General features: G+C 45.5%; 187 protein-coding genes, 1 tRNA gene, 1 pseudogene and 1 riboswitch (2 of these 190 only partly in view). Of the genes and pseudogenes, 101 read left to right on the top strand and 88 right to left on the bottom strand.

Annotation, left to right across the window (positions count from 1 at the left end; translation table 11 throughout):
* From Q1V85_RS17900 to Q1V85_RS17810, 19 genes are all read left to right on the top strand, one after another.
* Positions 1-836, top strand: partial view of a tryptophan 7-halogenase gene (locus Q1V85_RS17900; RefSeq protein WP_300601930.1) — the 3' portion only. 760 nt of this gene lie to the left of the window's left edge; 836 of the gene's 1,596 nt are visible here — the last part of the coding sequence; the start codon falls outside the window, past its left edge; the stop codon is at positions 834-836.
* A gap of 21 nt (positions 837-857) precedes the next feature.
* The gene (locus tag Q1V85_RS17895; RefSeq protein ID WP_300601929.1) at positions 858-1,544 is read left to right on the top strand and encodes a hypothetical protein; all 687 of its coding nucleotides are present in this window, start codon (positions 858-860) and stop codon (positions 1,542-1,544) included.
* Complete coding sequence (locus Q1V85_RS17890; RefSeq protein WP_300601928.1) at positions 1,532-2,191, top strand: hypothetical protein; 660 nt, start codon at positions 1,532-1,534, stop codon at positions 2,189-2,191. Before Q1V85_RS17895 ends, Q1V85_RS17890 begins: the two co-directional genes overlap by 13 nt.
* Entirely contained in the window at positions 2,188-3,513 is a 1,326-nt protein-coding gene (locus tag Q1V85_RS17885; protein ID WP_300601927.1) for a hypothetical protein, read from the top strand. The genes Q1V85_RS17890 and Q1V85_RS17885 overlap by 4 nt, the downstream gene beginning before the upstream one ends.
* 39 nt (positions 3,514-3,552) lie before the next feature.
* Positions 3,553-4,458 (top strand): glycosyltransferase family A protein, encoded by a 906-nt coding sequence (locus Q1V85_RS17880; protein WP_300601926.1) that lies wholly within the window; start codon positions 3,553-3,555, stop codon positions 4,456-4,458.
* Positions 4,459-4,551: 93 nt separating this feature from the next.
* Positions 4,552-5,940, top strand: a complete 1,389-nt coding sequence (locus Q1V85_RS17875) for a glycosyltransferase family 2 protein (protein ID WP_300601925.1) — start codon at positions 4,552-4,554, stop codon at positions 5,938-5,940.
* Between the two features lie 71 nt (positions 5,941-6,011).
* Entirely contained in the window at positions 6,012-6,590 is a 579-nt protein-coding gene (locus Q1V85_RS17870; RefSeq protein WP_300601924.1) for a hypothetical protein, read from the top strand.
* 147 nt (positions 6,591-6,737) lie between these two features.
* Entirely contained in the window at positions 6,738-7,382 is a 645-nt protein-coding gene (locus Q1V85_RS17865; RefSeq protein ID WP_300601923.1) for a TetR/AcrR family transcriptional regulator, read from the top strand.
* A 432-nt stretch (positions 7,383-7,814) separates the two neighbouring features.
* Positions 7,815-9,137 (top strand): aminotransferase class I/II-fold pyridoxal phosphate-dependent enzyme, encoded by a 1,323-nt coding sequence (locus tag Q1V85_RS17860; RefSeq protein ID WP_300601922.1) that lies wholly within the window; start codon positions 7,815-7,817, stop codon positions 9,135-9,137.
* A gap of 641 nt (positions 9,138-9,778) precedes the next feature.
* Entirely contained in the window at positions 9,779-10,441 is a 663-nt protein-coding gene (gene traK, locus Q1V85_RS17855; RefSeq protein ID WP_300601921.1) for a conjugative transposon protein TraK, read from the top strand.
* 3 nt (positions 10,442-10,444) lie between these two features.
* Entirely contained in the window at positions 10,445-10,897 is a 453-nt protein-coding gene (locus tag Q1V85_RS17850; protein ID WP_300601920.1) for a hypothetical protein, read from the top strand.
* A 30-nt stretch (positions 10,898-10,927) separates the two neighbouring features.
* A complete protein-coding gene (gene traM, locus Q1V85_RS17845; RefSeq protein WP_300601919.1) occupies positions 10,928-12,181 on the top strand; it encodes a conjugative transposon protein TraM in 1,254 nt (417 codons plus the stop codon).
* A gap of 27 nt (positions 12,182-12,208) precedes the next feature.
* Positions 12,209-13,075 (top strand): conjugative transposon protein TraN, encoded by an 867-nt coding sequence (gene traN / locus Q1V85_RS17840; protein WP_300601918.1) that lies wholly within the window; start codon positions 12,209-12,211, stop codon positions 13,073-13,075.
* 48 nt (positions 13,076-13,123) lie between these two features.
* The gene (locus Q1V85_RS17835; protein WP_300601917.1) at positions 13,124-13,636 is read left to right on the top strand and encodes a hypothetical protein; all 513 of its coding nucleotides are present in this window, start codon (positions 13,124-13,126) and stop codon (positions 13,634-13,636) included.
* Between the two features lie 31 nt (positions 13,637-13,667).
* Positions 13,668-14,555 (top strand): hypothetical protein, encoded by an 888-nt coding sequence (locus Q1V85_RS17830; RefSeq protein ID WP_300601916.1) that lies wholly within the window; start codon positions 13,668-13,670, stop codon positions 14,553-14,555.
* A 12-nt stretch (positions 14,556-14,567) separates the two neighbouring features.
* A complete protein-coding gene (locus tag Q1V85_RS17825; protein ID WP_300601915.1) occupies positions 14,568-16,064 on the top strand; it encodes a hypothetical protein in 1,497 nt (498 codons plus the stop codon).
* 99 nt (positions 16,065-16,163) lie between these two features.
* Positions 16,164-17,282: a hypothetical protein gene (locus Q1V85_RS17820; RefSeq protein ID WP_300601914.1), complete on the top strand. Its 1,119-nt coding sequence runs from the start codon at positions 16,164-16,166 to the stop codon at positions 17,280-17,282.
* Positions 17,283-17,300: 18 nt separating this feature from the next.
* Positions 17,301-18,287 carry a bifunctional DNA primase/polymerase gene (locus Q1V85_RS17815; protein ID WP_300601913.1) on the top strand — a complete coding sequence of 329 codons (987 nt, stop codon included), beginning with the start codon at positions 17,301-17,303 and terminating at the stop codon, positions 18,285-18,287.
* A gap of 18 nt (positions 18,288-18,305) precedes the next feature.
* On the top strand, positions 18,306-19,118 hold the full coding sequence (locus tag Q1V85_RS17810; protein ID WP_300601912.1) for a DNA adenine methylase: 813 nt from the start codon (positions 18,306-18,308) through the stop codon (positions 19,116-19,118).
* A 254-nt stretch (positions 19,119-19,372) separates the two neighbouring features.
* Here Q1V85_RS17810 and Q1V85_RS17805 read toward each other — a convergent pair whose 3' ends face one another.
* The 4 genes from Q1V85_RS17805 to Q1V85_RS17790 form a co-directional block, all read right to left on the bottom strand.
* Positions 19,373-19,621, bottom strand: coding sequence for a hypothetical protein (locus Q1V85_RS17805; protein WP_300601911.1), 249 nt, complete (start codon positions 19,619-19,621; stop codon positions 19,373-19,375).
* 117 nt (positions 19,622-19,738) lie between these two features.
* The gene (locus tag Q1V85_RS17800) at positions 19,739-20,422 is read right to left on the bottom strand and encodes an SEC-C metal-binding domain-containing protein (RefSeq protein WP_300601910.1); all 684 of its coding nucleotides are present in this window, start codon (positions 20,420-20,422) and stop codon (positions 19,739-19,741) included.
* Complete coding sequence (locus Q1V85_RS17795; RefSeq protein WP_300601909.1) at positions 20,415-21,425, bottom strand: hypothetical protein; 1,011 nt, start codon at positions 21,423-21,425, stop codon at positions 20,415-20,417. The genes Q1V85_RS17800 and Q1V85_RS17795 overlap by 8 nt, the downstream gene beginning before the upstream one ends.
* 3 nt (positions 21,426-21,428) lie before the next feature.
* Entirely contained in the window at positions 21,429-21,920 is a 492-nt protein-coding gene (locus tag Q1V85_RS17790) for a hypothetical protein (RefSeq protein WP_300601908.1), read from the bottom strand.
* Positions 21,921-22,026: 106 nt separating this feature from the next.
* Here Q1V85_RS17790 and Q1V85_RS17785 point away from each other — a divergent pair, with 106 nt between their 5' ends.
* The 5 genes from Q1V85_RS17785 (at position 22,027) to Q1V85_RS17765 (ending at position 26,297) form a co-directional block, all read left to right on the top strand.
* Positions 22,027-22,671: a sigma-70 family RNA polymerase sigma factor gene (locus tag Q1V85_RS17785; RefSeq protein ID WP_300601907.1), complete on the top strand. Its 645-nt coding sequence runs from the start codon at positions 22,027-22,029 to the stop codon at positions 22,669-22,671.
* The gene (locus Q1V85_RS17780; protein ID WP_300601906.1) at positions 22,661-23,008 is read left to right on the top strand and encodes a hypothetical protein; all 348 of its coding nucleotides are present in this window, start codon (positions 22,661-22,663) and stop codon (positions 23,006-23,008) included. The genes Q1V85_RS17785 and Q1V85_RS17780 overlap by 11 nt, the downstream gene beginning before the upstream one ends.
* A complete protein-coding gene (locus Q1V85_RS17775; RefSeq protein ID WP_300601905.1) occupies positions 23,008-23,799 on the top strand; it encodes an ImmA/IrrE family metallo-endopeptidase in 792 nt (263 codons plus the stop codon). The genes Q1V85_RS17780 and Q1V85_RS17775 overlap by 1 nt, the downstream gene beginning before the upstream one ends.
* Positions 23,800-24,529: 730 nt before the next feature.
* Positions 24,530-25,921: an exonuclease domain-containing protein gene (locus Q1V85_RS17770; RefSeq protein ID WP_300601904.1), complete on the top strand. Its 1,392-nt coding sequence runs from the start codon at positions 24,530-24,532 to the stop codon at positions 25,919-25,921.
* Between the two features lie 40 nt (positions 25,922-25,961).
* Positions 25,962-26,297, top strand: a complete 336-nt coding sequence (locus tag Q1V85_RS17765; protein ID WP_300601903.1) for a hypothetical protein — start codon at positions 25,962-25,964, stop codon at positions 26,295-26,297.
* 92 nt (positions 26,298-26,389) lie between these two features.
* Here Q1V85_RS17765 and Q1V85_RS17760 read toward each other — a convergent pair whose 3' ends face one another.
* The gene (locus tag Q1V85_RS17760) at positions 26,390-26,707 is read right to left on the bottom strand and encodes a hypothetical protein (RefSeq protein WP_300601902.1); all 318 of its coding nucleotides are present in this window, start codon (positions 26,705-26,707) and stop codon (positions 26,390-26,392) included.
* A 548-nt stretch (positions 26,708-27,255) separates the two neighbouring features.
* On the opposite strand from Q1V85_RS17760, the pseudogene Q1V85_RS25215 reads away from it, so the two are divergent.
* Both Q1V85_RS25215 and Q1V85_RS25210 read left to right on the top strand, forming a co-directional pair.
* Positions 27,256-28,264, top strand: a pseudogene (locus Q1V85_RS25215) (alpha/beta hydrolase).
* 532 nt (positions 28,265-28,796) lie between these two features.
* Positions 28,797-28,934: a Fic family protein gene (locus Q1V85_RS25210; RefSeq protein ID WP_366914016.1), complete on the top strand. Its 138-nt coding sequence runs from the start codon at positions 28,797-28,799 to the stop codon at positions 28,932-28,934.
* A 177-nt stretch (positions 28,935-29,111) separates the two neighbouring features.
* On the opposite strand, the gene Q1V85_RS17750 is transcribed toward Q1V85_RS25210, so the two are convergent.
* A complete protein-coding gene (locus tag Q1V85_RS17750; protein ID WP_300601900.1) occupies positions 29,112-30,071 on the bottom strand; it encodes a hypothetical protein in 960 nt (319 codons plus the stop codon).
* A gap of 684 nt (positions 30,072-30,755) precedes the next feature.
* Between Q1V85_RS17750 and Q1V85_RS17745 the strand changes: the two genes are divergently transcribed.
* The 4 genes from Q1V85_RS17745 (at position 30,756) to Q1V85_RS17730 (ending at position 34,943) form a co-directional block, all read left to right on the top strand.
* Positions 30,756-32,102 carry an alkaline phosphatase family protein gene (locus Q1V85_RS17745; protein WP_300601899.1) on the top strand — a complete coding sequence of 449 codons (1,347 nt, stop codon included), beginning with the start codon at positions 30,756-30,758 and terminating at the stop codon, positions 32,100-32,102.
* Between the two features lie 229 nt (positions 32,103-32,331).
* Positions 32,332-33,969 carry a cytochrome c peroxidase gene (locus Q1V85_RS17740; protein WP_300601898.1) on the top strand — a complete coding sequence of 546 codons (1,638 nt, stop codon included), beginning with the start codon at positions 32,332-32,334 and terminating at the stop codon, positions 33,967-33,969.
* Between the two features lie 508 nt (positions 33,970-34,477).
* Entirely contained in the window at positions 34,478-34,795 is a 318-nt protein-coding gene (locus Q1V85_RS17735) for a hypothetical protein (protein ID WP_300601897.1), read from the top strand.
* Positions 34,788-34,943: a hypothetical protein gene (locus tag Q1V85_RS17730; RefSeq protein WP_300601895.1), complete on the top strand. Its 156-nt coding sequence runs from the start codon at positions 34,788-34,790 to the stop codon at positions 34,941-34,943. The genes Q1V85_RS17735 and Q1V85_RS17730 overlap by 8 nt, the downstream gene beginning before the upstream one ends.
* Positions 34,944-35,155: 212 nt before the next feature.
* Here Q1V85_RS17730 and Q1V85_RS17725 read toward each other — a convergent pair whose 3' ends face one another.
* Positions 35,156-35,542 carry a hypothetical protein gene (locus tag Q1V85_RS17725; RefSeq protein ID WP_300601894.1) on the bottom strand — a complete coding sequence of 129 codons (387 nt, stop codon included), beginning with the start codon at positions 35,540-35,542 and terminating at the stop codon, positions 35,156-35,158.
* Positions 35,543-35,773: 231 nt separating this feature from the next.
* Here Q1V85_RS17725 and Q1V85_RS17720 point away from each other — a divergent pair, with 231 nt between their 5' ends.
* Positions 35,774-36,217, top strand: coding sequence for a GNAT family N-acetyltransferase (locus Q1V85_RS17720; RefSeq protein WP_300601893.1), 444 nt, complete (start codon positions 35,774-35,776; stop codon positions 36,215-36,217).
* A gap of 137 nt (positions 36,218-36,354) precedes the next feature.
* Here the strand turns inward: Q1V85_RS17720 and Q1V85_RS17715 are convergent, their stop codons facing one another.
* The 4 genes from Q1V85_RS17715 to Q1V85_RS17700 all read right to left on the bottom strand — a co-directional run bounded on the left by Q1V85_RS17715 (position 36,355) and on the right by Q1V85_RS17700 (position 41,448).
* Positions 36,355-36,798 (bottom strand): hypothetical protein, encoded by a 444-nt coding sequence (locus Q1V85_RS17715; RefSeq protein ID WP_300601892.1) that lies wholly within the window; start codon positions 36,796-36,798, stop codon positions 36,355-36,357.
* 296 nt (positions 36,799-37,094) lie between these two features.
* Positions 37,095-37,721 carry a response regulator transcription factor gene (locus Q1V85_RS17710; RefSeq protein WP_300601891.1) on the bottom strand — a complete coding sequence of 209 codons (627 nt, stop codon included), beginning with the start codon at positions 37,719-37,721 and terminating at the stop codon, positions 37,095-37,097.
* Between the two features lie 36 nt (positions 37,722-37,757).
* On the bottom strand, positions 37,758-40,700 hold the full coding sequence (locus Q1V85_RS17705) for a sensor histidine kinase (protein ID WP_300601890.1): 2,943 nt from the start codon (positions 40,698-40,700) through the stop codon (positions 37,758-37,760).
* 355 nt (positions 40,701-41,055) lie between these two features.
* Positions 41,056-41,448 (bottom strand): helix-turn-helix domain-containing protein, encoded by a 393-nt coding sequence (locus Q1V85_RS17700; RefSeq protein WP_300601889.1) that lies wholly within the window; start codon positions 41,446-41,448, stop codon positions 41,056-41,058.
* Between the two features lie 125 nt (positions 41,449-41,573).
* Here Q1V85_RS17700 and Q1V85_RS17695 point away from each other — a divergent pair, with 125 nt between their 5' ends.
* From Q1V85_RS17695 to Q1V85_RS17685, 3 genes are read left to right on the top strand one after another with little or no spacing between them, the layout of a single operon-like run.
* On the top strand, positions 41,574-42,122 hold the full coding sequence (locus Q1V85_RS17695; RefSeq protein WP_300601888.1) for a YceI family protein: 549 nt from the start codon (positions 41,574-41,576) through the stop codon (positions 42,120-42,122).
* Between the two features lie 10 nt (positions 42,123-42,132).
* Positions 42,133-42,555, top strand: a complete 423-nt coding sequence (locus Q1V85_RS17690) for a pirin family protein (protein WP_300601886.1) — start codon at positions 42,133-42,135, stop codon at positions 42,553-42,555.
* A complete protein-coding gene (locus Q1V85_RS17685) occupies positions 42,545-43,003 on the top strand; it encodes a pirin-like C-terminal cupin domain-containing protein (RefSeq protein ID WP_300601885.1) in 459 nt (152 codons plus the stop codon). The genes Q1V85_RS17690 and Q1V85_RS17685 overlap by 11 nt, the downstream gene beginning before the upstream one ends.
* A gap of 9 nt (positions 43,004-43,012) precedes the next feature.
* Here Q1V85_RS17685 and Q1V85_RS17680 read toward each other — a convergent pair whose 3' ends face one another.
* Positions 43,013-43,345 carry a hypothetical protein gene (locus tag Q1V85_RS17680; protein WP_300601884.1) on the bottom strand — a complete coding sequence of 111 codons (333 nt, stop codon included), beginning with the start codon at positions 43,343-43,345 and terminating at the stop codon, positions 43,013-43,015.
* Positions 43,346-43,497: 152 nt separating this feature from the next.
* Here Q1V85_RS17680 and Q1V85_RS17675 point away from each other — a divergent pair, with 152 nt between their 5' ends.
* From Q1V85_RS17675 to Q1V85_RS17665, 3 genes are read left to right on the top strand one after another with little or no spacing between them, the layout of a single operon-like run.
* Complete coding sequence (locus Q1V85_RS17675; protein WP_300601883.1) at positions 43,498-44,232, top strand: Error-prone repair protein ImuA; 735 nt, start codon at positions 43,498-43,500, stop codon at positions 44,230-44,232.
* Position 44,233: 1 nt separating this feature from the next.
* Positions 44,234-45,730 (top strand): DNA polymerase Y family protein, encoded by a 1,497-nt coding sequence (locus Q1V85_RS17670; RefSeq protein WP_300601881.1) that lies wholly within the window; start codon positions 44,234-44,236, stop codon positions 45,728-45,730.
* A gap of 12 nt (positions 45,731-45,742) precedes the next feature.
* Positions 45,743-48,958: an error-prone DNA polymerase gene (locus Q1V85_RS17665; protein WP_300601879.1), complete on the top strand. Its 3,216-nt coding sequence runs from the start codon at positions 45,743-45,745 to the stop codon at positions 48,956-48,958.
* Between the two features lie 36 nt (positions 48,959-48,994).
* Here Q1V85_RS17665 and Q1V85_RS17660 read toward each other — a convergent pair.
* The 7 genes from Q1V85_RS17660 to Q1V85_RS17630 all read right to left on the bottom strand — a co-directional run bounded on the left by Q1V85_RS17660 (position 48,995) and on the right by Q1V85_RS17630 (position 57,795).
* Positions 48,995-49,067, bottom strand: a tRNA-Thr gene (locus Q1V85_RS17660).
* Between the two features lie 197 nt (positions 49,068-49,264).
* Positions 49,265-50,197, bottom strand: a complete 933-nt coding sequence (locus Q1V85_RS17655; protein ID WP_300601877.1) for an NAD(P)/FAD-dependent oxidoreductase — start codon at positions 50,195-50,197, stop codon at positions 49,265-49,267.
* 386 nt (positions 50,198-50,583) lie between these two features.
* Positions 50,584-52,620: a hypothetical protein gene (locus Q1V85_RS17650; protein WP_300601876.1), complete on the bottom strand. Its 2,037-nt coding sequence runs from the start codon at positions 52,618-52,620 to the stop codon at positions 50,584-50,586.
* A 943-nt stretch (positions 52,621-53,563) separates the two neighbouring features.
* Positions 53,564-54,949, bottom strand: coding sequence for a deoxyguanosinetriphosphate triphosphohydrolase (locus tag Q1V85_RS17645; protein WP_300601875.1), 1,386 nt, complete (start codon positions 54,947-54,949; stop codon positions 53,564-53,566).
* A 211-nt stretch (positions 54,950-55,160) separates the two neighbouring features.
* Positions 55,161-55,874: a hypothetical protein gene (locus Q1V85_RS17640; protein WP_300601874.1), complete on the bottom strand. Its 714-nt coding sequence runs from the start codon at positions 55,872-55,874 to the stop codon at positions 55,161-55,163.
* A 24-nt stretch (positions 55,875-55,898) separates the two neighbouring features.
* On the bottom strand, positions 55,899-56,363 hold the full coding sequence (locus Q1V85_RS17635; protein ID WP_300601873.1) for a hypothetical protein: 465 nt from the start codon (positions 56,361-56,363) through the stop codon (positions 55,899-55,901).
* A gap of 106 nt (positions 56,364-56,469) precedes the next feature.
* Complete coding sequence (locus Q1V85_RS17630) at positions 56,470-57,795, bottom strand: Gfo/Idh/MocA family oxidoreductase (RefSeq protein ID WP_300601872.1); 1,326 nt, start codon at positions 57,793-57,795, stop codon at positions 56,470-56,472.
* A 251-nt stretch (positions 57,796-58,046) separates the two neighbouring features.
* On the opposite strand from Q1V85_RS17630, the gene Q1V85_RS17625 reads away from it, so the two are divergent.
* From Q1V85_RS17625 to Q1V85_RS17610, 4 genes are read left to right on the top strand one after another with little or no spacing between them, the layout of a single operon-like run.
* Positions 58,047-59,390, top strand: coding sequence for a TlpA disulfide reductase family protein (locus Q1V85_RS17625; RefSeq protein WP_300601871.1), 1,344 nt, complete (start codon positions 58,047-58,049; stop codon positions 59,388-59,390).
* 11 nt (positions 59,391-59,401) lie between these two features.
* Entirely contained in the window at positions 59,402-61,168 is a 1,767-nt protein-coding gene (locus Q1V85_RS17620; protein ID WP_300601869.1) for a histidine kinase, read from the top strand.
* On the top strand, positions 61,165-61,920 hold the full coding sequence (locus Q1V85_RS17615) for a LytTR family DNA-binding domain-containing protein (protein WP_300601868.1): 756 nt from the start codon (positions 61,165-61,167) through the stop codon (positions 61,918-61,920). The genes Q1V85_RS17620 and Q1V85_RS17615 overlap by 4 nt, the downstream gene beginning before the upstream one ends.
* Before the next feature lie 10 nt (positions 61,921-61,930).
* Positions 61,931-63,031 (top strand): TlpA disulfide reductase family protein, encoded by a 1,101-nt coding sequence (locus Q1V85_RS17610; protein WP_300601866.1) that lies wholly within the window; start codon positions 61,931-61,933, stop codon positions 63,029-63,031.
* A gap of 3 nt (positions 63,032-63,034) precedes the next feature.
* On the opposite strand, the gene Q1V85_RS17605 is transcribed toward Q1V85_RS17610, so the two are convergent.
* From Q1V85_RS17605 to Q1V85_RS17595, 3 genes are all read right to left on the bottom strand, one after another.
* Positions 63,035-65,458 carry an outer membrane beta-barrel protein gene (locus tag Q1V85_RS17605; RefSeq protein WP_300601865.1) on the bottom strand — a complete coding sequence of 808 codons (2,424 nt, stop codon included), beginning with the start codon at positions 65,456-65,458 and terminating at the stop codon, positions 63,035-63,037.
* 139 nt (positions 65,459-65,597) lie between these two features.
* Positions 65,598-67,763, bottom strand: a complete 2,166-nt coding sequence (locus tag Q1V85_RS17600) for a PspC domain-containing protein (protein ID WP_300601864.1) — start codon at positions 67,761-67,763, stop codon at positions 65,598-65,600.
* A 16-nt stretch (positions 67,764-67,779) separates the two neighbouring features.
* A complete protein-coding gene (locus Q1V85_RS17595) occupies positions 67,780-68,112 on the bottom strand; it encodes a PadR family transcriptional regulator (RefSeq protein WP_300601863.1) in 333 nt (110 codons plus the stop codon).
* 358 nt (positions 68,113-68,470) lie between these two features.
* Between Q1V85_RS17595 and Q1V85_RS17590 the strand changes: the two genes are divergently transcribed.
* A complete protein-coding gene (locus Q1V85_RS17590) occupies positions 68,471-69,442 on the top strand; it encodes a D-glycerate dehydrogenase (RefSeq protein ID WP_300601861.1) in 972 nt (323 codons plus the stop codon).
* Between the two features lie 57 nt (positions 69,443-69,499).
* Here the strand turns inward: Q1V85_RS17590 and Q1V85_RS17585 are convergent, their stop codons facing one another.
* A complete protein-coding gene (locus Q1V85_RS17585; protein WP_300601860.1) occupies positions 69,500-70,564 on the bottom strand; it encodes a glycoside hydrolase family 18 protein in 1,065 nt (354 codons plus the stop codon).
* A 214-nt stretch (positions 70,565-70,778) separates the two neighbouring features.
* Here Q1V85_RS17585 and Q1V85_RS17580 point away from each other — a divergent pair, with 214 nt between their 5' ends.
* Positions 70,779-72,941 (top strand): S46 family peptidase, encoded by a 2,163-nt coding sequence (locus Q1V85_RS17580; protein ID WP_300601859.1) that lies wholly within the window; start codon positions 70,779-70,781, stop codon positions 72,939-72,941.
* A 74-nt stretch (positions 72,942-73,015) separates the two neighbouring features.
* Positions 73,016-74,113, top strand: coding sequence for a mandelate racemase/muconate lactonizing enzyme family protein (locus Q1V85_RS17575; protein WP_300601858.1), 1,098 nt, complete (start codon positions 73,016-73,018; stop codon positions 74,111-74,113).
* A 282-nt stretch (positions 74,114-74,395) separates the two neighbouring features.
* On the opposite strand, the gene galE is transcribed toward Q1V85_RS17575, so the two are convergent.
* The 3 genes from galE to Q1V85_RS17560 form a co-directional block, all read right to left on the bottom strand.
* Positions 74,396-75,421 carry a UDP-glucose 4-epimerase GalE gene (gene galE, locus Q1V85_RS17570; protein ID WP_300601857.1) on the bottom strand — a complete coding sequence of 342 codons (1,026 nt, stop codon included), beginning with the start codon at positions 75,419-75,421 and terminating at the stop codon, positions 74,396-74,398.
* 158 nt (positions 75,422-75,579) lie between these two features.
* A complete protein-coding gene (locus tag Q1V85_RS17565; protein ID WP_300601856.1) occupies positions 75,580-76,812 on the bottom strand; it encodes an inorganic phosphate transporter in 1,233 nt (410 codons plus the stop codon).
* Positions 76,813-76,902: 90 nt separating this feature from the next.
* On the bottom strand, positions 76,903-77,550 hold the full coding sequence (locus Q1V85_RS17560) for a DUF47 family protein (protein WP_090392017.1): 648 nt from the start codon (positions 77,548-77,550) through the stop codon (positions 76,903-76,905).
* 277 nt (positions 77,551-77,827) lie between these two features.
* Between Q1V85_RS17560 and Q1V85_RS17555 the strand changes: the two genes are divergently transcribed.
* Together Q1V85_RS17555 and Q1V85_RS17550 are read left to right on the top strand one after the other, a co-directional pair.
* The gene (locus Q1V85_RS17555) at positions 77,828-80,614 is read left to right on the top strand and encodes a carboxypeptidase regulatory-like domain-containing protein (protein WP_300601855.1); all 2,787 of its coding nucleotides are present in this window, start codon (positions 77,828-77,830) and stop codon (positions 80,612-80,614) included.
* Between the two features lie 81 nt (positions 80,615-80,695).
* Complete coding sequence (locus Q1V85_RS17550; protein WP_300601853.1) at positions 80,696-82,159, top strand: hypothetical protein; 1,464 nt, start codon at positions 80,696-80,698, stop codon at positions 82,157-82,159.
* A 98-nt stretch (positions 82,160-82,257) separates the two neighbouring features.
* Here Q1V85_RS17550 and Q1V85_RS17545 read toward each other — a convergent pair whose 3' ends face one another.
* From Q1V85_RS17545 to Q1V85_RS17535, 3 genes are read right to left on the bottom strand one after another with little or no spacing between them, the layout of a single operon-like run.
* Positions 82,258-82,980 (bottom strand): LytTR family DNA-binding domain-containing protein, encoded by a 723-nt coding sequence (locus Q1V85_RS17545; RefSeq protein WP_300601852.1) that lies wholly within the window; start codon positions 82,978-82,980, stop codon positions 82,258-82,260.
* Positions 82,977-84,050, bottom strand: a complete 1,074-nt coding sequence (locus tag Q1V85_RS17540) for a histidine kinase (RefSeq protein ID WP_300601851.1) — start codon at positions 84,048-84,050, stop codon at positions 82,977-82,979. Before Q1V85_RS17540 ends, Q1V85_RS17545 begins: the two co-directional genes overlap by 4 nt.
* Before the next feature lie 41 nt (positions 84,051-84,091).
* Entirely contained in the window at positions 84,092-84,226 is a 135-nt protein-coding gene (locus tag Q1V85_RS17535; RefSeq protein ID WP_300601849.1) for a hypothetical protein, read from the bottom strand.
* A 10-nt stretch (positions 84,227-84,236) separates the two neighbouring features.
* Here Q1V85_RS17535 and Q1V85_RS17530 point away from each other — a divergent pair, with 10 nt between their 5' ends.
* The 6 genes from Q1V85_RS17530 to Q1V85_RS17505 all read left to right on the top strand — a co-directional run bounded on the left by Q1V85_RS17530 (position 84,237) and on the right by Q1V85_RS17505 (position 95,124).
* The gene (locus Q1V85_RS17530) at positions 84,237-85,985 is read left to right on the top strand and encodes a hypothetical protein (protein WP_300601848.1); all 1,749 of its coding nucleotides are present in this window, start codon (positions 84,237-84,239) and stop codon (positions 85,983-85,985) included.
* 214 nt (positions 85,986-86,199) lie between these two features.
* Entirely contained in the window at positions 86,200-86,772 is a 573-nt protein-coding gene (locus Q1V85_RS17525) for a helix-turn-helix transcriptional regulator (RefSeq protein ID WP_300601847.1), read from the top strand.
* Positions 86,773-87,244: 472 nt separating this feature from the next.
* Positions 87,245-90,334 (top strand): RHS repeat domain-containing protein, encoded by a 3,090-nt coding sequence (locus Q1V85_RS17520; RefSeq protein WP_300601846.1) that lies wholly within the window; start codon positions 87,245-87,247, stop codon positions 90,332-90,334.
* Positions 90,335-90,450: 116 nt separating this feature from the next.
* Positions 90,451-90,729 (top strand): hypothetical protein, encoded by a 279-nt coding sequence (locus tag Q1V85_RS17515; protein ID WP_300601844.1) that lies wholly within the window; start codon positions 90,451-90,453, stop codon positions 90,727-90,729.
* A gap of 55 nt (positions 90,730-90,784) precedes the next feature.
* Positions 90,785-94,615: a DUF6443 domain-containing protein gene (locus Q1V85_RS17510; RefSeq protein WP_300601843.1), complete on the top strand. Its 3,831-nt coding sequence runs from the start codon at positions 90,785-90,787 to the stop codon at positions 94,613-94,615.
* Entirely contained in the window at positions 94,612-95,124 is a 513-nt protein-coding gene (locus Q1V85_RS17505) for a hypothetical protein (RefSeq protein ID WP_300601842.1), read from the top strand. Before Q1V85_RS17510 ends, Q1V85_RS17505 begins: the two co-directional genes overlap by 4 nt.
* A gap of 177 nt (positions 95,125-95,301) precedes the next feature.
* Here the strand turns inward: Q1V85_RS17505 and Q1V85_RS17500 are convergent, their stop codons facing one another.
* The 4 genes from Q1V85_RS17500 to Q1V85_RS17485 all read right to left on the bottom strand — a co-directional run bounded on the left by Q1V85_RS17500 (position 95,302) and on the right by Q1V85_RS17485 (position 102,793).
* A complete protein-coding gene (locus tag Q1V85_RS17500) occupies positions 95,302-97,194 on the bottom strand; it encodes a RagB/SusD family nutrient uptake outer membrane protein (RefSeq protein WP_300601841.1) in 1,893 nt (630 codons plus the stop codon).
* A 23-nt stretch (positions 97,195-97,217) separates the two neighbouring features.
* Complete coding sequence (locus tag Q1V85_RS17495) at positions 97,218-100,496, bottom strand: TonB-dependent receptor (RefSeq protein WP_300601840.1); 3,279 nt, start codon at positions 100,494-100,496, stop codon at positions 97,218-97,220.
* 204 nt (positions 100,497-100,700) lie between these two features.
* Positions 100,701-101,369 (bottom strand): sterol desaturase family protein, encoded by a 669-nt coding sequence (locus Q1V85_RS17490; RefSeq protein WP_300601839.1) that lies wholly within the window; start codon positions 101,367-101,369, stop codon positions 100,701-100,703.
* A 179-nt stretch (positions 101,370-101,548) separates the two neighbouring features.
* The gene (locus Q1V85_RS17485; RefSeq protein ID WP_300601838.1) at positions 101,549-102,793 is read right to left on the bottom strand and encodes a serine hydrolase; all 1,245 of its coding nucleotides are present in this window, start codon (positions 102,791-102,793) and stop codon (positions 101,549-101,551) included.
* 111 nt (positions 102,794-102,904) lie between these two features.
* On the opposite strand from Q1V85_RS17485, the gene gcvT reads away from it, so the two are divergent.
* The 4 genes from gcvT to Q1V85_RS17465 all read left to right on the top strand — a co-directional run bounded on the left by gcvT (position 102,905) and on the right by Q1V85_RS17465 (position 109,247).
* On the top strand, positions 102,905-103,990 hold the full coding sequence (gene gcvT / locus Q1V85_RS17480; protein ID WP_300601836.1) for a glycine cleavage system aminomethyltransferase GcvT: 1,086 nt from the start codon (positions 102,905-102,907) through the stop codon (positions 103,988-103,990).
* Positions 103,991-104,130: 140 nt separating this feature from the next.
* Positions 104,131-104,859, top strand: coding sequence for a 2-phosphosulfolactate phosphatase (locus Q1V85_RS17475; RefSeq protein WP_300601835.1), 729 nt, complete (start codon positions 104,131-104,133; stop codon positions 104,857-104,859).
* A 260-nt stretch (positions 104,860-105,119) separates the two neighbouring features.
* Complete coding sequence (locus Q1V85_RS17470; RefSeq protein ID WP_300601833.1) at positions 105,120-108,884, top strand: DEAD/DEAH box helicase; 3,765 nt, start codon at positions 105,120-105,122, stop codon at positions 108,882-108,884.
* 84 nt (positions 108,885-108,968) lie between these two features.
* On the top strand, positions 108,969-109,247 hold the full coding sequence (locus Q1V85_RS17465; RefSeq protein ID WP_300601832.1) for a hypothetical protein: 279 nt from the start codon (positions 108,969-108,971) through the stop codon (positions 109,245-109,247).
* Positions 109,248-109,837: 590 nt separating this feature from the next.
* Here the strand turns inward: Q1V85_RS17465 and Q1V85_RS17460 are convergent.
* A complete protein-coding gene (locus tag Q1V85_RS17460; RefSeq protein WP_300601831.1) occupies positions 109,838-110,722 on the bottom strand; it encodes an AraC family transcriptional regulator in 885 nt (294 codons plus the stop codon).
* A 356-nt stretch (positions 110,723-111,078) separates the two neighbouring features.
* On the opposite strand from Q1V85_RS17460, the gene Q1V85_RS17455 reads away from it, so the two are divergent.
* The 7 genes from Q1V85_RS17455 to Q1V85_RS17425 are packed head-to-tail and all read left to right on the top strand — an operon-like array spanning position 111,079 to position 122,590.
* Positions 111,079-114,213 carry a TonB-dependent receptor gene (locus Q1V85_RS17455; RefSeq protein ID WP_300601830.1) on the top strand — a complete coding sequence of 1,045 codons (3,135 nt, stop codon included), beginning with the start codon at positions 111,079-111,081 and terminating at the stop codon, positions 114,211-114,213.
* Positions 114,214-114,231: 18 nt separating this feature from the next.
* Positions 114,232-115,800 carry a RagB/SusD family nutrient uptake outer membrane protein gene (locus Q1V85_RS17450; protein WP_300601829.1) on the top strand — a complete coding sequence of 523 codons (1,569 nt, stop codon included), beginning with the start codon at positions 114,232-114,234 and terminating at the stop codon, positions 115,798-115,800.
* A gap of 20 nt (positions 115,801-115,820) precedes the next feature.
* Positions 115,821-116,636, top strand: a complete 816-nt coding sequence (locus tag Q1V85_RS17445; RefSeq protein WP_300601828.1) for a phytanoyl-CoA dioxygenase family protein — start codon at positions 115,821-115,823, stop codon at positions 116,634-116,636.
* Positions 116,637-116,642: 6 nt separating this feature from the next.
* Positions 116,643-117,491, top strand: a complete 849-nt coding sequence (locus Q1V85_RS17440) for a sugar phosphate isomerase/epimerase (RefSeq protein ID WP_300601827.1) — start codon at positions 116,643-116,645, stop codon at positions 117,489-117,491.
* Positions 117,481-120,327, top strand: coding sequence for a glycosyl hydrolase (locus Q1V85_RS17435; RefSeq protein ID WP_300601825.1), 2,847 nt, complete (start codon positions 117,481-117,483; stop codon positions 120,325-120,327). Before Q1V85_RS17440 ends, Q1V85_RS17435 begins: the two co-directional genes overlap by 11 nt.
* 10 nt (positions 120,328-120,337) lie before the next feature.
* Positions 120,338-121,819, top strand: coding sequence for a glycosyl hydrolase family 28 protein (locus tag Q1V85_RS17430; protein ID WP_300601824.1), 1,482 nt, complete (start codon positions 120,338-120,340; stop codon positions 121,817-121,819).
* Positions 121,820-121,843: 24 nt separating this feature from the next.
* The gene (locus Q1V85_RS17425) at positions 121,844-122,590 is read left to right on the top strand and encodes a glycosyl hydrolase family 28 protein (protein WP_300601823.1); all 747 of its coding nucleotides are present in this window, start codon (positions 121,844-121,846) and stop codon (positions 122,588-122,590) included.
* Positions 122,591-122,615: 25 nt separating this feature from the next.
* Here the strand turns inward: Q1V85_RS17425 and Q1V85_RS17420 are convergent, their stop codons facing one another.
* Positions 122,616-123,332, bottom strand: a complete 717-nt coding sequence (locus Q1V85_RS17420; RefSeq protein WP_300601822.1) for a tetratricopeptide repeat protein — start codon at positions 123,330-123,332, stop codon at positions 122,616-122,618.
* A complete protein-coding gene (locus Q1V85_RS17415; protein ID WP_300601821.1) occupies positions 123,329-123,889 on the bottom strand; it encodes a sigma-70 family RNA polymerase sigma factor in 561 nt (186 codons plus the stop codon). The genes Q1V85_RS17420 and Q1V85_RS17415 overlap by 4 nt, the downstream gene beginning before the upstream one ends.
* Before the next feature lie 248 nt (positions 123,890-124,137).
* On the opposite strand from Q1V85_RS17415, the gene Q1V85_RS17410 reads away from it, so the two are divergent.
* The 4 genes from Q1V85_RS17410 (at position 124,138) to Q1V85_RS17395 (ending at position 133,141) form a co-directional block, all read left to right on the top strand.
* Complete coding sequence (locus Q1V85_RS17410) at positions 124,138-126,129, top strand: PKD domain-containing protein (RefSeq protein ID WP_300601820.1); 1,992 nt, start codon at positions 124,138-124,140, stop codon at positions 126,127-126,129.
* The gene (locus Q1V85_RS17405) at positions 126,117-128,834 is read left to right on the top strand and encodes a CHAT domain-containing protein (protein ID WP_300601818.1); all 2,718 of its coding nucleotides are present in this window, start codon (positions 126,117-126,119) and stop codon (positions 128,832-128,834) included. The genes Q1V85_RS17410 and Q1V85_RS17405 overlap by 13 nt, the downstream gene beginning before the upstream one ends.
* Positions 128,835-129,057: 223 nt before the next feature.
* Positions 129,058-130,149 carry a hypothetical protein gene (locus Q1V85_RS17400; protein ID WP_300601817.1) on the top strand — a complete coding sequence of 364 codons (1,092 nt, stop codon included), beginning with the start codon at positions 129,058-129,060 and terminating at the stop codon, positions 130,147-130,149.
* Positions 130,150-131,563: 1,414 nt separating this feature from the next.
* On the top strand, positions 131,564-133,141 hold the full coding sequence (locus Q1V85_RS17395; RefSeq protein WP_300601816.1) for a hypothetical protein: 1,578 nt from the start codon (positions 131,564-131,566) through the stop codon (positions 133,139-133,141).
* A 7-nt stretch (positions 133,142-133,148) separates the two neighbouring features.
* Here Q1V85_RS17395 and Q1V85_RS17390 read toward each other — a convergent pair whose 3' ends face one another.
* Both Q1V85_RS17390 and Q1V85_RS17385 read right to left on the bottom strand, forming a co-directional pair.
* Entirely contained in the window at positions 133,149-134,201 is a 1,053-nt protein-coding gene (locus Q1V85_RS17390) for a Gfo/Idh/MocA family oxidoreductase (RefSeq protein WP_300601815.1), read from the bottom strand.
* Between the two features lie 232 nt (positions 134,202-134,433).
* Positions 134,434-135,567, bottom strand: coding sequence for an arginase family protein (locus Q1V85_RS17385; RefSeq protein ID WP_300601814.1), 1,134 nt, complete (start codon positions 135,565-135,567; stop codon positions 134,434-134,436).
* Between the two features lie 136 nt (positions 135,568-135,703).
* Between Q1V85_RS17385 and Q1V85_RS17380 the strand changes: the two genes are divergently transcribed.
* From Q1V85_RS17380 to Q1V85_RS17355, 6 genes are all read left to right on the top strand, one after another.
* Positions 135,704-136,642 (top strand): DUF3078 domain-containing protein, encoded by a 939-nt coding sequence (locus Q1V85_RS17380; protein ID WP_300601813.1) that lies wholly within the window; start codon positions 135,704-135,706, stop codon positions 136,640-136,642.
* Positions 136,642-137,346 carry a tRNA (guanosine(46)-N7)-methyltransferase TrmB gene (trmB, locus tag Q1V85_RS17375; protein WP_300601811.1) on the top strand — a complete coding sequence of 235 codons (705 nt, stop codon included), beginning with the start codon at positions 136,642-136,644 and terminating at the stop codon, positions 137,344-137,346. Before Q1V85_RS17380 ends, trmB begins: the two co-directional genes overlap by 1 nt.
* Positions 137,333-137,536, top strand: a complete 204-nt coding sequence (locus Q1V85_RS17370; RefSeq protein WP_300601809.1) for a DUF5522 domain-containing protein — start codon at positions 137,333-137,335, stop codon at positions 137,534-137,536. Before trmB ends, Q1V85_RS17370 begins: the two co-directional genes overlap by 14 nt.
* Positions 137,496-137,888: an MGMT family protein gene (locus Q1V85_RS17365; RefSeq protein WP_300601807.1), complete on the top strand. Its 393-nt coding sequence runs from the start codon at positions 137,496-137,498 to the stop codon at positions 137,886-137,888. Before Q1V85_RS17370 ends, Q1V85_RS17365 begins: the two co-directional genes overlap by 41 nt.
* Before the next feature lie 328 nt (positions 137,889-138,216).
* Complete coding sequence (locus Q1V85_RS17360) at positions 138,217-139,641, top strand: Gfo/Idh/MocA family oxidoreductase (RefSeq protein WP_300601806.1); 1,425 nt, start codon at positions 138,217-138,219, stop codon at positions 139,639-139,641.
* A gap of 138 nt (positions 139,642-139,779) precedes the next feature.
* Positions 139,780-140,082 (top strand): hypothetical protein, encoded by a 303-nt coding sequence (locus Q1V85_RS17355; RefSeq protein WP_300601805.1) that lies wholly within the window; start codon positions 139,780-139,782, stop codon positions 140,080-140,082.
* Positions 140,083-140,280: 198 nt separating this feature from the next.
* On the opposite strand, the gene Q1V85_RS17350 is transcribed toward Q1V85_RS17355, so the two are convergent.
* Positions 140,281-141,771, bottom strand: coding sequence for a PLP-dependent aminotransferase family protein (locus tag Q1V85_RS17350; protein ID WP_300601804.1), 1,491 nt, complete (start codon positions 141,769-141,771; stop codon positions 140,281-140,283).
* Positions 141,772-141,966: 195 nt separating this feature from the next.
* Between Q1V85_RS17350 and Q1V85_RS17345 the strand changes: the two genes are divergently transcribed.
* Positions 141,967-143,859, top strand: a complete 1,893-nt coding sequence (locus Q1V85_RS17345; RefSeq protein WP_300601803.1) for a TonB-dependent receptor — start codon at positions 141,967-141,969, stop codon at positions 143,857-143,859.
* Here Q1V85_RS17345 and Q1V85_RS17340 read toward each other — a convergent pair.
* The 6 genes from Q1V85_RS17340 to cysS all read right to left on the bottom strand — a co-directional run bounded on the left by Q1V85_RS17340 (position 143,854) and on the right by cysS (position 150,692).
* A complete protein-coding gene (locus tag Q1V85_RS17340; protein WP_300601802.1) occupies positions 143,854-144,903 on the bottom strand; it encodes an NAD-dependent epimerase/dehydratase family protein in 1,050 nt (349 codons plus the stop codon). The genes Q1V85_RS17345 and Q1V85_RS17340 overlap by 6 nt on opposite strands.
* A gap of 1 nt (position 144,904) precedes the next feature.
* On the bottom strand, positions 144,905-145,108 hold the full coding sequence (locus Q1V85_RS17335; RefSeq protein WP_300601801.1) for a helix-turn-helix transcriptional regulator: 204 nt from the start codon (positions 145,106-145,108) through the stop codon (positions 144,905-144,907).
* Positions 145,109-145,110: 2 nt separating this feature from the next.
* Entirely contained in the window at positions 145,111-145,632 is a 522-nt protein-coding gene (locus tag Q1V85_RS17330; RefSeq protein ID WP_300601800.1) for a hypothetical protein, read from the bottom strand.
* A gap of 95 nt (positions 145,633-145,727) precedes the next feature.
* Positions 145,728-147,785, bottom strand: a complete 2,058-nt coding sequence (locus Q1V85_RS17325; protein WP_300601799.1) for a RagB/SusD family nutrient uptake outer membrane protein — start codon at positions 147,783-147,785, stop codon at positions 145,728-145,730.
* A gap of 54 nt (positions 147,786-147,839) precedes the next feature.
* The gene (locus Q1V85_RS17320) at positions 147,840-149,126 is read right to left on the bottom strand and encodes an ABC transporter permease (protein ID WP_300601798.1); all 1,287 of its coding nucleotides are present in this window, start codon (positions 149,124-149,126) and stop codon (positions 147,840-147,842) included.
* Between the two features lie 63 nt (positions 149,127-149,189).
* Complete coding sequence (gene cysS / locus Q1V85_RS17315; protein WP_300601797.1) at positions 149,190-150,692, bottom strand: cysteine--tRNA ligase; 1,503 nt, start codon at positions 150,690-150,692, stop codon at positions 149,190-149,192.
* 178 nt (positions 150,693-150,870) lie between these two features.
* Here cysS and Q1V85_RS17310 point away from each other — a divergent pair, with 178 nt between their 5' ends.
* Positions 150,871-151,431, top strand: coding sequence for a hypothetical protein (locus Q1V85_RS17310; RefSeq protein WP_300601795.1), 561 nt, complete (start codon positions 150,871-150,873; stop codon positions 151,429-151,431).
* On the opposite strand, the gene Q1V85_RS17305 is transcribed toward Q1V85_RS17310, so the two are convergent.
* From Q1V85_RS17305 to metF, 5 genes are all read right to left on the bottom strand, one after another.
* Positions 151,432-152,556, bottom strand: coding sequence for an endonuclease/exonuclease/phosphatase family protein (locus tag Q1V85_RS17305; protein ID WP_300601794.1), 1,125 nt, complete (start codon positions 152,554-152,556; stop codon positions 151,432-151,434).
* A gap of 70 nt (positions 152,557-152,626) precedes the next feature.
* Positions 152,627-153,532: a rhomboid family intramembrane serine protease gene (locus tag Q1V85_RS17300; protein WP_300601793.1), complete on the bottom strand. Its 906-nt coding sequence runs from the start codon at positions 153,530-153,532 to the stop codon at positions 152,627-152,629.
* An 89-nt stretch (positions 153,533-153,621) separates the two neighbouring features.
* A complete protein-coding gene (locus Q1V85_RS17295; protein ID WP_300601792.1) occupies positions 153,622-154,305 on the bottom strand; it encodes a rhomboid family intramembrane serine protease in 684 nt (227 codons plus the stop codon).
* Between the two features lie 24 nt (positions 154,306-154,329).
* On the bottom strand, positions 154,330-155,763 hold the full coding sequence (gene rlmD / locus Q1V85_RS17290) for a 23S rRNA (uracil(1939)-C(5))-methyltransferase RlmD (protein ID WP_300601791.1): 1,434 nt from the start codon (positions 155,761-155,763) through the stop codon (positions 154,330-154,332).
* 79 nt (positions 155,764-155,842) lie between these two features.
* A complete protein-coding gene (metF, locus tag Q1V85_RS17285) occupies positions 155,843-156,796 on the bottom strand; it encodes a methylenetetrahydrofolate reductase [NAD(P)H] (RefSeq protein ID WP_300601789.1) in 954 nt (317 codons plus the stop codon).
* A 202-nt stretch (positions 156,797-156,998) separates the two neighbouring features.
* Between metF and lptB the strand changes: the two genes are divergently transcribed.
* A complete protein-coding gene (lptB, locus tag Q1V85_RS17280; protein ID WP_300601788.1) occupies positions 156,999-157,820 on the top strand; it encodes an LPS export ABC transporter ATP-binding protein in 822 nt (273 codons plus the stop codon).
* A gap of 10 nt (positions 157,821-157,830) precedes the next feature.
* Here the strand turns inward: lptB and Q1V85_RS17275 are convergent, their stop codons facing one another.
* The 6 genes from Q1V85_RS17275 to Q1V85_RS17250 all read right to left on the bottom strand — a co-directional run bounded on the left by Q1V85_RS17275 (position 157,831) and on the right by Q1V85_RS17250 (position 163,107).
* On the bottom strand, positions 157,831-158,115 hold the full coding sequence (locus tag Q1V85_RS17275) for a hypothetical protein (protein ID WP_300601787.1): 285 nt from the start codon (positions 158,113-158,115) through the stop codon (positions 157,831-157,833).
* A 518-nt stretch (positions 158,116-158,633) separates the two neighbouring features.
* The gene (locus Q1V85_RS17270) at positions 158,634-159,458 is read right to left on the bottom strand and encodes an NAD(P)-dependent oxidoreductase (protein WP_300601785.1); all 825 of its coding nucleotides are present in this window, start codon (positions 159,456-159,458) and stop codon (positions 158,634-158,636) included.
* 74 nt (positions 159,459-159,532) lie between these two features.
* A complete protein-coding gene (gene lptC, locus Q1V85_RS17265; RefSeq protein ID WP_300601784.1) occupies positions 159,533-160,213 on the bottom strand; it encodes an LPS export ABC transporter periplasmic protein LptC in 681 nt (226 codons plus the stop codon).
* A gap of 54 nt (positions 160,214-160,267) precedes the next feature.
* Positions 160,268-161,674, bottom strand: coding sequence for a hypothetical protein (locus Q1V85_RS17260; RefSeq protein WP_300601779.1), 1,407 nt, complete (start codon positions 161,672-161,674; stop codon positions 160,268-160,270).
* Positions 161,646-162,374, bottom strand: coding sequence for a type III pantothenate kinase (locus Q1V85_RS17255; RefSeq protein WP_300601777.1), 729 nt, complete (start codon positions 162,372-162,374; stop codon positions 161,646-161,648). Before Q1V85_RS17255 ends, Q1V85_RS17260 begins: the two co-directional genes overlap by 29 nt.
* Positions 162,375-162,468: 94 nt before the next feature.
* Positions 162,469-163,107, bottom strand: a complete 639-nt coding sequence (locus Q1V85_RS17250) for an LON peptidase substrate-binding domain-containing protein (protein ID WP_300601776.1) — start codon at positions 163,105-163,107, stop codon at positions 162,469-162,471.
* Positions 163,108-163,343: 236 nt separating this feature from the next.
* Between Q1V85_RS17250 and meaB the strand changes: the two genes are divergently transcribed.
* Positions 163,344-164,243: a methylmalonyl Co-A mutase-associated GTPase MeaB gene (gene meaB, locus Q1V85_RS17245; protein ID WP_300601775.1), complete on the top strand. Its 900-nt coding sequence runs from the start codon at positions 163,344-163,346 to the stop codon at positions 164,241-164,243.
* 21 nt (positions 164,244-164,264) lie between these two features.
* Here the strand turns inward: meaB and Q1V85_RS17240 are convergent, their stop codons facing one another.
* From Q1V85_RS17240 to Q1V85_RS17220, 5 genes are all read right to left on the bottom strand, one after another.
* Complete coding sequence (locus Q1V85_RS17240) at positions 164,265-165,080, bottom strand: glycosyltransferase family 2 protein (RefSeq protein WP_300601774.1); 816 nt, start codon at positions 165,078-165,080, stop codon at positions 164,265-164,267.
* A 735-nt stretch (positions 165,081-165,815) separates the two neighbouring features.
* On the bottom strand, positions 165,816-166,532 hold the full coding sequence (locus Q1V85_RS17235; RefSeq protein ID WP_300601773.1) for an RluA family pseudouridine synthase: 717 nt from the start codon (positions 166,530-166,532) through the stop codon (positions 165,816-165,818).
* A gap of 65 nt (positions 166,533-166,597) precedes the next feature.
* The gene (locus tag Q1V85_RS17230; RefSeq protein ID WP_300601772.1) at positions 166,598-167,518 is read right to left on the bottom strand and encodes a pseudouridine synthase; all 921 of its coding nucleotides are present in this window, start codon (positions 167,516-167,518) and stop codon (positions 166,598-166,600) included.
* Positions 167,519-167,620: 102 nt separating this feature from the next.
* Entirely contained in the window at positions 167,621-168,004 is a 384-nt protein-coding gene (locus tag Q1V85_RS17225) for a hypothetical protein (RefSeq protein ID WP_300601771.1), read from the bottom strand.
* A 31-nt stretch (positions 168,005-168,035) separates the two neighbouring features.
* Complete coding sequence (locus Q1V85_RS17220; protein ID WP_300601770.1) at positions 168,036-168,728, bottom strand: hypothetical protein; 693 nt, start codon at positions 168,726-168,728, stop codon at positions 168,036-168,038.
* 145 nt (positions 168,729-168,873) lie between these two features.
* Between Q1V85_RS17220 and Q1V85_RS17215 the strand changes: the two genes are divergently transcribed.
* Positions 168,874-169,713, top strand: a complete 840-nt coding sequence (locus Q1V85_RS17215; protein WP_300601769.1) for a metallophosphoesterase — start codon at positions 168,874-168,876, stop codon at positions 169,711-169,713.
* Here Q1V85_RS17215 and Q1V85_RS17210 read toward each other — a convergent pair whose 3' ends face one another.
* Positions 169,714-169,881 carry a hypothetical protein gene (locus tag Q1V85_RS17210; protein WP_300601768.1) on the bottom strand — a complete coding sequence of 56 codons (168 nt, stop codon included), beginning with the start codon at positions 169,879-169,881 and terminating at the stop codon, positions 169,714-169,716.
* Between the two features lie 106 nt (positions 169,882-169,987).
* On the opposite strand from Q1V85_RS17210, the gene Q1V85_RS17205 reads away from it, so the two are divergent.
* Complete coding sequence (locus tag Q1V85_RS17205; protein ID WP_300601767.1) at positions 169,988-170,653, top strand: DUF3575 domain-containing protein; 666 nt, start codon at positions 169,988-169,990, stop codon at positions 170,651-170,653.
* Positions 170,654-170,831: 178 nt separating this feature from the next.
* Here the strand turns inward: Q1V85_RS17205 and Q1V85_RS17200 are convergent, their stop codons facing one another.
* On the bottom strand, positions 170,832-171,527 hold the full coding sequence (locus Q1V85_RS17200; protein WP_300601766.1) for a YjjG family noncanonical pyrimidine nucleotidase: 696 nt from the start codon (positions 171,525-171,527) through the stop codon (positions 170,832-170,834).
* A gap of 284 nt (positions 171,528-171,811) precedes the next feature.
* Here Q1V85_RS17200 and Q1V85_RS17195 point away from each other — a divergent pair, with 284 nt between their 5' ends.
* From Q1V85_RS17195 to Q1V85_RS17185, 3 genes are all read left to right on the top strand, one after another.
* Positions 171,812-172,687 (top strand): UDP-2,3-diacylglucosamine diphosphatase, encoded by an 876-nt coding sequence (locus tag Q1V85_RS17195; protein WP_300601765.1) that lies wholly within the window; start codon positions 171,812-171,814, stop codon positions 172,685-172,687.
* On the top strand, positions 172,653-173,630 hold the full coding sequence (locus Q1V85_RS17190; protein WP_300601763.1) for a glycosyltransferase family protein: 978 nt from the start codon (positions 172,653-172,655) through the stop codon (positions 173,628-173,630). Before Q1V85_RS17195 ends, Q1V85_RS17190 begins: the two co-directional genes overlap by 35 nt.
* Positions 173,631-173,826: 196 nt before the next feature.
* Positions 173,827-176,571 carry a TonB-dependent receptor gene (locus tag Q1V85_RS17185; protein ID WP_300601762.1) on the top strand — a complete coding sequence of 915 codons (2,745 nt, stop codon included), beginning with the start codon at positions 173,827-173,829 and terminating at the stop codon, positions 176,569-176,571.
* 46 nt (positions 176,572-176,617) lie between these two features.
* Here the strand turns inward: Q1V85_RS17185 and Q1V85_RS17180 are convergent, their stop codons facing one another.
* The 4 genes from Q1V85_RS17180 to Q1V85_RS17165 form a co-directional block, all read right to left on the bottom strand.
* On the bottom strand, positions 176,618-177,943 hold the full coding sequence (locus Q1V85_RS17180; protein ID WP_300601761.1) for a hypothetical protein: 1,326 nt from the start codon (positions 177,941-177,943) through the stop codon (positions 176,618-176,620).
* 90 nt (positions 177,944-178,033) lie between these two features.
* Positions 178,034-180,460, bottom strand: coding sequence for a hypothetical protein (locus Q1V85_RS17175; RefSeq protein ID WP_300601760.1), 2,427 nt, complete (start codon positions 180,458-180,460; stop codon positions 178,034-178,036).
* A gap of 268 nt (positions 180,461-180,728) precedes the next feature.
* Positions 180,729-181,061 carry a hypothetical protein gene (locus Q1V85_RS17170; RefSeq protein ID WP_300601759.1) on the bottom strand — a complete coding sequence of 111 codons (333 nt, stop codon included), beginning with the start codon at positions 181,059-181,061 and terminating at the stop codon, positions 180,729-180,731.
* A 9-nt stretch (positions 181,062-181,070) separates the two neighbouring features.
* Positions 181,071-182,759 (bottom strand): vitamin K epoxide reductase family protein, encoded by a 1,689-nt coding sequence (locus Q1V85_RS17165; protein ID WP_300601758.1) that lies wholly within the window; start codon positions 182,757-182,759, stop codon positions 181,071-181,073.
* Between the two features lie 165 nt (positions 182,760-182,924).
* Between Q1V85_RS17165 and Q1V85_RS17160 the strand changes: the two genes are divergently transcribed.
* Complete coding sequence (locus Q1V85_RS17160; RefSeq protein ID WP_300601756.1) at positions 182,925-185,177, top strand: peptidase domain-containing ABC transporter; 2,253 nt, start codon at positions 182,925-182,927, stop codon at positions 185,175-185,177.
* A gap of 114 nt (positions 185,178-185,291) precedes the next feature.
* The gene (locus Q1V85_RS17155; RefSeq protein ID WP_300601755.1) at positions 185,292-186,635 is read left to right on the top strand and encodes an HlyD family efflux transporter periplasmic adaptor subunit; all 1,344 of its coding nucleotides are present in this window, start codon (positions 185,292-185,294) and stop codon (positions 186,633-186,635) included.
* Between the two features lie 47 nt (positions 186,636-186,682).
* On the opposite strand, the gene Q1V85_RS17150 is transcribed toward Q1V85_RS17155, so the two are convergent.
* The 5 genes from Q1V85_RS17150 to Q1V85_RS17130 all read right to left on the bottom strand — a co-directional run bounded on the left by Q1V85_RS17150 (position 186,683) and on the right by Q1V85_RS17130 (position 191,642).
* Positions 186,683-187,384 carry an SIMPL domain-containing protein gene (locus Q1V85_RS17150; RefSeq protein ID WP_300601754.1) on the bottom strand — a complete coding sequence of 234 codons (702 nt, stop codon included), beginning with the start codon at positions 187,382-187,384 and terminating at the stop codon, positions 186,683-186,685.
* Between the two features lie 128 nt (positions 187,385-187,512).
* Complete coding sequence (locus Q1V85_RS17145) at positions 187,513-188,301, bottom strand: TIGR02757 family protein (RefSeq protein ID WP_300601753.1); 789 nt, start codon at positions 188,299-188,301, stop codon at positions 187,513-187,515.
* Positions 188,298-188,921: a Uma2 family endonuclease gene (locus tag Q1V85_RS17140; protein WP_300601751.1), complete on the bottom strand. Its 624-nt coding sequence runs from the start codon at positions 188,919-188,921 to the stop codon at positions 188,298-188,300. The genes Q1V85_RS17145 and Q1V85_RS17140 overlap by 4 nt, the downstream gene beginning before the upstream one ends.
* Positions 188,922-188,930: 9 nt before the next feature.
* Entirely contained in the window at positions 188,931-190,205 is a 1,275-nt protein-coding gene (locus Q1V85_RS17135) for a Fic family protein (RefSeq protein WP_300601750.1), read from the bottom strand.
* A gap of 297 nt (positions 190,206-190,502) precedes the next feature.
* A complete protein-coding gene (locus tag Q1V85_RS17130) occupies positions 190,503-191,642 on the bottom strand; it encodes a cystathionine gamma-synthase (RefSeq protein ID WP_300601749.1) in 1,140 nt (379 codons plus the stop codon).
* A 408-nt stretch (positions 191,643-192,050) separates the two neighbouring features.
* Between Q1V85_RS17130 and Q1V85_RS17125 the strand changes: the two genes are divergently transcribed.
* Complete coding sequence (locus Q1V85_RS17125; protein ID WP_300601747.1) at positions 192,051-192,500, top strand: hypothetical protein; 450 nt, start codon at positions 192,051-192,053, stop codon at positions 192,498-192,500.
* 785 nt (positions 192,501-193,285) lie between these two features.
* Positions 193,286-193,735: a hypothetical protein gene (locus tag Q1V85_RS17120; RefSeq protein WP_300601746.1), complete on the top strand. Its 450-nt coding sequence runs from the start codon at positions 193,286-193,288 to the stop codon at positions 193,733-193,735.
* A 73-nt stretch (positions 193,736-193,808) separates the two neighbouring features.
* On the opposite strand, the gene Q1V85_RS17115 is transcribed toward Q1V85_RS17120, so the two are convergent.
* From Q1V85_RS17115 to Q1V85_RS17100, 4 genes are read right to left on the bottom strand one after another with little or no spacing between them, the layout of a single operon-like run.
* Positions 193,809-194,450 (bottom strand): DUF2911 domain-containing protein, encoded by a 642-nt coding sequence (locus Q1V85_RS17115; RefSeq protein ID WP_300601745.1) that lies wholly within the window; start codon positions 194,448-194,450, stop codon positions 193,809-193,811.
* A gap of 9 nt (positions 194,451-194,459) precedes the next feature.
* Positions 194,460-195,020: a DUF2911 domain-containing protein gene (locus Q1V85_RS17110; RefSeq protein ID WP_300601743.1), complete on the bottom strand. Its 561-nt coding sequence runs from the start codon at positions 195,018-195,020 to the stop codon at positions 194,460-194,462.
* Between the two features lie 13 nt (positions 195,021-195,033).
* Entirely contained in the window at positions 195,034-195,624 is a 591-nt protein-coding gene (locus tag Q1V85_RS17105; RefSeq protein ID WP_300601742.1) for an ACP phosphodiesterase, read from the bottom strand.
* A gap of 44 nt (positions 195,625-195,668) precedes the next feature.
* On the bottom strand, positions 195,669-196,229 hold the full coding sequence (locus Q1V85_RS17100) for a thioredoxin family protein (RefSeq protein ID WP_300601741.1): 561 nt from the start codon (positions 196,227-196,229) through the stop codon (positions 195,669-195,671).
* Between the two features lie 179 nt (positions 196,230-196,408).
* Here Q1V85_RS17100 and Q1V85_RS17095 point away from each other — a divergent pair, with 179 nt between their 5' ends.
* Positions 196,409-196,597 carry a hypothetical protein gene (locus tag Q1V85_RS17095; protein WP_300601740.1) on the top strand — a complete coding sequence of 63 codons (189 nt, stop codon included), beginning with the start codon at positions 196,409-196,411 and terminating at the stop codon, positions 196,595-196,597.
* A gap of 56 nt (positions 196,598-196,653) precedes the next feature.
* Here the strand turns inward: Q1V85_RS17095 and Q1V85_RS17090 are convergent, their stop codons facing one another.
* Together Q1V85_RS17090 and pnuC are read right to left on the bottom strand one after the other, a co-directional pair.
* A complete protein-coding gene (locus tag Q1V85_RS17090; protein ID WP_300601739.1) occupies positions 196,654-197,733 on the bottom strand; it encodes an acyl-CoA dehydrogenase in 1,080 nt (359 codons plus the stop codon).
* Positions 197,733-198,338: a nicotinamide riboside transporter PnuC gene (gene pnuC / locus Q1V85_RS17085; protein ID WP_300601737.1), complete on the bottom strand. Its 606-nt coding sequence runs from the start codon at positions 198,336-198,338 to the stop codon at positions 197,733-197,735. The genes Q1V85_RS17090 and pnuC overlap by 1 nt, the downstream gene beginning before the upstream one ends.
* A 21-nt stretch (positions 198,339-198,359) precedes the next feature.
* A riboswitch (TPP riboswitch) is annotated at positions 198,360-198,498 on the bottom strand.
* A gap of 352 nt (positions 198,499-198,850) precedes the next feature.
* Here pnuC and Q1V85_RS17080 point away from each other — a divergent pair.
* The 4 genes from Q1V85_RS17080 (at position 198,851) to Q1V85_RS17065 (ending at position 204,411) form a co-directional block, all read left to right on the top strand.
* Positions 198,851-199,294: an SET domain-containing protein-lysine N-methyltransferase gene (locus tag Q1V85_RS17080; RefSeq protein ID WP_300601736.1), complete on the top strand. Its 444-nt coding sequence runs from the start codon at positions 198,851-198,853 to the stop codon at positions 199,292-199,294.
* A 136-nt stretch (positions 199,295-199,430) separates the two neighbouring features.
* Positions 199,431-200,441 (top strand): GTPase ObgE, encoded by a 1,011-nt coding sequence (gene obgE / locus Q1V85_RS17075; RefSeq protein WP_300601734.1) that lies wholly within the window; start codon positions 199,431-199,433, stop codon positions 200,439-200,441.
* A 94-nt stretch (positions 200,442-200,535) separates the two neighbouring features.
* Positions 200,536-203,235, top strand: coding sequence for an alpha-L-rhamnosidase (locus tag Q1V85_RS17070; RefSeq protein ID WP_300601733.1), 2,700 nt, complete (start codon positions 200,536-200,538; stop codon positions 203,233-203,235).
* A 369-nt stretch (positions 203,236-203,604) separates the two neighbouring features.
* Positions 203,605-204,411 carry a glycerophosphodiester phosphodiesterase family protein gene (locus Q1V85_RS17065; RefSeq protein WP_300601732.1) on the top strand — a complete coding sequence of 269 codons (807 nt, stop codon included), beginning with the start codon at positions 203,605-203,607 and terminating at the stop codon, positions 204,409-204,411.
* A gap of 190 nt (positions 204,412-204,601) precedes the next feature.
* Here Q1V85_RS17065 and Q1V85_RS17060 read toward each other — a convergent pair whose 3' ends face one another.
* From Q1V85_RS17060 to msrB, 6 genes are all read right to left on the bottom strand, one after another.
* Positions 204,602-205,603, bottom strand: a complete 1,002-nt coding sequence (locus Q1V85_RS17060) for an SRPBCC family protein (protein WP_300601731.1) — start codon at positions 205,601-205,603, stop codon at positions 204,602-204,604.
* 127 nt (positions 205,604-205,730) lie between these two features.
* Positions 205,731-206,951: an ABC transporter permease gene (locus Q1V85_RS17055; protein ID WP_300601729.1), complete on the bottom strand. Its 1,221-nt coding sequence runs from the start codon at positions 206,949-206,951 to the stop codon at positions 205,731-205,733.
* A 9-nt stretch (positions 206,952-206,960) separates the two neighbouring features.
* Positions 206,961-207,707 (bottom strand): ABC transporter ATP-binding protein, encoded by a 747-nt coding sequence (locus Q1V85_RS17050; protein ID WP_300601727.1) that lies wholly within the window; start codon positions 207,705-207,707, stop codon positions 206,961-206,963.
* 24 nt (positions 207,708-207,731) lie between these two features.
* Positions 207,732-209,021 (bottom strand): efflux RND transporter periplasmic adaptor subunit, encoded by a 1,290-nt coding sequence (locus tag Q1V85_RS17045; RefSeq protein ID WP_300601725.1) that lies wholly within the window; start codon positions 209,019-209,021, stop codon positions 207,732-207,734.
* 23 nt (positions 209,022-209,044) lie between these two features.
* On the bottom strand, positions 209,045-210,388 hold the full coding sequence (locus Q1V85_RS17040; RefSeq protein WP_300601724.1) for a TolC family protein: 1,344 nt from the start codon (positions 210,386-210,388) through the stop codon (positions 209,045-209,047).
* Between the two features lie 162 nt (positions 210,389-210,550).
* Positions 210,551-211,114 carry a peptide-methionine (R)-S-oxide reductase MsrB gene (gene msrB, locus Q1V85_RS17035; protein WP_300601723.1) on the bottom strand — a complete coding sequence of 188 codons (564 nt, stop codon included), beginning with the start codon at positions 211,112-211,114 and terminating at the stop codon, positions 210,551-210,553.
* A 335-nt stretch (positions 211,115-211,449) separates the two neighbouring features.
* Between msrB and Q1V85_RS17030 the strand changes: the two genes are divergently transcribed.
* The 9 genes from Q1V85_RS17030 (at position 211,450) to Q1V85_RS16990 (ending at position 223,571) form a co-directional block, all read left to right on the top strand.
* Positions 211,450-212,007 carry an RNA polymerase sigma factor gene (locus Q1V85_RS17030; RefSeq protein ID WP_300601722.1) on the top strand — a complete coding sequence of 186 codons (558 nt, stop codon included), beginning with the start codon at positions 211,450-211,452 and terminating at the stop codon, positions 212,005-212,007.
* 70 nt (positions 212,008-212,077) lie between these two features.
* Positions 212,078-213,238: a FecR family protein gene (locus Q1V85_RS17025; protein ID WP_300601721.1), complete on the top strand. Its 1,161-nt coding sequence runs from the start codon at positions 212,078-212,080 to the stop codon at positions 213,236-213,238.
* 222 nt (positions 213,239-213,460) lie between these two features.
* Positions 213,461-217,126, top strand: a complete 3,666-nt coding sequence (locus Q1V85_RS17020; protein WP_300601719.1) for a SusC/RagA family TonB-linked outer membrane protein — start codon at positions 213,461-213,463, stop codon at positions 217,124-217,126.
* 11 nt (positions 217,127-217,137) lie between these two features.
* On the top strand, positions 217,138-218,631 hold the full coding sequence (locus Q1V85_RS17015; protein ID WP_300601718.1) for a RagB/SusD family nutrient uptake outer membrane protein: 1,494 nt from the start codon (positions 217,138-217,140) through the stop codon (positions 218,629-218,631).
* A 23-nt stretch (positions 218,632-218,654) separates the two neighbouring features.
* Positions 218,655-220,076, top strand: coding sequence for a substrate import-associated zinc metallohydrolase lipoprotein (locus Q1V85_RS17010; RefSeq protein ID WP_300601717.1), 1,422 nt, complete (start codon positions 218,655-218,657; stop codon positions 220,074-220,076).
* Between the two features lie 8 nt (positions 220,077-220,084).
* The gene (locus Q1V85_RS17005) at positions 220,085-221,410 is read left to right on the top strand and encodes a DUF4302 domain-containing protein (RefSeq protein WP_300601716.1); all 1,326 of its coding nucleotides are present in this window, start codon (positions 220,085-220,087) and stop codon (positions 221,408-221,410) included.
* A gap of 190 nt (positions 221,411-221,600) precedes the next feature.
* Positions 221,601-221,879, top strand: a complete 279-nt coding sequence (locus Q1V85_RS17000; RefSeq protein WP_300601715.1) for a hypothetical protein — start codon at positions 221,601-221,603, stop codon at positions 221,877-221,879.
* 177 nt (positions 221,880-222,056) lie between these two features.
* Positions 222,057-222,485 carry a hypothetical protein gene (locus Q1V85_RS16995; protein WP_300601714.1) on the top strand — a complete coding sequence of 143 codons (429 nt, stop codon included), beginning with the start codon at positions 222,057-222,059 and terminating at the stop codon, positions 222,483-222,485.
* Between the two features lie 477 nt (positions 222,486-222,962).
* Positions 222,963-223,571: an adenylate kinase gene (locus Q1V85_RS16990; protein WP_300601713.1), complete on the top strand. Its 609-nt coding sequence runs from the start codon at positions 222,963-222,965 to the stop codon at positions 223,569-223,571.
* A gap of 34 nt (positions 223,572-223,605) precedes the next feature.
* Here the strand turns inward: Q1V85_RS16990 and Q1V85_RS16985 are convergent, their stop codons facing one another.
* Positions 223,606-224,067: a viral A-type inclusion protein gene (locus Q1V85_RS16985; protein WP_300601712.1), complete on the bottom strand. Its 462-nt coding sequence runs from the start codon at positions 224,065-224,067 to the stop codon at positions 223,606-223,608.
* Between the two features lie 152 nt (positions 224,068-224,219).
* On the opposite strand from Q1V85_RS16985, the gene Q1V85_RS16980 reads away from it, so the two are divergent.
* A complete protein-coding gene (locus Q1V85_RS16980) occupies positions 224,220-224,666 on the top strand; it encodes a cytochrome c class I (RefSeq protein ID WP_300601710.1) in 447 nt (148 codons plus the stop codon).
* A gap of 76 nt (positions 224,667-224,742) precedes the next feature.
* On the opposite strand, the gene Q1V85_RS16975 is transcribed toward Q1V85_RS16980, so the two are convergent.
* The 3 genes from Q1V85_RS16975 to Q1V85_RS16965 all read right to left on the bottom strand — a co-directional run.
* On the bottom strand, positions 224,743-228,000 hold the full coding sequence (locus tag Q1V85_RS16975; RefSeq protein WP_300601709.1) for an amidohydrolase family protein: 3,258 nt from the start codon (positions 227,998-228,000) through the stop codon (positions 224,743-224,745).
* Between the two features lie 278 nt (positions 228,001-228,278).
* Positions 228,279-230,366 carry a ferrous iron transport protein B gene (feoB, locus tag Q1V85_RS16970; RefSeq protein WP_300601707.1) on the bottom strand — a complete coding sequence of 696 codons (2,088 nt, stop codon included), beginning with the start codon at positions 230,364-230,366 and terminating at the stop codon, positions 228,279-228,281.
* Positions 230,367-230,674: 308 nt separating this feature from the next.
* Positions 230,675-230,686, bottom strand: partial view of a VOC family protein gene (locus Q1V85_RS16965; protein WP_300601706.1) — the end only. The gene runs 429 nt beyond the window's last position; the window shows 12 of its 441 coding nt (coding positions 430-441); the start codon falls outside the window, past its right edge — the gene reads right to left on this strand; the stop codon is at positions 230,675-230,677.

The following is a 230,686-nucleotide window of genomic DNA, read 5'->3' as shown; positions in this document are numbered from 1 at the left end:
CAAAATACATACCTTACAAAAGCAGCCTTTTTAACAATAGTGCAATCACCACCACTGTTCCAAACACAACAGTAAAATGTTATACCTATGCTGAGTCAATGGAGTGTGGATGGTGTTGGAATATTCCATTGCGGAATGAGGACCACAGAGGATATGTTTTCTCCTCCGACTTCATTACAGATGAGCAGGCCTATGAAGAACTTCTTAGAAAAAATCCTACAATGGACAAAAACGTTAAGTTTGTCCGGTTCAGGTCGGGACGTCATGAGGAGTTTATTAAAGGGAATGTCGTTGCCATAGGAAACTCTTACTCTTTTGTGGAACCTCTTGAATCTACCGGTGTTCATATGATTATTGAACAGATTATCGTATTAATGAACAATTTCCTAAACTTAAAAGGCAATCACCCACTGAGAAAACTTGTCAACGATGATATGAACGCCCACTGGGACTATATAAGATGGTTTTTATCAATCCACTTCAAATTCAACAGAAAGTTTGATAACGAGTATTGGACCACCAGCAGAAGGGAAATCGATTCTTCAGGGTTTCAAATGCTTCTGGATCTTTATAGATATCAAGGTTTTTTATCTTTCCAAGATATCACATTCAAAAATATGGTCAAAACATATATAAAGGACACAATATTTGATGTGTACGGAATTGATCATATCCTAGCAGGGCAAGGCATTTACCCAAAGGATCTCGACAGAATATCCCTGGACAATAAAAAAGAGTGGACAGAAATGGTGGATTCCTGGTACTCAATTGCTAACCATGCTATTCCAATTAAAGACGACCTTAAAGTCCTCCTCGAAAACCCTGAATTTCTGTAAAGCTCAAATAAAACTCTATTTATGGAGATTTCAACTATCAAAACATTTGCTATTAATCTTCCAAAGCGTAAGGATCGATATGCCCATATTGTCAAAGAATTCGACGGAAAACCGGAATTCCAGCTGCAGGTGGTCCCGGCTTATGAAGATAAAATTGGTGCCATCGGATTGTGGAAAACAATTCGAAAAATAGTCAAAAACTTTGCTACCGACGAGGAAATAATAGTAATCTGCGAAGATGATCATGTGTTCTCCCCAGATTATGAAAAGAAAAAGTTTTTCGATTTGATAAGAGTTGCACATCAATACCAGGCAGATGTATTATTAGGTGGAGTAAGTTGGTTTTTAGAAGCACTTCCTCTGCAAAAGAACCTTTTCTGGCTAAATTTTTTCAATGGGACTCAATTCATGGTTCTTTATAAAAATTTTTTTAATGCAATAGTCAATACCTCATTTTTTCCTTCTGATGCAGCTGATAATAAAATATCTGTTCTATCCCTAAAAAAGTTTTGCATTTTTCCATTCATTTCCACTCAAACTGAATTTGGATACTCAGATGCCTCAGAGAGCCTTTACTATTCAGGTGTTGTTAGCGGCTCTTTTGATATGGCCACCCGTCGACTAAATAACATTCAAATTGCGTCTAAACATTTTGAGGCGAAGATTAAGAATCTCGGTAAACTAAATTCAATACAATGTCCAACTTAGACAACTTTTCCATATCGACCTATATCATTGGATCCAAAGACAACATTTATAGAACGAACCACGTTGAGGAGCAGTTTTCTGATAAAGAGGAATTTAGCGTTGTGCACGAATTAGGACCTGACATCAGTGCCACTGATGGGCATTGGAACTGGCAAAACCTTTACGGCATAATAGAACATGCAAATAGCTCTGAAGAGGATGATTTGATTATTATATGTAGAGACAATCATGAATTTGCACCTAGCTATAATAAAACGTTATTTCTTGAAAACGTCGTATTAGCTTACGAACTCGGAGCCGATATCCTTTTAGGGGGAGTTATAAACTTCGATGATAGCGTAAGAATAAATGAAAATTTATTTTGGTTAAATGAATTTAACGAGCCCATGTTTATGGTGATTTATAGAAAGTTCTTTAAAACGATCCTAGAAATTGGCGGAACAAGTGACTATTTAATAGATTATTTGATTGCTACCAATTCGAAAAATATAATGATTACCTACCCTTTCGTTTCCGTCTCAAGATGTTTTGGCCCCGCCGAGAAAGTCGAAAGTATTGATCCAATTTTATTCTTTCGCGCTGAGCGTAGATTCAAGTTCATAAGTGACGCATACAGAAAGTATATACTTGCAAAAAATAGCTCATGAAAAAGAGAATAGATACCTATCTCGTGAACAGAAATACTTGGAATAAAAGCCAGAGCCCACCTAAAATGGCATTATCAAATCAAGAAGTATTTGCTCTTCGTCGAGAATACAGTATTAGTGATACCAATAATGCAGATAGACTATGGGCGATTCTGAAGGACATCTCCAAAGATGCCCTCTATAACGAAAGCGATTGTATTCTTTATTGTGAATCGGATGTCATTTTTAGTGAAGCCTTTTCCGGTGAACTTTTTGAGGGTATAATTAAAAAAGGAAAAACTTTAAACGCAGAACTTGTAATTTTTGGGGCATGCTGGTTATTAAATGCATTCCCGGCCGGCGAAAATCTTTTCTGGGTCGATAAATGCGACGACCTACATTTTGCAATTTTCTATAAACCCCTTCTTGCTAAAATCTATAAGACAAGTACCTATCAAGGAAATAATGTTTACTACTTTCTTTCTGAACTTACGAGCAGAAAGTTCATTGCCCATCCCTACATTACCAAACCGAAAGAAAACCTACATATATGCTCTCACCTAAATATAAGCTCAAAACAAGACATTCATGATTTATACTTAAAAAGCTCACAGCGGCTACAATATATCTCGGAGATCTACCATCACTTTAGTGAATCAAATGCCACCATAGACAAAAAGTCAGATGCCATAATTCCCGAAATACAGATCCCGGTTTACGTAATGAACCTGCCTGAGCGTACTGAACGAAAAAGTCACATAATTAATGAGTTCAGTAAACGAGAAGAGTTCGAGTTAAATTTTATCGAAGCATGTAGACATGAAATTGGGGCATTGGGGCATTGGCTAAGCATTAGAAAAATCGTTGAAGCAGCAGTTACAAAAGAAGAGGATGTAATTATAATCTGCGAAGACGACCATATATTCACACCAGAGTATAAAAAAGAATATCTGATCAAAAATATTGTAGAAGCCTATCTATCCAACACAGATTTCCTTCTTGGGGGGGTAAGTAAGGCTGATATGATAACGCCCATATCAGAGAATAGATATTGGGTGCGCTTCTTTCTATCTACCCAGTTTGTTATTGTCTATAAAAGATTCTTTGATAAAATACTGAATGAACCATTCGACGAGAAAATAGTAGCTGACGTTCGATTATCGTGTATGTCAAATAATAAAGCAGTATTATATCCATTCATCTCAACTCAAAAAGATTTTGGATACTCCGATATTACAGCTATTCATAACAGCGAAAAAGACCTGGTTTCAAGTATGTTTCAAGAGTCCGAATTAGCTTTCAGCAGGGTACATTCCGCAGCTCAGTTATATTCTTTAAAATGAAAAAAAATATTGAAGTTATTAATTTGTAAATAAGCCATCATGAATTACAAAACAGCCGTAACGGTAGTGATGCCCTGTTACAACTCTGAAAACTTTGTTGCCAAAGCCATAAAAAGCATTCTAAGTCAAAGTATGGGAGATTTTGAATTTATAATCATAAATGATGCTTCTCAGGATAACACTCGGAATATCATCAAAAAATACCTCTACGACTCCAGGATAAACTTTATTGATCTAAACAAAAACGTTGGCAACTACACCGCAAGAAACATGGGAATGAAGATTGCCAAATCAAAGTATATTGCAGTCATGGATTCTGACGACATTGCTGACAAAAACAGACTGGAAATCCAATATTCTTATCTTGAAAAGCATCGTAAAATCGGGTGTATCGGTAGTCAGGGATACATAGTCGATGAAGATGACAATGTCATCGGCCCTACAAACAAGCCGACAATAGCCAATGTTTTAAAAACATGCCTGCTCAAAAACAATTTTACAATCCACCCATCTTTGGTATACCGGACAAATTTGATCAAAAAGCATAATCTATTTTATAATGAATGCCTTACATATTCTGCCGATTACGACTTTGTTGTCCGGGCCTCAAATAAGTTCAAAATCACAAATCTGGAACAGCGACTCATTTTATATCGAAGGCATTCAAAACAAATTTCAAAGGCAAAATCGAAAGAGCAAGCCGGGTTCGCGGATAAAGTCCGGTTGAGTCAGTTAAATTCTTTCGAACTAAATTACTCCGAGGAAGAACAAAGGTTTTTCCTAAAACTAATGAGAGACGAGCAACTAACTAGAAATGAGCTGCAAACCTGCATTATTTTAATGAATCGGCTCCTTGAACAAAACAAAAGAAAAAAGGTGTATTTCAATAAGCATTTATATCATTTTTTTAATTATTGTATAGAGGAAGCTCTTTTAACCGATTAAGTAAAATCCAAAGAGCATCCGAACAATCTCTGAAAAAATCGTTGACCAGAAATCAGTATATAAAAATTCTATAATTAAATACCCGTACACTGAATGAAATATGATATCCCAGTTTCAGTCGTGATGGTTTGTGAAAACAACGAAGACACTATTGGTCCCGCTATTGCCAGTATACTTAATCAATCATTCTATCAATTTGAGTTTATCGTAGTCAATAATGCCTCGACTGACAGAACTAAGGATGTGATCAATCAGTATACTGACCCCAGATTGAAGCTAATAACATTGTCGGCAAAAAAAAAGAAGCTGGCTGCTACAAACATTGCTATTGATTACTCCAAGGGCAAATATCTTGCTTTTATGGATGTAACAGCCGTTGCTTTAAGAAATAGAATTGAATGCCAATACCATTACTTGGAACAAAAAAGACATATCGGTTGCGTTGGTACATTTGCTGAGGTACCCGACCAGATAGATTCTTCTTTCAACAAAATAACAATGCCGACGCGATCAAACGAAATCAAAGCTTTACTGCTTGTTGACAACTGCATGCTACATGGCACACTGATGTTACGCATGGGCCTTATAAAAAAATACAGGTTGCGATTTGACATCTCCTTTAAATACTATGGGCAATACGACTTTAACACTAGATGCGCACACCTTTTTAAAGTGGCCAATTTAAACATCATTGGCTTGCGATTTAACAAAAAAATCAATAACAGATCAAAAGGGGAAATTGTTGACAGAGTAAAGTACATTAATACGGTTAGAAGACGCGGACTTAAAAGAATCGGTATTTCCTTGGAGAAAAGTCAGGAAATCATTTGTCTGAAGTTGCTAAACGGAGATTATTTATTTCCCGATGAGTTCAAAGAAAGCTGCAAAGTGTTAAGAAGAATACTTAAGGTTAACGAACGACACTTGACTTACAGCAAAAACGCACTGTTAAGTGTATTGGAAAATGTTCTGGAAAAAGGATTTACCAAAAGCAGACTAGGAGGATGGTCAATCGAACTATTTATCATCGAATTTATAATCCAGAAAATTAAAAAGGGAGCTAACATACTAGAATTTGGTGCGGGAGTCGGATCCGAAGCGCTATTAAGAAATTACCGTCTTACCAGCATAGAACATAACTTAGAGTTCTGCTTCAACAAAGACGACAAACATACATGCATACATGCAGCTATTAAGGATGGGTGGTACGATCCATATCCAATCAAATCGCTGGATCTAACCAGCTTCGACCTATTCCTGATTGACGGGCCAGTAGGAGATCTAAGAAAAGGCATACTTGATCATTTAGACTTATTCATAAACATCAAGGCTCCATTTATTTTTGACGATGCGGATCGAGAGTTAGACAGAAAAGTTATTTTAAGTTTCTGTGAGCAATTGAACCTAAAATCCGAATTTATTTCCAGTGGGAATAAAGAGTTTGCTTATTGTTACAACGTTGAAAAGACTTCTCAAAGATAATTTATATAATCACACCTCAAATAAGTGAATATTATAACAAAGTTTCTATTACTTATTTAAAAATTGCACCCGTGAATAAAAATATTCTCGATTATTTCGCCCCGACTTACAATAACAGCGATTTAAATGATATTGTCAACACTATAGAGTATACCAAAATTGCAAAAACTTATTGTGAAATCTCGGGGAAAAGTTTCTATCTAATTGATTTTCGAAATAAGAAATTTCTACACGTTCCAAATAACGATTTCTTTTTGTGTGGCAATCTTGCATCAAAAGTTTTAGAAGATGGCTTTCGTTTTTACACTAGTAATGTACCAGAAAAGGATCTTTTATTGCTTTATAAAATTTATACCGATTGTCTTAATCTTTTAAAGACAATTCCTCACCCCGACAGAATAAACACCTATTTATCTTACGATTTCCATCTCAAATTTCCCCGGGAAAATTACATTTTAATAAATCATAAAATAACACCGCTATCATTTGACAAGAATGGAAATGTAGTAGTTGGGCTATGTCTCATTTCGCCCTCCCGCGAGCGCAAAGCAGGAAACGTTAGGATTGTAAATGCGACAAAGAAGTTAGCGTTCCATATTGACCCATATCATGGACGCTTGAGTAACCTAACGGCCACTCCTGCCACCTAGGATTTTGTAACGCCAAAAATCAGACTATTATCAACCAAACTCCGAGTATTTAAATTTCACAAGCTGCGTAAGGTGCGGAACAAGTTTTATTTGCTAAATTGCAAGACAAGAGATATTATAATGGTACTTTATAATTAGAAATTGTTTATGCAAAGGAAAGTTCATCAAGGAGGGATTTATAATAAAGAAAGAACCAAGAAGAAGTGTATTGCTGCCGTGAGAAAGGTTCTAATGAAAGAGGGTTTTCAAAATATTAAAATCAATAAAGTAGCAGAAGCATCAGGAGTTACGAAAAAATTAATATATGACTACTTTGGCGGGCTAGACGGCCTCATCAAGGCATATTTGGAGCAAGTAGATTTTTGGAAAATAGAGGAACAAAAAATAGATAGCGGCGGCACGGCTCAGCTTCCAGTAATAAGTAGAGATTTTATGTCCAAACTGCTTCGTGACGACTTTGAATATTTTTATAACTCTGTTGAAATGCAAAAAATTGTTTTGTGGGGGATTTCTGCAAAGAATAAAACAATCAGAGAACTTTCAGATGAGCGTGAAGAGCTTGGAGAAAGAGTTTTTGAAAAGGCCGATGAAATTTTCAAAAACACGCACGTTGATTTTAGGGCTACTATTGCTATTTTAGTTTCTTCAATCTATTATATGGTTTTACATGCGAAAACGAACGGGAGTAAAATGTGTGGTATAGACGTCACCACCAAGGAAGGAAAAGAGAGAATATTTAGCTCCCTGGAAAGATTGCTTACTCTCACCTACAAGCATTCCGCCAAACCTTGAGAATTAAACAACTGCTCTACCTAGCGATAGTTGCGTTCCGTCCTTCTTTTAACCTCTCCTATTTCATTTTTGCTTAATGACGATAGGGGTTGCTATGTTTCCCATAGTAGAGGTCACAGCTTTATATCCAACTTAAATATGCCCCCCGGGATCCCTAATCATGAACTTCGGCATACAGGTCGTTTCAAACAGACAATTCTCACCGACAAATAATGTCGACTTTTGTTATCGCCTTTTAACAGAACTCTCCTGTTCCATAGTGACACAAAGGTTGTGGTTATTGTCAAAGTCCACAAAACAACAGAAATATAACCGATTTAGCGCATAGTTGTAAGCAAAAAAAACCTCCAAATAAAAAATGTGACTATTTAGTGAGAAAATATAATTTATCATCTTCTTACACGTTAGTAACTTCCAGATAAATTAACAGCTATGATGAATCATGACCAATTCATAACCGAAGTTGAGAGTAGCATCACAACAGGTGTCGACCAAGGTTTGCTCCATTTAGTACAGGATAACAAACTAACAAAGGACAACCTAATCAGTATCAATAGACAGTGGCTATGCAATTTCACTTCGTGTAGTTATCTCGGCTTAGAACATGATGAGCGCTTGAAAAATGCGGCAATAGAAGCAGTTAAGATCTATGGAACTCAGTTTTCAGAATCGAGGGCATATGTTTCGATCGAGCTTTACAAGGAGCTTGAAATTTTGATAAGCGAGATTTTTGGAGCCCCTAGTCTTGTAGCGCCGACAACTACATTAGGCCATTTGGCCACCATCCCTGTTATATTAAATAGCAATGACGCAGTCATAGTAGACCAGCAATTACACAATTCGGTGTTAAGCGGCATTAATGTATTCAGAGCAAATTGGTCAGTCCATTTTGAAGTGCTTCGGCACAACCGAATGGATCTATTAGAAGAACGGATTAAAACCTTGCAAATAAAACATAAACGAATATGGTATTTTTGCGACGGGATATACTCAATGTTTGGCGACCGTTGCCCCATTGAGGAAATTTTTAGACTTCTGGATACTTTCCCTTCCTTCCATGCGTACATTGATGATGCACATGCTATGAGTGTTTTGGGATCAAACGGCAGAGGGCTAGCTCTTGGCGAAAGAAATATTCACGAAAGAATGATAGTTGCGTCTTCTATGGCAAAAGCGTTCGCGACCGGTGGGGGTATTTTGGTTTTTCCGACCAAAGAGCTGGCGACTAAGGTAAGAACTTGTGGGGCCCCATTTAATTCCTCAGGCCCACTGCAACCTGCGACTTTGGGTGCCGCTGTTGCATCGGCCCAAATTCATTTAACAGCAGAAATTTCGTCTTTACAGCAAGAGTTGGTGAAAAGGATTCAATATGCAAACTTTTTGTTTAAAAAGACCTGTCTACCTGTAATATCGAACTACGACTCGGCTATATTTTTCGTTGGTACGTCTAAGGCCAATTTAGCTTATGAAATTATGGGGCGGATGATGAAAAGAGGCTTTTTGGTTAACTTGGGGGTTTTCCCGGCAGTCTCAAAAAATCATTCAGGAATCAGATTTACGGTAACGACGGTACAAACTTTCGAGCAAATAGAAAACATGATTGCAGCACTTGAAGAGGAATTCAATGCATCATTAAAACACAATGATTATTCGGTGGAACAGATTAACAATGCGTTTAGAAGCGTGGCCATTATGGATAATCGCACTACTGGACTATTTTTAGATGAAATGAAAAATCAGCATAGAAAGAGTTGATTTGTAATTAACTAGAAACTCGAATTAAGTCGGTGTGTAGCATTCGGGCGAACTTGGAAAATAGGCGGGCTGGATAGGGATCTCTGCATTTTGAAAGTGAGTTGGATACAATAACAGTTTCTGTAACAATTCGACCGACATTTGCAAGAAATTGCGTTACATTCTGATTGCGGCTATCAAGTAATGATGGCTGCAAAAGGATACATTAAAAAGGCGTCCGGTATTTGAGGAACCACCTGAAGATCTGAAATTTTGAAGGGTCTTGGACGACTTCGTTTTTGATCCACTGGAGGCCAATTTTCTTGATCAACTTTTGCCGCATGAAGGGATTGGATTAAACCCCCATGCCGATCTATTAGTTATCCGACATCCTGCCACTATGCAGAATAAAAACTACTATAACCTTCATCGATTGCTCGTCGGTATAAATAACAACATCATATTGGCTCAACTGGCACTGTGAATCCAATGATTCTAAATACACTCTTGAATGAGCGTTCAGGCCAAATTAATGTTTTCATATTTTAAGAATCAAATTTTGGGCTTTCCAAGAAAGTACCTGAAAGCAATTATCAAATAAAATAGATCTTTATAACGGTTTAAAAATCCCACCTACCAATATCTCACAATAATCCCTTTTAATGCTTCTCACATTTGTTCCTGTTAACAATCCACAGGAAAAAATGATCAGGCAATTAAAAAATATTGATACAGCTTTTAAACATATCAGGCTTTTCACGGCTGTTCTCATTTTGGCGAGTATGTTGTTCGCTAGCTTTTGTTTTTACTATTGTATAAAGAAAGTAAGTGAGGCCCAAAACTCTATCTACGTAATCGCAAACGGCAAAGCTATTCAGGCTGCTATGTCTAGCCGCCGGGAAAATCTTGCCGTGGAAGCAAGGGATCACATCCGGACATTTCATGAGTATTTCTTTTCGTTTGTGCCTGACGATAAGGCGATTGACGAGAACATTCGCAGAGCCTTGTATATGGCAGATGAGAGTGCAAAACAGCAATACGACGCGTTGAAAGAAAAGGGGTTTTATGCAAGTCTGGTCAGTGGCAATATCAGTCAGGTGATTATTTGTGACAGTATTTCCCTCAATCTGGATCAACGGCCCTATCATTTTCGTTTTTACGGCAAACAACAGGTTATCCGATCCAGTGCCATGATTACACGCAATCTGATAACTGAAGGTTATTTACGTGAACTAAATGAACGCACTGACAACAATGCGCATGCCTTTCTGATTGAGAAATGGGTGACCATAGACAATAACATTCTTTCAACTACTAGAAGATAGATAATGCTCAAAAGAAAGAAAAGCATACAAGGTATTAAAGTGTACAGAAATCCGTTTCAGCGGGTTAAAGAAAAAGTTATTGCCCAACAGCACCAACTGGCGGATTGGATGCAAAGAAAGACCCGACATTGGAAAAAAAAGCAACAAAAGATCTTCTTATTTATACTCTGTCTTGTTTTAGGGGGCTCTAGCATTTATAGGGTTCTTGAACTCTTTGAAGAAAAGACAAATCCTACTGTGCTAAATATGGTGAACCAACAATCAAACCCTCCGATTGCTCCACCGGCACCCATGATGCATCCGACCGTCAGAGATACAAATATTTTTTACCGCTTCCGAAGCCATATCGATAGTCTTTTGAGAACGCCAGAAGGGCGTAGGCGATATGACGAATTTTTGAAAGAGAGACCGGGTTTTCTTGATAGCCTTGCCTTCGCTGAAAAAATATCAAAATAATCATTTTCTAACCAGTTTAAACTATTAAAAATGCAAGACACATTACTCGTCAATGAACGGAAACGAAAATTTTGGCTGATCCTCCCAGTGCTCAGCATTCCTTTTGTCATTTTTCTTTTTTATTCCTTTGGTGGAGGCAAAGGGAACGGTGATCAGCAGAAATCTCCAACGAGTGCTCTAAGTACCATGTTACCTGATCCTTTATTAAACGACCAGCAGAAGATGGACAAACTCAGTTTGTATGAAAGGGCTAAACGGGATTCTGAACAGGCAGAGAGTAATGCTCCTTTTGGCGCCTGGAAACCGGTAGATTCATCAAGATTCAGTAATACAAATAAAAATGATGGATTTGGTTATTCTCCGGAGATTCCGCTGTATCCATCGACTCCTCCACTTAACGAACAATTGCAAAAATCCAGAGAAAGCCAGATGGAGCAAAAGATTATGCAGTTGCAACAAAAATTGCAGTCTCCGGATGAGGCTGCTATGAATTCCGGGCAAACCGTCTTGGAAGCCCCAGGAGGAAGTTCTCCGGAAATAGCAAGGTTGGAAACAATGATGCAATCACTTTCCCAGCCTTCCGATACAAACCCGGAACTTGTTCAGGCAAGCTCTTTAATTGACAAAATCCTCGACGTCCAGCATCCGGAGCGTGTCAATCAGCGTTTGAAAAAACAATCGCTCGAGAATAAAAAAGATGTATTCCCTGTGAGTGCTGTCGCTGAGAAGGAAGTCACCGATCTATTTGCAGATGAAGGTCAAAATAAATCAACTTCTTCTTCCGGCTTCTATGATGAGGATCCTGTTTTGTCAGAGGATCAGAATGCACTTCGGGCGGTTGTCCACGAAAGTCAAACATTAACGAGTGGTGCCACAGTAAAGATCAGGCTGGAACAAGACGCCTATATACAAGGCGTGCTGATACCGAAGGGAAGTTTTGTTTTTGGCATTTGTACACTCAACGGCGAAAGACTGGAGGTGGCCATTAATTCTATAAGAAAAGAAAACTCTATATATCCTGTTTCACTTATCGCTTACGATCTGGACGGCCTACCAGGCATCCGTATTCCCGGTAGTATCAACCGCGATGCGTCAAAGGAAAATTCAGAACGGGCAATACAATCCATAGGCTTAGGAAGCCTGGATCCTTCACTTGGCGCACAGGCAGCCTCTGCAGGAATTGAAGCGGCAAAAAATCTGCTCTCACGGAAAGTTAAACTTATCAAAGTTGTTGTCAAAGCAGGATATCCATTACTCATCGCTCCTGATAAAAATAATTCCTAATTCATCACCTTAAAATTTTCATAGACTATGTTACACCATTTTAAAAAAGTATTTTTAATGATTGCTTTCTTTGGGACTGGTATTTCGATCTATGCTCAGGAGGTTAAGGCCCCAGCTGCATCAATCTTACCTATGGAACTGGCTATTACTAATAACGAAACCAGCGTATTGATTTTTCCTCACGCTATTAAAGGCGTTGATCGAGGGAGTAAGGAAATCCGTACTAAGGTGGTTAAAGACGTTAGTAATGTACTGAAACTGAGAGCCGCTACCGAGAATATAGCTCCAACAAATCTTCACGTTTTTACGGGGGATGGAAGGGTCTATGCATTCAATATTATATACAACCAGGCTCCGGCAAACCTGACAATAGACCTGACGAATGCACACAATATCCAAGGAAGCTCCGCTCCCGTGAAGTTTATAGATAATCGTCTAAATGATGCTTTAGTGGAACAATGCGCGGAAGCAATCCTCACGCAAAAGCCACTTCGCAAAAGCCCAAAATCTGAAAAAAAGGGAGATGCTCAACTGTCATTATTGGGAACATACCTGAAAGACGGGGTGCTGTTTTTTCACTTATCGCTTACAAATAAAGCGCAGCTTCCATACCAGATCGATTTTGTCCGTTCCTATATCAGGGACAAGAAGAAAACCAAGCGATCCTCTATTACAGAACATGAAGTAACTCCTCTTTTTAAAAAAATAAGTAATGAGGGTAATTCGGTTAGAGGCAACCCTGCGGGAATTGTTCTTGCGTTTGATCAGTTCACAATAGCGGATGGAAAATACCTGGCAATTGAGGGTTTTGAAAAAAACGGCGACCGTGTGCTAACCTGTAAGTTGAAAGGAAAGCATCTTCTTAACGTAAAGAAGCTTGATCAGCGGCCTTGACTGATCACCTCACTTATTTAACTTATTCACTTACGAAAAGAAATTTTTATGGAAGAAGAGAAACAGAAAAGCCGAATGGAACGTGACGTTGAAGCCTGGAAACGCATTGAGGATAAACTAATACAACGATACGGCAGTGGAATCACAAAAGACCGTAGTTTCCTGAAAGCAAAACGGGATATCTATAAGCATATTGCGGACAAGAACAAACGTAAACGATTAAACCTGTATGAAAAAGCAGAACTCCGGGTGATACGTGGACAGCATCGCAACCTGTTGCGCCAGTTATATCCTAATCCCTACATCAGACTCATCCGTAATACTATGGTCTTTGCAGGAAATCTTCTGAATGCGGTTGGAACATTCGGATTCAGAGCCGCAAAATGGTTAATTACTCCGGACAGGAAAGCAGCTTCACCAATTGAGAATCAGCAAGTAAAGCAGCAATCGTCACAAAAGGCTAAGGCAGCGCCATCTCAAAACAAGGCTGTAATACGCCGAATGCCACAAAGGACCCGCAGGCAAATGGCTGCCGGCCAGAGCCGTGGGGTTAGACGATAATCTATTTTCTCAATTTTAAAATTTACAGATTATGGAACCAACTATTGAAAACGCAGACGCATTAAAATCAAGAATCGGTAACGTCGGTTTTGGCAACCGGTTTGACAAAGAGATTGACGAGGCCCTCGCCGCTGGCAGCGCCGAAATAAGGCCCTTCACTTCAGAAGTAATTGAGAACAGAAGAATGGATTTTGAACCGGAAATAAAGATAAAAGATAACAAAGGCTATTATAATGGGTTTAAAGCCACTTTTTATAATGAAGATGGCACAACCGTCACCCAATGGTTTAAGGCAGCCGACCGGGTGACGATTAATGAAGCCTATATCCTGATGGTAGATCAGCAGCATCCCCGGGCCGTACATAAAACATATTATAATGAGGCCGGAGAAAAATATGGTCAGTGGGTGCAGCTTGACTTTTCTCAAAGAACCGAGAGTGGAAATTATCTTACCAAGCGCTATGGTGATTTTGATCAGGTGGCCAAGCTGAATGACTATGCCTTTGTGGAACTTGCCTCCGAAAAGCAAAAAATTACTGCTGCGGCCCATTTAGCGGATGGCCGGGAGATAGCACTTACCCCCGTGAACCAGGAAAAATACAGTCAGATATTTGTAAGGGCAAATCCGGAACGCGGCACGTTCACTTTTACTGATGTGGAAGGCAAATTGCTGTATCATGACCAATTCCGTACGCCGGAGGCCCTTGAACGTATACTACAGGATAAAAATACCAGGCAGGCGAGTGTCAGCTTTGTGCGGAATCAAGGAAATGGTGTAATTCCTGGTAAGAACTCAGTTGAACAAGACAAGTCTGAAACTCAAAAAAAAAATTCCGTCCCTGAATCCGAGACCCTAAAGCCAAATAAAACCCCAAGGGTTGTTCAAGATGGAGGACAGCAGAGAGGCAAATCAATCTAAAAATATCATAGAATGGCTAACGAATTCAAGTATATCCTGGAACTGGAAGGAAAAGATTATGGTAAACACATTGGTAGAAATGATGAGCATGTGTACTATGTGCCTTTCAGAGAGACGAACTATTTTATGTCAATAGTGGAGGCTATGGATGCGCTGGTGCTCAAAGATATACGCTCGTTTGAAGAAGTGGCTGAAACTGTCAGGGGCAACAGATATCATGAAATCGCATCACTTCGCTCGGTTGAAAACGATGAACTACTTATGCAAGTGGGCCGCATATCGTTTCATGACGCCCCGGATGCGTCGCCAACAGCGGGCATTTATCTTTTCTTTGAAGATCGTCCCATCCAGGATTTTGAGGAACGTACAGGATTCGATTTCAAAGGATTTAGTGATTATGACCCTGATTCTCCGTTTTTATTAATCGGATCCTATTCATATGAATTTCAGACGGGATTTAATATTGTTATTGACCAGGCAGTTACTGATTGGGAAAACAGTTTAAATTATTATGAACTGGACCGGCATTTCAATGAGGATGATTGGACATATAAAGTTGAGATCGTGAAAGAACCCATTGATGGCGAATTAATCCATCAAATCAATAATTACCATTTTCAGGACCTTCCAACTGCCACGCGGCATCTTTTAAAAGCAGAGCCACATCATTTGGATAAAGATCTTGCAGAAGGTCTGGAAGAGAAGTGCTGGGTGACGGAGGCCAATTTAAAACAGCGGGGCGAAGGACCACTGGTGAGTTTAATTGCAGTGAAATCCTCTAACACAAATGAAAAGGTTTCCGAGCCAGGAATCCACATGAAATTTTTTACTCCAATTGAAGCGTTTGAAGAATGTGCTAACATAAACCTGAAAGGATTGGGCAACTATGGTGATGATGATATGTATTTGTTACTTGCTAATTATTATATTGATCCTACATGCGCTAACAATGATTCTTTGCACTACAGCGATCTATTGCCACACCCAGGCTATACAGCTTTACTGAATAGAATTAAGGATGAACTACGGCAAGAGATTGATCAGCAGCAAGTTTCTCCATTTTTGTTAAGAGTTGTTTGGGACGCCCCTGCCGTTTCCAAAAGAGATATTTCAATCGATGAGTCATTGATCCAGGATACACCATTTAATACAGTTGATGATGGACTGGATGCTTTGTTAAAACTGGAAACGTCATTATTTGATTCGCAGTCGGTTAGCGACATGGGTTATCCGCTTTTCATCAAACGAGCAGAAATAATCGACACTGAAAAAAATACAGTTATTATAGCAAAGTATCAAAGAACCGGAGAATCGGACAATGGTATGTATATAAGTTTTGACAACAATCAGGAATCTATTAGCCTGATGGTTGCGCTTGATTTGGCATTGAAGAAACGAAGAGGCCAAACGGATATTAAACTATCAGATGAAAATGGTGACATTCAAAGGAAAAGATCACAGACAGATAGGATTATAAATACACCTGGTTCGCGGGGAAAGAAATTATAGAAAACAATTTTAGTTTATAAAGTCAACAGGTATCTAAAGAACCTATGCGCAGGGTTATTTGGCGCGAAAAATATCGATTTAACTTAATTCTGAATACATATGCCTGAAGAGCATAAATATGTTTTGCAAAGAACTGGAACAGACTATACAGGAGTTTTAACCAGAGACCCCGATTGTCTTTTCCCGGTACCCTTTGAGGAGAAGAGTTTCCACACTGGTATCCAGGAGGCTGTTGAAGAACTAATCGCTGGGGATATACGAAGGTTTGACAACATCCATTTTAAGATAACAACAGGTGGTTATTATCATAGTGCAAAGATTATCTCTGTAAACGATGGAGAAACGATACTCCAGATTTCAAAGCTTCCTTACCAGGGGAAAGAAGTTTATGAAAACCATCCTGTTTATGCGGGAATTTACCTGGATCTTGGCAAAAAAACTGTAAAAGAGTTTGAAGCATTTTCGGGATTTGATTTCTACTTTCATAATAATTACGATCCCAATTCTAATTATTTAGAACTGGCGCTCATAGCAAATGATCCGAAATACGGCCTGGGTATTTACCGGGAATTTATGACCATCGACTGGCAACAAAACTTGGAGAACGATAAGCTGAACAAAAGGCTTCACGACAATCGTCGGAAATACGAAGTGAAAATCACTGAAAGCCCCATCAATTCTATTAACCCTGTTGTTATTCGCAGGTATCATTTTAATGAACTACAAGAAGCCTTTAAATACCTATTGTTAAGCACGGATTTAGGAAGAATGGATCCGGATCTGGGAAAAAATCATCGCGAATCAAACTGGATTTCGGAGGCAAGCCTGCTGTATCGACACCATGGAAAGGTAGCAGAGTTAGTAGCTGCCAAAAAATTCGGTCAGAATGGTATTACTTCTCAGCCAGGTATTCACCTAAGATCCTATGTGCCTGTCAAACTACTCGAGCGGGAGACAAAAATTGATCTATCCGGCCTGGGGAATTACGGAAAAAAAGATGATTGTTTATTAGTTGCGGAGTACTTCAGGAATTCAACGATGATAAACCCCGTTGAGGAAGATTTTAGTCGAATTATACCCCACGCTGGATTTACTTCACTGGTTGGCTTGTTAACCGAAGAAAAATCAATAACGCTCGCTCAAAACCTGGTTCAACAAAAAAAATTGTTCGGCGGACGCAAAATGCAACCGCCCCATTCCGGAGGTCCAAAATTATAAATATTAAACTGGTTTAGAATGAACTCTTTAATCAACACAGCTATGCAATACCGGGAAATGGGTTTTTCGGTAATTGCAACAGACGCATTGAAACAGAGCATTGCAAAATGGAAAGGTTTTCAAGACCAGCTGCCCGGTGCTGCAGCGCTGGAGAAAATGTTTTCCTCACCGGCTGCCCTGGGTATCGCGTTGGTGACTGGAAGGTCCAGCGGTAATTTGGAGGTAATTGATGTCGATACGAAGTATTTTACTGAAGGTTGCCAATTTGTAAAATTTTGCGCGGGCATCGCACAGGTTAGTGCAGACTTATTTAAGAAAATTGTAATTGCACAATCACGAAACGGGGGGTATCATTTTTATTATCGCTGCAATGAAATAGGGCCCAATCAGGCACTTGCCAGGAGACCTGTAACCGAACAGGAAAAATTAAGGCATCCGAAGGAAAGGGTGAAGGTATTGATTGAAACAAGAGGGATCGGTGGCTATATCGTCGTTCCTCCGTCTCCCGGATATCGTTTTGTCCAGAATGACTTAAGTAGAATACCGTCAATAACTGCATCAGAACGGAACGCATTACTTCATCAGGCACGAATTCTTAACCAATATGTAGAAAAGAAAGTTGAAAAATCTCCATCAAGAATCCGGGCAGCAGGAGAAATGAGTCCTTTAGATGATTATAACCAGCGCGGAGACATTATTGGTCTGCTAGAAAAGCACGGGTGGACAGTTGTTGGACGAAATGAGAAGCGCACATGGCTCAAACGGCCAGGTGACAGCGATAAACGCAGTTCAGGGGATTTTAACCATGAAATGGGATTATTCTCCGTCTTCAGCACCAGCTCGGAATTTAAACCAGGGTGCGGTTACAGGCCATATGCAGTATATGCTGTTTTAGAATGTGGGGGAGATTTCAAGGAGGCTGTCAGGCGGCTTGCTGGAGAGGGCTTCGGCGTATCCCCGATTGTAGACCATCAGCGCAACAACAACTATAACATTAAGATTTAATAGAGAAAAGAAGCCTGAATGAAAACACCAATCACCTATTATGGAGGAAAGCAAAAGCTGGCTCCAATCATTCTTGAATTGATCCCGCCGCATATTTTATATGCAGAAGCTTTTGCTGGTGGAGCAGCTATTTTCTTCGCAAAGCCTCCATCGGCGGTGGAGGTGCTAAATGACACCAACGGAGAGCTTATCAATTTCTACCGGGTTATAAAAGATACTTTCAGTGAACTATTAGCAGAAATTGAATCGACTCTTCACAGTCGCAAACTTCACAAGCAGGCCTGGGTAGTTTACAGTAATCCGGAGCTGTTCAGCCCCGTAAAGCGGGCCTGGGCAGTTTGGGTACTTTCTTCGCAAGGTTTTGCCGGACAGTTGGCAAATGTCTGGGGATATGATATTGAAGCAGATTCTACATCAAGAAAGATATTTTTTAACAAGAAAACTTTTACTGAATTGTACTGCCAGCGTTTAGAGAAGGTTCAATTGGAAAGCACTGATGCGCTGTATATCATACGCTCCAGAGATTCCAAAGATTCTTTTTTTTACTGTGACCCACCCTATTTTAATTCGCATTTAGGCCATTACAAGGGGTATACAAAGAAAGATTTCGAGGATCTTTTACAGCATCTGTCCGCATTAAAAGGTAAATTTCTTCTTTCATCTTATCCTTCAAAGCTTTTGCAGGACTATACCCATGCCAATAATTGGTCCACATTAGAATTTGAGCAACTGGTAACCGTAAATGTGAAACATCGAAACGAGAAAAAGAAAATAGAGGTATTGACTGCCAATTATCCACTTGAGCGGCAACCTCAACCAATGTTGTTTTAGACTAAGCAGCTAGTTGTTATTACGACGCCTGAACAAAAGAAATACCTGTTTTAAATCCGGAGCCATTTTAAAAATCATCCAACGGATCGAGTTTTGATCTTTGTGCTTCAGAGAATAGGAAATTATTTTTTAAAAGTCGACAGATTAAGACACATAGATTTTACTGAACCATGTTCCCTTGGTTTTGCTATTTCTCTTAACTTAGCTAAATGTGACGACTGATTAAATTTTCTTTAAAAATTTAATCAATCTGTTTAGTCGGTCAAATTCCTACGTAAATACTCAGCTTTGCAGAAGTGGAAACACTGCATCTGGAGTTCATACCATTCAGTTCCTTTTTCTTCTTGATAAAGGAGCTCGAATTCGGCCTGAGTAAGATAACGGGCAATTCCTTGCGTGGGCTTAATTCTAACTCTGAAAGTGCGGTTTTCAAAAGCATGCGCATAACAGGGTTGAGGAATGTGCGCATAAATAAATGAAGTGGCTATAATTGGATTTGCCATAATTTTGATTTAATCAGCTTTTACCTATAAGGGACTGATTTATAGTATAATATAAAGAAAAGGGTCGAGATTTCCTAATAAAAACTTATTGGATGAAAATAACTTTATAAATGAAAATTACTTCAGCTCTAGGCTCACTTTAGCATAGTCTGGGTATAATTTAATGAATCCGGAAAGATCTTCTTCAAGTTTAGCTTTACCTACCCAGGCCAATCGTTCCAATCTTTCTTCATGACAGTGCTTGTATTTTTTAGCACTGCCGCAGGGACATGGATCATTTCTGCCTATTTTCTTTTCCAGCATTTTTTGCAGCACCATAATGGCTTGTTTGGGAGCCAGCTTTAAATCCTCTCGGTAGTATTGTTCTACGCCATGAAACTCGTGTTGATATTCAGTCCCCGCATACTTCTTATGCTCCAGTTTATACAGTTGATTTGCAAAGTAAGGGTAAACCTTTTCCAACATAAATGTGGTAATATTGATACCCATCTTTGATTGCTGAACTAGCTTATGGTCGATATCCAGGCAACAAAAACCCTCAGTGCTGATATGCCAGTCTGCTTCGCGGGGAATAAATTTGCTTGTTTCCTGCACTGACACCGTACAGTAGGGATAGGATTTAGGAACATAGATCCGGACTTTAAAACTGCCGCAATACTGTTGTTCAGTATCAAAGATGTCAAGTTCTCCTGCCAAAATCCAAAGCTCAGGATGCTTACGTCTTACCAACGTAATTTTTGGAAAGACTTCACCCAGTTCGATCATATCTTTTTCAAAGAGTGTTTCCTGTTTATTATCCATGGTAGTAAGGTTTGCTTGCAGCTGCAATCGGGGCAAGCATTGCTGTAGATTGCTGCTTTAAGGCGGATTGATCTTTAAAATGAAGATGGCCCGATAAATCACTTACAATGTAGGACTGGCGTTTCAGATAAGCCATCCAGTTAAAATCGTATTGGGTATAATTAAATCTCTTTTCGGGAATTTGAAATATATACCTGTCGGCCTCGTATTTTGTCCGATGGCAAACCGGTACAAACAGATCTTTTGCTAAATATGATTCATCAAGTATATGATCGCCGGCTACAACTCCATTACTGGGTGCGTATCCCTGCATTTTACTGGCAAGGCTGGTATGAAGGCTACAAGTGGTAATCTCACTTATTTCACCAACACCGGCAAGAGCCCATATTACGTCTTCATCATAACCAAGATCAATTCCTATACGCGTAAAAATGGTTTCTATCCCCTGTTCATTAAAGAGGTTTTTGAGGTCATTCTTTACAAAATAAGTAAATACAGATGCAAATTGAAGTGCATCGGCAACAGCTTTCGATATTGGGATATTCCTGCCTCCAAAGTAAACAAAAAGGCCGTCACCCTGCAACCGGTGAATATAGCCGCCGAATAACAGGCAGGTATGGATAGCTGCCCGCTGAATAGCGTTCGTTACAATCAGGACGGTAAGCGGTTTATATCTTTTAAATAAATTCGTGGATCCCTTGATGTCTACGAACATAGAGACAATATAATGGTGCTCAACGGAATTGCTGTGTTTGAGATGGCTGAAATCGGGATGAAGTCCTAATTGCTGGTTAAAATTGGGTTGTTTCCCGAGCTCATTTGCAAAGCGTTGTAAACTGGGTTGCAATTGCATTTCGGGGATCTGCCTGTTGAAGGCTTCGAAGCTCAAGCCTTTCGATAACTTGCCCTCTTGCAGGGTATGTAAATTTTGATAATTCTGATTCAACGGGTCTGCATGAAGCGCTGCTTCTATTGTCGTTAGATAATCACTGAATGGTTGCATAATTTATTTTTTTAAATTAGAAATGATGACGATTATAAGGGGAATAAAAAGAAAAAACTGGGTGATGAGTAAATAGCCTGCGATTCTTAATTTCTTAAATTTTCCTGAAAGACCAGCCGCTAACTGATACACCTGTTCCCTTAGATCTAAAATCTCATCAGCCTCGGTAACTGACTGCGAGTAATTACCAAAATCTGACATTGGAATTGCGGATATATCATTGAAATAATAAAGAGAATTACCCCCGCTTTTCAGGAACGGGACGGAAGTCCAGGCAACGATAATCATGATAGCAAGTCCCAGGGATAACAACAGACCCATTAACAGATGAATACATATCCCGCAGTTTACCTTCTCTAGTAGTGTAGGATATCCTGCAACCAAGCCACCTGTGATGAACGTACCTAGCGTTAAAAAAACGGTAGCTTTATTATTGATACTGTCGTAGTAATGGTCATACCGTTCTACGCAAAATTTTAATCTTTCTTGTTCCATTTGTTTTTTAATTTGGATTTAACTACATTTACTATAATACCGAAACCGTTATCTGGAATGTACTCAAAACCGTTACTAACGCTTTTAGGTATATAAAACGTAAGACTTGACCTGGCAGGAATTAGAAAATGAGACATTAGAAAATCTCGTCGAATTATTACAGTTAAAGGGGGATTCAGAATCGGATGAATGGGCTAATGCGGCCTTTATTAATATTACATTTCGATTCAGAAAAGATCTTTTAGAAAAGTGTACCCGCATGTGTTTGAAATCCGGGCTCACAGAAACCGATGCGGAGGAAGTCACAAACAGGACATTTGAAAGCCTTTTTAAATACTGCAAGTTTCGGGTTTCAGAGTGCAAAACAGAAGATGTCGAAAAATGCTTTAGGTATTACTTATACAGTATCGCAAGGAATGAATTTGCAGATTATGTAAAACCCGACGACTCTCCCTATACTGGTGAAGAAAAGGTGATAATATCCTTGATTGATCCCAATGTTGACTATACCCCTGAAAAATTAAGTCAACTGAAAGAAGTCGAAGCTCAACTTGATAAAGCGTTTTCAACATTGACCCCTAAACATAAAATAATATACTTGACCTACCAATATCACGAACATGAGGGAAAAAATATACCCCGGCAACTCGCAAAGGAGTTGAGAGACGTGGTAAAGTTATCCCAGTCCTCTATTCGGGTCTACAAAAAACAAGCGTTCGATTTAATGAAATCTCTGGGTTATGGCAGTTAAATCAATAAAAATAGACGGCGGTAATATATATGAGTGGCTATGCTCAATAGGCTATTTGCTACCACGTACAGACCTGGAATTGGATCGGTTTGAAAAATTAAATCCACCGGGCTCTATTTCTGTGGATGAGAATGCAATTGATCCCTTTGCCATTATTAACGGAACGCGACAACGCATGGAATTATCTATTAGCCAAGTTGAATTGAAATCGGATGAACAGGCAGAACTCCGTATGGCTGCCCGTAAAAATAGCGATCTGCCTGCCGATGTGCTGGAACAAATCAGAAAGAACCAGGAGATAAAAAGGAATTCCGAAAATGATGACAAAAAAGGTTGATGATAAGCGCTGAAACCAAATTTCTCACCGAAATAATAGCAGATAACTTCTGGAAAGACGGAAGAGTGGATCTGGAGGCTGTTTGTGCAGACGAGGGGTTAGATATATTGTTAGATGATTATAAACATCATTTTGACGGTATGCTTGTTTGGGATGGACGGGAGTTTAATATACATCTGAATACCACAAAAGGTAATACACCAACGTCCAATAGGGGGCGCTTTACGCTTGCCCACGAACTAGGGCACTATTTTATTGAAAGCCATCGCGAAGGTATTAGGGTCGGGAGTATTCCTTTGCACTCGTCTCATTCGGGCCTTGTTCATTCAGACCTTTTGGAATCGCAAGCCGATGCCTTCGCAGCAAATTTACTTTTACCGGCAGCAAAACTGAGAAACCTAACCGCTAAACGCCCGTTTTCCTTAAACATAATTCGGGAAATTTCTGAGAAGTTCGGAGTCAGTTTGACTGCAGCGGCATTAAGGTTTGCGACGGTTGGAACACATGAGATTATGATTGTTTTTTCCGAAGATGGTAAAGTTAAATGGTCGGTTCGTAGTCATGACTTTCCCAAACTGGCCAATAAGTTCCGTATTGGCGGCGCGCTTCCTCCAACGACAGTTGCAAACCAGTTTTTTCTAAACCCAGGTTTGGAGGCGTCACAGCCTGAGCAACTTGATTTCGAGGAATGGTTCGAGAATAGAGGTTGGGATCCCCGCCGTAACTTTTATGAGCAATGTTTTTATTCTGATATATACAATTATGCGATTAGCCTGTTATGGTTTAAGTAACAGATAGATCGCTCATTTTGATTTGGTCGCTGTCGTGGAGATATGAATAACCTGTACTTCCTTCATAGCCAACCCTAATGGGGGTATTTTTGAAAATTCCGACCGTTTTGCTGAGCTCGTTCGTCAAAAAATAAATTTAACGAATGAAATCTAAAAGACAAAGTTGCCGTTATAAGGAAAATGAGCATTAAGTAGGTTATTGAAGTTGCCGAAAACCTGGTTTATAATCGGATTTGAAATCAAGGACTACCTGATATAACCTTTGCGACATAGTTTAACCGCCAGCTGAAAATTTGTTTTAGCCTTGTACCGTTTGCGCAAAGCTGAACAGGTCTTTTCGATGGAGCTAACACTGGCGGGATAGATCTTCCCTTTCTTCAATTTAGCTGACACTTCCTGTTGCGTCATGCCCTGGCTTAAATAGTCTATAATTCGTTGTTCGTCTATTCGCATTTGTTATTTATAATAATTTGTTTGTAATTTGATACAGTCGCAAGAACGTTAATCTATTATCTTGCTGCATTAGTATAATATAACGTTATATACTGTAAGTCAGATTTAAAGATAAATTTAAGACATGGAAATATTCTGATATTTCCCGGAAGGGTTCGTTTTAGTAGATGGATCTGCCTTAAAATCGGGAATGATAAGATATTTAGCCGATATTTGCTAATTAATTTAGTTGATGGTTTGTGTAGAAATTAAAAGCTGCCATAAATTTAAAGGATAAATGGATACAGAGTATGCAATAGTTGATATTGAAACTACCGGGGGCAATGCGGCGGCGGGAGGCAACATTACTGAAATTGCCATACGCATTTTTGATGGGAACACGGTTATCGACCGCTTTGAAACTTTGGTAAGGCCAGATTACCCGATACCCGCCTTCATCACATCGCTTACGGGGATTGACGATGCTATGGTGCAGGACAGTCCCGTTTTCGAAGACATTGCAAAAGAGATCTTTTCAATGCTCGAAGGCAGGATATTTGTGGCACACAATGTCAATTTTGACTACTGCTTTGTAAAACATCATTTGGAGAACGCAGGGTATAGCTACCAAGCGACTAAATTATGCACGGTACAACTTTCAAGAGCGATCCGGCCGGGGCTACCTTCTTATAGTCTTGGTAATGTTTGTGATTCGTTGGGTATTGAGCTCGATAACAGGCATCGAGCAGGTGGTGATGCAGATGCTACAGTTACATTATTTCGAAAGTTATTACAATGGGACGGTGCTGGTGTTGTTTCAGCAATGCTGGAAAGAGGACCGGGAGCGCAGCAGGCAGTGCCGGATGTAATAAAAGGAGATTTTGAGAAGCTACCAGATAGTCCCGGCGTTTATTATTTTCATAATGATGAAGGAAAAGCAATTTATGTCGGTAAAGCTAAAAATTTAAAGAAACGCGTTTCACAACATTTTAAACAGCGGGATATCAATCTGAAGCGCCAGCATTTTATAAAAGAGGCTTCGGCTATCAGCTTCGAAGCCTGTGGAACCGAGCTGATGGCGTTCATACTGGAAGCACTGGAAATTAAACGAATTTACCCCAAATATAACCAGGCCCTAAAAAAGTATGAGCCTAAGTTCGGACTGTTTGTACTGGATGACCCGGGAGGCTACACAAGAATGAAGATTTCCCGTCTGGGCAAAAAAGATCTGCCTGTCCAGGTATTCACTACACGCGAAGGAGGAATAAATAAAGTTAAGGAATTGACCAGGCGCTTTGGCCTTTGCGCTGAATTATGCCGTTTAAGGCGCTGCGATCTATGCGACCTCATTGATAAGAAAAATAAATTGCTTTGCTCTGCTGGTCAGCCGCCCAAAATTTATAACGAAAAAGTAGCAAGGGCGCTTTCCTTTTTAAAAGAAGACACGGCGACATTTTATATTATTGATAAAGGGAGGAACTGTAATGAGAAAAGTTGCGTTTGGATCGAAAATGGCAGCTTTTACGGGATGGGGTATATTGACAATACTGCGGATATTTACTGCCTGGATGATATCAAAGATAGTCTCACCCCGTACAACAGTACACACTATATCATGCAGTTGATTATTTCATTTATTTGCAAATACCCCAACAAGGTTGTTTCGATTGATCGTAGCATATTTGCCTGATGATATGGTATGATTGGCGAAAATCTTTATAAATTTAAATATGAATAGAATCAGTTTTCCTGATACTCATGTGTATCCCGGATGTACAGCAATATTCTTTTTTAAATTAGTTTCAGGTGGAATAACTGGACCAGTAACTGCAGAATTTAGCGATGGATCAATTGCAGTGGCAGAAGCCGAGCAAATAGATGCCGGGGAGGCAGTCGTTCGTATTGACGCCTATACGACTGAACATGGTACTCGTATTCCCCAAAGACGTGGCTTCTCAGGTATGACAGCGAGCTGGATTTCTGGAGAGTGGTCTAGTATACTGTTCCCGATTATACTTTACCCAATCCTCTATTTGCTGTCGTTCAAACCGTTGTTGGTCGATTAGATCCAGGCAGTCCGCAGTGAAACCTCCCGGAGCAGCCATATAGTAAGTAAACTTGCTGGGGTCTGGCAGTAGCGTACCGTCTAGCAGGTTGTTTAGAATATATTTAACCAGATCACGCCCGAATATAATCGGGTAATACTTTTTCCATACTTTTTACACTGGATGATTCCTTCCTGCCGCTTATTCCGGTACAATGCAAGATCCCTCCCTTTGTCCGATACGCCAGTCATTAATGTAGCGAGATCGTAGTTGTCAAAACCTGTATTTCTTATTTTGAGATCGATCAGTGAAGCTGTCAACTCTTCGAACCTACGGTCGTCCAAAGATTGATATGGGCGAAACTGGTTTGCAATAACAGGGGGCTTAACTAGTTCATTTTCCTTGTTTTGCGTCTGTTCTGGGTCAATCATATCACAACAATTATCGCGTAAAATTACATGAGATTAAAAAGCCACCTCGCCGCAACTTCATGTTATATGCTTTCACAGTATAATTTAGTCTAAAACCTTAAAACTATAGCTGTGTGAATATAATTCTGCTTTGGAAGTGTAACGCTATTCGCCGCAAATTTGCGGCGAATAAAGAATCTAATCTCTGCACGTTTTGGAATTGAAAGTACCGCTTAGAAAAAATATGTCCGGAAAATTTAGCAGAAAGTCTGCCAAGAATGGCTATATTTGAGTGCACAAAATGGCAGAAGCGGCTCCGTTTTTGCCAAAAAGCAAAAAATTGACACAATTTTTATTAAACATTAGTAATCAAATAGTTGCTCTCCCCAGCAGGGGGAGCAAACTTAAAGGCCGTTTTTAACGGCCTTTATTTATTCCATGTAGTTTAATCTTTTGTGTTGTTCTTCGCTATCCGGCACATTCAATTTTCGTACATTTACTATTGCTGAAATAATACCGACCGCTTTTGCTGCTGGCAGAATAGCTGCCTGATGGGGTAAAACCATAGAATGAAAAATAATTCAATTTTTAGTTTGCAAAAATCCGAAAAGAGGAGAAAGGCTCTTTTTCTTTTATGGCTTTTGCTTCTATCTGTATTTACAATTCCGTTTGCAAGCGCACAGCCCGGCACCGGTCGGCAACACACACAAAGCTTTACAAACGTTTCCTATAAAAAGGCAGTAGCTGATTCCTCCACTGAGCTTGACATTTTTCTGCCGGATACAAATTCGCCAAAACATCCCGTGGTAATCATAATTCATGGCGGAGCCTGGGCGGAAGGGGACAAGACTTTGGAAACCATTTATTACATGCAGCGATTCAAAAGCGAATTGCTTAAGAACGGCTTCGCTGTGATAAGTATAAATTACAGGCTCGTTGGCAAGTACATACATCTTCCAACCCCAGTGGAAGATTGTAAAGATGCCATCAGATGGGTGCGCGCTCATGCTGAAGAATATAGACACAACAAATATTGGATTATGGGGTGGCTCTGCTGGAGGACACCTGGCATTAATGGCTGCGTATACAACGAATGAACAATTCACCGGAGACAAGGAACTTTCGCCTCATTCAGCTCGTGTAAATTATGTAATCGACAACTTTGGACCTACAAATCTCAACACGCTCTTTAAAATAGATATTGGATGGTTCGGTGGATTTATGTTTAAATTATTCTTCCAAAAACTATATCAAATACGTGAAAAGTTAGTTTTCGCGATGACCGGTTATTCCCCGAAAACGGACAGGCAAAAAATCAATGAGATCTGCGCGTTCAATTCCCCGATAAAATATGCAAATAAAAATGCTGTACCTACTATAATTTTTCATGGGACAAAGGATGACGTTGTCCCGATTTCACAATCAAAAGATCTCAAAAATGCGCTTGATCACTCATTAATAGAAAACGAATTTATAACCGTTGAAAACGGCGACCATGGCTTTAACAATATTTCTAACCAGGAAATAGATAAATTAATTGACCAAAGCATTGCTTTTATAAGAAAATATCTAAAATAAAGTGTGTCACAACGCGCTATTATAATAAACCGCCCACAATAAAGGTTGCAGCTGTTTGGTATATTGGCTTTTATTTTATTACAAACAGACGCACTATCATTGAAAAGGCCGCTATAAAATTGTCGGGGTTTATTAATGTACAGATAATATTTAGCAGGAAGATCAATGCGTAAAACGCTGCCAGTTCGTAATTTGTACTACGGCCACCTCCCTGCTCCCGCTGTAAAATGCCTTTTTCTATTAAGTCTTTTATATTCCGTAAAGCGGTATCAGGAGAGCATATTGCTATTTTAGCCCATTTGGAAGATTTTAATTTTCTATCAAACCCATCCAGGAGCTTATTCAATACAAGGCGCTGTCTTTCATTTAAGCGGGTATGCTCGTGTACTTTCCAAAACGGAGCCTTCTGCAGATTTTATTTTATTGTTTTCCGTAGCCGATAACGCGTTTTTGCGACAATGAAGAAACCAGCTTAACCATTCCGTAATGTCTCCGTTGCTGTGTTGAACTTTTTGTAGTAAATGGACAATACATTCAATGGTTTAACGACGATACGGCAACAGATTCTGTTCTGAAAGCTGCAATCGCCCATTTTTGGTTTATCATCATTCACCCATTTGATGATGGCAACGGATTCCTTTCACAAGCGTTACGCCGGACAAAGATTTGAATGATCACATTTTTACATCCGGATAATAGCATCTTTCCTAAAAGATGATGAGAGCGTTTTGTGAAATTAAGCAACGAAGAAATTGACGCCATGCAAAAAATTCAGCGAGACATTTGAGCTGAATAACAATAAAAGCAACGGGGTGTATCTATTCCAGATTGATTTTTAAAATGAGGTTCAGGGTTTAACAGGCCCGATGTATCTTTTGGCAATAACGAGGTTGGAGAATTTGATATGATGGGATGTTCCCTCGGGCGTGGTGTCGTCGTAAAACTCGATCCAGATATAATTGAGGTTCAGGTTTTCATTTATTCTCCAGCGAAACCCTTCAAAGGGCTGCCCGGTTTTATCATTCATCCAGGAATCAGCCTGCCATTTGCCGTTTGGAAAACCGGGGCCCCAATGCCCTACTACTGCGCCATCCTGCCAAACCTGCAGCGCTCCGTTTGACGCTGTTGCGGGATGGTTGAGCCGGATCATCAGCTCAATACAGGTCCATTCGTCCCAGGGGATCTTTTTCGATTGCGGGCTGCCGTTTATCATATCATTGCCATAGCATTTCCCCCGGGCGCCGGCCCGCATATCGCCCCAGTAAAGATAGGTGTCCATGTCATCGCGGGGGCCAACGGGTTCATAGGCTATAGAGATCCGCTGATCTCCAAGCGCACAGGTGCCGGCCCGGGGATGCGGATACCGGGTAGCAGGAGCATAGCCGCCGACCCAAACCGATTCGTGGTGGATATATCCTTTCGAATCCGACGGGTATTTTACATAATATCTTACGTAGAGGACGCTATCGAATCCCGGGTCAAACCGCCGGAATAAATGCCCTCCGTCGTTTTTTCCTCCCTGGTTGGTCATTTTAAGGGCTACGCAACCTTTGGCCGGAACATCCACGCTATCCAGGCTCATTCCTGCGCTGTTAACAACATCCGTATACCGGGCCAGTATATTGGGCATACCATCATTAAATTTTTCTGCATAAAGTACATCTGGGTCCTGCTCAATGCCCACATCATTGGGGTATTGTGCTGCAAGGGAGCTGCCCGGATGGTGCCGGTTGGGCTCGTGTAGCGGTTTAAAGCCGGCAATGCCAGCCAGTACCACCAGGATGCAGGTAAGTAGTTTCACTGTCATAAATAGATATAGAAACTTTCGAAGGGTTTGTACCCGGCCAACTAAATATACATAAAATTCAGGGTTGATACTATTGCGAAAAGGATAAGTATAAAAAGGTTGTGTTTTCTCTGTATGCAAGCCGAAGTAAAAATAAAATGCAGATAGGGTTCTTATACTGATATGGGCGATGGGTACTGCGTTTGCGCTATCTTTTTGTTATTGACCGCCCGTTCAAAATTTAAAAATATTCGCAGATGTTGTCGCATCAGTATGCCTATACATTAAAAAATCACCGGCCCCTAATACCGTTTAGTTGTGCCGGGGGCTGCCATATATGTCGTTGGTTGCAACAGCATCCCCGGGAAGATCCCCGTAGATACAGACGTTTTACCGTACATATAAAATGAAGGGAGGGCCAGCCGCCGGATGATTGTTTTATAACAAAATATGGTAAGTTTGTAACGGATACAAAAGGAACAGGGATTTTTAAGAACGATTGTGAAACACTCAGTGTATAGGTGATCGGCCGTCACTTTAATTATAAGAATCTCTCTTAAAAAAAATCGCAATACGTTTTTGGGATGCGTCATTTTGCACTGCATAGCGCCCTAACCGGTTTTCTTAATTGACGGATTGTGATAAAACCTTTCATCGGGATCCGTCTTTTTATTTATACTTGAATCTTCAAAAAAGGGGTACAGCATGACGATACAGCGACTTTTTTTTACCAACATTCTTATTTTAGGAATCACCGGTTGTGGAACCGGTAAAAAATTACAACGGCAGAACGTTTCATTTGATGAAGGCATCCGTCAGATCAATCATGTAGTGGTTGTTTATATGGAGAACCATAGCTTCGATAACCTTTATGGTGAGTTCAAAGGAGCGAATGGTATTAAAAATGCACAAAAGGGCAATTTTGTTCAGGTTGATGAACAGGGACGCCCCTATACATACCTGCCCGAAATTCCAAGGAATAACGCTTTTCCGACCAACCTGCCGAACAAGCTTTTTAATATAGATCAATATGTTCCGTCCGATAAAAAAACGCCGGATGTTACCCATCGTTTTTATCACAACCAGTTACAGATTAACGGGGGAAAGATGGATAAATTTGCGGCATACAACGATTCTAAAGGGCTGGCAATGGGCTATTACAATACCAAAAAATTGCCGTTGTATCCGGTAGCACAACAATATACCTTGTGCGATAATTTTTTTCAGAGCGTTTTTGGCGGTTCCTATTTTAACCACGTATACCTGATTGCAGCTGCTGCGCCGGTATGGAAGGATGCTCCAAAATCATTAGTTGCGGATGTGGACGATAAGGGCAGGATGATAAAAGATGGCATCGTTACGCCGGATGGTTATGCGGTGAATCATGTGCTTTCCCGGAACAAGCCATACCCTTCTAAATCGGATCTTTCCAAATTGCTGCCTTCTCAAACAATGCCTACCATTGGCGACCGGCTGAGTGAAAAAGGTGTTTCCTGGGCCTGGTATTCCGAAGGGTGGGATGATGCAGTAGCCGGAAGAAAAAACAATTTTGCATACAATCATGAACCCTTCCTGTATTTTGCCAAATACGAGGAGGGAACGGAAGGAAGAAAACATATGAAGGATCAGAATGATTTCCTTAGGGATGCAAAGGAAGGTACACTTCCCGCCGTTTCTTTTGTAAAACCCGGCGGAGGAAATGACGAACATCCCGGCAGTTCCGATGTATATTCTTCGGAGGAGCTGGCAGTGAAGCTGATCAATGCCGTATTAGACGGGCCCAACGCAAAAGATGCACTGGTGATCCTGACTTATGATGAGTTTGGTGGATATTTTGACCACGTGGCACCCCCGGTTATTGACAGATGGGGCCCGGGCAGTCGCATTCCTGCCATCGTTATCGGACCCTTTGCAAAAAAAGGGCATGTTGATCATACTCAATATGAAACCGTGAGCATTCTTTCGTTTATAGAACAGAGATGGGGAATAACGCCATTGGCAGAGCGGGATAAAAATGCAAACCCGTTTAGAAATGCCCTTATTTTTAAATAATCAACGTTCTTCCAGGCGGGCATGTGTTATGCGCAACAGGCTGGGGATTGTTGCTGTTCTGTTTACAGGGCTATCGATTGCAAGCTTCAGGCCCTTTTATGCAAATCATACAACTCAAACGGAAGCTGGCCGGCGTGTGCAAAAAATTCAAAAAACGGTCTTCAGCCAGATTACATCCTTTCGCAATTATGTAAACGATACGCTTCTTTTAGAAGTTAGCAAAAACCATGTGGATACGCAAGCGGTGCGGCATGCTTTTTTAAGATCAAGATTGTTGTTCAAAGAATTTGAATGGGCGGCCGCTTATTTTGCAGCCGATCTTACAGAACGGTTAAATGGGCCGCCGGTACAGGAGATCGAGAATGCAGACCTGCTGGATCCCTCTTTGGCCCGGGGCGTTGATCCGATGGGGCTGCAGGTGATAGAGGAATGGATCTACCCTGAATATGATACTGCCGGTAAAAACGAGCTGATCCGCGAAGTGCAGTATTTAATCACAAATACGGAGTACCTGGCTGCGTATTTTGCGGACCATCCGCTTGCCGACTGGCGGATCCTGGATGCCGCCAAATTAGAGGTGTTCCGGATCATTGCTTTGGGCATTACCGGATTCGACAATGGACTTTCGCTGAACAGCATGGAGGAATCTGCTGCAGCCTTAAAGAGTATACGGGGGCTGCTTTCTTATTACACAAATAAAGAAACGGCATTATTAAAGGACCTGGACGCTGCTATGGTGTACCTGCAGCGTCATCCGGACTTTGCCGCCTTTGACAGAGCGACCTTTATCACTCGTTTTGCGAACAAAATCAGTATTGGAATCGCACAATTAGAACAAACCTTACCTGGCCCTCAAATTCGATACAACCGGATGCTCCGGCAGAACGCAAGCACATTGTTTGATACGGATGCATTCAATCCCGATGCTTTTTCTCCCGGACCAGCGTTTCGTACTACAGCCTCCAGGGTGCAGTTGGGAGAAAAACTTTTTTATGATGCGGCATTATCCGGTACGGGTACAAGAAGTTGTGCTTCCTGTCACCGTCCTGATCTGGCATTTACAGACGGCCTGGGTAAAAATTCGGATATTCATAATCCTGCAAGGCTGTTAAAAAGAAATGTGCCTACCCTGCTCAATGCCGCCTTGCAGTCTAATTATTTCTATGATATGCGGGCCTTAACGCTCGAGGATCAGGTGCAGGATGTAATCCATAACAAAACGGAGATGGATGGTTCGATGGATGCCATTATAAAGTATGTTGCTGCGGATACTTCATACCGGTCATTATTTCAAAAGGCGTTCCCCGAAAAAGGAGCAGGGGAAATCGGATCAAATGAAGTAGCCAATGCACTTGCCTCCTATATCCGCAGCCTTACAAGACTCAACAGCCGGTTCGACGAGTATATGAGGGGTAATGAACAGGCTTTGTCTACCCGGGAATTGAAGGGCTTTAATTTGTTTATGGGAAAAGCAAAATGTGCCACCTGTCATTTTATACCCTTGTTCAATGGCAGCATGCCCCCAAAATATGTGGTGAGCGAAACGGAAGTGCTGGGTGTTCCGGCATCCCTGGCAGATTCTACATTGGATCCGGACCAGGGGTATTATGAGGTGATTGGAGTTGACTCTTATAAGTATGCGTTTAAGATTCCCACTATCCGGAATATCAGCAAAACCGCTCCCTATATGCATAACGGTGTATACCAGACACTGGACCAGGTAATGGAATTTTATAATAACGGGGGTGGTGCGGGACTAGGCATACATCTTTCGAATCAAACACTTCCTGAAGAAAAACTTCACCTTACAGATACGGAAAAAGAAGCGGTCATTGCTTTTATCAAGAGCCTGGAAAATAAAGGATAAAAGATGTGTGCGCCTGGCTGCCTGGCGCGTGCAATTATAACCGGCATCATCACCACGATTTAAATAGCCCGTATCCGTTCCATTCCTTTTATAATAAACGGGTATCTATTTTATTATATTGATATACGGCCATCATAAATAGTTTATTTATTCTCGTGTAAACCCAGCCATTTCTTCTAACGTAAGCCGCACTCTTAAGCAGCAACGGCATAAAGCAGATTGATGATTAAAGTTGTGCATAGTCCCCCATGGCGTAAAATGACTCTTTTAAGGTACAAAATACACTTTTTCTGCCGGGGGTATTCCGGTTCCTTTGCACTCAAAATAATAAATGTGATGTATACAAAAAAAAATGCCGTCGATAGGGGGGAGAAATATTGCATGGTCACCGGAAGCGCCATATAAACATTTCAGCCTGATGAATCGGGATGCCTCAATGCTCCTCAATGCCGGGATTCTTCATTGAAAATTATTAGGTTCAAAAACATTGATCCCACAAACAAATGATATGAAAAAGAAGAACGTTTGGATCTGTCTGTTCCTGTTTTTAGTTGCCGCCTGTACCAAGCCGGACCCCGCTTCTCCTGTCGCATCTGCAGCGCTGGTAACTGCGCACGGTACTCCCAGCGGTGCTGCCGTTACCAAAACGATTGGTGTTTCAGGAGGCTCTATCGTAAGCGAAGATGGCAATTTCAGCATTATTATTCCTGCCGGAGCACTTGCTGGTGACCAGGAAATATCGGTGCAACCCGTAATAAACCAACTACCCGCAGGATATGGCAGGGCCTACAGAAACCATTATACCCTTACGGTTTTCCATGTCTGACAAAAATGCTTCCATAAAGGCTGGAGAAATGCCCTTAAAAACCGGAACCGGCATGGCTTCCGGTCTTTACTTTGATGCGCCCGATTATGTGCCGGCAAATTTTACAGCCCACCTGCATTGGGATGAGGCCCGGGCAAAAGACCAATAGCTAAAAAGTGAAAGAATCGCCCGCTAAAACGGCAAATAAAAGAAGAAACAATTATTATGCACGGCGTTTATGTTGTATAGGCCTCGGTCCGGTTCTGTTCCTGGTATTTAACCATGGGGCTTACTGCCGGAAACCGGAAAGCGATAAGATGCGATTGAACTAAGGTTGTTGTTGTGGATGAACCCGGTGCTTTTCGCAGAGGGATCTGCCTGTTACAACAACGGCTTAGCCTCCTTTTCTCTTGAGAATTTGTTTTTATCGTTTCGATAAATGGTAAAGTCTTCATTGTCTATACTTACAACACGAATCGTTTTATCGACGCCGATCTTGATAAAAACAGACTCCAGGTAGGTGATGGCCTTCTCCATTTCAAACTCATACAGACTGATATCACTTTCTTTGCGGATGACCTGTTCGTCGTAGTCAACAATTTCCTGAACAACCAGGTCGGTCATTTCATGCGTGCCCGGTTGCAATAGTTCGTCCCGGGTTTTCCTTAACTGGGCTACTTCATCCTCCATTCGGGCGATGTCGGACATAAGTTTTTCGTAGCTCAAAAATGCGGTGGCAATCCGGGTAGTCTGGGTTTTTGAGGACATCACAACAATGTTTTACTAAAATTAAAAAGTATTTGCGGGATGGCCAAACCCGCGGGATTGCGGAATCACCTCATTTCTTGCAGCCACTTATCGTTACTCGTAGGGCTTCTGCTTCCGGTTGCCGCATACGCTGCTTTATGGCTCATAAAAAACAGTTTGTTCTTCAATGCGTTTATTGTAATAAATTACAAAACAAACAATGCTCCATTAAGCTATAAAATCATAATACCGATGATCAGGGAAGCCATAACAAATGACATACCGCAAATACAGGCTGTTAGAAATGCAGTGAAGGAGAATACCCTTTCTGACCCCAATCTTGTAACAGACCAGGATTGTGAGGCCTTTATAACACAACGGGGAAAAGGATGGGTGTATGAAACAGCGGGTCGCGTTGTAGGGTTTTCCATTGCCGATCTGAAGGATCATAATATCTGGGCTTTATTTGTACATCCGGAATATGAGAGAAAAGGCATTGGTAAGCGCTTGCATGATGCAATGCTGAACTGGTATTTTATGCAAACGCCTCAAACCGTTTGGCTGGGTACAGCACCGGGTACAAGGGCCGAAGCTTTTTACCGGAAGGCTGGCTGGACGGAAACCGGCATGCACGGGAAGGGGGAAATCAAATTTGAAATGACCGCCGAAAAATGGAACGCAATGAAGAACGGCTGACATCCATCAGGAGCTATATGCACGTTGGCATTTGCGGTATTTTACCGTACTCTGTATAAGGCAAAGGCAGTCCCTTGTTGCCGGATCGTGAACAGGGACTGCTTCTTTCCGAAAGGTCTGATATAGCCGGCGCACCCTTATGGTTCGGCGCGCGTATATTTTTTTGACGAAATTACATCGCCGTTCAGATCAGAAAGTACAATAAACAAGTGCTGGTCATTGCGTATCGAAAATGTGTACGTAAGCGCATCTTTCGTATACAACTCCGTTACTCCATAGATCTCGCAGCCTTTGTATTGTTTCCGGATCCGCTGCCGAACAAATACCGGTAATCCGTCTTCCTTGTAGTACCGTATGGTTTGAATAAGATTACCCGCATTATCGAACCGTGCTTTCATCAGCTTTCCCTCTGCCTGGAATGAAACATCGGAATACTCTTTGCCCGCTACCCAAACTACATTCTGCACATTACTGAAAAGGGCGTTAAAAGATTTCAGCGGCCGTTCTCCAATAATGGGGTTTGTTGCAAACGCTCCGGAGCTTAAACAGCAGAGGAATAAAAAAAAAGTAAATCGTTTCATGACGTATATTTTTGATTCATTAATGATCAGGTTGCTTTTATAAAAGTAGCGCCATTTAAAAAAAATGCACTCCCCCGTTAAGCGTGATTTTTGCTACCCACACGTATAAGAAATGTTAAAATGGTCTGTGGCTACGGAACATGAAAAATACACGGGCAGCCATAATTGCCAGGGGCGGAATTTCGCCTGGAGAGCAATACCGGCGCATATTTCAGAGGAGTATAGAATATAAAAATCGCTTCCTGAAAAGGGGGATGAAAATATATAAGGATGATGGAATGCCATCTTCGAAAAGGTTAGATGTACCGGTCTTTACGTGCTACTTTAATGGCTTCATCCCGGGAGTTTACATCCAGCTTGTGATAAATGTTTTTAATATGCGATTTTACCGTTTCAAGATCGATAAATAACTGCGCTGCAATCTTTGACCGGTTCTTTCCATCGGCAATACATTCCAGGATTTCCGTTTCGCGCTTTGTCAGTGGTGAGTTCGGATTTTTTTGAAAGTGCTGCATAACCTGCATGGCGATGCCGGCGCTCATGGCACCGCCCCCCTTCATCACTTCCCGGATATGTTCCTTTATTTTGCTAAACGATGTATTTTTGGTCAGATAACCGGAAGCGCCATTCCTTAATGCCGTGAAGATAAGTTCCCCTGTTTCGTAAACGGTAAGCATAATGACCTGTACATTGGGAAGCTGCTTTTTTATAGCCGGAATGGCATCCACTCCTTTGATACCCGGCAGCTGAATGTCTAAAAGAATCACATCCGGCTGATCTTCTTCCAGGTGTTTCAGCGCCTCCTCGGCAGATGCATATGCACCGGAGGTATAAAAATCTTCGTCCGATTGCAACAGGCTGATGTATCCTTTGCGGATGATTTCATCATCCTCGATAATGCAAATGTTAATGATTGCAGGCATATCTGGTGTATACATGTTACCGGTGCTCATAAATTTTTATTGCTCTTTTGCTTTTTTTAAACTGAATACTAAACTGCAGGTAGTACCCTGGTTCCGGATAGAGTGGATCTGTACCCGGCCTCCGATCTTTTCCGCTCTTCGTTGAATATTGTTCAATCCGTTACCCCTGTTTTGATCTTTATTAAATCCAATTCCATTATCTGTAAAGTAAATACCGATGCTATCCGGATGCTCTTTCCGGCAAGCAATCGATACACAGGTGGCGCCGGCATGCCGCATGCTATTGCTGAGCAGCTCTTTAAATATCATGATGATGTGGCGATTATAGCCCGGTGGTATTTTTACGGTCGCATCTATATCCGAAAGACCGGTAAATACAAACTGAACTTCGGTATCACTGAAAAGCTCCACTCCTGTTTGGCGGATGGTAAGGAGCACATCATTCAGATGATCACTTTCTTTTGACAACGACCAGATGATCTCCTTGGTTCCTGTATAAAGGCCAAAGGCATTGGATTTTATTTGCCGGATGATCTTGATCTTTTCCTCATCTGCCGGGTCCGTTTTATATTGCAGCACATCTGCAAGGATGGAGATGCGGGTTAATTTATTTCCCAATTCATCATGAAAGTCTGCGGCTGTTTGCTCCCTTATCCGTTGCTGTTCCTGCTCTTTGATCTTGCGGATCTCCTTGCGCCGTTTACGTTTTTGATTGGTGTAAATAAGCTGTATGGCTCCGCCGATACCGATGAGGACAATTACCAGCAGGCCCTTAAACCATGCGGTTTTATAATAAGGCGTAATGATGGTAAAGGGGTATTCAACAGTGTTTGCGGAAGTAATGCCATCGTTGGTAACTGCCTTTACTTTAAAAATATACCGGCCGGGAGGCAGCCCCATATAATTTAAAGAGGTTTCATGCTGAAGCGGGGAGAACGCGGTATCATATCCCTCCAGTTTATAGGTATACAGCAGCGATGCAGGATCGCGCAGATAGATCCCCTTAAAGCTGAAAGAGATACTATTGTTGGCAAAAGCTATTTTCGGATGCCGGGGCAAATGTTCCCATGCAGAAAGCGGCTGTTCTTTGGCATTCCGGAATCCGGGGTAATCAACAGATTCGATGACCGTTACAGGTGCTCCCTCCGGTTTTTTTATATCGGAAGCAGGATCATACAAAAAGGCTCCTTTCGTTGTACCGATCCATATTGTTTGATCATCCCCTTCGATTATGGCATTTAGATTGGTTTCTGAAGGCTCATAACCGTCTGCTATATTAAACGGACGTACCTCGAATGTGTTGTTAGCACTGTTTAGCCGTACCTGCTGTACTCCGGAACTGGTTCCAACCCAAAGATTATCCCGGGAGTCTTTCATAATGGCAAAAATATTATTGTCTGCAAGCCCGTTGTCGCGGTTGCAGGTAAGCGTTTTGTTAAGGGCCCGGTCCCAAAAGAAAAGTCCCTCATCAAAACTGCCGATAACAATATACCGGCCCACCCGTTCAAAGCAGGAGGCATTAACGTCTTCCAATCCCGGAATATGTATCGGTTTTGCGGCTGCGGTGTCCTTGCATGAATAGATGAAGAAGCCTTTGCTGCCACCGGCTAATATGTCATTGCTGTCGAGTGCGATAGCGTTTACGGCGCCTTTGATTCCGCTAATCTTCTTCGCTCCGTTTCCTTCAATCCAGTAGCTGCCTGCTGTAGTAAGCACACATACCTTATTGCCATAAGCCTTAATGGTAAAAATGCCGGGCCGGTATTCCTTTTCAAGCAGAATTTCAGAAACATGACCATTGCTGATCTTTAACAGCCGGTTTTCCATGGTGCCTACATAAATATTTCCCCGAGGATCCGACCCCAGGCAGTTCACGCCCCCGGTCTTCTTTTTTAACGGATCGATTGATTGAAATGTTTTTTTTGCAGCGTTATATTTCAACAGGGCGCCCTCCCGGGTACCGGCAAACAGATCCCCGTTTTTATCCTTGGCAAACCCCATTACTACATTGCCAATAAGCCCGTTGTTTTTGTCGTATCTTATAAACGGACCACCCGAATATTTGAAGAGACCATCACCATCGGTACCGATCCATAAATTATGAGCAGCGTCTTTAAAAATAAGATGAACCCGGTTATCCGAAAGTCCGTTTAGCGCATTTAACTCCTGCTTCAACAACAGGGTGCGGCTATCGATCAGCAATGCGCCATGTGCGGTAGCCAGCCAAAGCGTACGGTCCTCGTCAATATTGATGGATGTAAAAGTGCCGGCGTATTGTTTACGCGCAACGATTTTTTCCTCCTGGATCTTTAACAATGTGCCTTTATTGGTAACCGCATAATAAATCCCATGGCTTTCCGTCATGGACCGTACAAACTCCCGGGGCATTAATCCCGGCACCCCGATGATTTTTGTCCAGTTGCCATTCAACAATTCATAAAAGCCCTGCTGGTAAATATAAACCCAAAGTCTTTTTTTTTGATCACGGTAGAAACAGGTAGGACTTTTACCTTCAGGGGGAAACGGTATCTTTTCCAGGCTTTGCCCTTTTATAACAAACAAGCCGTTCCATAAATCATAAGTGTAAATGTTACCGGTGGCATCTTCTGTGATTACGCTAAAATCATAATCTGCTTTTTGCTGTGGTATTTTGAGATTCCGGAACCCGTAACCGTCGTACCGCGATAAACCTTTGGCAGTACTGATCCATACATCCCCCCTGGAAGAGCTGTACAGCGCCACGATCACATTGGAATGCATACCGTCCTTTTTTGAAAACGTTTTAAAATGAACTCCGTCAAAGCGGTTCAGACCGGCAATTGTTCCAACCCATAAATAGTTACGCACATCCTGCGTGATACAGGTTACCTGCGACTGGCTTAAACCTTTTTCAACGGTAAAATTTTCAATGGGAAGACGTTGCGCCTGTGTTGCCTGAAAAGCAAGACAAAAAGAAAAGATGAAACAGATACGCCTCATTAATTTTATCATTTGAACCCATTCCTGATAAATATAAATCACGAGCGCCTGACTTAACTGTTAATTTTTATATATATTTATACAACAAAGGGCAGGCAGTGAAAACCACCTGCGTTGCAGATAACAAAAATCTACATGAGAAAATTCTTCGGTCTATCTTTTAAGCAGGCAATGCCTTTTTACGGATCACCTGCATTGTTGCTATCGAATCCTATTTCATGCTCAAATGTAAGCCAGATTACAAAAACGTAAATCCCCCGGGAAGGGGGATTCTTTGTGGACGTTCTTGTTTTAAAAATGCCTCCGGCAATTTTCAGTTGGAGGATGCGCAATGACCGTTAACAATACGCGCTCCTTATAAAACAGGATTTTTATTTTTGCGCATGCCTTTCTTAATGGTTTCGCGGTGCATGGAGCCCCAGGCGGAAAGGGCATCCAGTACATCTCCCAGCGTGCCGGAATATTCGGTTAACTCATAGCTGACCACCACGGGTGTACCGGTAAATACCCGCCGGTGCACAAAGCCATTCAATTCAAGATCTTTCAATTCAGCCGCAAGTGCTTTGGCTGAAATACCTTCTATGGATCGCTGTAATTCGTTAAAACGCTTGCTGCCGGTTTTTAAGGCCACAATTATCCGTAGTTTCCATTTTCCGCCAATGGCATATAGCGCGTCTCCAACGGCCATTAAATTGGCATTACATGCTTCGGCTGACAGGGGAACATCGCAACGATTCGATTTAGCCATGATCTGTTGTTTTAGAACTGCAAAGATACCCACTTACCCGTTGTATAGTGCTTACCTTTTGTATAGTGCTTACTTTTTGAAAGTAAGCTGAAATAACTTTGTGTTCTTAAACAAAAAAATAAATTATGGCACAAGTAAAATGGTTATCGGATCTTACGCATAGTGAACTGGGTTTTAAGATCCGGCATTTAATGATCAGTAATGTAACGGGTTCTTTCCGGGATTTTGAGGTAGAAGTGGATGCCCCCGGAGACGATTTCAGTGAAGCCCAGGTGAAACTTAAGGCGCGTATGGAGTCCGTATCAACCAATAATGAACAGCGGGATGCGCACCTCCGCCATTCCGATTTTTTTGAAGTGGAAAAATATCCCGAGCTTGAATTTGTATCAACGGGTATTACACGCAAAGATGCAGATACCTTCGCTTTGCGGGGTAACCTCACCTTAAAAGGCGTTACCCATCCGGTGGAACTGAAAGTAGAGCATAATGGTACCACAAAGGATCCCTGGGGTAATGAGCGGGCTGGCTTTTTTGTAACCGGTAAAATTGAACGCAGCCTGTGGGGGATTAATTTTAATTCCGTACTGGAAACAGGGGGTATTGCGCTGGGCGAGGAAGTGAAGATTCAGAGTGAACTGGAACTGGTAAAGCAGGCCGTGGCTACTCCTGCATAAAGAATCCATTATGAACATTGAAAGAGCGATCGTAAAAACTGAAACCCCGGAGGCCCGCCAGGGATTCCTGGGAGCCGGTCATACTGCCCGTCAACTGGTCGGTGCCGATTTTGCAGCCTCCGATCCTTTTATTATGCTGATGGATGATGTACTGGATAAAAAAGATTTTCAACCCGCAGGCGGAGCCCATCCGCATGCGGGTTTTGAAACCGTGTCGTTACTGCTGGAAGGGGAGATCGGTGATGAAGCGTACAAAATGCACAGCGGAGATTTTCAGCTGATGACTGCCGGAAGTGGTGTGGTGCATACAGAAACCATCGACCGGCCCATGCAACTGAGGCTGTTACAACTGTGGCTGAACCTACCCGCAAATACAGGAATGCCACACCAGGGTTCAGGACCTGCCGCTGAAGCAGGTGCCGGTGCTGGATGAAAAAGGCGTGCACATCCGGTTGTACAGCGGCTCGCTAAACGGGCTTACGGCTCCGGTGGCCAATTATGTGCCGCTGATCGTTGCTGATATTTCGCTGGAATCAGGTGCTACTACCTTGCTGGAGCTCCCTGCAGCGTATAACACATTTGTGTACATACTGGAAGGTGCGGTTACTGCCGGTACGAATGAACAATCGCTGAAGAAGGAACAAATGGGATGGCTGGATCTGTTTGATACAGCCGGGCAAAGCACATTAAAAATAGCTGCAAAAGAAGGAAAGGCCCGGCTGGTACTGTATGCCGGTGCACCGCTGAAAGAAACCATCGTAGTGCATGGTCCCTTTGTTGCCGACAGCGCAGATGTAATTCCCGGACTGTATCACCGGTACCGGTTGGGTCAACTGCCACATATTGCAACGGTTCCGGAGGCCCAGCGGATATTGCTTTAACCAGTGGTGCTATACCTGGGTTCTTACCACATCTTTTAAACTGCTATAACGTTTTTCTGCCGGCATGGGGTTTTCTCCGTTTTTTACCGGTCTGCTTCCAGGAGCTGCCGGTTGAAGCCTGTTTTCAAACATTGGGTTATGACCGGAAGAGCCAGCTCCTTCATATAATGGATTACGCGCAGTTGAGTCAGCCTGCGTGGCCTGTTGCTGCCGGGCAACGGTAACATTCATAGAAAGTCGTGCCGGCATGCCGGCACTAGTAATGATCCTGGAGTTGTTTACCTGGGAAAAGCCTGCCTGCGCCCAGGCCAGGATCATGCAAAGGGTAAGTATTTTTTTCATTGTTTTACGTTTAGTGTACTGGTATATCCCCTGCCGGGCATTTTTGTTACCCTTCCAGGATTAGTTTTAACACGAGCAAAAATTTAGCAAAATATTGCTAAATATATTAGCAAATCATTGTACCTTAGCTGTGGCTGCTGGCAGCCCGTTATATGGCACAGGCGCTGTTTCATACCACCCTTTTTCAACAACTGCAGGAAGAGCTGCTGTTGTTGCAGGGCCTGCGGGTTCCCCTGGATGCGGAGCTGCAGGACATCGGGCTGGGTATTATTAATCAGTCATTTCCACACCGGGCATTCCCGGTAGGTGCTGTGCATGAATTGATCAGCAGCAGTGCTGAAGATGCCGCCGCTACTACCGGCTTTATGGCGGGCCTGCTGGGCACACTTATGCGGAAGGGTACCTGTCTTTGGGTAAGCCGGCACCGGAGTATTTTTCCTCCCGCATTACGCTTTTTTGGTATTATGCCGGACCAGGTCCTTTTTGTAGAAGCCCCGGATCCCCAGCAGGCGCTTTGGGCCATCGAAGAAGGGCTTAAGTGCGCAACCCTCGCTGCGGTGGTGGGGGAAGTTGGAGCGCTAAGCTTCACTGCATCCCGCCGGTTGCAGCTGGCTGTAGAAAAAAGCCGGGTAACCGGGTTGATACACCACCGTACCAATCGTATAACGGAGAGCCAGGCATGTGTATCCCGTTGGCGGATCAAATCCATTGCCAGCAAGCCTCCGGAAGGATTACCGGGCGTGGGGTTCCCCTGCTGGAATGTGGAACTGTGCAAAATACGCAATGGCCGGCCGGGCAGGTGGAATGTACAGTGGACTCCACAGGGCTTTTCGGTGCTGGCAGAGCAAATTGCTGAGCAGCCGGTTATTATTAAAAAAGCGGGATAGCATGCGCCGGTATTTATCTATATGGTTTCCTGCACTGCTCGCCAACAGGGCACTGCGCCTCCGGCCTGGCCTAAAGAATATGCCGTTTATTATTGCTGCACCGGAACGGGGCCGGCTGATGGTAAAAGCCGCCAGCACGCCGGCTGTGAACAAAGGAATTGTACGGGGCATGGTGGTGGCCGATGCAAAAGCCCTGCTTCCTGAATTAAGATTATTTCATTACAAACCGGGTGCGGAAGAAAAATTATTGACCCGGTTAGCGGAATGGTGCCTTCGTTTTACGCCGGTGGTGGCCGCTGACCTGCCGGATGGGATTGTACTAGACATCAGCGGTTGTCCGCACCTTTGGGGTGGAGAGCAGCCCTACCTCAATACGATCATCCGTAAATTAAAGACCTCCGGCTACGAAGTGCGTACGGGCATTGCAGACACGGTAGGTGCCGCATGGGCGATGGCCCGTTTTGGAGCAGCAGATCTTATTGTAGCTCCCGGCCAACAGGAAACTGCGCTGAAACCGTTACCTCCCGCTGCTTTGCGGCTGGAACCGCTGGTATTGGAACGGTTACAAAAGCTGGGTTTTGCGGATATCGGAAGTTTTATTTCAATGCCTTCAACAGTATTACGCAGGCGCTTCGGACAGGCACTGCTTACCCGCATCGCGCAGGCCCTGGGTCATCTTCCGGAAGCACCGGTACCTTTGCAGCCCGCAATCGTTTTCCGGGAGCAGCTTCCTTGTACAGAGCCCGTACATACACGGGTTGCCATTGATATTGCCCTGGAAACATTATTGCAGCGGCTTTGCGATAACCTTCAGCGTGCCGGCAAAGGACTGCGTTCTGCTGTATTTAAGATCGACACCATAGATGGCCGGTTGCAGGAAATTTTTATTGGTACCAACCGGCCGGTGCGTAATACCGCGCATCTGTTGAAACTATTTGAACCCAGGATCTCCACCATCTCCCCGGGGATGGGTATTGAAGTGTTTACACTGGAAGCCCCGGCGGTGGAGGAACTGCTGGGCCGGCAGGAGGCCATTTGGAATACACTGGGGGGTGCAGATACCGGCACGGAACTGGCCGGTTTGCTGGACCGGATCGCCGGCCGGATGGGAGATGCCGCCCTGACGCGGTACCTGCCGGCCGAACATTACTGGCCAGAACGTTCCGTTGTTCGCGGCGGATTGTTTGAAAAGGGTACAACTGCCTGGCGTAGCGACCGGCCGCGCCCCGTATACCTGTTGTCTAAACCCGAACCTATTATTGTTGCTGCTCCGGTACCGGATTATCCGCCCATGCTTTTCCGTTACCGGGGAAAGGTGCATCATATAAAAAAAGCAGATGGCCCGGAACGTATTGAACAGGAATGGTGGCTGGAGCTGAACCTGGTACGCGATTACTATGTGGTGGAAGATGAAGAAGGCGCCCGCTACTGGTTGTTCCGGGAAGGTCATTATGGAGCAGAAAAACCGCAATGGTTCCTTCATGGATTCTTTGCATAAAAAAAGGTATACATGCCCTACACAGAATTACAGGTAACTACCAATTTTACATTTTTAAGAGGCGGATCACATCCCGAAGAATTGGTAAAACAGGCTCTTGAACTGAAGTATACGGCGCTTGCCATTACCGACCGCAATACCCTGGCAGGTGTGGTGCGTGCGTATGCTGCAGCAAAGGATACCACCCTGCGGATCATACCCGCCTGCCGGCTGGATCTGGCGGATGGCCCCGGCCTGCTGATTTATCCAACAAATAAAGAAGCCTACAGCCGGCTGTCTGCATTGCTTACAGAAGGGAATCTGCGTACGGAAAAAGGGAAATGTGTGCTGTATAAAGCCGATGTATACCGGTATGCAAAAGGAATGAAGTTTATTGTGGTGCCGCCGCCGGAATTAAATGCTGCGTTTGAGCTGGACCAGGCGTTTAAGGATGCAGTAAAGGAATACAGGAAGGCGCTGGGACAAGAGCTGTACCTGGGAGCCATATGTACTTACCAGGGCAATGACGCAAAAAAGTTGTTCCGGCTGGCGCAACTGGCAGAACAGTGCGGTGTTCCGGTGGTGGCCACCAATGATGTACATTATCATGAAGCAGCAAGACGGGAACTGCAGGATGTGCTGACCTGCATCCGCGAAAAGTGTACCATACAAACTGCGGGTTACCGGCTCTGTCAGAATGCTGAGCGGCATTTAAAGGATGAAAAGGAAATGCTGCGGTTGTTTCGCCTGTATCCGGATGCCATTGCCCGCACACAGGAAATAGCGGAAGCCTGCCAGTTCTCCCTGGGACAGCTCAACTATGTATACCCGGAAGAGCTTACAACGGAGGGCCGTACACCGCAGCAGGAGCTGGAATACCTGGCATGGAAAGGCGCGCAGGAAAAATTTACTCCCGCGGAGCTGTGTACCGTTGAAAAGAATATCAAAGAAGAGCTGGCATTTATGGAGCGTAAAAATTATGCATCCTATTTTCTAACCGTTTATGACCTGGTTCGTTTTGCACGCAGCAGGGAGATCCTCTGCCAGGGCCGGGGCTCTGCGGCTAATTCTGTTGTTTGTTATTGCCTGGGCATTACGTCGGTGAACCCGATAAAAATTAAATTACTTTTTGCCCGTTTTATGTCGGATGCACGGGATGAACCGCCGGATATTGATGTAGACTTTGAACATGAACGGCGGGAGGAGGTGATGCAATATATTTATGAAAAATATGGCCGCGACCGGGCCGGTATTGTAGCCACCGTAACACAGGTGCATTGGAAGGGAGCTGTAAGGGATGTGGCCAAGGTGATGGGCCTGTCGGCCGATGCGGTGGATCATCTGGCAAAATCGGAATATGAACTTACACAAGAGTGGACGGAGGGAAAATCAAGTACCAGCGGAGGTTTTATGGCCCATGATCCGCATCTTTTAAAAACACTGGAGCTTACCCGGCAATACATCGGCTTTCCCCGGCAGCTGGGGCAGCATACGGGAGGCTTTGTGATCACGCAAAATAAATTGTCTGACCTCTGCCCTATCCTGAATGCACGTATGGAAGACCGTACCTGTATTGAGTGGAATAAAGATGATATTGAGACCCTGGGCTTTTTAAAAGTGGATGTACTGGCCCTGGGGATGCTCACCTGCATTCGCAAAGGATTTGACCTGATCAAACAGCATCATGGCCCTGTGCTGACGCTGGCTACTGTTCCACCAGAAGAGAAAGAAGTATACGAGATGATCAGCCGGGCAGATACCATCGGTGTGTTCCAGATTGAAAGCCGGGCGCAGATGTCGATGCTGCCCCGGCTGCGGCCGGAAAACTTTTACGACCTGGTGATCGAGGTGGCTATTGTACGTCCCGGACCCATACAGGGCGATATGGTGCATCCTTACCTGCGCCGGCGTAATGGTGAGGAAGAAGAAATATACCCTTCTGCCGAATTAAAAACCATACTGGAACGCACCAGGGGGGTGCCCCTCTTCCAGGAACAGGCCATGGAGATCGCCATTGTTGCGGCTGGTTTTACGCCTGCAGAAGCAGATGGGCTGCGCCGCAGTATGGCAACGTTTAAAGCCCAGGGACAGGTAACAAAATGGCGTACCAAACTGGTAAACGGAATGGTGGCAAAAGGATATGAAAAGGAATTTGCGGAGCGGGTATTTAAACAACTGGAAGGTTTTGGAAGCTATGGTTTCCCGGAAAGTCATGCCGCCAGTTTTGCCCTGTTGGTATATATCTCTTCCTGGACCAAGCTTCATTACCCGGATGTGTTTTGCTGTGCGCTGCTCAACAGCCAGCCCATGGGCTTTTACCGTCCGGCGCAAATTGTCATTGATGCACAGAAACACGGCGTAGAAGTGCTTCCTGCCGATGTGAACCATTCCTGCTGGGATCATACGCTTGAAGAAAAAAAGGGCGCCTTTTGCCCGGTCCGTCTGGGTTTCCGTCAGGTAAAAGGAGTAAAGGAAGAAGAAATGCAGTTGCTGATCGAAAGAAGAAGGCATCCTTTTAGCAGTATTGTTCAGCTATCTGATGCCGGGATCTCCCAGGCTGCGCTGGAGTATCTTGCCGATGCAGATGCCTTCCGCTCGCTGGGGCTGGACCGCCGGCAGGCGCTTTGGGAAGTAGCCGCTTTAGCGGACAAGCCTTCCGGTGTATTTGAAGGACTGCCTTCTGAAAGCGCCACAGAACCCGTGGTGCAATTGCCTGCGCTGAGTGCGGCGGCTCATGTGCTGCAGGATTATAACAGTACCGCCCTGTCGCTAAAAGCCCATCCCGTAAGCTTTGCACGTTCCCTGCTTCAGAAACGGAGCATTGCACCCACCCGTATGTTAGAAGTGTGGCCGGATGGTGCTTTTGTACGGATCGCCGGCCTGGTGCTGGTACGGCAGCGGCCGCAAACGGCAACCGGGGTTTGCTTTATTACCATTGAAGATGAAACCGGCATTGCCAACCTGGTGGTATTTCATAAAGTATTTGAAACATACCGGAGGGAAATTTTACAGTCAAAACTGCTGATGGTTTCCGGGAAGATTCAAAAAGAGGGAACTGTGATCCATGTAGTGGTGAGCCGTTGTTACAATATGAATGCATTCTTACAGGATATGGTAGCTCCAGGTACAGAAGATCTCCGGCTGGCGGTTACCTCCTATATGGGAGAAATGGATCCTTCCGGAAAGAAAAAAGATATCGGGCAAAAAGCAGTACAGGGGGAATTATTCCCCTCAAGGAATTTTAAATGAACAGACGGCCGTTGTGCTGCGGTCTGTATTTTTATGAGCCAACCATGGGACTCGAACCCACGACCTGCTATTTACGAAACAGCTGCTCTACCAACTGAGCTAGGATGGCATTTTTTGGGAATGTAAAATATCCAATCTGATCTTCGTTCTTATCAAATATTCTTCACTTTTACATTTACTCCCGGCATCTCCGTAATGTAAAATAACGAATAAAAATTTAAAATTAAAAAGCAGGAGCTCCTGTTATGGCTAGTAATTTCCCTTCTTATCGAGTCTTGTTTTTTTATATGCTACATTGAATATTGCTCATTTTATCTTTTCCTGGCTGCCGGTAAAATCTTCCTGTGAAAGCTCATGATTGGCCATTGCGCCTGCAAGATTGCCTCCGGCTACGGCGTTGGCCACAGATCGCATCGGAGATACCGCATCGCCGCAGGCGAAAACACCGGGCACCGTTGTTTTTTGAAAAGCATCTGCCTGGATATGACCCTGTTCGGTAAAGGCGCAGCCCAACGCCGCAGGCAATGAGGTTTGTTGTTCAAACGGTACACGGGCATATAGTGCCTGTAAGGGTATGGCGGTACCATCTGTAAACAGCACCTGCTGCAGCTGTCCCCCGGTTTGTTGCAGGGCGTTGATCTCAGTTTGTACTACGGCGATGTTCCGTTGTTGTAACTGCTGCAGTTCTTCCGTTGTAAATTGTGCGGCTCCATTGGTAAGCACCGTCAGGTCGCTGGTAAGATTCCGGACGAGTGCGGCAAAGTGCAGTGCAATTGGTCCATTTGCCAGGATCCCTGTTTTATGATTGCGGAATTCGTACCCATGACAATACGGACAATGGATCACCGATTTTCCCCAGCAATCGGCAACCCCTTTAATTGCCGGAAGCAGGTCTTTAATGCCGGTTGCGAGGATCAGCTTCCGGCCATGAAATCTGTTGCCCGAATGTGTTGAAACAATAAAATGATTTCCTGATATTGTTACCGATGTTGCAAGGTCCGTGCGAAATTGTACGGTATGATACCGGGCCACCTGTTGCCGGGCCAGGGCCGCTATTTCAGCAGGCGGTTTACCATCCTGGGTAAGAAAGTTATGCGAATGCGGTGTAGTGGCGTTGCAGGGAGTACCGCTATCCAATACCAATACGTTTTTTAAAGACCGGCCCAACGCCATAGCTGCCGAAAGACCTGCATAGCTTCCTCCGATAATTACTACGTCAAAATGATTCTTTGTTTCCATAACATCCATTTAAGTGTTGATTGCAGAACGGTTCCTGAAAAGGCAAAACTAGTATTTATTTTTCATTTATGCAACTTTGTTGCATAAATGAAATTGAAGCGCCGGTTATTTTTCAAGGAACGAAGTGTGCCGCCTTTGAAATATCATCAGTGGATTTTGAGTTAGGTATAACTACAAGGAAAAAGACGGTAATGATAAAGCAATCATCAATGATTTTATTCAGCAGTTTGTTCCTGTAGATTATAATAAGGCAACGGCGCACATGCTGCAACAAAATAAAATAAGGCCTCCGGCAATTACCGGAGGCCTTATTTTATTGATATCTATTGTCGGATCAATTGCCGGATTCACCCTGGGCGAACGGCAATGGACCGGGCGATTATGAATTATTCCTGTACCGCCTGTATAACTTTGCTGTAGCTGTATTGTCCGTCTTTATCTACTTGTTTAATGCGGATGAACAATTTGGCATCGCTGTCGATAGATGATGCTTCCTGTTTTTTACAGGAGGTTGCTCCAAAGATACCCGTACCTAACAGGATGGTAAGCATCAGCATCCATTTGTTTCTGCGGTTTACCAGCAGCCCGGCAAAGGCCAGTACCGCAACAGACATACCCAGCAATCCGGTAGCGGCACTCTGGCTCATACCAAAGTTGTAGCTGATGGGCATATTAGAGTTGCCGTTGACAGCACTGCTCTTCACCGCTCCTATTTTTACAAACTCCTTACCGTCTTTTGACGCTTCAATTTCAAAATGACTGTTGTTCTGTTCGGTGAGTGTGGTAAAGTTTACCTGGAGCTGACTGCCCCGGATGCTTGCACTTACTTTGTCGAATGTAGCCGGTAAAAAGATATCTTCTGCCTTGATCACAATTTCTGAAGAAGTAATGCCGCAATCTCCTTTAGCGGTATATGTTACCTTAATACCCGCATTCCTTCCGGTAATGGTTAATAAACCTGCTTGTGTAATGGTTGCAGGGCCTGTTACTGTAAAGTTTCCACCAGCCGGTGTATATTCTAATTGTATCTGATCACCAATATGTACGGTACCCTGCGGAGGGAATAAGGTGGTTGCTCCGGAACTGGCTCCGCAGATATCCATTACTGCAGTTGCAGAAAAATTATAGGTGGTTTCGTTTTCGTTTGCATCAGAACCATCGGCCATGCTGCCATGTACCCTGTGTCCTACATAACCATAACGGCCGCTACATTTTTTAACCACCATGGAGGTATGTCCACCGGTTTCAACGGCTACAACCTGGTCAGCGCTGGTAAGTCCGCCGGGAGGCGTTGTAGGGTCATAGTTGTTATTGGCATTTCCCAATCCCAGCATATTGCGCTCATTATTACCCCATGCCCATACCACACCGGTATTGGTTATTGCATTTACTCCGCTTACGCCATAATTGTCATGCTCATTAGGACTGATCCAGGCGATATTGGAAAGGTCGGTATTGCTGCCGGACTTTACACGTACCCAGGATTTTCTTTCTGTTGTGCTACGGTCGCCCAGCTGCCGGTACGTATTGTTCCCAAGGCTGTAGATATACCCATCTGTACCCAGGATGTATTGGCTGCTTCTGGTAGTAGTACCCGTCATACCGATCATTTTTGGAATGATGGTATTACCGGAGTAGGACAATGTCATTTTTGTAGCGCGGTTGCGGTTTGTGCTGGTATTTGCATCACTAAGGTAAACATCCCGTCCCCAGGTCCACACCGTGCCATCTTTCTTTTGTGCCATTAAACCTCCGGGAGCACCTCTTACTGCTGCCACATTGCTGAGCACCGGGTTTCCGCTGCCGGATTCGGTTACCTGGTACCAGGTAGTTGATGAGCTGGCACTGTTGCCTGCACCACGCATATCACTGTTTTGAGAAAGCACCCATACATTACCGGAGCAGGTAAGAAGCGCCAGCGTTTGGTAGGTGCCGAACAGCATTTTTACATCCGTCGGGTTTACCCCGGAAGGCAGACCGCCGCTTACCTTGGCGAAACCGGTACCGCTTTTAAAAGCACTGCTTACAAGAATGCCTTCGTCACCCCAGATGAAAAGACCTGTAGTGGTTAATACGGTAAACTGCGCATTGTTCTGGCTGTTACTACCGCCGGCGATCTTTAAAATATCACCGGTAAGGCCGGAATAGTTTGCACTATTCAATTCGGCCGGTACCAGGTTGCTGGAAGAACCGTTGCTTTTTGTACGTTCGCCCCAAACCAATACCTTACCGCTTGCCTGCTTGGTAAGGGTGCTGTGAAACAGGCTTACCATATTATCATAGTCGATCGAATTGATATCGGTAACATTTAAATAAGAATTGCCGCAATTGCTGCATTGTGCATTGGCAATGGGGCCATAGAAGCCCGAAAGCAATACACATAGAAGTGTTAATAGTGCTGTTGGTGAAATTTTCCGTGTCATTTTCAAGTTCAGTTTTATTGTTTTTTTTTGAATGTTTGTTAAACCGGTCGATGACGGACAATACAGGGTGCAACCATGAAGCAGCGCTGTACATGTCAATCCATAATGAGCTGTTTGCAACGGCATTTAACGTAAACGCAAAGCCATTGCTATGCCATCTGTTCCTGCAACAGGGAACCAGGTTCCTGCTTCAGGTGGAGACAGTGCCTAATGTTTGATTAAAGGCGTGAAGTTTTCAAGAGCGCCTGCCTTTAACCCATTTAAACGTGCCCGGGTACGGTACTGCGACATGTGATCGCATAGTGGTTCTTTTCATAGTTGCGCTATGATCCATGCCGGATCCAAAGCTTGTTTGAAGGGTATAAGCCTGGCCGATATCCTGACGGTGACAACTGGCCTGGATGACGAGCCGCAAGACATCTGTAACAAATCAAAAAGGGAATAAGGAACACCAGCGTCCTGATGTAAAGTCCCTGCATAAAAGCTTCTGTTTTAGCAATGTTCCGGGGTTATTATCATCTTGCTTTTGAAACAATGATGATTGTGTTATTCCGGTAACCGTAGTTTATCATGAAACAGTCTTAGGCTAAAACTTCCTGTTTGATGTTAATCGGGTGCGAAAATAAACGGATTGTAATTGCGGTGCAAGAGAATTCGATGAGTGCCACTGTTTATTCGATAAGTTCGATTAATTATTGGGTGACTTCGAAATGGCGTTGTGAAAGAAACGGGTAAGCTGATTTATATTAAATCGATGAAATGCAGTGCTGGCGCATGTTTCAGGGGATTGATATACAGGTAAAAAATAATTTAAAGCGCTTTGTTACTATAATCGATGTATTGAAACCTGTATGCACAAAGGGTGACCTTATCGCATTAAAAGCAGTTCCCATCTGTTGAACAACATTACGCATAAGGTCTTTCCCTTTTTGTAAGGACATACTTACATTTCAATGCCCCTGAGCTTCCGGTACAACTTTAAGGCATATACATCCGTCATGCCGGAAATAAAATCAAGAATATGCATCACCTTCATATAAGGACTGCCGGCTTCATCAAATGTATATTGGGTAGGTAACAGCTCCAGTATTTTCTGGTGCTCTTTTTCCCGGCTTGCGGCGGGCGTTAATGCTGCGGTAACAAAATCTTCCACCAGTCCCGACATGATGCGGAAGCCGGCAATCTCCAGCTCCACTACCTTGCGGGCGTTGTAGAGTTTTTGCCGGGAAATAGCGGCAATCGTTTTTAGGGATTGTTCCAGTTCCGGGATGGCATCGATCAAACTTTTTTCAAATGTTCCGGCCAGGATGGAATCCTGGTTTTCCCAAAATACGCCGGTACATTTATAGATCAGTGTGCCGATAGACTTTGCCCGTAAATAGGCAATCGATTCATTGGGGTCACCGCTCAGATCATCGGCCACTCTTTTTACAGAATCCATATTGGACTTGGGATCTGCTGCAATAATAGAGAAAAACTGATCCCGCACATCATCATAGCTCAGGATACCTAAACGATGGGCATCTTCAAAATCAATAATATTATAACAGATATCATCTGCTGCCTCCACAAGAAACACAAAGGGATGGCGCTTATACACGATTTCAGAACCTGCTTCCGTATCGCGGATCATATGCAGTTCCTGTGCTATTTGCAAAAACACCTCTTCATCAATGTTGAAGTATCCATATTTTTTCCGGTGAAGCATGCCTTTTACAGAGGCCCGGGACTCGCAGGGATATTTAATGATAGAGCCCAGGGTACTGTAGGTAAGGCGAAAACCGCCTTTCATGCGCCCATTCTGCTTCATGGTAAGAATGCGGAGGGCGTTGGCATTTCCTTCAAAGGTGATGAGGTCTTTCCATTCTGCCGGGCTGAACAATTGCTTAAAGGCAATATCATCCGGGTGCGCAGATTGGTGCCGTTTTTTAAAATATTTGGAAATGGCGTCTTCTCCTGAGTGACCAAAGGCGGGATTTCCCATGTCGTGGGCCAGGCAGGCCGCTGCAATAACATATTTCAGATCGCTGGTATAAAAAGTAGCGGCATCCGGGTCTTTTTCAACCGCTGGTAACGTAGCGATTTTTTCACCGATCAAACCACCCAAAGAACGGCCCACACTGGCTACTTCCAGCGAATGGGTAAGCCGGTTATGCACAAAGATCTCCTCCGGAAGGGGAAATACCTGTGTTTTGTTCTGCAGCCTTCTGAAGGGACTGGAAAAAATAATGCGATCCCAATCGCGTTCAAAATCACTCCGGATATCCCGGGTTGCTTTATCGATCCCATATCTTTTTGAAGAAAAACAATTGTTCCATGTCATTGCCATAATCGCAAATTTAAGCCTTGTTACGATAACCCTGCCGGGCTTCGAAACAGGATAATTGGCATCCGGATTCATTACACTGTTAATGCTCCAGGACTGGCCTTGCTCCCTGCTTAATATTGAACCGTAATGAGGAGCCGAAGAAGCAGGAAACGCGGAATCAAAAAAAGCACGACGGCTGTCATGCTTTAAATAATAAGTTTTAGCAGTTGTGTTAAACCGCCGGGAGGTATGTTGGAACTTTTAAATGCGGATAGCTTTCGCCCAGTTTATTTAAAAAGTAATTGCCCACCACAAATTCCTGTACCTGTTTGCTGGCATTCATAGACAGGAAGGCGGCATTGTTGGGACTTACATTTACAAGCCCGCTGTATAATAAAAGGCTTACCGGCTTATGATCCGTGTTCAGCTCCAGTTTATAAGACCTTAATGCATAGTCGCCATATTTTATATGCTTCCAGGAACTGCCCGATAACGGTATTTCGTAGAGCGTGGACTGTTGCAGCCGCGACTGGTCAAATACCAGGTGCTTATCAATATCGCCATCCTTGTTGGTATCAAACAGGTGTAATTCATTTCCGCTCAAAGCGAGGTATTTGGGTGTTGTTACGGTAGTAAACTTTACGGTGCCCAGGGTTGCCAGGCTTTTCAGGGCATCTTTGCCCAGGTCTTTTGCACGGTCGGTTGCCGTATATTCGCTGGCGGCCGTAGTAAAAGCTTCAACAGGTAAACCGTCCATATGCTTTTTCAGAAAAGCATAATCACCGTTCATCAGTTCCTGCTGGTATTGAGGGGCACTGCGGGCTTCCCGGGAAAGATCAAGATTGGCAAAGGCGTTCTTCGATTTGTTGCGCTGGGATCTCCACCAAAAGATGGCCACAGCATAAAAGACAACGAAGAAAATAACTACGTAGATGATTGTTGACATGGTATTTTGTTTAAGTGAATAGAATCAAACACGGTGGGGAACCACTTTCCTGGGCTTTGAAGGCAGCAGGCCGTAGATGATCAGCGATAGGATCAATAGCCCTGCCAGCTTGCCTCCGTAACGGGTGTAAAAGCCCAGGCGCAGCAATTTTTTTTCTTCCAGCTTATTTTCCTTTAGAATCTCCCCGAGCTGTTCGGCAGTAAGATCATAAAAAGTGGCGCTCTGTTTATCATAACCTACCAGCCGGGGTTCCCGGGTGATCCACAGCGGTAGTATATAAGCGATATTAAATTCCTCGTGCAGTACGCCCAGGTCCAGGTAATGCTTATTGTCCGGGATCCGGTAAGCGTCGGTATCCGGCAGATCAGCGGCTGTTTGCAGCACTTCCCTGTTCCCAAATGGAATTTTAAGACGGGCTTCAGCATGATGACTGTGCAGTATAAAAAGTCCGGTAAGGTAAAGCGGTGTAAGGTATCTGATGAGTGACATGGGTTATCCGATTCCTTTCAAAGGAATAAAAAAGAGCGGATCTGTCCAAAAAAATATACCGTTCCGCCCGGAGTATTACTAAAAAATAACCGGGGTTAAGCGGCCGCTATATTTTAGGCAGCTGGTAGCCATTGTGATAAGGTGCCATAAAATAAGAAGCATTCAGTTTGCTGTCTGTAAACTTACCGGCGGCTTTATCCCAGGTAACTTTAGCCTGGCTGCGGTAAGCAATATTTCCCATCTGGCAAACGGTGGCAATATGTGCTCCGGTTTGGATCGGACAATTGAGATCGGCCAGTTTCCGCGAGCGTACTACATTGATAAAGTTTTGGGTATGTTTGTCCAAACCATTATCAGACGGCCTTTTGCGCAATACACTTACTTTTTTATCGCTGTGTTTTTCTTCCAGCACCTCCCATCCGCCACGGTCCAGCTCCAGGGTGGCATTGTTGCCAATAAAGGCAATGCCATGGTCCTTTCCATACAATCCGTTATCGATGCCCATGGCATGATCCCAGATCAGGTTAAAGTTGTCGAACTGGTAAAGTGCTGCCAGGGTATCGGGTGTTTCCTGGTAAAGATCGGGATAGGCAAAATCGCCGCCCAGGGCAGAAACGGTTTTGGGAACGGGGGCATCCATTCCGAAAATAGCATAGTCCATGAGGTGCACACCCCAATCGGTCATCAATCCGCCGGCGTAATCCCAAAACCAGCGGAAATTAAAATGAAACCGGCTCGAATTAAAGTTCCTGGTTTTGGCGGGCCCCAGCCAGAGCTTGTAATCTACGCCGGCAGGAGGCGCACTATCCACCACCTTTGGCCCTGGTTTCATCCAGCCCTGGTAACACCATACTTTTACGGTACGGATATTTCCCAGCTGACCAGAGCGGATAAAATCCACCGCGTCCCGGAAATGCTGCTGGCTGCGCTGCCATTGCCCGGCCTGCACCACCTTATTGTATTTTTCCTGTGCGGCAACCATTGCCCGGCATTCTGCAATAGAGTTTCCTACCGGTTTTTCCACGTACACGTCCTTACCGGCCTGTACCGCGTGTATCATAATGAGGGCATGCCAGTGATCGGGGGTACCAATGATGACCGCATCAATATCCTTACGGTCCAGCAGCGCGCGGTAATCGTTATAGGTTTTGATATTGGAGGTATCGATATTCATTTTAGAAAGCTCACGCATCCGGCTATCCAGCACATTCCTGTCTACATCGCAAAGCGCAGCAAGCGTTACGCCCGGATTTTTAAGCATGGAAACGGTGTCGGCCCATCCCATACCGTTGATTCCGATGGCCCCGATCCGGATCTGGTCGGCCGCTGTCTTGTAAATGCGGGAGAAGTTTTTTGTATTAAAAGACTGTAAGGCCAGGCCTCCCAGGGCCAGCGCAGAGGATTGGGCAATAAATTTTCTTCTTGAATGCATGGCAAACTGTTTTGTACTGTCAAATGTATAAAAATGTAATCGATTACAAAAAAATAGATAAAAAGAAATGACAGTCAGAGCCGGAAACAGGTGTCATCCAGATCCATATTTGATATTCGCTCCTTCCGGGAGCTGCCCATTAAGTCCGGTGGCAGGGGGGCAAGTGCAATGCGGAAGGTAAATTCAAAACCATAGCACCCGTATTCAAAGTTCGGCCTGCAAAGACCGCAAATACCAATTTTCTTTGGAAAATGAAAAGACTATCCATCATCATCGCATGGCTGGTGCCGGTTGCCGCTTACAGCCAGGTAACGCTGAAAGGAACGGTAATAAATGCCCGTGACAGTGTGATCGTTTTTAAAGAACCGGGGGGATTTACAAACAGTACCCGCAGCTGGCGCGATAAACGATATAAGGCCCGCATTGATGAGTACAATCACTTCAGCATTGTGTTACCCGAAAAAGAGATCAATACCTGGCTCGTTGAAACAAAAAAAGGGTACCAGTTCTTTGACCTGGTTAATGGGAACAATATTGAACTGGTAGCCGATTTTTCTAAAACCGATCCGCTGACTGCAGTTAATAAAAATGCAGAGGATTTTAATTATACGGCGTATGCTGTAGAAAATGACCGGCGCGACGCCGCTTATTGGAAGAATATAATGAAAATGCCCGCAGATAGCGCATTGCTGTTGCGGAAGCAACGGGCAACGCACCGGCAGCAAATACAGGATCAGTATAAGGCAACGCACAGGATCAGTAACCGGTATGATCAATGGCTCCGCTCAAAATATAAATATGAGCCCTATGAAAGGACCATTGTTGAAAACATCACTGATTTTGAGCAAATACCTGCTGCAACGGTAAAACAGATCATTGAGCAGGGATTTAATGACGAATTTGCGGCGCTCCATACGCTGGAGTATAATGATATTGTGAGTGCCTATATGAAGTACGCGTTTGCAAAAACAGGTAAGCTCTTTACCCCGGCTGCATATTTTGACTATATCACTCATAAACTTAAAAACAACACCCGGGATATTCAGCTGACCCGGTTAATGGCCTGGCTGAGAAAAGCAGATGACAGCGTATACCGGCCGGTATATAAAAAATACATTACAACAGTCCGGAACAAAAAATTTATAAAAGAGATTGATGCGCTCCGGCGGGAGTTTACATACCCTCCTGTAGCCACCTCTATTGATACGTTAATGTCTCTAAAGGAAATTTTTAATAAGTATAAGGGCAAGCTGTTGTATATTGACTTCTGGGCGAGCTGGTGTGTCCCCTGCCGGAGTGACTTTCCGTTGGCAGCGCAACTAAAGGAAAAGCTGGCGGGGAAGGATATTGTATTTTTATACCTGGGAGGGTATCATGATTCGAAAAGGGCCTGGCAAAAAGCCCGGGAGGAGTTAGATATTGCAGGGGAGCATTATTTCCTGGATGAATCGTTAATGAAGGAAGCAGAGGAAGCCTTTCATATAAACAGCATACCACACTATGTTATTGTAGATAAAACAGGGAATATCATTGAAAAAAATGCTGAACGACCGCAAAATGCTTATGAACAATTGAAAAAATTACTAACGCATTAAAGAAAAAACAATTGGTACATGCTGCTTTATATACCGTTGTAGCCTTGCTGGTATCTGTATGCTGCCTGGGCCAGACGGCAATAGTGGATTCACAGGATCCTCTGTTTAAGGCCTCCCTCAAAGGTGATAAAATAAGAGATCTTTATGACTATGTGGAAAACACGAGTTCCGTTAATCGTAATCCAGGTATAAAAAATGAAATTACTTTAGCCGTTTTTCATTCAAGAAACCTATACCCGTTTACGGTTTTGAACTCCAAGGAGCAATTTAAAGAAGCGGCATATTTTACTAAAGTATATGGAAAGGGAAAACAGTACGCACTCACAAATGGTTTTTTGGGAACGGGGATCGTTCCGCTTTTTGATTCTTCCGCTATTGTAGTAACCGCTTATGGCATCACGCCACAAAATAAAGATGATTTCCAGTTCCGGGTGCTCTCCGGCCAGTCAAAGATCCTGGTCCCATGGAATCCTATCCGGTTTTTTAGTCCGGCCTTTATGTATGGACATTTTTCTGCCGGGGGAATGGAGTATAAAGAGATGGCATACCTGGGAATGTTTAATGCCCCCATTGGCAGCGATATAATAGTAGAGGTAAAAAACACAAAGAGTCCGGAGTCTTTCAGCGCTATTGCCGCTTTTTGGACAAAGAGAAGTCCTGAAGTAATTGCTACCTTTACCTCAGGAACAATGAAGTCGTTTTTTGAGTTGTACAAATACCAGTGGAAATACGATTTTCAACAGCCGGGATCTACTTATTATGGCGATACGAGAACAGGGCCGCTTGATAGCCTCCTCCACCTGGAAAAGCGGTTTACATCCTTCAACCGGGATCTTTTCTTTTACCTGAAGGATAAAGTGCGTTCTGAGGACCTGGTAGAATACAACCTGGTATATAATAAAAAGGACAGCGCCGGCTGGCAACCGAACCGGTTTGATCCCAATATTATCTGGCTGCAACAGTTAAAGCCCGGAGCCTACCAGTTGTTATTGCGTTTTGCATTTCAACGGCAAACGGTAAGTACTTATGCGTTTATCATAGCACCTGCCTGGTACCAGACCCTTTGGTTTAAAATACTTACAGGGATTATGGTTATGATCGTGCTTGCGCTTCTGATCATTCTTTACATAAATCTGCTACAGCGAAAAAAACTAAAAGCAACAGCCTTACAAAAGCAACGTGTTTCTACAGAGTTAAAATCCATCCGGTCACAATTTAATCCGCACTTTGTATTTAATGCCCTGAGTTCGATACAGGGGCTGATCACCAAAAATGATACGGCCGGGGCCCATCAATACCTGTCGGAATTCAGTAGCCTGATGCGTGAATCCCTGAAAGGAAGCGACCGGGAAATGATCAGCATTGCGTATGAGATAGCAATATTGCAGAAATACCTGAACCTGGAACAGCTGCGCTTTGGGTTTATCTATGATATAAACCTGCATGATCAGATCGATCAAAATGCGGTGGAAGTACCTGCGCTGCTGCTGCAACCCCTGGTGGAGAATGCTGTTAAACACGGCATTGCAGCCTTGCAGGAAAAAGGAATATTACACATCGACTTTAAAAAAAATAAAGACGACCTGGTTGTAACGATAACGGATAACGGAAAGGGGTTTGATCTGGAAAAAGAAACAGCGGGCTTTGGTCTGCGATTGACAAAAGAGCGGATCATACTACTGAATGAAACCTTGCACCAGCAACAGATACAGCTTTCATTTGACAACAGGGAAAAAGGAACAACCGTAAACATCTATTTTAAAAACTGGCTACTATGATACAGGCCGTCATTATAGACGATGAACGTAATAATATTGATAACCTGGAAGGATTGCTGCGCCAGTATTGTCCGCAGGTGCATATTGCAGGTGTTGCAATGAATGCGGAAGACGGTGCTACACTGATCAGAAGACTTAAACCGAACCTTGTATTTCTGGACATCCAGATGCCGGGCAAGAACGGGTTCCAGATGTTGCAGGAGCTTCCTGCCCATTCTTTTGAAATTATACTGATCACAGCCTTTGACCAATACGGAATCCAGGCAATTAAATTTTCTGCGGTGGACTATCTGCTAAAACCGCTGAATATAGCGGAGCTGAAAACCGCTGTGGAAAAGGCCGAACTCCGTATCAACGAAAAAATGCAGAACCGTGAACTGGAAAACCTTTTGCAGCTGATCCGCAACCGGGAAGAACGATCTACACATAAACTGGCCCTGCCAACGGTTAAAGAAACCCGGTTTGTACATCCGAAAGAAATCATCCGCTGCGAATCGTCGAACGTGTATACCAGTTTTTACTTATCGGGTAACGAAAAAATAATGGTCTCCAAACCCATCTATGAATATGAAGAGTTGTTAACAGATTTTGGCTTTCTGCGTTGCCATCAATCACACCTTGTAAATAAAGCCTATATAAAAAGCTGGATAAAGGACGATGGTGGTTGCCTGGTGTTGGAGAATGGCGAGAAAATACCGGTGGCAAGAAGTAAAAAGGAACTTGTAGCAAACACATTGATTCATTTAAAATAAAAACTGGTTTATGAAAAAGTTATTGCTGACAATGGCGCTGGCCATTGCCATTGGAAAGGGTTTTGCCCAACAAAAAGTTGTTATTCGTGGTCGTGTTGACCTGCTCAGCAAGAGTAGCCATATTAAAATCTCCGGTCTTCCGGATGCATTGATAAAGCCGGATGGCAGTTTTGAGGTGTCCGGAGATATCAGGGAGCCCCGCGTTGCGCTGATCGCAACGGATAGCTCCGGCGCCAGTACCATCTGGCTGGAGAGCGGTGTGTATACACTGGAGTGTATAGAAATAACAATGGACGGCATCCAATCCGTTTTGATGCGTACCCCAAAACTAACCGGACCATTGGATGCCATGGTTTATAACGATTATGGGAAAGCCGCCTATAACGGGTTTTCCAATGAGGCGGAAAAGAAGCCATTCATTGCCCATCCATTAACCAATGAGCAGAAAACGGCCAACAGGGAGGCACAACAAAAACAGGCGTTTCATTACGTTGACAGCCTCATTAGTAAATACCCCGATTCCAAAGTATTACCAGAAATGATCCGTAATACAAAACATTATACGGGTGATGAGGGAACAAAGACGCTGATCGCAAAACTCTCGCCGGCGCAGCAGTCAACTGAAGAAATAAAGCGGCTCTTAAGCGGGCTACAACGAAATGAAACGATTGCAAAGGACGGTGGGTTTGAAAATTTTTCAATGACGATGGCTAACGGGAAGGAGTTCAGGCTTTCGGATGTTAAAAATAAAAAACTGATCCTGGTTGATTTCTGGGCAAGCGACTGCGGTCCGTGCCGGATCACGCACCCCCGCCTGATAGAATTATATAAAAAATATGCCGGCAAGGGATTGGAAATCATCAGTGTTTCGCTTGACAGCGACCGGGGGAAATGGCTGAAGGCGATTGAAGAAGACAAGGTTGGTGATTGGATCCATGTATCGGATTTAAAAAACTGGGAAAGCCCGCTGGCAAAAAAATACGCAGTATCCTTTATCCCTTTCCGTTTTTTACTGGATGGGGATTACAAGGTATTGAATCATGATGATGATGGCCAGATATGGGTAACGGCCGGTACATTGGAACAGGAACTAAAGAAAATGGGCTTGTAAAATTTAATTGGCCACATCATTATTATTAATCCCCCGTTTGCTCCGTTTGATATCCTGTTTCAGTTTCCCGAATTTGTAGTTAATGCTGATCCCGGCTTTCCGGAAATAGGCTTCTGTTATATCAAGCTGCATAAAGTTGAAACCGGATATCTCCGTGCGGCTGCTCCGGTATTTGGTAAAAGGGTTGTTGATATAGGCGGATAGCGCCAGTTTATTGTTCCATATGTTTTTGCTCAGGCTAAAGCTGGTGGCAATAAAACCATTAACGGTGCCCTGTACCTGGGCAGGCGCAATATTTTTACCAAAAAAATCGGCGGAAGCACCAGCGATCCAGTCGCCGGTAAATGTGTAGGTGTTATTCAGGGATGCGGAATAAATAAAACGCGTCAGCTTTTGAGGTTGCGCATCTTCATTCGTCCCGATCCAGAAATGTGCCAGGTTGCCATTGATAACCGTTTTCAGGGCCCTGGTAACTTTCAGGTTCAGGTTCATATTCAGTACCAGCGCAGCAATATCACCGGAATTGGAATAAGTGATATAGGTGATGCGGGTGGCAGGGTCATACCGGGAAGACCTGAGGTCAAAGTTGTGGGCAAAGGCATAACTAAGCCCGATATTTACTGATTGTTTCCGGTTAATGCCATAGCTCAGGTCGAAATTGTGCATGCGTGTAGCTTTGAGATCAGGATTGCCGCTTTCTTCAAAATTGGGATTGGAACGGTTCACAAACGGGTTCATGCGGTTTATGCCCGGCCGCTTAAGACGCTGGCTGTAACCCAGGTTAAAATAACTGCCATTGGTATTGTTCCGGTTAATAACAACGCTGGGTACCAGGTTGAAATAGGTTCTGTTCACCTGGGTTTGGGTAGATTGAAAGTTGATCTGGTTAATCGTTTGCTCCAACCTTGCACCGGCTTTAAAACTCCATTGCTTTAAGGCCAGCAGGTAGGTATTGTAAGCGGAAAGAACAGTTTGATTATTGGTAAACACATTTTGCTGCCCGGGGTCTTCCCGGAAAACGTCATCTTCGTACTGCAGGGTATGAAAGTCGCTTTTATTCTGCCGGAAAATGGCTTTTATCCCCGCTTCCAGTTTTATTTTTTTCAGGGTCTGGATATAATCAGCCTGGCCTGTTTGCTCTTTTGTGGATGTATTGTTTAATTGGTTAAAATCGAAAACATCGTATTGAACCCGGTCGGAGAAAGTGTTTTCAGAACGGCTCCTGGTTTGATACTGCATAAAGCGATAGGAGGCCGTGAATAATTTGGATTTATCTTTTTTAAAACCCAGCTGGTAATTCAATGCACCGTCAAAACCGTTGTTTTTACCACGGGTGGCATTTTGCTGACGGAATTGCTGCAACAATGCTGGCGTTTGTTCAAGTACCGAAAATCTTGAAATAAATCCCTTTGAATAGAAGCCATTGGTGTTGAGCTGGACGGTAAGTAATTGCAGGGAATCGATCTCATAACTGAACTGTGAACCGATGTACCGGCCGTTGTTATTGCTTTTGTTGGTACCGGAAACGGTTAGCGCGGTAGGGAGGTCACTCGTTGTTGTACGATGGGTGTGCGTTTGCGCCTGCGGATTATGGGCAATATTGGCGCCGCCATACAGTTCTACCCCCAGTTTTTTATGCGTGGCGGTAAAGGAGAATCCGGCACCGGGTCCTTCCGTAGGAAAACTTTCATTGAGGTTAACGCTGCCCTTATAGCCCTCCCCCACTTTACGGGTAGTGATGATATTGATAATGCCTGAAAGTCCTTCTGCATCATATTTGGAAGGGGGTGTGGTATATACTTCAATGCTTTGGATGGTAGAGGCCGGCAGGCTTTTCAGTACTTCCATGGCATTATGATCCATCACGCCGGAGGGTTTCCCATTGATCAGGATCCGGTAGCCGGATTGTCCTTTTAATAATAAATTGCCCTGCGCATCTAAAGAAAGATAGGGTACTTTTTTAAGGATCTCCAGTGTACTGCGGAATTTGCTTTCGGGGTCGGCTTCTATGTTATAAACCAGTTTGTCTGCTTCGCGACGGATCAGCGGTTGCGTGGCAGATACCGTAACGCCTTTTAATTCCTGCGATTGCGGTTTAAGAAATACCGTATGATCGGGAAGTAACAAAATTGTGTCTGCCGGCAGGGTCTTTGAAGCATAGCCTGCTGCGGTAATAACCAGCCGGCGGGCACCTGCCTTGCCGATCCTGAAAAAGCCCTGTTCGTTGCAGTGGAGCACCGTGTCCGGTGCAGGAGCATTTGAAAAAACGGCAATGGTCGCAAACGCCAGCGGCTCCTTTGAAAGGCTGTCTTTTATAAAACCCGAAAAAGCGGGCATATTTTGAGGTGTTTGTGCCCGAAGATGGGCAGGAATACAAATGGTAACCACCAGGGTTAACAGGGAAAGGAGGCGGATGGCAAGGTTCATATGCGTAATGTTTGGGCCATAGGCTTCCCTTACGGGAGCCTGCCCGTTTTTTTAAAGTGGCGGGCCAAAGACCCGCTACTGGTATGGTGAATGAATATGGTTTTAACAGTGTCGGAAAAAGCATTCCGGCACACCGCATTTACGGTTTTACTTTTTTGCGCAATTCCTCGATCTCTTTTTGTTTTTGCTGCAGCAGCCGGTTCAGTTCTTCCTTTGAAAGATTTTCCGGTTTGTCTGCGTTGCCTTCATACCGGTAGGTTCCGGAGTCTTTGGATGGGGTGGCGGCTCCTGATGCAGAAGGATAACGATACGTGCCGGCAGGTGCTGCGTTTGCCGCAGTATCGGTTTTCGCTGCAGGCTCCTTCCATCTGTAAGCCGTGTCAACCTCGTCTGGGTTGTCACGTTCCAATGGCTCGTTTTCTCCTTTAAGGCTGCCGTCTTCCATCATAGTGTAGGCGGCGTTTGGAGTATAAAACCGGTAGTTTCTTCTTTCACGTGTGCGGTGTATCCGCGCTTTTCCGGACTCTATATCAATATCGATCGTATTCAGTTTTTCATTTACCGAGGGATCCATCTGTATTTTTTTGCCTACCGGAACCTGTACCACAACCTGCACGCGCTGAAGACGGTATTTGCTGGTTTTATCTACAGAGAAACCGCTGGCCAGGTCCAGTATACTGTCTGAAGATTGCACAGCGTATTGTATCTTGTTCAAACGGGCCAGGGCTTCTTCATCTGTTTTACCAAAGCTTTGGCGTTCGATGGACACATGATACAGGGAATCGGCGCTTTTGTCAAAGCGGATAGAGATATCGGATAGTTTTAACGTGTCCTTGGTCAAACTGAACCCAGAAACCTGGTCGCCACGATCCTGCAGCCATGTAAAGTCTCCGGTATATTCCAGCTCGGGCTGGGAAACGGTAAGGATCAGTTTGTTGTTTTTGGGTTGGGTAATGGCCACCGGCACTGCTGCTGTTTGTGCTCTTTTAAAATCTTTTGAAATGCTGCTTACAAACAGCACCAGGAATACCCATCCAAAAGCCCAGAGCCCGCCAAACAGCCAGTTCAGATAATTACCGGGAGTGGTTACATTCAGGATCATCCGGAAAAGCCAGATCACCGATCCCACGATGGGTGCACCGATAAAAAGCAACACGGTAGCCCAGGCAAGAAACTGCTGATTATCGTTCGTCCATAAGAAATTATTGAAAGGTGCAAATACATATCCGCTAAACAGCAGGGCCACCAGGCCAATAAAAAGCGAAAAGATAACGGTTCCGAAAACGATCAGGAAAAAGGCCTTGATCACCACGGCAATTCCATGCCCCAGCCCCCGGGCGCCTCGTCCGGCAGCATTGCCAAATTCCCGGCTGAAATTACGGCCATAGGTTTTGCCGGAGTTGCCAAAACGTTCTGCCGATTCCTGTACTTCTTTCCCCCAGTTCTTTAACCGGCTGGAAACGTCCCCCATCGAATTCTGTACATTGTTCTTAATGGAATTGAGATCTACCGGCTGGCCATGCATCTCCATTTTTTCATAAGGACTGATGGCCTCCGGTAATACGATCCAAAGAATGATGTATACGGTGAGGAAGGTTCCGCTCATGGAGCCAAAGAATACGCCGCGGAAGGGTTCGAAGTTTCCATGGCTGAAAATGCCGTTGATAATACTCAGGATAAAAGGCAGGGCAAAGATCAGGCGTACGGTATTGGCTTCTTTTCCGAAGTAAGCGGCAATACCGCTGGCCACGCCACCGATTTTTTTATCATCCGGGTTGCGGAACAGGCGTTTGCCTTTGTAGCCCTCCAGGTTCCGGGAAGGTAAAAAGACCCACAATAAAATATAGATCAGGATACCGGCGCCAAATCCTCCCAAAGCGATGATGGCAAATAATACCCGTACAATGGATGGGTCGATATTGATCCAGTTAGCCAGGCCGCTGCATACACCGCCCAGTACTTTGTTATTGGCATCGCGGTACAATTTCCGGCTGCCTGCAGAAAACTGGCTGTATCCACCGTTGGTATCTTCCGTTCCGGCTTCGTCGGCAAAGTCCTCGGGCCGTCCCATTGTTGCAATCATTTCATCCACATCATCATCGGTGATATGAGGGGCTCCCTTCCGCAGCTTTTCAAACATCAGTTCCGCAAAGCGGGCTTCAATATCGGAAATGATCTCCTCCTTGCCCGGTTCCTTTGAAAAATGAAAGCGCAGGCTTTCCAGGTACTGTTGCACCTTTTTTGCTGCGGAATCTTCAATTGCAATGTTGCGGCCGCCTAATTGTATGTTGATGATCTGTTTCATTATCGTTGTTTTGTAGTTATAGGGTTCTTGTACTTAAGGTATTGACTGCGTTTGATAATTCGTTCCAGGTTTGCTCCAGCTCCTTATAGAAATCTTCGCCTTTGCCGGTAAGTGAAAAGTATTTCCGGGGTGGTCCGCTATTGCTTTCCTTCCAGCGGTAGGTAAGCATTTCCGCATTCTTCAGGCGGGTAAGCAGGGGATAAAGTGTTCCCTCCAGGATCTGTAAACCGGCCGCCCGCATCTCTTCAATAATATCACTGGGGTAGGCCTCTCCTCTTTTGATCACAGAAAGAATACAAAATTCCAGGATCCCCTTTCGCATCTGGCTTTGTGTATTATCGATATTCATTTTTTGTTGGTTGTTGCACAAAGATATTGGCAAACTTTAGTATTTGGCAATGCATAGTACCTTGTTTGGCGCTTTTTGCCGGTTAAAGAAAAGAAAATATCGGTGAATAACAGTAGCTTCGCTGTGGTCAATAGTCAATAGGCAATAGTGAATCAATGTCGCAGATTTGGTATCGGCTTTAACTACAATAATGGCGCAGAAAAGCGCCGCAGGCGCAATCTGTGCATCTGTGGCAATCACAAAAATTGCTTAAGGAAATGGCATTGAATGGGCAATGGAGATCATGCTTATTTGTCGGTTCCGGATTTGCTATCGGCATTCACGAAACTGTTCGCGTCTCACTAAACAACGTCTCACTATGAATATATTCATTACCAAACAGATTCCACAAGCCGGCCTGGATCTTTTACAGGAAGCTGGCATTACGTATACCATTGCCGGAAAAACATTGCCGCAGGAAGAGCTGATCGCCCAGGTAAAACAATATGATGCGCTGCTGAGCGCCGGTTTTGTAAAAGCAGATGCGGCCTTCCTGGAAGCCTGCAGCCATTTAAAAGTATTGTCCCTGTTTTCCGTTGGCTATGATAATGTGGATATGGCCGCAGCTACCCGTTTAGGGATCCCGGTGGGCAATACACCTGGTGTGCTGAGCAGGGCCACAGCAGATACGGCCTTTTTGCTGATGCTGGCGGTATCCCGCAAGGCCTTTTACAATTATCATAAGATTTTGGATGGAAAATGGCAGGAATTTGAACCAGTGGCCGATTTAGGTATTGAACTGTACGGCAAAACACTGGGGATATTCGGGCTGGGGAAGATCGGTTATGAGATGGCAAAGAAGTGCCGTGCCGCATTTGATATGCAGGTGATCTACCACAACCGGAACCCCAACCCCGAAGCCGAAAAAGAGCTGGAAGCCCGGTATGTTTCTTTTGACGAACTACTGGCGCAAAGTGATGTGCTTTCCGTGCACGCCAATTTTTCGCCGGAAACAAAGGGGCTTTTTAATAAAGAAGCCTTTGCAAAAATGAATCCCGGGTCTATTTTTATAAACACGGCAAGAGGGGGATTACATAACGAAAGCGACCTGAAAGAGGCACTGGATAACCAAACGATCTGGGGTGCGGGCCTGGATGTAACCAATCCCGAACCCATGAACCCCGGCAACCCCCTGCTCAAAATGCCCAATGTATGTGTGCTGCCGCATATTGGCTCCGCCACGGTTGAAACCCGCAATGCCATGGCTGTAATGGCGGCAAAAAATGCCATTGCGGGGTTAAAGGGCGAACGGTTGCCTACCGTGGTAAATGCGGCGGTATACGAAAAATAGCCCGGCAGCCCGGGATGTTGCGTTCCTATGCCCCGCGTTATTAAACAGCATTGCGCATCAGTACGCCCTCCCAATGGTATCGCAGGCCGCCTTAATAAGCGACCGGTCGTCTGTTGCATCGTGTCCTATTTCCCAGAACATAATGCCATTTGCCCGCAACTTGGCATCGGCTGCCTTTTTCTTTACGGTCAGCTGACCATTATAATAACTGGTAAAGGTGGAACCGTCTGCTTTTGTAAGAATGGCTGAATCTGAAATATTTAAGGGGGCCGGACCGGCGCTTACACCGGAATTAAGAATGGTTTTATAGGAAGTACTTATTTGTGCTGCACCGGAATTTCGCCCGTAGCCGGGAATACCTGCTACCACTTTCTCTTTGGGCATCCCTCTTGTATTAAGCCAGTAGTTCATACAATAGTTATAAAGTGCTATATCCGAATGCTGTTTATAAGGAACGGTGGTACTAAAATCATCATAGATCATGATATTGAAAAAATCTACGGCCTCAAAAACCTCGGTTTTAATAGCATCCCGGATAGAACCGGCATAACGCCCGGGTGTTATGGCCGCCGTAAGGTAATATCGGCCATTTGCATGCAGCGAATCAGACAATTCTTTCATAAGAAGGGTAAAGGTAAGGTCGGTACCATCGGTGGTTTTCGGATATTCCCAGTCAATATCTACCCCATCCGCTTTCAGGCTGCGTACCTTGGCCATTACATCTTTTATAAAGGTATTTCTGCCGCCGGCGGTGGCGGCCATAGTTGTGAAGTTGGCGGCATTGTTAATACTGATAAATACCTTTGCCCCATTGGCTTTTGCCTTTACATAGACCGAATCAAACTTTTGCGGGTTGGCGATATCAACGGTACCCGTTGCATTAACACTGAAAAACGCATAGTTGATCACATTACACATTTTAAAAAAGCGGTCGGGATATTCTGCAACCGTACGGTAGCTGGGAAAATAGCCAACCACATAAAAGCCAAGATTGGGCGGCGCAAAAATAGAAACAGGAGGCTGCGGGGGTTGCGGAGCAGGGACCTCGTTTTTTTTACAGGAAATAAAAAGAACGCTGCAGACGCCGGCAAGGAGACCACATTTCAGCAAAAAATTTTTCATACGGCTTTGGTTTACGTTATATAAATATACTTTCTTTTTATAGCATTTCAACTAACGATTCCTGTCTTTTCTTGATAACTGTCTAACCATCACTATTTAATATCCTGCGGCCTGGGAGCGGGTGCTTAAAACTTGCAAACATTTGTTGTATGTTTGGGCGCTTGTTTACAGACCATAACGTCTGATTTTCTTATTAAAAAAAAATAATGATCGAATGAAAAAAAGTTTTCTGTTACTGTTGGTTTTTGTCACCGCAGTGTTTCGTTCCTATGCCGATGAAGGAATGTGGCTGCCGCAGCTGCTGGGCCAGCAGGTGTACAACGACATGGTGAAGAAGGGCCTGAAGCTGAGTAAAGAACAATTGTACAGTGTTAATAAAAATTCGCTGAAAGATGCCATTATCATATTTGGCGGAGGCTGTACCGGTGAAATTGTAAGTGCGGAAGGATTGATTTTTACCAATCACCACTGCGGATATGATGCCATTGCCAGCGCCAGCACGGTAGACCATAACTACCTGCGCGATGGTTTTTATGCGCGTAATAAAGGAGAAGAAATAAAAACCAAATTAAGCGTGCAGTTTTTATTGCGCATTGAAGATGTGACCAAAGAGGTAACAGATGCGCTGGGTACATTGAGCGGGAAAGAGCGGGCCGATAAACAAACGGAAGTACTGGCGGCGATTAATAAACGCATGAGTGATGCGGCAGCCAGTATCGAAACCCGGGTTAGTCCCCTGTTTAAAGGCAACCAGTACCTGGCGTTTGTATATGAACGCTACAGCGATATCCGGCTGGTAGGAACGCCCCCGGAAGCTGTTGGTAAATTTGGCGGAGACACAGATAACTGGGAATGGCCGCGCCATACCGGCGACTTTTCTGTGTTTCGTGTGTATGCCAACAAACAAAACAAACCGGCTGCATATGATCCGGCCAATGTGCCTCTAAAACCCAAATGGTTCCTGCCCGTTTCTTTAAAAGGTGTAAAAGAGGGCGATTTTGCCATGATCTGGGGTTATCCCGGAGGAACCAATCGCTATGAGTCTTCTTACGGGATCAAACTGGCTACGGATATTAATAACCCTACCCTCGTAGCGTTAAGGGATGTGCGCCTGAAATATATGTTTGAGCAGATGAAGAAAGATCCCGCCATAAAATTAAAACTGGCTTCCAGCTATGCCGGTATTGCCAACTACTGGAAGTTTTTCGACGGGGAAACCAAGCAGCTGTTGAAATATGATGTTTACGGACAAAAGAAAACCGCGGAAGACCAATTCAATGCCTGGGCTAAAGGAAAGCTGGAATATCAGCATATTTTTGCAGACTGGGCAAAGGCCTATGAAGACTGGAGGCCGTATGCAAAGGCAAGGGTATATCTGAATGAAGGTGTGCTGGGCTCCCCGCTGATTAGCTTTGCCGGATCGCTGATCGCATTGAGAAATGCGCTGGTAACCGGTGCATCACAGGAAGACCTTTCGAAGGCGGTTGCCGGTGCCGCAGCTGCCCGGGAAACGTTTATAAAGGATGAGGACAAGCCATCCGATCAGCATATACTGGCAGCGGTTACCCAAATGTTTTATGAGCAGGTAGATAAGAGTCAGCAACCGGAAGTATTTTACGAAGATCTCCAGGCAAAATACGGGAATCTTGCAGATGCCGGCACCTATAAAAAATATGCGGCCGATGTATTTGCCAACACCTTCCTGTTTGATGATGCAAAATGGAAGGCCTTTACAGGGAGCCCGGATCTGAAAACATTGGACAACGATCCGGCATTTGCCCAGGCAGCTGCATTCATCAGCAATTACCAGCGAACGGTAAGTCCGAAATACCTGGAATTTACGGCAAAAAATGCTGATTATGGCCGGTTGTATCTAAAAGGTGTAATGGCGATGAATCCCGCAAAAGCAAAGATGATGTACCCGGATGCCACTTTTACCATGCGGGTAAGCTACGGACAGGTGAAAGCGTATAAACCCCGGGATGCCGTATTTTATGATTTTGTAACCACATCAAAGGGAATACTGGAAAAATACAAACCCGGCGATTATGAATATGACCTGCCGGCAAAACAGATCGAATTATTGAAGAAGAAGGATTTTGGCCAGTATGCCGATCCGGTTCGTAAGGACCTGGTAGTAGGCTTTATTACCTCCAATGATATTACCGGTGGTAATTCCGGGTCCCCGGTGATCAATGGCAACGGAGAGCTGCTGGGCCTGGCCTTTGACGGCAACTACGAGGCGCTCAGCCACAAGCTGGCGTTTGACAAAGACCTGAACCGGACCATTAATGTGGATATCCGCTATGTATTGTGGTGTATCGATAAACTGGGCGGTGCTACCAATATTATTAAGGAATTAAAGTTGGTGCGGTAAACCGATAATTTTTTTGAACGTTATCAATATATTGAAAAGCGGCGCATAAGCGTCGCTTTTTGTATTTTTAGCACATGCAATCATTAACCATTACAAAGATCGACCGCTACAAACTGTTTATTCCCTTAAAGGAACCCTTTATCATTTCCCTGGGGCCGCTGTACAATGCGGAAAGTGTTATTGTAAAAATAGAAACCAATGCCGGAATTACCGGCTGGGGAGAGTGCAGCCCGTTTATGAGCATCAATGGCGAGTCGGCGGATACCGGTTTGGTGGTGGGCCGGTATTTTGAAAAAGCCCTGCTGGGTAAAGATCCCCTGGCTATCGGCGACCGCATCGCAGATATGGACCGGATCATTTATGGCAACAAAAGCATCAAGAGTGCTTTTGATATGGCCTTATATGATATTGCTGCAAAACATGCCGGGCTACCGCTTTATCAATTCCTGGGAGGAAAAAAGGACAAAGATATTACCACCGATTATACCGTAAGCGTAGGAGATCCGGAAAAAATGGCGGCGGATGCCTTAAAAATAAAAGAACAGGGGTTTCCGGTCATTAAGGTAAAGATCGGTAAGGGCGGCGCACAGGATGTAGAACGGATCCGGGCCATACGGAGAGCAGTGGGCAATGAAATCCCGCTGCGGGTGGATGCCAACCAGGGCTGGAACAAAGAAGAGGCCATCGAAACCCTGCAAGCACTGGAACCCTTTAATATCCAGCATTGCGAAGAGCCCATTCCCCGCTGGGCGTTTATGGAGCTGCCGGAGATCAAAGCGCAAAGTCCCATACTTATGATGGCAGATGAAAGCTGCTGCGATCAGCATGATGTACAACGGCTAATTAAGATGGGCGCCTGCGATCGCATCAATATCAAACTGGGAAAAAGCGGCGGTATTTATAATGCCCTGGAGATGATCCGGCTGGCAGAAGCCGCCGGTATGGAAATACAGATCGGTGCCTTCCTGGAGTCGCGGCTGGCCATGACGGCCTTTGCGCACCTGGCGCTTTGCAGTAAAAATATTGTGTATTTTGATTTTGATACCGCGCTGATGTTTAGCGAAGACCCGGTTGAAGGTGGCATGGTGTATAAAGAAAACGGCCGGATTGAAATTCCGGATGCTCCGGGAATTGGGGCAGTGATAAAGGAAGGCTTCCTAAAGCCGGCATAATATATAAGCGATCAGCATTTAGCCATCAGCGTCTCAAATCTGAATGCTAAAAGCTAAATGCTGATCGCTGACCACTGATAACCGAGAGATAAGCTTTCAGCCTTCAGTTATTAGTTTTCAGTAGTGCCTCTCCCGTTCGGGGGTAATCGCCAGTTTTCAGCCGTTGCTGCTTCTATTCGGAGCAATAAATCTATATAAGATCCGCATTGAATATGGATCTGCTTAGCTCAATCGAAATCATCTGATAACTGATAACTGATCGCTGACCACTGATAGCTGTTATTACTGCGGTTCTTTGGCCAGCTTCTGCTCCCATTCCCAGGCGGTACGCATCATATCATCCAGGCCATATTTAATATCCCAGCCCAGGCTTTTTACCGCATGGTCGTTATTGGCATAAATGGCGATTACATCACCCGGCCGGCGGGGCCCGATTTCATAATTCAATTTGGTACCGCTTACCTTTTCAAAAGATTGAATGGCTTCCAGCACGGTAACGCCATTCCCGGTGCCCAGGTTAAAGATCTCATAATTGCTCTTATTTTTTACGGATTCCAGGTATTTGATGGCCAGGGTATGTGCGTGGGCAATATCGCTTACGTGAATAAAATCGCGCAAACAGGAACCATCGCGGGTATCATAATCCGCACCATAAACCGTCATTTTGGGCAGTTTGCCAATGGCGGTCTGCGTAATGGCCGGAACCAGGTTTTGCGGACGGCCGATGGGCAATTCGCCGATCTGGATAGACGGGTGCGCCCCTACCGGGTTAAAATACCGCAGCGCGATCACATTGGTATCAAAAACCTTTGCAAAATCGGTCAGGATCTGTTCGCCCATTTGCTTGGTTGCACCGTAAGGCGATTCTGCCGGTTTGGTAGGCGTTGTTTCCACTACCGGTATCGCATCGGGGTTGCCGTAAACGGTACAGGAAGAAGAGAAAACGAAATAAGGCGTATCAAAATCCCGCGCACATTTTAATATATTGATCAGGGAGTTCAGGTTGTTTTCATAATAAACCAGGGGCATTTCTACCGATTCGCCCACCGCTTTATAAGCCGCAAAATGAATGATGCCGGTAATATCCGGGTTTTCTTCAAAAATGGCATGGGTATCATCAAAATTGCAAAGATCCACTTTGTAATTCTTTACCGTTTGGCCGGTGATTTTTCCAACATTTTCCAGTACAAAGGGCTGGGAACGGCTGTTATTATCTACTGAAATGACCTCATACCCGTTTTCAATTAAATCAACAATGGTATGCGACCCGATATAGCCACAACCTCCCGTCACTAAAATCTTACTCATATAAATTTTATTGAGCTACAAAGGTGCGGTTTTTTTTGTTAGGTTCCAGATGCTCGCAGCGGATCGCTGAAGGCGAATGGCTGACTGCTGATACCGGATAAAAAAAAGTATCCGGGTGCGGATACTTTTTCTGTATTGACAGGTATAATATGGACTTCCTATTGGATACCCGGCACTACCAGTTTCATAATAAAATAAACGATGCTCGCAAGCACAGCGCTCACAGGAATCGTCAGGATCCAGGCCCAGATAAGGTTAATGGTTACCCCCCAGCGTACGGCAGACAGGCGTTTGGTGGCCCCTACTCCCATAATGGATCCGGTAATGGTATGTGTGGTACTTACCGGTATTTTCATGGCCTCTGTAGCAAACAGGGTCAGCGCACCAGCCGTTTCCGCAGCCACTCCTTCAAAAGGGGTTACCTTGGTGATCTTGGTTCCCATGGTTTTTACAATTTTCCATCCCCCGCTCATGGTGCCCAGGGCAATGGCGGTATAGCAGGCCAGCGGTACCCAAACCACCATATGGTTAAGGTTATAGCTATTGGGATCATAGGCCACCAGGGCCACCATAATAATACCCATTACTTTCTGCGCATCATTTCCGCCATGTCCAACACTGAAGATGGCCGAGGAAACCAGTTGCAGCCGCTTAAACCAGATATTGGCGCGGTGTGCATTCAGGCCGCTCAGGAACAGGGAGAAAATGGCCATAATGATCAGGATCAGTCCTAATAAGATAAATTTAAAGTTGTGCGAGTAAAAGACCACCTTCAAAAAATAAGATTCATAATGTGATTTCAGTTTTTCCGGATCGGTTTCCAGTACAAAACTTAAAAACACAAATACTGCAGCAATCACCAGGAAGGAAAAAAGTTTTATCCGCCAGCCCTTTTTAAACGAATTCATAAACCAGATCGAAAAAAGAAAGGCCATGATCATACCGATAATGGGCGCCAGGAATATAAATGCCGCAATGGTCAGGATCACACCGGAGTTTACAGCGGTAAACGGGTTGCTTTCGCCCATTCCGATGGCATGGGAGATGCCGGCTCCGGCAAAACCACCGATGAGGGTATGTGAAGAAGAAGAAGGAATACCCCGCCACCAGGTAAACAGGTTCCAGATAATGGCAGCCATAAGCCCGGCAAAGATCACATTAAGGTCAATAAAATGCTCCTTCACGGTTTTGGCAATGGTATTGGCCACCCCGTGATCCTTAAAAATAAAATAAGCTACGAAATTGAACAGGGCTGCCCAGATCACCGCCTGAAAAGGGGTTAATACTTTTGTGGATACAACGGTAGCGATGGAGTTGGCTGCATCATGAAACCCGTTAATATAATCAAAGATCAACGCCAGGGCTATGATAACAACAAGATAAGTAAACATAAATTAATGTGCTGATTTGATAATAAGCCAATAAAAAACCGGTTGGTATACGCATACAATAAACCATCAACGATGATTTACGAACCGGTCTTATGCATATTTAATAATAATGGATTCAATTACGTTTCCCACATCTTCACATTTGTCCGTAACAACCTCCATCGCCTGGTATACTTCTCTTTTCTTGATTACTTCTTTTGCGTCTGCCTCTGTATCAAATAAATATTCGATGCTTAAGTCAAAAACATCATCAGCCTGGTTTTCGATGCTGTTTATTTTTACAAGGGCTTCGGTAATATTGCGTACTTTTTTCATATCCCGCAGCTCCATTACGGCCGCCTGTACCTGTTCAGCCGCCTGTACGATCAGTTCCGCCATCTTCTGTATCCCCGTTTCATTCGGGTTTACCCGGTAAGTGGTGATCTTTTTGGCAGTGGCATAGATATAATCGGCAATATCATCCAGCGATGTGGCCAGGTAGTGAATATCTTCCCGGTCAAAGGGGGTGATAAAATTCCGCCCCAGTTCTGTAAAAACGCTGTGGGTCAGCTCATCGTTACCATGTTCCATATCAATAATGGACTGAGAAAGGGAATTCCGCTTATTGATATCGGTTTCATTGACCATCTGCTTTAAAAGTTTCCCCATAGAAGTCACATTGGCTGCTATTTTTTCAAACAATTCAAAGAAAACGGTATTGCTGGGGGTAAAGATTTTGAGAAATGAGTTAAGTCCCATGGTATGTTTTTAAAATTGGTGGCAAAATTATCCCGTTCGCTGAAGTATCACCATAAAATTACAGGAATTAATAATTCCTTAATATAGGAATTGCGGTTTCATTTAATTTTTAGCGTACAAAAACAGCGGGTTTAATCATCAGCAGGTGTGTTTTTCAACAAAAAATGCATCTTCCCGCCGCGGATTAACATTAAGGTAATGTTGAGGTGATGATTTGGTAACATGCGGGTAACAATGCAGTAATACGGCAGTATGACTTTTGCATCAAATTTTGAATATGCAATTAAGGCTGCTTTTTGTTTTGCTGCTGAGTTTTACAATAACCGGGTTTATAAATGCCCAAACATTGTCGGGGAAGGTCACCAACACACAAAATGAGCCGGTGGTAGGAGCCACTATAAAACTAACAGGTGGCGCTAAAGGTACAACCACCAACGTGGAAGGCCGGTTCAGCTTAAGTCTGACGGCCGGTAAAAAATATGAGATCGAAATAACCGCCATTAACTATCAGACCAAAACAATTAGCGATATAGAAGCGGTTAACGGGGCCTTTAATGATCTGGAAGTGACGCTTGATAATAAAACTGCGGAACTGGCAGGAGTGGTGGTAACCGCTAAAAGAACAACCGCAAAAATGGAAACCGCAGCCTCTGTAATACAATTTCAGAAAAACACCAATACGGTAGCGTCTGTAATCTCAGCCGAATCTATAAAAAGGTCGCCAGATAAAAATACCGGAGAAGTGTTGAAAAGGACCCCGGGAGCGAGCCTGATTGACGGAAAATTTTTGGTGGTAAGGGGTCTGGCCGACAGGTATAACCAGGCAATGCTGAACGGTATTTTGTTAACCAGCACAGAGCCGGATCGAAAAACCTTTTCGTTTGATATTATTCCATCGCAGATGATAGATAATATTATTATTAATAAAGCATTTGTACCTGAGTATCCGGGTGAATGGGCCGGGGGGCTGATCCAGGTAAATACAAAAGATATCCCGGCAAAAAATTTCTTCAATATTCAGATTGGTACCGGTTTCAACGCTCAAACGATTGGCAAAGATTTTTATAAGGCAAAAGGCGGAAAACTGGACTGGTTGGGTATTGAGGACGGCACAAGAGGGTTGCCAAAAAGCTATACCACCAAGTCGGCCTTTAATATGCTGACGCCGGCGCAAAAGACAGCCATTGGAAAGGAAATGAACAATGACTGGGCTGCAACACCACACAATGTATCGCCCAATATCTCATTTCAAACAAACGGCGGGTTTACCGGGTCGCTTTTTGGTAAAAAAATAGGAGGAATTATTGGTCTGAATTATAACAAATCCAACCGGTTTATTGATATTCTTAACCAGGGGCAAACGCTGGTGCAAAATGAATTCAGCCAGAATTTCAGCTATCATGACAACCGCTATGTGCAGGAGGTTACGGTGGGAGCGCTGGCAAGTGTTTCATTGCAGCTGAATGCACAAAACAAAGTCGCATTAAAGTCTATCATTAATGTAAATACCAATAATGCCGCAATACAGCGAAGCGGAATAAATAATGCTACCAGCGATGATGTATATGGAGGAGAGTTAACATTTAAGGAAAATACATTTTTTACAACCCAGTTAAGCGGAGAACACAGTATACTAACACCATTAAAATTGAAATGGTATGGCGCTTTTAATATCCTGGATGGTTATAGCCCGGATCAACGGAGATATCAGTATACCCGGGCTACCGGTACCCAAAATCCTTACCAGTTTCTTATCGGTAACTCCCTGGCGCAGGAAAGTGGCAGCAGGGTCTTTCAAAGTTTAAATGACTATATATACACAGCAGGTGGCGATTTATCATATAATTTTGATATCAACGGGCAAAAACAAACAGTAAAAACCGGCTACATGCTGCAGGTAAAGGATCGTTTGTTTGATGCGCAACTTTTTGCCAACTATCTGCCAAGAGATAATGCCGCATTACGCCAGCAGCCTATCGATAAAATATTTGCGCCGGAAAATTTTGGAGATGGATCAGCAGGCAGTACGCTGTTTGCTTTTAACTCGATCAATAATAAAAATTTCAGATATCTATCCAATACTATTTTAAACGCAGGATTCCTGCAATTTGATAACCAGGTTTCCTCAAAAGTTCGTTTGGTATGGGGCCTGCGAATAGAAAATTTTGATCAATTGCTGGGTACTGTAAAAAAATGGGATACAGACCGGCATAAGCATACCAACCAAACAGATTTTTTGCCTGGGCTAAATGCAACGTTAAAATTGAACAACAAGACAAACCTGCGGCTTACAGGTTCTCAAACAGTGATCCGTCCGGAGCAAAGGGAACTTGCAGCCTTAACCTTGTATGATTTTGAACTTAACTCTGCAATAATGGGAAACCCCAACCTGGTTCGAACAAAAGTGTCAAACGCAGATCTGCGGTATGAGATTTATCCACGTTCAGGAGAAATGCTGACGCTGGGTACATTTTATAAATACTTCGATAAACCCATTGAGCAAAATCTTCAGCAGGGAGGCGCCATTTTTGAATTTCAAAACCCCGATAAGGCAACAGCCTATGGCGCAGAAATTGAGTTTCGTAAACGGCTGGATGTGCTTGATGTCTTAAGAAATTTTACAATACAGGCAAATGCGGCGTATATTAAAAGTGAAGTAACAGATAAAAAAAGAGATATCAACAGACCTCTGCAGGGACAATCGCCCTACCTGTTGAATTTTGCGTTGATGTATGATCTTGAAAAGGCCGGACTCAATGCAACGATGTTGTATAACCAAATAGGCAAGCGTATTTATCTTGTAGGAGATATACCCGCTGCCGGCGGAGATGGTTCTGCTGATGTATGGGAGGCGCCCAGGCCTGTATTGGACTTTCAGCTTACAAAAAAAGTACTGCGAACCAGGGGCGAATTGCGACTCAATATTTCCGATATTTTAAATCAGACGCAACGCTTTTATCAAAATAAAGACGACAATACCAACTTTCAAAAGGATATTGACCGCTATCGGTTTACCAGGAAGTTTGGAACAACATTTAGTTTAACATTTAACTACTCACTGTAATAAATTTCAAATCCGGAATTACGAAATGAACGGAGATCGTCATTTTCAGCAATTCCCTAAGGACAAACAAAAAGTAAAAATATGAAAAAGTACATTTTTTATGTAGTTGCCCTGATGACGATCTGCACCATCGGCTGCCGTAAAATTGAAATGGATGGCGAGCCCATTATTATTGAAGTTCCCGGAGGAAACGATGGAGGCACCAACCCTGTTGGGAAGTCGGTAACGCTTAAAGGGCACGTTACAAAAGATACAACATTGTATGCAAAAGATAAGAACATCATTTCCGGATTTGTTTATGTAGATGCGGGGGTTACATTAACAGTTGAGAAGGGCGCAACCGTGAAAGGAGACTATGCAAGCTCTGAAGCATCAACATTAATTATTAAGAGAGGCGCAAAAATTATGGCTGCCGGTACACAGGAGGCGCCGATTGTATTTACATCCTCTTCTCCAACGCCTCAATCGGGCGACTGGGGAGGGATTGTATTGCTTGGCAAGGCATCCATTAATGCTAAAAACGGAGGTGCGCCCGCACTGTATATTCCTGAAGGAGGATTTAACAATGCGGCAGGTGATGGTTTGGCCGGATGGGGCGATGCCGTGGCTCCAAAAGCAGTAGATGATGACAACTCGGGGGTATTGCAATATGTAAGAATTGAATATGCCGGTAATGCATATTTGCCCAACCAGGAAATAAACAGCCTTACCATGGCTGCCGTGGGTAGCGGAACAACCATTGATCACATACAGGTTTCATATGCAAAGGACGATGCCTTTGAATGGTTTGGCGGTACGGTAAATTGTAAATATTTGATTGCGTATAAAACCCAGGACGATGATTTTGATTCCGATAACGGATATAGCGGCAGTGTACAGTTTGGGCTCATTGTAAGGGATTCAACAATTGCCGATGTATCTAAATCAGAGAGCTTCGAAAGTGATAACGACGGAGATGGAAGCGACCTTACTCCACAAACGAAAGCAGTTTTCTGTAATATATCTTCTTTTGGTCCTTTAGCAACGCCTAACAATGTGGGCAATGCCAATTATCTTGGTCCGGCCGTACAGATCAGAAGAAATTCTTCAATTTCGATTTTTAACTCTGCATTTGTTGGTTGGCCTGTGGGCATTTTAATTGATGCAACCAAGGGAAAACATACCGATTTAAACATCGCCGCAGGTACACTGCAGCTAAGTGGAATTATTTTAGCAAGCTGCAAAACTCCTTTAGATTATACGGAGGCAGGAACATCCACCTATTCCCTGGCAGCGCTTACAACCTGGTTTAAAGGCAACGCGAAAAATAAAATTCTTACTCAGAATGGCGTTCAGGATATTTATACAAGGCCATTTGACTATAACTCGCCAGATTGGATACCTTTTGGAAACTCCGCAGTTGTAATACCTGCAGCTTCCAATAATTATTTTGATGATCCGATATTAACTGCAAGACCATTTATTACTAAGGTCGACTTCCTCGGGGGAATTGCTCCCTCTGGTCCAAATGCTGGTTGGCATAAAGGTTGGACAAAGTTTAATTAATATGTAAATCCGGATAAAACTTAAAGCGCTTCGACTGAGGCGCTTTTTTTATTTTATAACATAACAGGAATGGAGGCCAGGGCGTATACGGAAAAAGCCTATCCCCTGTCAACAAGCCGGTTTTTTACAAATTCATCAAAGAAAAATGCCCGGTACGCATCGCCGATGGGGATCTCATGCTCCCGGATCTGTACGCTGTTGTTGTTAAAGGATGTAATATGTGCTACATTGATGAGGTAAGATTTGCTGATACGCACAAAAACCTGCTGCGGCAGCTGTTCATGAATGGTCTTTATATTCATGGCCGTAATGATCTTCCTGTTTTCCAGGTAAAGCACCACATAATCCTTTAAACCTTCTATAAACAAAAGCTCCCGGAAGAAGACTTTATAGTACTTCCGGTCCGATTTTACAAAGATATAGTCGGCCGCAACCGACGCAATGGTATCATTGGCCGGAAGATGCAGTAAGCCATGATAGGCAATGGCCTTTTGAACCGCTTTCAAAAACCGGTCGTGGTGAATGGGTTTTACCAGGTAGTCAATTGCCGCCAGCTCGTAACTGTCAACGGCGTATGCGGTATGCGCGGTAATAAAGATCACCAGGGTTTTACCGGAAAGAGCGGAGGCCAGCTCCAGGCCATTCATGCCGGGCATCTCAATATCCAAAAACACCAGGTCTGCGGGAAATTGCTGCAGGAACCGGAGCGCGGAAGCGGCATTATTAAAACTACCCGTAAGCCTTAATTCCGGTATACCGGCAATCAGCAGTTGAACGCCTTCGCGCGCCAATGGTTCGTCATCAATAATAATGCAGTTCATAGAGGTAAAGTTAATACAACCTGGTAATGATCCGGTGCCGCATCTATCTGAAGATGGTGCCGGTCTCCATAAAGCAGTTCCAGCCTTCGCATTACATTTGTAAGTCCCAGTCCGCCCCCTTTTAAGTTGGAAACCGGTATGAGAGGCCGGGAATTTTTGCAGGAAAAATAAAGATGGGTACCGGAGGTTTTGAACAGAAGATGAACCTCCGATCTTCCTGATGGGTCCGCGCTGTGCTTAACGGCATTCTCCACAAAGCTGATGAATAAAAAGGGGGGTACCATCCGGTTTCCCGGAAGCTGCTCCGTGGTGATGCTGAATGCAAACTGATCCCGCCGGAGTTGCTCCAGTTCCAGGAAATCGTTGAGAAAGCGGATCTCCGCCAACAGCAATACGGTTGCCCGGGAACTGTCGTACAACTGGTAGCGCAACAAATCCGAAAGCTTTACCACAACCGTTGCGGCTAATACCGGGTCTTTCTGGATCAGGATATGCGTGTTATTCAGCGTATTGAATAAAAAATGGGGGTTTACCTGGCTTTTAAGCTGGTCAAGCTCAGATTGCAGCCGTGCAACTTCCAGTTGCCGGAACCGGTGGGCGTCTTCAATCCAGCGCTGCAGCAATTTAATACTGGTAGATGCCGCCAGCAGTACACAGAGGGCAAAGAGAAATGAAAAAACCGTATCCGGGGTAATGGCCTCCTCTTTGGCTGGCGCGATCCGGTAGGGTGCAATGAGTTGCCGGCCACCTTCAAAAATGAGAAAAAAACAGGCCGTGGCTGTAAAAAGAACCAGCAGGAAATAACTGAGGTACCTGCGCCGGAATAAAAAACGGGGCACAAAATAATACATGTTCAAATAGGGCAGGCCGGTAAGCCACACCAGCAATACCACTTTCATAATGATTTCCCCGGTACGGCTGTACTCTTCGTTATTGCTTTTTACCACCAGGATGCCGACCAGGAAAATACAGAGTAAGTGCCGCCAGGGCCGCCATTGCGGACTCATAAAAAAACGCAGCCACAGGTTGTCGCTCCGGTCCTGTACCGGACCGGTATAAGGAGTTGCCATGTTTGCAAATTAGGTTTTTTAAACGGATTGCATCAATGGGTTTACAGGGCCGCAGACCGGGTTTTATAAGTATAACCACCGGCGGCGTTGGTATAAAAAACCGCCGGGTTGGTATAAAACTTCCCAGTGTCATAGCTGCCGCGGATACATTTGCCTCTTTGTAATGAGTCAGTCATTTATTTTCCAATGATGCAATATTTGTGGAAATGCATTTGCCTGGGATTTTTATTGATAGCGGCGGCGGATGCCCGGGCATACAGCTATGGAGAGCATAAAGAGATCGGTGACCAGGCATTGATCCTGTTCCTGAAGCGATACGGCTCGCGGCAAAACGATTCCCTGTTACGTTCCTATTGGGGGCTGGCAGAAAATGATAAGGGCTTCTTTTTCCCGGAGCTATCCGGTGAGGATGGAATTTTAGTCACCTACGGTATGCTGAATGCCTTAAGCGGCGATCATGAAAGCGATCCCCTCTTACTGGAGGAGCAGCTGCGCAGCCGTCATTCGGTGATCCGCAAAATTGCCGCCCTGCATCAGCAATATATTTCTATGGGATATACCGCGGCGCCCGATGGAAAACTAACCCGTGTAGACATGCGCTATGCCTTGCTGGCAGCAGTGAATCTTTCGCATTTTTATGAGTACCGTAAAACCTTCCAGCAGCAGCTGCGGCATTTTAATAAAGCATTTATCCGCGATTGCCAAAACCCGGCAGCCGTGCCGGCGCTGTTTAAAAAACTGGGAAAGACCAATGCGCTTACGATGTATGTATCCCTGCATGCGCTGGCCATAGACCTGGCGGAACAGGGTGGACAACTGGCCCGGAACGGAAATGACGCGGGTGCCCGGAAGATCCTGTTTTATGCCCTGCTTTTTAACGGGTTTGCCGATCATTTCCTGGAAGATGCGTTTGCTGCCGGGCACCTGGTGGTAAACCGGAGCGTGCTTGCATCTGTCACCAATAACAAGGCCCTGCATGATTTTTATTCGGAGCATGGCTGTACGGTTGTAAACAGCCGGGGAGAGCGGTGGCGGGCTTATGGCGACGGCCAGTTCAACCGCAGTCATCGCCAATGGCAAAACCAGTCCACGTTAGGCACCGTTCATTACGAACGTTACACACCAGAAGCCAGTCGTGTTATTGAAGCCGTAAGCCGTTCTCTTAACGATGTAGCTACTGCTTTTTACAGGGCGTATCAAAATGAACCATTCATCCCATTTCTTCAAACCATTCCCGATGAGCCAAAGGACCAGCCTTCCTTTTTCCTGCACCACCTGGCGGCACTTCAATTGGTTCCGGTGCCCTTCGGATCTGATCTTTCAACATTAGTGGCGAAGCCTGCGTTGCTAACACCCCAAAACCTGCAGGCCGTGCAGCCGTTGCAGCATCGTAATTTTATCCGCAACCGGGTGGCCAATTCCTTTATCATTACCACAACCGGGGCTTTTGCAGATCACATCATCAGGGGCGTGGGGATCCGTTTCAATGCAGGTAATTTCAGCCGGAAATTTGAATACAATACCAGCGGAACAAAAAAGGGCATGCTGGATTACTGGCATGGCTATACCATTAGCTATGACCTGCTGGATGAAAAAGCAGCTCCGGAAGCCTCCGCATTCAAGCGGGTGCAATTGCTGAAAGCAGGTATCCGCAGCAATGTGGATTATTGGGTCAGCAACCGGAAATTCATCGGGCTTTACAGTTATGTAGAAGCAGGAATGCAATTTTCAGGGGGCAGCACCTCCTTTGTTTTTGTTCCTTCCGCCGGTATACAATTTGCCTCCCTTTTTAACCTGAATTATTACAATATGCCGGTATGGGCCAGGGTACCCCTGCAATACCTGTTGCCCCTCAAGTTCCGGACCGGAAGCATCATTGCCCCGCACAACAAGCCGCGCTTTTTTTCTTCCCTGGATCTGGACCTGCTTTTTTAAAAAAAAGCAAATACCGATGAGGTCTATACCACGTGGAGTATAGACCTCATCGGTATTGCTGCTATTTGTGATCAAGAAACTTGTAATAATAATTCTTATTACAAAAATTGTGATTACAGGATTTGTGATAATGATTTTTGTAATCATAAAAAATATTACAATTTTTTTGATTACATCCCTTTTCGTAAATTTAAAGTAGCTAAACAGGTAACATATGAAATACTTCAGAACGCAACTGCACCTTTCCCAGCGGGAGCTGGCCGCCTTTCTTGGCATATCGCAAAGTCTTTTGAGTATGTATGAAAAAGATCTGCGTGAATTACCCGCCGGGGCATCACTTAAATTATCCCAATTACAATTGCAACTGCAGCAATTTCAGCGTCAGAAACCGGCACCGGATCCTAAAAGATCGCTTCACACGCAGAAAAGTATGCTGAAGCTGGAAAAGCTGCTGAACCGGCAGATCCTTAAAGCAGAAAACGATGCAGAGCGCCTGGGTGATGTGCTGGATAAAATGAAAGAGCAGCAAAAGCAACTTGAATTAAAGCTGGCATTTATAAAGAGACTGATGGAAAAAGACGGCCCCTGGCCGGAAGACATGAGCTGGATGCGAAATACTGCGCTGGATGCCAGAGCTGACCTGGATGGCTGCGACACCGCGCAGCAGCAACCGGTGATTTATAAGCTGCTGTTGCTGAAAGCAAAACTGGAGGTTGCGCGGCAAATGCAGGAGATTGTAAAAAACAATTACCGGGAGAACCGAAGGAGGAGGGTCTGTGAGGACTAATTATAAGCCCATATCAGTAAGAAGGAGGTTGAGCGTATAGACTTCGAATGCTAAAAACCGAAGTGTATATATCTAAAGAAATTGAGAGATCAGATTTGTTGATTCGTAAAAAATAAAAGTAAAACTTGTGATTTTTTTTGGATGTTTTAAAATTGTAATTATATTTGAAAGACAGAAAATGAAAATCACTTTTAAAGCCTAAAACTATAATATGAGAATAAACCAAAAAATCAATAGAAAAGCAAACTTCTAATAGTATAATTTTTTTACATAAGGAGCAATATTTAAAGGCTATTGCCTACAAGCCATAAATGATGGCCGAAGAAGGGAGTAGGAGCCTGAATTGGTTAAACTGCCATCAAGGGGACAGGTATGCGGATGTTTCCCGAGAAACTATGTACACTTTTTAAGTATTATCCACTCCGATTATCAGAGAGCTAATTGTTTTAATAATCTATCATAAACATTTCACATGTCACGACCAGTCATATTGTTATTAGGTGCGCTTTTTTTAATAAAGTCATTAATAGCACAAACAACAAAGAACTTTATACCTCCTTCTCCTCAGGCGGCGGAGTTCGGTATGTATGCGACAATACCTGTTACGAATTATGTCGGAATCCCTGAGATCAAGATAGATCTTTTTAATCAAATAAAAATGAAGGACGTTGACGTTCCGTTGCAATTACGATATTATTCAGGCGGCATAAAGAAAAAGCAGGAAGCAAGTACTGTCGGATTGGGATGGACTTTGTCCGCTAATAATCTCATTGGTCGTATTAAGAAAAGCAAAGATGATTTTGCATCAGATGGGTACCTTAAGAAGCACACGGATTGTAAAAATGATGATTTGGAACCTGATCTCTTCTTTTATAATTTCCTTGGGAAAACCGGGCGATTTATTATTAAGGATATGCCCAACTTCGGGCCATTGACGGTTCTTAAATCTGTCGATGACAATCTCCTAATTTATAAAACAGCAACAGGATTTAAAATTGTGGATGACAATGGCGTCTCTTATTGGTTTGAAAAGCAGGAGAACACAAAAGAAACAATAAAAACGGTTGGAACCGGGGGTGAGAAAACAGAAGTTAATACCTATATTTCTGCATGGTATTTGACAAAAATTGAAAATAGATTTAGCGAGAATATACTTTTCTCATATGAAAATCCGGAGAATGGCAATACGAGGACGATAGATACGCTTATTTCAGAATCTGGTGTCACAATTTCGTCTTTTTATCCCCAAGATCTTTTTACTCCTTTATACAGTTGTAATAATATTCCCTCGGGGCCTAATATCGCTTATTCAAAAACAACCTCCATAATTGAAACGGACTATATTTTTTGTGAGAAAATCAACTATCCAAGAGGCGTTGTTTGGATTGGTTATACAAATCGTGATGATTTAAATTTAGCTACAGGCAGTTATCCGGGGAAAAAGGTAAGCAGTATATTAATAAATCAGGGAAGCAAGAACGTTAAAAACGTTAAACTTAATTATTCTTATTTCGAGCCATTGACGGTAACAGAAACCGTAGGGATGAATATTAACAATAAGCGGCTCCGGCTAGAATCTTTGCAAGAGTTTGATGTTTCAGGTCAAACAAGCCAACCACCATATGTGTTTGAATATGAGAATGTTATTAGTGAGAAATATGAGGCATTTACGATATATGGATACCAGACACTTATAACAGGAGGTATGTTAAAAAAAATCCAATATCCTACAGGGGGGTATACTACCTATGCGTTTGAGGCAAATTATGGTGGTTTGGGCACACGAATCAGTAAGATTGAAAATTATGCGAATAGTTCAGAGAAAACAGAGTATAGTTTTCAATATGAGGAGCCCAAAACCTTTATTAGATATGTTGGGGGAATTTCATATAACTATCCTGGAAATTCTTTCTTTATTACTCCTTGTGCAGGCGGCGGATCACAAGTATCTGCAGGCATTAACTATTTGGTATATTATCGTTCTAGACAAAATTTGCTTTCAGAGTCTACCAGCGATTACCAGGTGGGTTATGGTAAAGTAACTATGCTGGTGGGGGCTAATGGCTCTGGGGGAAAGCAGGTTTTCAGGTATTATAATGACGATGCAGTATATCCTCCGTTTAGCGCCTTTCCTTTATCGGATTTTACGCCGTTGCCAACAATCGTAAGTAGCAGAAATGGTGAGCTAAAAATGGAAGAAGATTTTAAAAAGGCAAACGACAGTTTTACAAAGATACATGATAAGGAATATACAATATCTGTTGAAACAAGGGAGCAGCTTACGATTCAGCGGTATAATGGTTATAATTGTAATAAAAGTTATTCATTTTCCTACGATCGCTTGAAGACGGATAATATTAAGGAAAGAACTTTCACCGACCAGGGAAATATAGCTAAGGAAAATACGCAAACGTTTGCCTATAACAATACCGATGTAAGACCTATTTCCATGTCTGTTTTAAGAAGTAATGGAATGATAGAAAAACACGAATACAAATATCCCCAGCACTTCGCTACAGGTGGTGGGACTATATTCGATAAAATGAAGGCAATAAACTTTATTGCACCGGTTATTGAGGAGAAAGTAACGGTAAATAGTATACCCACATATAAATACGAAAATGTTTTCAAAGATTGGTTTAATAATGGCAAATCAATCTCTCTGGAAAAAACTCAGGCGTATAAAGGGACATCAACAACGCCGGATTTGACGAGCCAGATTCTTGCTATCGATAAATTAGGAAATCCATTAGAGCTTGTTAGTGCCGGAAATCAGTTCAAAAAAGAGGTATATATCTGGGGATATGAAGGATGTTTACCCATTATGCATATCATAGGAACGGGCTGGGAGGATATAAAAGACTATTTAAATCTTGATATATTATATAGAGGGTCCTATAATGGGAAAACTATGGGAGATAAAGAAATGCGGCTACAGCAAACTAATATTCGTAGTGGATTCCAGGAACAAAAGAATATACAAATAAAGACGTATACATACAATGCACTTGGAGCTATTTCCTCCGAAGTAGATGAAGCCGGCCATACAACTTATTATGAATATGACAAATTTAACAGGCTGTCTGCCATTAAAAACTATAAGGGAGAGGTTTTGAGCAAATTTTGTTACAATTATTTTGGCCAGCCGATTGATTGTTATAGTAACAGTGCCAATCCGTACAGTATTGCACCCGAATGGCAGAAAGATTGGACTACAAGATGTGAAACGGATGAAAATGACTATAATACCGGAAATGTGCTTGAGTATGAAATTGACATTAACATGAATAGTGCAACATTCGGACAAGGACGGTTTGTAAATATTGGCCCCAGTCTTGAGAATTGCCCTGTTCCTGTTTTCTGTACTTCTTCCGATTGTAACCTAAGTGATCCCCAATACAGGTGTGTATATGGATTTTGCGAAAAAGGAGTAAAAGTATTGAGATCCTTCGAATGTCAGCCCGGTTCTGGCTGTGAATGTTATTTCTATTATGAATGGAGCGATGGTGTTCAGTCTCCCGAGTACATGCAAGTTCTGGAAAGTTGCGATTTTAATCAATAATAAATCTAATCATTATGTTACGGTGCTATTATATTTTATCTTTTATGCTGTTGTGTATCACAACTTCTGCCCAACAAGTTTCTTCAGAAACGAAGGCATCCAGAAGACAGATAAATATGCAGCTGAGATTGTCAAGAGCTGAAAAGATCGCAAATCGGATTTCAGATAGTCTTAGATTAAAGGCGGATCAACGAAATAAGCTGCTAAAAATAGAATCGGATCTGGAAAGACAAAAGTTTGATATCTGGGAACGTGAAGAAAAGGACAAAAAGACGATAGGAATAAAACTAAGAGAAGTTGAAATTAACAGAGACTTTCTTTACAAAGAGGTCATGACCAATGAACAATATAAACAATACCTGGCTAAGAAAAGAATATTGTTGAATAACAATTAACGATATGTTGTGCTCACATTGATAAGATGAAATCTTAAAATTAAACAAGACCGGTATGAAATACTTTATGAAAAAATATTCTGAATATATTTTACTACTGCTGATAGCTGTTACTGTTTCTGGAGCGTGTCTAAGGGCCCAACCAGCTTCTTTGCCACAGTATAACAGTACGACACCGAAGAACTTTGTTCGTACATGGACCGCGTTGGCACCGTTAACAGATCCCAATAGTTTGCTATCAAAAGGAATGTTTGAGACAAGCGAAATAACCAAATATATAGATGGACTGGGAAGATCCCTACAAGAAATTAAGAAAAAAGGATCCCTACCAACTCCGATTAATCTAATCGATACAGCTGATGCTAGAGATATCGTAACCCCGATTTTATTTGATGAACTGGGAAGAGAGCAGTACAAATATCTCCCGTTTGCCTCGGCTTCCGGAGACGGGGTTTTTAAGAATGATCCTTATGGTGAACAACAGGTTTTTATGCAAGCGCAATTTGGAGCGCAGGGCGAAAGCAATTTTTACAGCAAAACGGTATTCGAAGCCTCACCCCAGAACCGTATAACAGAAAGCTTTGCTCCGGGGAAAAACTGGGCAGGAACTGCTGCGGAAGTCTCTGAAAGTAACAGGAGAAGCATAAATCAGAAGTATTGGCTAAACACTGCAGAAGATAGTGTTCGCATTTGGGTGGTAACGGAACCCGCATCAATCGGAAACTGGGCAACATATGCTACCACACAAATGTACACAGCCGGCCAGCTTTATAAAAACGTGATACAGGATGAGCATGATAAGCAGGTTATTGAGTTTAAAGATGAAAAAGATAGAATAATATTAAAAAAGATACAATTAACTTCTGTGGAAGATACCGGCCTTGGTAAAGGACATACTGGATGGTTGTGTACATATTACGTGTATGACATGTATGATCAACTTAGACTGGTTATTCAGCCAGAAGGAGTCAATACATTAAATACTACAAATTGGCAACTTACGACTTCATTACAGGAAGAACAGTGTTTCCGGTATGAGTACGATCGAAGAAATTTGCCGATAATGAAGCAAATCCCCGGATCATCGGTGGTATATTCAGTATATGATTCAAAAGCACGACTGGTGATGTCCCAGGATGGTAATCTCCGAAATCAATCGATGTGGAATTATTCAAAGTATGATTCACTTAGCCGACCTACTGCTACAGGAGTTTTTAGTAGCAGTCTGGCAGTGGTTGGTCATTGGCAAAACGCGGGGTTGGGCGTAGAATACCCAACATCTCCAATGCTTGCGGGAGTGCAGCCGCTTACGGAGACTTTTTATGATGATTATACATGGATGACACAAGCTCCTTATTTAGCAGACTTGAGTGGCAAAATAGATGGTGAATATGATGCAACAGGCGTGACTAGTGATCTGTTGGCTGCAAGTAATACTGCCTGGCCATATGCGGAGCAACCTGCTAAAGATTCGAGAGTGAAAGGGTTGATTACTGGTAATCGTGTAAAAGTTCTAAACACCACTAGTTATACTTATTCGGTGACCATTTATGATGATAGAAAAAGACCTATTCAGATTAAATCATTGAATCATACAGGGGGCGTCGATGTTACAACAACGCAGTATAGTTGGAAAGGGCAGCCCTTATGTGTTATAAGTCGGCATAATAAGGCAGGAGCTGGTGCTACTGTAGTAACAACAGTAGCGATTAATACGTATGATGCTTTAGGACGACTGGTTAAGGTAGGCAAAAAAATTAAGCGTGATAGCGGTCCAATGAGTGCAGAAAAGGTTATCGCAATTAATAAATATAATATTCTAGGGCATTTGACCGAAAAAAGTATAGGACCCACAAACTTAGATGGATCCAGCGCATTAGAGAGGCAAATTTATGATTATAATATACGAGGATGGTTATTAGGAATAAATCGCGAATATGTGAATGATGCGACGCCCGCAACTTCAAAATATTTTGGATTTGATTTGGCATACGAAAAAGTGGACAATAATAACTTAGGAAACATGAACTCGGCAATAAAAGGGTACACTCAAGCGTTTTATAGCGGGAATATTAGTGGAATTACATGGCGCAGTAGAAGTAATGCAGCGCCTATTCGTCGGTATAATTTTGCCTATGATGCGACGGGAAGAATAATGAAAGCTGATTATGGCCAACTGATAGGAGGCTCATTTCAGATTCCTGCTGAAATAAATTATTCGGTAAAAGTCGGAAATGGCGATGATCCCTTAACGGCTTATGATTATAATGGTAATATAAAGGCTATGACACAATGGGGCGGACATAATAATACTCAAATTAAAATAGACTCCCTAATGTATATCTATTTCCCCAATAGTAATAAGTTAAAAACAGTTACGGAAAAAGCCGAAAGTACGATCGCTTTAGGCCTGGGAGATTTTAATGATGGAATAAATGATATGTCTGATGATTATGCCTATGATGCTAATGGCAATTTAATTATGGATTTAAATAAAGGAGTCAGTAGTACAACGTATAATCTATTAAATTTGCCAGAACAGATCGTTGTAGCAGGCAAAGGATCGATTTCTTACCTTTATGATGCTGCTGGAAATAAGTTAGAAAAGAAAATTGTGGAGGGAGGTACAACAAAAACTGTCCAATATTTAGGGAATATGATTTTTGAAGACAATGTTTTACGGTTTATCTCTGATGAAGAAGGCAGACAACGAGTATTGACTGCGACTTCTTTTGTATATGACTATTTTTTAATGGACCATTTAGGTAATGTTAGAGTTATGATTACAGATGATGTAGGTTTGACAGACAAGGTATTGGAAGAAACACATTTGTATCCGTTTGGCCTTCCAATGAAGGGTATTTCTATTAAGAATTCAATGGCCAGCTTACAGAATAAAGAAAAAACATTTCAGGGACAACAGCTTGATGACGAGCTCGGACTGAATTATTATAGTTTTAAATACCGAAATCAAGATCCTCAAATTGGCAGATTCATTCAGATAGATCCGCTTGCCAGCGAATATGTTTATAATAGCACCTATGCATTTTCAGAAAATGACCCAGTCAATTTCATAGATTTAGAGGGCGCAGAAAAGGGAATCGTTCCTTATAAAAGAAACAATGTCAATTTTGTTCAATTGTATAGGCCATTGATTTCGGGAATTAAGCGTAGTGACGGAAAAACGTTCACACAAACCGCAATTAAATTTAGTACACCAGGAGTAATAACCTATGTCATTAACGCACAGCAATATCAACGAAATGGTTTGTCAAACCCGTTTTCGGCAGGAAAAAACTCAAGTTGGACAGCCCAAGGCTATACGATCAGCCAAGGGAAGGTGTTTGTGGGTAATTCTTCTCCTTTGACTTTTTATTTTGCAATTAGTGGCGGCAGTGTAACTTTTGGTAAGGGGGATGCTCCTAAAAAAGCAGATTTTGCAGTTGGAGGAGGAATCCCTGTTTTGATAAATGGCCTCAAATATGGGGGGCGGAATGAATATTCGAAAGGAGCTCCTGCGGGACTGCCTGAAATTGGGGAACCGGGAGCGGGGAATGATAAATATTTGGTTCAACGAAGCAATGCGGGTTATCCAAAGCAGGATAATGCCGAAGTTGGTAAATCAATTGTAGCATACAATAGCAAAACGGGGGCATTTATGTTGGTTGTGCAGCAAGATGGTGTTCAAGGTTTAACATTAACTCAGATTCGAGACTATTTGGTGAGAGAAGGATTTAATAATGCTGTGTCATTTGATGGATCAAATTCTGCAACTCTACTTAGAGATGGAGCTATCTTTGCAGCTCCTGGGGATGTAAAAAATAATACTATACCTAGTGGAGTGCGTTTTCAGGTTTTTACAGAAGAAGATAATAAAAGCCAATGAGGACCTTTTTATTATTCATTATTTTGATCATGCTTTTAACCGTCATGCTTGGTTTTTCGCCGGGTACTGCCCGGTTCTTATTTGCCGGTGGTAGTGACGGATTAATGGAGCTGGTTACTTCCAGTCTCGTATTACGGGTCGTTATTGTGGCGTTATTCTGCCTGTCGGTTATGGTGTATATCCTGCAAAAGAAAAAAAAGATATTTCTTCTTTTCCCGGTGGTATTTTTTATCCTTTGGATCATCAGCGGAAAAATGATAGCCATATTTCCCGACGGGCGGCTGCGTTCCGGCTGGTTTTTTATGGAAATCCGCAGCGTCAATATCTGTGAAGGTCAGGCGGATTGTGAGCAGGTATCCTATTATGAAACAACGGTTACAGCACTAAGCTTTTACCGGATACGAGTAAAAAATAATACAGTTGATGCCGTTATCCTCACAACCCCGTTTATCAGGGAAAATGTACTGAAGCTGCTAAGAGAACATTTTCCCGCAAAGAATAAAAACTGAGAAACCCGGCGTAGTTTTTACAACAAGAGATGATGTTGAGTGCGCTTTTTTGAAGAAACGGATCACCGGGAGGCATAAAAAAAGAGGTTGTACCAAACCGGGCTTAGTCGTAGCCCGAAGTTTCGAAATAACGACCAAAATGATGTTTGATACAACCTCTTTAGGAGCGGAGGCTTATTAATAGCCCGGGTTCTGCACCAGTGCCGTATTTTTATTCATTTCATCCCGGTTGATGGGGGCATAATACATTTTATTGACCCATTTGCGGTTTTCGTGGGCTTCATTTACCACCGGGGTATAGGTATAATTGTAAATATTTTCATCATGCCGGTAAAGATCGGCCAGCTGTTTACCCGGCTGAAAAGTTCCCACTACATTGATAAAGGTAAGCTTACGGCCTACGGTTTCCTGCGGAATCATCCAGCGGCGTACATCAAAATACCGTTGTTCTTCAAATACCATTTCCACCCGTTTTTCGTTCCGGTACCGGTTTTTGAGGGCTTCCCCGGCATCCGTAACCGCCGGCATCCCGGCACGGAAACGGATGCGGTTGAGCCATAAGCGGGCCTCCGGTTCTTCGCCCAGCTCAATACAGGCTTCTATATAATTAAACACGGCTTCGGTATAACGGAAAAAGGGCCAGGGCACCAGCTGCTTGGTATTGGCATCTACAATTTTTGGATCGGGATCGGTGAATTTGCGCATATAATAACCGGTGCGGCTGCCATTCCAGTCTTCTATGGCGCTGCTCCGAGTATCGAGCCCGTTAAAGGTGATTTTTTTGCCGGCAACAACCAGGTCGTATTGCCCGGTCTGGATCTGGTTGGCCGGGTCTACGTTCCCGGAGATCAGGTCGCGGGGCTTCCAGGGAGCACCGTCATAAAGGATGGTAGCATAAAACCGGGGGTCGCGGCCAACATAAGGATTTGCCTTTTGTACCGGGTTGTTCCAGCTGAACGGCGTGCCGTCGGCCATTTCATAGTCGTCTGCCAGCAAACCGATGGGCGTATTACCCGCCCAGTTATGATACCCGTTGGGGCCGTTGTACAGGTTGATGCTTACGCCTCCACCGGTGTTTACATTCAGGTTATAATAGCGGCCGAAGATGACCTCTGATCCGGCATTGGCATCCATGCCCAATGCCTTGCTGTAACCGCTCATGGCAATGGACATATAATTGGTTTTGCCTTCTGCGGCAGAAACCGGTGCACTGAGGTTCAGCTTATATCCGGCCCCAAGATCCATAACGGCCTTAGCGGCGGTTTTTGCGGCCGTCCAGCGCGCTTTCCGGTCGCCACCGGTATACCCAAACAGTTCTGGTTTGGGATGGCCTGCCAACTCAGGAAATTTTGTTTTTGCCAGCGGCAGATAGTTCAGATCGCTGGCTGCATACAACAGCACCCGCGATTTTAATGCCAGCGCCGCCAGTACGCTGGCCCGTCCTTTATCCATGGCGCTGGTATTAATGAGCCAGATGGCACTGTCGCAATCTGCCGTAATAAAACGTACGCATTCTTCAAAACTGTTGCGGGTTACATTGTAATCCTGGTTTAAATCGTACACCCGGGTAATGATCGGCACACCACCATAGTAGCGCAGCAGCTGGTGGTAAAAATAGGCCCGCAGAAAATGCGCTTCTCCCTTTAGCCGGTTGGCGAGGATGGTATCGATTTTAGGTGTGGCCAGTTTTTCCAGGGAAAGGTTGGCGGCGCGAATATTGTCGTACAGGTTTTTCCAGCCATAACTTTCCGGGATCCAGCCCACCCCACTGGGACTGGCGCTGCCCTCCATTATGGTGTTGATGTTGCGGCCGGTATGGGTGAACGTGGCTTCATCCGTAAGGGAGGCCAGCATCTGTTCATCAAAGCCGCCTACCCCTAATCCGTAAACGCCCGGGCCTCCGCTGTAAATACCCGTAACAAAGGCCTGGGCCAGTGCCGGGTCCTGCCAGGCCGTTTCTTCGGGTACCTGTCCCGTGGGGTCGATGTTTAAAAAATCCTTACTACAGCCGATAACTGTAAATGAAATGACCATAATAATTAAAAATGGCCGGTATATAAATGTTTTCATTTTTTCTTATTTAAACTACAGGGTTAAAAACTTACAGTGGCGCCAATATTGAGAATGCGTGATTGCGGGTAGTACTGCCCGTTGCCGCTGGTAGATTCCGGGTCCCAGATCTTCATCTTATCCCAGGTAACCAGGTTTTGTCCGTTGGCAAAAACACGGACATTGCTGATGATATTCCGTACCCGTTCCGGCATAACCAGGTTATAACCGATCTCAACATTTTTCAATCGCAGGTAATCACTGCTCCGGAGGAAATAGGTATTGAAACGGGCCGCACCGCCGGTATAATAGGTATTGCCCCTGCTGGCTATCCGGGGATCTGTGCTGCTGGGATTATCAATCGTCCAGCGGTTGTCGAACGAATATTGCAGGTAATTGCCGATATCGCCGGACTCGGTACCAAAGAACAATAATCCGCCAACGGCGCCCTGGAACATAAAGCTGAGGTCAAAGTTCTTATACCCGATGCTACCGTTAAAACCTCCGGTGAAATACGGGTCGCGGGTTTTGTCGAGGGCCACCATATCGTCTCCATCGATCTTGTTATCGCCGTTGTAATCCTTTATTTTCATATCGCCGGGGCGGAGGGCACTGGTAAGGGCGCTGTAATCCACTTTATTGGCATCAATTTCTGCCTGGTCCCGGAATACACCGTCGTACTGGTAGGCTACGATGGTAAACCCGTTGGTGCCATAGGGCTTGCCGGTAGTGCGCTGCCATTCGGGCACACCTGCCGGTTCGCTGGAATACAGCACTTTATTTTTTGCATATCCGCCATTGAGCCCCAGGGAATAGTTTATCGGACCAATATCATCGCGCCAGCCGATCTTAAATTCTCCGCCACGGTTCAGCATCTTTCCTTTGTTTACCGGGGGCAGCTTCCCGGAAATGCCGCTGCTTTGCGGTACCAGCCCGGTTTCGGCGATCAGTGCTTTTTCCCGCCGGTTGCTGAAATAGTCCAGTTCCAGTGTAAGGCGGCTGTTTAAAAAGGCGGCATCTAAACCGATATTCATATTATTGCCCACCTCCCAGGTGAAATTCTGATTGGCCACCCGGTTTTCGATCAGGGTTTGCACCACCGCGTCGTTCAGCACATAGGTACTAAAAGGATACGCCGGAATGAACTGGTATTCGGCCAGCACACCGCCAAAATAAGGCTCGGCCCCCATTTGTCCCCAGGAACCGCGGAGCTTCAGGTTATTAACAAAGGACACATTGTTTTTAAAGAACGGCTCTTCAGATACCCGCCAGCCGGCTGTAACGCCGGGGAAAAAGCCAAACCGTTTGGTGGGTGGAAAAATATAGGAGCCATCGTACCGCCATAAAAACTCAAACAGGTATTTTTCGGCGTAGTTGTATCCCACACGGCCAAAATAGCTCAGGCGGGCCCGCCGGTAAGATCCGCCCCCGTTGTTCTTTTCAAGATCGCCGCCTACATCCAGCACATCAAGGGCATTGGAGAGATAATACCGCCGGAAGGCACGGAACCCTTCATAATCTTCCGTTTCCCGCTGTACCCCCGCCAGGAAATTGAGGGTATGTGCCCCGAATTTTTTATCATAATTCAGCAACCCGGAAAGGTTGATGTTTAAGGTATTTTCGGCCCATTGGTTCAGGCGGGGATCGGTAAAGGTAGATCGTAACTCTTTTGTAAGCCGGGGCGTAACACCATCGGCTTCATAAGAACTGCGGTCCCAGGAGTACAGGTACCAGGGGGTTTCGAACCGTTTTTGATTTTTCTGGTATTTATCAATGGCTGCTGTACCGGTGATCTTCAATCCCTCCACACCGGGAATCAGGATCTCCAGTTTTCCATTGGTTTGTATATAATCCCGTTTATCCCGGTCGTACCCCGTTTGGTTGGTGGCAATCACCACGGGGTTTTGTCCGTATTCAATATCCCGGCCCGGCAGGCCATTGGGCCAGATGGCCGGTTCGTTGGGCTTGCCGCGCATCAGCATACGGAAAATTTCCCCGGCGGTTTCGGTTGGAAAAAAGCGGTATTCTTCCCGGGCGGCAATGCCCATGGTCAGGTTCATATACTGGTTCAGTTTGGCATCGAGGTTCAGGCGGAGGTCGTATTGCTTGTAGCCGGTAGCCGAGTTTTTATAATAGGCATCCTGGTTCTGATAGCCGATGGAGCCCAGGTACCGGATATTTTCAGAGCCTCCTGTGAGCTGGATATTGTGCCGCACCTGGGGCGACCATTTTTTAAACGTAGCTCCAAACCAGTCCGTATTCGGGTGCCCCCAGGGATCGGACCCATCGCGGTATTGCTGCATATCATCCGGGAAAAAGCCTACAGGAGAACTTACGGTGGCTCCATTGTCGGTACGCTTATAGGTTCCTGTTTTGGTCAGCGCATCCCATGCGGCCTTCCATTGGTTTACCGGTACATTTTCATAAACGGCCAGTTCATTCCGCAAGGTGCCGTATTCCACGGCATCTGCCATTTTGGGAATACGGGTGGGTTGGGCCCAGCCCTGGTTAAACGTGTAGGACAACAGGGGTTTGCCGCTTTTTCCTCTTTTAGTGGTTACAAGGATCACCCCATTGGCGGCACGCGATCCGTAAATGGCGGCAGACGCATCTTTTAATACGGAAATACTCTCAATATCGTTCGGGTTGAGTCGCTCCATGCCTCCTTCCCGGTCCGGCACCCCATCGATCACAATCAATGCACTGGAATTTCCCAGTGAGTTGGTACCCCTTATGCGGATCGTGGAGCCATCGTACCCGGGTTCGCCCCCGGTATTGATGGCCGTAATGCCCGGAAGGCGCCCGGCCAGGGTATTGGTAAGGTTTACCGTAGGCGTTTTGGCCAGTTCGGTACCCTTTACATCAGCTACGGCACCAGTGAGGGTTACCTTTTTCTGGGTGCCATACCCCACTACCACCACATCCGTGAGTTGTTCGGCAGCGCTGCTTTTGAGGGTTACGTTGATGGTTGTTTGATCACCGATGGCTGCTTCCTGTTGCTGGTATCCCACATGGGAAAAGACCAGGGTGCCCCCGGTATTGGGCACTTTTATGGTAAAAACACCTTCGGCATTGGTGACCACACCGGTATTGGAGCCTTTTAATAAAACAGAAGCACCGTCAATGGGCGCACCGGTTTCATCGGTGATTTTCCCGGTGATCACCTTTTCGGGTGCCATCGTTCCGGTGTTGCCGGCCTGGCTCCGGTACAGGGAAAGACCCGGCAACAAAAAAACAATCAGGAACAGGAAGAGGCGTTTGAGCGGAGGACGCTCAAAAAAGAATGCATAGCCGGCATGGCTACGCAATTGCTGCGTGTGCATGGCATTTCTGGTTTAGAGGTTTACATTAAAAAACGGTTGATGGCAAAGACTTAGGGCTTACATCGTTACAGGCTTTGATCAACGGTTACATTTCTCAACCTCTAAAAACGAAAAAAACGGAAAATAATTGTAGAAAATACAAAATAAAAATCCCCCGCAGGGGATTCAATATTTTAGCTGTATAGGAATCGAAGCCGCTGCCGGTTATTTCTTTTTGGCAAACATCAGTTCTTTAACCTTCTCCTTATCTTCTTTTTCTTTCTTCAGGTCGAACATGGTTCCAAATACATGATCCCAGATGGTGCTGCTGACACCAAAGCCCTTATGCTCATCCTTGTAGTGGTGCAAATGATGATTTCTCCAAAGCCCTTTCATCCATTTAAACGGCGGGTTCCAGGCATGAATGGCATAATGCATGGTGCCATACATCAGGTAGCCGAGCATAAACCCGGGGAAAAACATCAGGGCCAGCTTTCCAAGAATCAGGTAAAAAACACCCAGCAATACAGATGCAATTAAAATGCTGGGAACCGGAGGCATAAACAGGCGCTGCCGGTCTCTGGGGTAATGATGGTGGTTGCCGTGCATTACGTACGCAATTTTTTGCGCGGCCGGGTTATCGCTTACCCAGTGAAAGATAAAACGGTGGGCGATGTATTCAAAAAAGCTCCAGAAAAAGATGCCAATAAAAAAGACCAGCAATACATAGGCCACAGAATAGTTGTAGGCAACATGACTGTAATACAACATGTACACAATAACCGGAATATACATGCCCCAGATGACCAGAGGATGTGTCTTTGTTAGCATCTCCAGATAATCGTTCTTAAAAAGCCTCGCTTGCCCCTTGTTGTGAATTTTATCAAACTGCATAATGCAAAATTAAATCAAAAAAAACAGATACCTCTCTTAATACAGCCAATTGACAAATAACCCCTATGGCTTGTTGAATTAATTGATTAAAATGTTGCTTCAGATCAACTGATATATCAACACCTGGATCACAGAAGAGTTTGGGATATAAAAAAAAAGTACACAAACGAATGTTTGTGCTACCTGTAGGTAAGCTTCCAGCGGCTCAGGTCCGGAACAATCGTTTTCTTTTTATGCAATTCGTGGTTATAAATAATTTGCCCTGCTTCTTTGAAGAACGGATAACCAATTTCTTCATACTCGTATTTATTGTCATTTAAAATACCATCCTTATTTACATAGATGGTGGCGCTAAGCATAAACTCCACTTTGTTTTTAAAATCGACCACATAGCAGTAGTCTGTTAAAAAGCCATAACTCCAGCCGGCTTTGTTAAATACCCGGATATAGTCCGGAATGCCTTCCTTACCGGCACGGAAAAAGAAGAACTTGGTATAGCTGCTAAAAAATTCGGACGTATCATAAGCGGGGAAACGGCTTTCATAAGGTAGCTCCGACATATAGGTATATAACATCCGGTAATTGTCTTCCGTTAAATGGAACCGCTGTTTGGAGGGGACCGATCCGGGAAACAGCACGCTGCGCAATAAAAGATGTCCGTCTTCCAGCGGCAGGTTATTGTGCTCGGTAAAATCCATGGGTGTGTTGATCAGGCTGTCATTTTTATCCCAATGCCCTTTGCCCACCAGTATTTTGGTGGCAGGAAAGCGGAACTGCACATTGCTGTAGGCGGCCGGTTGTGTAAACAGGGTTTGCCCGTTCTTTACAAAACGGATGGGATTGGTATGGCGGTTTTCTTCGGAATTCATGGGTACAAACCGGCGGGTGATGCGGATATCCTTATAGCCCTTTTTCCAGAGCTGTTCATTCAGCGTTTTTTGTCCCACAAATTCGTAAAGCCGGTTATAGGCGTCGTTATCGCTTACCAGGAAGATCTTTTTTATATAATGTGCAATGGAGGGGAGGCCGTTTTCTGAAGTGGCATCCCCGGTTACGGCGGTTTGTCCGCTGAAGGCGCTGTCCGTAAGCATAGACGTTTGGGGAGTGATTTTTGCCCCCAGCCCGTTCAGTTTTTCAAGCGCTGCAAAAGCCACCGGCATTTTTACGGTGGAGGCAGGGTTAAAATAACGGTTCCGGTCTACATTCAGGTAATGATTCACAAAGCTTGGGTGTTGGTGCGCATCCCGCTTTATCTCTGTGTAAATCAATTGATATTGATAAACTTCCGGTTGTTCCAGCACCGATTTTAACAGGGGCGAGGCCTGCTGCTCCAGCAGTTCTTTCAGCCAGGGATCGGTTTTTATCTGTGCATTTGATATGGCAGCGGTCATAATGGATAAAAATAAGAGGAAAACGGGTTTCATACAGGTAAGATAGGATTTTTCCGCTGCCGATTTACATTTCTCATTTTACATCCGATATTTTATACTTTCTGGCAACCGATCCCGTAAATTTGCAGCCAAAATTTTGTATATATGAAGGAAACCCCGTTTACGAAAAAACACCTGGCGCTTGGAGCCAAAATGGCTGAATTTGCAGGGTATAATATGCCCATCAGCTATTCAGGGATCAATGAAGAGCATCAGACCGTAAGAAAGAATGCCGGTGTGTTTGATGTAAGCCATATGGGCGAATTCATCCTGAAGGGGCCAAAGGCGCTGGACCTCATACAACGGGTTACCACCAATGATGCTTCCAAACTAAAGAACAATCAGGCACAATACAGCTGCTTTACCAATGAGCAGGGCGGTATAGTGGATGACCTGATCATCTATTGCATTGAAGAAAACAATGTATACATGATCGTGGTGAATGCGGCCAATATTGAGAAGGACTGGAAATGGCTGAGTGATCATAATACGGACGGGGTTGAAATGCACAATATTTCCGATAGAACGGCGCTGCTGGCCATACAGGGCCCTCATGCCACGGCTATATTACAACCGCTTACTGATACGGATATCCTGAATTTAAAATACTATACGTTTGAAAAAGGCCGGTTTGCGGGTGTGGATAATGTACTCATCAGCGCTACCGGGTATACCGGTTCCGGCGGGGTTGAGATCTATTTTGAGGATAAAGATGGTGCTGCCGATAAAATATGGGATGCCATTTTTGCGGAAGGCAGTCCCAAAGGGCTAAAACCGATCGGCCTGGCCGCAAGGGATACGCTGCGCTTGGAAATGGGTTATTGCCTGTATGGCAACGACCTTAATGATACCACTACCCCGCTGGAAGGCGGCCTGGGCTGGATCACCAAATTTACCAAGGACTTTACAGCGAGCGACCTGCTGAAAAAACAGAAAGAAGCTGGCGTAACGCAAAAGCTGGTGGGTTTTGAGCTGGAAGACAAGGGCATTCCGCGCAACGGGTATGAGATCTGTGATGAAGCCGGGAACCGGATCGGTACGGTTACATCCGGAACCCAATCCCCTTCCCTTGGAAAAGCCATCGGGCTGGGATATGTACAAACGGGTTTTGCGGCTTTTGAAACACCTTTGTTTATTAAAGTGCGCGATAAATTATTAAAAGCAAAGGTGGTGAAGCTGCCCTTTGCCTGATTTTACAGCACAATAACATCGATCGCCGGTTGATCTGCAGCCGCTGGTTCTTTAAAATGACAAAATTGTTGCCGGGGTGATTGTCAGTCAAAGCCTGACGAGGGCTGACAACCACCCCGTATTGTTTTTATTTTTATCAAATGAGTAATCAACCTACCCTTTATACATCACTTTCACCGGCGCTGATCCATCTTTACGACCTCAACAATGCGGTGGTGGTGGTCATTGATGTGTTCAGGGCCACTTCAACCATTGCGGCTGCACTGTACAACGGAGCACAGTACATCATCCCCGTTGATTCGGTGCCCAGGGCCATCGAGATCAGCAAATCTGTAAAAGGAATTGCGGCCGGTGAGCGCGACGGGAAGCTGGCCGATGGACTGAGTCACGGAAATTCCCCAATGGAATACAAACGCGACTTTATTGAAGACCAGGTACTGGTACTGACCACTACCAACGGAACCCGGTTACTGCATATGGCCCTGGAGCAAGGGGCAGACGATATCATTACCGGGTCTTTTCCCAATCTTTCATCCGTATGCAATTATTTAATTGCCCAGGGCAAAAATGTAATACTGGCCTGTGCGGGATGGAAAGATAAATTCAACCTGGAAGACACACTGTTTGCAGGAGCGGTCATCAGCCGGGTAAAGGCGCATTTTTCCATTCATTGCGACAGCTCTTTTATGGCGGAATATATGTATGCGCAAAATAAACAGGACCTCCTGGGTTTTGCAAAACAACTGACGCACTACCACCGCCTGGTAGACCGGTTTGGATACATTGATGACATTGCGTTCTGTTTGCAGGAGGATGTGGCAGACGTATTGCCGCTTTACAGGGAAGGGCGGCTGATCCGGCAGGAATAACCTATAAAGTTAGCACATTTTCAATAAACAACAGAATATAAATTTTCTCAAAATCTTGGGCAAATACTAGGAAAAGCGGATAAGATTCTTTTATTTTTGCCGATTGTCCTTTTTGTAGCCCAACCGGCAATACAGGGGTCCTGCAGCCGTAAAATACCGGCAATGGATGGCCTGGAACGGATACCGGAAGCCCGGTACAGACAGGTTTGAAGAAGGATGATGATGAGAAATTATTAATTAAGCATAATAACAGCAGCGGTTTGGCATTACCACATTTATTAAAACACGTTTATACCTTCGGTACCGATGAGGTGATCCGCAGGGGTAAAAAAACATTTGCACTCGGATTTGTAGAACTGATCGAATACGATAAACTAACCGGAAGCATCTATTTCAGGGTAAAAGACGACTCTTACAGCACCTTTTATAAGGTACACATTCAAAAATTCAATGACCCGAAAAACCTGGCATTGAAGTGTAACTGTCCGTATAACCTGGGTGATGTTTGTAAACATGAAGTGGCGGCATTGTTCCAGTTACAGGAGCTGATGGATAAGGGACAGCTGGAAGATGAGGAAGTATATTATGATCAGCGTCATACCGTGGTAAAGATCCGCAACCTGGATATACGGTCCATCCGGCACCTTTGCGCCCCGGAAACCTTTAATGATGCGGAAAAGTTTTTGCAGAAGAAAAAGGCAAAGATCGTTTACGCGCAGGATGAAACCGTAAGGGCCGTAGTTTCCCTGGACGGAAAGGAATATAAGGTAGCCATCAAAAAGAATGAGGAGCGGAACTTTGATACCAGCTGCGATTATGAGGATACGGATCACCCGCTTTGTTTGCCCAAGGTGATCGTTTTCCTGCAACTGATCAAACAGCACGGGGCCTTTTATTTTGATACGATCCGCAACCGCGACGTAGAAAAGAATAAATTACTGGAAGCCTATGGCTATTCGCTGAACGATGATCTGAAAGGAAAATTTGAATTTGTATTTAAAGACGGCAAGCCGTTTTTGCGGGTGCTGGATCCGAAGATCAAACGCATCAACACCCTTAGTACAGCAGAAAAGCCAGCAGCGTCCGCCATTAAGCAACAGGCGCAGACCGTTGAAAAAGAAGATGCTGTAGCAGTAGAAGAACAACCCGCAAGAAAGCTGGGAGTCGTTTTCGATTTTAATAAAACGGTTTATCCGTATTTCCAGGTACATATTGTATCCGGGGAGCTGAATGAAAGCGGATCTGGTTTTGCCGGGAAAACCGCGGCCCTTGATATCAGTCATTTTATAGATACGGCCGATTTTAGTGAGGAGGACATCAGCCTGCTGAATACGGTGCGCAAATTACAGGATACGGAAATTAATAAATATGTAAGCCGGAATACACCGTTTAATAATCTTTGGGAACAGGACGAACCGGTCATTGAGGAGAGCACCGAAACCCGGCAGCTGATCAATGAATACATGCTGCCCCGGCTGCGGAAGCTGTTGGTGGATGCCGGCGAGGACGGCCTGGCCTTTATATTGCCCCAGGGTAAAAGCTTTGTTACCGATCATCTGGAACAGATCGATATTTTTATAGAACCGGCCATTACCGAATTTTTTGTAGACAAGGAAGATGATGAGCGTTTTAGTTGCGACTGCCTGGTGCGGTTGCGGGGCATGGTGCACGGGGTAGAGCAAAATGAAAGCCCCTGCCCGCTGTTGTTCCTGTATAATCATCAGCTGTTCCTGTTTAGCAATGCCGAAAGCATCAGCCTTATTGAAAAATTCCTGCCCGCCGGTAAAATGATCATTTCGCAGGAACAGTGGGCCGAAACCCTGCACGAATTCATATTACCCCTGGCCCGGGAATATAAGGTAGACTTTGATGCTTCGATGCTGCATGTGATGAAGAACATTGTGCCGGAAGCAAAATTGCTGTTGATCGAAAAAGGTGACCATCTTATTTTTAAACCGCAGTTTTCCTATAAGGGCTATGAAACGGACCTGCTGGGAAAAGAAATATTCCTGATCCCTGAAGGGGACAAGATCCTTTCGATACACCGGAATAAAGAAAAAGAAAATGCATTTGTAGACCGGCTGAAGAACCTGCACTCGAACCTGGTCATGAACGAGGAAAACGGCACCCTGTCGTTGAAAGGTGCGGAGATCCTGAAGGATAACTGGTTCTTCCTGTTTGTAGATGCCATGAAGGAAATGCAGGTACCCGTGTTTGGTTACGATGCATTGCGGAACTTCCGGTTCAATACCGCCAAACCGCAAACAAAGATCTTTATCTCCAGCAATACCGACTGGTTTGATGCCAAAGTAGATATTGTTTTTGGCGATCAGCAGGTTTCCATTGCGGATGTAAAACGCGCGCTGGCCAACAAACAAATGTATGTGCAGCTGGGCGACGGTACCCTGGGGGTGTTGCCCGAAGAGTGGCTGAAAAAATATGCGCTCCTGTTCCGGGTTGGTGAGGGTGCCAATAATAATTTGAAGCTTTCTAAATACCACAAGAGTGTGGTAGATGAATTGTTTGAGCTGAAAAATGAAGAGGAGCTGGTATTTGAGCTGGAGGAAAAATATAACCGGTTAAGAGATTTTGAAAAGATCCATGAAATTGAGCCGCCGGCACACCTGCTGCCGATCCTGAGACCTTACCAGGAGGCCGGGTTCCAGTGGATCAACTATTTAAAAAATGTAAACTGGGGTGGTATCCTTGCGGATGACATGGGTTTGGGTAAAACCGTTCAGGCACTTTCCTACCTGGAGCACCATAAAACCCATAACCCCGATGCGCGGATCCTGGTTATTTGTCCTACCACGCTGATCTATAACTGGGAAAATGAGATCAAGAAATTTACGCCGTCCCTAACCTACCGTATTCATCATGGCCCTTCCCGTACCCGCAATACGGAAGATATTTTAAAGCAGGATGTAACCATTACCACTTATGGTACGCTGCGCAGCGATATTAAATTATTTGTGGGGGTGCCTTTTGATTATGCGGTACTGGATGAAAGCCAGGCGATCAAGAATCCTTCCAGCAAGGTAACCAAGGCCGCCTACCTCATCAACGCCAAGCACCGGCTTTGTATGAGTGGTACACCGCTGCAGAACAATACTTTTGATATTTATGCACAAATGAACTTTCTCAACCCGGGTATGCTGGGAAGTATTGAGTTCTTCCGGCAGGAGTTTGCGATCCCCATCGATAAACTGGGCGAGGCCGACCGGAAAGAGCATTTGCGGAAATTATTGTATCCGTTTATCCTGCGCCGTACCAAGGAGCAGGTAGCCAAAGATCTTCCGGAAAAACAGGAAATGATCCTCTGGTGCGAAATGGAAAGCGAGCAGCGCTCTATTTATGATGCCTACCGGAACGACTACCGGGATAAGATCCTGGGCAATATTGAATCGCAGGGTATCGGGCGCTCGCAGATGACGATCCTGCAGGGATTGATGAAGCTGCGGCAGATCTGCGATTCGCCGGCGATCCTGAATGAAGAAGAGGCATTTGAAAATCATTCGATAAAAATTGAAGAACTGGTGCGGGAGATCACTGAAAATATGAGCGATCATAAGGCGCTGATCTTTTCGCAGTTCCTGGGTATGCTGGGGCTGATCCGGCAGAAGCTGGAGATGCTGGGGATTAAATACGAATATTTTGATGGAAGTACATCAGCTCCGGACCGGGAAAAAGCCATCCAGAGTTTCCAGAAAAATGAGGAAGTACGGGTGTTCCTCATCTCTTTAAAAGCCGGGGGTGTGGGTTTGAACCTTACCGCCGCCGATTATGTATACATCGTAGATCCCTGGTGGAACCCCGCTGTAGAGCAGCAGGCCATTGACCGTACACACCGTATCGGGCAAACCAAGAGCATTTTTGCCTACCGCATGATCTGTAGGGATACGATCGAAGATAAGATCCTTAAACTGCAGGAAAAGAAGAAAGCCCTGGCAAAGGACCTTATTTCGGACGAAGCTGGATTTGTAAAATCACTGACAAAAGAAGATGTGGAATACCTGTTTAGTTAATAGTAAACAGGGAGTAGCAAGTAGGAACTGTTGCTGCTTGCTACTCCCTGTTCCCTACTCGCTGTTCTTCCAAATAATTAAAATATGAAATTCAGAAGAGGCATTTTATTGTTCATCATTGGGGTGATTTTAGTGGCTTATTTTACCAAGCCGTCTAAGGATGGCTTTATTAAATGGATGCAGCCGGTGGTGAACCGTACACAAAGACCTCCGGTGGTGGATTACCAGGATAAGTTCCTTTACGCGCTGGTAACCGCAACTTATGTAGATGCCGCCAACCCGGTTAAGGAAGATAACCATGTGATGGCGCCTGCCAGCAAGGAGACCTATATTGGTGTTTTTGGACGTTACTGGAAGCAGTAGGCTTAGGAATTTTAAATATTAAATATCCAATATAAAATCCAGCGGTGATGGCTGCTGGTTGTCAGTTTTCAGCGATCAGTTATCAGTTTTCAGCTGGTTCCGTCCGTGATCGATGATCTGACATCCGGAATGAAGCGCATATACCAAGCATCAAACGAATCCAATGAGGAATATTGAACCGCGAATGGTTTTGTATATCTGAAAAATCCCTGGTTCCGCTTGTCTCCTTGTCCCCTAAAAAAGGCCAATAGTGAGCGTAAGAAGCGAATCTGAAATGTTAAACCTTGAATCAGCTTTCAGCGATCAGTTATCAGTTTTCAGCTGGTTCCGTTCGTGATCGATGATTTGGCCTTTAGTAAAAGGAGGTAAAATAAGTAGCTGGAATTGATGATTCATATCAGGACCAAACTAAACCCGATCTTAAATCTGGAACCAGGTGATCAGCGATCAATTATCAGTTTTCAGCTGGTTCTGTCCGTGATCGATGATTTGGTATAACATGAGAAAATGAGAACGGGGAATTGAATGTTACATCAGGTTCCAACGCCGCCCAACCTGAAACTTTAAATGTGGAACCTGGAACCTCCCTCTTACACCCTCGGATGCTGCTCCCGGTAATGCCTGGGCGACTGGCCGAATTTCTTTTTAAAGATCCGGGAGAAATAAAAAAGCGTATCAAAGCCTGTTTGATCGGCGATCTCCCGGACGGGTAGGCTGGTGGCCCGCAGCAGTTCGGCGGCTTTTCCCAGCCGCAATTCCAGGTGATACTGGTTGGGCGATAAGCCGGTTACTGCTTTAAAATCCTTCCTGAATTTGGAATAGCTAACAGCGAGTTGCCGGGCTACATGCGTCATGCTCACATCGCTTTCCAGGGCCTCCTGCAGCAGGAATTTTGCTTTGGAAATGTATTGAAAGGCATCGCCGGTGTTTTCTTTTTTATAAACCGAAGCATTATAAACCAGCGATAGCAGTTGTAGCACAAAACCGGCAATAAGCTGGTGATAGCCCGGATTTGCGTTTTTGATCGTATCGATCAGGTTGTGAAAAGTGGCCAGCAGTTCTTCATGTAAGCCTACATGGATCACGGGATTTTTTTTACTGAAGAAACCCGATTTCATCAGCCGCTGCGGATAATAGCCGTTGAAGCCGATCCAGTATTCTTCCCACCCGGTTTTTGAAATGGGTTTATAACGGTGCCAGGTACCGGGAAACAGCAGGAAGCAGCTGCCCTCCTGTATGGTACTGGAGGCCTGGTGCGCCGTTTCAAAAACGCCGCTTCCCTGTGATATAAATACAATATAATAGTCATTCAGGATCCTTCCTTTGTTCCATGTAAAACGATGGGTGCTGGGGTGCTCCCGGCTCAGCGGATAAGGCTGATGTTGCGCGATTTTGGTATAACCTACTGTGGTAACATATAGCCCCCAGTTATCCTCAATTGCTGTTTTTGCGAGATATTTATGAAAATTCTTCACGTCCTGAATATACACAAAATATCAGAAAATGTAAATTAAAAACGGGATAGTGTATCTGTTTTGAGTTTAAGCGGATGTACATTTGGAACAGAGGTCGTTGATGAGCGGTAATGTTGGAGATGCTCAGACGATGATGATTGCTTTATTAACAAAAGATAACGATTAACAGTTTTAGGGTAAATGATAGCTGGGATTGCGGTCATTGTACGATCCCGGATCCGGTAGAAAAGGCGTTCACGATGCCAATATTAGAAATATATTTTTTGAACAGGTCAGAAAATGTAAATTTAATGCCCGGTGATTGCCATTAGAAAAAACGTACCGGCAGCCCGTTAAATATTTTAAACAAGCCAATTATGATGATGCTCAAACTGCTAAAAAGATCGCTGCTGCTCCGGCAGGGCGCACTGTTTCTGTTGCTGCTTTTGTTCCAGGAAGCGGCAACCGCACAGGGAAACGAACCCACCATCCGGGGAGAGGTAACACTTAGCCGCTCCGGGGATGACCTTTCCGGAACCTCTATTAATGTAAAAGGAAAAATAGAGGCAACAGCTACCGACAAAAACGGGAAATTCAGTTTAAAATTCCGGATACCCGGCACCCTGATCATATCAAGGGTTGGGTATGGTACATTGGAAGTACCGGTGGTCTCGGACGAACCGGTAAAAGTACTGCTTACGGAAAGCAGTAACAATATGAACGAAGTAGTGGTGGTAAGTTATGGTACCAAGCTGGCAAAAGATATTACCAGTGCGGTAACCACCTTTAATGCCGCAAAGGCAAAAGATATTCCTGCGGCTGAATTTGGTCAGCGCCTGCAGGGTCGCGTAGCGGGGGTGCAAATCAATATGGCCAATGGCCGGCCCGGTCAGGGTATAGATATGCGCATTCGGGGCGCGGCTTCACTGGGTAACGGATACCAGCCGTTGATCGTGGTAGATGGGCAGATCCTTTCAGGAGCCAATACGCGGTCAGGGGATATGAACGTAGTCAACCCCGATGATATCGAAACCTTTACGGTGCTGAAGGATGCGGCAGCGGCGGCACTTTATGGCTCAAGGGCTGCGAATGGGGTGATTTTAATTACCACCAAACAGGCAAAGGCAGGACGTACCAGCATCAGCTTTGATACCTACTACGGCTGGCAGAAAGCACCTCAGAAGGGGCGCCCGGATATGATGAATGCCCGGGAATTTGCAACCTATATGAAAGGTTTTTATGAAGATAAGATCAAGTATGAGGCATACACAAAAGGAATCCCGGACGAGTACGCAAACCCCGATCAATACGGCGAAGGCACCAACTGGTACGATGCGTTATTAAGAACGGCTCCGATGAAGAACTTTTCCCTGAATCTTTCTTCTGGTACAGATAAACTGTCTTCTTCTTCTACCATGTCTTATTTTGACCAGGACGGTTTATTGCTCAATACCAATCTTAAACGGTTCTCCTTCCGCAGCAATAACGAATACCGTCCTGGTGACGCCTTTAAAATTGGTTTGAACCTGGCGCCTTCCTACCAGGTGGAACACAATACACGAAATTTTACTGATGGAAACCGCCAGATCATTGCCAATGCCACGGCTGCTTCTCCGTTACAGCCTATTTATAATGCAGATGGCTCTTTCAACAGCAAGGCCTCTTCATTTGGAATGCTGAACCTGAACAATCCGGTACAGCAATTGTTGCTGGCCGACGCCAATTACAAAACCCTGAGATTGCTGGGAAATGCCTATGCAGATATCGCCATTTTGAAGAACCTGCATTTTAAAACAACCATTAATTCGGATATAGCTTCTTATCAGCAGGACTGGTACCAGGGTACCATGTATGGCATTGGTTTAAGTGCAACGCCCATACCTCGTGCGGCCTCCAGCTCATCATCAACACATGCATCTTATGATTATGTTTCCTGGCTGAACGAAAATACGTTGAACTATAATCTGAAAGTAGCCGATCATCACCTGGATCTGCTGGCGGGCTACAGTGCCCAGAAATGGAAACGAGAGTTTCGGAATATATATGGGTCCAATTTTGCAAACGATATTATTCCCTGGGTTTCCGGCGCAGCCGTGATAGGGGGTGTCGGCACCGGAGGTGCAAACACATTTACCAATGCAGAAGCCTGGAGCATGGCCTCCAGCTTCGGACGGTTGAGTTATGATTATAAAGGCAAATACCTTTTATCCGCAACCTTCAGAAGAGATGGTTCTTCCAGGTTCGGTCCAAGTGTTAAATATGCTGATTTTCCATCTGTATCGGCCGGATGGGTGGTAAGTGATGAAGGCTTCTTTAAAAGAAAGGATGTGGTGAGCTTTTTGAAGCTACGGGCCAGTTATGGTAAAACCGGGAATTTCAACATCGGGAACTACCAGTTCGTGACGAATGTCAATCCTGCAAACTACGTATTCGGAGGGACACTTACTCCCGGGTTTGCCCTGAGTTCCACATTAGGCAATCCCAAGGTTACCTGGGAAAGTTCGGCGCAAACCGATATTGGAGCGGATATCAATTTTCTGAAAGACCGGATCATTTTTTCTTACGATTATTACGACAAAACCACCAGCAAAATGCTGTACCTGGTTACATTGCCTACTCAGTCGGGGTATGCGAACATACAGTTGAATGTAGCTAAGTTCCGGATGTGGGGACATGAGTTTACGGTTAGTTCCCGTAACCTCGTAGGCAAGTTTGAATGGACCACGGATTTTAATATTTCATTGAATGATAATAAACTGCTGGAATTGCCCCCCAATACGCCCTTTATTGGCAATAACTCAACTTACGCAGGCTATAACCGCACGGTAAAAGGCGGCCACATCGGGGAGTTTTACGGATACGTATTCGACGGCGTATATATGAACCAGGCAGAGCTCAACAGTGCGCCCAAATATTCTTCATCAAATGTAGGAACAACCCGGATGAAAGATGTAGATGGAAATGGCGTGATCAACGCAGACGATCGTACCCTGATCGGCAATCCCAACCCGAAATACAATTTTGGCATTACCAATACCTTCCGGTATAAAAATTTCGATCTGAATATTGTGGGCTATGGTCAGGGTGGCAACCAGATCCTGAATGCCAACCGTGCAGACTGGACGAACCTGGATGGAGTAATGAATGTGACCTCCGATATGATGAACCGGTGGAGATCAGAGGACAATCCGGGAAACGGAAAAGTGCCCAGCACCCGCAACTTAACCACCGAATTGTACCGCCTGGCGAATTCAACCTGGGTAGAAAACGGAAACTTTTTTACCATTAAGAACATTGCATTGGGCTATACATTCCGGCAAGACCTGCTGAAGTATGTAAAATCTGCGCGGGTGTACGCCAGTGTGCAGCAGGCTTTTGTGTTTACAAAATATACCGGAATGAACCCCGAAGCCAACTCCACAAAGGATGACGCAACCGGCACCTACGGACAAGACCTTAGTACCTTCCCCATTCCACGCACATTTATGATTGGAGCTAATTTTAGTTTTTAAGTCTTAAAGAAATTTACAATGAAAAGTAATAAATATATTTACGGGTTTTGTATCCTTACTGCGGTTGCATTTGCTTCCTGCTCCAAGGACTTTCTGACGCTTTATCCCGAGGGTAATCTGAATGAAGGCATTTTTTATAAAACCCCGCAGGATTTTCAGCAGGCCGTTGTAGGAACCTATACGCCCCTGCGCGATATTGCAGCCAACGCATTTTGGATGGATGAAATGCGATCAGATAACGCAACGTATGATTATTATGCCAAAGACCGGGGAAGCGCTGCCCGGGAAAACATTTCTACATTTATGGATGATGCTACAAACCTTGTTTTTCAAGGGCGTTACCAGGCGGCCTATACCGGCATTGGCCGTGCCAATGCCATTCTGGATCATTTGCAGGACAATAGTACCCTATCTGATTCGTTAAAAAAACAGGTAACCGGGGAGGCCAAAGCGCTGCGGGGCCACTATTATTTTGACCTGGTGCGCAACTTCGGCGGCGTTCCGTTGCATCTGCACGAAGTACTTCAGGCGGCCGATGCTTACCTGCCCAGGGCTACAGCAGAAGAAGTATATACACAGGTGATCAGTGATCTGAAGGATGCATTGGACCTGCTTCCGGCGCCCTCTTTTAAAGTTGCCGAAACCGGACGGGTAAATAAAGGTGTGGCGGCCACCGAACTGGCGGCCGTTTATATGCAACGCAAAGACTATGCAAATGCATTGCCATTGCTGCAATCGGTGACTACTATGGGATACAATCTTATGACCAGCTTCAATGGGGTATTCAACCCGGCCAATAAAAATGCAAACGTAAACAAAGAGTTGATCTTTGATATACAGTATCAATCGGGTACTACGGGGCAATCCAGCAACTTTATCTACCGCTTTATTCCCCATATGGCCAATACCACCAATGTGTTGGGGGTGAACTTCAGCACAATCGGTTTTGGCGGCTGGGATGTGCCTTCGGATGACCTGATTAGCCTATTTGAACCGGGAGATAGCCGGTTTAATGCCTCCATAGGTATTATTGCCGGAAAGATCAATGATGCGCAGGATTTTACTGCGGACAGCGTGGTTAGTAATGCCGTGGGCTATACGCCGAAACCCGGGGTAACTGCGAAATATTTTTGTAAAAAATATTATTTTCTACCGGTACCTAATATCAATCAGAACACCGATCAAAACTGGCCGTTATATCGCTATGCAGATGTATTGCTAATGCTGGCGGAGTGTTTAAATGAAACAGGAAAAACAGGCGATGCATTGCCTTATCTGAACCAAATCAGAGCCCGGGCATTTGGGGATGCCAATCATAATATTACCACTACTGATCAGGGGCAACTGCGTACGGCGATTGCATTGGAACGGAGAAGAGAACTGGCCTTTGAAAATAAACGCTGGCAGGATCTGATCCGTACCGGTCAGGCAGTAACTGTAATGAATGCCTATGGAGTACTGGCAAAACAAAAATATCCCTATCTGCTGCCGCAATCATTTACCGTTACTCAGGAAAAGCTGTTGTACCCGATTCCACAGCAGGAAATGAATCTGAACAAAAACCTCAAACAGAACCCCGGGTATTAATCCCTTTTAAACATATACGAATGAAAAATGAACTCTCACAGGAACAGATCGGTTACTACCAGGAAAACGGATTTGTAGTAATTGATGATTTTTTGTCGCCCGATGAGCTGCAGGAATGGCGGGAAGCGGTGACAGAAGCCATTGCAGAACGGAACGGGATCAAGATCCCCGGTCAGGATATTAAAGTAGGCATGGACGACGGCATCAACGAAGATGCGGAATATTTTTCCAAGGTGTTTGACCAGCTGCTGAACCTCTGGCAAACCAACGAGAAGGTTAAAAAGATCATGATGGATGAGCGCATTGGAAAAATGGCGGCGGAACTGGCGGGTGTGGATGGTATCCGGATCTGGCATGACCAGGCCCTGTTTAAAAAGCCCTGGGCCAATCCTACTTCCTGGCACCTCGATACACCTTTCTGGTCGTTTTCCGACCGGAAAGCACTTTCCATCTGGGTGGCCCTGGATGATGCCACCCCGGAGAATGGCTGCCTGTATTTTATACCGGGATCTTTTAAGGAAACAACATTTGAGAATAAAGGGATCGGTAAAAATATGGATGGCATCTTTGATGTATATCCGCAATTTAAAAAAGTAAATTCCGTTGCAGCAAAAATGAAAGCAGGCAGTTGCTCCTTTCATAACGGGTTGACCATTCATGGCGCCGGAGCAAATATGACAAGCGGTTACCGCAGGGCCATGACCTGCGCTTATATGCCGGAAGGAAACATATTTAACGGGCAGGCAAATATTTTACCAGACGCCTACCTGAAAACATTAACAGTCGGCGACCCGTTGAACAGCAATGAGCAGAACCCATTGATCTATCATAAATAAACAGCTTTGAACATACGATTTCTTTGCCCGCGCTGGGGCGCGGAACAGGTGGATTGGGCTTCCTTTTTAAAAGAGGTAAAGAAAGCCGGCTATGCAGGGATCGAATGGTTTCCTTTTGGTGAACCGGGTGATCCTGAAAAAGTGCTTGCATTGCTGGAGGAACTGGAACTTGACTTTTCCATAGTAATGCAGGTAACCAGTGTTTATGCCGGTTTTGAAACCTATATCATGGCATTAAGAAACGATCTGCTAAAGCTGGCAGCACTGCGAACGGCGAAAAAGCAACCCCTGTTCATCAGCGCACAATGCGGCCGGGAATATTTTACCAATGCGCAGATCCTGGAATGCCTGCAGGTTTGCGGGGAAGTGGCAGCCGCAACCGGTACGGCCATATACCAGGAAACCCATCGCAATAAATGGTCTTATGGTGCTCATACGGTATACCCGCTGTTGAAACAAAAGCCGGAACTGGGCCTTACACTCGATGTATCGCACTGGTTCTGTGTTTCCGAAAGCTACCTGGAAGATCAGCAGGCGGCCGTACAGGCGGCTGTCCGGCAAACCTTCCACGTGCATGCGCGCGTGGGGCATATAGAAGGGCCACAGGTATTTGATCCTGCATTACCTGAATATGCCCGGGCATTAAATGAACATCTGAAGATCTGGGATCAATGGGTGGCATACCGGCAACAACAGGGGTTTGCTGAAAGCACCTTCACGCCGGAGTTTGGTCCCCCGCCCTACCTTACGGGTGCCAACCGGGATGTAGATCTGCAGCAGGAGCAATGGGGACTGAATTTATGGATGAAAAATCTTTTGAACGAACGGTATAATAAAACGGAACATGAAGCGTAGAACCTTTCTGGAACGCGGCAGCCTGCTTACGGTGGGCGCCCTGATGTATGAGCATATGGCATGGGCCTTTCAAAATGACCGGGTGCAGGTAGCTGCAAAAGACCAGCTGTATGAATTGTTTAAAACACCGCAGACCATTTACAGGCCTTTTGTACGCTGGTGGTGGAACGGTGATAAGGTAGAAAAAGAAGAACTGCTGCGGGAACTGAAGTTGCTGAAGGATGCAGGTATTGGTGGTGTGGAGATCAATCCCATTAAGTTCCCGCAACGTACGGACGATATGGGCATCCGGTCACTAACCTGGCTCAGTGATGAGTGGGTGGATGTACTGGACTTTACATTAACCGAAGCCAAAAAACTGGGGCTCACCTGTGATCTGATCGTTGGCTCCGGCTGGCCCTTTGGCGCCGAATACCTGCAGGGCGATGAATGCGCAGATATTATGACGATCGGGGTAAAGAAGGTAACCGGGTTAATGGATTTTGAAGTGCCAATACTGGATTTTATCAAAGAGGCAGACCCGGCAACCACCAGTCCCTACGCCCACCGGAAACTGGAAATACAAAAGGTATTTATGGTTCCGGATCCGATGAAATCGCTGGATGAGGTGGTGGACCTTTCGGATCAGATCGCCTCCGGGTTTATTAAAGTAAAAGTGCCCAGAGGAAATTATGCGATTTACGCGTTATTAAAAACGCGGGCATTCCTGGAAGTAATTAACGGTGCACCGGGTGCAAACGGGCAGGTACTGAACCACTTCAATAAGGCCGCTGTAGAAAAATACCTGAATCATATGAGTGATGCGATCCAGAAACGGATCGGCCCTTTAAAAAACCGGGTACGTGCACTATTTGTAGACAGTATGGAGCTGGAAGGTGCCAACTGGACGGGCGATATGGCCGATCAATTTAAAAAGCGCAGGGGGTACGATATTATGCCCTATCTCCCGCTGATCTTCTCAAAAATCGGGGCAATGGGCAATGTATATGATTACAATTACGGAACCCGCTTTACACCGGAGTTCCAGGATATTATTGAACGGGTGCGCTGCGATTTTGACCGCACAAAAGTGGAGCTGTTAAAAGAACGCTTTGTAGAGCCGTTTCAGCAATGGTGCAAAAACAATGGTATGTTATCCCGCGCGCAGGCTTACGGCCGGGGCTATCATCCCCTCGAAGCCAGTATGGGTATGGATCTGCCGGAAGGAGAAACCTGGATCAAATACGGGATCGGTGAGGAGATGCCGGAAACGGATTACCGTATCGGCAGGGCCTATTCCATGGCAAACAAATTTGTTTCTTCGGGAGCACACCTGGCCGGTAAACGGGTGGTTTCCTGTGAGGAAGCCACCAACACGGATATGGTGTTCAATGCTTCTTTGCAAACGCTGAAGCTGGCATCGGATCAAAGCCTCATCACCGGTATTACCCACTCTGTTTACCACGGGTTTAATTATTCGCCAAAGAATGCGCCCTTTCCCGGGTGGATCCGGTACGGGAATTTTATGAACGAGCGCAATACCTACTGGCCGTTCTTTAAACGGATCAATGATTACAAGGCCCGGGTGTCTGCCCTTTTGCAACATGCAGATATGTTTGCCGATATTGCCATACTGCCGCCATTGTTTGATTCCTGGGGCAAATTTGGCGCACCCAATGAACCCTTTCCCTCGCTTACCTACCCGGCCAATTTATCCCTCATCTGGGAGGCAATGCAGCAGCATGGTAATGGATGCGATTATGTTTCAGACAGTATCATTAATAAAGCGGTCATAAAAGACGGCTTCCTTGAATATGGTCCCCGTAAATATCATACCCTGTTCCTGGTACACGTGCAAAGCCTGGAACCGGTTACCGCCCGTAAACTGTTGCAGTTTGTACAATCCGGCGGGAAAGTCATCTGCGTTCAAAATATGCCCGATAAATCGGTAGGGCTGCTCAATGCGGATGAACAAACAAAGCTGGTACGCAATATCCTTGAAGAGCTGAAAACCTTTAAAGACCGGTTTATTTTTACCGAACACCCGGAAGAGAATTATCCGGCCTGGTATAAAGCCCTGCAGCAGAAATATGATATAAAACCCTATGTTACGGTTACGGATGGTAATCCGTTTATTCAGCAGGTACGGTATTCTAACGAAACGGTAGAGATGCTGCTGGTGTTCAATTCCAGTGCCAACTATCCTTTTAAAGTAACTTTTCAACCAGATGCAGCGATTTATGAAGGACGGTTTGGACATTACTGGGATGCGGTTACCGGTGAACTTTACCGGCTGGAGAACGACCGCCAGATCACGGTAACCCTTTATCCGGCAGATATGCGGATCTTTGTTTTTGAAAAAGAGCAGCGAAAGAAGAGTCCCGTGTATAGGGAAGTGCCAGAGTCGGAGGGACAATACCCGGAGATCACCACGCCCTGGACCGCTGAATTCCGCCATATAGACGGATCTATAAAAACAGCAAGCCTTACCGGCTTAAAAGACCTGAAGGACATGCCCGGATACCAGGATTTTGCAGGCACCGTTATTTACAGGAATACGCTTTCGAAAACAACAAACGGACCATCGTACATCGACCTGGGCGGAGTGCAGGGCATTGCTCAACTAACCTTAAATGGAAAAGACCTGGGTGTGCGGTGGTTTGGCCGCTATCTATACCATGTGCAGCCTTGGATGCAATCCGGAACCAATACCATCGAAATTGCGGTTACCACCACCATGGGCAATTATATGAAGTCGCTTACGGATAACCCCGTGGCGCAGTACTGGACAAACGGAAAAAGAAAACCACAACCCATGCGCTCTATGGGCTTGCTGGGACCTGTTACTGTATTTTAAAAAATGAATTATGCGAAGAAAGAATATTTTTTTAGCAACGCTCCTTTCCTGCTTTTCGCTGATAGCCGCAGCAAAAGATTACAGCGCGCTCAGTTTTGGTGCAAAAAAAGATGGCGCCGGTCTGAACAGTGCCATTATACAGGGAGCCATTGACTATATTCATGAACAGGGCGGTGGCCGCCTGGTATTTGATGAGGGAAAATATCTTACCGGTACCATCTTTTTGAAATCCAATGTGACCCTTCATCTCAAAAAAGGTGCCGTGCTCCTGGGCTCTGTAAACCCGTTTGACTATGAGAAGCATAAATACATCGGATGGACGTCGATGATCTTTGCCCTGAAACAGGATAATATCGGTATTACCGGCGAAGGTATGATCGATGGCCGGGGCTTTCTTACAGCCATGAATATGGTGGCGAACATTCAGAAGGGACTAGTGACAGATCCGCTGAAGTACGACCGGCCCAATGAAACCAATCGTCCGCAGAATATCTATTTCCGTGAATGCACCAATGTACGGATTACCGGCGTAACATTAAAGGACCCGGCCAGCTGGAACCAGACCTACGATCAATGCCGGAACCTGTATGTAGACAGCATTCATGTAGACAGCAAGAGTTACTGGAACAATGACGGAATTGATGTGGTGGACTGCGATGGTGTTGTGATCAAGAACTCTTATTTTGATGCGGCCGACGATGTGATCTGTTTCAAATCGCACGATGCAACGAAGATCTGTCAGAATGTGGTTGTGGATAACTGTACCGGAAGGTCCAGCGCCAATGGGCTGAAATTCGGAACGGTTTCCCGTGGCGGGTTCCGGAACTTTAAAGTAACCAACCTGAAGATCTTCGATACCTACCGTTCGGCCATCACATTTGCTGCAGTAGATGGCGGCCTGGTGGAAAACATCGAAGTGGATGGTGTACGGTCGATCAATACCGGCAATGTGATTTACCTGCGTATCGGCGACCGCTGGAGCAATGGCAAACAGCCGTATATGAAAAACATTCGCATTTCCAATGTATATGCAGAAGTGCCGGATACCAAGCCGGATGCAGGGTATAGCTATGAAGGTCCTATCGAAGACCTGCCCCGCAATATTTCACCGTCCAGCATTGTGGGCTTACCACAATATAAAATACAGGATGTAACACTCCGGAATATCGAAATCGTTTATCCCGGTGCAGGCAATCCGCATTATGCCCGGCGCGGACTGAGCAAGGCGGAACTGGATAGTATTCCTGAAATGCCCACGGCCTACCCGGAGTTTTCCCAGTTTAAAGAACTGCCGGCCTGGGGATTTTACGTGCGGCATGCCACTGGTATCCGCTTCGAAAGCATTACGCTACGGGCAAAAGAAAACGATTACCGCCCCGCCATCGTATTTGATGATGTGCAAAAGGCTTCATTTGATAAGGTGAATGTAGAGGAGCCGGCTGCCAAAGGCAAAAAGCAGGTGTTCCTGCACAACACAACGAGATCCAAATAATTTCATTTTTAAAGTTGTTACAAAATGCGCGTGTTAAAACTGATCCTGTTAACGGTATTATTACCGGTATTTGCTGCCGCAAAAGATTATAAAGCTTCCCTGTTCGGCATCCTGTCGGATGGTGTTACCAACAATACCCGTTCTATCCAAAAAGCCATCGACTTTATTCATGAGCAAGGTGGCGGCCAGCTGGTGTTCTATGTAGGGCGCTATATGACCGGAAGCGTACAGTTGAAATCCAATGTAAGTATAAAGCTGGAGGAAGGTGCGGTATTGGTGGGGGCTGCTTCTATATATGATTACAACAGTTCCGGCCGGATCCGGGCCATCATCAGTGCCGACGGACAGGAAAACATCGGTATTTCGGGTAAGGGCGTAATCGAAGGAAACAGCCAATCCCTGCTGGAAAATGTGGCCATGTTGCAACAGAGCGGCTATCTGCGTCAGCAGGATTTTGTGCGCCCTGCACTTATGGCATTTACCAACTGTTCCAATATAAAAATTGATTCTGTAAACCTCTGGAATGGCAGCGGAAAGGCGCAGGTCTTTGACGCTTGCAGCAATGTAGTAGTGGAAATGGTAAACATCAGCAGTAAACAGGTTCCCGGTACCGGAGGCATCCGGCTGTCCGCATCAAAAAATGTATTAATAAAAGACACCTTTATTGATGTGGCTCAGCAGCCCTATATCGAGGGGGCAAAAAGCAATCAATCCATCCGGGTTGACCGGGCGATTGATCCTTCAGGGAAACTGCTTCGTGTTTCGGAGTAAGCCGCACTTCCCGCGCGGATTCGCTTTAATCCAGTTTCTTTAAGAGCCGCACTGCATTTTTATGATACAAATTGTTGGATGGAACAGCGGTGGCATATTTTTTAGCCAGTTCCTGGCTCCCGGTCTTATAGGCACATAAGGCTGCAAAGAAATAACTGTCTTCCTGGTAAGCAGAACTGCTTTGTAACAGTTTTTCAAAAACGGGCAGCGCCATTCCGGGCTGATCCGTTTTTAGCAGGCAAATTCCATAATAAAAGGCGGCCATCACATCCTCCGGGTTACCTTCCGCTGCCGCCTTTAAATGCGGCAGGGCCTGCTGGTATTGCTGGTCATTAAATAACTGACCGCCCTCCTTACCATGATCGGCAGCGCCTCTCACTACTACATTGGGCATGGGTGTTATAGGATAGCGGTCTACACTGGCCGGAGTAAATACAAATAACAACAGCACCGCGGCTACAGCTACCGCTGCAAATACCAGTTTGCGTATACGGCCGGTACGGGGTATAGCAGCGGATCTTTCGCTGAAATGTTCCCGGGTAAGCGGTTCAAGTGTGGCTTTTAACTGCGCCGCTCCAGCAGCTGCAGCTTCATGTTTTTGCACAACGGCTTCCGTATAAAGCCAGTCTTCATAGGCCTTTTTTACCTGGGGATCCTGTGCCAGCTGACGCTCAAAATCAGCGCGTTCTTCCGGAGACAGGGCGTCTGAAATATAAGCTTCTATCTGTTCGTAAAGATTCATGGGTGATAACGGTTGTGATTGACTAATTCAATTAATTCAGACATGCAGATGGATTTCTTTTTCCGCAGGTAGGCATAGCTTACGCCCAGTTGCACTGCCAGTTTTTGCTGCGAATCGCTGAGGTACGATGCCCGGATGATTTCCCTGCAACGTTCGCTGAGCTGTTCCAGCAGTTCCATTACCAGCGCTTCCTGCTCCAGTTGCTGGGCATGTGCCGATGCTTCTGCGTCTGCATTGTCCTTCAGGTATGCATATCCATCATCCAGGCTTTTTGTTACCCCCGACCTGGATTTTTTCTTTAGCAGGTTGATCCATTTTCGTTTGCATACCAATAAAAGAAATGCTTCAAACGGACAGGTGAGCACAAATTTTCCATCTGCCGCCAGCTTAAAAATATCGATCAGCGATTCCTGGAAAACGTCCCCGCATTCTTCGGTATCTGCTCCTTTTGATTTCAGGTAGGCCGTAATAGAGGGGGCATATTTGCGGTAGATCTCTGAAAGCAGCACCGAATCATTATTCCGTAATGCTTCAATATATCGTTGGTCTGTATGCAATCTTATAAAAATTAAATAGAATAAAAAATACCTGCAGCAGCAGGAATACCTCCGCGGTACCCGCTCCTGAATCTCAAAAATATTGAATATATTTACCATAGAGAACATTTTGGATGTATAACATGTTATGCGGGTACAATTCCTGCAGTACGTGTTGCCTTGCCTTATAAACCAACAACAAGGGTCTGGCAACGGGATACGCCCGCATTTTTCAGGTAACAATTTTTGCAATCGGCTGATCTGCGCATATGGGACAATTAAAATCAAGGCCAGTACTTTTTTTAACGGGGTTATTATTTGCCGGATTTACAGCACATGCCCAGGTGGGAAAAGCCCCGCCGGCAGATAGTTCCATACAGGCCGTTCCGGACAGTGGTGGCCTTCGTTTTTCGGCGCTGTTGCCCGCCCTTACGCAGATCCCCGGCGCTCCTGAGCCTTTTTATACCCATTTATGGGATTTTGGCGATGGCCATTTTAGTACCGAAGCGGCACCGGAGCACCGCTATACAACGGCAAAGGATTATGATGTATACCTGTATGCCGTAAATAACTATGACGATGGTAAAAAACCGGAACGGAAGAAATTAAAGGTTTCCGGAAAAGCCAATAACGATAATGTAGCCTCTGTTTCAACCGCTGAAAAGGATTTTTTTAAGGCTAATGGTGTTTTTGAACTGAAGTATAACTGTATGGCCAAACCCAATGATACCATGGTATTGCTGGCCGGCTGGAAGAATACCGGTACAGAAGATGACCAGGGAAAGCTGTACCTGTTTTTGAACGAAAAGATCTTCGGACAAACCTGTTTTGAAAATGCCGGTGACAATAAGGGCTTTCGTTTTTTTAACAGCGGTGACAGCCTGGTTAGCGGGCCGGCTGCACTAATGGCCGGACTGGAACCGGGAAAGCAACTGAAAATTACCGAAAGCGGCAGCCCGCCTTCATCTGTGGTTAAAATACAGAATTACGCCGAAGCCACTGCTACGTTTTTAAATACTATGATGCTGTATAAGAACAGCTTTATGATCGACCTGGGAAATACCGCCCCCGGGGCAGCGCATTTTGCCCTTGCCGAGTTAAAGGTAACCCCCGAGATGATCAAGGACACCAATGCTACTGTAACCGTTACCGGTGTGTACGTTCCTAAAAAGGGAAACCCGGTATTGCACCGGCTGAATATACCCGTGGTAAATTCGCACGATCCGAATAAAATGAATTTAAAGGGTGGGCGGCTAAGCTACCGTTTTTTAAGCAGGCATAAAGAACTAACGTATAAGATCCGTTTTCAGAATACGGGTAAGGGACCTGCGCGTAAGATTGCGCTGGATGTTACAACACCCGGGGCCCTCGATCCGCAAACCGTACAGATCAAAGATCTGTCACCATTTTGTGCTCCCTGCCAGGCAGGCGCGGAGAAGCGGGGCTGCTGGGAGCTGGAAAAGAAAGAAAGCGGTCTGTTGTTTACGCTTCATGGGGTTTACCTGCCCGGAACCAATCAGAAAGGTGTTGATGATAAAGACAGCACCAAGGGGTTTATGGAATTTTCCATCGTAACAAAGAAAAAACTGGATCCTGTGCCCTTTAAGGCTCGTACGGCTATTTATTTTGATAGGAATGAGCCCATACTCACCAACAGCGCTACGGGCCGGTTTAAAAAGAGCCTCTCGCCGATCGTAATGGCGGGTTTTGAAAAAGCTTCGGGAAAAGGAATGGTAAGCGATGGAATCGTAACAGGTGTGGGCATCGCGCCATTGGCGCCCTATCGCCCTTTTTTCCAGTTTGAGCTGTATTATAAACATGGACTTAAAACCAGCGGGGGAAATTATACCGTTAACCGGGATGGTTTCATATCCATCGACGGAAGAAAAGAAGTACCCTATAATAAAATAGACTCTTCTGTAGCGCATACGGTTTCCCAGATAAAGCTCATTCCTCTTCAACTGCGCCATAATTTTGGAAATTATTTTTCAGCGGGTGCGGGTATCAGCGTTACGGCTGACCTGGGCGGTCAAACAGAATCGGACCTAACCTACTACGGCGTATCCGCCAATGGAGTGGCCGGACAAATCTATCAGCAGCCGCTTTCCGAAAAAGTAAAGGCTTTTTCCGGTGTACGCATACAACCCTTTATTGATATACAGTTGGGGAAAGTAAAGCTGGGACCACAGCTGGGTATCCGGTATTATTATAACGAAAAAAAGAATGGGTATACCTTCTTTTACGCAGGATGGCGGTTCTAAGTAAACAAAAGTCCGGGGGGCATATGGTGCTCCGCAATCCTGCCGTGCCGGGAGTTGCGGCGGCGAATAACCAGGGCATCGTCACCTGGTGTAAAAGAAAGGGCCTTGGATGCCTGCAGGTTCTGTTTCTGGCTGTGACAATGATACTCTTTTTTTCTGGGGTTCCTCCTGAAGATGCGCTGGAAAGCCGGTACCGGCAGCTGAAGCAGAAAGATTCGCTGGAAGCCTGGACCGATTTTCTTTTTGATCAGCTGGATGCAGATCCGGGGCTGGCTGTTAACCGGGAAGCATTCCTGAAAAAAGCATTGTGGAGGCCGCCCCGTACCCGGGCAGAGCAGCTGGCCTGTTTTCAGTTCTTTATCAATACCGGCTGGCATTTGCTGACGCAGCGGCAGGTTCCGGCCTCCATTGCCTGGTACGAGCAGGCCTATGCTTTTTATGAGCGCTATAAACAGGATCCGGAACTAAAGCAGGCGATGGATTTTGAGGAATATATTGCTAAACCATTAGGAAATAATTACACCCGGGTGGGTGATTTTTCTAAAGCGGTTTATATACAGCAGCGGGCTATTGATGCGGCGATGGCTGCGCACCGGAACGCCATCATCCCCGGGTTGTATTTAAACCTGGCCACCACCTATTTCCGTATGCATGATGCTGCGGCGCTCCGCAATACGATCGCCCTGGGCCTTCGGAGCGCCAGGCCGGGAAGTGCTGATGCCCTGCCACTGTATAATTTAAAGGCGGAAGCATATCTTGAGGCGGGCAACACCGATAGTGCCGGTATCTGGAATCAGCAGGCATTGCAGTTGGGCCGGCAACTTACAGGTGTGCCCGCCGCGTTACAAACCACGTTTTTAGCCCGGGCGCGTATACTGAACCTCTCCGGGAAACACCGGGAATCGCTGTATTATCTTGAAAAGATCCGGAAGCAGGTAGCCGCAGACAATATCGAATTAAAGGTGGAAACGGCCATTGAAACCGGTAATGCCTACCTGCTGATGCAACAGCCGGATAGCGCTCTTGCCTGGCATCAACGGGCATTGCAGTACTTCAGGAGAAATGAGAATGGGCTGTTCCCCGATTTTAAAGTAACCACTGCACTTTTTGGAGTAGCTACGGCACTGTTGTATAAAAATCCACCGGCGGCGGCGCCATGGTTCGAAAAGGCGGTGTTGAACGATTATTATACCGAGCAGTTATTACCGGCATCCCTCAACAGCAGTACGGCGGCCTATGCTAATAAAAAATATTCGGAAACGGCGATTGCGTTGTACCACCAGCTATTTGATCAGCACCAGGATCCGGAATACCTGTTAAAAGCGCTTTGGCTAACGGAATTGTCCAAGGGCCGCATGCTGATCAATGAGCAGCGGAGAACGGCCGGCTGGAAGCAGGATGCGTTGCTTTCCAGCAATAAAAAATGGGTCGATCAGTTACGGTCGCTTTATGTGCTTTTGGCCGAAACCCCGGAAGGAACCTACAAACAACAAATCCGGCAAAATATCCGGCAACTGGAATTTGAGCTGAACCTGAAAGAACGGGAAAGCGTGGCGCTGCTCAAATTACCCTCTTATGAGGTGTTTCGCAAATGGGTACAAACGGCCGGCCGGAATAAAACCCTGCTTAGTTATTACCTGGGCGATAGTTATTCTTATATCATCCAGGTGCAAAACGGCCTATTCCGGCACAAGCTGGATACAGCCACTGTAGCGCATACAAAGGAGATCGGTGATTTTATGCGCAGGTATTTTTATGCGGGCCCAACCGCCTTTAATAAGGATCCCCGGGCGTATTATATATCCGCTGCCCAACTGCTGAAAACCTGGAACCCCTGGCTGACCGGGTCTGCATCCGCCGTGTTGATTTCGCCCGACCGGGAATTGCATAACCTTCCGTTTGAGGCGCTTTGTACCATACCGGGCAGGCCGGCATACTGGGGGGCTACCACTTCCATCGGGTATAGCTTTACCTTTTTGCAGAACGCCTTTGCCGGTGCGGTTAACAATAACCCGCGGCTGGTAACTGTTTTTAGTTTTGAAAAACCGCACCTCGGATTTCCGGGACTTCCGCAATCCGTAAAAGAGCGATCCTTCCTGGAAAAGCATTTTATAACGCAACCGTATGCCGCTGCCGGTACCTCCGACTCCGCTTTTATGGCGGCACTCAATACCGGTAATATCATTCACCTGGCTTCGCATGCAGTGGCCGACCCTGCCGGGAAGCAGCCCTACCTGGTGCTGAAAAATAAACTATACCTGGGCGAGCTTCAATACATCACCACGCGGTCGCCCCTGGTGGTGCTGGCCGCCTGTGAAACCGGAGCGGGCATCCTGCAACAGGGCGAAGGCATGCAGAGCCTGGGCCGCATCCTGCTAAGCAAGGGCGTGGACGGTGTATTATCCTCCCGGTGGGAGATTGATGATGCGGCATCCGGCGAATTGATCCGGGAGTTTTACCAGGCACTGGCGGCAGACCCTGATCCCGTATCGGCATTAAAAAAGGCGCGGGCCGCCTATCTTGAAAACCACCGGACCGCCGCGGAGCAAAACCCCTTGTTCTGGGCTGCCTATTTTTACCAGGGCAATGATACCCCATTGCTGATCCGGAAAAAGCGATCTTCTACGGTAATGCTTTCCCTGTTGTTTATTGCCGGTACGGTGCTCATCACCACGATGGTTTTCCGGTATAAAAAACTGCTTTAACAGATACCCGTATGCAGCTACTTTATTAGTGGCCTTTTCTTATATCGACCATTTCCTCTTACATTTTGGAAAGTGCACTAACCGGGCACGTCAGGGTTTGTACCTGCACCGCAGCCGTCAGATTGATAGCCCGCGAATTATTTTTTCTATACCCGGGTAACAATTCATTCCTGCTGTTGATATACCGTTAGAAGCCTTTTTTTAAAATTTAAAAACAATGTTTATGAAAAAGAATAGTTTACTCCAGGCCCTGATGGTACTATCATTAGCAACGATGTTTTATGCCTGTAAAAAAGATAATACCCCTATTGATCCGCAAAGTGCGCATCAGAAAGATGTAGAGAAGATGATCCGTTTTTTTAAGGATCATGAGCCCGCTGTTGAAAAATTTACCGTGGATGCGGCCGCCGGCAGCACTGTTACCCTGCAAAATGGCACCAAGATCACTTTTGGACCCAATGCATTTGTAAAGCCGGGCGGCATCGTGGCCACTGGTAATGTAACCGTGTCGGCCCGGGTTTTTATTAAAGCCAGTGAAATGATCCTGGCAGACAAGCCCCCGGTAACGGATGCGGGCCAGATACTTGAAACTTTTGGTGAAGCTTTTGTTACTGCAGAACAGAACGGGCAGCAGCTGGCGTTGAATCCCCAGCAAAAACCTGCGAATGTTCAGGTGCCCATTGCCGGTGCTAATGCCAATGGTGCCAATCGCGAGATCCCGATGTGGGATGGAGATACAACGATAAATGTAAACATGGAATACAGCGGCTACAACCATGAGAATGTTTTTACCACCATTACCCGGACCTATACCATTAAAAAAGGAATGGAATGGACGCAGATCCCTGGTTCCTTTGGTGCGGGCAATGCCGCCACTACCTACTTTCCGCTGGATAAGCTGGGCGATTGGAGAAACTGCGATGCGCTTTACAATATGGCGGCTCCCAAGACCACGGTGCTTGGATACTTTGGCGATAAATTCAATATCAAAACCGGTAATAACTACTCCGGGCAGGATCCAACCGAATTGTTCTTTAAAGTTTCAGGCGTAAATACCCTGGTGAAATTGTATAACCCCATATTTAACCCCATTGCCGGAAAAGAAGGATTGCTGAGCTATCAGAGCAGCATACCCATCGGGGCCACCGGAACGTTCCTGGCTATGAGCACGGTGAACGGTAAGTTCTATGCAGAAATGCGGGATGTGACGATTGCCCAGGATGCCGGAAAGAACTTTATGGGCATCACTTTTAACCTGCAGGAAGTTTCAGAAGCGCAGCTGCTGCAGCTGATCCAGCAGATGAATACAAAATAAAAAGTGGTTTGATATAAAATTGAACGACTAAAAGTTAAAAGCTATGCGAGACTTCAAGTCTCGCATAGCTTTTAACACAAAAAAAAAAGGTCTTTCTGTAGAAACAGACCGACCTCTAACGATTGCTTGCCATATGAAAAAGTTAATGAATAACTTCTGATACAAAGATAGTCATAATTCATGCCATTTTAATACAATGTCATTTTTACAGAAACCGATCTTAACCAAAATGTTTAATGAACACTGTAATTTAATTCGGAAACCGTTGATGCTTAACAATCAGCATTAAAAATAAATTAATAAACCGGGCAAAAATTTTCAATTTTTGAAAAAAACAGTTGTTAGTTAATTTATTGTTAAGAGAATCCCTTATTTTAGTGCCTAGTAACCATTGAAACAAAACTATTATGACCTCTAACGATTGTCTTTGCCAAAAATGAACAAAAGCGGATTTTATAAATTCGCTTTTTTATTGTGCCTGCTGCATATGTGCTGAAAACAAAAAAGGTCCTTCCGTAGAAACGGACTGACCTCTAACGATTGCTTGCCATATGAAAAAACTTAAAAAACTCTTTTGGTGTGCTGCCTGCAGCTTTTGTCTCACTTTTCTTATCCCCTCATTTGTTACACAAAGTTAAGCCGCATTTATACACTTCAACACACAATGTATAACAGGTTCTATCATATTCAATATATGCCCTGTGGGCTGAAACGCCTGTAAACACTGGCTTTCAGCGAAAAATATACCGGATACCCAAGGCATAAAAAGAGAACGAAAAAATCGTTGAAAATTGTATAAATAAAAGCCCAAACAATGGAAAAAATCAAAAAGTTTAAAAAAATGTTGACAAAAAGAAGTTTCAATTCAGAAAATACTGTTATTTTAGTTGCCTGTAGTCAATTAACTTTTTATTAACCGATACGAAGTGTTGAATGCAGGGTAAATAAAGTTGTTTTATTTACTTCGAAGATGACCTCTAAGTTTGATTGCCTCTGACGGTTGCTTTCTTTTTTTCTCCGATGAATACACCGAATAGCCCGCATTATAGATTGTAAAAAATTGGCCCCCTCAGCTTGCCGTGGCCGTACGATACTGGAAACAAAAAAGGTCCTTCCGTAGAAACGGACTGACCTCTAACGATTGCTTGCCATATGAAAAAACTTAAAAACTCTTTGTTGTGCTGCCTACAGCTTTTGTCTCACTTTTTCTATTCCCTCAATTGTTACACAAAGATAGCTTGTTTTTACAGGCCACTCCAAACCAATTATTGGCGATATATAGTATGTCTAAGCTGTTATAAAAACTTTAAAATGCCCGTCGTTACTGCATTACAGCTTAATTTCGCGGAGATGTCCAAGGGTATTTTGGGCGTTTTTAGTGTTTTTGGAGGGATAGCATTTAACTTTGTAACTTATGCCGAATAAGCCGGGAGATATTCTGTTTCAGTTGATTAAATCGTTAGAAAAGTCGGAAAAGCGACATTTTAAGCTTTATATTACCCGAAGTTCTGGTAATGAGGATCTTAAGGTGATCAAATTGTTTGATGCGTTGGATAAGCTGCAGCAGTATGATGAAAAGCTGTTGCTGAAAAAATTGAAGGATGTAACCAAGCCACAGCTATCTAACCTGAAGTCGCATTTATATAAGGAAATCCTGGCCGGTCTGCGATTGTTGAAAAGCAGTGAAAGTCTTGATCTTCAATTGAATGAACTGTTCGACTCGGCGCATATCCTGTATAAGAAGGGCTTGTTTTATCAAAGCCTGCGGGTGATTGACAAAGCCAAGGAAGTGGCCAAACTGAACCAGAAGTTCTTTTTTCTTCCCCAGCTCCTGTCGCTCGAAAAGCGCATTGAGGCGCTAAACGTTACAGACAGCTTTGTAAGCCGGATGGACGAACTGGCAGAGGAATCCAACGAGGTAAATACCAAGCTGAACATGATCACCCGGTTATCCAACCTGTCGCTGCAGGTGTACGGATTTTATATCGCGAACGGGCATGCCCGGAATGAGGCTGAGGAAGACAAGGTGAAAAAGTTTTTCAAGCAAAACCTGCCTTCCGGTTCTGCCCAGCAGGAAGGGTTTTATGAACGGCTTTATTATTACCAGAGTTATACCTGGTTTGCGTTTATACGGCAGGATTTTCTTTTATACTACCGTTATGTACAAAAATGGGTAGATCTTTTTTATGAAAAGCCCAATATGCAGCGTACCGAAACCGGGCATTTTATTAAAGGCTATCATAACCTGCTGAACGCCCATTTTGACCTGCGGAACTACGAGCAGTTCAGCGTTGACCTGCGGCAATTTGAGGCGTTTAGCCATACCAAACGGGTGCAAAGCAACGAAAACTTCCGGGTACAGTCGTTTGTGTACATTGCCAGCGCCAAGATCAATTACTTTACCATTACCGGGCAAACCACGGCGGGATTAAAAGAAGTACCATTTATTGAAGAAAAGCTGTCGGAATACACCCTGTTTCTCGACCGGCACCGGGTGATGGTGATCACCTATAAGATCGCAATGCTGTATTTCCTTTCGGGCGATTACAGCACCTGTATCGATTATCTTCAGAAGATCATCAACGATTCTTCCGGTTTAAGAACGGATCTGCAATGTTATGCGCGGCTGGTGCATTTGCTGGCGCATTATGAATTGGGTAATCTTGAGCTGATGGATTCACTGACCCGTTCGGTATTCCGCTACATGTCGAAGATGAAGAACCTCACCGTAATTGAACAGGAAATATTCCGGTTCTTCCGGGGATCCTTCCGGTTTACCAGCAGGGAGCTGATACCGGAGTTTGAGCGTTTCCTGGAAAAGGTAAAACACCTGGAGAAGAACCGGTTCGAGACCCGTTCCTTTGCCTACCTGGATATTATATCCTGGCTGGAAAGCAAAGTAGAGCGCAAGCCTATGCGGGTGATCATTGAACAAAAATTCCTCCAAAGCAAGCGCAGCCGGAACGTGGTTCCGGTGCTTGCCGATCAATAAAGCCGAATCAGATAAGGGAGATGACCCTCCGTTCGCGACTGCTTTGCAGGGCCGCGTCGATCACTTTCATGGTAAGGATGGCATCTGAAGCCGGTACCGGGTTGGGCTGGCCATTCCGGATGGCATTATAAACATCTTCATAATAATCCATATAATTACCCATTTCGGAACGGGTTTGTTTGCGTACATCTTCTCCGTTGATGGTGGTATGCAATACGCCGTCGAATCCTTCCGGTGTCGGGATCCAGCTTTCGATGGAGGGTGCTACGCCTTCCAGCAGTTTTGTTTCCTGGAGATCGGACCGCTGTTGCAGGAAGGTTCCGTTCTCCCCCTGTAAAATAAAAGGGTATGGCGATTCTTTTGCAAAAACGGTTCCCTTAATCCGCACCCGGAATGGCCGGGGATAATACAATAACACTTCAAAGTAATCGTTTGCCACCATATCCTTACGCATGGTAAATACATCGGCAAAAACGGCCTCGGGAAATCCGAACAGCTGAATAGCCTGGTCGATCAGGTGTGCGCCCAGGTCGTGCAGGTTGCCGGCGCCGGGTTTGTCGCCCTCCTTATGATCCTTACCACTGTGCCCCGTGCGGTAGCGGTCATAGCGCAGTTCCACTTCCTTCAGTTCACCCAGCAGATTTTCTGTAACCACATCCCGGATAGCGCGGAAATCACCGTCGTACCTGCGGTTCTGGTAAACGCAGAGGAACCGGTCTTTTTCTTTGGCCAGCCGGTCTACCTCCTCCGCTTCTGCCGCATTGATCATAAACGGTTTTTCCACCACAATATGTTTTCCTGCTTCCAGCGCCTTAACGGCATATTCAAAATGGGTTTGAACAGGCGTGTTTACAATCACCAGCTCAATTTCCGGATCGGCAATCAATTCGTCAAATGAACGGTATAGTTTAGCATCGGGATAGCGTTCCCGGGAATCTTCCTTATGCCGTTCTACAATGGCCCTCAGCTCATAATGCGGATTGGCATTAATAAACGGCGCATGAAACAGTTTCCCACTCATGCCAAATGATGCGATTCCTGTGATAATTGGTTGACTCATTGTTTCTTGATTTTATTGCCATACTCGTTTTTTTATAGTGTCGATTGCGGCTGCTGCAAGACGTTCCGAAAAACCATCGGCATCTTTAAACCGGGAATCGATCATGCCCTTCCCTTTTTTATTAATAACCCTGTTTTTTGTTCCGGGTTCACTACTTAGACCAGCGTTTCGTGAAAGTCGTCCGCATATTCATAATAGCCGGCATTATTTCTTTGCCCGCTATATTATAAAATTACCGCTGCTGTGCCCGGAACCAACGGTCGGGGATTTCATCCTGTGAGGCCAGCAGGTAATCTTTATAGCTACAGGGCACCAGCTGGTTGCCGGGTAGCTGCATCCACCAGCGGCCGGTTTTTTTACTTTGATAAAAGGTCGTTTCTATTTCTGAAAAGATCATCTGGTATTCATTAAAGGACTCCTTATCGGTAAGTGCTGCTTCTTTTTTACGGCGGTAGATGCCATCCAACGCATACCACAACATATGACTGATCTGTTTGGCCGTTAATTCATCCCGGTCTTTCTTTACATCGTACCCGTAAATGCCGATGGTATTTACTGCAGTGCTCATTCCCGCATACTGCATCAGGATGCAGGCTTCCTCGCCGTTAAACCCATTGGGGGTAAGTTGATTGGCCGGGGCGTAAGCCTGGGCAATGGCATTAATATCGAAGGAGAACAGCTGGCTGCTCCGGATGGCCGGTTCAATCTGTTCCATATCTTCTTTTACATGCCCCACCCTGTAAAAATCGAATTTTAATTTATCCAGGGTCTGAAGCATTCCCGGGTGTACCAGGTAGCTTTGAAAGCCGATATGGTTGTAATGCCTGACATAATTGGGCTCGCCGGTGAGCATTTCCATTAAAAAATGATCATTGGCAAAGGGCGACTCCATATCCAGGTCGATTACTGCATCGACGATAGACGCTTCAATAAGGGTTTGTTGAGTGGCATAAGCACCGTATTGCGCCGAGGTAAGATCGTGCGACCCTCCCAGGATGATAACGGTTTTTCCTTCTTCGATCAGTGCGGCAATCACCGTTCTCAGGGCGGCTAATGTATCTGTGTAGGAAGCCCCCTGCCGGATATCGCCAATGTCTGCGATCCGGATGCCCTCGTGCCAGAAGAAAAGGGAATAAAAATGCCTGCGGATCGCATCCGGCGCAGCACTGGGAGCACCCAGGATACCATTGCCGCGTTGCTCACCACAACCCAACAGTACTACATCTGCCTGCTCAAGGTCCGGGAAAAATTCTTCATGAAGATCGATGCTGCTACCCATTTGACTGGACTTATAACTTTCATCACCGGCAATCTCCCGGAGATTAACCGGTAACAAGAAGGCTTCAATATTCATGTGGTCTGACATGCGTGCAAGATAGCATAAACAGGGAAAGATTCGAAGTACCGCTTATAAAGTTTTTGGACGATTTGAGGAAGATGCACGCCGGAGTTGGCCGCATATAAAAAAGGAACGCTTATTTTTGGGGGCAAAATCAATCACTATGAGGAAACTTTTATGGATCGCCCTGCTTTTAAACGCCGGGCTCTGTTTGCACGCACAGGATCAGACGGTAAAAAAACTGCAATCGGATTCAGACCGGAAAATTACAAAGGATCCCAATGATACCACGAAGATGGCCTGGAAAACAGGGGGTGTGTTTAATTTGAATATTGCGCAGGGATCATTGAGCAACTGGTCTGCAGGGGGCGATAAATTTTCGCTGGCACTGAACTCATTGCTGAGCTCCTATGCCTTTTATCAAAAGGGACGGAATCACTGGGACAATACGCTTGACCTGAACCTGGGTTATATGAATACCACATCGCTTGGTACACGGAAGAATGATGACCGGATAGACCTGGTGTCTAAATATGCCTATGATCTTGGCAAAAAATGGGATGCCGGTGTTTTATTCAATTTCCGCTCGCAGATGCTGAAGGGATTTGATTATACCGATTCTTCAAGAACGCTTACCTCCCAATTTCTGTCGCCCGCCTATGTGTTGTTAAGCCCGGGTGTCACCTATAAACCCGCAAAAAGCTTCTCTATATTTGTTTCACCGGTAACCGCGCGCTGGACGGTTGTTATGAACGATTCGCTTTCTGCCCGGGGTGCATACGGGGTGGATACGGGTAAACATGTGCGCACAGAATTTGGCGCATTTGCCACCGTGAACTTTTTCAAAGAGTTTACCAAATCAATTTCTTTTAAGAGCCGTGCAGATTTTTATTCCAACTACCTGCACAACCCGCAAAATATTGACGTATACTGGACGAACCTGTTAAGTATGAAGGTGGGCAAGCTCTTTGCGATCAACTATGCGTTTGATCTTATTTATGATGATGATGTACGTCTTTTTGGTCCGGACGGACAATCGGCGCGGCCACAGATACGATCGATGTTGGGGATCGGACTTTCTTATCGCTTTAGCAACAGATAATGGCACAAAAAAAACTGGTACGTTTTGCAGAATTGAACACATTTAATAATGTGTTGCAGTTTCCCCAGGATATGAAGGGGAAATGGAAGGATTATTTTAAAAATGAACAGCCCATTACCCTGGAACTGGCCTGTGGAAAAGGCGAATATGCCCTTGGGTTGGGGCGCCTGCATCCTAACCGGAATTTTATCGGGGTAGATATCAAAGGTAACCGGCTATGGGCCGGGGCAAAAAAGGCGATCCGGGAAAACCTGGAAAATGTGGCTTTTTTGCGGGTGCAGATCGAACAACTGCATCAATATTTTGCTCCGGGAGAGGTCAGCGAGATCTGGATCACGTTTCCGGACCCGCAGCTGCGGTTTTCAAAAGCCAAAAAGCGGCTCACACATCCGCGGTTTTTACGGATCTACCAGCAGGTGTTGACGCCGCAGGGCATCATTCATCTGAAAACGGATAGTCCGAACCTGCACCGGTTTACCAAAGAGGTGTTGGAAATGTATCAGTGCCCTGCTTTAAAAGATACGGATGATCTTTATAAAGAAGCAGATCTTCCGGAGGAATTAAAAATAAAAACGTATTACGAAAGCCTGGATATTGCCGAAAGCAACCGGATCCATTACCTGTCATTTCAATTGCCACCTGTGCTCGCCGGTGAAGAAAAGGACCTGGAATTAAAGGAGGCGATCCGGTATGAGCTTGATTGAGGGGGAAGACTACTATCTGAATGAAGAAGGTAAGATGGTACTTACTGAAAAGTATCATTTGCAGCGGGGGTATTGCTGCAGCAATGGCTGCCGGCATTGCCCTTATAATTATGAAAATGTTCCTGAACCTAAAAAAACGCAGTTATTAAATGAGCGTAAAAAAAGGCAGCAGCAATCCGGCAACACTTAAAACCGTGCGTCCATCCGGTAAAACCGATGACAGTATTTTTGACCTGATCTATGCGGTGGCCCGGCAGGTTCCCAGGGGGCGCGTAACCTCTTATGGTGCTATTGCAAAAGCCATCGGCTCTGGTAAATCGGCAAGATTAGTAGGCTGGGCCATGAGCGCTGCAGGAAAGGTGAAGCCCAAAGTGCCGGCGCACCGGGTAGTTAACAGCACGGGCCTGCTTTCAGGGAAACATGCTTTTAAAACGCCTACCCAGATGCAGGAATTGCTGGAGAAAGAAGGGGTAAAAATAAAAAATGATAAGGTCATGGATTTTAAGACCCGGTTCTGGGATCCGGCATCGGAGCTGATTTAAGCGGCTGGTATGCAAATGATTCAATACTAAATATTGAACCACATAGAAACATAGGGTTTATTCGCTCTCCAGGGAACGTTAATTAAGCTTCAATACCTTATGTTTCAACAGTAATTGGGAAATGCGCAGGCCCATACGGTTTATTTTGTCGAACATGCAGTATTTTTTAATGATCCTGTTCAACGATAACGATTTCGAGGTCTGTTTATCCTACCCGGTGTAAAATACATAAATTCGCTGCTACCTAAAACGTACAGAAGAACGGCTGTTATTGCTTCAATGACGGCTGCTTATTTTAACGGATTGTTTGACAAATTAATTTTCAGGAATGGCTACAACAAGAAGAACGTTTATACAGCAAACCACATTGGCTACAACCGGCGTGGCGCTGAGTGGATTATTTACAAAAGTAAATGCCTCCAGTTACAACCGTATTATCGGGGCAAACGGTAAGGTAAACCTTGCCCATATCGGTATCGGTAACCGGGGAGCGGAGATTATCGGTGATTTTGCAAAAACGGAGTTGGCAAATGTGGTAGCGCTATGCGATGTAGACATGGGTGCCAAACATACGCAGGCTACGATTGCTAAATTCCCCAATGCCACCCGGTTCCAGGATTTCAGGAAGATGTATGATAAAATGGCAAAGGACATAGACGCCGTAACCATTGCAGTTCCTGATTTTGCGCATTTTCCCATTACCATGCATTCCATGGCGTTGGGCAAACATGTATATGTGGAAAAGCCAATGGCGCGTACCTTTAACGAGGTGGAGCTGATGATCAAAGCTGCCAGAAAATATCCGAATGTGGTAACACAAATGGGTAACCAGGGACATTCGGAAGCCAACTATTTTCAGTTTAAAACCTGGGTTGAGGCGGGTATTATTAAAGATGTAACAGCCATAACCGCTCATATGAACAGCCCCCGGCGCTGGCATGGATGGGATCCCAATATAAAAAAGTTTCCTGCTGCCGAACCCGTTCCGGAAACCCTGGATTGGGATACCTGGCTGTCGGCACAGATGTTTCACGATTTTAACAAGGATTTCCATTATGGTCAGTGGCGCTGCTGGTACGACTTTGGTATGGGTGCACTGGGCGATTGGGGCGCACATATACTGGATACCGCACACCAGTTCTTAGATCTTGGTTTGCCGGAAGAAGTGAACCCGCTGAAGCTGGAAGGACATAACGATTATTTTTACCCGATGTCCAGTACCATTGAATTTAAATTTCCCAAGCGGAAAAAAATGCCGCCGGTGGTGATCACCTGGTACGATGGCCTCAATAACCAACCCAGGCTTCCGGCAGGATTTGGCACATCGGAGCTGGATTCCAGCATTCCTACTGTAAATGGTCAAAAGGCCCAGGCAGTGAAGCTAAACCCGGGTAAAGAAATCTATAGCAAAACCCTTACGTTCAAAGGAGGCTCGCATGCCAGTACCCTCAGCATCATCCCTTCTGAAAAGGCGAAGGAAATGGAATCCAAACTTCCGGAAGTGCCCAAGAGCCCGTCCAACCACTTTGCTAATTTTTTACTGTCCTGCCAGGGAAAAGAAAAAACCCGTTCACCATTTGAAATTGCCGGTCCGTTAAGCCAGGTATTTTGCCTGGGCGTAATGGCCCAGCGTTTGAATCAGCCGATCAAATTTGACCGGGCTACAAAAAGGATCACCAACAATGCATTTGCAGATGCCTTTTTAACGGGCGCTCCGCCGCGCAAAGGATGGGAAGATTATTATAAGATATAGCAAACCGGGAGACTACAAGTCCCCTGAAGCATTAAGATAAATATTCCAACAGATGGGGTCGTCTAAAAATGGCGACCCCATCTTTGTTGTGGGCGCTTGATAAAAATTTGTACTTTTAAAGGTGCAAATATTCCGGCTATGAAAGGGAAACAGCTATGGATGCTGGTGTTTTCTGTCTGCAGTCTTTCGGCTGCTGCACAGGTAAATAATACAACGGATACTTTAAAAAAAGACAAGGCTCCGATGCTTTTAAAAGCAGATGCCCGTTTTTTCAGCATAAAACCTGTGGCGCTTAACACCGCTTACTACAACCACCTGGGGTTTATGTGCCGGCAGGAACTCAAACTCGAAAAGGCTACTAAAACAAGTTTCCGGTTCCGGCTGGGCAGCGTGGAATATACAGATAAGATGGAGGGGAAAGTAAAGGCCGTTATACGGTAAGCCGGAGCTATTGCAGTTGAGGAGATACATAGAGCCGCAGATGCACAGATTTTATAGTGTTTAAGTTGGAACGTCTTTAAAATGGTGTGTTTTTATAGGCAAAGCTCATAAAAAGCGTATGTTGTATGCGTTAGAAATCAGCGAATCTGTGGCAATTAAGATGTGTTGATGCCGTTCGTATGTTACGGTTGAGGCCAGCTATGGCGTCATCACCTGCCCAATGGCTGTTTTTAGTGTGTTTATAACAGTCGTTGCTTCCCCATCCGTAAAGTTTCCAAATCCCAGGCGCATGGCGCTTAGTTCCCGGGTTTGATATAATAAGAACCGGGGCAGCTGTAATCCCTGTTCCGCACAAACTTTTCCGATCCTCAGTAAATTCAGCCCCTGTTTCCACTGTGTCCATACTGCAAGCCCGCCGGGCGGTGTGGTAAAGGAAACGCTGTCTTCCAGCAGGGCGCTCAGCATATGGCAAAAATGATTGCGCCGCTCATGATAGATCTTTTGCACTTTCTTTAAATGACGGTGAATTTCACCTTCGGCGATCAGTTCGCCCAAAACCTGTTCCATGATCGTATCACCCTGCCGGTCGATCACGGCCTGTACTTTTTGCATTTCGTCGATGAGGCCATCTGGTGCCACTAAAAAACCGGTCCGGAACCCGGGGGCCAGGGTTTTACCAAAAGAACCCAGGTATACGACCATGCCTTCCGTATCGGCACTGGCCAGTGGAAGGATGGGGCTGCTTTGGTAATGAAAGTCGTATTCGTAATCGTCTTCCAGGATGATAAAACCATAGAGGGCCGATAGCTTTAACAGGGCTACCCGTCGCTGGGCGCTCAATGTTGCCGTGGTAGGATAATGATGATGCGGGGTTAAATACAGCATACGCACCGGTTGCTTTTTGCAGATGCGCTCCACCGCCTCCACGCTGATCCCGTCCTGGTCCAGGGGAATGGTCTTTAGCCTTGCTCCTGATTGCTGAAAGGTCATATTGGCGGTATAATACCCAGGGTTGCCTACCAATATGGTATCGCCGGCACTGATAAGTGTGCGGGCCGCTACATACATCCCCATTTCCACACTCCGGGTCACCAGGATGTTCCGGGGGGTAATATGCAATCCTCTTGAGCTGTTCAGGAAATTCGAAAGCTGGGTTTTAAAAAAAGTATTACCGGGGATGGTGCTATAGCCAAGATGCTTCCGGTTCACCTTCCGCCTTAAAGCGGCGGTATAATAACGTGCCAGCTGGTCTGTGGGAGATAAACGGTAATCCGGTTGCCCGTCTGTAGCCGTAAGCGGCAAGCCCTGTATTTCTTCCGGTACATCAAGAATGTTGCTTCTTTTAAAAGAGAAACCTGTTTTTGCTGGATATGCCGTCAGTTTTTGTACATCCAGTTTTGTTTTGGCTGTGTTATGATGCGCTGTGGTCTTTATAAAACAACCCCTGTTAGGCATGCTGGTGATCCATCCCTGGGCGTCCAGCTCTTCGTAGGCCGCTATTACGGTTTTGCGGTGCACCTCCAGTAACTGGCTCATGGCACGGGTTCCGGGCAGCTGCTGCCCTCCGGAAAGAAAGCCCCGCTGGATGGCATTAATGAGCTGATGTACGATCTGCAGATAAACCGCCGTGGTACTTTGCCGGTCGATGGGCACAAGGGTTTTATATGGTAATTGAACCGGACTACTCACTATATATAAACCGGACTATCTGAGTAATCCGGCAAGGTAATAGTTTTGGCCGGAAATCAGAAAGAAATGCCGGTCTGTAAAACACAAAGGCATCGGATAAATAAATTAGCGTTTGAGAAAATGATAAAAGAAATGAAGCTGCAAAACCCGACGGGACCAGTAAAAAGAGCATTTGTATTGTTTTTAACAGCATGTATGACCGTTATCTCACTGGGGACAGTAAAAATGGCGGAGGCACAGGATACACTGCTGGACCCGGTTACGGTAACCTCGTCCATGGTGGAAAAAAGAAGCTCAGAAACCGGGCGGAATATTACGATTATCAATGGGGCTACCATCGCGCAGCTGCCGGTGCATTCGGTAGACGAGCTGTTGAAGTATATTCCCGGGGTGGAAGCGCAAATGCGGGGGCCGCAGGGCGCACAAACGGATATCTCCATACGGGGTGGTACGTTTCAGCAGGTACTGGTTATTTTGGACGGACTGCGGCTGAATGACCCCAATACCGGGCATTTTACGGGTTATATTCCGATCAGCCCTGCCGAGATCGACCGGATCGAAGTACTGAAAGGCGCGTCATCTGCCGTTTACGGTTCCGATGCGGTAGGCGGGGTGATCAATATCATTACCAAGGCATTTAATAAAAATCAGCAGGCCCGGCAAAAACAGGCGGCTGCCATGATCAGTACCGGTGAATATGGTTTGCTGAATGCCAGCGCCGGCGGGTTTTATCAGAACGAAAAAATAAATGTAGGTGCGGGCTTTTTAACCAATAATGCCAACGGCGTACAGCAACGCGGCATCCGGGGCTATTTTCACAATACGGCTGCCTCTGCCGGGCTGATGGTAAAATTCAATCCTTACTGGAACCTCGCGCTGCGGACGGCGTATGACAACCGGGATTTTGCTGCGCAGAATTTTTATACTACTTATGCGTCGGATACGGCTTCGGAAATGATCCGCTCCTGGTGGAACCAGGCGCGGTTGCAATACCAGAAAGGAAGCACACAGGTAAGCATAGATGCGGGGTATAAAAGCATGGAGGACCGGTATGCGTTCAATCCATCATCTATTGCCAATAACAACCAATCGCATTTGTTTCAGGCACAGGCGGTGTTACAACAGCAGTTTTCCGAACAAACCAGCTTAGTGACCGGAATGAATTTCCAGAACAGGGATATCCGCTCCAACGACCGCGGAAACCACCATTTAAACACTGCGGCGCCCTTTGTTTCGATCATCCAGAAATTTGGAGCGCATTTTATGATCAACCCATCTTTACGAATGGAAGTTTATGGAGCCCTGCCGGCAGAATGGGTACCGCAGCTAACGGTATCGTATAAAACAGGCAATATCCAGTTACGCGCGAGCGGCGGCAAAACCATACGGAACGCTGATTTTACAGAACTGTATAATAATTATAATAAGGCGGTAGTAAAAAGCGGGAGCGTGGGCAACCCGGCCCTGGTGGCGGAACGGTCCTGGACTTATGAAGCGGGGGCAGACTGGTTTTGTAAGTCGAACCTGAAGCTTTCCACCGGTTTTTTTCAGCGGTTTCATAGCCAGCTGATCGATTGGGTGAATACTCCTTATGCGGATATGCCCCGGAAAGATAACCTGGTTGCCGGAAGTAATTACGCCTTGGCTAAGAATGTGGCTGAGGTAACCACCACCGGGTGGGAAACTGATGCCGCTTATACAAAGCATTTGAACGACCGGCAGTCGGTACTGGTTAATGGTGGTTTTATCTGGCTGTACAGCAGAAGTAGTGAACCGAATCCATCTTTTTATATTTTATCCCATGCCCGGTTTCTTGCCAATGCAGCCGTTACCTATCGGCAGGGACCGGTGTCACTTGGGCTGACGGGAATTTATAAAACCCGCAACCCGCAAACCGCGCCGGGGATCAATGCTGTTATTACAAAGGATTATTTCCTGATGAACGGAAAATTGTCCTACGGGTTCTTAAAGAACAAATTGGGAGTTTTTGTACAGGTAGATAATATACTTGACCGGCAATACAGCGATCTGCTGGGAGCGCCTATGCCCGGTCGTTGGGTGCAGGGCGGGCTTAGTGTAAGCTTATGAGGTTTTTAAATCCTGATAGCTCTTGCAGGCGTTGCGGATCGTTTCTTCCAACGGATGGTACTCAAAGCCCGGCAACGCTTTTGCGAGTTTTGAGCCGTCGAAAAGAGTTGCGCTGTTAGCCACTTTTGCACTTTCCTTTGTAATAAGGGGTTTGGCTCCTGTAAAGAGTGATTTCAGTTTTTCCAGCCGCCATGCCAGGCCCGAGATAAACGGAGAAGCTTCCCGGCCCGGCCGTTTTTTACCAAAGGCATCTGCCATGGTATTTAACAGTTGCCGGAAACGCCAGTTATCATTGCACACTACAAACCGTTCTTCTGTAATGGTGTTTTGTGCAAGTAAAATGGCCGCCCGGGCTACATCTTCCACATCTGTAAAGCCATTGATGCCATTGGTATACCAGCCAAATTCTTTGTACACATTTTTAAAGATGGCGCAGCTGCCTTCATCCCAGTTGCCATAACCCAGGATCGTTGCCGGGTTTAGTACCACTCCTTCAAGTCCTTCAGCAAATCCCCGCCATGCTTCCAGTTCTGCTCTGAATTTGCTGATGGCATAGTGCGTATTGTTTTTACTATCTTCCCATTTTGCGGTTTCATCTACCGTGCTGCTTTCTTTTTTGCGGCCCAGGGCTGCTACGGAACTGATATGGATCAGCCGCCGGACACCGGTTTGCAGGGCCATATTCACCACATTAGCCGTTCCTTCTACATTTACCTGGTACATATGCCGGCGTTCTTTTTTGGAAAAAGAAACAATAGCGGCACTGTGAATAACGGTATCTACGCCTTCCATCGCTTCTTCCAGGGAAATTACATCCAGGATATCGCCTTCTACCCATTCTACCTTATGGAGTAGTTCAGAGTCGATAAAGGAGGGCAGTTGCGACGCAGACCGTTTTATGGCTCTTACAGGAACATCCTGTAAGACCAGTGCTTTCAGGATATAAGCGCCTAAAAAGCCGGTGCCGCCGGTAACCAGTATTTTCGATTTATGACCGATGATTGGTGATTTATGATTGGCGAAAATAGAATATTCTTTGCTCATCTCAGGGATCGATATCGATAATATCCCCCGGTTTGCAATCCAGGGCCTTGCAAATGGCTTCCAGGGTATCGAAACGTACGCCTTTTGCCTTTCCTGTTTTCAGAATGGAAAGGTTTACGATGGTAACGCCTACTTTTTCCGACAATTCGGTCAGCGACATTTTGCGTTTTGCCAGCATTACATCCAGGTTAATAATAATAGGCATGATTAAATGATCGAATCGTTTTCCATTTTTACTACGCTGGTGTATTGCAGTATGTCTGCAATCAGGAAAATGCAAAGGATGAGGAACCAGGATAACGGGGTATTAAAAAGCGCAGTGAGCAGGGCGTTTTGATAAAGATTATGATCCGCCAGATGATGCATGATCGAATCCTGTTTTGATAAAACAGATTCCTGCCAGGTGGATATCGCTGCATCTATCAGCAGCACCAGCACATTGAGCCAACCGATCCACTTGATCTTTTTATAATAGCCCATATTCCATTTTACCCGGCTCATTACATTCCGGATAATACGGAACAGCAGGTATCCCATAACCAGTAATACCCCGGATTTAACGAATTCAAGGATGTTCAAGGGCAACACCCGGTTGCGGTAATCTTCAATGGATGCGATCGTGGAGGAAAGGGAGTTGGTGATCAGCATTACCAGGTTTACTATAAAAGCGACGCAAAGAAAGCCCAGCGCCATCAGGCTGCTGCCGGTAATTTTAAATTTTGGAGGCATATCAATTTGAATTAATATTCAAAGGTATCCGATTTTTTAAAATAAAACAAAAAATATTTATCGTTTTATTTTAAAAAATTAATGCCTGGTATATATTAGTACCCGGGGTTTTGAACCATTCGGGGGTTTAACTGAAGCTCGCTCATTGGGATGGGTAGTAAAACATGACGGGTCTGAAATCCGGAAGACGCTAACAGGGTACCCGCGAGACCGGTTCGTACAAGCGTTGCAAAATGATAGCCTTCCCTGGATGACTCTGCTTTTACCACAAGGTTGAGTTGATCAAATTTATTATTGTTGTCTAATGTAACGGGCGCCCTGCTACTGCGGGTCTGGAGCTGGTTCAGCGTATTTTGAGCTGCATTTAAATTCCCTGTGCGGATATTGGCTTCCGCATTTATCAGTAATACCTCGGCATACCGGATTGTTGGAAAAATGGCGCGGTTGTAAAAGTAAGTTTTGAATTCACCGGTCAGCGGGTCCATGCCGGTCCAGATGAGTTCTTTGCTGCCGGCATCCTGAAAAACAGCTCCGGCATTTGTTTCCAGATCATATTTACCACTACTGATAACAGCATTTGAATATTCAAGCGCTTTGGTAAAGGTATTTTTCAGCAAAGCTGTTTTGGCGAGCAATGCAATTGCCGCCGATTTTGTTACAAAATTCTTGCTATCGCTGATTTCCGGCAAATGGGCAACCGCAAATTCAAGGTCCTGCTGTATAAAATCGAGCACGGCTGCTTTGACGGTCCGCGGAAAATAAGGTTCGGTGTTTGTATTCTCCTCACTAAGCAGGGGCACATCTCCAAAGTATGTAACCAGGTTTAAATAGGCATAAGCGCGCAATAGCCTGGCCTGAGCCCGGTAAGGGTCCGTGTCTGCACTGTTTATATCATTGCAGATGCTGATCATGGTGTTCGCATACCGGATGGTTTTCCAGGGAAGCCCCCAGATATTAGCAATAGGCTGGGTACCGGCATTAAATGAAAAGTTGTTGAATACCATCCATTGCCCGGTGCCGGCAGCATCCTGGCTCATATAACCATCAGCCATCACACGGAGCCGGTCAAAATCAGCGGCGGAAATATAAATGTTGTTTACAAGGGGTTGCAGCATTGTTTTCCAATCAGGCGTTTCTCTTCCCACCAAAATAATGGATGATACGGTTCCCTCATCCGCCGTTTGAACCGAACGCCAGGGAAGCGGCATATAATCCTGTTGATTGAGTACACCATCTCCGTTTATGTCGCGCCAGTAAAAACTGCCCGGCGTGGCATCCGGTTGTGTGAGGGGTGGCGGGCCGGGTTGGATCAGCGAGTCGGATGAACGTCCCATCAGCAGGCCGTTAGTACCGGCTGTTATATCGAATTCGGCAAAAAGGATGTCGGTATTATTCAGGTTTCCGGCTGATAAATAATATTTTCCAGGAATCACATCGTTAAACAGCGCAGTACCATCATTGCCGGTAAGCGTTTTATAGGCATATCTGGGGATTGTGCCGGTAATTGTGGCTGCAAAATCTTCGCGGGTATGGAATAAATAAACGGGGTAGCCGGAAATGGATGCACCACGCGGCATGCCCGTGGACCATTTGGTGGCATCATAAACCGTTACCGCAACCGTTCCCCTGGGATGTGTATTACTGAGTGACCGCGGCACCCTGTATACAATGGCGTTTTCTATGGTATAAAGCGGTTTTTTTTCGATCAGCAGGCCATTTGCCCAGATACTGTCACCCGACTTTATAAACTGAATATATTTTCCGCTTTCTGCTTTAAGCTTCTGACCGTTTTGCATCTGTGAAAGATCGATTTTTCCGCGGATAATGTGATCCCGGATATTTTCAGCGGTTGGTGCGGGGGAGGATATAGTGTCTGAGTAGCCGTTTGCATTTTTGCCCGGAGTCATTGATCCGTTCTGGAAGCCGTTGTTAGGCACCGCCAACACTGTAATTCCTGTATTCAGCAGTTCGGTGGGAACCGTTGTTGTTTTCAACGTACCGGCAAATGTGGTCAGTGTGGCATCCGGCTCAAGGAGTTTTGAAAGATCAGACAAATTCCGGACATTTTTTATGGCTTCAGGAGCATCATTTTTGGTACAAGAGAAAAGCGCAACGATCATTCCTGATAAAAGCAGGCTGGCAAGGATCCTCATAGCAATTATATGTTTTAAATAGCGTCCGGTAAAATTAAGCATTTAATCCGAAGATCAGATCAGCCGTTTCTGCTTCATGCCCAGCCAGGTAGCCAGCTGTAAAATGGCAATGATGATGAGCACGGGAACAAGATTGCGGAAAATGTCGCTCAACCGGCCGCCTTCAAGAAACAAACCATAAAAGGCTTCCAGGCACCAGTAAAGCGGGGAGATCCGCATCACACCCTGAAAGGAAGCCGGCATGGCAAAGGATGGAACCAGCAGTCCCCCGATGGCGGCAAACAATACAATGCTGATGGCGCCAATGCCATTGCTCTGCTCCTGTGTACTGGCAAAAGTACCAATGCAGATGGCAAAGCTGGTGGCGCACCACCCGCAAAGGAAGGTTACCAGCAACAGACCGGCCTTATCGGCAGGAATGTTTAAAGCCGGTAATCCGATCACCGGAAACAGCCAGCGGCCAATGCTGAAGATTACAGCTGCCTGCAGCATCGTAATGAGGATATAGGTGATCTGCTTGGAAATAATGGAAACCGATAGCGAGGTAGGCATGGTTTTCAGCCGTAAAAAGCTGCCGCTTGTTTTTTCCCGTACCAGGCTGCTTCCCAGGGAGATCACGATAAAAAACATAGCAAAAAGCGTCCAGGCCGGTATATTGTGCTGGGTGGCATTGGGCACCGGCTGACTATTATCTTTGGATGCGGCGATCTGGTTTACAGGTGTTTCGTTGGAAAGGATCTGCTGCTCCAGCGATTGGGGAATACCGGGCTCATTGTTGATGCTGCTGTATAACGCACGTACGATGTATTTGCTTTGAACAATCTGCAGTACACTGTTAAGCGCGCCATCGATGCCCTGGCGGAAAGATTTTTGCAGCACCGGGTGATAATACAGGGTGAGCGGACTTGCTTTTACCCTGGAAGAATCCGTAGCCGTGCTGTCGGCAACGGCAATGGTTTTTAACGCTTCTCCGGATACCCGTTCTGCTTTCGAAAGTACGTCCTGTGTGTATTGCTGTGGAATAATGATGGCCAGCAGGGCCTCTTTATCCTCCATCCTGTTTTTGATATCGTCGGCGGTGGCCGTTGCCGGCAGCTTTTTCAGGGTGAACATACCGCCTTTTTCAAGAGAGGTAATCAGTTCCCTTGAAGCCTCGCCGGTATCCTTATTTAAAATAAGCAGCGGTACTTTCTTATCATTTACCAGCTCAAACGTGCTGTTTTGTACAGAGGCGATGATGATGGCAAGAATGATGGGCATGAGGAACATGAGTGCCAGCCCCACTTTATCCCGCAACAGGATGCGTCCGTCTTTTTTTATGCTTGCCCAAAGTTTGTACATGTTTCTGGTTTGAGGTTTATTGTTTCTGGTTCAAACCATCAACGATAAACAAAAAACAATAAATTACTCAACACTCCAGCTGATATTCCCATCTTTCTCGTCTTTTAAAAGAATGCCGATGCCTGCCAGCTGATTTCGGATCTTGTCGGAGGTTACAAAATCTTTCCGGCTGCGGGCTTCTTTGCGGATCTCGATCAGCAACTGCATTACGTCCTGGAGCTTTTCATTGTCGGCTGCGGAAACGGAGGTTAATCCTAAGATGGTTTCCAGGTAGGTATGAAATTGTTGCTGCAGCAGTTCAAACGTTCCTTTTGAAATACTGTTCAGCGGAATGGTTTTGTCTTTGAAGCTATTGATCACCGGAGCCAGCTCAAACATATTGGCCAGCACCTTTGCCGTATTAAAATCATCGTTCATGAATGCATCAAACTCCGTTACCAGCTTGTGAATGCGTACATCCAGTTCCGGATCGGCGGCTGTTTCCGGCAGTTCTTCGCTGCGGTCCTGCAGGCGCTTTAAATTTTCATAGGCTTCCCAAAGGCGTTTTAATCCTTTTTCGGAAGCCTGCAGGGCCTCGTTACTAAAGTCGAGGGTACTGCGGTAATGACTTTGCAGAATAAAAAACCGAACGACCATCGGATGGTAGGCCTGGGTAAGCAGGGGATGATCACCGCTGAACAACTCCGTCAACTTGATCACATTGTTGTAGCTCTTGCCCATCTTGCGGCCGTTGATGGTGATCATATTGTTGTGCATCCAGTATTTTACCGGCGCATGCCCGTTGCAGATGGTGCTTTGGGCAATTTCACTTTCATGGTGCGGAAACTGGAGGTCCATACCGCCACCATGAATATCAAAATGATCGCCTAAGTATTTGGTGGCCATGGCAGAGCACTCAATATGCCAGCCCGGAAATCCTTCACCCCAGGGACTGTTCCAGCGCATAATATGTTTGGGCGGTGCCGCTTTCCACAAAGCAAAATCTGCTGCATCGCGTTTCTCCTCCTGTCCTTCCAGCTCGCGGGTAGCTTCCAGCAGGTCATCTATTTTCCGGCCGCTGAGCTTTCCATAATCATGGCCCGCCGCATATTTTTTTACATCAAAGTACACCGACCCGTTGTTTTCGTATGCATAACCGTCTGCAATGATCTTTTTGATCATCTCGATCTGTTCTACAATATGGCCGGTGGCCGTAGGTTCGATGGAAGGCGGTATGGTGTTGAACAAATTCATGGCCCAGTGAAACAGGTTAGTATACTTTTGCACCAATTCCATTGGTTCCAGTTTTTCAAGCACCGCCTTACTGGAAATTTTGTCCTCTGCCTCGCGGCCTTCTTCCTCAAAATGTCCCGCATCGGTAATATTGCGCACATATCGTACCTTATAACCCAGGTATTGGAGGTAACGGAACACTACGTCAAATGTAATATAAGGACGGGCATGCCCCAGGTGGCTTTCGCCGCTTACCGTTGGGCCGCAAACATACATTCCTACATAGCCCGGCGTAATCGGTTCAAACTGCTCTTTCTGGCGCGAATAGGAATTATGTATCTTAAGTGTACTCATACCATCTTTTTGTAAGATTACAAATATAAAGGAGGTCGCTGGTATTTAGCCGGGGATGGATAAAAAGAAAAAGGAATATACTCCTGGATACGGATCTGTTAAACCGGCGCTAAATCGATTATAATGTGCAGTTTAAATGGTAATCTTATCGTCTTAAACAAATATCAAAACCCTTTTTATGAAATACCGTTTACTGTTGGTCCTGTCCGTTTTACTATTATCAGAAAGCCATGCGCAGTTTTTGCTGAAGCCGGAGGGATTTGTTACGGCACAGGGAAAAGGATACTATGTGGTGGAAGTACCCGGGGCCACGCAACAGCAATTGTTTGAGGCCGTTGAACGCCGGGTACAAACCAGCTTTGGCGCTTACCGGGACCGGATCGCCACCGATTCCAGCAAAGAAATTATATTCCAGGCTACCGACCGGCAGGCATTGAACTATTCCGGAAGAAGCTACGACGTTACATTCCAGGCCGGGTTTGAGTTTAAAGACGGGAAAATAAAGGTGAACGCACCGGTCATCAAAAGTATCCGCAGTTTTAATCCGCCGGCTGATTCTGTTGTCTTCGTGCTGGGAATAAAAAGCCAGGAAGCATTGATTTTTCAGTCCTGGCACTCTTTTGTTTATGACAAAAAAGATAAATTGAGAAACCGCTTGCTGAAGGAAACACTGGAGTCTTTTGTTAATAAAAGAATGCTGACACCCCTGCTTGCTGTTCGTACCAGCGAAGAATGGTAATTAATCGGAAGCGGGTGTTAACTGCAGATCGCAAACCAGCATATAATGGTCTGAATAATTGGTGGTAACCCGTTTGATCTGGCCGATCTTAAAATGGTCGTCGGTAAAAATATAATCAATCCGGAGGGTGGGCGAAAGGGAGTTATAGGTTCTGCCGATTCCCAGTCCTTTTTTAAGAAACGCGTCCTGCATATTGCCTTTTACTGTGTGATAGGTATAGGAATTGGGTACATCGTTGAGGTCGCCGCAAAAAATAGTGGGGTTGGGACTGTTTTTTAGAATTTCGGGGATCATATCGGCCTGTATACTCCGGTGCTGGATGGCGGTCCGCAACTTTGTGAAGATATAAAAGGCATTGCTGATGATGTTTCCCTTTGCTTTTTTAAGGGCTTCAATTTTTGAAATATCCTCTTTCCGGAATTGGTTGGATTGAAGATGCGTGGTATAGATCCTGAAAAGCCGGCTTCCTTTTTTGATGTCAACAAACAGCAGGGCTTCGGGAAGGGTGGGCCGGGGATACCGGATAATGCCGGTGTCAATAATGGGAAACCGGCTGAAGATAACGCTGCCATTGAATAAACGGTCTCCATCCCAATCATGAGAATAATAAAAATACGGATATCCAAGCCCCTTGCTCACCGCAACAATATTATTGTACCAGTCCGGATTGATGGATGAACTGAACTCCTGGAAACATAAGATATCGGCATTGGTAGATTTGATCTGCTGCAGCATTTTGTAGCGGGTCTGACTGCCTTTATTATTATTGATCACCATTTCTACAAAGCGCGCCACATTCCAGGTTACAATGCGGATATGGTCTGCTTTTTTTTCCTGGCGGAAGGGCTTTTTGAAATTAAAGGCAAAAAAATTGGTAATGGCGCCTCCCCCAAGGATCAATGCAGCGGCGGAGATCAATGCCCATTGCTTTTTGACAAAGATCCACCAGCATAAAAAAACCAATACCAATAGCAATAAAAAAGGAAAGCCCAGGCTGAAAAGATAGAGTACCGGCCAGTCCATCGGGCTGATATAGGCCGCCAAACAAGCCAAAAGGAAAAAGAGGACCACCAAAATATTGATGCCCAGTAAAACCTTATTGCTGATTTTTGCAAAAACACTCATCTACGGATCCTTTCAACCCGAAAGATAGTCAAGTTATGTGCAAACTGGCAAAACCGGTGAAGGATTTTACCTATTTGCCTTTAAAATCTTCCTGGCTGGCGCGGTTTAAAAAGTCTTTCTCTTCCTGCGTAAGCGTTTCATAACCACCGGATTGGTTCATTTTGTCTAAAATGGAATCCAGGCGCTGCTGGGTAAGCCGGGCTGTTTTTGTAAAGGGCTCTGTGGATGTTTTATAAAAATAGGTATCCTTTATTTTTTTCCGGTTTTCCGATTTTTCGGGGTTAAACAGGTTCATGAACCAATCGTATACCCGGTTCATCCATTCGCTTCCGTCATAGCCTTTTCTTAAAAGATAAATAAACAGGAAACCAGTAAGGGCACCGGTAAGCTGGGAAAAGTAAAGCGCCGGTATGCCCGGAGGAATGGTTGCGAAGTCGATAACCGTATAAATCAATGCAATGATCCACAAAGAAATACCCCCGTTCAGCATCGGCAGCAACTTATAGTTGGGTGAAATGGTGGTTGCGGCGGCTGCAATTGCAAGAATACAGGCTCCGGACCCGCTGAAATAAGGGAAGGCATGTGTTTCCGGATGCATCGATTTGCAAACAAAAACATATACCAATCCGGATAATACAGTGGCATAAATAAACAGGGGGATCAGTTTTTTGTTGCCGGTGATATCGATGAAAATAAAACCGAAACACCAGAGCCACAGCATATTTGCAATGAGCTCCCAAACATTTACCTGTACAAAGGAATAGGTGAGAAAGGTCCAGGTTTTAGCCAATGCCGTGCTCAATTTCGGAGACAGGGCAATGGTGCTGAGGATATGTTCGTTAAAATACCCGGTTACATCTGCACCTTCATCAAAACGCAGGTAGGTAAGCGCTTTGAAAAAAGCAAGTATCACAAACAGGATCATGCTGATCGCAATGAGTATGACCAGTGGATTTACCCGTGTTCCAAAAGACAATCGGCTGTCATAGTTTCTGTCAGAAATACCCATATCAAATACCCAACAAAATTAAAGGGTTAAAAGTTGATTCTTTTTCAACTATAAATTTAGTAAAAATTACGCCGGTTTGTTTTATTCCAGATTTTCAGAAGAATAAAACCGGTAAGGGCCCCGCCCAGGTGCGCATAGTGTGCAATCGGGTCGCCTGAGGCACTATACAGCCCAAAAACCAGGTCAATAGCAATCAATCCTGCAATGGCCCATTTGGCTTTTACCGGCACCGGGATGAACATAATATACAGCTCCGTATTGGGAAACGTCATGGCAAAAGCCACCAGCACGCCCATTACGGCGCCGGAAGCACCTACAGCCATACTGCCGGTATGGGTGTAATACTGAACCGCCAGGTGCAGTGCTGCAGAACCCAGGCCGCAGATAAAATAAAAGATCAGGAAGCGCTTAGCCCCCCATACATTTTCCAGGATGCGCCCAAACATCCAGAGGGTAAACATATTAAAAAGGATATGTAAAAACATCTGTGAGCCGGAAGCGGCGTGCGCAAACATATGGGTGATCAGCTGGTAAGGTTTAAAGCCTTCACCAATGGGCCAGAGTGCCAGTTTGCCAGTAAGAGAGCCAACGGAATCCATTGCCCCGCCGATCATGATCACGGACTGGCCATACTTGTTATCAAAGATCAGCTGCGCTACCCAAACCACCACATTAATGGCAATAAGGTATTTAACAGCGGGAGGAAACTTTTCGGCGGGTCTTGTAAAGTATGAACTCATGAATCACTTGTATTTAAATTAGGCTCAGGACCGGAGCTTCAATTGCACCACGTTCTCAATATGCAGGGTGTGCGGGAACATATCTACCGGTTGAATTTTTGTGACCTCATATTTTTCGTTCAATAATGCCAGATCCCTTGCCTGGGTGGCCGGGTTGCAGCTTACATACACCACAATGGGCGCGGCCATTTCATTGATCTTCTGCACCAGTTTCTCATGCATGCCCGCCCTGGGTGGATCGGTTACTATAACATCCGGACGCCCGTGTTGTTCAAAAAAAGCATCCGAACAAATATCGATCACATCGCCGGCATAAAAATGGGTCTTTTCCAGGCCATTTAATGCGGCATTTTCTTTGGCATCCTCAATGGCGGCATCAATCACTTCCACGCCAATTACCTTTCCGGCTTTCTGACTGCAGAAAATGCCAATGCTTCCTGTACCACAATATAGGTCGTACAGGGTTTCATTTCCGGTAAGCTCGGCAAACTCCCGGGTTACCCGGTACAGTTCGGTGGCCTGTGCTGTATTGGTTTGAAAGAAGGACTTGGGGCCGATCTTAAACCGGTATTCATCCAGTTGTTCGGTTACATAGCCCGGGCCATACCAGGCCACCGGTTCCAGGTCGTGCAGGCTGTCGTTTCTTTTTGTATTAATAGTGTACAGCAGCGTGGTGATCTGCGGAAATTGCGCCCGGAGATGATTTAAGAGCTGTTCCCGCTTTTCCGGATCATCTTCGCCCATCACCAGGTTTACCATCAGTTCCCCGGTTTCGCAGAGGCGTACCTGCATCGTGCGTAAAAAGCCGGTATGCTGGCGCAGATCGTAAAAGCTATAGTTGTGCTCCAGGGCAAAGGCTTTTACTGCCAGGCGGATGGCATTGGTGGGTTCCTCCTGTAAATGACAGGTATGAATGTCTACGATCTTATCCCAGAAACCCTTGGCGTGAAAACCGGCAACACCCTGTTTCCCGTATTCGTGGGGATTGATCCCCTGTTCTTTCAGCGCATTGAACTGCTCTTTGGGCATAAATAGCTCGGAACCGAACGTATATTCGATTTTATTCCGGTACCGCCGGGTTTTAGCTGCACCCAATATGGGCTGGATTTCAGGGAGCGGAATCTTACCAATGCGCTGGAGGTTATCGCGTACCTGCTGGTGCTTGTATTGCAGCTGCTTTTCGTAAGGCAGCATCTGCCACTGGCAGCCACCGCAAACGCCAAAATGTGCGCAAAACGGCTCCGTACGTTCCGAGGAATAGGATCTGAACGCAATAGGATGCCCTTCTGCCCAGTCTTTTTTGTTTTTTCCCAGCCGGATATCTACCACATCACCGGGAACTACCTGCTCCACAAAGATTACTTTCCCATCCACCCGCGCAATCGACTTTCCTTCGGCGGCATAATCTTCGATCCGGATATTTTCAAGAACAATATGTTGCTTCTTTTTACGAGCCATTTCTTTTGTTTGAGGTTCAAGGTCTAAGGTTTGATCTGCTGATCCCAGCCATCAAACGAAAAACCACAAACGAAAAATTTTATAATACTTCTTTTACCACGCTTGACACGATCTGCGGCCGGCCCAGGGTATAATAATGCAGCACGGGTACGCCGTTCTTTTTTAAATCCTTTGATTGCATCAGCAGCCATTCGGTGCCCACCCGCTCCACATCTTCGTTGGTCTTACATTTCATCATCTCTTTTGAGAGATCTGTGGGCAGGTCAATATGAAAGGTTTTGGGAAGTACATTCAGCTGTTTAAGTGTGTAAACGGGCTTCAGTCCGGGGATGATCGGAATGGTGATCCCGGCCTTACGGCACGCGTCTACAAATGCGTAGAACTTGGCATTGTCAAAAAACATCTGGGTTACAATATAGTCTGCACCCGCGTCTACTTTCGCCTTCAGGTAGGCCATATCGGTCTCCATATTCGGCGCCTCAAAATGTTTTTCGGGATATGCAGCTACACCAATACAGAAATCCGTTTTTTGGGAATTTTTCAGATCCTCTTCCAGGTAGATACCGTTATTAAGGCCGGCCACCTGTTTTAAAAGGTCAATGGCGTAAGCATGACCATCTGCCTGCGGAATAAAAGCGGTTTCATTTTTGGCCGCATCGCCACGCAGCACCAGCACGTTGTCGATGCCCAGGTAATTGAGGTTGATGAGCGCGTCTTCAGTTTCATTAATACTAAATCCTCCGCAAATCAGGTGCGGAACCGTGTCTACATTGTATTTATTCATGATGGCGGCGCAAATGCTTTCGGTTCCCGGCCGTTTGCGCACCACTACTTTTTTAAAACTTCCGTCAGGGTTCTTTTTAAAAATGTGTTCGCTCCGGTGGTAGGTAACGTTAATAAAAGCCGGTTTGTATTCCATTAAAGGATCCAAATGGTCATAAAGCGCCTCAATGCCCTTCCCTTTTAAGGGAGGCAGTATTTCAAAAGAAATTAATGTATCCTTTGCATTCTTAATGTGATCGATCACCTTCATAGGCTGCAAAACTAATGGAAAGATACCAGTAATGGGGTTCCGGGTTCCAGGTTCTAGGTTTAAAGTTTCAGGTTGGTTCCCGGTTGATACTTCGTGCATTGTCCTGGTTCCGGGTTTCCAGTATTGACTGCTTGCTGACCGGCTTCAATATTTAACGGGCCCTGAACAGAATAATCTGGAAGCTTTCCTATTTTTGCCATCTATGTTAATGAAAATACATACCAAGGACCTGGTAAAACGTTATGGTGAACGTACGGTAGTAAACCACGTTTCTTTTGAGGTAAACCAGGGTGAAATTGTGGGACTGCTGGGGCCGAATGGTGCCGGTAAAACCACATCATTTTACCAGGTGGTGGGCCTTATTAAGCCCGACGAAGGGGATGTGTTTTTAGATGACCTGAATATTACGAAGCTGCCAATGTATAAACGGGCGCAGATGGGGATCGGTTACCTGCCGCAGGAGGCTTCTGTTTTCCGCAAGCTGAGCGTGGAAGATAATATTTCGGCGGTGCTGGAAATGACCAAACTTCCGCGTGCAGAGCAAAAGGCAAAACTGGAATCCCTGCTGTCTGAATTTCGCCTGGGACATGTGCGGAAAAGCAATGGAGATGTACTGAGTGGTGGGGAAAGAAGAAGAACCGAAATTGCCCGCGCGCTTGCGGTAGACCCCAGGTTTATCCTGCTGGATGAACCCTTTGCGGGGATCGATCCGATTGCGGTGGAAGATATCCAGAGTATTGTGGCCCGTTTAAAATACAAGAATATCGGTATCCTGATCACAGATCATAACGTAAATGAAACCCTTTCCATATGCGACCGTGCGTATTTGCTGATTGATGGAAAGATATTTGAAAAAGGCACAGCGGAAGAACTTGCCGCCAATGAGCAGGTACGGCGACTGTACCTGGGCCGGAACTTTGAGCTGAAACGGAAAGATTACCTGCATGAAGAAGCCCAGCAGCATTCCGAACAGGGATTAGAAGCTCAAACGGAATCCGGAAACGACGACACCGTGGGGCATTAATACCGGGTGCTTATGAGGCGGAGGGTGCTTCCTCCGCGGCCTCCAGTTTGTGGTCTTTTGAAAATTGATTGCGATGTTCGGTAAACCGGCTGATGACCTCGTTTACCTGTTCAACGGAAGTATTGATATGTTCATGTATATCCGGAAGCGCCAGTTCCAGCACTGCCACTCCAAGATTCATATTCTCCGCCTCAATTTGCGCTATTTTTTTTAGAACGGCGGTTTCGCTGTTTTTTAGATCCTCCAGTTCCCGCAGGATCTTGTCCATTGCGGTTAATTGTTCTCTTTTATCCATAAAAACGGTTTTATCGGATGAATGATGATCAACAAAATGACTGAAACTACCAAACAGCCTCAAATAGCGTGCAAGACTGCTTTTTAACAAGGGCTTTTGCGTTTCTTTTACATATGATAAAGCAGCGCCCCCGACCGTTTGTGCGGTGTTGTTTGCCGGGATGTAAACGGAGCTGATCAAAAGTATATTTGACAGATCACGGTGCCGGGCCTGTAACATGCAGATACTATGGCACTTCCAGGGTGGGCAGATGCGTTTCTGCCGATAAAATGTATCATCAGGGCAACCTTGCCCGTATCTCGCCGGCGCCGGCATTATGCAAACACTGTGACAGTAAATCTGTGACAACTTTTTTTTGTCACAGATTTTTTGTCACAAGTAAAACTCGTTTTATGCGCGGTTTTCAAAAATCTTTCTGATACATGTATGTTTTTGGTGTAAGCTATTGGGGTTACAGAGTGATGTAGCCCGGATGTACCGGGGAGAGGGGTTTGTTCATAAATCCTGCAGAAAGCGCCCTAGCTATCCAGAAAAAGATCGGTGTAAAGCGGGCCGCCGGGTGTTATTGCATAGGCATCAAAATTGGTGATGCCGGCCTCTTTCAGCACATCTTCGTCCAGGAAACAGTTGCCGGTACAGCTGCCGGCTTCTTTTTGTAAGATATAAAACGCTGCATCTGCCACAATCTGCGGTGTACGGCTCATATTGGCCAGGGTCTGACCTCCCAGCAGGTTGCGCACCGCGGCCGTATCGATGGTGGTTTTGGGCCATAATGCATTGGCCGCAACCGGAATCTTTTTAAATTCGGCAGCCCATCCCAGGATGAGCAGGCTCATATTATACTTGGAAATGGTGTAGGCGATATGCGGACCCAGCCATTTGGGGTTGAGGTTAATGGGCGGCGACAATGAAAGGATATGGGCATTGGAAGATTTTTTCAGATGAGGCAGTGCCGCCTGTACCATTAAGAAGCTTCCGCGTACGTTGATCTCCTGCATGAGGTCATATCGTTTCTGGGGAGTAGCAGCCGTATCTGTAAGGGAAATTGCAGAAGCGTTGTTGATGAGGATATCGATGCCGCCGAATGCCTCAACGGCCGCTTTCATTACGTTTTGTACCTGTTCTTCTGACCGTACATCGCAGGCAACGGGCAATGCGTTGCCTCCTGCAGCATGAACTTCCTCAGCGGCGGAATAAATGGTGCCTCCCAGTTTTTCATTTTCGGTTACCGACTTGGCGGCAATTACAATATTGGCGCCCTGGGCAGCAAGCTTCAGGGCAATGGCTTTTCCGATACCGCGGGTGGCGCCGGAAATGACTGCGGTTTTATCCTTAAAAATCATAAGGTAAATTACAAAAACAAACGCATTCTATGGAAAATAGCGGCCCAAAAAAAGCAGCGCTTCTATTTCGTGGGTTACGGGGAGGCCGGTGTTGGTGCCGGTGTTGTTGGTGTTGTTGATCCGGTTTTACCAGAAGCCCCCATTTGGCCGGTTATTCCTTTACCGGAAGCCGTATCTGTAGGCACAGCAGCCCCAGGCTGGCCAGGAAGACCAGTTTGACCGGGTAAGGTTTGGCCATGACTCCTGATGAAGGTTACGTTTTTCAGGTCCTGCGTGGCCTGCAGGCCAAGATCTCCCTGTAGCCGCTGATCGCGGGCGTTATACCGGGCAGGTTTATCCGTGTAAAACAGCAGTTTATTCTGATCCCACCAAAGATCCTGGCAATAAAGGGTATCTCCTTTTTCCGATACAACCCGCACGCTGTCCCGCAGGTAAATCATGCTGATAGATTCCATGTACTTGCCATACTTGCTATCCAGCCGGCTTTCGACTTTTGCGCTGTCGTTATAAAAATCAACATGGAGTGTTTTGGGAAATTCCGTATAAACCGTATCGGCCTGTACGCGCAGCATCAAAGGAGCGGTTAGTTTTGCCTTTACCTTACCTCCCTGCGACAGGTAGCTTTCTACCTTCAACGCCTGGTCGGTCATAGAAACCTTTTTACTGAGGGCATTGATCTCCTCGTCTGTATTTTCACAGGCGGTCAAAAGCAGCAACACTGCGCAAAGTAAAACGTATGGTAAACGCAACTTCAAAAACCGGTTTATTGCAAAAATAATGTAAATCTGCTGATGATCTGCCGGGCCGGATTAACGGTCACCGTTCCGGCGTTTACCAAACCACATATCGGTGAGAGAGAAACCAAGTGTTACCCGGTACATATTCTCCTGCAGCGGACTGTTGCTGTTACCGCGTTTAATGTATTCAAGACCCAGGTTGATCATAGTGGCCTGTCCTCTTGCCTGCTGGTTATAGTTGGCCAGGGGCAACCCGATGCCCGCTGTAACACCATAAAGCGGCAGTTGCTCTCCACGGAGTTTGATATAATCGGGCCCGGTGAAAAAACCGATCCGGTAATACATCTGGCTCAGGTAATTTTTTTTGCTTACAGGGCTGAACTCTGCACCGATCTTCAGTTTCCAGTTGCTGGCCACTGCTGTGTCGGGCCGGTTGTTTTCCTTGTAATTCTGCCAGTTTGTAGTGGTAAAGTCTGCTCCAATTAACCATCCGGCTTCGTTCTGGCTCTGGGCTTTTTGTAATATAAACCCTGCCGTAAGATTTGTGGGATAAGTAAGGGTTGATTTAAATCCGCTGGAATCAACCATCTGTACCATACCGGTAGTATTATTCGTTGAAGTAGCGGTATATGCAACATTGGTATTGATCTTTTGCTGCCAGTTTCCGTAAACCCCGATACCCAGGTACAGCTTGTCGCTCATTTTTCCCTGGTATTGCAGGCCGGCATCTGCATAAATGCCGCCCATAGAGGTTTTGGAATCCCAGGTACCCAGCGCATAAGCGGTAGAGTCATTGTAAAGGGTGCGGTGCCGGGCGTAATCTTTTGAACCAAAAAGGTACCCTCCGTTTATTCCAAGGCTGAGATAGTGGCTTTTTGCCAGTGCAAATTTAACGCCGGTACCCAGTGAAGCCAGGTAGGTACCTCCGGATCCTTCAAAAACAGTGGTGGCAGAATCGATCGCTTCCCCGGTCGTTTCATCCCGGAGCGGACCGCTGACATTTTGTATTTTATAGCTGATGCGGTTTAACGGGCGCAGCCCCAGTGCCATACCCCAGTTGCGGCGCAATGGAATACCCAGGGAGATCCTGTTAAAGATCAGGTTGCTGGAAGTAAAACGCGACTGTTGTGATTTATCGATCAGGGTATGACCGGTTCCCTCTATCCCGATATCCAGTATTGCACGCCCCTGCAGCTGTTTGCGGGTGCCGGGTTCGGGAATGGACAGGAAATAAGCATAAGAGGCCGGGTTGGCATAGTTTACGGAAGTATAACTGTTATATGCTGCGGAAACACCGCCCATACCCCTGCTGGTGGCACTGGATGAAGATATTTCATCTCCCAGGCCATATCTCGAATAAGGGGAATTATCCTGGGCGTTTGTAACGAAACCGAAGCCGGTTAAACAAACGGCTGCGGCAATACGTTTTATTACAGACGCGTCCAATTTTCTAAGCGTTGTTAACTTCACTAATAGCATATAGGCCTTTAAATATTAATTCAGGGTCGGCAAATATCCTGCTTTTCAGGTGTGATGCCAAATGTTGCATATCCCCACCGGTTAATACCACGTTAAAGTTGTCGAATTTTTCCTCGTAAGCCGCTATAAAACCATCCAGTTCGTAAGCCATACCCAGGATAATGCCCGACAAAATATTGGTTTCCGTATCGTACCCCATCAACGGTACATCGGCCTTTGGCGCTACCAGGGGCAGCTTTGCCGTATAATATTGTAACGATTTGAGCCGCATTTCCAGTCCCGGCGATATGGATCCGCCCACCAGCTCTTTGTATTTGTTAACAAAATTGAGGGTAATGCAGGTGCCCAGCCCAATCAGCAGCAGGTTTTTGCCCGGGTAAAAATGCACCCCGCCCGAAGCAATGGCCAGCCGGTCGGCACCAATTGTTTCAGGTTTGCCCACCGGGGTTGTAATGGGTAGTTGCGACAAATGATTCAGAAGATGGAACCGGGTCCGGTCCTTTAAAACGGTTTCTACTTCTTCGTTATGATGAATAACGGAAGACAGGATGGACTTTGCCGGTTTGTAGGTTTCAACCAGCGACCGGATGGTGGCCGTGGTATCGTCCTGCAGTACAAGGGTTTTTGTAAGTTCATTGTCCTGAAAAACAGCAACTTTTTTTCTTGTATTTCCAAAATCGAAACAAAGTGTGGTAGACATAACGTGCAAGTAAATAAAAAAACAGCAACTTTTTCCTCCTTTCTTCCAGGGCCGCTTACTGGGTTAAGAACCGTCCAAAAGTAGGTTTTCCGGCCTATTTCAGATCAAATCCGCTCAGGTTCCTGAAATGGCCATTCATTTGTATCTTTTGCTTTAACTGGTTCATCTGCTCAAAAACCGGAAGTGTTTTTTCAAAATGCCGCCTCAGGTATTCCTGGCGTTGCCGTTCCTGTGTCAGTTGCAAAAACTCGTATTCCTCCTGGATCGTCAATCCCGAGTGATGGGCAATATCGTAGGCCGTCAAAAAATGATCTTCTTTTTTAAAATCTTTTTTTACCTCCAGGTAATTATGCAGACTGCGCATTTGTTTTACCAGCTGCGCCATCACCTCAGGGTTACCGTTCCGGTTGTTTTGGGGATAATTAACAATAGCACCGGAATAAAGTTTTTCCGGGATCTCCCGGATCACTTCCAGGATGCGAAACAAATCGCCCCCTTTTGTACGGATATCCATTTCGCCGTTTTCGTAGGTTTTTGCGATTTCTTCTACATGTACCAGCGACCCCCACTCCTGTAACTGGTTATTTACAACCACCGGTATCCCAAATGGTTTGCTGCTGGCAGCCGATTCATGGATCAACTGTTTATACCGTGGTTCAAAAATATGCAGGTTTACCTGCTCTCCGGGAAACACAACGATCGACAGGGGAAATATCGGTATAAAGTTGGTCATACCCAAAGGTAAAAAAAAATGAGATGAGCGTTTTTTATTTGAAAATTTCATAAACGGAATGCGTATGGCCGCGCAGATGCTGGCAAGGTGATGCAACCAACAAACCACAACCGGTGCCGCTTTGCGGGAGCGGTTAATAGTGGTATACAGAAATCCCGGTTGCTCCTCCGGATCCGGTATTCAGTCGTGCCCCCATCTTCTGGCACCTGATTCTTCCGTATTTTAGCAATAATTATATGTGGAATCCACTCATAACCGGGGTAACGGCAGGGGATCTGAAAAGCATCGCCCGGGCCATAACGCTTGTAGAAAATGAACAGGAGGGATATGAATGCTTCCTGGAGCAGCTGCAGCAGCGTGCTGTTCCGGTTGTGGGCATTACCGGTCCTCCGGGTGCCGGAAAAAGTACCCTTACGGACGCGCTTGTAGGATTGGCTGTGGCCGATGGCAAAAGGGTGGCTGTGATTTGTGTGGATCCATCCTCTCCTTTCCATTTTGGAGCACTATTGGGTGACCGTATCCGCTTAAACCGGTGGTACCTGGATGAACGGGTGTTTATCCGTTCGCTGGCCAGCCGCGGTGCAATGGGTGGCCTCCATCCAAAGATCATCGAAATCACCGACCTGCTGAAGGCGGCCCCTTTCGACCTTATTATTGTAGAAACGGTGGGTGTGGGACAAAGTGAAATTGAGATTGCCGGGCTGGCGGATGTAACCGTTGTGGTGCTGGTACCGGAGGCGGGGGATGAAGTGCAAACGATGAAGGCCGGGCTGATGGAAATTGCAGACATCTTTGTGGTGAATAAAAGCGACCGCCCGGGAGCCGCTCTTTTTGTAAAGAATCTGAAGCAGATGCTGGCACCTGCGTTTTCCAGAACAACGGAACTGCTGCCGGTGATCTCCACATCTGCCCATGAAATGAAGGGCGTGGAAGCGCTTTATCAGCAGCTACTTCAAAAAATTACAGCCGCTATTCCCAATGAACGAAAGGGCTGGCTGCTGGCAGAAAGGGCATACCTGCTGCTGCAAAAAAAACGGATGCAGGGCATCGATAAGCGGGCATTAAAAGCGGCAATAGAAACGGAGATAAAAGCAGGACGGCTTAATTTATACCGGTTTGTAAGGAATAATGGGTAGCGGGAATGAGCGGTTTACAGCTCAGGAACCCTGTAAATGGTTTTGAATGCCCACCGGGGCGGTGATCAGTTTTTCTGAAATGGACTTTTGCAGCAATTCATTATTGGTAAGCACGCTGTTCCGTTCTTTTTCTTTGTGGTAGATGTGAAAAACAATGGCACTGTGCTTCACCACCATTTTTGAAACACCCAGGTTGATCAGCCGGGCTGCAATTTCGTTGTCTTCTCTTCCCCAGCCCTGTATTTCCTCGTTATAGCCATTAACGGCCATGAGGTCTTTTCTCCAAAAAGCCATATTACAGCCGCGTAAATAAAAAATATCGGCTGCCCGGTGCTTTTTGTAAAGTCTTGTGAGGATGGGGATCCGCAACCCGTTGTTTTTATTTAATGAGCTCCAGCGGAATAAAGAAGCTTTCCCTTTCCGGTGGTCCAGCAGTTTTTTGGAATAGGCTTCACTCAGAATTACCCGGCTGCCGGTTGCAAAACATCCGGGGCTGCTCAACCGGAGATGGTCTTCCACAAACCGTTTGTGAAGGATCAGGTCGCTGTCTATCTGAATAATGTATGCATAATTGGCTTTTGCGATGGCCTTGTTGCGGATCCGGGCCAGCTGGAATCCTTCATCCGGCTGCCATACATGAATGAGCGGAACCGGGAACAGGGGCTGAAACCGCTCGATCACGGCCCGGGTTTCGCGTGTAGAACCGTCATCCGCGATGATCACCTCGTTGGGCATCCGGCTTTGCCTGAGTATACTTTTCAGGCAACACTCCAGCGCTTCCGGCCAGTTATAGGTGGAAATAATCAGCGAGGAAGTCGGATAACTTTTATTAATCATGCCGTGTTAATCTTGCGCAATCCATTACTGCAGCACCTTCTTTTTTTGGTCCTTCACTTTTGAGTCTTTTTTGAATACTGTTTCCTTTTCCCGTGCCTGTTGTTTATATCATTTTAAAATACAACGAACGATTTACTTTTGTTACCGGCTCTGTGCCTGTGCATCCGAACCATCCGTTCAGGTTTCTTCCCGGTCCGTGCGCCTTAGTTTTAAATCCTGCTCCTGCCCGGAACTGCTTCGCAAACACCAATGACAAAAATAAGGCAGATCTTGTTGTCATAGGTTCATCTTTTATGCCCTGCATGCCAAATTTGAATCAAACGGCTGTTTAAAACCGGCTGCCGGTTCAACGATTCCCGGCATTTTTGAAAGAACCCCGATGTTTTCCTCCGAACTGCTTTATAATTACGGCATTCACAGTTGGTTTTTGTTGTAGCTTAAAAAGACCAGACGGGGCATTTATGGCCGGTTTTGTACAGGATCGGTCGGTGAAAGGGTAATGTTTTTGTATCTGCCTGGTTGCCGTACGATGCTGCTATTTGTATTCGGGTACAAATGCCGGGATGCTGTATCTGATGCGCTGCCTGATGGAAAATATCATTATACAAAGGTATTGATTCGTAGTCTATATTTCGAATAATTAAACTACCGGAACGGGAATTTAACAGCTGGGTTTGAGCCCGGATGCCGCAGAAAGCAGCAACGGGGAATGCGCATCCATCGCAGTTAACAGGCCTATTTCCTTTTCTGCAGTTGTTGCAGGGTAGCCTTCAAATCTTTGTGCAGGGGCGCCTCAAGCTCCAGCCAGTTGCCGTTGGGCGCCTGGATTTTTAATTGGGCAGCATGCAGGGCCAGCCGGTTTAATAAAGGACGCTCCTCAAGATGTTCTTTTGACAGGTTGAACTTTGACTTAAAGGATGAAAGATACACGGGCTTACCGTCTCCGTAAATGGCGTCTACCGCCAGCGGGTGGCCCATCTCCTTTGCATGAATGCGTATCTGGTGTGTACGGCCGGTGTGGATCCGGAACTCCATCCAGCTATAAATGGTAAAATTATGCAGCACCTTAAAATCCGTAAGCGCTGTTTTGCCCCGCTGGTGAATGATCATGGTGCCCCGTTTTACCATGTTTTCGGCAATGGGCGCATGAATGCTTCCGGAAGGTTCCAAAACCGATCCAATGACCAGGCCATTGTAGATCTTTATGGTTTTCCGGGCTTCAAATTGCTGACAAAAATATTTGTGTGCTTCGGCATGCTTGCCAAAAATGATCAGCCCGCTGGTTTCGCGATCCAGCCGGTGAATGGTGAAAACATCCGGGTAAGTATGCTGCAGCAACTCTTTAAGTGAGGGCTCCTTTCCTTCCCGGTCCGGAATCGAAAGCAGACCGGAAGGTTTATTTAACGCGACCAGGTCGTCATTTTCAAAAACAATTAAATCCTGAAGCTTCATGTTATTTTGAGGTGCTGTTTGTGGAAACGGGTACAGACCCGGAACCAGGGGCAAACAGCAGCACCTTATTTTTTTCCTTTTCCAAAAAATTTAAGATTGCGCACTTCTTTTTCTGTAAGAAAACGGAATTTTCCGCGCTCGACGTTCTTTTTTGTGAGCCCGCCAAACATCACGCGGTCCAGGTGTTTCACATCATATCCTACCGATTCAAAAATACGGCGTACAATGCGGTTACGGCCATTGTGTATTTCAATACCGATCTGTGTTTTATCCTTCATATCTGAATATGCAAGCACATCTACCGGTGCGGGGCCATCTTCCAGCACCACGCCTTTCAGTATTTTATCAAAGTCCTTTTTTTCAAGGGGTTTGTTCAATGTAGCGGCGTAGATCTTTTTGATTTCATTGCTGGGATGGGTCAGTTGCTGAGCCAGTTCCCCATCATTGGTAATCAGCAGTACTCCCGAAGTATTCCGGTCCAGGCGCCCTACAGGATATACCCGTTCCGTGGTGGCATTTTTGATAAGATCCAGCACCGTTTTCCGTTTTTGCGGATCATCGGTCGTAGTGATATAATCTTTTGGTTTGTTCAGCAGGATATAGACCAGGTTTTTGCCCGGAGTTACTTTTTTGTTATTCAAAGTGATCACATCTGCCGGCTGTACTTTATAACCCGGTTCCGTGGTTACAACGGCATTTACCTTTACTTTCCCGTCCTTGATCAGGTCGGCGGCGTCTCTCCTGGAGCATACCCCGCTATGTGCCAGGTACTTGTTTAAGGGCATTTGCGCTACAGGGGCAACTTTCCGCTCAATTTTAGGTGCTGCGGTCTGACTGGCTTTTGCCGCCGCCTCGGCTTTCTTTTGTTCAAAAAAGGCGGCGCGTTCTTTCTTATATTGCCGTTTTTCCTGTTTAAAGCCCTCTTTTATAGCGGCGTTACTTTTTTTGTTTGCAAATTTTGCAAAACGGGGATCAATTTTTTTCATTGTATGAATGCTATTTTACAACAGTAAGCCGCAAATATCGTAAAAAAAAGGGCCACCTTAAAAAATAAGATGGCCACTGGTAAATATAAAAACGATCACTTCTTATTGCTGAGCCTGGTTGTTCCGGCCTTTTTCCCGGCGTTCTTTCATTTTTGCTTCCAGTTTTTCTGACTGTTCTTTGGTCAGGATTTTATCCCGGGCTTCTTTTTGTTTGGTACGCAATTCTTTCATCTTGTCCCTCTTCTGATCATCGCTGAGCGTATTGTCTTCCCGGAGGGCTTTCATTTGCTTCATATTTTCCTCGCCAAGGGCCTTCATTTTGTCTTTCTGGTCTTTTGATAAATTCAGATCCGGATCGTCCCAGTTCATTCCCCGGCGGTCATTCATGCCTTTTTCTGCCTTTTCCTTTTTAGGGGCATCCTGGGCCGACACAGCAGAAACGCTGAACAGGCTTACAATAGCTGCAATTAAGATTGTTTTTTTCATTTTTTGTTTTTTAAGTTTTTACGATGCTTGTTTATTGTTTAGAAATGTTCTTTTGGTCGGGGCCCTTTAGCTGCTGCCATTGTTCGGCGGTCAGGACGTTTTTTTGTTTTTTCCGGAATTCCTTTCGCAACGCATCCATCCGGCTCTTTTTTTCATCAGCAGAAAGGGCATTATCCTGCCGGATGGACCGGGCCTGTTTTTTAAACGCTTCCTGTAAATCGTCCATTTTTTGTTGCTGGGCAGCCGAAAGATGTAGCGGCGGGTCTTGTTTGCCGGTTGTGCGAGGCAACTGGTTATTATCCCTGTTGCGGCTGTTTCCCGGCTCACGCTGGTCTACAATCACCCGTTGTTGTTGTCCGTTTTTCCGGCCGGAGGTCTCTTGTTCCCAGATCTTCTGCTGTTCGGGTGTTAACAGGGCATTGCGTTTTTGAGCCTGCTCCTGCTGCAATGCCTGTAATTTTTCCTTCTTTTCAGCCAACGTCAACGCTGTATTATTCCGGAGGGCTGAAACGGCCGATTTCCCTTCTTTTTGTAAAGTAATCAGCCGGTTTTTTTGATCCGCCGTCAGCTTCAGCTTTTGGTATATATCGTATTGTTCCCGCCTGGTTTCTGTACGCTGGATTCCTTCATTAGGACGGGAGGGTATTTCCTGCGCCGCCGCCGTTATCGCGGCAAACAATAATGCTGGGAAAAAAACGGCTTTTATATTCAATTTCGGACGCATTTATTTTTTCTTAGATGGGTTTTTGGTAAAATACCTTCTGTGGTCCTGTTAAATTTTTATAAACAGCTTTTGGACCACATTTTTACACAAAAGTTTAATAGTTCCGGAGTGAATTTTGAAGTAGGGGAAGCTAATTTTGCGGCGCATGAACCGGAGAAAATTTCTGAAATACAGCGGCATCCTGGGAGGCGCGGGGCTGCTTACTGGGCTTTATACCTCGCAGGTAGAGCCTTTTTGGCTGGAATTTACCCGGGTACCCATGCGGATCAAAAACCTGCCTCCGGACCTGGCCGGTAAAACGCTGATGCAGATCAGCGACATCCATATCGGGGAGCGCTCAAGGGATAGCTATCTAAAAGATTCCTTTATAAAAGCGGCGGCTTACCAGCCTGATTTTGTAGCCTATACCGGCGATTTTGTTACTTATGACGAGCCGCGCCAGTTTGATCAGTTGCATGAGCTGATGCGGCATGCCCCGCATGGCCGTTTGGGAACCGTAGCCATTTTGGGCAACCACGATTATGGTGCACGCTGGAAGGACAGCGTACTGGCTAATAGGATCGAAGACCTGCTCAAGGGCCTCCAGTTACCGGTTTTGAGAAATGCGCAACAGCGTTTTTCCGGGCTGAATTTTATTGGTATTGATGACAAGTGGGGCACCAATTTTAAACCCGAAAAAGCAATGCAGCACTGGAACCGGGAAGAGGCCACCGTGGTTTTATGCCATAACCCGGATGTGCTGGACCTGCCGGTTTGGAATGGTTACGACGGCTGGGTGATCAGCGGGCACACGCACGGCGGACAATGTAAACCGCCCTTTCTTCCCGCGCCGCTGTTACCGGTAAGAAACAAACGGTATGCTTCCGGAAAAATTGATTTTGATGATGGGCGTACCCTCTATATTAACCGGGCCCTGGGTTTTACCTGGCAGGTGCGTTTTAATGTACGGCCGGAGATCACAATCTTCCAGTTGGAAACGGCCTGATCAGTAGGGCAGGGAAATGTTCTGATACACGATTTTCCGGTACCCGTCTTTTTCAAACAGGATCCCGATGGTTTTCCGGTTCTGCAATACTATGCCGGAACAGGCAGTATAGCTGCAGCCTTTATACCGGCACTGCCTGCGGCGAAGCAACGGAGCAGGAGCAGACAAACAGCTGCATTTTAATCGGAACATTCTTATTGGCTGGTCAAATGTATTTATTTAAAACAATGTTACATTTTATGGCTGTATTACGTTAAGGGAGTAAATAGCACATATGAAAATTAACTGCTGCATGGTACTGCTGTTTTTTTATATAACCGGTTTTGCCCAGGAGCGGGTCGATCCCGGTATTGGTATAAAGCTTAACCTGACAACGGCGGCATCTGTTTTTGATTTTCCAACCCTGCAGTTGGGTGTTGAGAAGCATATTGGAAATCATTTGAGCGTTTTTGCAGAAGCCGGGTATCAGCTTTATTCCCTCTGGGCGCGGGATACTACGTTTGTAAAAGAGAAAGGATTTAGAACCAATATAGAGATGCGTAAATATCTGAAAGAAAAATCCCGTGGCAGAAAATTTTACGTGGGAGGGGCGCTGTTTTACCGGGGTAATACGGCCAATGACTGGACCTACAATGGTCTCGTATCTCAAACCCAAAGCAGGAAGCAACAGGAGACAGACGCCTTCTGGTTTAAAAAGCGCACATTTGGGTGCAATGCGATTACGGGGTTTGATTTCCTGTTCAAAAAATGGCTGCAGGTAGAGCTGTATGCGGGCATTGGAATAAAAAAGACGGCCACAGAAGACTTTGAACTGCAGGCAGGCCAAATCACCAACAAAGGACATGAAGATGTGATCGGGGCCATGCTTGCTCAAAACAATATGAGAAACGGGTGGGGACCCAACGCCACCCTGGGCATGCGGATCGGTCGTTTTTTTTAGTCTTGCAATGGAAGCTGTTTAATGCCTGAAAAATTTTATCTTACATGGGCTGTATGTATAAAGACCGCATCGAAATGTGAACGATGCAATCCTGAAGTCTTGTCTCGAAGAAAACAGCCGGATCATTATCCGTCCCGCGCTGGGCATCCGGATCGGGTACCGGTTATAGCACCCCCCGTTAGAAAATGGCTTCCAGTTCCTTTAATGCGTATACGGTATAGGTTGGTTTGAAATCCGGCGACTTATTTACGTGGTTGATGTATACCTGGTCCAGCCCTGCATTGGCAGCGCCCATGATATCGGCCTCCAGGTCATCCCCCAGCATGATGCTTTCAGTCTTCTGGGCCCCGGTTGCCGCCAGCGCAAAATCAAAGATCTCTTTATTGGGCTTTAAACTATTGGAGCCTTCAGAAGTAACTACTTTGTCAAAATAGTGATTGATCTTAGAGTTGTTGATCTTATGATGCTGCACATCCTCAAACCCGTTGGTGATCAGGTGCAGCTGGTAATTTTTTGATGTAAGGTATTCCAGTATCTCAACCGCATAAGGAAACAGCGTATTGCGGGTGGGCAGCATCTCTAAAAAACGCTGACTCATTTCCTTTGCCAGGGCTTCATCGCCTATTTTAAAATCGAGCAGGGAAAGCTGCATCCGTTTTACCCGGAGCTCCGCCTGCTTAATAAACCCGTTGCGGTACCGGGCCCAAAGCTTTGTATTATGGCCCAGGTACTGCCGGTAGAAGCGGTCAAAATCATCAACGCCCCGCTCTTCAAGTTTCAGTGCTGCATACAAGTCCTGCAAGGTCAGTTTCGCATTGGCATCAAAATCCCACAATGTATGATCCAGGTCGAAAAAAAGATGTTTATACTTCATGCCCGCAAATTACGAAAAAGACCAACGCTGCCTGGTCACGAATGTACGAATGGTGAAATTCAGATTTTCGCAAGGAACAATATTCAAAAAGAGCGTTATTACCCTTTTCAGAAGGTTCAAAATTGCTGCTGGTTTTGAATTGCATCGTAAAAGACGACCATAACGGCAACTGTCCCTATTCGTGCATTCGTGGCACAGTCTCTCTTACATAGATAATATTATTATAACATTAAGGTAATAGTTCTGTTACACGGAGTATGGAAATTTGAGAAACATAAATCGGAATGGCCCAACGCCGCATTGAAATAGCTGTTGTATCGGATCTGCATCTGGGCACTTATGCCAGCCGGGCAAGAGAATTTACTGCCTATCTGAAGAGTATTGACCCACGCGTGCTGATCTTGAACGGGGATATTATTGACGGTTGGCAATTTAATAAGCGATATTTTCCGCCCGATCATATTTCTGCCATAAAAGAAGTGTTTAACAAACTGTCAACGGGCACCCGGGTGATCTATATTACCGGTAATCATGACGACTGCATGCGCCGCTATTCCGACCTGGAACTGGGCAACTTTCTGCTTACGGATAAAGTGGTGATCGAGATCAACGGAGAAAAAGTATGGATCTTTCACGGAGACGTATTTGACCATACCACCACCCGGCAGGCAAAGTTTTGGGGTAAGCTGGGCAGCAACGGCTATGCCACGCTGCTGGTATTTAACAAATGGATGAATGCGGTTTCCCATTTTTTCGGAAGGGAGAAACTTTCGCTTTCGCGGAAGATCATGGAACAGTTTAATAAACGCATTGTGAACATTGATGCATTTGAAACCAAAATTGCAGAACTGGCGATTGAGAAAAAATTTGATACCGTTATTTGCGGGCATATTCATCAGCCGCAAAACAAGGAAGTGTGCACAGAAAAAGGAAAGGTGAACTATCTGAACGCCGGCGACTGGATGGAGCATATGACCGCCCTCGAATACTACGACAACCAGTGGCGGTTGTATACTTATGATGAAAAAGAAATGAAAACAGAACGCGCGGTAAAGGAAAAGCCCCATGCAACCGTGCTAACGAATGAAATCGCATTTTATTTACACGCATTATCCGATACAAACAATGAAAATTTTTTACGCCGTTCAGGCTACCGGTAACGGACATATCAGCCGCGCAATGGAGCTGCTGCCGTATTTAACACAATACGGAACGGTGGATATTTTTTTGAGCGGTAATAACAGCAATCTGAAACTGGATACACCGGTAAAATACCGGAGTAAGGGCCTGAGCCTTTATTATACCTGCAACGGGGGGCTCAACTACTGGAAGATCGCCCGGCACGTGAATCCGGTGGCCTTAAAAAAAGAGATCCGTGCACTTCCGGTGGAGGACTATGATTTTGTGATCAACGACTATGAATACATCACGGCTGCGGCCTGTAAATTAAAGAACGTACCCTCTGTAAACTTTGGACATCAGGCCAGCTTTCAAAGCAATAAAGTGCCCCGTCCGGAGGCTGTAAGCCGGTCGGGCGAATGGATGCTGAAGAACTACGCCCGGGGCGAACGTTACCTGGGATTGCATTTTAAGCCGTATGATGATTTTATTCTTACCCCGGTTATCAAGAAGGAAATCCTGGAAACCACACCGGTTGATAAAGGCCATATCACGGTGTATCTTCCGTCTTATTGCGACCATGAGCTACGGCAGATCTTTTCAGGATTTAAGGAGCACCGGTTTGAAATTTTTAGCCGGCAATCCGGTTCGGAGCGCATGGAAGGAAACATGCGGTTTATTCCGGTAGACCGGTTGCTGTTCAATAAAAGTTTGATCAGCTGCAAAGAGATCATCACTGGTGGCGGTTTTGAAACGCCTTCTGAAGCCCTGCACCTCGGCAAAAAAATAATGGCCATTCCCATTCGCGGGCAATACGAACAATGTTGCAATGCTGCTGCGTTAAAAGAAATGGGCGTGATGACCCTCTCAAAGATCGGAGCAGACTTTGAACAGCAATTTGAAAAATGGCAAAATGAGTATAAGCCCATACGGATGGATTATAGTAAGACTATACCGCAGAGTATGGAGCGATTGTTTGCATGAACGGTGAACGGTTGTTAGCCGCCGGTTATCGGCCATCAGATGATTTAAAAAAAATCTACTGCGGCTTTCTGTAACATTTTTCCGGTTGCTGCGTGTAGTAGTTATGCAAAACCTTTCCAAACCCTCGTCTTTTTATGGCCGGGCTACATTGTTTATATTTTTGATTTTTTGTGCATTGAATGTTCATGCACAAAACGTGATTTCAGGAAAACTTGTAGACTCTACTACCGGTAAGCCCCTGTATATGGCTACGGTTACGGTGTTTAACGCATCGGATACTTCTGTGGTCACCTACCGGTTAAGCGGGGAAGACGGAGCCTTTCGCATTCCTGGTCTTGCAGTGGAACAGCCCTACCGTATTATTGTTTCTTTTACCGGTTATACCGTTTATCGTAAGGAGTTCCGTTTATCTGCTGCGGTACCGGCGCTTAACCTGGGTACCATTGCATTGTTGCCGGATGCCAAGAACCTGGATGAAGTACTGGTTGTTTCGGAACGGCCGCCTATGGTGATCCGGAAAGATACGGTGGAGTTTAATGCCAATGCCTTTAAAACCTTACCCAATGCGTTGGTAGAAGATCTGCTTAAGAAACTGCCGGGTGTGCAGGTAGATAAACAGGGAAATATCATGGTAAACGGCAAACGGGTAAACCGGATCTTTGTAGATGGAAAGAACTTTTTTGGCAGCGACCCTAAAATGGCGTCGCGGAACCTGCCTTCAAATGTAATTGATAAGATACAGGTAACCGATGATAAAGATGAGCTGCTGGAAAACGGGGATGATAACCTGAACAATGTAGGGAAGGTGATCAACCTTACGTTTAAGAAAGGCGTCAAAAAGGGCGTGTTCGGAAAAGCATATGCCGGCGGTGGCGGCGGTATTAATGGTAGCCGGTTTGAAGCGGGCGCTATTGCCAACATCTTCCGCGATACATTACAGGTTAGCCTGCTGGGGTATAGTAATAACCTGAACCGGCCGGGTTTTGGATGGAACGACCTGATGCAAACAGGCGGTTTACGACGCAACCGCGATGTTTCGGGCGGGGGCAATAACAGTAGCAACAACAGTAATTTTGGTTCAAATATTTCTATTAACGGCATCAACTTTGGTGGTATGTCGCGCCTGGGCGGCGTTACGGCCAGTAACGGCCTTGGTTTTAATCTGAATCATTCACCAAATAATAAAAAATCTTTTTTTGCGCAGTATTACTTTGGACAGGTACATACAGATGTGGAAACGGATAATACCACCCGGATCTTTAACGGCGATACCGTCATTACCAACAAGTCCCTTTACAACACCGTTCTCCGGGGTAACACACATACATTTGGTGTTGGAATGAATTTAAAACCAGATACGCTTACCACCATCACGGCAATGGCTAATTATATTATCGGCAATGAAAACAACCAAAGCCGGAATAACCAAAGCGGCACCAGCAATGTGTTAGGTGATCTGAACAACGGAAACGTGGGCATTAACGGCGATACGCGTAATAATATCCTGAGAGAGAATTTTTCGCTGACCCGCTTATCGCGAACCAAAACCGGGCGCCGGATCTCTTTTGCGCAAGGCGTTGTATGGAACCGGAAGGCAGCGGATAGTTATACGGATGCCCTGATCCAATATATATATCCCCGGAAATTTGACAGTCTTACGAATCAGTTAAGAGCAGAACGCATTCCCACCTGGTTTGCTTATGCAGGAGCCAACTACCGCGAACCCCTGGGTAAGAAATGGTTTCTGCGGGCAGGAACGCGGTATGAATATGAAAACCTGAAAAACAATGTGGCTACCTTTGATAGAAATGGTGTTTTATATGATCAGCGGAACACTGACCTGAGTAGTGCGTTCTTGCGTAACAGTAATAAATACCTGGTGAGCACCGGGCTGGAATTTAAATACAAAGGTCTTGCCATTACTCCCGGCCTCCGTTATCAATACCAGCAATTTGAGAACAGGGTGTCCTACATTCCGGATCCCTTGATCCAGAAGCAGAGCAATGTATTGCCCCAGCTGGAGATCACTTATAAAAAATTAACCGTTAATTTTTCGAGGGATGTGCAGTTGCCGGATTATAATTACCTGATCCCGGTTCGTAATAATACCAACCCTTATGTCATTAGTCTTGGAAACACCGCACTTTTGCCGGCCATCATGAACCTGGTTTCTGTTAATCTGAATACCTTTAATCCGAAGAACAACTTGAATGTATGGAGCTGGGGCGAAGCGTTTATCGCCAATAACGACGTGGTACAAAGCGTAACAGTGGATAAAAGCGGCATCCAGACCATACAGCCTGTAAATGCGAACGGGAGCAAACGGGTGGCTGCTAATTTTGGACTCAACCAGGACATCAAGTATAAGAACAGCTTTACTTTTTCCTGGAATGTAGGCACCTGGACCGAGTACCGGATCAGCCCGTTCTTTTATAACCAGGCCGCCAGCACGCAACAGCGGCTAAACAGTAATATCTGGAGCAACCTGGGTTTTAACTGGGATGATAAACTGGAAGTAAGACCGGCCTATTCTTTTTCTTATATGAGTGTAAAGAATACCAATCCGCTGTTTACCCCGGCCCGCAGCTTTGATCAAACAATGGGTACCGAACTGGTTGCACGATATGTAAGGCATGTGATCTTTGATACCGAGTTGCGCTATCTGAATAATAATGCATTTGCAGATCCGCAATACCGGAAAATGTTTATGTGGAATGCGGGTGTAAACTTTACATTCTTTAAAGATGAGCGTGCGGTGTTGCGGCTCTATGCCAATGACCTGCTGAACCAGACCCGGAATACCGATATCATTCCTTACCAGAATACAGTACGCACTACGTACAGCAATATCCTGGGGCAATATTTCCTGGCTACTTTTACTTATAACATGCGCCCGGCCGGTGCCAAGAAGAAAGTGGGCGGCGGATGGTCGCTTTGGTAGAAGTTTAAAAGCAGACCTGTTATTTGGCAATTTTTAACCTGCTATCTTAATAACCTGCGCCGTAAGTGGAAAAGTTACTGAACACCCGTTCAAATCGCTTTTGTGCTGCATCAAAAATGCTGTTGATAGGCCGGGATGCTCTAATGTCATCATTGACATCGGAGTACCCAAAATCCTTTTGCACAGAAATAAAAGGCTGGAACGATAATTTATTAACGGCAATTTCGGATAGCAGATTATCGGCTTTTACTGTTACATCAAACGGCTCATTTAGAATTATGGGAAACATCTTTTTATATACAACCATAAACTGGCAACCGTAAAAAGCATCAATCCAACCTAAGTTATCCGCAACCGGAAGGATATGCGCAAAGCCGCCGGAGGGCCCCCCTATTAAAAGATCTGCTCCCAATTGGTGGGCAGTCAGAACAGATCTTATAAAATCATTTTTGGAGTAGTGCTCCGTAAATATATGGTCGTCTTCACATATAATAACCAGGTCTTCATCATTTTGTACTGCCTTGGTTATAATATTCCTAATCGTTTGCCATAAACCTAGTGCTCCTACCGGCTCTTTTATTGCGGCTACAATTGTGATATCAAACTCTTTTCGATATTGGAATTGCCGTTGAATATGCGCAAGCCGGTCTTTTCGCTCTGGTAAGTTGATGATAAATGTAGGTATGGTAATGGTTTCGACATCAATCAGATCGGTTCCGTTCTGCGGAGTAATGGTTCTAAGATGCTTGGCAACACCCTTTAGAGTCTGCATTACTTTGTCACTCTGAATAAATAACTTTTCTACTATTTCAGGCTTATTGTTTTTTGATGTTACGTCGGAGTAACCATAATCCCGCTGTATAGAGATATAAGGATGAATCACCCATTTTTTATCTGTAAAAGCAGATATCCTGTAATCTCCTGCATTAAAATCATCAAGCCCAAGGTTTAGAAGCGGAGTAAAAAATTTTCTAAAAATAATAGCGAACTGCAGGCCGGAGAATTTTTCGATCCAGTATAAATGCTGAGAAGATTGATAAGTGGTTTGAAACCAGCTAATACCTCCTAACAGAATATCAGCATCAAGGTTTACAGCTTCTGTAATGCATTCTTTAAGAAGTTCATATGAGTAATGCTCGGTAAACTGATGATCATCCTGACAAATCAATATATATTCTTCTTCGGGATGCACGAGGTCTTTCAAAATATGCTTCATTGTCTGCCATAGGCCGATGAGGCCTATCTCGTGGGAAATAGCTTCAACAACGGTCACCCTGAATTCATCTTTACCTTTAAATTCTTTTAACACTGCTTTTTTCCGGTCAGGACGCGATTTAAGGTTAATAATATAAGTGGAAAAAGGAATTTGCATGGTTCTATTTAAAAATGTTATTGGTGCTAATGCTGCAATCAGAATCTGGACTTTTTTTTAACAATCGATTACAATAAAATCACTTGCCCCTCATCTCACCTGGATGATTTTCTCCGTATAAAATACCGTTCCGGTTGCCGTTCTTCCCTGAACGGTAATCAGGTAGCGCCCTAAAAGATCGCCTGTATAAAACTCAATGCGATTATCTTTGGTAGCATTCGTGTTTATTACAGGATTCCAGTAAATCGTTGTGAGCATCTGCTTTTGATCTTTATCTGTCAGCAGATCCTTGTTCATACCATAAAACTGCCGGGCTGTGTAAACCGCTTCCTGGCGAATGCCATCCAGAATGCATCCCTCGTATCTCACTCTCATTGACTTAAAATCAGCCGGATTGCCGATAACAATCAAATATCGTTTGCCGGTTATTGGCTGACGGCTATCAGGGTCACTTGCCGCGTGGACCGGGCAATTCAAAAAACCGTAGCTGCAAACAAAATCGCCACATTCATTACCGCCGGGAGGGCTGGTTTCTATCAGTGCCGACGATCGCGATTTTACAACCACAGCGGCCAGCTGTTTCACCGCTAACAGATCCTCTTCCGGTGCGTCTGTTTGCCTGTGCCAGGAAGGATCTGCACTATTTTGTACCCGGAGCGCTGGTATCCTGGCCAGTAACTCTTTTGCGGGCAGGGTAACGGCCGCCTTATAACCGCCAGAAGACATTCCCCTGCTTACCGGTTTGATCACTAATGACCGCCCGTCAGGAACAACAATTTCTTTGGCGGATGGGTAAAAAAAACCGCCCCGATCTGTTTGAAGTAACCCGCGAAGGGAATCCCGGCTAATCAGCAGGGCTACCGGCTCCCGAACCTTGCCGTCAACGGCCACCACCTGGCCCACAATGCGCGCCCTGCTGAAGCTTACAGGATCTGTTGTTTTACTCTGTTCCATCGCCTTCTGCCAGGTATACCGCCGCCACCCCTTCACCAGCAGCAGGGTATCCATACCAGACGGCGTGCCTGACAGTTCCAGGGCGGCATCCTCACCAAGCCAGTGACGCAGATAGAACCAGGCTGCCATATTCTTTTTATATAGCGTATCCAGCCTGCTTAAATGAACTACAGAAACAGCAGCCAGTCCTTTCACGGTCGTAGCATTGTCCGCCATGGAAATTGTCAGCTGTACTGAATCCCTCCTGCTATACACCTCTTTATTGGTTGTAATATCCAAATCCGGGATCTGGCCTCTGTTTCCAAAGTATAATCGCTCCGCCACCGGCCGGCCCATGTCATCTGTCAGTGTAAGACTGATCAGCCCCGCAGACTGATCACCCAGCCCAAGGTTGATCATCTGTTCGGCCCTTACTTTAAACGGAGCCGATATTACCACCTCATTGCTTAAAAGGTGCCGGGCAATGATCTTATACATGGCCGTTGATGAAGACTGTACCCGTAGCTGAAGCAACCGCCCACTTCCCCCGTCTACCAGTTCGATTGTGGCGCCCTGCTTTAATGCCGGAGGTAGAGGATAAGAGCGGGAAGTTTCGCTGTTCAGCAGTTTCACCGAATACTCAACTCCTTCCCTGGGCAGCAGGCTGAATATACCAAGGCCGTATTGATTGGTCCTGATCGTATCCGTTGGTGCACCGTTTAATAGCAATACAGCTTTTCCTGCGAATGGATGCCCTCCGGACTTCATTTCCACACCAACCCTCGATTCCAGCCCGTTTACCAGGTCACCCCCTTCCGGGTAGAAAGCAATGGAGACACTAACTCCCGCCGGCCCTTCATGCACCGGCAAAACAGTGTCTTTACCGGTAGCCAGGATCATGATTTTTGAGCGGTACACCTGTTGCGGAACACCGTTCTTATTAACCATGTTAGTAAATGCCAAAAACTCATAGGCGCCTGCAGACAAGCTATCCGGGAGGTAGCAGTTACCAGCCGCAACACCGCTCTGTATAATAAAACTTTTGGTCAGTACTATTGCAGAATCAGCAGCTTTTCTTAAAGCCACCGAAAGCACATCTGGTGCCAGGCTATCTGCCATTTTCCAACGGTCTAATAAATAACCCGCCAGCCACAGTGTTTCCCCCGGTTTATAAAAATCTTTATCCGTAACCACATACAATAATTTGCCGGGATGCGCCTGTTGATAACTTCTGATTGCCGAATGTATTGCATCATCAGCAGACTCCTGCGCTTTGGCCGCCGTTGCGAATGCAAGCAAACACACTGCCAGCAGATATTGCAGCTTAATGCTACGTGTAATGATAAAAAGCATCTTTGTAATCCAAGTGACTTGAATAAAGCCTGTTAAAAAATACACAGGCTTTATTAATAAGTGCTGCCTAAACGCAAGTATATGCGCCCGTAGTACCTTGCACGCATACAGCTGCTCCCGGACAGCTTCCGTAATGCGGATTTCCACAGGTAGCTCCACCTCCAATCCCTGGAAGCCCTCCAGATCCTCCAGGATCCCCGGAACCACCGGTGCCGCTTCCGGACCCTCCACCTATCGGGCTACAATAAATGGTATATCCAGGTGCCGGCGGTTCCGGGCAATAATATCCTTCCGGACAGGCACCACTAGCAGTACAGTCAACAGGATCCCCATGTCCACCGCGTAGTTTTTTCAGTTGATCGCGTGTCAGAATCTCAACACCGCCAACTGAAGCAAGATTCAATTTTAGTTTCTTCATTACTTAATGTTTAGGTAAAAAATATTAACAATGCAAACCTACCATTAGTCATTCCGGTATATCCGGAATGAGCAAGTATAATTACTGCTCGCGGCAGATCTCAAAAATGGCAGCGGGGGAAAAGCACAATTTTTCTGACGGTGAAATTACTTTTACTTCTTCTCTTGATAATATTTCCCCATATTTCATAAATAAACTATTGATCATTTCTCCTTCTTCTTCATAATAATATGAACTTCGCGCCCGGTCATACTTTATCGGGAACCCCATTCCCTTCATTTCGCTCAGTATTTCAGACAGGCTGCTTTTGCTTAGCCTGTTCTTTTTTGCAAAGGTTTCCAGGTTCCCGGTGGCTTTTCTTTTGATCATATAGTCAATGTACTTCAGACGGTTAATATATTTTGCAATGCCCATAAGTAAACATTAAGCAGTTAAAAAATTGTTCAGATCCGGTATGCGATACGTTTCCGGTAACTCGTAGACCTGCGCATGCTCTTCTTTAGTATTGGTACATAAAAAGAATGTTGGCGTATACGAAATTCCAGTCGCGTCGCACCATTCATGCATCTGTTTTATTTTTATGTCCTGTTGTTCTAATTCTCCGTTTAATGGGTATTTACCTGCAAATGCAGAGTAGTCCTGACTCAGGGTAGTGTACCAGTCATCCAGGGCTTTTTGAGTATGTGCCCTATCTTTTTGAGCATCTATAGCCAGTAAATGCCGTACTGGGGCTCTTCTATAATCTTTATCATCTTCGGTGGCGGTAAAAATGATCTGCAGGCAAAGCTCATCATTGTTTTCGGCCAGCGCTTCCAGTTCCGGATGTGCCATGGCGCAGGGGCCGCAATAGGGATTGCATACCTTTATTAATTTAAACAATCCATTTGGGTTGCCAATGGTGATGCCCAGTTGCGCAGCAGGGAGCGCTGTAGTCTTTTGTTTTGCCAGGAGTGCCTCAAATATCTGGGGATTATGCTTCATCCGTTGCAGTTCTATAGTTTTTATCCGGGCTTCTTTTGCTTTCTCTACGGCGGGTAACAACAAGAATATCGCGGTGAAAGCAGTTCCGAATGCTGCAATGACAGATCCCAAGGCTGTCAGTGGAATTTCCTGAAGAGGCTGCAACGTATGAAAACCTCCCATCAGCGCTGTTACGAACTGCAACAACAGTACTGCTTGTACCAGCAGACAGAACATGCACCACTGTTTGACTACCTTCCACTGATAATAAATGGAAAAAATAACATAGGACAACGCCAGTATGTTTATGCAGCTCAATAGTTGTAAGACGGATGCATTGGTAATACCGGCTACAAGTAATGCAATCAGCATTCCGGAGAAGTAAGTCAAACCAATGCTACTCCAGCTAAAACCAAATATTTTTGCAGCTTTTGAGTTGAGAATGGCGGCGCAATTTACCTTTTTGCCCGCCTGACAAATTCGTCTCAGCAAAGGGTTGTATTGATCTACTTCATGCCATAACAATAGAACGCCCACGATACAGCCCGCCAGTGTAAGCAGGATAAATAAAACGGGTGCTATTATGTTTGTTATATTACTGAAGGGAAGTGTGATGACCGGCACTAGACATATAAAAATGGTCAGCGTCGGTAAGCCAAATGCGAGAAGGGATTGCAGTGCCTTTTTTCTTTTTTCTTCCAGTTGATGCCTTTTGAATTCCGTCTCTTCGGCATTTTCTTCGACCTCCACGGCAAGTATAACTCCCTTAAAAATTTTATCAAACCCGCCAAAAGATAGGGATCTTGGCTTTTTTGAGCCAGGATCATATAGCACAACTTCGTTTTCGGCGAGTTTTGTAACTACACCAAATGCAGTTCCACCTCTTGAACTTTCTATATGTGCCATAAATGGGACAGAAATCTCCGGCTCCGATAAGATTTGATCTTGATTTAGCTTCAAGGCTGCGGAGGCTACATTGTAGGACACACCCAGCACATCTGCAATAGAAGCCAGGCTTGGATAATCAGGGTGTTCAAGAAGCGATTGGCGTAAATGCGTGTGAGTGAATTTGATGTTCAATTGGTTCAATAAATAAGCTGTTGCATCTTCACAGGATTGCAGCGGTTGCAGCAAGCGGTTTAAAAAAGACATCGGCAATCGTTTTAGGGTAAATAAAAATTCTGAAGTTATACAGGTTGAAAAGCGGCTTCTGAAATTTTTATTTTTTTAAAGATAAGAAGGACGAATCAAAAAAAAAAATCTCAAGTACGTAAAAAAGAATTTAAGAATACTTCTAATGAAAAAAAATATGTAGGTTTGAAACGACCAAAAACAGATGCTGTGAAACTACTGGATAAACGCTTTGCCTTCTATAAACAGCTCAACGCCATGGACTGTGGCCCTACCTGCTTACGTATGGTGGCCCGCTCCTACGGAAAACATTATAATGCTGATACGCTGCGCCAGATGGCCGGTTTTAGTAAGGCTGGGGTCTCTATGCTGGGTATCAGCGATACTGCTGAAAAGATAGGTTTCAGAACTCGCGGAGTAAAGCTGACCTTAAAACAGTTGCACGAGGTGCCACTGCCGGCTATCCTGCACTGGGAGCATAATCATTTTGTTGTATTGACAGATATAAAACGGCGCAGCGTTATGGTTGCTGATCCGGGGAAGGGGTTTATAACTTATACAACCGCAGAATTTTTGAAACACTGGGCTGCTGCAAAAGATGAAGAGGGCAATAATACCGGCGTCGCTTTATTATTGGAGCCTACCCCTGTATTTTACGAATCTGAAGGTGAAAAAGAACATAAACTAAGCTGGTCGCTGGTTTCAAAATATTTATTGTCAGCCAAGTGGCAACTGGTCCAGGTGTTTATGGCTTTTGTAATTACCTCTTTGTTGACGCTTATTTTTCCCTTTCTTACCCAAAGTGTGGTAGATGTGGGCATTAATGCCCAGAACCTGCAATATGTGGTAATGGTATTGATCGCTCAGACCGTGCTTTCCTTTAGCCAGACCATTGTTGGATTTATCCGAAGCCGCATTATGCTACGCATTTCCAACATCCTCAATATACAGATATTATCCGATTTTTGGATAAAACTTACGCGCTTACCTGTTTCGTATTTTGATATGCACCATACCGGTGATACCTTACAGCGCATCGGTGATCATGGAAAGATACAGGGCTTTCTTTTAAGCACCGCATTGTCAACTATTTTTTCTTTTTTCAATTTTATTATTTATGCTATTGTGTTGATGATCTATAGCGTGGAGCTCTTCTTTGTGTTTTGCATTGGCAGTATTATTTATTTTGTGTGGGTGCAATTATTTCTAAGGATCCGGAGGAAACTGAATTATGAGCGATTTCACCTTTCTGCCAAAGAAAACAATGCCACCTTGCAGATGATCCAGGGCATGCAGGAAATTCGCCTGAACAATGCCGAAAAACAAAAGCGCTGGGAATGGGAAAACATACAGGCCAATGTATTTAAGCTGGGGTTTAAAAACCTGAACTATAGCCAGGTACAATCCGCAGGTGCTACTTTTATCAGCAGTTTGCAGGGAATTGTCATCAGTTTTATGGTGGCTAAACTGGTCATTGATGGTAAACTAACTTTCGGAGCTATGCTGGCGGTACAATATGTGATCGGGCAGCTCAGTGGTCCCATTCAGCAGTGGGTAGGGTTTGTGCAAAGCTTCCAGGATGCTAAGATCAGCATGGAGCGGTTGAACGAGATCCATCAGCTGGACGATGAAGAAGACCTCCAAAAAAGTTATATCGGCCAGCTGCCGGAAAATAAAACCATTGCTATCAGCAACCTTTCTTTTACATATCCCGGCGCAGGTAATGATCCGGTTTTGGAACATATAGACTTGGTTATTCCTGAAAACAAGGTTACCGCTATTGTGGGTGTAAGCGGCAGCGGAAAAACAACCCTGGTCAAATTGCTATTAAAGATATATGAGCAATATGAAGGGGATATAAGGGTGGGCTCGTCTGTCCTGAATAGTAAAGAGGGAATAAAATTTGCTTTTTTGAGTCATCCCTATTGGCGCAGCGAATGTGGAGCCGTATTGCAGGATGGCTACATCTTTAATGATACCATTGCCCGGAACATTGCAGTGAGCGATGAGGAGATCGATTATAACCGGTTGATTCAAAGTTGCCGTATCGCCAACATTCATACTTTTATTGAGAGCTTGCCCAATGGTTATTATACAAAGCTTGGAGCGGAGGGGACCGGCGTCAGCCAGGGACAGCGGCAACGGATCCTAATCGCCCGGGCCGTATATAAAAACCCTTCTTATTTGTTTTTTGATGAAGCAACCAATTCTCTCGATGCCAATAATGAAAAAGAAATCATTGAGAACCTGAACCGGTTTTTTAAAGGAAGAACGGTAGTGGTGGTGGCACATCGCCTGAGTACGGTAAAAAATGCAGATAAGATCGTAGTGCTGGACCGTGGTAAGATTGTTGAAGAAGGTACGCACCAGGAACTTTCTGATTTAAAGGGCAAATATTATGAACTGGTAAAAAACCAGCTGGAGCTGGGTGCGGGTTAACCGGAAATAAAGGCAACCCAATATGCGGAGCAGAATTTGTGAGCGGGGTTTTCTATGTTTCTATGGTATTCTTCCAAAAGCAACATTTTATTTTAGACATACATAGGGCATATTATGAGTAAAAGCATGGCAACAGAGCAGGAGTTATCCGATGAATATCTAAAAGAGATAACCATCGCTAAGAATTTTCGGGAGCGTTCAGATATTGCCCAGGAGATCATCAGCCGCAGGCCGGATTTTTGGGAAAAATGGGCATTGATCATTTTTCTGGTTCTGTTATTGTCGCTCACAGCGGGCACCTGGTTTATTCAATACCCGGATATTATTGAAGCGGGTGCGGTACTTACGGGTCAGAATGCTCCTAAGGAAATTGTATCAAAGCAGACGGGGAAATTGACCGCTTTATTCGTAAAAAAAAACCAGCAGGTAAAACAGGGCGAAATACTGGGGTGGCTGGAGTCTAATGCGGATACAAAAGAAGTGGTTGCGCTTTCAGCGAGGCTTGATAGCGGTATAAAAATGTTGGGCGAAGGACAATCCGGTTCTATTGTCGGGTTGTTCAATAAACGTTTTGATAACCTGGGGGAATTGCAGGCAGGGTATCAAACTTTTGTTGCCGCCTTGCAACAGTACAACGATTACCTGGTGAACGGCTTTTATTTCCGGAAAAAAGAGTTGCTACACAGTGATATTGCTTCACTTCAAAACATGGGAGAAAAAGTAGCACAACAAAAAGAGCTTACGATAAAAGATAATGAACTCGCGCGCACTACTTTTGAAATGAACGAAAAACTCTTTAAGGAAAAAGTGATTTCAGCAGAGGAATACCGCCAGGCCCAAAGCGCACTTTTGAACAAGCAAAAGAATGACCCACAAATGGAGATAAGCATTATTTCCCAGCAAAGTCAGATACGAGATAAGCAAAAAGAAATAGATCAGCTGAGTCATGATATCCTGCAGCAGCAGCAAACTTTTGAGCAGGCCTTACAAACACTGAAAAGCAATGTGGATGACTGGTTGCGGCAGCATACCCTACAGGCACCTGCAGAGGGGACCGTAGTATTTGCGCTGCCATTGCAGCAGAACCAGTACCTCCAGGCTGGGAAAGTACTGGGTTACGTAAATCCGTCGGACAGTAAGTACTACACAGAAATAAAATTGTCGCAGAGTAATTTTGGAAAGGTGGATACTGGTATGAAGGTACAACTGCGTTTTGATGCCTACCCCTATCAAGAAACCGGCTTTGTACCCGGCACGCTCAACTATGTATCTGGTATAGCAGTGGATAGTGTTTTTTTGGGAACAGTGCGTTTGGATAGAGGGTTAACCACCAACCAAAATAAAATCATTCCATATAAGAGCGGATTGAAAGCCCGCGTGCTGATTATTACAAAGAATATGCGCCTATTAGAGCGACTTTATTATTCTATAGTAAAAACGAGCTCTGTAAATAAATAAAGACCAGCGTATAACAGCGCTGGCCTTTATGGACAATTTTTTAAACCCTATTTGATTTCAAAAACCGTATTTACAGTAAAGCTCAGCTTGATCTTTTTAAAATCCAGGTCGGCATCGCCTCCGGCCATATCCGCAGCTTCTGCTTTCATCGCATAGTTCCGGTACATTACGGGTTGCATCGGACTATCGCCACCATCCTGTATTTCCAGTACATTTCCCAGTGTTCCACCCAGGGCTTCCACCATATAAGTGGCTTTTTCTTTTGCCGCTTTCAGTGCTTTTACTTTCAGCTCTTTTTTCAGCTCTTCCATTTTGGAATAATCATAGCTCTGAATACCGGTGCTTTGAATGCCTTTGGAATCAACTCCGCTCAGGATCTGATCCAGTTTGTTCAGATCGCTTACTTTTAAAAGATACTGACGGCTGGCTAAGAAATCGGGATTCTTTTTCTTACCGGTGGTATTGGCCCAGCTATTCAGGTTACTGATGGTTAAATGCTCTTTGGAGAAGCCGGCTTTTTGCACGGCAGCAAATAATTGATTCTCCAAAGTTGAAATATCCACTCTTTTTTTATTGTTGCCGTTTTCGAAATATTCCTTTAGCGAAATACTTACATAAATGATATCCGGTGTGATCTCTGTTTCGGCGGTACCACTTACGGTGATCTTTCTTCTCAGGTCAACGGTTTGTGCACTTACGGTTCCCAGGGCAACCATTGACAATAATGCGAATGCGAATAATTTTTTCATGTTTTTACTTTTTAATGATCATTCAATGAATAAGGTTGTAATCGCTTTAATGATGCAGCATGTTTTTGCGTTACATAAAGTGTTTTTTCCTTTAACGTTCTTTTGGCAACTAAGTTGATACCGATCAATCAGAATTTTTCAATAACGCCCAGCCCAAACAGTGCAAAGTCATATTTCACCGGGTCTTCCGGATCCAGCTGCCGTAACTGTTCCGATAATTCCAGGGCGGCCTGCCAGTCGTTATTGGGCCGGTGCAGCAGGTTAAAATGACGGGCCACGCGCGCCACGTGCAGGTCCAGCGGGCATACCAGCTGCGCCGGGCGGATCTTTTTCCATAACCCAAAATCCACACCTCTTTTATTGCTGCGTACCATCCAGCGTAAATACATATTCAGCCGTTTACAGGCAGACTTGCGTTCTGGAGTGGCAATATGTTTTTGAGTGCGCACGGGGAAATGCGGAAAAATTTTGCCATCAAAAAAAGACCGGCGGAAACCAATCAGGGCTGGTTCCACTGTAAGATCCGAAGTATTTAGATGATCACTGAAAGCGGTTTGCAAAGACTCCTGCTTCCGGGTTTTATAGTGATACTGCAGGTAGTCAAAGAAATGAAACAGGTCCGTTGCATTAAACGTGCGGTGCACAAAATGCACAAAAGGTTTGAGGTCGGCCTCTTCAAAGTTCATGATAAAATCATAAGGAACCTGGTCCATTAACTGCAATAAACGCTTACAGGAATTGATGATGCTTTTACGATTGCCCCAGGCCAGTATTGCGGCGAAAAAACCGGCAATTTCGATGTCCTGTGAAACAGTGAACAGATGCGGAATAGCGATCGGGTCATCTGCAATAAAATCCGGTTGTTCGTAGGCATCCGCCTTTTTATTAAGAAAGGCGCTTAGTGATCTTTCAATCATCGGTTATTAAAAATATCGCTCCATTTTATAAAAAAGCCAGGCCATATGGATACCGGGATCGTTGTTTCTTCCGCATATACCGCCGTTTGAAGATATTTATGTTCGTTGGTTAATACAAATACGGTAACAGACCGGTCTACCGGTTCAATGATCCAGTATTCCTTTACCTTCATTTCCTGGTAAAGATTGTATTTGAAATTCCAGTCGCGTATGGCCGTACCACGGGATACCACTTCAACGATCAGGTCCGGAGCACCCACGCACCCGCGGTCATCCAGTTTTGACGGATCACAGATCACGCTGATATCCGGTTGTACTACGGTAAAGGTTTTTTCATCCGTTGCCGCATCCGGCGAGGGAAACCGTACATCAAAGGGCGCCGGGTAAACCTCACAGGGCTTGTTCTTCAGGTATATGCTGATTTCCCTGTAGATATCACCAACAATCCGCTGATGCTCGCGCCCGGGGGGCGGCGACATTTTTTGAAACGGCGTTCCCTTTATAAGTTCTACATATTCGTCAAACTGCCATTTCAGGTAGTCTGCGTAAGAGTAGCGCCTATCCGGGTCTAACTGACGGATATCGCTGATGATGCCTGGATTTAATTTCCCAATGCCCATACGGCAAAGTTACTGATTTAGTTTTTCCTGCAGTAACCCGTCAAAACCATCGCCTTTTACAAAGGCATATGTTTTCTTATTCAGATGATAAAACTTTAACCAGCCGTTTTCGGTTAATGCTGTAAGGTCGGTACGCGCGGTTTCTTTCGACACACCAAAGCCAGACCGCAGCTCACGGATGGTAACGATCTTTTCCGGCTCTTCTTTTATCCATTGGAGCGCAGCTGCCTGCCGGATATTCAACCCATCGATTTTTACAAAAGGATTGCTTTCTTTTTCTTTATTCGTACGCTGCAGGCTTTCTTTCAAGGACCGGTCGGCCATACGCAGCGCCTGCATCGTAAAATGAATAAAATAGCCCATATCTGCATTTGCCTGTACCTGCAAAAAGGACTTTTGATATTGGGCTTTTAGTTTAACGGTAATGTTGGAAACGGCGGTATACTGTAAGGCCCAGTAGCCTTTCCGGAGCAGGTACCAATACAACAGCAGTCTTGCCATGCGCCCGTTGCCGTCTTTGAAGGGACGGATATACGTAACAAAATAGGCAATCATGCAGGCCTTGATCACCGGATGAATATAGAACGGCTTTTTGTCGTCATTTATAAAAGACTCCAGCCACTGCATCCACGGCCGGATCTCTTTTGCGTCGATCGCTTTATAAGAGGGCGCATCTTCTATACTGGAAACATCGTATTTATTATTGGTGCGGTAACGGCCGATGCCCTTGAGTTTGATGGTATCCTTTGTAAGCAGCTGGTGCAGTTCCAGTAACTTTTCGCCGGAAATGGGTGTTTGTTCCCATTCCTTAATTTTTTGCAGACACCGGTAAATATTTACCACCACCTGTTCCGTTTCATTGACCGTTGTTTTCTTTTTTAACAACAGCTCTTTCACCATTTTTTTTGTGGCGGGATACCCGGCAAGCTGTGCAGATGCCATTGCTTCATCCAGCAGTGCATTGACCAGGTAACGGTGATCGTTTTTTTGATCCATGACTGCGGCAAAATCCTTACCTCCTGCCAGGTGCACATCCAGGTCGTGCAGAACGGCTTCCATATCATTGGAGACCGACCAGGTAAAAACGGTATTGTAAACAGCCAGGTTGCGGGTAAAACCCTGGTTACGGGCCTGCCGTGCAGCTTCCCATATTTCTATATTGGAAAGGGTGTCCGGCTTCAGGGACATATGCTGTACTTTTTCCCAATCGAGGTAGCTGTTATTGATCTGAAGGATGGTTTGCAATAGCGCTGTTTGTTCTGCTTCCGGTAATTCCCTGTTCATAAAATGATCTTTAATTGACCAATTGGCTGCAAGATAGTTGGTTTGCAGGAGAGAATATCAATTTTAGAGGATCTGAAGGAAAAATTAATACCCGGCCTCGGCTTATTGAACCGGGTGAGAACTACCATCTTCGCTGCGGTTTTTGTATGCGCAAACAAGATCATCGAGCACCGGCATCTTCGTTTAATATATCCGGATCGCGGCGCAAAAAAAACTGCATCCAACGCGCATTTGATCACGTTGGATGCAGTCATCAATGTATTCAATGATTTTAGTGAAGCCGATTGCACCCTGCGGTTAGCCGATGGCCTGCCGCAGATCTTCGATCAGATCGTCTGCATCTTCAATACCCACGCTCAAACGGATCAGGGAATCACTCAAGCCGTTTTTAATACGTTCTTCGCGGGGAATAGAAGCATGCGTCATCGTAGCAGGGTGGTTAATCAGCGATTCTACACCACCCAGGCTCTCTGCCAGGGCAAATACTTTTGTAGCGGTTAGTACGCCTGTAGCAGCTTCCATGGAGTCGTCTTTCAATTCAAAGCTCATCATTCCTCCAAAGTCGCGCATCTGCTTTTTTGCAATCGCATAGCCTGGCTGATCTTCAAAACCGCACCAGTATACTTTTTTTACTTTTTCGTGGGTGGCCAGGAATGCTGCTATCTTTCTTCCATTTTCACAGTGACGCTGTAACCGGACATGCAGGGTTTTAATACCACGAAGCACCAGGAAACAATCCATCGGTCCGGGTACGGCCCCGCTGCTTTTCTGGATAAAGAATAAGCGTTCCCGAAGAGCGTCGCCATTAAACATCAGGGCCCCCATCACCACATCGCTGTGTCCGCCCAGGTATTTTGTAGCCGAATGCATCACAATATCGGCTCCCAGGTCGATGGGATTTTGCAGATAAGGAGAAGCGAAGGTATTATCAACGCAGAGCAGGGCACCGGCTTTTTTTGCAATTTCCGCCACAGCGGCAATATCCGTAATGTTCATCAGCGGATTGGTAGGTGTTTCGATCCAGATCAGCTTTGTGTGGCTGGTTACTGCACGGGCTACCAGCTCCGTCTGCGTCGTATCAGTATAAATAAATTTAATGCCGAAATCTTCCCAGATCTTTGAAAACAACCGGTACGTACCACCATACATGTCGTTAGCGGCAATCACCTCATCCCCGGGCTTCAAAAGCTTGATTACGCTTTCGGTAGCAGCAACCCCGCTGCTGAAGGCAAGTGCGTGCTGCGCATTTTCCAGTGCTGCCAGCGATTGCTCCAATGCTGTACGTGTAGGATTTCCTGCTCTTGAATAATCGTATCCCTGGTGTTGATTGGGACCAGATTGTACAAATGTGGACGTTTGAAAAATAGGGGTCATAATGGCACCTGTGGAAGGGTCCGGTTGCACACCTGCATGAATGATCTTTGTATTCAGCTTCATAGTTGATCTTATTATGGGAAACAAAGGTAGGCATTGCAGCGGGTGAAACCATAGGAGGAGATTGCTGACCGGTACGCAAAACTACGGAACGTTCGTAAATAGGCGTCCTGCCTAATTAAGAAAGACTTAACATTTTTTTTACCTGCCGGCTGTAACATCTGATCAGTTGTTGCGACTTATATATAGAAACGCGTTTAAATGATTCCGGCAGGGATCGAAAAAAGTCAAAAATGAGCTACGGTCACGAGAAAATTGGAGGTTTTACCCGGAGAAATCCGCCATTCACCCCTTTTCTTTGGTATTCTGCCACATACCGCTTGACAGAAGGTACAACCCGATCTACTTTTGACTAAACAAACCAATAAAAGAACTTAAACCGCCTCTCCCTGAGGTATAAAATTTTTAAAAATGAAACTCTTTATTCTTACTGCCGCGCTTTCCCTGGGATTAAACGCAATGGCTGCTGTTACTGTAAATCCTACTGTGAACGAAAAAGTATTAAAAACATTTAAAGACGTATTCTCTAACGCAAGGGATGTACAGTGGAATACAACGGCGGAGTATAACGAAGCCAGCTTCCGGTCGGGCTCTGTATCTACCCGCGCGGTAATCGACAACAACGGAACCCTGGTGCGTACCATTCGCTACTATAAAGAAAATAACCTGCCTTCAAATATTCTGTATAAGATTAAAAAGAAATATGATGGCAAGGAAATATATGGTGTTACTGAAGTAACCAATAGTGAAGGCGTCAATTATTTCATTGTAATACGCGATAGCCGGAGCATTTATAATGTTACAGCTGATAATGAGGGAGGCGTTATGCAAACAGCAAAATATAAGAGGGGCGATATTTAATCCCTCTTCACAACTCAGACATTTCTCATGTATAATACGGAGTGGAACATTCTTGTTCTCTCCCTTTTTTTTTATATAAAGGCTTCGTGCCGCTTGCCCTGCACCGGTTCCGTTATACGGCACTGTGCAATCCCGCATATACACATTCATTGGCAACTTGCTCCCATATTCGGGAAGAGCTGTTTGGGAAATAGATGCTGCGCGTATTCTGCATAATAATAACAACACCCTGTAAATTGATTTTTGATACTACATCGGCTGGATACATCTGCTATGATAGCTATGCTGAAACGTGACAGCGCATTGTGGTGTTGTGGCTTTATTAAATTAGAAATATAGAATCATCCTGATATCCGGTTTCAATACCGGAGACTTCAATAACTTTTGTTATTAAGACAAAGAAACGCTCTGTATATTTCAGGATATACACCGGCAACTACAGCAGAAGGGATCATCGCATTGAAGCATAGAGCAATTTGTTTTCGCCCGGGAAATGTTTTATGTAATAAAAAGATAACTCCGCCTTCCTGATCCGGCTATCAAATCAGCAATCTGTCACAGACCGGTATAATGACGGCATGAGCATGGTCTTTGGCTACGAGGAGCTGAACGCGTGTCGGTGAACATCCGGCGTTTTTTTTCATCCGTGAAAAACAACCATTCACCCGCATTTTCTTGTGATCAGCCGCAAAGCGCTTGACCCGGGGCGGGATCTGACGCTATTTTTGTTTCAACAAAGCAATAAAAACGTAAACCGCCGGCAGCCCGGCATAAAACTTTAAAAAATGAAACTCTTTATTCTTACCGCCGTTCTTTCTCTGGGTTTAAACGCCATGGCCGCTGTGCCCACCAATCCTGCTGTGAATGAAAAAGTAATCAAAACATTTAACCAGGTGTTTTCCGATGCACAAAATGTACAATGGGCTACTACGGCTACCTATAGCCAGGCGAGCTTCCGTTTGGGATCCGTATCTACCCGGGTGATGATCGACAATAACGGAACCCTGATCCGCACGATCCGTTACTATAAAGAAAGTGAACTGCCTTCTCATGTATTGTACCAGATCCGGAAAAAATATGATGGAAAAGAAATTGCAGGGGTTACAGAAGTAAGCGACAGCGAAGGTGTCAACTATCATTTGGTTGTAAATGATAGCCGGAATATGTATAATGTAACGGTTGATAACAGCGGAAGCATTACGCAGGTTGTAAAATACAAAAGAGCCGATCGCTGATATCGGCCCCTTTAACCGGATCTTCCGGTGTAATGATATGGAAAAGGAGCAGAACGGCCGTTCTGCTCCTTCTTTATTTTATGACAAATGGTAGTTTTACAAGCGTTCTCCCCCAAGCAACGATCAGGTTCGCTCCCGTATCTGCCCGCTGAAAAACCATTGTAAAGTATTCAACCATTGGGTTATCATCTGTTGAGGGCACTTCTACCCGTAAAAGATCCTGGGTGCTATCCTGCCGCAGACCCCAGGTGTCCAGGTCTTTATTAAGTACAATTGTCCAGCTTTTTTCATGCGGAATGCTGTAAAGCGTATACCGTCCGGGCTCAATTTTTTTGTTACTGAGATAAACGGGGCGGAACACATCCAGCTCTGTAGCTTCATTGGCACCCATCCGCCAGGGCTGGTCATATTTAAGCACCGAACCGAACAGGGAACGCCCCTGGAGATGCGGCCGGCTATAGATCACACGCATCACGGGTTTTTCGGTGGCGATGCCGCTCATTTTCTGCAATGGGTAGTGAACCGGGTAGTAGCTCATGTCCAGCGGGGATACGTCAACCGGCTCATAAGGATTGGGGGCATTTACCGGTTGCATCCCCCCGGAGGGGGCTACGTTTGACACAGGCTGTGTACGCTTCGATTCGGGCTTCTGATTACAGGCAACCAGTAATGCGAAGCCGGCAAGCAGGAACCATCTGCCCTTGATACAGTTCATTCGTTATAGTTAAAAATTAATAGGCAGGGATGCTTTCTTCTGATCCCATTCGATGGCCAAGTTAACGGTTGATCCGCTTTTTTCAAAATCAATGGTCAGGAATTCGACCGGATCTTTCAACTCCTCTACCGGTACCGACACCCGAACCACATCTTTTGCCGCATCATAGTTAAAGGCGCCCCAGGCATCTGTGTCCTTATTTACAATAAAGGTCCATTCCTTTTCGGTGGGAATGCAATAGACGGTATACCGGCCCGGGGCCACTTTTTTACCTCCGATTACCGCAGGTGTAAAAAACTGGATCTCTGTAGCTTCGTTTGCACCCAAACGCCAAACCTTGCCATAGGGAACAATGTCGGAGTTAAATATCTTACGATTGTTTTTTGCCGGACGGCTGTAGATGACCCGCATGCGCAAAGGCTCGCTGGTGCCCCTGATCTTTTTTGAGGGATAATCAACCGGAAAATAGATCTGGTCCATGGGCGATTTATCAACCGGTATCCAGGATTGGCTGTTAGCGGCTATATGAAAAAAGAAGCCCATCGCCATCATCAATACATATTTCATCATAACGGATCGTATTTTAATTCATCAATTTTTTAAACTGTTCCTCTGCAAAAGGTTTGAGGTCTGTCCAAAACAGACGGTAGTTCTCTCCCAAACGTTTAATGTTTGCAGCAAATATTTTTTCAGCGGGCTGACTATCGTTTAAATATTTTGCCCGGCGCACAAGTCCCGCAAAGCTTCTGTAAATACCCTGGGGCTCGCGGTAGTTGCATAACCAGTTTTGCTGTTTCATGTAATAAAACAATTGCCGGAAACCTTCCGGCAGCAGGTCAAAATAACCATCCAGCGTGTGATAGGTATCGCGGGCGAAGCGCTCCAGCGCCCCCGGGGGGAACTCCCGGGTATCGTTTGCCAGAAAGTAATCATATACCACATCCATAAATGCGCCGCTGTACAACCGGTATTCGCTTCGGAAAACCTGTTTGGCGGCAATGGTAACAGGATGGGCATCGGTAAACGCATCAATTTCGCGGTGTAACCGGATCCCCGCCCGGACTCCCGGCGGATACGCCTCCTGGTGGCTTCCTTTCACAAAGTCGCTGATCATATTGCCTGCAAGAACATCCGGGTTATTGAATGAAAGGTATGCATGTGCCAGGAAATTCATGCCACAAATGTAATGATAAAGGGAAAATCTGCGTTGGGCCGATTTTAGCGGTGAGCAGCCAGTAAGGCCGTTACCTCCTGTTGAATGCCAATGCTTTTATCGCTGTTATACACCTGCTGAAGAGCGATTTTTGTTTCCTCAAAACCGGCTTTTTTTTCTTTTAGATCATCGTATACCTTTTTTGCCGCGGCTGGTCTGGGCCCCCAGTGAAACAGATCATTGCCGTTTTCATCGCGCACGATCAAAATCGGAATGGAACGGGTGCTGTTGGTAAGATATTTTTCAATCTCAGAACCGGAATCTCTTTGCTGGAGCTTAAAATCTATCTGGTCGTTTACCCGGCTCATCAGGTAAAGAATGGGCACAATATGTGCCGCATCTCCACACCAGGGTTCGGTAATGACCACCCATTGCTGCTTCCGGCCGATGGAGGATAAAACAGCTTTTGTTTCATCGGTAAGCGGGTTCTGTTTGAGCCAGCGGTTCATCCGGGACCCGTTCATTTTTGTATACTGGAAGTAGTCGGCATTGTCATAGGGAGGCGCCGGTGTTTCGGTGGTGAGGATCGCATGAACGATATCCTGGTATTCCTGGAAATTCATCATTGAATAAAATTTAACTTTTTCCGGAGCACAGGGCCCGGACATTATTAAAACAGGTAACTTTGAAAAAGGTTTCCGGCTATTTTAACAGCAATTTGCTTTTGCCAATGTCTTGTTCCTGAACTGTGGCACAGTTTTTTGAGGAAAATGGTATTCATTAACTGTATAAAACATATTTGAAAATGAACAAGAATACAAGAAACGGGCTTCTGGCCCTGGGCCTGGCAGCTGCAGCGGCCTGGTATAAAATGACCCCGGAACAGAAAACAAATGTTAAAACCAGGGTATCCGATTGGGGAAACAAAGTAAAAGATGGCCTGGCAAACCTTAAAAAGCAAGCCAGTCCCAATAATGTAGCGTCCGCATCTTAAGCTCCGTTAAAACAAACCGTCCTTTAATACTATTAAAGCCCCTTTTGGGGCCTTTTTTATTTTGCGGGAGCATTTAACAACAGGTGTTGGCTTGCTGTAAAAATATCCCGGAAAATCTGGTTGAGCTCTGTACCGTTCTGCGTGGCGTTAACACCGCAATATGGATACAGGTCTGCAACCATTTTCCTTGACACCCGCGCCAGTAACCGGCTTTGTTGTGAAATGGATGCCAGCAGCGCTTCCGGAATTGTTCCCTGCCCTGACAAAATATTCCAGGAATCATCAACAGCGGCATAAAAGCGGCCGCGCAGGGTTTGCAGGTAATGATCGGCCTGCAGCCATTTTTGCCGGATCTGGCTCGCTGATGCGGAATGCGCACCTTCCTGCAGCAGTCTTGGCTGAAGCCATTTTTGAACAGCCTCTAAAAAATGCCGGGCCATTCCAAGGCTGTTAACGGCAAGTGTGGTTTCCGCAAATTGCAGGAAGGGATACCGGTAAACCAATCCCGGCAGGGTGGCAGCCGATGGATGAATCGTAAAACTGCGTTCCCTCGGAATCCATTGGTCCTTCACATTAAATCGCTCACTGGCGGTGGCCCGCAGCCCCATCGTATCCCAATCTTGTTGAACAGAAACTTCTTCCCTGGTAAATAAAAAGGACCTGTAAACCGGGGCGCCGGCTTCATCGGTAAGCAGTTGGCCGTCTTTTTCAATTTTACAGTTGGCTGTAAAATGCGTGCAATAAGGTGCGCCTGTGGCATATTTCCAGGAACCATTTATGATGTAGCCATCCGGGGTTTCGCTTGCAATTCCTGTTAATGCCCCGTTGCCTCCAAAGCAAACAGCAGGATCTTTAAAAATGGCATCGGTAAGCGACGGCGGCAGGTACCCGGTAAACTGGGTGGCACCGCTGCAAAGCGTAACCGTCCAACCCAGGCTGCCATCGATTTTTGCCAATGCTTCTTCAATCCGTAGTCCTTCCGGCAGGCTCAGCTCCAGTCCGTTCTGCGACCGGGGAACGAAAAGCCGGAACCATTTTTCACGGTGAATGATATCCAGCTGTTCCTGCGTAAGGCGGGCCTGCTCATCGGCCTCTTTTGTAAAATGCGCCAGTTGCCCGGCTATTTGCTGATCCATTATTGTTCAATTTTTTCAAGGCTGCGTTTCCACTCCAAATAGCCGAAGATCGCAACGATAAATAAGAAAAGGGTTAACAGGGCATATAGCGGAAGCTGCTTATAAAACAAAAGTGGAATGGCCACCGCATTGCTGATATTGAGCAGGATCCAGTTTTCCAGTTTCCGTTTTGCCAGCAGCCACATCCCGGCCCAGGCCGTAGCGCTTACAAAGGCGTCCATAACCGGTACCGTAGAATCGGTAAAGTACCGGAGTACGCAATACAGGATAATGAATCCGCCTGCTGCGATCCACAAGGTGGTATTCCATTCTTGTTTGGTAACCCGGGTAATGGGCAACGGTATTACCGAGCGTTTAAACACCCAGAACCACCATCCGTAAATGCTCATCACCAGGTAATACAGGTTCAATGCACTTTCGGCATACAGCCCTTCTGTAAGAAATATATAAATGCTGATAAGAACGGAAAGAATACCGGCCGGGTACAGCCAAACCTTATTGGCTTTTGCCAGCAATACTTCTGCGGCGCCCAGACCGGCGCCCAGCCATTCAAGAATACCCGTATTCCTGATCTGCTCTATAAAAACACTGATCCAGTTTGCCATAAAACATAATATACAGGGGCAGGCTGAAAAGCTGCTGTTTCCTACGCCGGCATTACCCGGATCAGGTTCCTGGATCTTATAGTTGACAGATCCAATGGGTATATTCTCAGCCTTGATTTCATCCCGCCACCGGCGGAAAAGGCACCCCGTATGGGCGTGAAGGTAAGCAAAAAGGATGAGGTAAGCAGGAAGTTTATACGAGTGCCGCATACCGTGCTGCTATGGTTGGGTTACCGGAACACTGATCGTGTTGATTGGATCTGTGCAATCCGGGTTACTCACAGGCTTAGGCCTGAGCACTTAATAATATCCGTATGCTAACCTGTGCATCCATGACAATCGCTGGGCCTCATTCTGGTCCGGACAAAAATAAGCGGATGGCGTTTGAATATAAGATCCCGGTATGCAGCTATGCCGTTACCGCAAGGATAGCCCGTTCGGAAAATAATTTTTCCCTTGTTTTATACTTTCGCAATGATTTGTGATATATTCGCTCCGCTTAATTTTTTTACATGCCATCGTCGAAGCGTTTATTTGTGAAAACTTCTACCCTTCCCAATGCCGGTAAGGGTTTGTTTGCCAAAGTTGCCATAGCAAAAAAGGAAATTGTTACCGAATATACAGGAGATCTGCGGACCTGGAAAGAGGTGGAAGATGATTCCGATAACGGGTATATATTTCATATTAACGATGAGGCGGTTATTGATGCCAGCAAGCATCCAAAATCTTTTGGGCGCTATGCCAATGATGCTGCGGGGCTGCAGCGTGTAAAAGGCATCCGGAACAATGCGGAGTATGTGGAAGATGGCACCCGGGTGTTCCTGGTAGCAAAAACGGATATTCCGGCCGGAGGCGAAATCTTTGTATCCTATGGCCCCCAATACTGGAAGCAGGTACGGGAAAACATACGGTTTGACCGCGAAGCCGCAAAAGAGCAATCCAAGCCCAAACGGTAATACCGGCCTGAAAAAAGAGGCCGATATACGCTCATACGCCGGCTATGATAATGCATGGAATGATCGTTTCTGATTTCGACACCTATTTTTCGTTCCCGACTTCTAAAGGAATGCTGCTATCTTTGTTTACAGAATAATGGAAAAGAGCAATTTTGTAGACCAGATACGGATATTTTGCCGCAGCGGACATGGCGGCGCGGGCATCAAGCATTTTTTGCGGGATAAATTTACTTCTAAAGGCGGCCCGGATGGCGGCGATGGTGGAAGGGGCGCCCATATTATTTTAAGGGGAAACCGGAACCTGTGGACCCTGTTGCATTTACGCTATTACAAAAATATACTGGCAGAGAACGGTGAAAACGGAGGGCATAATAACTGTACCGGCCGCAGCGGTAAGGATGTAGTTATTGAAGTGCCATTGGGTACAATTGCTATGGATGAAGAAACCGGCGAAAAAGAAATAGAGATCCTGGAAGATGGCCAGGAGATCATCTGGATGCCCGGTGGTAAAGGCGGGTTAGGAAATGCCAATTTTGCTACCCCCACGAACCAAGCACCGGACTATGCCCAACCCGGCTTACCGGGGCTTGAAGGCTGGAAGGTGCTGGAGTTGAAAGTACTGGCCGATGTAGGATTGGTGGGCTTTCCCAATGCAGGAAAGTCGACCCTGCTTTCGGTGATCACCGCAGCAAAGCCCAAGATCGGCAACTATGCCTTTACAACCCTTACACCCAACCTGGGTATTGTGGAATACCGCGATGGCCGCAGCTTTTGCATGGCCGATATGCCGGGAATCATTGAAGGAGCAGCGGAAGGCCGCGGGCTGGGACATCGCTTCCTGCGGCATATTGAGCGCAATCCCGTGTTGCTGTTTTTAATTCCCGCCGACAGCGCCGACCACCGCAAGGAGTTTGATATATTAATGAATGAACTGGAGCAGTACAATCCTGAATTGTTACATAAACAGTTTTTAATTGCGATCTCAAAAAGCGATATGTTGGATGATGAGCTCAAAGCGGCTATCAGTGCCGAAATGCCGGAGCATATCCAGCATGTGTTCATCTCATCTGTAGCGCAACAGGGGCTAACGCAATTAAAAGACAAACTCTGGGAAATATTAAATACAACGCCGGAGCCTGAACAATAAACGCTGTTTCAGGACTGTACAGGACGGTTCTCCAGACATTTCATCCTATTTTCGGAGCAACGATGTTGTTGATAAACAATTACAAAGCTTGCTCATGAACAAAAAATTGCTGGCACTTGCCGCCTGCGCCTGTGCACTTTCCGCAGTGGCCCAATCTGAAGTAAAAAATTTACGTACAGAAAATAGGATCGATCCTCTTGGACTGGATGTAATACAGCCCCGGTTTAGCTGGCAACTGGAAAGCAGTAAACGCAATGTAGTGCAAACAGCCTACGAGATCCGGGTAGCGAATAATAAAAACAACGTATGGAACAGCGGAAAAGTACCCTCCGATTCTTCGGTGCATGTTGCGTATAAAGGGGCTGCATTAAAAAGCGGCGAAAAATATCAATGGCAGGTAAGAATTTGGGACAATAACGGAAAACCATCGGCCTGGAGCCACCCGGCGGGTTTTCAAATGGCTATTTTACAACCGTCCGACTGGCAGGCCACCTGGATTGCGCCGGGTTATGAGGAAGACGCCACATTGCGCCCCAGTCCTGTGATGCGCAAAGAATTCAGCATTGCAAAAAAGATCGCCCGGGCCACGGCCTATATTACCGCACACGGGATGTATGAGGCGGCGCTTAACGGAAACCGTGTGGGTGATGCGCATTTTACGCCGGGCTGGACCTCCTATAAAAAAAGGCTCCAGTACCAGACCTACGATGTGACCAACCTGTTACAACAGGGTAAAAATGCGCTGGGCGTAACATTGGGCAGCGGCTGGTACCGGGGGAATATCGGCTTTTCCGGTCAGCGTAATTTCTATGGTAAGGACATTGCGTTGTTATTGCAGCTTCAGATCGACTATACGGATGGAAGCCGGGATGTAGTGGTTTCTGATGGATCCTGGAAATCTTCCACCGGGGCCATTACCTATTCGGAAATTTATAACGGGGAAACCATTGATGCGCGTAAAGAAAAAGCTGGATGGATGCGGGCCGGGTATGATGATGGTGGTTGGACTGCGGTAAAAACAGCTTCTTTTGATAAAGGAAATCTGCTGGCTACTTATAATGAAATGATCACTGCGCACGAAGTGTTCAAACCTGTAAAGATATTTAAAACGCCCGCGGGTGAAACCGTCCTGGACTTTGGGCAAAACCTGGTAGGCTGGGTGCGTGTAAAGGCGAAGGGCAATGCGGGCGATTCTATAAAGTTGCAACATGCCGAAGTACTGACCAAGGCCGGTAATTTTTACACCGAAAACCTGCGGGCCGCAAAGGCACAGAACATTTACGTGTTGAAGGGTGGGGAAACAGAATCCTTTCATCCGCATTTTGCCTGGCAGGGATTCCGGTATGTAAAAGTAGAGGGATATCCTGGTACGGTAACTCCCGAAAATTTTGAGGCCGTTGCCTTATACTCTAATATGGAACCCACCGGCACCTTTACCAGCTCCAATCAACTGATCAACCAGCTGCAGCATAATATCCAGTGGGGCCAAAAAGGTAACTTTTTAGATGTGCCTACAGACTGCCCCCAACGCGATGAACGATTGGGGTGGACGGGTGATGCGCAGGCATTCTTCCGTACAGCGTCCTTTAATATGGGCGTGAATAATTTTTTTACAAAATGGCTGAAGGACCTGGAAGCCGATCAGATCGATGGCCGGGTACCACATGTAATACCCAATGTATTGGGTAATAACGCAAACAGTGCCGGCTGGGCCGATGTGGCTACGATTGTTCCCTGGCAGTTATACCTGGCTTATGGCGATCAACGTACACTGGCAGCCCAGTATAACAGTATGAAGAACTACGTGGAAAGCATCCGGAAAACCACCAAAAATGATCTTTGGAATACCGGGTTTCATTTTGGAGACTGGTTGTTCTATCGTCCCGGTGATGATAATGATGGCCGCGCTGCTGTTACCGATAAATACCTGATCGCTCAATGTTTTTATGCGAACTCCGTTCAGTTGCTGGTCAATGCGGCCAATGTATTGGGCAATACAGCCGATGCGACGGCCTATGCACAATTATTAAAAGATGTAAAAGCGGCCTTTGTAAAGGAATACGTGACGCCTTCCGGCAGGCTGGTATCCAGCACACAAACAGCGTATGTACTGGCGCTTCATTTTGATATGCTGCCGGAAGCATTGAGAAAACAGGCTGCTGAGCGGTTGGTTGAAAACATCAAAAGTTACAATAATCACCTTACAACCGGATTTTTAGGAACACCCTATTTGTGTCATGTGCTCACCCGTTTCGGATATACCGATATGGCATATACCCTGTTATTACAGGAAACCTATCCTTCCTGGTTATACCCCGTAAAAATGGGTGCCACCACCATCTGGGAGCGTTGGGACGGCATCAAGCCGGATGGCAGCTTTCAAACACCGTCCATGAACTCGTATAATCACTATGCCTATGGAGCCATTGGTGACTGGATGTACCGGAAAATGGTAGGACTGGATACCGAAGAGGACGGTGTTGGCTACAAGCATATAAAAGTGAAACCCTATATCGGCGGCAATTTTAAACAGGCTTCGGCCTCGTTAAAAACCTATTATGGTGTTACAAAGGCCGGTTGGGAAATAACCGATGGTAACATTGTAATGGATGTAGAAGTGCCTGCCAATACCAGGGCAACCGTGTACATCCCGGTGAAGGATGGGGCGGGTGTTACAGAGTCGGGAAAACCCTTATCTGCGATAAAAGAGATCCGGAATCTTGGTACAGAAGACGGATACCTGAAGCTTGAAACCGGATCGGGAAAATACCGGTTTGGTTTTCCGGGAAAATAATGGATCGGCTTATTGATCAAATTTGATCCTGTTAACAGGCAGGAGATCATTTTCCATGTTTTAGTTGTAGCAAGCTCACAAAAACGGTTGTCGCAATTGCTGTATTTTAATAAATGATCAATTTGAGCGGTGTGCCCAACCGCCCTTACGAGTTCGGGGAAATGGTTGTCTTTAGAATAGGCAGCGCTTAATCTGACTCGTTAATAAATCTTTACAGATGCAATGAAAAGCATTTTTCTGCGGATTTAAGAAAACGTTTGACAAATGGCCTGAGCATACTGCAGCAGTATTCGATGGGCCGTATCTCCATGTGGTATGACATCAGAAGGACGATGCGGCTATATATCGGGCAAACGAAAACCTCATAAAATGAAACAGACATTTTTATTGATCGCACTGGCAGCAGCCGTTTGTGCAGGATTCAGCCCCAAGGCACCGGCTGTAAAGCCGAAAACGAAAGTAATTGCTCATCAGGGATATTGGAAGCCATCGGGGTCAACCAACAACTCCCTGGAGTCTCTCAGACAGGCCGCATCCATAGCGGCTTATGGCTCGGAGTTCGATGTGAATATTACCTCAGACAACGTCGCTATCATAAGCCATGGGCCCAAATTGAACGGAATGGTGATCGAGACGACACCTTATTCAGCATTCCGCGAGATCAGGCTCCCTAATGGAGAACCGGTTCCCACCTTAGAGCAATATCTCGAAGAAGGGAAAAAGCACCCAGACCTAAAACTTATCCTCGAACTCAAATCAGCTTCTTCGCCGGAGGTGGAGCGTCGTTGGGTAGAGATAGTAACGGAAATGGTCGATCGGATGAAGATGCGCAAACAGGTGGAATATATCTCATTCAGCCTTTATATCTGTAAAGAATTATCAAAAAAACACCCGAAGGTTCCGGTAGCCTATCTAAGGAATGAAAACCCGATCGCACCTAAAGACCTGAAAGCCTCGGGTATAAACCACATCGATTACAGTTATATCACAATGCTTGCAAACCCGGACTGGTTCGCCCAGGCCAGGAAATTAGGCATGAAGGTCAATGTATGGACGGTAAACGATGAAGAAACATTGCGCAGGTTAATTGCGTTGGGTGCCGATTTTATAACTACAGACGATCCCCTGTTGCTACAGGCGATCCTCAGTAGGCCACAGGTAAAAGAGCGTAAATAAACCGGTATAAAAGCCTTTTTCAGTTGACACGCTATATCCACCATTTGATTGACATGGGTTTATTGGTATCTGTAACAAACCTCTTTTATAGCGATGCGGGTTTAACAGCCGCCCGTTGGATAAATTGAAAGCATTTGGAAAAGCCGGGAATCGATAACGCGCTCATTAATGGTTCCGTTTCGGAACCTGTTCACTCTACCAGGTAAATAATCCGTGTAGTGGAATCCTTTCCATTGTACTGTTCTATTACCGGCGTTTTTACTTTCAATTGCTTGGCCGCAACATAGTCGTCGAGGGTTTTATAGGCCAGGTCTTTGATGGATTGATCGCCTTTGACAGCGGCTTCAATTGTTTTGGATGCCGGCACGGAGATCCGTTCTTCGGGTGATTGCAGCTGAAGGCTCAATCCGGCGGGGATCTCAATTGCGGCCGCAACATCGCTCTGCAGCTCTTTTGCATCCGTTTGATAAAACAGGCCCACCCGCAATGGTGAGGTGGCGCTGTCCTTTAATGTATAATGCTCCAGGTGATGAAAATGCGTGGTAAAAAAGCTGGGAAGGTCGGCCCAAAGCACACGTTGCTTAATGGCAACATAATTGGTAAGCGGAAAGGAGCCCGTGGTTATTTGGGGTGCGTTCCGGTCTTTTACAGGCGATTTTTCGATGATCAGCTTCAGGGCCTGCAACCCTCTTTCAAACTCAGCCCCTTTTTCTTTTTCAAGGCTGTAAAATATGTTCAATACATTCCAGGGCTTTTTGGAGGGAAGCGTAAACGTCCAGGTAACGGCGGTGCTGCCCTTTTGCTCTTCTAAATCAAAGCGGGAATCGGCTTCAAATTTCTGAGGCTCCAGCAAACTGATATGATGCGTGATCTGTTTTTCCGGCAGAAGACCCGTCAACGCAATTTTCCCCTTCCCCGATAATAATGCATTTCCTTCCCACATGATTGTGGAGCCAACCTGCCCATCCGGAAGCTGATTGGAGGTATAACGGATGGAGGAGTCGGATTGTCCCCAAACAGACCAGTTATTGAAGTTTTGCAGCAGCACCATTTGATCATATACCTGCTTAATGGGCGCATGAATCACAATTGATTTTACCACTTCCTGCTTGTCCGGTGCGAAAAAAGAAAGTGCGAATAAGGAAATGACAACAAAAACCAGGAACAAAAGGATGCCTCTGATAAATTTCATGCGTATGCTTTTGGGCACAAAAATAGATACTTAAACCGAAGTCATGTTGCTGCAAATACACGAATATTTGTGCATTGAATAAAACGATCCGGAATGACCGGCCTTCTGGTGTAGGGTTAGGGATCTATTATTCATAACGCAGGGCCTCAATAGGATCGAGCCCGGATGCTTTTTGTGCCGGGTAATAACCAAAAAATACACCGGTAATGGCGCATACCAGGAAGGAAAGGATCACGGATGATTCCGAAACCAGGGTAGGCCATTTTAAAAACAGGGTAATAAAGCGGCTGGAGGTAACACCTAATGCAATGCCGATAAGGCCACCAGTGATGCTGATCAAAATAGCCTCTACCAGAAATTGCAGGAGAATATCCTTGCCGCGGGCGCCCAATGACATACGCAAACCGATCTCCTTTGTACGTTCAGTAACCGAAACGTACATAATATTCATGATGCCGATGCCGCCTACAACCAGGGAGATTCCGGCGATGGCTCCCAGCAACACCGTTAACAGCTGGCTGGTAGAACTAAAGGTATTGATCAGTTCGGCCTGTGTGCGGATGGTGAAATCATCTTCATCGGCCGGTTTCAGGTGGTGCGAGGCCCGTAAAATAAGGGAGAGCTCATCCACGGCTTTATCCGTACTGGCTTCATCTGCTGCCGAAGCATAAATGTTTTGAAAATAGATGGAAGCAGAGATCCGTTTCTGAACTGTAGAATAGGGCGTCATCACAATATCATCCTGGTCCTGGCCAAAGGCATTTTCTCCTTTGGAAGCCAAAACACCAATAACCTTAAACGGAATGGTATTAAAACGGATTATTTTTCCCACTGGATTTTCGCCACCCGGAAAGAGGTTGGAAACGACCGTTTGGCCCAGCAGGCAAACTTTATCTGCCGTTTTTACATCTGCGTCCGTAAAAGGTATACCGCTGCTTAACGGCCAGTTCCGGATACTCAGAAAATCGGGACTTACGCCCTGCAATGTGGTAGCCCAGTTCAAACTTCCGTTAATGACCTGGCCCCGCTGGTTTACCGCCGGGGAAACACCGGTTACATACTGCGCCTGTTTTTTTATGGCGATAATATCCTGTTCGGTAAGTGTTTGCACGCTGGAGAAATCGAGCCGGGCACCGGCGGTTACATTACTGTTCGGACGAATGGTGATCATATTTGAACCCATACTGGAGAGTTGGTCCTGGATGCTTTTTTTTGATCCCTGGCCGATTGCTACCATGGCAATTACAGATGCCACGCCAATGATGATCCCCAGCATGGTAAGGAAGGCCCGCATTTTATTGCGTTGCAATGCTCTTAAAGCGATCCTGAAAAGATTGACCAAACTCATATCGGTTGTTTAATAATCATCAGTAGCGGGCATTGCGGCCAGCATTTCTTTTGCTGATTTCCGGTGCTCATTTACAGAATCCTTTATGATCCGGCCATCCCGCAGCATGATGGTTCGGCTGCTGAAGGCGGCAATATCCGGTTCATGGGTTACAAAAACGATGGTTTTGCCATCGGCGTTGAGCTCCTGCATCAGCGCCATGATTTCGTAGGAGGTCTTGGAATCAAGATTGCCGGTGGCTTCGTCTGCCAGGAGCATGACCGGTTCGTTTACCAGGGCCCGGGCAATAGCCACACGTTGCTGCTGCCCTCCGGAGAGCTGGTTGGGCATATGATCTACCCGTTCTGCCAGTTTTACGGCTTCCAGTGCATGCAGTGCCCGCTCTTTACGTTCCCTGGAGGAAATGGTGGCGTTATACATCAGCGGAAGCTCTACATTTTCAAGTGCTGAAGTGCGGGGGAGCAAGTTATAAGCCTGGAACACGAACCCTATTTTATGATTACGCAGCCGCGCCAGTTCGTCCCTTGAAAGTGTTTTTACATCTGCACCGTCCAGCAAATAACTGCCCTCCGTAGGTTTGTCGAGGCAGCCCAGGATATTTAGCAGGGTGGTTTTGCCGGAACCGCTGCTTCCCATGATGGTAAGAAATTCGCCCTTCGTTACATCAAAGGAAATACCCTTTAATGCATGTACGGTTTCCGACCCTACCTGGAAATTCCGTTTCAGGTCCTTTATTTCCAAAATTTTCTTTTCCATGATCCCATCATTTTATTGAAAGGGTTAACGGGGCTTACTGCCGCCACCGCCACCGCGGTTGCCACCACCCCGTTGCGGCATAAACGGACTTCTGTCTGCGGAGGCGGCACCGCCACTGCCTTTGGTATCCGGAGCGCTTTGCTGGCCGGTGACCACTTCGTCCGTTTCACTCAACCCTTTTAGCACCTGCACATTGATGTCGTCAGTTAAACCGGTTTCAATATGGCGACGGACCAGGGAGTCTCCTTTTCGTAACCAAACCGCCGCGTGGGTGATTCCGGATATGGAATCAGCCACTGGTATGGCTGTACCTGTTTTTTTACCGGCGCCCATACCTGGTTTTTTGCCCTGCGTATTTCCCATCCCTGTTTGCTGTACTTTAAATTTTTTTTCGGTGGAGGCATCGGGGCGATATTTTAATGCTGCCGCCGGAATCAATAATGCATTGTTTACTTCCTGGGTATATACATTAATATTGGCCGTCATACCCGGTTTCAGTTTCAGGTCATTATTGGGCGCATCAATGATCGTTACATAGGTAACCACGTTTGCGGAAACCGTAGGTTGCAGCCGTATTTCCTGCACCGTACCATTAAACACATCATTGGGAAATGCATCTACGGTAAAGGAAGCCCGTTCTCCCACACGCACATTACCGATATCGGCCTCATCAACCGCTGCCCGCACCTGCATTTTTGAAAGATCCTTTGCGATGCTGAACAAGGTAGGGGTATTAAAGCTGGAAGCTACGGTTTGGCCTTCGCTTACACTCCGGGAAAGAACCGTACCATCAATAGGCGAATAAATATGGGTAAATGAAAGGTTTCTTTGAGCGGCGGAAACCTGCGCTTTTGTGCCGGCTACCTGGTCCTGCGCCGCCTTATAAGTATTTTCCGCTGTTTCCAAATCAGCCTTGCTGATGGCGCCGGCTTTGTATAGTTGCGACTGGCGGTTAAAATTAGACGCCTGGTATGCAAGATTGCTGCGCGCCTGCTGTAAGGTGGCTGTTACCTGCTGTACCTGGGCCGTTAATAAAGACGGATCAATCTGGGCCAGTAACTGTCCTTTTTTTACCCGGGAATTAAAATCGGTATATATTTTTTTTATGGTACCGGAAACCTGTGCTCCCACGGTAACCGTATCTACGGGCTGAATGGTACCGGTGGCCATTACACTGGTGGCAATATAGCCGTAATGGGGATGCTCTGTGGTAAGCTCCAAAGGTTGTTCTTTCTTTTTAACCCCCCAGTACCAGGCGGCCGCAGCGATAAGGACCAGTACTGTCAGCAGAATTATAATGCGCTTCCTTTTCATTCCTTATTCTTTTAAATGGTATCTTAATTCACAGGCCTGCCTTTATAAAAATCATAAACTTTTACACTGATAATGGCATTGTACTTCGCCTGCATATATTGCTGCAACGCCTGCAGGTACAGGTTCTTTTGAAGCAGGTAGTCTACAGATGTAATGGCACCCAAACGAAGTTGCTCCCCCGAAATATGGTAGGTTTCCCTGGTGGTCTGTAATTGTGTTACAGCGGCATCATACTGGGCCTGCGCATTCAATACACTCACATAGGCCTGTTCCACTTCCTGCGACAGGGTTAATTCTGTATTCATTAGTGTAAGCCGGGCCTGTTCGGTTTCAATTTTTGCATTTTCAATATTGGTCCTGGTAATGCGGTTATTAAAGATGGGTATGGAAAGAGTAATGCCTACCCGCTGGTAAAAGTTATTGTCCAGTTGTTTAATATAGGCGGTTGTTTGGTTATCGGAGTAACCTGTGGACAATGTTCCGGAGCCGGTAAGTGTTGGCCTTAAACCCGCACGGGCTTTCAGCAGGTCATACCGGGCAATATCCACACCTAAACGGCTGCTTTTAACTTCCGGCCGGGTGTTCTGCGCCAGTTGCTGTACGGTACCCAGGTCATCAACAGCCGATGAAGTAATGGCTACGGTATCGGGCTGAATGATTTGTAACGTATAGCCGGAGGGTAGCTGTAACAATTGTTTTAAGGCCAGCGTATTCTGGCGTACCGTATTTTGTGCAGTGGTAAGATTATACTGGTCGGTTGCCACCTGGGCTTCCAGGCCCACAAAATCTTTGCGGGCGATGCTGCCGGCGTTGTACTTTAATTGTCCCTGCTGCAACTGGGCTTCCGAGGTTTGTAACAGGTCCTTTAAATAGATGATGTTTTCTTTGGCCATCAGGATCTGAAGGTATAACTGGGTGAGCTGCAGGGTAATGCTGTTTTCCATGGCCTCCGTATTCAGTTGCGCCGCTTCAACCACCAGGTTTTTTTGCCGGATATCATTATTCAGGTAGCCTCCGTTATAAATAGTGATACCGGAGTTGAGGGCGTAGTTACTGGCAAAACTGGATTGGGTTTGAAACCCTCCCACTACCGGATCGGCGTTCTTGCTATTGGTAAATGACTGCGCAACATTTCCCGATAAGGAAGGATACTTTGCGGCTTTTGCCAATAACAGGTTCTGTGCGTCTGTTTTTTGGGTAAGACGAAGGGCATTTACCTGGATATTGTGCTGTTTGGCATAAGAAACGCATTGTTCCAGGGTCCATGTTTGAGGCAGGTTGGCGAGGCTGGAGTCTGTTTGAGCGCTTCCTTTAACAGACAGGCATAGAAAACAAATGAACAGCGCTGCTATTTTTTCCCGGGCCATATAAAGCTGGTTTTTTGTTTCCTGCTTTTTATAAAGCAGGACAATAACAATTTGTTCTTCTATATAATTGACGCTGGTATCTTAATTTTCCTGCATCTAAAACGATAAAATATGAAAACAAACTGTTAAGTGTCTGCAAAATGACCGGGCACAGAAAAGCGGCTACTGGCTTTTTTTATAATCTTCTTCCGCTTTTTTGGCTTTTTCAAAGTCAAGGACCACGCCGTTAATGCAATAGCGCAACCGGGTAGGTGGCGGGCCATCATCAAACACATGCCCCAGGTGGGCTTTACAGCGACCGCATTCTACCTCGGTTCGAACCATGCCATGGGAACGGTCTTCCAGGTAAATAACACTGGTTTTGCTGATGGGCTCATAAAAGCTGGGCCAGCCGCATCCGCTTTCAAACTTGGTATCGCTTTTAAATAAGGGATTGCCGCAGGCCGCACAATAATAAGTGCCAATTTCCTTTGAAGTTTCATACTTGCTGGTCCATGGGCGTTCCGTTCCTTTCTGCCGGGCAATATAATAGACCTCTGCAGGCAGGATTTTTTTCCATTCGTCTTCAGTCAGATTCACTTTTGAACTGTCGGAACGGGAATATACAGGGTTGTTTTCCTTTTTCATATTTATTGAATCCGGTTTAGGACCGGGCTTGGATTGGGAATAGCCGCAATGCTGAAATAACACGCTGATGGTAACCAATAATACGGGCAAATATTTCATAGCGACGTTTATTATAATACAAAGATACAATGCAAAATGTTTGCAGGAGCTACCGGGGATGCCGTTGGCATCTGCACCATCCGGCCGCCGGGGGTACGGCTTCCGGGAATGCTGGCGCTGATAAATTCCGGGACAAACCGGGTAAAATCCGGCTGCCTGGTATAAAAAGAGGTTCGGTTTTTATAAAAAACAGTTATCTTAACTCTTTAAAAAGATAATAAAAAACGGTCATTATTTTTCTACATGAGATATGCCAGCAGCAGGTCTTGTTTAAAATAGTGATAACCAAAGCGTCATGTTTTGTCTGTAAATTTTTAGGTGTGAGTACGGTTCCTATGCAAGAATGGCTTCAGTTAATGGCCGAAGGCAGTGAAACTGCTTTCCGGCAGTTATTTGATGCATACAGGCCCCGGATCTATACTTATTTGTTGCGGGTTACCGGTTCTGCAGATATTGCCGAGGACGCCGTGCAGGAGGTGTTTTTAAAGCTCTGGAAGGACCGTACAAAATTGGCACATGTCGAAAATTTTAATGCCTATCTGCACCGGATGGCCCAAAACCAGGCTTATAGCCGTTTCCGGAGTCTGGCGAAAGAATCGCTGATCCTTGCAGAGCTAAAAGATACCACGTTCAGTCCCCAGCATCCGGAGCATGAGCTGGTTTTTAAAGAAGTGCGGGAACAGATCCTCGACCTGGTGGGGCAATTGAGCCCCCAGCAGCGTTCTGTTTTTTTGCTGAGTCGTGAAGTGGGACTCAAACATGAAGAAATTGCCCGTAAAATGGGCATCACTGTATTGACTGTTAAGAAACATATGTCGGTGGCACTGCGCACATTACGCAAAGAAATTGCCAACCGGTACACCCTCCTGATCCTATTCTTAATAAAATATTAAAAAAAAGTTAAGAAATTACTACTCCCTTCGTTCCGTTCCTGCGTCATAGTATAGATCAACCAATTAAAAAATGACATCTGCAGCGGGAAGATTGACGGAGCTGTTTAACAAACAGCTTGAGGAGCCCATATCAGAAGCCGAACGGCAGGAGCTTTTTTCGTATGCCATGCGGGAGGAGCTGCAACCGGTTTTGCGTAAGCTGGTGCATGCTGCCTGGCACAAAACGGGCAGGACCTCAGATCTTCCACCGGAAAAAGCAGAAAAAATACTGGAGCATATCCTGGCGCGTTCGGGCGGGCCGGCTGTTGTGCCGCATCGCAGAACGGTTTGGATGAAATGGACGGCCATTGCCGCGGCCTGTGTGCTTGTTCTGTTTAGCGCCATTTTTTGGTATAACCGTAGTCAGAAGGCTGTAAATCCTGGAACCGGCCAGGTGGTGCTCCAGGATGTAAAACCGGGCAGTACCGGAGCGCTGCTTACCTTGTCTGACGGACGCCAGGTGGCGCTGGACAGCCTGGGAAATAATGTTATTGAGGATGGCAGCGGTGCTGAGGCAGTATTGAAGAATGGCCGGTTACAATATGAAACCAAAACGGCCGGACAACCCGTACACCACACCGTATCTACACCACGCGGAAAACAGTTTGAACTGGTATTGCCGGATGGATCAAAAGTATGGCTCAACAGTGCCTCCTCTATTTCCTATCCCACTGCGTTTACCGGTCCGCTACGGGAAGTAAGCATCAGCGGGGAAGTGTATTTTGAGGTGACCAAACAAGCTTCGGGAGCTCCGTTTACGGTATCCTGTAACCACCAGAAGATCACCGTGCTTGGTACCCGTTTTAATGTGAACAGTTATGCGGATGTAAAAACCACCCTCCTTGAAGGAAAAGTTCGGGTGCAATCGGATCAGTATCCGGTCGAAAAAATACTGATGCCTGGTCAGCAATCAATCGTTGCAAATGGCACCATACAGGTGCAGGACGCCGATATAGATCAGGTAATGGCCTGGAAAATGGGTTATTTCAATTTTTCCGATATCCCGTTTTCCGAAATCATGCAGCAACTGTCGCGCTGGTATGATATCGATGTAATATATGAAGGAAAAGTGCCACGGGTAGAGTTTGAGGGAAAGCTGAACCGGGCAGTGAATTTATCGCGGGTGCTTGAATTTTTTAAAGACTCCGGGATCCGGTTCCGGATGGAAAATAAAACCCTAATTATCTATTAATCTAAACTAAAAAACCACCATGACATAACATTCTTCTGTAAAAGAACCATAAAATAAAATGCTGTCCCCGCACCACCAGGGACAGCGGCGATGATTACCAACAGAAATGATAGGCGTATCATGTTTCTTATTGTATAACCATAACGATACAAATGTATGAGTTTTAATTTTTCTCCACGGAGTCGCATCCGGCGACCCCTTCTTTTCAAAACGATTCTGATAATGAAATTGACGGTCTTTCTTCTTTTTATTGCATGTATGGAAGTAGGCGCCAGTGGCTATTCCCAAACGGTAACCTTCAGCGGGCAGGAACAAAACCTGAGGAAGTTATTTACGGCTATTGAACAACAAACGGGGTACACCGTGCTTTATAAAAAGCAGGTGATCGACCGGGCCGGGCCTGTTACATTAGACGTACGGAATATGCCGTTAACCGAAGTGCTGAACAAGGCTTTTTATAACCAGCCGGTACAGTATGTAATTGAAAATAACACGGTGTTTGTAACCGCCAGGCCACAGAAAACAGTGCCCGCGGCTGTTATCGGTATCCCTGTTGCTGCGGAGATCAAAAATCCGGTAGTAAACAATATCGATATCCAGGGTGTGGTAAAAAGTGAGGATGGCACTGCCATTCCCAACGCGAGTATTACTGTTAAAGGTTCCCGGGTTGGTACAACCGCAAACGATGAGGGTGTCTTTCACTTAAGTAATATAGCCATCGGCGCTGTTTTAGAAATATCCGCTTCCGGGTTTAAGTCTATAGAACACAAAGTAACATCGGCTTCATTTACCATCACACTTGAAAAACAGGTGAAGGACATGGACGAAGTATTAATTCAAACGGGCTACCAAAAGGTAGACCGGAAACTGTTTACCGGTGCTGCTACCAAATTAAACTCAAAAGATGTGGAGCGTAACGGTGTGCCCGATATCTCGAGAATGCTGGAAGGGCAGGCTGCCGGTGTTTCGGTTCAGAACGTGTCGGGTACATTTGGTGCGGCCCCAAAAATAAGGGTGCGTGGCGCAACCTCTCTTACGGGTGATAATAAACCGTTGTGGGTAGTGGATGGCATCATCCTGGAAGATGTGGTAAACATTTCGAACGAGGCGCTTTCTACCGGTGATGCCAATACGCTTATTGGCTCTGCTGTGGCAGGATTAAACCCGGATGATGTGGAGTCCTTTAATATATTGAAAGACGCGGCAGCTACAGCACTGTATGGAGCCCGGGCAATGAATGGTGTAATTGTGGTTACCACAAAAAAGGGACGCAACACACAGGGGAAAGCCAATATCAGCTACACGGGTAATTTTACCACCTATATAAAACCATCGTACAACCAGTTCGATATTATGAACTCTGCGCAGCAAATGGGAGTGATGGTGGAAATGGAGAACAAAGGGTACCTGACGCCTGCCGGTCTTGGTGCTCCGCAAAACGGAGGGGTCTTTTATAAGCTGTATAAGGAAATGTATGATTATGATTCCATTTCCGGTACCTGGGCACTGAAGAACGGTTATGATATGGCCGACAAAAACCGGTTTTTGCAGCGTTATGCAAGTGCCAATACCGACTGGTTTGATGTGTTGTTTAAAAACTCGTTGCTGCAGGAGCATTCGGTAAGTGTTTCATCCGGTTCGGAGCGGGTGCAGAATTATTTTTCAACCAGCTTTATGAATGATAACGGGCAAACCATTGCCGATAAGGTAAGCCGGTTTACCGCCAATATGCGCACCAACTTTAAAATCAGTAAAAAACTAAGCTTTGAATTTATAGGAACCTCTTCCATCCGGGACCAGCGGACGCCCGGTGTGATCAACAGGGAATCTGATCCGGTATATGGAAAATACTCAAGGGATTTCGACATCAACCCGTACTCATACGCATTAAATACCAGCCGCTTAATTACACCTTATGACGATAAAGGGAACCTGGATTATATGCTGATGAACTGGGCGCCCTTTAATATATTGAACGAAGTAAAAAACAACTATCTGAAACTTTCTATGCTGGATATAAAAGTGCAGGGCGGTTTCAAATACATGATCATACCAGGACTTCAATACTCCATAGACGGGGCGTACCGGTATGCCCAAACCACCCGTCAGCAGTATATACTGGATAATTCCAATATGGCGCAATCCTTCAGGGCCTATTCCAATAGCTCTGTCATTGGTAATAACCGCTGGCTTTACGATGATCCGGATAATGATAATTTGCCCGTGATCGTTTTGCCCGAAGGCGGATTTTTGAATACGGTTGAAGATAAAATTAAAAATTACTACTTCCGGCAGAACGTAGAGTTCGATAAAAAATGGGCACGCAATACGTTCAATTTCTTCGGTTCCATGGAGCTTCGGTCTACAGACCGGCAAAACTATGCGTACGATGGGGCCGGCTATCAATACAATAACGGTGGCCTGGTGAATCCCAATTACCTGTACTTTAAAAAAGTAATGGAAAGCGGTACGCCTTATTTTGGTATGTACTATACCTACGACCGCTTTCTGGCATATATGGGCCGGGCCGCGTATAACTTCGATAACCGGTTCAGTCTTAACGGAACCCTGCGCTATGATGGTTCCAATAAGATGGGTCAATCTCCGCAGGCGCGCTGGCTGCCCACCTGGAACCTATCGGGAGCCTGGGATATTTCCAACGAAAAATTCTTCCCCACGCATTTGTTCCTGAGTTCGGCAAGGGTAAGGGGTACTTATGGCCTGGTGGGTAATATTGGTAATGCCACCAATACCGATGCTGTTTTCTACAACAGGATCTCCTATCGACCCAATACCGATGAAAAAGAAGCGGTGATCTATATTGGCGATCTGGCCAATGATCAGCTGACCTGGGAGAAAATGCGGGAGCTGGACCTGGGGGCAGACCTGGGCTTTTTTGACGACCGGCTGAGCCTTACGGTAGACTATTATCGCCGGAATGTTTTTGACCTGATCACCACTGTAAAAAATGCAGGGATCGGCGGCGAAAAAACAAAAACGGCCAATAACGGAAGAATGAAAGGCCAGGGCTTTGAAACGACGATTGGTGCGCAAATCATCCAGGCCAAAGAGCAGGGTGATTTTGGATGGAGTACCCGTTTGAATTTTGCCTTTAATAAAAACGAAATTGTAGAGCAGCAGATCAGCCCCAACATCTGGTCATTGGTAAGAGCTGAGGGTGGGCCATTGCAGGGTTATCCGCAAAGAGGCCTGTTCTCCATAAAATATGCAGGGCTGGATCCGGCAAACGGCTCGCCCCGTTACATCAATGAATCCGGCGACGTTGACAATTATATTTACCTGCAAGGTAATACCACCAAATATTTGAAATACGAAGGACCGGTGGATCCCACTTTTACAGGCGGCTATTTTAATAAACTGGATTATAAAGGCTTTTCATTATCGGCCTTGTTTACGTTTTCTTATGGAAATAAAGTAAGACTCCAGCCCATTTTTTCAGACCGGTATACCGACCTGTTAGCGATGTCGCAGGAAATGGGTAACCGGTGGATCATGCCCGGCGATGAAAACAAAACAAATATTCCGTCTATTTTAGACGCCCTGCAGCGGGTAAATTATAAGCGGCTCACCACCGGTACATCCGTGTCTCCGGCCTATGCATACAATGCCTATAACTATTCTGACCAACGGGTGGCCAAGGGAGATTTCATCCGTTTGAAAACAGTGGCATTGGCGTATCTGTTGCCCAGGAGCATTACGCAGCAAATGGGACTTAACAGCATGCAGTTATCCTTTGTAGGGAACAATATTGTACTGTTGTACTCCGACAAAAAATTGTTAGGAGCAGATCCGGAGTTTTTTAACAATGGCGGTGTGGCCATGCCCATTCCCCGGGCGTATACATTCTCAATAAAAATCGGTTTATAATTTTTAGTACTATGAACAAACTTATTATAATTACAATTTGTGGCGTCTTGTTATTTTCCGCTTCTTCCTGTAAGAAGTTCCTGGAAAAGGCACCCGATAACCGGGCCGAACTGAGTACCGCTGCTAACGTGGCTAAATTAGTAGCATCTGCCTATCCGCAAGCGCCTTATGCACCTTTGGGTGAAATGTATTCGGACAATGTATCCGATAAAGGACCCAATGCAACGGGCATTAACCTGGACCTGCCCTTTCCCCAGATGTACAAATTTGAGGATGTTGATGAAGATAGCTACAACACGCCGGCTGCATTCTGGAACGGAGCTTATGCAGGTATTGCGGCCGCCAACCAGGCCCTGGAAGCCATTGAAAAAAATGATATCGGTCCTTCTGCCAATCCGTACAAAGGAGAGGCGCTGGTTGCCCGTGCTTTCAGCCATTTTCTGCTGGTTACTTTTTTTGCCAAACCCTACGATCCGGACGGAGCCAACGATACGCCGGGCATACCTTATATACTAACGCCGGAAACCAATCCGTATGTAAAATATGCAAGGGGTACCGTTGCATCTGTATATGCGCAAATAGAAAAAGACCTGGAAGCCGGTATCCCGCTTTTAAAGGGCGGTGAGTGGCAGGTTCCGGCCTATCATTTTACACCGGCAGCGGCGCATGCCTTTGCCGCGCGCTTTTATTTATTTAAAAAACAATGGCAGAAAGTAATTGACCATGCCAACCAGGTGGTGCCCAATGGCGATTTTACCGGAAGCATCCGGAACTATCCCGCAGCAGCAAGTTTAACCACCGATGGTACGGCGTATGCCAATTTCTTTTGCAACGGAGATGCTAAGTTTAACCTGCTGGTACATGAAATGGACGCCCGGTTTCAAAGGACTACTTTCTTTGCAAACAGGTATGCATTTGGCCCGGCTGTATATTCCTGGTATACCGCTTCCAATGTAACCGGAACCAAGTTCTATACGGTTGGCTTTACCTATAGCACCGGCAACTATACCCTAAGTAAGCTAAGAGAGTTCTTTTTTGTAACCAATGCCGCCGCAAGCATCGGGTATCCTATGTTGCAGATGCCGTTGCTGACAACCGATGAGGCCTTGCTAAATCGTGCGGAGGCTTATCTGCAACTGGGTAACTATGATGGAGTGCTGGCCGATCTGAATATGTGCGCCCGGTATAAGTTTACCACGTATAATCCTGCCACCATGGCGGTAACCCTGGCCAAGGCCAAAGATTTTTATAAGGTGGATGGTGTGCCGGCGGATGATAAAACAGCACTGCTCAACACCATCCTGGATTTTAAACGCTGGACCTTTATGAACGAGGGCATGCGCTACTGGGATATGATCCGCTATAAAATGCCGATAAAGCATTTGCTTATCGCCAACGACAATTCAGAATCATACATAACACTGGAGGCAAATGATAACCGGCGGGTATTTCAAATTCCCAAGGATGCCGTGCAGTTAGGCGGATTACAACCCAACCCCAGATAATAAAACATATAAAACGTATACGGATGAAAAGATTTATACATTATATATTGGTCACTGTTGCCTTTGCTGCACTGCTTGCAACGGGCAGTTGCCGTAAAAACGATACGAATTTAAATGTGGATATGAATGATTATCCGCAAAACATTACCCCCACCAATGACATTGATACCTGGCTCAACCAGCAATTTACCACTCCATGGAATATACTGGTACAGTACCGCTTTGACCGGAGCAAGCAGAGCGACGACCTGAAAAATGTGTCGCCGGTAGACCTGAATAAGATTAAACCAGCCATGCAGATGATCCTGGATAATTTCATAGGCCCCTATCAAAAAGTAGCCGGCGATAATTTCGGTAAGACCTATTTTCACAAAGAGTGGGTGCTTTTTGGATCAGGAGAATACAACAATGATAATAGCTATACCGTGGGCACCTCCAGTAATGCACGTACGATGGTATTATTTGATTTGAACAAGTTTACGCCTACTGATCCCGCCCTGGTATTGTGGTACACACATGTGGTGTATCATGAATTTACCCACGCGCTAAACCAAACCATACCCATTCCTCCTACGTATGCCAGGGTAAGCGCGGGCGATTACGATCCTGACTGGACAAAAGTAAACGCTGATACTGCTTATGCGCGTGGATTTATAACTCCATATGGCGGTAGTTCTTTTGGCGAAGACTTTGCAGAGATGCTGGCCTCCTTGTTGGTAGACGGCCCTATCCGGTACAGCAATATAATAAACAAGATGGGCCCCAATGCACCAGGCTCTATACGCCTTAAGGAAAAAGAAGCAATCATCTATGAGTACATGAAAAATAATTTCAATGTAGATATCTATACATTACAGGCCGAAATACAAAAACAGCTGAAAACGATCTATAATGTGACGGATCCATCGGATATTTCATTGCAATTTCCTTTCCAGCTTGCAGGAAATAAAGTCAATACCATTACGGTTGATACCACTGCGGTTCATTATACTACTTATGGTTCTTCTGCAGCATTCAATACCCTATACTCCAATTTCAGAGCAGAATTCAAAGCTGCCCAAACGACGTATGACATCAGGTATCTGCAGTTTGTATTTACAAGTGCCAGTACAATGATTTTTAGAATTGCATTTGCAACCTCACCTACCGCTGCTACGGTTTATGCATCTGATTACTATATGGCCTATACGGTTGATCCAATAACGGGCCTGACGCGGTTTACAAAAACGCAGTCCGGCGGCCTGGATTATAATGGAAACGGAGGTAATTTCGGATTGACGGCATTCGAAAAAATAATGCTGCCCTACCTGACGAACCGGAGTTTTGTAGCCGCGTATTTACCAACGACGATCACTCCCACCAATCCTTTATATAAAACCTTTGCCGGATTTTCTGTAAATGGAACGCCTGCTAATTATTTCTACGGACCAGTAACTTACAAATAACAGGAATTATGCAAAAATTATTATACATACTTTTAGGAACGCTGCTGTTTGCCTGCAACAAGGCCAAGGTAGATTATGTGTTTGACAAACTGCCGGAGCAGCGCATGAAAGAGCGGAATGCAGAATTACAAAACCTGCTGACCGGCTCTGCCAATGGGTGGAAGGCCTTTTTACGTACCTCGCTTAATGGCGGCGGCTATGGATTTTATATGAAGTTTGATGCGCAGGATTATGTAACCATGCTGTCAGACTGGAACACTGCCAATGCCACTACCCAGAAGCAGTCTACCTACCGCGTTCAGTATATATCCAATTCTACGCTTATATTCGACTCTTATACGTACATCAGTATTTTGCAGGATCCTAACTCAGCCAATAACGGAGGTTCTGCACGTGAGGGCCTGCAAAGCGATGTGGAGTTTGAATACCTGCGCAACAGCGGCGATACCATTATTCTTAAAGGCAGAAAGTACAAGAACACGTTGTTCCTGCTAAAGGCAAGCACCAGCGATGCTGCTGCTTATACCGGCGGGGGATATGCAACGGCGATCGATGCCTTTAAAACGTATTTTAGTACCAAAAGAAATAATTACTTTTCAGTAGACTCTGCCGGGAAAAGCAATGCCATAATCATCAGCTTTAATAATACCACCAAGCTTTTTAATACCATAAGGCTGGGTGCCAATGGCGCCGGTGTTCCGGCGGCCACGGGTTTTGGTTTTAGTAATGATGGGGTGTTTCTTACCGATCCGATAAAGTTGCTAGGAACCACTTTTACTGCATTAAAGCAAAAAGATGCGAATACAATTGTAGTGATTGATGCACAGGGAAAGGAATATGCCGTTCAGCAAAGTACAACGCCCATCCTCCCGTTAAAGGCGATCATCGGAACGGGTGTTACCGCATTTACAATTCCAAATGCAACAGCCTATGCCGGCTGGTCGGCCGACTTTACTGCGCGCAGAGCACAGGTACGGCAAAGCCTGTTAACCGGTGGTTATAATCTTACCTTGGGAAAGATCGTATTAACGTTTGGCAAGGCGGCACAGCGGATGAGTTTTGTAGCTGATATTCCGCAGGGAGCTACACAATTTACTGCTACCTTTAATTTATATTACAATCAGGCAGACGACGGTACGATTACATTCACCAAGGCCAGCGATTATTTGGGCACCAATGCGGCTATTACAGAAGCCGGCTTTGGACCCATTCTTGGGCAGCGGCTGTTAACGGATTCCTTTGCAGTTGATTATTACGACAGTGGCGCCACTGGTGTACTTGCTGTCTTTACAAGCGTGCAACACCCGGAATTTTCGTTTACCACAGTGTTTTAAAGATGAAATTTGTTAGGGTGATCCAGAAGGCCTGTTTATAATAAATGGTTGTTCTGAACCTGGCTCAGCAGGTATTAGCAGAACGGGCAGGGCAAGGAGCCTTTGGGATCACCCTTAATTATTACAATTTGGGGTAACGCCTTGTCAGGATTCGACACGGGTGCCTTCAGCCACGAAACAAATAATTTTCATGCAAATCAGATCTTCTGTTGCTTTGCTGATCTCCATTTTGCTCACTGCATATTTTATAGTGCGGTATTACATCGCTATTAAAAATGCAGATCCCGGTCCGGTTTTTACTGCTATCGCGGAGCTTATTACGATACCGGCAATATTGCTGGTGCCGGCAATATTGGTTTATGTTATAGTTAGGATAAGCAAAAAAGAATACGACTTTAAACTTATTGTGGCCGGTATTTTTTCGATCGCAACGCTCCTGTTATTGGTAACAATGTTCGCAGTGATGTAAAAAGATGATTTATAAGTGGGCCTGGGCAGATTTAACTTGACTGATGTTTCTGTATTTGTTACGGTACGCTGATGAGCAGCATGACAGGTTCTTCCCAGGAGAATAGGTTACTGAGTATAGCTGCCTGGGCGATTTGGCTGAATCAATTTGATTTTTTTAACCGCTAATATTTAAAAAATGAAAAAAACAGCGATCTGTCTTTTGGTACTATTGGCCGGGCTCTTTGTAAGCCGGTCTTTGTTTGCACAGCAGAATCCTCCGTTGTATTATATGTACGCAACGGATCATAACCTGTCCTATGTATCCTATGCCCCCAATGGCGGCTCTGTTTCGGGTACCCTGTCCCTCACTTCTTATTGTTCCTGGCCGGTGGGGAGCCAGCCGCAGCAGTCCGACTACTACATTTCTTTGCCAACGATTACAAGCACCGGAGGCATAACCTTTGAGCTCGTGAATACTTACGGGCAATGGGATGATATGTATTATGTGTACCAGGATGCCACGCAAACCTATACGGTTACGTTGCGCACTTATTTTGTTCAGACCGGGCAGCCATTTGCCGCCGAAATCGTATCGGGGCCCGTTGCGGAGCCCGTGGATGAATAGAGAATGATCATTTACGGATACAACTGGTCTTTATTTGGGGGAAAAAGGGGCACCAAAAGTCGTTTAAAAATGGAATGACAGATGGCAGGATGCATAGAAGATCAATCCTGCTGCCGTTGTGCTGAACGTAGCCGGAGCATCCCTGTGATACCAGGCTGTCCGGAAATTGAGGGATCCTTCCACTCCGGTCAGGGTGACGGAACGAAGATTGCGCTGCCTAAAGCTCCGGTATTCTGCTTAAACTTTCGAACGTTTGTGTATTTTTCGCTACATATGTGGTAAGAATCGTTCCATAAACGAAGTGTTTAAAAAAATCATTAATACGTTGAATCCTAAATACTTCAGATTTTCTAACGGCTCTCGGAGCTATAAAGCGGGCCTGTCCGTTTTTAAGAAATTTTAATAAATGCCTCAAATCGGCCATTTTTGCCCAGGCTTTGCTATATTTGTTGGCATCACTTTAAAAGAAAAGCGTAAATGTTTAATTTAATCTTATTCGGTCCTCCCGGTAGCGGTAAAGGAACACAATCTGACCTTCTGGTGTCAAAGTATGGCCTGGTGCACCTTTCCACCGGGAACCTTCTGCGTTCAGAAATCGCCGATAAAACGCCCCTGGGTATAGAGGCGAAGAATTTTATGGACAAGGGGCAACTGGTACCGGATGAAGTGGTAATTGGTATGATCGACAATTGCCTGGAGCTGCATAAAGATGCGGGCGGCTTTTTGTTCGACGGTTTTCCACGTACCGCTAACCAGGCAAAAGCCCTGGATAAATTGCTGGAACTGAAACGTACCGCTATTCACAGTGTACTGGCGCTTGAAGTTTCTGAAGAAGAGCTGGTAAAACGCCTGCTAGAAAGAGGCAAAACTTCCGGCCGGTCAGATGATACCAATGAAGCAGTGATCCGCAACCGTTTTTCCGTTTATCAAAATGAAACGGCACCTGTTGCAGATCATTACAAACTGCAGCACAAATTTAAAGCCATCCCCGGTGAGGGATCTGTAGAAGATATTTCAAATGCCCTGAGCAGCCAGATCGACAAAGTGTTGGAACGGCAGCGTAAAGAACAGGAAGCATTCGATTAAAAGTGTTGAGGTCCGGTTGAAGCCGGACCTTTTTTTATTTGCTGCCTAATACCCCCTCAGCCTTGCTGATGCTGCTGAGCACCGCATCCTTCATCACATTCACTTTTGTTTTCTGATCCTGCAGGTATTTGATACGTTCCGGTTCATTATCTTTTAATGAGTCATATTTGAACCCGTTCATCCAGTCATGCATGGTTTTGTCGGCATTGGTCAGATCTGTCAGCGCTTCCTCCAGCTTTGTTTTTAAACCGGCATTTTGTTTTTGAGCGCCTGCTGGTAATTTGCCAAGGGAGTCAATAGCGGCTTTTGACTCGTTCATCAGCCGCTCGAGCTTTTTCATTTTCGGCATGGCCACATCATGCCCGTCAATAACTTCCTGTAAAAGACTGTCTGCCTGTGTTTGAGGGCCGTCTGGCGTTTCGGTGGATGCCGGACGATTTCCATCCCCGCAGGCCATCAATAAAACAAGGGTTAATGGGAAAAACAGAAACTTCATGGATGAGAAATTTTAAGGCTAAGGTACGAATAGTTGCCGGACCGGCCGGACTGTTAAGGAATGATTCTTGTATATTAGCTACTGGAATAACCCCGGCGTTTACCTGATGACATCAGTATTGCCGGTGGATTTTTTAATAAAAAGGAAGCAACATGAAAAAACAACAGGTAATAATGGCCGCCGTTTTTGTAATGGCAGTGGCTTGTAACAATAATCCTTCGGCAGAGGGAACACCAGCCCCAACAGCGGGCGACTCCACCGCCCTGCCTACCGCCACGCCGCTAACAGATCCGGCCGATAGTGTGATTGCCAATACGGCAAATGTGGATAGTACGGGCACGCCGGCCCCGGGAGTAGATAAAAACGAGAAGAAATACACCAATGACAAGGGTGAAACCATTACTGCTGTTTACCACGATTCGGGGAATATGGGCGTAGCGGAGCTTACTATAAACGGAGAAACGGTAAAGCTGATGAAGGGCGAAAAGGAAAAGGGAGCCACCGTTTATACCAATGGAAAACTTACCTGGAAAGTGAATGCCGATGAAGCTTCGCTGGAAAAGGATAATGTGATCACTGTATATAAAACGGTGAAATAGGAACCTTTAGTCAGCAGTCAGCAATCAGCCATTAGCTCAGAGACCACGCTAAAAGCTGATTGCTGACCGCTCTTTGCTAATCCGTATCCATTTCCTGTGCACCGCCGCCGTCCTGCCAGTTAAAGGCGCTGCCTCTTCTTCCCAGTTCCCAATAAAATTTACTGCGGGGCTTTTGATCATTACCCGTTTCATTCATGGTATCTGTGTTATATAAGCGGCCATTTACCATTACATATTTTATCGATTCGGTGTTGCGGATATTTTCCAGGGGATTGGCATCCAGGATGATCAGGTCTGCCAGTTTCCCGGTTTGCAGGGATCCGATCCAATCGTCCAGTCCAAGACTGCGGGCGGAGTTGATGGTGGCGGTTTGCAGTGCCTGCAGCGGGCTCATGCCTCCCTGTGTCAGCATCCATATTTCCCAATGGGCACCAATACCCTGTATTTGTCCATGTGCGCCCATGTTGATGGTTACCCCGGCATCGCTGAGTTTTTTAACGCTTTTGGAGCTGAGGATGTGACCGTTTTCATATTCTTCTTCGGGCAGCATGGTGCGGTGGCGGCTGCGCTCATCAATAACCGCGCGGGGTGTGTATTTTAACAGCTTTTCATTTTCCCACACATTGGTATGCTGGTACCAGTAATATTCGCCGGACACCGAACCGTAATTTACGATCAGTGTAGGAGTATATGCGGTTTTTGAATGTTTCCAAAGCTGGATCACATCATCCTGTAATACTGCAACGGGCAGGTTATGTTCGATGGTCGTATGCCCATCGTTGATCATGGCCATATCGTGATTAAAAAAGGAGCCCCCTTCCGGTACTACCAACACGCCCAGTTCTTTGGCAGCGGCGATGATCTGCTGGTTCTGCTCCCTGCGGGGCTGGTTATAACTTTTTACAGAGAATGCTCCAAATGCCTTTGTTCTCCGGATGGCACTGCGCGCGTCATCCAGGGAATTGATAACGGCTTTGAGATCTCCGTCTGCACCATACAATACGGTTCCGGTGCTAAATACACGCGGCCCCACCATTTTGCCGGCCCGGATCATTTCGCTTTGCGCAAACACCAGTTCACTATTGGCCGAAGGATCATGCATGGTTGTAACGCCAAAAGCAAGGTTGGTATAATAAGGCCAGTGCTTTTGGGGGGTAATGCCGCTCCTGAAATGATTGCCATGGGCATGTGCATCTACAAAACCGGGCAGGATGGTCTTTCCGGCGCAATCAACGACAGTGGCGCCGGCGGGAATGGTTACCTCGCTACCCGCGCCAACCGCTTTCAGCAGGTTGCCCTCCACCAGCACCGTGCCCTTTTCAATAACGGCATTATTGTTCATGGTGATGATGCGGGCATTGGTAAAGGCCGTTAGTCCCCTGGGCTTGTCGGGTGCATACGTAACGCCAACCGGCAGGCCTTTTGCAACAGCCGGCACCGTAGTGGTATCTTTTTCATTCAGGAACTTGAAATACTGTTTGAGCGGAATGGTAAAATATTCGTTGCCGAGGTTATAATGCAGTTCTTCGCTATTGGCATTCCAGTGCAGGTTATAACCCGCATCTTTGGCCACCAGTTGCACCGGTATGGTATTGGAACCGCCGGCGATCTCGAGGGTTTTCCCTGTCTTGGGGAAAGCGGCAATATATACTTTATGCAGGTCTACAAAGGCCAGCCAGTTGCCATCCGGCGACAGTATATACTGACTGCCATAGGTGCTGGTGGCTGCAGTTTTTTCTTCGGTGCCATCTTTTTTGCAAAGGACCAGGTTCCTTCCCCTTTGGAAATAAATAAGGGTACCAGTGGCATCAAAATAAGGGGCGCTGCCATTTTGTGTAATACGAACAGGGCGGGCGATTCCGGCTACATCAGCCGTGTAAATGCCGGTATTTGTGTTGAACGCATTGCCCAGCACATTATCCCCATCTTCTTTGCAATACACGATGGTTTTGGCATCGGGACTAAAAGCGGGAGTGGTGTAGATACCTTTTTCAATATCCAGCCTGCGGGAGCTGCCTTTTGTAAGATCCATTATATGAATGCTTCCCATGGCGCTGTCGTTCCAGCTGATATAGGTGAGCCAGCGGCCATCCTTTGAAAAAGAAGGCTGGTCTTCGATGTCATCTGATTTTGTAAGACGTGTGGGTTTGCCGTTGGGCAGTTCCTGTTTCCACAAAGATCCAAGAGCATTGTATACAATAAATTTTCCGTTGGGGGCGGTAACCAGGCTCCGGAGCACATGAGTGGTATCCTGGTCTTTATTGAGGTTTTGTTTTATGCGGATGGCTTCCGCAATTTTTTGCGTAACGTTACAGGTAAAGGGTATTTCCGTGGCGGTGTTGCTGCCGCTTACCGGCACCTTATTCAGCTTGCCGCCGGCCCATATTACCATATCTTTTCCATCCGGCATCCAGGCAAAGCCCGTGTAAACGCCAAAGATGGCCCAGGCTTCCTGCTGGTCTTTGCTGAGTTTGTCGTAAACCGGCCATTCTTCCCCGGTTTCAATATTCCGTAGATACAAAACGGTTTTGGTGCGCACCCTTCTTACAAAGGCCAGTGTTTTACCGTCTGGAGATACCTGCGGCCGGAAAGCGCTTCCACCGCCGCCGGTAACCGTTTCGGTTTTGCCTTTTTCGAGGTCATAGCGTTTGATCACATAGATCTCATTATTGGGGTCTTTATTGTACTGAAAATATCCCCCGGGGTACATGTCTTCGCTGTAATAGATATAACGCCCGTCCGGAGATGCCGAAGGCTCGTTCACATCCTGCTGATCGTTCTTACGTTTGGTGAGCTGAATGCCATCGCCACCGGTGATGTGGTACATCCAGATTTCCCCTGCGCCCATCGAACGCATGGCTGTGAAATGTTTGCGGGCAATAATATAGTTGCCTTCCGGCGACCATACGGCATTGTTCAGCAGCCGGAAATTTTCTTTGGTCACCTGCCGGGCGTTTTGGCCATCCCGGTCCATCACCCATATATTATCACCACCACCTGCATCGGAAGTAAAAAGGATCTTTTTCCCATCTGGACTAAAGCGCGGCTGTACCTCATAGGCCAGGCCCTGCCGCAGCACGCGTGCGGTGCCGCCGGTGATGGGCATGCTGTAGATATCGCCCAGTAAGTCGAACACAATTTCATCCCCTTTGGGCGATACATCCAGGTTCATCCAGGTGCCTTCGTTTACAGAAAAGGAAACATCCTTATAGAACTGGCCGGGAGGATTGTTTACATCCCATTTTGAAGAGGCCGGTTTGGTAGAGTCCTTTTTAGGCTGGGCAGCAATTGAGGAGCCTATAAAACAAAGACCGATAAAAAGTAAAGACCGCATGTATGTTGATTGTTTATAAAGAGCCGAATGTAGGAAATTAGCGGCAAACTTAGTTGGCGGTTGCAGTTTGGCGGCTTTCGGCTGACGAGGAGACCGGGGTGAAATTTTGAGGCGATGCCTGTCCTCCCTGTCGCAGTGTCCCCCTGCACAAAAGCCGAAGGGCTGCGCCGCTTAGGCGGAAATCCTTTGCCGGGTTGGCGATGCGGGAAGGGCAAAGATTGAAGACGGGCGGCGGACTGTAGCTGATGAATGTACTACAGCCGGGAGCCCCAAAATATTTATTTTAACAGGTGATATACCAGGAAACTGAGCGTATAGGCCAGTGTGGTCATATAGGCCAGCTGTATGAGGGGCCATTTCCAGGAACCGGTCTCGCGTTTTACAATGGCAAGGGTGCTCATGCAAAGCATGGCAAATACATAAAAAATGAGAAGCGATACACCGGTGGCAACCGTAAATACCTTGCTGCCGTCTTCAAAAGTGGCTTTGTCCATTTTATCGCGCAGGGCCACATTGGCGCCGCCGTCATCTTCCACACTATACAGGGTAGCCATGGTGCCCACAAATACTTCGCGGGCAGCAAAGGAGGTAACCAGGGCAATGCCGATCTTCCAGTCGAAGCCCAGCGGACGGATCACCGGCTCAATGCTTTTTCCCATAATACCGGCGTAGGAGTTTTCCAGTTTGGCTGCTGCGCGGGTTTCTTCCACCAGTACGGTGTCCGCATTGGGTTTGGCCAGGGCAGTTTCGTATTCCTGCTGTATGATGTGCATGCGTTCTTTGGGCCCAAAGGAGCTGAGGAACCAGAGGATGATGCTGATGATCATGATGATTTTACCGGCCTGTACCACGAAGATCTTTGCTTTTTCGATCATCGTTTCCAGTGCGTTTTTCCAGCGGGGCGCACGGTACACGGGCAATTCCAGGATGAAATAGCTTTTTTCCCTGTTTTTTATAAAGAACTTGGCCACATACGACACCAGGAGGGCAAATACCACGCCCAGCAGGTAAAGGCCCATCATCATGAGGCCCTGAAGGCTGATGAATCCAAGAAAGTAGGTTTTGGGAATTACGAGGCCTACCAGGATCACATATACCGGCAACCGGGCAGAGCAGCTCATGAGGGGGGTAATTAAAATAGTGAGCAGCCGTTCCTTGCGGTTTTCGATGCTGCGGGCACTCATAATGGCGGGTACTGCACAGGCAAAGCCGCTGATCATGGGCATTACACTTTTTCCGTTGAGCCCCACGCTGCGCATAACCCGGTCTGTTAAAAAGCTGATGCGGGCCATGTAGCCGGTATCTTCCAGCAGGGTGATCAATCCAAAAAGGATCATGATCTGGGGCACGAAGATGATGATACCGCCTAAACCGGCAATGATGCCATTTATTAAAAGGTCGGAAAAATTGTTTTTGGGAAGCACATTGCTCAGCCATCCACTAAAGGAGGCTGTTCCGGATTCGATCCAGTCCATCGGGTAGGATGCGATCAGGAATACGCACTGGAACATCAGGAACAGCACGGCCAGCAAAATAAAATAGCCCCAAACGCGGTGCAGGAAAATATTGTCCAGTTTATCAGTAAGGATCCATTTTTTATTCGGATCCGGCAGGGTAACGGATCCGTTCATCACCATACCAATGCGTTGGTAGCGCTGAAGGATCTCTTCTGCCTGGGTTTTGGTGGGGTTGAAATGATGGTCGGCCTCTGTTTGCTCAATCTGCTCCTGCAGGGTATTGGGCAGGGTAAAGGTTTCGTGGTTGATGAGGTAATGCACGCCCTCATAAGGACTAATGCCGGGTACCAGCTGCTGAACACCGGCAATAGCCTGGGGCGCCAGCGCTTCCACATCGATAAAATTATGCACCGGAGCCTTAAAGAGGTTGCCGGAAACCAGCTCGATGGCTTTTTTGAGATGGTCGATCCCCTTGTTTTTACGGGGATTTACGGCCACGATGGGAATGCCCAGTTCCCGTTCCATTTCATTGATATTGATGTGGATGCCTTTTTTCCGGGCAAGATCCATCATCGTAAGCGCCATCACCACAGGACGCTTCAGATCAATGATCTGACTGCAAAACAATAAATTACGTTTCAGGTTACTGGCATCCGCCACTACCACAATTACATCGGCCTTCAGGTCTTTGTCCTGGTTCAGGATCACTTTATAGGCTACTTCCTCATCCAACCGGCGGGGATATAAACTATAAGTTCCCGGAAGATCGATGATTTTGGCGGTTGATTGGCCAATTTTTGAAGTTCCGGTCTTTTTGTCTACGGTTACCCCGGGAAAATTCCCCACTTTTTGCGTCAACCCGGTAAGCGAATTGAACAAAGAGCTTTTCCCGCTGTTGGGGTTACCCACTAATGCTATATGTAGCTGCTTATTTTCCAAAATCCTAAGGAGCCGCAAATTTACGGATCCTTTGCGGATGATCATTTACGAAATCCGATGTTTGTGGTTGCGGCTGCTCATACACGCTATCCGGGATCGGCCCAATGACCCGGCCTGGCGAGTTGAGTGCTGTGCAGCGGAGCATGCATCTGCCGCAGGACGAACACTAAAAACAGGTGGTTCCTGCTTTGTAAACTAATGGTGGCTGTTCTCCCGTTCTGAAGCTGCTGGCTTTGATCGGGGAACACCGTTCTTTTGGATCGTATTATACCGGGTGCTTATAAATGATC

The organism is Niabella sp. (genome assembly GCF_030150205.1).
GTDB lineage: Bacteria > Bacteroidota > Bacteroidia > Chitinophagales > Chitinophagaceae > Niabella.
This window is presented reverse-complemented; position numbering and strand designations above follow the sequence as displayed.

What these genes read in the sequence shown, in the direction of transcription:
- Q1V85_RS17820 (WP_300601914.1), top strand. Translation starts at nt 16,164, where the DNA reads ATGCCTGAAGAGCATAAATATGTTTTGCAAAGAACTGGAACAGACTAT.
- Q1V85_RS17275 (WP_300601787.1), bottom strand. Translation starts at nt 158,115, where the DNA reads ATGGATAAAAGAGAACAATTAACCGCAATGGACAAGATCCTGCGGGAA.
- Q1V85_RS17115 (WP_300601745.1), bottom strand. Translation starts at nt 194,450, where the DNA reads ATGAACTGTATCAAGGGCAGATGGTTCCTGCTTGCCGGCTTCGCATTA.
- Q1V85_RS16985 (WP_300601712.1), bottom strand. Translation starts at nt 224,067, where the DNA reads ATGAAGTTTCTGTTTTTCCCATTAACCCTTGTTTTATTGATGGCCTGC.
- Q1V85_RS17515 (WP_300601844.1), top strand. Translation starts at nt 90,451, where the DNA reads ATGCAGCTGAGATTGTCAAGAGCTGAAAAGATCGCAAATCGGATTTCA.
- Q1V85_RS17645 (WP_300601875.1), bottom strand. Translation starts at nt 54,949, where the DNA reads ATGGCAATGACATGGAACAATTGTTTTTCTTCAAAAAGATATGGGATC.
- Q1V85_RS17525 (WP_300601847.1), top strand. Translation starts at nt 86,200, where the DNA reads ATGAAATACTTCAGAACGCAACTGCACCTTTCCCAGCGGGAGCTGGCC.
- Q1V85_RS17000 (WP_300601715.1), top strand. Translation starts at nt 221,601, where the DNA reads ATGCAAATCAGATCTTCTGTTGCTTTGCTGATCTCCATTTTGCTCACT.
- Q1V85_RS17880 (WP_300601926.1), top strand. Translation starts at nt 3,553, where the DNA reads ATGAATTACAAAACAGCCGTAACGGTAGTGATGCCCTGTTACAACTCT.
- Q1V85_RS17145 (WP_300601753.1), bottom strand. Translation starts at nt 188,301, where the DNA reads ATGATTGAAAGATCACTAAGCGCCTTTCTTAATAAAAAGGCGGATGCC.
- Q1V85_RS17595 (WP_300601863.1), bottom strand. Translation starts at nt 68,112, where the DNA reads ATGAATATCGATAATACACAAAGCCAGATGCGAAAGGGGATCCTGGAA.
- Q1V85_RS17545 (WP_300601852.1), bottom strand. Translation starts at nt 82,980, where the DNA reads ATGAACTGCATTATTATTGATGACGAACCATTGGCGCGCGAAGGCGTT.
- Q1V85_RS17065 (WP_300601732.1), top strand. Translation starts at nt 203,605, where the DNA reads ATGAAACAGACATTTTTATTGATCGCACTGGCAGCAGCCGTTTGTGCA.
- Q1V85_RS17680 (WP_300601884.1), bottom strand. Translation starts at nt 43,345, where the DNA reads ATGAAAAAAATACTTACCCTTTGCATGATCCTGGCCTGGGCGCAGGCA.
- Q1V85_RS17795 (WP_300601909.1), bottom strand. Translation starts at nt 21,425, where the DNA reads ATGCAACCATTCAGTGATTATCTAACGACAATAGAAGCAGCGCTTCAT.
- Q1V85_RS17295 (WP_300601792.1), bottom strand. Translation starts at nt 154,305, where the DNA reads ATGAGTTCATACTTTACAAGACCCGCCGAAAAGTTTCCTCCCGCTGTT.
- Q1V85_RS17125 (WP_300601747.1), top strand. Translation starts at nt 192,051, where the DNA reads ATGAAACTCTTTATTCTTACTGCCGCGCTTTCCCTGGGATTAAACGCA.
- Q1V85_RS17360 (WP_300601806.1), top strand. Translation starts at nt 138,217, where the DNA reads ATGGCTACAACAAGAAGAACGTTTATACAGCAAACCACATTGGCTACA.
- Q1V85_RS17780 (WP_300601906.1), top strand. Translation starts at nt 22,661, where the DNA reads ATGGCAGTTAAATCAATAAAAATAGACGGCGGTAATATATATGAGTGG.
- Q1V85_RS17420 (WP_300601822.1), bottom strand. Translation starts at nt 123,332, where the DNA reads ATGAATCTTTACGAACAGATAGAAGCTTATATTTCAGACGCCCTGTCT.
- Q1V85_RS17435 (WP_300601825.1), top strand. Translation starts at nt 117,481, where the DNA reads ATGAAGCGTAGAACCTTTCTGGAACGCGGCAGCCTGCTTACGGTGGGC.
- Q1V85_RS17105 (WP_300601742.1), bottom strand. Translation starts at nt 195,624, where the DNA reads ATGAATTTCCTGGCACATGCATACCTTTCATTCAATAACCCGGATGTT.
- Q1V85_RS17080 (WP_300601736.1), top strand. Translation starts at nt 198,851, where the DNA reads ATGCCATCGTCGAAGCGTTTATTTGTGAAAACTTCTACCCTTCCCAAT.
- Q1V85_RS17770 (WP_300601904.1), top strand. Translation starts at nt 24,530, where the DNA reads ATGGATACAGAGTATGCAATAGTTGATATTGAAACTACCGGGGGCAAT.
- Q1V85_RS17635 (WP_300601873.1), bottom strand. Translation starts at nt 56,363, where the DNA reads ATGTCACTCATCAGATACCTTACACCGCTTTACCTTACCGGACTTTTT.
- Q1V85_RS17735 (WP_300601897.1), top strand. Translation starts at nt 34,478, where the DNA reads ATGAAAAAGAAGAACGTTTGGATCTGTCTGTTCCTGTTTTTAGTTGCC.
- Q1V85_RS17015 (WP_300601718.1), top strand. Translation starts at nt 217,138, where the DNA reads ATGAACAAACTTATTATAATTACAATTTGTGGCGTCTTGTTATTTTCC.
- traN (WP_300601918.1), top strand. Translation starts at nt 12,209, where the DNA reads ATGTTACACCATTTTAAAAAAGTATTTTTAATGATTGCTTTCTTTGGG.
- Q1V85_RS17230 (WP_300601772.1), bottom strand. Translation starts at nt 167,518, where the DNA reads ATGAAAAAAATTGATCCCCGTTTTGCAAAATTTGCAAACAAAAAAAGT.
- Q1V85_RS17410 (WP_300601820.1), top strand. Translation starts at nt 124,138, where the DNA reads ATGGGACAATTAAAATCAAGGCCAGTACTTTTTTTAACGGGGTTATTA.
- Q1V85_RS17195 (WP_300601765.1), top strand. Translation starts at nt 171,812, where the DNA reads ATGGCCCAACGCCGCATTGAAATAGCTGTTGTATCGGATCTGCATCTG.
- Q1V85_RS17055 (WP_300601729.1), bottom strand. Translation starts at nt 206,951, where the DNA reads ATGAGTTTGGTCAATCTTTTCAGGATCGCTTTAAGAGCATTGCAACGC.
- Q1V85_RS17140 (WP_300601751.1), bottom strand. Translation starts at nt 188,921, where the DNA reads ATGGGCATTGGGAAATTAAATCCAGGCATCATCAGCGATATCCGTCAG.
- Q1V85_RS17605 (WP_300601865.1), bottom strand. Translation starts at nt 65,458, where the DNA reads ATGAACCTTGCCATCCGCCTCCTTTCCCTGTTAACCCTGGTGGTTACC.
- msrB (WP_300601723.1), bottom strand. Translation starts at nt 211,114, where the DNA reads ATGAAATATTTGCCCGTATTATTGGTTACCATCAGCGTGTTATTTCAG.
- Q1V85_RS17330 (WP_300601800.1), bottom strand. Translation starts at nt 145,632, where the DNA reads ATGCCTCCAAAATTTAAAATTACCGGCAGCAGCCTGATGGCGCTGGGC.
- Q1V85_RS17555 (WP_300601855.1), top strand. Translation starts at nt 77,828, where the DNA reads ATGCAATTAAGGCTGCTTTTTGTTTTGCTGCTGAGTTTTACAATAACC.
- traM (WP_300601919.1), top strand. Translation starts at nt 10,928, where the DNA reads ATGCAAGACACATTACTCGTCAATGAACGGAAACGAAAATTTTGGCTG.
- cysS (WP_300601797.1), bottom strand. Translation starts at nt 150,692, where the DNA reads ATGAGTACACTTAAGATACATAATTCCTATTCGCGCCAGAAAGAGCAG.
- Q1V85_RS17650 (WP_300601876.1), bottom strand. Translation starts at nt 52,620, where the DNA reads ATGACACGGAAAATTTCACCAACAGCACTATTAACACTTCTATGTGTA.
- Q1V85_RS17875 (WP_300601925.1), top strand. Translation starts at nt 4,552, where the DNA reads ATGAAATATGATATCCCAGTTTCAGTCGTGATGGTTTGTGAAAACAAC.
- Q1V85_RS17575 (WP_300601858.1), top strand. Translation starts at nt 73,016, where the DNA reads ATGCAATCATTAACCATTACAAAGATCGACCGCTACAAACTGTTTATT.
- Q1V85_RS17455 (WP_300601830.1), top strand. Translation starts at nt 111,079, where the DNA reads ATGATGATGCTCAAACTGCTAAAAAGATCGCTGCTGCTCCGGCAGGGC.
- Q1V85_RS17060 (WP_300601731.1), bottom strand. Translation starts at nt 205,603, where the DNA reads ATGAAATTTATCAGAGGCATCCTTTTGTTCCTGGTTTTTGTTGTCATT.
- Q1V85_RS17495 (WP_300601840.1), bottom strand. Translation starts at nt 100,496, where the DNA reads ATGCACACGCAGCAATTGCGTAGCCATGCCGGCTATGCATTCTTTTTT.
- Q1V85_RS17180 (WP_300601761.1), bottom strand. Translation starts at nt 177,943, where the DNA reads ATGCAAATTCCTTTTTCCACTTATATTATTAACCTTAAATCGCGTCCT.
- Q1V85_RS17655 (WP_300601877.1), bottom strand. Translation starts at nt 50,197, where the DNA reads ATGGAAACAAAGAATCATTTTGACGTAGTAATTATCGGAGGAAGCTAT.
- Q1V85_RS17675 (WP_300601883.1), top strand. Translation starts at nt 43,498, where the DNA reads ATGGCACAGGCGCTGTTTCATACCACCCTTTTTCAACAACTGCAGGAA.
- Q1V85_RS17805 (WP_300601911.1), bottom strand. Translation starts at nt 19,621, where the DNA reads ATGGCAAATCCAATTATAGCCACTTCATTTATTTATGCGCACATTCCT.
- Q1V85_RS17150 (WP_300601754.1), bottom strand. Translation starts at nt 187,384, where the DNA reads ATGAAAAAATTATTCGCATTCGCATTATTGTCAATGGTTGCCCTGGGA.
- Q1V85_RS17120 (WP_300601746.1), top strand. Translation starts at nt 193,286, where the DNA reads ATGAAACTCTTTATTCTTACCGCCGTTCTTTCTCTGGGTTTAAACGCC.
- Q1V85_RS17255 (WP_300601777.1), bottom strand. Translation starts at nt 162,374, where the DNA reads ATGTCTACCACACTTTGTTTCGATTTTGGAAATACAAGAAAAAAAGTT.
- Q1V85_RS17250 (WP_300601776.1), bottom strand. Translation starts at nt 163,107, where the DNA reads ATGACCAACTTTATACCGATATTTCCCCTGTCGATCGTTGTGTTTCCC.
- Q1V85_RS17325 (WP_300601799.1), bottom strand. Translation starts at nt 147,785, where the DNA reads ATGAGGATCCTTGCCAGCCTGCTTTTATCAGGAATGATCGTTGCGCTT.
- Q1V85_RS17155 (WP_300601755.1), top strand. Translation starts at nt 185,292, where the DNA reads ATGAGTAAAAGCATGGCAACAGAGCAGGAGTTATCCGATGAATATCTA.
- Q1V85_RS17165 (WP_300601758.1), bottom strand. Translation starts at nt 182,759, where the DNA reads ATGTCTTTTTTAAACCGCTTGCTGCAACCGCTGCAATCCTGTGAAGAT.
- Q1V85_RS17790 (WP_300601908.1), bottom strand. Translation starts at nt 21,920, where the DNA reads ATGGAACAAGAAAGATTAAAATTTTGCGTAGAACGGTATGACCATTAC.
- Q1V85_RS17345 (WP_300601803.1), top strand. Translation starts at nt 141,967, where the DNA reads ATGACCGTTATCTCACTGGGGACAGTAAAAATGGCGGAGGCACAGGAT.
- Q1V85_RS17825 (WP_300601915.1), top strand. Translation starts at nt 14,568, where the DNA reads ATGGCTAACGAATTCAAGTATATCCTGGAACTGGAAGGAAAAGATTAT.
- Q1V85_RS17090 (WP_300601739.1), bottom strand. Translation starts at nt 197,733, where the DNA reads ATGGATCAGCAAATAGCCGGGCAACTGGCGCATTTTACAAAAGAGGCC.
- Q1V85_RS17560 (WP_090392017.1), bottom strand. Translation starts at nt 77,550, where the DNA reads ATGGGACTTAACTCATTTCTCAAAATCTTTACCCCCAGCAATACCGTT.
- Q1V85_RS17895 (WP_300601929.1), top strand. Translation starts at nt 858, where the DNA reads ATGGAGATTTCAACTATCAAAACATTTGCTATTAATCTTCCAAAGCGT.
- Q1V85_RS17225 (WP_300601771.1), bottom strand. Translation starts at nt 168,004, where the DNA reads ATGAAAAAAACAATCTTAATTGCAGCTATTGTAAGCCTGTTCAGCGTT.
- Q1V85_RS17215 (WP_300601769.1), top strand. Translation starts at nt 168,874, where the DNA reads ATGAACCGGAGAAAATTTCTGAAATACAGCGGCATCCTGGGAGGCGCG.
- Q1V85_RS17465 (WP_300601832.1), top strand. Translation starts at nt 108,969, where the DNA reads ATGAAATTCAGAAGAGGCATTTTATTGTTCATCATTGGGGTGATTTTA.
- Q1V85_RS17005 (WP_300601716.1), top strand. Translation starts at nt 220,085, where the DNA reads ATGCAAAAATTATTATACATACTTTTAGGAACGCTGCTGTTTGCCTGC.
- Q1V85_RS17045 (WP_300601725.1), bottom strand. Translation starts at nt 209,021, where the DNA reads ATGAAAAGGAAGCGCATTATAATTCTGCTGACAGTACTGGTCCTTATC.
- Q1V85_RS17475 (WP_300601835.1), top strand. Translation starts at nt 104,131, where the DNA reads ATGAGTAATCAACCTACCCTTTATACATCACTTTCACCGGCGCTGATC.
- gcvT (WP_300601836.1), top strand. Translation starts at nt 102,905, where the DNA reads ATGAAGGAAACCCCGTTTACGAAAAAACACCTGGCGCTTGGAGCCAAA.
- Q1V85_RS17240 (WP_300601774.1), bottom strand. Translation starts at nt 165,080, where the DNA reads ATGATTAATAAAAGTTATCCGACTTCCTCGCTGATTATTTCCACCTAT.
- meaB (WP_300601775.1), top strand. Translation starts at nt 163,344, where the DNA reads ATGTGGAATCCACTCATAACCGGGGTAACGGCAGGGGATCTGAAAAGC.
- Q1V85_RS17640 (WP_300601874.1), bottom strand. Translation starts at nt 55,874, where the DNA reads ATGTCAACAATCATCTACGTAGTTATTTTCTTCGTTGTCTTTTATGCT.
- Q1V85_RS17610 (WP_300601866.1), top strand. Translation starts at nt 61,931, where the DNA reads ATGAAAAAGTTATTGCTGACAATGGCGCTGGCCATTGCCATTGGAAAG.
- Q1V85_RS17425 (WP_300601823.1), top strand. Translation starts at nt 121,844, where the DNA reads ATGCGCGTGTTAAAACTGATCCTGTTAACGGTATTATTACCGGTATTT.
- Q1V85_RS17025 (WP_300601721.1), top strand. Translation starts at nt 212,078, where the DNA reads ATGACATCTGCAGCGGGAAGATTGACGGAGCTGTTTAACAAACAGCTT.
- Q1V85_RS17865 (WP_300601923.1), top strand. Translation starts at nt 6,738, where the DNA reads ATGCAAAGGAAAGTTCATCAAGGAGGGATTTATAATAAAGAAAGAACC.
- Q1V85_RS17320 (WP_300601798.1), bottom strand. Translation starts at nt 149,126, where the DNA reads ATGTACAAACTTTGGGCAAGCATAAAAAAAGACGGACGCATCCTGTTG.
- Q1V85_RS17490 (WP_300601839.1), bottom strand. Translation starts at nt 101,369, where the DNA reads ATGCAGTTTGATAAAATTCACAACAAGGGGCAAGCGAGGCTTTTTAAG.
- Q1V85_RS17775 (WP_300601905.1), top strand. Translation starts at nt 23,008, where the DNA reads ATGATAAGCGCTGAAACCAAATTTCTCACCGAAATAATAGCAGATAAC.
- Q1V85_RS17270 (WP_300601785.1), bottom strand. Translation starts at nt 159,458, where the DNA reads ATGATTTTTAAGGATAAAACCGCAGTCATTTCCGGCGCCACCCGCGGT.
- Q1V85_RS17260 (WP_300601779.1), bottom strand. Translation starts at nt 161,674, where the DNA reads ATGCTATTAGTGAAGTTAACAACGCTTAGAAAATTGGACGCGTCTGTA.
- Q1V85_RS17580 (WP_300601859.1), top strand. Translation starts at nt 70,779, where the DNA reads ATGAAAAAAAGTTTTCTGTTACTGTTGGTTTTTGTCACCGCAGTGTTT.
- Q1V85_RS17720 (WP_300601893.1), top strand. Translation starts at nt 35,774, where the DNA reads ATGATCAGGGAAGCCATAACAAATGACATACCGCAAATACAGGCTGTT.
- Q1V85_RS17715 (WP_300601892.1), bottom strand. Translation starts at nt 36,798, where the DNA reads ATGAAACGATTTACTTTTTTTTTATTCCTCTGCTGTTTAAGCTCCGGA.
- Q1V85_RS17690 (WP_300601886.1), top strand. Translation starts at nt 42,133, where the DNA reads ATGAACATTGAAAGAGCGATCGTAAAAACTGAAACCCCGGAGGCCCGC.
- Q1V85_RS17520 (WP_300601846.1), top strand. Translation starts at nt 87,245, where the DNA reads ATGTCACGACCAGTCATATTGTTATTAGGTGCGCTTTTTTTAATAAAG.
- Q1V85_RS17550 (WP_300601853.1), top strand. Translation starts at nt 80,696, where the DNA reads ATGAAAAAGTACATTTTTTATGTAGTTGCCCTGATGACGATCTGCACC.
- Q1V85_RS17200 (WP_300601766.1), bottom strand. Translation starts at nt 171,527, where the DNA reads ATGAAGTATAAACATCTTTTTTTCGACCTGGATCATACATTGTGGGAT.
- Q1V85_RS17355 (WP_300601805.1), top strand. Translation starts at nt 139,780, where the DNA reads ATGAAAGGGAAACAGCTATGGATGCTGGTGTTTTCTGTCTGCAGTCTT.
- Q1V85_RS17600 (WP_300601864.1), bottom strand. Translation starts at nt 67,763, where the DNA reads ATGAAACAGATCATCAACATACAATTAGGCGGCCGCAACATTGCAATT.
- Q1V85_RS17630 (WP_300601872.1), bottom strand. Translation starts at nt 57,795, where the DNA reads ATGCATTCAAGAAGAAAATTTATTGCCCAATCCTCTGCGCTGGCCCTG.
- Q1V85_RS17530 (WP_300601848.1), top strand. Translation starts at nt 84,237, where the DNA reads ATGATGCAATATTTGTGGAAATGCATTTGCCTGGGATTTTTATTGATA.
- Q1V85_RS16975 (WP_300601709.1), bottom strand. Translation starts at nt 228,000, where the DNA reads ATGCGGTCTTTACTTTTTATCGGTCTTTGTTTTATAGGCTCCTCAATT.
- Q1V85_RS17585 (WP_300601860.1), bottom strand. Translation starts at nt 70,564, where the DNA reads ATGAAAAATTTTTTGCTGAAATGTGGTCTCCTTGCCGGCGTCTGCAGC.
- Q1V85_RS17810 (WP_300601912.1), top strand. Translation starts at nt 18,306, where the DNA reads ATGAAAACACCAATCACCTATTATGGAGGAAAGCAAAAGCTGGCTCCA.
- traK (WP_300601921.1), top strand. Translation starts at nt 9,779, where the DNA reads ATGCTTCTCACATTTGTTCCTGTTAACAATCCACAGGAAAAAATGATC.
- metF (WP_300601789.1), bottom strand. Translation starts at nt 156,796, where the DNA reads ATGAAGGTGATCGATCACATTAAGAATGCAAAGGATACATTAATTTCT.
- Q1V85_RS17750 (WP_300601900.1), bottom strand. Translation starts at nt 30,071, where the DNA reads ATGACAGTGAAACTACTTACCTGCATCCTGGTGGTACTGGCTGGCATT.
- obgE (WP_300601734.1), top strand. Translation starts at nt 199,431, where the DNA reads ATGGAAAAGAGCAATTTTGTAGACCAGATACGGATATTTTGCCGCAGC.
- Q1V85_RS17745 (WP_300601899.1), top strand. Translation starts at nt 30,756, where the DNA reads ATGACGATACAGCGACTTTTTTTTACCAACATTCTTATTTTAGGAATC.
- Q1V85_RS17030 (WP_300601722.1), top strand. Translation starts at nt 211,450, where the DNA reads ATGCAAGAATGGCTTCAGTTAATGGCCGAAGGCAGTGAAACTGCTTTC.
- Q1V85_RS17510 (WP_300601843.1), top strand. Translation starts at nt 90,785, where the DNA reads ATGAAATACTTTATGAAAAAATATTCTGAATATATTTTACTACTGCTG.
- Q1V85_RS17850 (WP_300601920.1), top strand. Translation starts at nt 10,445, where the DNA reads ATGCTCAAAAGAAAGAAAAGCATACAAGGTATTAAAGTGTACAGAAAT.
- Q1V85_RS17205 (WP_300601767.1), top strand. Translation starts at nt 169,988, where the DNA reads ATGAAAATTAACTGCTGCATGGTACTGCTGTTTTTTTATATAACCGGT.
- Q1V85_RS17815 (WP_300601913.1), top strand. Translation starts at nt 17,301, where the DNA reads ATGAACTCTTTAATCAACACAGCTATGCAATACCGGGAAATGGGTTTT.
- Q1V85_RS17700 (WP_300601889.1), bottom strand. Translation starts at nt 41,448, where the DNA reads ATGGCTAAATCGAATCGTTGCGATGTTCCCCTGTCAGCCGAAGCATGT.
- Q1V85_RS17220 (WP_300601770.1), bottom strand. Translation starts at nt 168,728, where the DNA reads ATGCGTCCGAAATTGAATATAAAAGCCGTTTTTTTCCCAGCATTATTG.
- Q1V85_RS17100 (WP_300601741.1), bottom strand. Translation starts at nt 196,229, where the DNA reads ATGATGAATTTCCAGGAATACCAGGATATCGTTCATGCGATCCTCACC.
- Q1V85_RS17765 (WP_300601903.1), top strand. Translation starts at nt 25,962, where the DNA reads ATGAATAGAATCAGTTTTCCTGATACTCATGTGTATCCCGGATGTACA.
- Q1V85_RS17710 (WP_300601891.1), bottom strand. Translation starts at nt 37,721, where the DNA reads ATGCCTGCAATCATTAACATTTGCATTATCGAGGATGATGAAATCATC.
- Q1V85_RS17540 (WP_300601851.1), bottom strand. Translation starts at nt 84,050, where the DNA reads ATGGCAACTCCTTATACCGGTCCGGTACAGGACCGGAGCGACAACCTG.
- Q1V85_RS16990 (WP_300601713.1), top strand. Translation starts at nt 222,963, where the DNA reads ATGTTTAATTTAATCTTATTCGGTCCTCCCGGTAGCGGTAAAGGAACA.
- Q1V85_RS17235 (WP_300601773.1), bottom strand. Translation starts at nt 166,532, where the DNA reads ATGAAGCTTCAGGATTTAATTGTTTTTGAAAATGACGACCTGGTCGCG.
- Q1V85_RS17430 (WP_300601824.1), top strand. Translation starts at nt 120,338, where the DNA reads ATGCGAAGAAAGAATATTTTTTTAGCAACGCTCCTTTCCTGCTTTTCG.
- Q1V85_RS17390 (WP_300601815.1), bottom strand. Translation starts at nt 134,201, where the DNA reads ATGAGTCAACCAATTATCACAGGAATCGCATCATTTGGCATGAGTGGG.
- Q1V85_RS16995 (WP_300601714.1), top strand. Translation starts at nt 222,057, where the DNA reads ATGAAAAAAACAGCGATCTGTCTTTTGGTACTATTGGCCGGGCTCTTT.
- Q1V85_RS17535 (WP_300601849.1), bottom strand. Translation starts at nt 84,226, where the DNA reads ATGACTGACTCATTACAAAGAGGCAAATGTATCCGCGGCAGCTATGAC.
- Q1V85_RS17670 (WP_300601881.1), top strand. Translation starts at nt 44,234, where the DNA reads ATGCGCCGGTATTTATCTATATGGTTTCCTGCACTGCTCGCCAACAGG.
- Q1V85_RS17310 (WP_300601795.1), top strand. Translation starts at nt 150,871, where the DNA reads ATGAAATACCGTTTACTGTTGGTCCTGTCCGTTTTACTATTATCAGAA.
- pnuC (WP_300601737.1), bottom strand. Translation starts at nt 198,338, where the DNA reads ATGGCAAACTGGATCAGTGTTTTTATAGAGCAGATCAGGAATACGGGT.
- Q1V85_RS16980 (WP_300601710.1), top strand. Translation starts at nt 224,220, where the DNA reads ATGAAAAAACAACAGGTAATAATGGCCGCCGTTTTTGTAATGGCAGTG.
- trmB (WP_300601811.1), top strand. Translation starts at nt 136,642, where the DNA reads ATGGCACAAAAAAAACTGGTACGTTTTGCAGAATTGAACACATTTAAT.
- Q1V85_RS17385 (WP_300601814.1), bottom strand. Translation starts at nt 135,567, where the DNA reads ATGTCAGACCACATGAATATTGAAGCCTTCTTGTTACCGGTTAATCTC.
- galE (WP_300601857.1), bottom strand. Translation starts at nt 75,421, where the DNA reads ATGAGTAAGATTTTAGTGACGGGAGGTTGTGGCTATATCGGGTCGCAT.
- Q1V85_RS17760 (WP_300601902.1), bottom strand. Translation starts at nt 26,707, where the DNA reads ATGATTGACCCAGAACAGACGCAAAACAAGGAAAATGAACTAGTTAAG.
- Q1V85_RS17380 (WP_300601813.1), top strand. Translation starts at nt 135,704, where the DNA reads ATGAGGAAACTTTTATGGATCGCCCTGCTTTTAAACGCCGGGCTCTGT.
- Q1V85_RS17625 (WP_300601871.1), top strand. Translation starts at nt 58,047, where the DNA reads ATGAAAAGACTATCCATCATCATCGCATGGCTGGTGCCGGTTGCCGCT.
- Q1V85_RS17135 (WP_300601750.1), bottom strand. Translation starts at nt 190,205, where the DNA reads ATGAACAGGGAATTACCGGAAGCAGAACAAACAGCGCTATTGCAAACC.
- Q1V85_RS17485 (WP_300601838.1), bottom strand. Translation starts at nt 102,793, where the DNA reads ATGAAACCCGTTTTCCTCTTATTTTTATCCATTATGACCGCTGCCATA.
- Q1V85_RS17335 (WP_300601801.1), bottom strand. Translation starts at nt 145,108, where the DNA reads ATGCCTATTATTATTAACCTGGATGTAATGCTGGCAAAACGCAAAATG.
- Q1V85_RS17050 (WP_300601727.1), bottom strand. Translation starts at nt 207,707, where the DNA reads ATGGAAAAGAAAATTTTGGAAATAAAGGACCTGAAACGGAATTTCCAG.
- Q1V85_RS17505 (WP_300601842.1), top strand. Translation starts at nt 94,612, where the DNA reads ATGAGGACCTTTTTATTATTCATTATTTTGATCATGCTTTTAACCGTC.
- Q1V85_RS17020 (WP_300601719.1), top strand. Translation starts at nt 213,461, where the DNA reads ATGAAATTGACGGTCTTTCTTCTTTTTATTGCATGTATGGAAGTAGGC.
- Q1V85_RS17665 (WP_300601879.1), top strand. Translation starts at nt 45,743, where the DNA reads ATGCCCTACACAGAATTACAGGTAACTACCAATTTTACATTTTTAAGA.
- Q1V85_RS17305 (WP_300601794.1), bottom strand. Translation starts at nt 152,556, where the DNA reads ATGAGTGTTTTTGCAAAAATCAGCAATAAGGTTTTACTGGGCATCAAT.
- Q1V85_RS17450 (WP_300601829.1), top strand. Translation starts at nt 114,232, where the DNA reads ATGAAAAGTAATAAATATATTTACGGGTTTTGTATCCTTACTGCGGTT.
- Q1V85_RS17885 (WP_300601927.1), top strand. Translation starts at nt 2,188, where the DNA reads ATGAAAAAGAGAATAGATACCTATCTCGTGAACAGAAATACTTGGAAT.
- Q1V85_RS17730 (WP_300601895.1), top strand. Translation starts at nt 34,788, where the DNA reads ATGTCTGACAAAAATGCTTCCATAAAGGCTGGAGAAATGCCCTTAAAA.
- Q1V85_RS17615 (WP_300601868.1), top strand. Translation starts at nt 61,165, where the DNA reads ATGATACAGGCCGTCATTATAGACGATGAACGTAATAATATTGATAAC.
- Q1V85_RS17370 (WP_300601809.1), top strand. Translation starts at nt 137,333, where the DNA reads ATGAGCTTGATTGAGGGGGAAGACTACTATCTGAATGAAGAAGGTAAG.
- Q1V85_RS17725 (WP_300601894.1), bottom strand. Translation starts at nt 35,542, where the DNA reads ATGTCCTCAAAAACCCAGACTACCCGGATTGCCACCGCATTTTTGAGC.
- Q1V85_RS17400 (WP_300601817.1), top strand. Translation starts at nt 129,058, where the DNA reads ATGAAAAAGAATAGTTTACTCCAGGCCCTGATGGTACTATCATTAGCA.
- Q1V85_RS17130 (WP_300601749.1), bottom strand. Translation starts at nt 191,642, where the DNA reads ATGAAGCTGAATACAAAGATCATTCATGCAGGTGTGCAACCGGACCCT.
- Q1V85_RS17110 (WP_300601743.1), bottom strand. Translation starts at nt 195,020, where the DNA reads ATGATGAAATATGTATTGATGATGGCGATGGGCTTCTTTTTTCATATA.
- Q1V85_RS17890 (WP_300601928.1), top strand. Translation starts at nt 1,532, where the DNA reads ATGTCCAACTTAGACAACTTTTCCATATCGACCTATATCATTGGATCC.
- Q1V85_RS17800 (WP_300601910.1), bottom strand. Translation starts at nt 20,422, where the DNA reads ATGGATAATAAACAGGAAACACTCTTTGAAAAAGATATGATCGAACTG.
- Q1V85_RS17500 (WP_300601841.1), bottom strand. Translation starts at nt 97,194, where the DNA reads ATGAAAACATTTATATACCGGCCATTTTTAATTATTATGGTCATTTCA.
- Q1V85_RS17705 (WP_300601890.1), bottom strand. Translation starts at nt 40,700, where the DNA reads ATGAGGCGTATCTGTTTCATCTTTTCTTTTTGTCTTGCTTTTCAGGCA.
- Q1V85_RS17340 (WP_300601802.1), bottom strand. Translation starts at nt 144,903, where the DNA reads ATGAGCAAAGAATATTCTATTTTCGCCAATCATAAATCACCAATCATC.
- Q1V85_RS17835 (WP_300601917.1), top strand. Translation starts at nt 13,124, where the DNA reads ATGGAAGAAGAGAAACAGAAAAGCCGAATGGAACGTGACGTTGAAGCC.
- Q1V85_RS17070 (WP_300601733.1), top strand. Translation starts at nt 200,536, where the DNA reads ATGAACAAAAAATTGCTGGCACTTGCCGCCTGCGCCTGTGCACTTTCC.
- Q1V85_RS17365 (WP_300601807.1), top strand. Translation starts at nt 137,496, where the DNA reads ATGAGCGTAAAAAAAGGCAGCAGCAATCCGGCAACACTTAAAACCGTG.
- rlmD (WP_300601791.1), bottom strand. Translation starts at nt 155,763, where the DNA reads ATGGCTCGTAAAAAGAAGCAACATATTGTTCTTGAAAATATCCGGATC.
- Q1V85_RS17695 (WP_300601888.1), top strand. Translation starts at nt 41,574, where the DNA reads ATGGCACAAGTAAAATGGTTATCGGATCTTACGCATAGTGAACTGGGT.
- Q1V85_RS17190 (WP_300601763.1), top strand. Translation starts at nt 172,653, where the DNA reads ATGAAAATTTTTTACGCCGTTCAGGCTACCGGTAACGGACATATCAGC.
- Q1V85_RS17565 (WP_300601856.1), bottom strand. Translation starts at nt 76,812, where the DNA reads ATGTTTACTTATCTTGTTGTTATCATAGCCCTGGCGTTGATCTTTGAT.
- lptB (WP_300601788.1), top strand. Translation starts at nt 156,999, where the DNA reads ATGTTAATGAAAATACATACCAAGGACCTGGTAAAACGTTATGGTGAA.
- Q1V85_RS17445 (WP_300601828.1), top strand. Translation starts at nt 115,821, where the DNA reads ATGAAAAATGAACTCTCACAGGAACAGATCGGTTACTACCAGGAAAAC.
- Q1V85_RS17590 (WP_300601861.1), top strand. Translation starts at nt 68,471, where the DNA reads ATGAATATATTCATTACCAAACAGATTCCACAAGCCGGCCTGGATCTT.
- Q1V85_RS17040 (WP_300601724.1), bottom strand. Translation starts at nt 210,388, where the DNA reads ATGGCCCGGGAAAAAATAGCAGCGCTGTTCATTTGTTTTCTATGCCTG.
- Q1V85_RS17095 (WP_300601740.1), top strand. Translation starts at nt 196,409, where the DNA reads ATGAACAAGAATACAAGAAACGGGCTTCTGGCCCTGGGCCTGGCAGCT.
- Q1V85_RS17830 (WP_300601916.1), top strand. Translation starts at nt 13,668, where the DNA reads ATGGAACCAACTATTGAAAACGCAGACGCATTAAAATCAAGAATCGGT.
- Q1V85_RS17860 (WP_300601922.1), top strand. Translation starts at nt 7,815, where the DNA reads ATGATGAATCATGACCAATTCATAACCGAAGTTGAGAGTAGCATCACA.
- Q1V85_RS17170 (WP_300601759.1), bottom strand. Translation starts at nt 181,061, where the DNA reads ATGGGCATTGCAAAATATATTAACCGTCTGAAGTACATTGACTATATG.
- Q1V85_RS17010 (WP_300601717.1), top strand. Translation starts at nt 218,655, where the DNA reads ATGAAAAGATTTATACATTATATATTGGTCACTGTTGCCTTTGCTGCA.
- Q1V85_RS17405 (WP_300601818.1), top strand. Translation starts at nt 126,117, where the DNA reads ATGGCGGTTCTAAGTAAACAAAAGTCCGGGGGGCATATGGTGCTCCGC.
- Q1V85_RS17395 (WP_300601816.1), top strand. Translation starts at nt 131,564, where the DNA reads ATGCCGAATAAGCCGGGAGATATTCTGTTTCAGTTGATTAAATCGTTA.